Raw genomic sequence first — 166,813 nt, 5'->3', positions numbered from 1 at the left:
CGCGAACCTCAGGCGAAAACTTGTTGCTCGTTCTGTTCGTCATGACACCATCCTCTCAAGAGTTGATGCCTCCGGCAAACATGGAGCGGTTCAGTGATCCTACAAGGCCCTGGCTTGCTCAAGCCTCGTCATTTCCCGGTCATCGCGGCGCAGATTGACGATCTTGTAGCTGATATTCATCTCTTTGGAGATCTGCTGACACCGGATGAAATAAAACTCGTCGCGGGTTTGGAAGACACCGCCAAAGGGATTCGGTCCGGTCAAATTATTCCTCCGCTGACTGTGCCAAAAGGCATTCACCCTCTGAGGTTGGCATTGATGCACGCCAACAGGTTAAAAGATGTGTTTCCACCACATCCCGATCTGCGCCGCTTCAGACGACAATCAGACCATTTGCAACTCCCACTATTCGAAAACTGGCGTCCTTACGTGGCACAAAAACCACCCTTAGCAGCGCCTAACCCTGGGCTGGGACCAGAAGCGCCGGATTTCACGCTTGTTCGTGATCTGGCGAATACAAACGTAACGAAAACATAAGTCTCGCCAGCCCCTATTTGACACAACAGTTTTGCAAACTTCGTTGGCCCGGGCAGTTCTCGGCCCACTCCCCCCCCCCCTCAAACCTCCTCCCGCAAAAACCGCCCGATCCCCGTCACCGCTTCCGACAGTGAGGACCGTATGATCCGCGCCTGTTCCGGAAAGGCCGTGAGCAGCCTTGAGGGGAAGGCGCGGTCGAGCAGGACGAAGACGCCGCGGTCGTCGGCGCGGCGGATCAGGCGGCCGAAGGCCTGGCGCAGGCGCAGGCGCACGATCGCGTCGTCGTAATCCTTCGGCGCGCCGTGGCTCAGATGGGTGCGGCGCGTGCGGTGGAGAATGTCCGGGCGCGGCCAGGGGGTGCGCTCGAACACCACCAGCCGCAGGGAATTGCCGGGGATGTCCACGCCGTCGCGCATCGCATCGGTGCCGAGCAGGCAGGAATGTTCCTCGGCGCGGAAGATATCCACTAACGTCGCGTTATCCATCGCGTCGACATGCTGGGCGTAGAGCGGGATGTTTTTCTCCTCGAGCGGGGCTGCGATTTTCGCGTGCACGGCGCGCAGGCGCGAGATCGCGGTGAACAGCCCGAGCCCGCCGCCGCCGGCCGCCTCGAACAAGGCCTTGTAGGCGCCGGCGAGCTGGCCGAGATCCTGGGTGTTGACGTCCGAGACCAGCACGACGCGGGTGCGTTCGCCATAATCGAAGGGGCTGTCGAAGGCCGCGCGGATGGCAGGTGCGGCGAGATGCGCGGCGCCGGTGCGGGCCTCGGCATTTTCCCAGGCCTCTTCCATATCCGTGCCGTCGCGCAAGGTGGCGGAGGTGATCAGCAGCCCATGCGCCGGGGCGGCGATGGATTGGGTGAAGGCCTCCGTCGGGTCCAGAAGATGCGAGAGCAAAGCGATGTCCTTGTCCGTGCCGGCCTCGCGGTCCAGACGCAGGAATTCGATGCGCGCCGGGCGCTCGCCGGGGGCGGGCTCGGCCTCCATGCCGTCCAGGATGCGGCCCCAGCCGGAGAGCGGGTCGATGGCGCGGCGTTTCAGGCTGCGGGCGGTGCTCTCCAGCCGCTGGCGCATCGCCTCTTCGAGGTCCGGCTCGGTCTCCAGCCGTTCCAGCATGCGCGCGCGCAAGGCCACCAGGGGCGCGCGCAGCAGGGCCATCGCCTGGGAGAGTTTGCGGGCGGCGGGCAGCGCGTCCTCATTCAGCGGGTGCAGATCGGTCTCGAAGCCGAAGGGGGCGTTGAGGTCGGCCTCGGTGGCGCGGGCGCGGGACTGGGCGCGCAAGGCGCGCAGCAGGGCTTCGGCCGGATTGTCATCGGCGGCGAGTTCCGGGTCGAGGCGCACGGAGAACATCGGCGCGGGCAGGCATTTGGCCAGATGCACGGCCTGCAGGATGGCTTTGTGGGTGGGCTCGTCCACCGCCGCCATGTCCTCCAGCCGTTTGGCGAGGCCGCGGGCGCGTGAGCGCGTGCCCTCCGCTCCCAGCAGCCAGCGGCGCAGCTCCGCCATCGCGGTGCCGGAGAGCTCGATGGCAAAGGCGCTGTCGGCGGCATCGAAAATATGGTGGCCTTCGTCGAACACGTAGCGTGTCGGCACGCTGTCATCATCCAGCCCGCCCCAGACGGATTGCGCCATCACCAGCGCATGGTTGGCGATGACCAGATCCGCCTGGCGGGCATTGCGGATGACGCGCTCGATGACGCAGCTGGAGAAATGCGGGCAGGCGGCATGGATGCATTCGCCGCGCCGGTCCGCGATGGAGGCCAGCAGCCCCTGGCCGTAAAGCTCGGCGAACCAGCCGGGCAGGTCGCCGCCGAAGAGATCGCCATCGGCACTCGCGGCGGCCCAGCGGGCGATGAGCCCGAGCGGGATGGCGCGGGTTTCGGCGTTCATCGCGTCTTCGAAATTCAGCAGGCAGAGATAATTCTCCCGGCCCTTGCGCAGCACGACATTGCTGCCGGCGGGCAGGCGTTGGGCTTCCTGCTCGATCTGGCGTTGCAGATGCCGGGTATAGGTGGAGACCCAGACCGCGCCCTTGTTGCGCGTGGCCCAGAGCGAGGCGGGAGCGAGATAGCCCATGGTCTTGCCGGTGCCGGTGCCGGCCTCGGCGAGCACCACTTGCGGGCTGCCCTCGACCTCCCTTGGCGCAAAGGCGGCGGTGGCGGCGGAGCAGAAATCCGCCTGGGCGGGGCGTTGTTCAGCCTCGGGGCCGAGCAGGGAGGCCAGGCGCGCGCGGGCTTCGACCGGGGTGATGGGAAAGCTCGACGGCGGCGGGCGCGGCGCGACTTCCTCCCATTTCGGCAGGCGTTTCCAGAGGCGCATGGCCATGCCGTCCGGCTTGGCGTCGGGCTGGCCGAGGGCGTTCAGGACATAGGGCGCCCAGAGCCAGCCGGCGGCGCCCATGCGGGCGGCAAGGCCAGGGGCGTCGCGGTTGGCCGGGGTGTCCTTGCCCGCGGCCAGACGGGTGAGCAGCAGTTCGGCCATTTCCGGCAGCGCCTGGGCGGCGGAGTCGAGCGAGGTCGGCACAGGGATTTCCAGCGCCCGCGCCAGCCCGGCCGGGGTGGGGGCGAGGCTTTGCGCCGGGTGCACGAAGGCGAACAGCTCCAGCAGGTCCAGCAGCTGAATCGCCGGGTTGCCGAGGCGCCGGAGGGTGGCCGGCACATGGATGGCGAGCGGGATGGAGGCGCCGACCTGGCGCGCCACCGTGCCAGGCTTGATGGTCGAAATCACCCCGTCCGCATCCAGCAGGACGGCGCGGCCATGGCCGGCGGCCAAAGCGGGCAGGGCGGGGAGGGGCGGCATCATCCCGGTTATAGGTGGCTGTTCACGGTTTGTCTTGGGGTTTGTCGAGCAAAGCGGCGAGGCGGGCGAGATCTTTCGCCTCCAGCGGGTTGTAGATGACCAGGGTCAGATCCGGCCGGCCATCGACCGCGAAGGCGGAATATTCGAAGGCGAGCGGGCCCAGCAGCGGGTGCTTGATATGCTTCACCGCCTCGCCAGGGGCGCCGTGGAGGTCGTGCTCCTGCCACATGCGGGCGAAATCCGGGCTTTTGCGGGCAAGCTCCTCGACCAGCGGGGCGATTTCGGCGGCGGCGCCGCTGCGGGCGGTATCCACCCGGAAGGCGCCGAGCACGAAGCGGGCGACGGTTTCCCAATCATGCTGGGCGGCGCGGGCGCGGGGCTCCAGGAACATATGGCGCAAGATGTTGCGGTTCTCCGGCGGCAGCGAATCGTAATCGGCCAGCAGCACGCAGGCGGCGCGGTTCCAGGCGGCGACATCCCAGATCGCGGTGCGGATGACGGCCGGGGTGGGGGAGAGTGCGTCCAGCACACGTTGCAGGCGCGGGGTGACGGGGCCGGTGCGATATTTCACCTCCGGCGGGCGGCCGAGGCCAAGCAGGAAGAGATGCTCGCGCTCGATATCGGTGAGCATCAAGGCGCGGGCGATGCGCTCCAGCACATCCGCCGAGGGGGCGCCGCCGCGGCCTTGTTCCAGCCAGGTGTACCAGGCCGGGCTGATATTGGCGCGCTGGGCCACCTCCTCGCGGCGCAGGCCGGGGGTGCGCCGGCGCGCGGCGGGCACGCCCAAAGCCGCCGGGTCCAGCCGGGCGCGGCGGTCTTTCAGATAGGTGCCGAGGACGTTGGCGGGGGCGAGGCTAGGAGACATTATAATAGGATAAACTCACGTCTTTTCTACCATAGCGCGCTGGCCAAATCTTCCGCCAGAGGCAAAATGGAAGGATTTGAGCATGCGTGTTTTTGTAACGGGTGCCACGGGGTTTATCGGCTCCGCTTTGGTGAAAGAGTTGATTCTGGCCGGGCATGAGGTGACCGGGCTGTATCGTGACGAGGCCAAGCGCGCCGCGCTGGAAGCGACCGGCGCCACCGCCCTGCACGGCGATATGAAGGATTACAAATTGCTGACCAGGGCGGCGGCTGAGTCTGATGGCGTGGCGCATCTGGCCTTCAACCATGATTTCTCCACCTTCATGGCGAATTGCGAGGATGACCGGCATGTCGTCGCAGCCCTTGGGGCGGGGCTGGCGGGGAGCAAAAAGCCGCTGATCGTCACCTCCGGCACCGGCATTGCCCGCAATGAGGCGGGGGCGGTGGCGACGGAAGACGCGCGGCCGGATGCCAGCGTGCCGCGCGCGGCTTCCGAAGAGGCGGCGCGGGCGCTGGCGGACCAGGGCGGGGCGGGGGCGATCATGCGGCTGCCGCAGGTACATGATCCGCGCCGGCAGGGGCTGGTGAGCTATTATATTCAGCTGGCGTTGCAGCATGGCTATCTGGCGCTCATCGGCGAGGGGACGAATCGCTGGCCGGCGGCGGCGCGGGCGGATGTGGCGCGGCTCTACCGGCTGGCGCTGGAGGCGGCGCGGCCGGGGGCGGTGTATCATGCCGTGGCCGAGGAAGGGGTGGCGATGCGCGACATCGCGCGGGTGCTGAGCGCGCAGCTGAAGCTGCCGGTGAAGTCGATCACCCCGGACGAGGCGCAGGGCTATTTCGGCTGGCTGGCGATGTTTGCCGGGCATGACATGCCGGCTTCCAGCGCCTGGACCCGGGAGACGCTGGGCTGGAGTCCGACCGGACCGACCATGCTGGAGGATCTGGCCAGGCTGGAGCTGGAAACGGTGTAAAAGTTTTTGAGGGTGTGGGAACTTTTTTCAAAAAGGTCCCATGAACGGTTGGGGCTGTGGCAACGCCAGTGCCAACACCCCGAACGTTTTCGCCGCTTTTTTGTAAAAAAGCGGCACCAAAAAACTTTTGCTCTATAGATCCTTGCGCAGATAGACGCGGTTCAGCCCGTCCGGCGGCGGGGCGGTGTCCGCCATCAGCTTGTTGATGTCGATCGCCGGCATCCCGGCCAGCAAGGCGGCCTGCAGCCCCTGGGCGCTATCCTCGAACACCAAGCAGGAATCGGGCGCCAGCCCCAGGCGCCGTGCGGCTTCCAGGAACAGATCCGGCGCCGGCTTGGCGTTGGCGACATCCTCGATGGTGACGATTTCGTTGAATAATGGCCGCAGCCCGGTGGCCTCCAGCGTGGTCTGCACGATCTCGGCGGGGCCGGAGGAGGCGACGGCCAGCTGCAGCCGCCCGGCCTGGGCGCGGGCGATGTTGGCGACGGCCTGGATCTCCCGCAGGCTGTGGAGGTTGTCCATCACATGTGCGCGGGTCAGCCTTGCGACGTCTTCGCGCGGCAGGGTGGTGCCGAAATGCCGCTCCACATCGTCCAGCAGCAGGTCCTCGGAGAGGCCGGCGCGGGGGCGGAACCATTCCAGCTCCAGCCGGGCCCCGAATTCCGCCAAGGCCGCCATCCAGGCCGCGGCGTAAAGGGGCGGGGTGTCCACCAGCGTGCCGTCGCAATCGAAAATCAGGCCCTGGATGTGCGCAGGAATATCCATGCGGCGATACTGGATTGGGGCAGGGTTGTTGCCAAGTGGCCATAATAGAAACGTTGCTTGCCTTGGCCCCGGAATTTGTCTAAGCGGAGGGCATGGCTTCTGCCCCCACCCTCGCTGGGCTGCTCCTTCGACTTATCCGCCCCTGAGCGATAAGTGATTTTTCGCGCGTGTCCGATGACCGCGCCCGCCGCTCAGGGGAATGCCAGAAACACCGCCCACGGCAGATAAATTCGGAGCAGAGTTATGAGCTTTACGCACCCCAATTTCGGCAAGATCGACGAAAACCGACTCATTATTTTCGACACCACGCTGCGCGACGGCGAGCAATCCCCTGGCTTCTCGATGAATCTGGACGAGAAGATCCGCATGGCGGAGGCGTTGGCTTCGTTGGGCGTGGATGTGATCGAGGCCGGCTTTCCCATCGCCTCGCCGGGCGATTTCGAGAGCGTGCAGAAAATCGCCGAGACGGTGAAGGGCCCGGTGATCACCGGCCTGTCCCGCTCCGCCCCCAACGACATCACCCGCGCCGGCGAGGCCATTCGCGCCGCCGAGCGCAAGCGCATCCACACCTTCATCTCCACCTCGCCCTTGCACATGAAATACAAGCTGAAGATGGAACCGGAGGTGGTGCTGGAGCATGTGACCAAATCCGTGACCCTGGCGCGCCAGTTCACCGACGACGTGGAATGGTCCGCCGAGGACGGCACCCGCACCGACATGGAATTCCTGCTGCGCTGCGTGGAGGCGGCGATCAAGGCCGGCGCCACCACCATCAATATCCCCGATACCGTCGGCTATGCGGTGCCGGAGGATATGGTGCGGATCTTCTCCACCGTGCGCGAGAAGGTGCCGGGGGCGGACCAGGTGATTTTGTCCACCCATAATCATAATGATCTGGGCCTGGCCGTGGCGAACACGCTGGCGGCGGTGAAGGGCGGGGCCCGGCAGATCGAATGCACGATCAACGGCATCGGCGAGCGCGCCGGCAATGCCGCGCTGGAAGAGGTGGTGATGGCCATCCGCACCCGGCCGGATGCCGCGCCCTACCAGCACCAGATCGAGACCCCGCGCATCCTGCGCACCTCCAAGCTGCTGGCGACGATCACCGGCTTCGATGTGCAGCCGAACAAGGCGATCGTCGGGCGCAACGCCTTCGCGCATGAGAGCGGCATCCATCAGGACGGGATGCTGAAGAATGCCGCCACCTACGAGATCATGACCCCGGAATCGGTGGGCTGGCAGAAGACCTCGCTGGTGATGGGCAAGCATTCCGGCCGTGCCGCCTTCCGCGACAAGCTGAACGCGCTGGGCTATGGCGACATCGGCGATAACGCGCTGAACGACGCCTTCTCCCGCTTCAAGATTTTGGCCGACCGCAAGAAGGTTGTGTATGACGAGGACATCGTCGCGCTGGTGGATGACGAGGTCGTCCGCAGCCATGAGACGATCAAGTTCATCGGTCTGGAGGTCTGGGCCGGCTCGCGCGAGCCGGCGCGGGCCAAGCTGGAGCTGGAGATCGACGGCGCGGTGAAAGCCGCCGATGAGCGCGGCGACGGGCCGGTGGATGCCGCCTTCAACGCCATGCGCCGTATTTTCCCGCACACCGCCGAGCTGGCTTTGTTCTCTGTCGGCGCCGTCACCGAGGGCACCGACGCCCAGGCCCGATGCACGGTGCGCTTGACCGAGGAGGGCAAGAGCGTGGACGGGCAGGGGGCGGATACCGACACCATCGTCGCCGCGGTGCGGGCTTATATCCATGCGCTGAACAAGCTGGTGACCAAGCGCGCCCGCACCGCCCCGGAGGCGATGAGCGCGTAACGCCCAAAACCGGGAGAATCGGGCAGTATAACACCGTTTTCCCCGGCAAAAGTTAATTTTTCGGCGCGTTTTTCACGCCCGGGACATGAGCGCAAAGCTCTTGTGCCCGGGCGTTTCAATGAATAGATAGAACTCATCTCAAAGGGGTGACTCCGGTGCTTCGGGCCGGCGCCACCCGCTGCAAAGGAGCATATATATGAGCAAAGTCATCGGTATTGACCTTGGTACCACCAATTCTTGCGTGGCGGTGCTGGAGGGCAAGGATGTCCGCGTCATCGAGAACGCCGAGGGCGCGCGCACCACGCCGTCCATGGTCGCCTTCTCTGATTCGGGCGAGCGTCTCGTCGGCCAGAGCGCCAAGCGCCAGGCCGTCACCAACCCGACCAACACGCTGTTCGCGGTCAAGCGCCTGATTGGCCGCCGTTATGACGACCCGACCGTGGCCAAGGATAAGGGGCTGGTGCCCTATACCATCGCCAAGGGCGATAATGGCGATGCCTGGGTTGAGGCGCGCGGTGAGAAATATTCGCCGAGCCAGATTTCCTCCTACATCCTGACGAAGATGAAGGAGACCGCCGAGTCCTATCTCGGCGAGACCGTCACCCAGGCGGTGATCACCGTGCCGGCCTACTTCAACGACGCCCAGCGTCAGGCCACCAAGGATGCCGGCAAGATCGCCGGGCTTGAGGTGCTGCGCATCATCAACGAGCCGACGGCGGCCGCTCTGGCCTACGGCATGGACAAGAAGAATGCCGGCACCATCGCGGTCTATGACCTTGGTGGCGGTACCTTCGACGTCTCCGTGCTGGAGCTGGGCGATGGCGTGTTCGAGGTGAAGTCCACCAACGGCGACACCTTCCTCGGCGGTGAGGATTTCGACGCCCGCATCATCGATTATCTGGCCGCGGAGTTCCAGAAGGACCAGGGCATCGACCTGCGGAAGGACAAGCTCGCCCTGCAGCGCCTGAAGGAAGCCGCGGAGAAGGCGAAGATCGAGCTGTCCTCCTCCAAGGAGACCGAGATCAACCTGCCCTTCATCACCGCCGACGCCACCGGGCCGAAGCATCTGGTGCTGAAACTGACCCGCGCCAAGCTGGAGAGCCTGGTCGAGGATCTGATCGAGCGCACCTTGGCCCCGTGCCGCGCGGCGCTGAAGGATGCCGGTGTCACCGCCGGTGAGATCTCCGAGGTGATCCTGGTCGGCGGTATGACCCGCATGCCGAAGGTCATCGAGACGGTGAAGAGCTTCTTCGGCAAGGAGCCGGCCCGCAATGTGAACCCCGACGAGGTCGTGGCGATTGGTGCGGCCATCCAGGGCGGCGTGCTGAAGGGCGACGTCAAGGACGTGCTGCTGCTGGACGTGACCCCGCTGTCGCTGGGCATCGAGACGCTGGGTGGCGTGTTCACCCGTCTGATCGACCGCAACACCACGATTCCGACCAAGAAGAGCCAGACCTTCTCCACCGCCGAGGACGGCCAGACCGCCGTGACCATCAAGGTCTTCCAGGGCGAGCGCGAGATGGCGGCGGACAACAAGCTCTTGGGCAATTTCGACCTGCAGGGCATTCCCGCCGCGCCGCGCGGCGTGCCGCAGATCGAGGTGACCTTCGATATCGACGCCAACGGCATCGTCTCCGTCTCCGCCAAGGACAAGGCGACCGGCAAGGAGCAGCAGATCCGTATCCAGGCCTCTGGCGGTCTGTCGGATGCCGATATCGAGCGCATGGTGAAGGATGCCGAGGAGAACGCGGCGGCTGACAAGGCGCGGCGCGAGGCGGTGGAAGCGCGCAACCAGACCGAAGGGCTGATCAACCAGGTTGAGAAGACCCTGAAGGATGGCGGCGACAAGATCGCCCCGGCCGACAAGACCGAGGCGGAGGCCGCGATTGCCGAAGCCAAGAGCGCGCTGGAGAGCGGCAGCGCCGAGACGGTGAAGGCCGCCTCCGAGAAGCTGACCCAGGTGGCGATGAAGATCGGCGAGGCGATGTACAAGGCCGAGGCCGCCGCCGGCGCGGCGCAGCCGGGGGCCGAGAGCACTGGGCCGAATGGCGAGAAGGTCGTGGACGCCGATTTCGAGGACGTCAACGACAAGAACAAATCCGCCTGAAACCGGGTTTGAGCTGACCAAGAAATCCCGGGGCGAGGGCCCCGGGATTTTCCGTTTCTAGAGCAATATATGTTTAGGTTGACGCGTCAGCGTCAAGATAAACACATGAAATTGCTAGCTAAAACAAAACTTAGAGCGTCAAGCTAAAAGCTTGATGCTCTAGCCGCTAGGGAATAAAGCGCCGCCATGGCCAAACAGGATTACTACGCCACGCTGGGGGTCGCGCGTGGCGCCAGCGCCGATGAGCTGAAAAAGGCCTACCGCAAGCTCGCCATGCAATATCACCCGGACCGCAACCCGGGCGACACGGCGGCGGAGGCGAAATTCAAGGAGTTGAACGAAGCCTATGACGTTCTGAAGGACGATCAGAAGCGCGCCGCCTATGACCGGTTCGGCCATTCCGCCTTCGAGAATGGCGGCATGGGCGGCGGTGGCGGCTTTGGCGGCGGCTTCGGTGGGTTTGAGGGCGGGCTCGGCGATATTTTCGAACAGATGTTCGGCGGTGGCGGCCGGCGCGGCGCTGAGCGCGCGCAGACCGGCGCCGACATCAAGGCCGCCGTGACCATCGACCTCACGGAAGCCTTCGCCGGCACCAAGGCGAATGTGCGCGTGGCGACCCGGATGGCCTGCGATGCCTGTAACGGCTCCGGCTCCGCCGACAAGAATGCCAGCGCCGATAGCTGCGCCACCTGCGGCGGAGCTGGCCGGGTGCGCGCCCAGCAGGGCTTCTTCGTGGTCGAGCGCACCTGTCCGACCTGCGGCGGCAGCGGCCATACCGTGCGCAACCCATGCCGGGTATGTTCCGGTGCGGGTACGGTGCCGCGTGAGCGCACGCTCGCGGTGCAGATCCCCGCCGGGGTGGAGGATGGCACCCGCATCCGCCTGGCCGGCGAGGGCGAGGCCGGACCGCGCGGCGCGCAGCCGGGCGATCTCTATGTGCATGTCGCGATCCGCCCGCATGCGATCTTCCAGCGCGACGGGGCGAATATTTTCTGCCGGGTGCCGCTGCGCATGGCCCAGGCGGCTCTGGGCGGGGAGATCGAGGTACCGGCGATCGATGGCAGCGCCGCGCGGGTGAAGATCCCGGCCGGCACCCAGTCGGGCGACCAGTTCCGCTTGCGCGCCAAGGGGTTTTCGGTGCTGCGTTCGACCCAGCGTGGCGATATGTATATCCAGGTGGCGGTGGAGACCCCGCAGAGCCTGACCAAGCGCCAGCGCGAGCTGCTGGAGCAGTTCGACCAGGAATCCGCCAGCCATCAGGCTGGCAGCCCGGAGCATGAGGGCTTCTTCGCGAAGGTGAAGGATTTCTTAAAAGGTGTCGCGGAGGGCAATTAGTCCTATTTCTGCCCTATAAATCCGGCAATTTCGCCACGCTACGAATTGTAATCCATTTGGCCGGCGCGTTGGCGAAGGCCCGGCCAGGGATTAGATAAGTGGGTGGTTTGAAAGCCTTGTTAGGGAGTTTCGGATGTTGAACAAAATCACGGTGGCGGCCTTGGTGCCGCTGCTGGCTCTGGGGGCCTGCACGGCGGCCACGCCGACCGGCCCTACCATTACGGCACTGCCCGGCCCCGGCAAAAGCTGGGAGCAGTTCCAGGCGGATCAGGCGAGCTGCCAGGCCTATGCGCAGTCGCAGATGCCCTATGCCGGGGCAACCGCGCAGAATTCGCAGAATAATTCCGTCGCCACCGCGGCGCTTGGCACCGCCATCGGCGCCGGCGCTGGCGCGGTGCTGGGCTCGCTCTCCGGCAATGTCGGCGCGGGGGCGGCCATCGGCGCCGGGGCGGGGCTGCTTGGCGGCGCCGCCGTGGCGGGTAATAATACCCAGGCGACGGCGGATTCGCTGCAGCACCGGTATAATGTAGCCTACGCGCAGTGCATGGTGGGACATGGCGAGACGATCCAGCAAGCTGCCGCACCGGCCTATTACGCAGCGCCGCCCGCCTATTATGCCGCGCCCCCTCCGCCCCCTCCGGGATATTATTATTACCGTCCCTGAGCCTGCCGGGGTCGGGACTGACGATGTAATGGTGGCGAGACCGCATCTCGCCACGCCGGTTCGCAAATGGCGCCGCAACCCATGGGCCTGGGGGGCGGCGCTGCTTTTGCATGCGCTGGTGATTGCCGCCGCCCTGCTGGTGCGGGTGCGCCCCCCGCCGGAGCCGCAAAGCCCGCCTGGCCTGTCCGTGGTGTTCGACAGCGAGGGCACCGGCCCGCAGACCACCGCGCCGCAGAGCCCGCTGCACGGCCCGCCGCAGCCGGCGCAGGCGCCCAAACCGCCCCCGCCGCCGCCCGCCGCCCCGGCCCAGCCCGCGCCCAATCCGGGCGCGACGGAAGTGCAGGTGCCGGATGTGCCGCTGACGGCGCTGCCCAACCCGCCGCCCCTGCCAACTCCGCCGCGGCGTCCGGCCCATGCAGCGCGCCCGCACCGCGCCGCGCCAGCGCAGAAATATGTGCTGCTGGACGGGATGAACTACGGCAATCCGTCACCGGCCGCCCCCGCCGCGCCACCCGCGCCGCGCGGTCTGAAACTGAACATGCCGACCTCCGACGCGCAGGCGGCCACCGCCTCGGATTTCTCGGTGAAGGGCAATGCCGGGGCGGACTGGGATGCGGCGCTGACCAAATGGGTGCAGGAGCACGCTTATTATCCGCAAGCCGCGATCGAGCAGAATCAGGAAGGCACCGCCACGGTGGAATTCACCGTCGACCGCCAGGGCCATGTGACCGGGCTGAAGCTGCTGGATTCCGCCGGCTCGCCCTTCCTGGACCAGGCCTGGGAGCAGCTGTTCAGGGACAATACCCTGCCGCCTTTCCCGCCGGACGCGAAGGATGACCATGTGACGGTGCGCTACACCGTGCATTACCAGCTGATCCGCTGAACGCTTGCATCGACTCGCGCATTCTGGCTGAACCGGCGGATGGACGCGCATGTTTTCGGCATCACCCAGAGTCTGAGCGGCAAGAGCTGGATCTGGCGGCCAGGCCAGGCGGAGCGCCAGGGCGAGGGACTGGCGCAGCAGCTGGGCATCCCTGAGCTGATGGGGCGGTTGCTGGCCTCGCGCGGTGTCACCGTGGACCACGCCCCCACCTTCCTGGACCCGACGCTGCGGGCGATGCTGCCGGACCCGTCCAGCCTGATCGACATGGATGTCGCCGCCGGGCGGCTGGCCGATGCGGTGCTCAAGGGCGAGATGGTCGGCGTATTTGGCGATTACGATGTCGATGGCGCCTGCTCGGCGGCCTTGATGGTGACGCTGCTGCGCCAGCTCGGCTGCGCGGTGACCTATCACGTGCCGGACCGGCTGACCGAAGGCTATGGCCCGAACAGCGATGCGCTGCGGGCGATGGTGGAGCGCGGGGCGAGCCTGATCGTGTGTGTGGATTGCGGCACCGCGGCGCATGCCGCCTTCGCGCCGCTGCATAATGCCGCCGACATCATCGTGCTGGACCATCATAAATCAGAGGGCCCGCCGCCGCCGGTCTGCGCCACGGTGAACCCGAACCGGCTGGATTGCCCCTCGGAGCTGCGCCATATCTGTGCCGCCGCCGTGGCCTTTCTCACCGCCGTGGCGTTGTTGCGCACGCTGCGCCGGCGCGGCTTCTTCGCCGATAAGGCGGAGCCGGATCTGCGGGAGATGCTCGACCTGGTGGCGCTGGCCACGATTTGCGACGTGATGCCGCTGAGCGGGCTCAACCGCGCCTTTGTGGTGCAGGGGCTGAAGGTGATGGCCAGGCGCGCCCGCCCCGGCCTGGCGGCGCTGCTGGAGGTGGCCAAGCTGAACGAGGCGCCGACGGCGATGCATTGCGGCTTCGCGCTGGGGCCGCGCATCAACGCCTCCGGGCGCATCGCCGAGGCGGATATGGGGCTGCGGCTGCTGCTGGCCGAGGATACCGAGCTGGCCACCGCACTGGCCCAGGCGCTGGACGCGGTGAACAAGCAGCGCCAGACCGTCGAAGCCGGCGTGACGACCGACGCCATGACCCGCGCCGAGGCGCAGGTGGCGGGCGGGCACGGCATTATCCTGTTGGCGCAGGAAGGCTGGCATCCGGGGGTGGTCGGCATCGTCGCGGGGCGGGTGAAGGAGCGGTTTAATCGCCCGGCTTTGGTGGCGGGGATTGCTGATGGCATCGCCAAGGGCTCCGGGCGGTCAGTGCCGGGGATCGATCTGGGGGCGGCGGTGATCGCGGCGCGGCAGAGCGGGATTTTGGCCACCGGTGGCGGCCATGCCATGGCGGCGGGCTTCTCCGCCCCGGAGACGGCGCTCTCCACCTTCCACGGCTTCCTGAACGACCGTCTGGCCACCGCCGCGCTGCTGCCGCCGAGTGCCGAGCTGATGCTGGACGGCGTGCTGGGGCTGGCCGGCGCCGATGCCGCGCTGGCGCAGATGGTGGCGAGGCTCGGGCCGTTTGGCACCGGCAATGAGGAGCCGCTCTTCGTGCTGCCGCGCGCGCGGGTGGTGAAGACCGACCGCATCGGCAAGGACGGCAACACCATCCGGGTGATGCTGGAAGGCGAGGGCGGTGGGCGGATGAAGGCGCTGCTGTTCCGCGCCAAGGACGGCCCGCTGGCCGAGGCGCTGAGCCGCGTCGGCGGCGCGCCGCTGCATCTGGCGGGACATTTGCGGGCGGAATCCTGGCAGGGCAGGGTCTCGGCAGGTTTTTTCATCACCGACGCGGCGCCGGCTTGACGCGGGACGAAGAGGGCCTTATCAGGCGCTCCACCTTTAGTCCCCATCGTCTAGAGGCCTAGGACACCGCCCTCTCACGGCGGTAACAGGGGTTCGAATCCCCTTGGGGACGCCATATCATCTAATATATTGATATCATTAGATATTTAAGGGTGTCTTCCCCTACTTGTGACACATGCTTGTGACACACGGGACGACATTCATGGCGATGTGTTCGTACGTCGAGAGACGGCGTCAAAGATATTATTTCCGAGCCCGGTTGCCGCTTGAGGCAGCCGCTGTTTTGGGTCGTACTCATGTCGTTGGGTCGTTGATGACCAGCGATTCGAGACTGGCGAAAATTCGGGCTGCAAAAATCTACTTAGATTATGCGGCCTGCCTCCACATAATCGCTCTCAAGATGAGAGATGCACTGAACAGCTTGAACTGCAGGAGCGCGAGGGAAGAAGCCCTCGTGTCGGCCGCGTTCGAGTTGGGACGTGAATTTGAGCAAGAAAAGCAGGCTTTGGAGGCCAAGTTGCAGAGCTTGAAAAAGGAGTTTGATGAGAAACTCAAAAACCTGTTCCTCAATATTACGTTGATCGGCTTGCCAGGAGAATGCCCGCATCTACCTTGCCTGCGGGACGACGGACATGCGTAAGGATTTCGATACGATAAAGCAGTGTGTGTTTAGGTTGACGCGCCAGCGTCAAGATAAACACATGAAATTGCTTGCTAAAACAAAACTTAGAGCCTCAAGCTAAAAGCTTGAGGCTCTAGCGGCGCAGGTGCAGACCATGCTGAGCCTCGATCCGCATAACGGCACGCTCTATGTGTTCCGCGGCAAACGCGGCGATCTGGTGAAGATCCTGTGGTGGGATGGCCTTGGGGGGCTGTTTTGTAAACGGCAGCGATCTTGTTATAAACCGATCGATCTATTATTATCTGATCGATGGCACGCCCCCGTACACTCGATGATGACGCCCTGCTCGACCGCGCCCGTGACGTGTTCTGGCGTCAAGGCTACGCCGCCACCTCCCTGCGGGATCTGACGAACGCCACCAAATTATCCACGGCGGCACTTTATAACCGCTTCGGTGATAAGTCTGGATTGTTTCGTGAAGTCTTGCGCCGCTATGCCGATACCGGGCTGAGCGGTCAGCTCTTGCCGGGCTTGGCCGCCTCGCCCGACCCTCGTGACGCCATCGCCGGGTTGTTCGCGGCGCTAATCGCCCTCTCTTGCTCGACCGAAACGCCGTCAGGCTGTCTGCTCATCAACACCGCGCTGGACGGTGCGGCGGACACCGCCACACGCGGCTTGGTTCGCGAACGGCTCGGCGAGGTGGAAGCCTTCCTGCGCGCCCAGATTGAGCGTGCCGTTCTGGCCGGGCTGCTCCCGCCGGGCACCGAGCCAAGCCGCGCGGCCGAAGGGCTGTTTGGCGCCGTGCTGGCGTTGCGTGTTCTCGCCCGGTTGGACCCGGACCCGGTGCGCCTGCGCCGGCTGGTTGAGGCCAACCTGGCCCCGCTCGGACTAACCCTTAAACCAGGAGCTTGATGCAAGTGATCGATCTTTATTACTGGACCACGCCAAATGGCCATAAGGTCACAATCTTTCTCGAGGAGACCGGCCTGCCTTACAAGATCGTGCCGGTGAATATCAGCAAGGGTGAACAATTCGCGCCTGAATTTCTGGCGATTTCGCCTAATAACCGCATGCCCGCCATGGTTGACCACACGCCCGAGGACGGCGCCGGGCCGCTCAGCATTTTCGAATCCGGCGCGATTTTGGAATATCTGGCCGATAAATCCGGACAATTTCTACCCCGCGCGCCCCGCCCGCGCTTCGAAGTGCTGCAATGGCTCTATTGGCAGATGGGCGGGCTTGGGCCGATGGCCGGCCAGAACCACCATTTCGTGCAATACGCGCCGGTGCAAATTCAATATGCCATCGACCGCTATGTGAACGAGACCAACCGTCTCTATGGCGTGCTCAACAAGCGCCTGGCCGGGCGCGATTACATTGCCGGGGATTACTCCATCGCCGACATGGCCTGCCATCCCTGGATCAAGCTCCACAAAAATCAGAAGCAGACGCTAGAGGATTTCCCGCATCTGGCGCGCTGGTTCGCGCTGGTGGGCGAGCGTCCGGCGGTGCAGCGCGCCTACGCGCTGGCGGAGAAGATCAACACCGCGCCGGTGGTGAGCGAGGAGGCGCGCGCCATCCTGTTCGGCCAGACCGCGACCAACCTCACGGAGAGCAAATAATGACCACCACGATCAAGCTTTACGACCTCGCCGCCAAGGATGAGAGCATCCGCTTCAGTCCGAATTGCTGGCGCGTGCGCTTGGCCCTGGCGCATAAAAACCTGCCTGTCGAAACCATCGCCTGGCGCTTCACCGAGAAGCAGGAGATTGCTTTTTCCGGCCAGGGCAAGGTGCCGGTGCTCGTCGATGCGGGGCGCTGCGTGGTGGATAGCTGGGCGATCGCCGAATATCTGGAGGCGACCTATCCGGATCGTCCCTCGCTTTTCAACGGCGTGGCCGGCAAGGCCCTGACCCGCTTCGTCAATGACTGGACCGAGACCGTGCTGCATCCGGCGATCGCCCGGCTGATCCTGCCGGAGATCCACGCCATGCTGCATCCCAGGGACCAGGATTATTTCAAGACCACGCGCGAGGCTTTCTTCGGGTGCAGCCTGGCGGATCTGGCGGCGGAACGTGAGGCGCATCTGAGCGCGCTGCGCCAGGCACTGCGGCCGCTGGCGGCCACGCTCGGTCAGCAACCTTATCTCGCCGGTGAGGGCCCGGCCTATGCTGACCATGTCGTCTTCGCCGCGCTGCAATGGCAGCGCGTGTGCGGCGGACATGACGTGACCAGCGCCGAATCCGCTCTGTCGGGCTGGTTCACGCGCATGCTCAATGCCTATGAAGGGCTGGCTCTCGCCATGCCCGCCGCGGCTTGAAGGAGGGGCTGACATGGCGATTAAAGCTTGTGTCTTCGACGCCTACGGAACCTTGTTCGACCTAGCCTCCGCCACGGCGCGCTGCGACCAGGTTCCGCCCGAGCAGCGCGCCCCCTTGAGCGCGCTCTGGCGCGACAAGCAGCTGCAATATACCTGGCTGCGCGCCCTGCAGGGGCGCTACGCGGATTTCCGCCAGGTTACCGCCGAGGCGTTGGAATTCGCTTTGGAGAGCCTGGGTCTCGCCAGCCCGCAGCGTCACGCGGCGCTGATGGGGCTGTTCGAGACGCTGCACGCCTTCCCCGAGGTGCCAGACATGCTGCGCGCTCTGCGCCGGGCCGGGGTGAAAACCGCCATTCTCTCCAACGGCACCCCGGCAATGCTGGCATCCTCCCTGGTCAGTTCGGGGCTGGACGGGCTGTTCGACGAGGTGCTCTCCGTCCATCCGCTGCAAACCTACAAAACCGAACGGCGGGTCTATCAATATGCGTTGGACAGGCTGGGGCTGATGGCGGCGGAGATCAGCTTCCAATCCTCCAATGGCTGGGATGCGCATGCGGCGGCGGATTTCGGCCTGCACGTGGTCTGGTGCAACCGCTACGGCCAGCGCCGCGAGCGCCTGCCCGGCGCCCCGGCGCATGAGGTCACCAGCCTGGCCGCGCTGCCGGCGCTGCTCGGGCTTGCCCCCTCATGACCGGCCCGCATCTGGTTTATTTCGCTGACCCGATGTGCTCCTGGTGCTGGGGGTTTTCGCCGGTGATCGAGGCCATCACGCGTCGGTTCGGCGATGCCCTGCCGGTGCGCCTGGTTCTGGGCGGGTTGCGTCCTGGCAATATAAACGCCATGACGGAGTCAGACCGCGCCGAGATCCGCGCGCATTGGGAGCATGTGGGCGAGGCTTCCGGTCAGCCATTTGATTTCAGCTTTTTCGAGCGCGAGGGCTTCGTGTACGACACCGAGCCCGCCAGCCGCGCCGTGGTGGTTTTTCGCCAGCAGGGCATGACCAGCGGGCTCGCCGCGCTGGCGCGGATTCAACGCGCCTTTTACGCCGAAAACCGCGACGTGACGGCGGCCGAGGTGCTGACCGACCTGGCGATGGAACTGGGCATGGACGAGTTCGGCTTTAAAACGCCGTTCAATGACGCTGCCGTGGCGGCGGAAACCATGCAGGATTTCGCCCTGGCGCAGCAAGCGGGCATACGAGGTTTTCCCACACTTATCGCCGGGACGGGAGATCAGAGTGGCTATGCACTCGTAACGAACGGCTTTCAGCGGGCGGACAGGCTGATTCCAGCACTTACGGCCTGGCTGGAGACATTGTAGGTACCGCCGATTTTTCTCCCTGTTGTGAGCAAGGCGACGCCGTTGCGAGGTGTTCCCGTGTTTTGCCTTCGATGTGGCGATCATAAATCATCCACACGACAAATGCGCTGGAACGCCTGAAAGCCTCCATAGACTCACTGAAAACCTCGCATGTCATTCTTCGTGATCGCTTTTACGTCACCCGGCCCGGCGCCCCTTCGCCCGGCAGCGCCAGGCCCAGGCGCCGGCGCAGCGAGGCCATGTTGCCGGCGATGACATCCTCCAGCGTGTAGCGCTCCAGCACCGCCAGCATCGCCGCCAGCGCCTCGTCCAGCACGCGCTCCAGCCCACAGGCGCCGCGGATCGCGCAGCTGCCATCGCCCTGGCATTCCACCAGGGCGAAATCCGGCTCCAGCTTGCGCACCACATCGCCAATACGGATCTGTGCCGGCGGATGCGCCAGCCGCATCCCGCCCTGGCGGCCGCGTATCGTCTCGATCAGCCCGGCCTGGCCCAGCCGGTGCACCACTTTCGTCATATGGTTTTCCGAAACCCGGTAGGCGGCGGCAATGTCGCTGATCTGCGCCAGCCGGTCGGGCCGCATGGCCAGGTAGATCAGCGTCCGCAAGCCGTAATCGGTGAACCGGGTGAGATGCATCCTTGCACTATACCCCTCGCCGCCGGGCCGGTTAAAGCCGCTCGGCGAAAATTTGCGCGGGCGGCAGACCGGCCGCGCGCGCCACCGCCAGCACCGCGTCCAGCATCTTTGGCGGGCCGCAGACATAAAGATCCGGCGGCGTTGCCGCCGTCTTCAGCGCCACCGCCAGAGCCTCGGCGCTGCTGCCCTGGAAGGCCGTGCAGCCCGGCTCCGGCTGCCAGACGGCGAGGATTGTTTCCAGCTGCGGAAGGTCCGCGCGCAATTCCGCCAGCAGCGCCTCCGGCACTGCCTCCGCCGCGCGGTTCACCCCGTAGATCAGCTTCACCGGCGTGGGATCCTGGAAGGATGCCATCTGCCGCAGCATCGAGAGCAAAGGCGCGAAACCGCAGCCGCCGCCGACCATCCAGCGCGGGCGCGGGCTGGCCTCGTCCAGGGTGAAATGGCCGAGCGGCCCGCGCAGCTCCAGACGGTCACCCGGCTTTGCCGTAGTGGCCAGCCAGCCGGAAAAGGCGCCGCCCGGCACCAGCCGGATCAGGAATTCCAGCTCCCCGTCCCAGTTCGGCAGATTGGCCAGCGAATAGGCCCGGCTGACCGTGCCGCCGGGCAGGCGCAGCTCCATATATTGCCCGGGCAGAAAATCCGCCGCCTGGCCGCTTGCCGCATCGGGCACCAGCCGCAGCACCAGGCTCACCGCCGCCGCCCCGCACGGGTGCAGCGCCTCAACCACCGCCGCGCGCACCGGCACGCTCTGGCGGGGCAGCTGGGCATCGTCATAGGGCAGCGCCACGACGAGGTCGGCCGTTGGCAGGCAGCGGCAGAGCAGCACGCCACCCGGCCCGGCCGGCAGCGCGGCGGCGCTGTGCGGGCCCATCTCATAGCTGCCCGCGCGCACATGCGCGGCGCATTGGCCGCATTGCCCGTCCCGGCACATGGCGGGCGGGTAGAGGCCGGCGGCTTCCGCCGCCGCCAGCACGCTCTGCCCGGGAGCGGCATCGATTTGGAGGCTTACCGCGTCGCGGGTCTGCAAAGTGAGCTTCATCGTCTTGTCCCTGGAAACAGGCTGGCCGGGGAAATACCCGGCCAGCCTAGCGGTTCAGGCCGCGCGGGCCAGCGCCGCCGCGATATCCGCCTCGGCCGTGGTGATCGGCTGCACGCCGAATTTTTCCACCAGCACGTTCAGCAGCGCCGGCGTCAGGAAGGCGGGCAGGCTCGGCCCCAGCCGCAGATTGCGCAGCCCCAGCGCCAGCAGCGTCAGCAGCACCGCCGCCGCCTTCTGCTCGAACCAGGAGACCACCAATGTCAGCGGCAGATCATTCACCTCGCAGGCAAACGCCTCCGCCAGGGCGCTGGCGATCTGGATGGCGGAGTAGGTGTCGTTGCACTGGCCGACATCCAGCAGCCGCGGCAGCGGGCCGATATTACCGAACTCATGGCTGTTGAAGCGGTATTTGCCGCAGCCCAGCGTCAGCAGCACGGTATCGTCCGGGGCGTGGTCGGCGAAGTCGGTATAGTAATTGCGCCCGGGGGCGGCGCCATCGCAGCCGCCGATCAGGAAGAAATGCTTGATCGCGCCGGCTTTCACCGCGTCGATCACGGTCTGCGCCGCCCCCAGCACCGCCTCACGCGCGAAACCGACCAGGATGCTGGTCTTCGGCGCGGTGTCGGCGAAGCCCGGCATCGCCTGCGCGGCCTGGATCACCTGGGCGTAATCATCATGCTGGATATGGCGCAGCCCCGGCCAGCCCACCGGCCCGGCGGTGAAGATGCGGTTGCGATAGGCGGGGCGCGGCTCGATCAGGCAGTTCGAGGTCATCACGATCGGGCCGGGGAAGTCGGAAAATTCCTGCTGCTGGTTCTGCCAGGCGCCGCCGTAATTCCCGGCCAGATGCGGGTAGGCGTGCAGCTTCGGATAGCCATGGGCGGGCAGCATCTCGCCATGGGTGTAAATATTGATGCCGGTGCCCTGGGTGGCCTCCAGAATGTTGTGCAGATCGCGCAGATCATGGCCGGAGACCAGGATTGCCTTGCCGGCCACCGGGCTGGTGCGCACCCTTGTCGGCGTCGGCTGGCCGAAGCTGCCGGTATTGGCGGCGTCCAGCGCCTCCATCACGGTCAGGTTCAGCTGGCCCAGCGCCAGCGCCTCGTCCAGCAGCAGACCGATATCGGCCGGGTCATGCGCCAGCACATCCAGCGCATGGGCGATGCCGGCATAGATTTCGGCGCGCTGTTCGCCCAGCACCTCGGCATGGTGGGCGTAAGCGGCCACACCTTTCAGCCCGTAGAGCAGCAGCGCGCGCAGCCCGATCACATCTTCGCCGACCAGCTCCAACCCGGCTCGCACCGAGGCGATGTTGGCCTGCGCCAGCAACCCGGCCAGATCCGCCGCCGGGGCGAAATGAGCCGCCGCACTGAGGCCGGTGAGCGGCTCTCCGGCCGCCTCCAGGGCGCCGCGCAGCCCATCGCGCCGGCGCGCCGCCTCGGCGATCAGCTTGACGAAGACCGTGCGGTCGAAATTCACGTTGGTGAGGGTGGTGAACAAAGCATAGAGGATGAAGCTGTCCGCATCCTGGTCCGGCGTGCCGCGCCGGTGCAGCCGGCTGCTCAGCTCGCCCAGCCCTTTCAGCTGGTAGATCAGCAAATCCTGCAGATCCGCCGTGGTCTCATCCTTGCCGCACACGCCCTTGGCGCTGGCACAACCCGCCTGCCCGTCCTGGCGCGCCGTCTGCTCGCATTGAAAACAAAACATCGCCTGCTCCTCGAAAAATCATTCCACCCTTAAAGGTGCGTTCTAAATACATCTTTTTGCGGGGCGACCATTGATACAGATCAAGGGGCACGCTTTGCCTCCAGCCAGCCGGCGTGCATGCGGGACGCGCGGCCGCTCTTGTTTCGACAGATACATATCAGGCCGCCCCACCGCGCCTCGAACGCTTCGCTCGAGCTACAGCCTCTAAGACTGGCCAGAAGCTGCGCTCAGACTCGCTGGGCTCTGCCCGTATCGGCCGGGTTGCGTGGCTTGAGCGGGAAGGAGACGCTAGAGCAACATCCGATCAAACGGACTCGTTTGATCGGATAAAGTTGCTCGCTCGAACAAAACGCTAGAGCGTATCCCGTGCATCAACGTGAACGGAATACGCTCTACAGACCGGTTCGATGTGCTGCAGGTGAAGCTGAATTTGCCGGGGTGATATTGGTCTGCCTCTCGATTTGGTTTATTCCCTTGCAAGCGCGCCATCTTTGCCAAAGTTTTAGGGCGAAGATGAGGTGCCACGGTTTAATCATGGCCGTGACGCTGGCGCGTCCGCCCGGTTCGCGGCATAACGAGGCCGGTTTGAATACAACATAAATATATGGAGGTTCGCTTGTTCAGAACATCGTTATTGGCGCTCTCGGCCTTGTTCCTGACATCTGGCGCGGCGCTGGCGCAGCAAGGCAGCGCCGCCGCCGGCAAGGCGCTTTACATGCGCAATTGCAGCGGCTGTCACCTCGCCAGCGGCGCGGGCGGCGTGCATTTCGGTGACGCCGTCTCCGCCGATCTGCGCGCGCCGGGGCTGGAGACCACCTATCACCACAGCACGAAATTAATGTTACGTGCGATTTTGCAAGCACGTGACGAGGATGGCAAGCGGCTGGACCAACCGATGCCGGCCTGGGCCGGCAAGATCACCCAGGCACAAGCCCTTGATATCATTGCTTATCTCAAGACTTTGCACAGCTGAGCGGGAACGCCCGGCCCGCCCCCGGCGCGCCCACGCCGGGGGTTTTTTTGCCCTGTCGACATCCAACATTAAATTTTTACAAACTCACCGCCATGAAAGGGGAATGCTCCCGGCCCCCTATTCGGCATACGCGAAGTCCAAGACCGCGTGAAAAAATATAATGGGAGGATCATCTATGAAGCTTGGTGTGAGGCGCGGATTAATGAGTTCCGCCGCTATTTTGGCTGTCTGGTTTCCGATGGCCGCGCATGCGCAGTCGGTCACCGACATGCAAGCGCAGATCAACCAGCTATCGGCACAATTGAAGGCGCTCTCAAGCAAATTGCAGACGGTTCAAACGCATGAGGCGCAGGAGCGCGCGGAGCAGGCCCGCCAGCGCGCGGCCGCGGCGCAACTGGCCTCGCGCCAGGAGCGTGATGAGGCGTTGGTCATTCAGCATAACAAGGCGGCCCAGGTCGCCTTGCAGGCGGTATCGCCCACCAGGGCGGAGCAGCGTGGCGTGGTCAATGATCAATATGTCACCAAGGGCGTCCTGCCCGGTTCGTTCCTGATCCCCGGCGCGGACACCTCGATTCATGTTGGCGGTTTCGTAAATCTGCAGGCAGAATATAATGCCACGCAGAATTTGGGACCAAAATTCTCGATCGGTAATCTGCTGCCGAACAGCCCGGCGCGGCGGGCGACGCAGGGGGATTTCCAGTATAACAGCAAGGTCTCGCGGCTGGTCGTGCAGAGCAGCACACCCAGCCGGTTCGGCCCGGTCACCACGAATTTCGCTCTGGATTTTTATGGTTATGTCGCCGGTGGCGATTATAATCAGGCGCTGCAGAACAATTCTTACTCCGCACGTATCGTTTACGCCTTTGGTACGATCGGTCCGGTGACGCTGGGTATGCTCAACTCCAACTTCATCGATAATAACGACACGCCAGAGACCATGGATTTCGCCGGGCCCGCGGGTTTGCCGGCCGAGCGCACTGAGCAGATCCGCTACACCTGGCCTGTCAATAAGCAGAATATACTCAGCTTTGCGGCAGAGAATCCGCAGTCGGGCTATCAGGATACGCGGGACAATATCGAGGTCGCCTCGCCGACCGAACCGATGCCCGATTTCAGCATACGATATCAATATACCAACGATCTCGTGCATGTGCAGCTCTCTGGCATCTTGCGGGACATAGCCTACTCAGACGGATTTGGCGACCGGACCAGTCACATGACCGGTGCTGCCATCATCGGTTCGACGGTCAATCTCGGTGCTTTGAACAAGGTCTTCGGCAAAGATAATATCGGTGGCCAATATTGGACGGGCTCCATCGGCCGCTATATTCCTGACGATTTCGGCGCCAATGTCGCCTCCGTGCTGGCGGTGAATAACGGTACAACGGGCACGCCGAAGACGCTTGGCACAAAGCTTCAGGATGATCAGGGTTTCACCCTGTATTACCAGCATTTCTGGATGCCGACATTGCGCTCGACCGTGGCGATTGGCTACAACCATCAAAATCTGGCGGCGTTCTTGCCGGCCGACACGGCAAACGCCGTGGCCACAAAGACGGTCTCGGCAAATATTCTTTGGCGGGCTGTGCCAAGTGCCGATATTGGTATTGAGTTCCTTCTGGGGCAGAAGCAGTTCCAGAAATCCACTGGCGTTCCGCCGAAAAATGCCGAGAAAATCCTGTTTGGTGGTACATGGCATTTCTGAAGAAACCGGAACGCCCGCAACATGAAGGCGGGGATTTTTCCATGGTAAGTAATTCGACGAGTGGCGGAGACATCGTCCTGGAAGGCGTCACGAAACGTTTCGTGACGCCGACGGGACAGGCGATGACCGCCATCCGGGATGTCAACATCAAGATTGGCGCGGGAAAATTCTGCGCCATCGTGGGGCCCACGGGCTGTGGAAAATCAACCACGCTGACGCTGACCTCCGGGCTGGATACGTTGAGCGCGGGCACCATTCACGTGGCCGGCCGGCCAGTTATGGGCATCACGCCTGGTGTTGGCTTCGTGTTTCAGAACGATGCGTTGCTGCCATGGAAATCCGTGATCGCAAATGTCGCCTTCGGCCCGTTGATGAACGGCATACCGAAGGCACAGGCAATGGAGAAGGCGAGGGAATGGTTGGCCACGGTCGGCCTCACCGGTTTTGAAAATCATTATCCGCATCAGCTCTCCGGCGGCATGCGCAAGCGCGTGCAGCTCGCGGCGACGCTGATTAACGATCCCTCGCTGCTGATGATGGACGAACCATTTTCAGCGCTGGATGTGCAGACGCGCGCGATCATGACCAACGAGCTGATGAATCTCTGGGAGCAGAGCAAGCCCTCGGTGATGTTCGTCACGCATGATCTGGAAGAGGCGATTGCCATTGCCGATCAGGTCGTGGTGATGACGGTCGGCCCGGCGACGGTGAAGGACGTGTTCGAGATCGACTTGCCGCGCCCGCGCGGCGCCATCCAGGATATCCGCTTTCAGCCGAGGTTTTTGGAATTGTACAAGTTGATCTGGAATTCGCTGCGCGAGGAAGTCGAGCGCTCATATGCGATGGCCGCGGCCAAGAGGGAGACAGCATGATGAACGGCGGACGCGACATTGATCTGGCGCAGCTCGCGAAACAGCGCGCGCAACGCTATCGCAACCTGGTGCTGTTGGGGCGGATCGGCACCCTGGTGATCTTCCTGGGCTTATGGCAGATCCTGACCGATCTCAAAATCGTCGATCCGTTCTTTTTCGGCTCGCCGATCGGGATCGTCAAGCGGCTGGGCGACTGGTTCGTCAACGGCACGGCCTATGGATCGTTCTGGTACCAGATCTGGGTGACAATGGAGGAATCGATCCTCGGCTTTGTCTTCGGCGTGCTGGCGGGCGTGTTTTTCGGTGTGTTGCTGGGTGAAATTCCGCTGCTGTCGGATATCATGACGCCCTACATCAAGATGGTGAATGCGCTGCCGCGTATCGTGCTCGGCTCGATCTTTGTGATCTGGCTCGGTCTGGGGCTGCCATCGAAAGTGATGCTCGCGGCGGTTCTGGTGTTCTTTGTGGTGTTCTTCAACGCATATCAGGGGGTGAAAAGTGTAGACCGTAATCTCGTCGCGCATGCCCGCATCCTGGGGGCCTCAAGGCTTGACCTGGTCCGTCATGTTGTGGTGCCCTCCGCGACATCCTGGATTATCGCCAGCCTTCACGTCGCGCTTGGATTTTCCATCATCGGTGCGATTGTCGGCGAATTCCTCGGCGCGCAGCATGGTCTGGGGCTGGTGATCTCCACCGCCCAGAATAATTTCGATACGAACGGTGTGTTCGGCGCGATGCTCGTGATCGGCGTCATCGCAATCAGCGCCGAAGGCTTGATGGGGCTGGCCGAAAAACGACTCCTGGCCTGGCGTCCCGCCAGCGCCAATGACGGCGCAAGAAACTCGATCTAAATATAACCAAAGGAAACGACAAATGTTCAATAAGACGATGCGCAATGTGATCTTAGCTGCGACAGCGCTGGCGGCCGTGGCGGTCCACGCGCCGGCCGCGAAGGCCCAGGACGCGAAACTGCCGACCGTGACCATGATGATCGGCGGGATCGACAAGCAGATCTACCTTCCCTACCAGCTCGCGCAGGATCTTGGATATTTCAAGAAATATGGCGTGAACATGGTGCTCTCCACCGAGCAGGAGGGTGGCATCGGCGCCGAGGACGCGATGGTTTCCGGTCAGGTCGATTTTGCCGGTGCCTGGTATGTTCATACCATCGATTTCCAGCTGCACGGCAAGGATGTCGTGGACGTGGCGCAGCTGAGCGGCGCGCCTGGCGAGCGTATTCTCTGCGCCAAGGGCACGGACATCTCCTCGCCGGCGGATTGGAAAGGCAAGGCGATCGGTGTCACCGATCTTGGGTCGGGCACGGATGATCTGACGCTCTATCTTGCGGCGCGCTATCATCTCACCACGAAGGATTTTTCGCGCGTGGGTGTTGGCGCCGGCGAAACATTGATCAGCGCACTGAAGCATAACCGTGTCGCCTGCGCGATGACGACGCAGCCGACCGTCAACGCCATTGAAACGATGGATGTCGGCTATCCGTCCATCGATCTGGCGACCACGGCGGGTGCGGAAAAATGGCTGGGTGGCGCGTGGCCGGCGGCCTCCGTGCTGGCGCGCGCCGAGTGGGTCAAGGCGCATCCGAAGGAAACGCAGGCGGTGGTCAATGCGCTCGTCGCAACCATGCATTGGATCGACACGCATAGCGCCGAACAGATCGCCGATAAAATGCCGACGGATTTCGTCTCCAGCCCGCTTTCGACCAAAGCGCAATATATCACGGCGCTGACCCAGGATAAGGGGCAGTTCCTCCCCGATGGCATGATGCCGCAAGGTGGTCCGGAGAAGGTGCTCGACGTCGAGAAGCTCGCGGGGAAGATCACCGGGCCTGTCGATCTCTCGGCGACCTGGGATCCGACTTTCGTTGTCGCCGCCAACAAGATGTTGGGTGACGCGAAGTAAAACACTCAAAGGAAGAGGCGCATTAAAACCGCGCCTCTTTCGCTGTTTTCTATTGCTCAAATTTCCAATACGTCGGATTATGGAAAAAACATAATATGTGACGGAGGAAATTAACGATGTCTACCGCGGCTGCGGCACGAATCGCCGCGCGGCTCGACAGGCTTCCCGCGACGGGAGCCATGTGGCGCCTGGTGGCATTGATTTCGATCGGCGGCATTTTCGAGTTTTATATGGTCTTTCAGACAGGCTATCTCATGCCAGCAATGCGCGCGAGTGGCCTGTTTTCCGCGTCCAGCCTGGGGCCTCTCTCCGCGCTTCGCAGTATTTCCATAGCTGGCGGTGCCAGCTATGTGTTTTCGCTTTTTATCGGGCTTTGGGTTGGTTCGCTTTGCCTCTCACCTCTGGCCGATTGGCTGGGGCGGCGGTCGGTCTTTACCGGTGCCATTCTATGGTATTTGCTGTGCTCGGCGATCATGGCCCTACAGCATACGGGATTATGGCTGAATATCTGGCGTTTTGCCGCGGGGTTGGGGTTTGGCCTGCAGCTCGTCGTCATGGACGCTTATTTGGCGGAGCTGGTGCCGGCCAAATTCCGGGGTAGGGCGTTCGCCCTCAATCAGACCATTACATTTTCAATCGTTCCCGTCGTCGCCTTCCTGTCCTTGATATTGGTGCATCGTCATTTTGGCGGTTTGGAAGGATGGCGCGTTGTCGTGTTAATCGGTGCCCTCGGCGCGCCCGTGGCGCTTTGGCTTGGGCGCGTGCTGCCGGAAAGCCCGCGCTGGCTGGCGCTGAAGGGGCGTGAGAGCCAGGCGGAGGCGGTGATCACGCAGCTCGAAAGTGCCGCTGTCAAGATTGTCGGGACGTTGGCGGCACCAGTCCCGGTTGTCCCCGAAAAAGCCGCGACCGGCCGGTTTGTTGAGCTGTTCTCGCCACGCTATGCTGAGCGCTCGCTGATGATGGCGATTTTTAATATTGGTCAAGTCGTCGGATTTTATGGGTTTGCGGCCTGGGTGCCGACTTTATTGATGGCAAGAGGGATCAGCATCACCAATAGCCTGGAATATTCGATGCTGATCGCCCTGGCCAATCCCTTTGGTCCCATCTTGGTAATGTTGGTCGCCGACCGCATCCAACGCTCGACCCAGATTGTCATCGCGCTGTGTTTGATGGGCGCCTTCATGGTAGGCTTCGCATTGTCTGGCCGCCCGTTTGAAATTATCGGCTTTGGGATCGCCTTCACGCTGGCCTCCAACGCGATGTCGAGCGCCTTCCACACATATCAAGCCGAACTTTTTCCCACGCGTATGCGCGGCCAGGCGGTGGGGTTCGTGTATTCCTGGAGCCGCCTGTCCGCGGCATTCGCGGGTCTCGCTGTCGGTTATTTTCTCAGCGATGGGGGCGTGCCCGCCATCGCGGTGTTCATCGGCGTGACGATGGCGATTTCAATTATCATAGTTTTTGCCTTCGGTCCGCGTACATTGGCCCAACCTTTGGAGGCGATCAGTCACTGATGCAGATTCTCTTGATCGAAGATGATGCGACCATGAGCGGTTTTCTGAAGGAAGCCTTGGTCGATGAAGGTCATGACGTCGCGGTCTCCGGCGATGGCCGCGACGGCCTGATGCTGGCCACGACAAGTCCCTTCGATGTGCTGATTATCGACCGAATGCTGCCTTATCTTGACGGGTTGAGTGTGGTTCAAGCGCTTCGGTCCATGCAGATCAGTACCCCGGTGATCCTCCTGACCGCCTTGGGACGTGTGGATGAGCGGGTGCGCGGCTTGCGGGCGGGCGCGGATGATTATGTCGTGAAGCCGTTCGAAATGGCGGAACTACAAGCAAGGATCGAGGCGGTCAGACGGCGGCGTGAGATCAAGACGGATCCCAGCCAACTTCGCGTTGGCGATCTTGTCCTGGACCGGCTCACACATTCCGCGCGCCGTGGCGCTTGCGAGATTTCTTTGAAGCCGCGCGAATTCCGGCTGCTCGAATATTTGATGCTGCATGCGGACCAGGTTGTCACCCGGACGATGCTTCTCGAAGACGTCTGGGATTATCATTTTTTACCGCAAACCACATTGGTCGAATCGCATATCTGCCGGATCCGGCTGAAAATTGACCGTGGATTTTCGCGGGAATTGATCCAAACCGTTCGTGGTGCCGGATACCGAATCAGTGCGGGCACCGATACGTGACAGAGCCGAGGGTCAGGACCAACCTCTTTCGGATGGCGGGCTTTCGGCTCGCCGTTCTGGGAACGTTGTTCTCAACGATCGCCGCGATTATTGTTTTTGCTTTGATTTACAACGCCACCCGGATCGCCTCCAAGGAGGAGCTCGCGCCGATTATTGCGGGCGACCGGGCGGATGTTCTTTCCGATGCCATTTCAGATCGGCTGCCGCTGGAGCAGGAACTCAGGCAGACGGTGGCGCACGCGCCGAGCCACACCTTCTATGCCCTGCTCGATGCGCGCGGAAAGGTGTTGTTCGCCAATATCACCATGCCACCCGAGCCTACGGAATGGAGCACGATCACCCGGCTGACCGATCCACAAATGCCGCAGGGGGTGCAGCGGATCGACGGGATTGGCCGCGATCTGCCAAATGGTGGATTTTTGTTCATTGGCGAGGATGCCAGCGTCTTCGCGGCATTGAATAAGCGGGTCGCCGTCATTTTCGCGGTCGTGTTCAGCGCCCTGATCGGAATTGGCCTGTTGGCGAGCCTGCTGATCGTCGGGCATAGTCTGAAGCGCGTCCAGGCGATCAGCGATGCCAGCGTGGATATCATGACCGGCGATTTATCCCGGCGCATCGAAGCCTACGGCATTGATGATGAGTTGGATGTGCTCACCGAAGAGCTGAACCGCATGCTTGAGACGATCGAGCATCTGGTTGAAAATGCCCGCCAGGTGACAAATGACATCGCGCATGATCTGCGCTCGCCCCTGGTCCGGTTGCATGAATGGATCAAGCATCTATTGAAGCTCGATGCGGTTCGGAAAGACCCGGTTTTATCCTCGGGCCTTGAGGCGGCGCTGTCCCAGACAACGCTTATCATCTCGGTGTTCGTTTCGCTATTGCGCCTCGCGGAGGTGGAGGCTGGCTCCTTGCAGGGCGGCTTCACAGCATTGGATTTGAGCGCGCTGGTGACGAATATCTGCGACGAATTCAGTGCTGTCGCCATCGATGCCGGCCAGAGTCTGCGCTGCGCGGCGGAGGAAAATTTATGCATCAGCGGCGATTCCGCCTTGCTGACGCAACTGATCGTCAATCTGGTCGAAAATGCCATCCGCTATAGTCCCGCGGGCGGGATCATCAATGTCACCCTGTCGTCGGATAAAAAAAGCTTGTTTCGCCTGGAGATCGCGGATCAGGGGCCAGGCATTCCGGAAGAGGATAGAGACCGCGTATTTCGCCGGTTTGTGCGGCTCGACCAAAGCCGGAACACGCCCGGCCACGGGCTGGGTTTGCCCCTGGTCCGGGCGATCGCAAAATTGCACGGTGCTCAGATTACCCTGCTGGATAACCACCCCGGACTTATCGTACGGGTCGAGTTCCGGGGGTAGAGCGAGACGGGTTTACACTCCCTCGCTCTATTCATGCTTTGGCGAGCAATTTCAGGCGTTTAAGGTGACGCAGGCGCGTTAACCTAAACGCCGATTGCTCTAACGGAATGCCCTTTACGATACACGGCCGCATCATGCGAAAGCGGCGCTGCCTATCCGGCGAGTGACAAGGCGGCGGTGCGCAGATCCGCCTCGATGACGGTGGCGGTGCGCATATAATGTGCCTGTAGCAACGAAACCGCCTGCTCCTGGTTATGGTCCAGCACGGCCTGCAAGATCGCGTCATGCTCGGCGCTGACCTTGCGCACCCGGAACACCTTGCGGATGGAGATCGTCCGGTAGCGATAGAGCCGGTCGGCCAGCTGCATGCAAAAGCCGATCAGCGGCCGCGAGGCGCAGTTTTCGATCAGCCGGTCGTGAAACGCCCGGTGCAGCACCTCCCAGGCCGGATTATCCTCGAATTGCTCGGGGTTGAGCGAGCGCGGTGTGCGGGCGAGGCGGTGATGCGCCACCAGCAACGCTTCCTCCCAGGCAGGGGTGGCGTTCTGCATCGACTCGCGCAGCGCCAGCCCTTCCACCCAGCAGCGCGTGCGGGTCAGCTCGTTCAACTCCTCCAGGCTGATCGGCGTCACCGAAAAGCCGCGTTGCTCGCGGCCGATCACCAACTCCTCGATGACCAGCCGGTTCAGCGCCTCGCGCAGAGGGGTCTGCCCGGTACCGTATTGGTCCATCAGGAAGCGCAAGGAGAGTTTTTGCCCCGGCTCAAGCCGCGCGGCCAGAATATCATTCTTCAGCCGCTCATAGATGCTGGTGGCCAGCGTCGTGGCGTTATCGGGGGGCTCTTTGGCTGGGTCAATCATGCTGTTGTTTATACACAAAGCTCTCAAACAAAAAAATTTATAAATTATTTGCGCGGAAGATTGTTTTGTGTATTTTGTTGGGCGAATGAATGAGGGGGAAATGGCAAAAGCCTGGTCAATCAAAGCCTGTGGCTGCGCGGGGGTGGATGTGCATTGCCATGTCGTGCCCGCCAGCTTTCCGGCCGCGCCGGAGGGGGCGCAGGCCGGCTGGCCCAGCCTGCGCCAGGATGGCTGCGGCCACGGCACGGTGATCATCGACGCCAAGCCCTATCGCACCGTCTCCGCCGCGTGCTGGGAGGCGCGCCGCCGGCTTGAGGATATGGACCGCATGGGCATCGCCGTGCAGGCGCTCTCGCCGATGCCGGAGCTGTTCAGCTATTGGCTCCCGGCCCAGGCCGGGGCGGCGCTGATCCGCCATGTCAATGATATGATCGCGGCGCTGCTTGGCGAAGGGCAGGGGCGCTTTGTCGGGCTGGCGGCGGTGCCCTTGCAGGATCTCGATCTGGCGGTGGAGGAGCTGCGCCGGGTCATGGCCATTCCTGGCTTTCGCGGTGTCGAGATCGGCAGCAATATCAACGAAACGCCAATCGGCGATCCGGGGCTGCGGCCCTTCTTCACCGAGGCCGCGCGGCTGGGGGCGGCGGTGTTCGTGCATGCGGTGCGCCCGGCGGGCATGGCGCGGCTGGTCGGCCCCGCGCCCTTGCAGCAGGTGCTCGGCTATCCCACGGATGTCGGGCTGGCCCTGGCGTCCGCGATCACCGGCGGCCTGGTCCGGGACTGCCCGGATCTGCGGCTGGGTTTCAGCCATGGCGGCGGCAGCTTCGCCGCGCTGCTGCCGCGGCTGCGGCGCGGGTATGAGGTGTTTCCGGCCCTGCGCGAGGCGCTGGAGGAATGCCCGTCCATCACCGCGCGCCGGCTTTACGTGGATTCCCTGGTGTTCGAGCCGGACTGGCTGTCTCGGCTGGTCACGTTGTTCGGGGCCGAGCGGGTCATGCTCGGTACCGATTATCCGTTCAATTTCAGCGAGGCGGCGCCGTGCGATCAGGTCAACGCCGCATGTCCCGACGCGGATTTGCGCCAGCGCCTGATTCAGCGCAACGCGCTCGCTTTCCTGGCCATCGATGAGGTGCAAGATGCCGCCTGATTACCCCGTCGCCGCGCTCCGCAGCGTCGCACTTTCCACACCGGATCTGGAGGCGGCCCGCGCCTTCTATACCGAAACCTGGCAGCTGGAGCTGGTGGCGCAGGCGCCCGGCCGCGCCTATCTGGCCGCCAGCGCCGACGATGCCTATGTGCTGGAATTGCGCGCCGGCGCGCGTGCCGCCTTGGATGTCGTCAGCTTCCGGGTGCGCGCCGCGGCGGATCTGCCCCGGCTTTACGAAGCTTGCGTGCAAGCCGGCTGCACCATCCTGCAACCGCCCGGACCGGACCATGGCCCAGCCGGCGGCACCCATTTCATCGTCCGCGAACCGCAAGGCTGCACGCTGGAATTTCTGCATGGCGATGCGCGCCGCGAAGGCGCCATCCGCCCCAACCGGCCGCTGCGGCTGGCGCATGTGAACATCAACAGCGCCGCGATCGAGGATTTGTCGCGCTTCTGGCAGGAGGTTCTGGGCTTCCGCCTGACCGACCGCTCCCAGGCCATGGCCTTCCTCAGCTGCAATAGCGACCACCACGCCATCGTGCTCGCCCAGGCGCCGGTGAACGGGCTCAACCATGTCGCCTTCCTGCTGCCGGATCTGGAATCGGTGATGCGCGGTGCCGGGCATGTGGTCGATCATGGCTGTGGCATCGGCTGGGGGCCGGGGCGGCACGGGCCGGGGGATAATGTGTTCGCCTATTTCGTCGGGCCGGACGATGTCGTGGTCGAATACACCGCCGAGGTGCTGCAGGTGGATGAGAGCTACCGCTTCCGGGGCCCGCAGGACTGGGTCTGGCCGCCCGGCCGTACTGATCATTGGGGCGTCGCCCCGCCCAAGACCGCCGCCTGCAAGGCCGCGCAACTCGCCATCGGCTTCGCCGATGCGCCTGGAATTAACGAGACAAAGGTGAAGTCGTGACCCACGCAGATGAGCTCTTCGATGTCGTGATTGCCGGCTTCGGCCCCTCCGGGGCGACGGCGGCCGGGCTGCTGGGGGCGCATGGCTTTCGCGTGCTGGTGGTCGAACGGCAGACGGAGGTTTATGACAAGCCTCGGGCGATTGCGCTCGATCACGAAATTTTCAGGCATTTCGACAATATGGGGGTGGCGGAGGCGGTGCGGCCTTATGTCGCGCCCTTCACCGCCTCGCAGCATTTCGGCGCGCAAGGCCAGTTGATCCGCACCATCGACATGGTGCAGCCGCCTTATCCTCTGGGCTACACGCCCAGCATGGTCTTCACCCAGCCGCCGGTGGAGGCGGCGCTGCGCGCGCATGCGGCAGGTTTCGCCAATGTCAGCATCGTCACCGGCGCGGAGCTGATCGGCTTCGAGGAACGCGGCGAAGAGATCCTTGCCACGCTGCGCGCGGAAGACGGCACGCAGCGCCAGATCCGCGGCAAATTCCTGCTCGGCTGCGATGGCGCCTCCAGTACCGTGCGCCAGCTGGCCGATATGGCGCTGCGCGACCTGATTTTCGATGAGCCCTGGCTGGTGGTGGATATACGCTGCGGCGACGCGGCGCTGGCCAAGCTGCCGCAATGCTCGGCGCAGTTCTGCGACCCGGCGCGGCCGACCACCTACATCATCGGGCCGGGCAATCACCGGCGCTGGGAGATCATGCTGCTGCCGGGCGAAAACCCGCGCGAGATGGCGGCGCCGGAGCAGGTCTGGCGGCTGCTGGCCGGCTTCATGGCGCCCAGCGAGGGCGAGCTGTGGCGCGCCGCCGCTTACCGCTTCCATGCGCTGGTGGCGCAAAGCTGGCGGCGCGGGCGCGTGCTCATCGCCGGGGATGCCGCGCACCAGCAACCGCCTTTCATCGGCCAGGGCATGTGCCAGGGGCTGCGCGATGTCACCAATCTGGTTTGGAAGCTGGCGCGCGTGCTGCGCGGGCAATCGCCGCTGGCGCTGCTCGACAGCTATGAGGCGGAGCGGCGCCTTCATGTCGAGACATTGACCGGCAAGATCAAGGCGATCGGCCAGATGATCTGCGAGCGCGACCCGGCGCGGGCGGCGGCGCGCGATGAAGATTTGCTGGCGCAGGGCGGCGGCGTCCCGCCGCATGTCACGCGCCAGGATATTGTGCCGCCGCTGGAGACCGGGCTGCTCGCGCCGCCAGGCAACCCAGGGCGCGGGCTGTTGTTCGTGCAGCCGCTGATCCGCCAGGCGGGCGGCGCCGCGCTGCTCGACAGGCTGACCGGCACCGGCTGGCGGCTGATCCTGGATGGCCGCGTGCTGCGGGTGCGGGATCTTGCCGCCCTGCTGACGCCGGCGGACGGGATCGGCCTGTACGCCATCGCCCCGGTGGGGGCGGCGCTGCCGGACGCGCTTGAGGAACAGGACGGCGTCATGGCCGCCTGGTTCGACCGCCATCAGGCCCAGGCCGTGCTGGTGCGTCCCGATCATTACGTCTTTGGCACGGCGGCGAACGCCCAGGCGCTGCCGGCGCTGCTCGCCACCTGCCGGGCGCAGCTCGCCTGCGCCGAACCCATCCACCAGGAAGTGAAACATGAAGCTTGCCACAGTTGAAATCGCCAATGCCCCGCATTGGGGCGTGATCGAGGGAGAGATGTTCCTCGATGTCGGCAGCGTCCTGCGGGCGCGTTATGCCGACCTCAAATCCGCCATCGCCGGCGGGCTGGACGGGGTGGCGCAAGCCCGCGCCCAGGCGCAGGCCACGAAGCTGGAGGCGCTGCGCTTCCTGCCGGTGATCCCCAACCCGGACAAGATTCTTTGCGTCGGCCTGAACTATGAGATGCACCGCCAGGAGACCGGGCGGCCGGAGGTTGCGCATCCCACCATCTTCGCCCGCTTCGCCAACAGCCAGATCGGCCATATGGCGCCGATCCTGCGGCCGAAACTCTCCAATGATCTCGATTACGAGGGCGAGCTCGCCGTCATCATCGGCACGCCCGGCCGCTATATTCCCCGTGCCGCGGCGATGGCGCATATCGCCGGCTATGCCTGCTATAATGATGGCAGCGTGCGCGATTTCCAGCGCCATACGATGCAGTTCACCCCGGGCAAGAATTTTCCCGATACCGGCGCCTTCGGCCCGTGGATGATGACCCCCGATGAGCTGGGGCCGCTGGCGGCGCTGCGCCTGCAGACGCGCCTCAACGGCGAGGTGGTGCAGGAGGCGCGGATTGAGCAGATGATCTTCGATATCGCCACGCAGATCGAATATTGCTCGCAATTCACCCGGCTTGAGGCGGGCGACGTCATCGTCAGCGGCACGCCGGGCGGTGTCGGCGCCAAGCGCAACCCGCCACTCTGGATGAAGCCCGGGGATGTCGTCGAGGTCGAGATCGACCGGCTCGGCATACTGCGCAATCCGGTCGCGCAGGAGGTTTGATGATCTAGCCGCCGCGCCAGCAAACCGCCAGCGCGGCGGCACGTCCAAAAATAATGGGGAGACTAAAAATGAATGGTCCAAGCGAGGCCGGGCAAATGCCGGCAATCCCGACGCGCGCCTATCTGATCGTGGCGCTGCTGTTCGTGTTTCAGACGCTGAACTTCTTCGACAAGCTGGCCTTCGGCGTCTCGGGCGTGCCGATGATGCATGAATTCAGCCTCACCCCCAAGCAGTTCGGCTTGATCGGCGCGGCGTTCTTTCTGTTTTTCGCGGTTGGCGGCACGGTGATCGGCACGGTCTTCGTCGGGCGCTACCGGTCGAAATATATATTGCTGGCCCTCGCGGGGATCTGGACGGCGAGCCAGCTGCCGGTCGCCTTCACCCACTCCCTGCCAATCATCATCGCCTGCCGGTTGCTGCTGGGCATTGGCGAGGGCGCGGCGTTGGCCACGGCGATGACCGCCGCCTATGAATGGTTCCCGGACCATCGCCGCAACCTTCCCTCCGCCTTCATTCTGCAAGGCATCAGCGCCGGCTTTCTCATCGGCGGGCCGCTGCTCAGCTGGTTTGTCGTGCATGCTGGCTGGCGCTCCTGCTTCCTGGTGTGCGGGGTGCTGAGCCTGGTCTGGATGGTGCTGTTCGCGCTGATCGGGCGCGAGGGCCCGCTGGCCGGCCAGCACGCCGCGCCGGTGGCGCATGAAACCCCGTTGCCGTTTCGCCTGCTCTGGCTGGACCGCACGGTCATCGGCGTCATGCTCATCGCCTTTTTCGGCTATTGGGTCATCGGCATGGCCGCGGTCTGGCTGCCGCCTTTCCTGCGGCTGGGGCTGGGCTATGCGCCGCTGAAGGCCGGCTGGATCATCTCCGCCATCTACGTGATCCAGTCTCCGGTGCTCATCCTCGGCTCCTGGCTGACGCAGACGATGCGCCAGCGCGGCTGGAGTGCCCGCATCTGCCTGGGCTGGAGTTCGGGCCTCGCCATGCTGGTGAGTGGCGCCGCCTTGCTCGTGGCGGTGCAAAGCCCCGCCGGTGTGATGCAGACCTGCTTCCTGGCCATCGCCTTTTCCGTGCCGAGCCTGACGACGATTTTCGGGCCGGTGATCCTCGCCGCGATCGCGCCGTCCCGTCAGCGCGCCCGGCTGGTGGTGGTAATCATTTCCGCCACCTCCATCTCCGCGTTCTTTTCCACCTTCATCAATGGCTGGATCATCGGCGCCTATCCGGGAAATGCGCCGCTGGGCTTTGCCATCGCCTTCGGGCTGGGCGGGGTGATTCTGCTCGCCGGCGGGCTGGCCAGTTTCCTGCTGCTGTTTCCCGAAGCCAGTGCGGCGCGCTTCGCCGCCTATCGGCAGGCCCGCGATACCGGCGCCGTGTTTGAGCCTTCCTCATTCGCCCGCGCCAAGCCCTGATCCAACGAATATCTCAAATCCAACATAACAAGGGAGGTTTCCAATGAAGACAGGATTTCGTTTCATGCTGGCCGGTATTGGCCTGGCCGCGATGTCGCTGCCCGCCGAGGCGGCGATGGTCGGCAGCAATCCGGAATATCCGGTGGGCAATACGCTCGGCCAGCCGACGGGCCTGCTGCCGCCGCCTGGTGTGTATCTCACCTTCAAGCCGAGCTACACCCAGTCCCGCCCGGTGGACGGGAACGGCCATTTCACCGGTGCCCATGCCAATATCTGGGGCGCCACCGGCTCGATCGCCTACATTCCCGACATCCGGATCTTCGGCGCCCGCTACGGCATGTTCATCCGCTCGATCGGCTGGCTGAATGTCAGCCTCACCACGCCGCGGGCCGCCGGCGGCAAGACCTTCAACCGCACCGGCCTGGTTGATACCGAGTTCACGCCGCTGTCCTTGAGCTGGGATCTCGGCCATCATGTCTTCTTCGATGCCGATTTCGGCTTCTACCCGCCCAACGGCCAGTACAGCGACACGGCCAAGGTGAATACCGGGCAGAATCACTGGACGATCGAGCCGGACATGTCCGTCAGCTGGCTGCCAGCCCCCTACCAGTTCACGGTGCACGCGACGCTGGACAAGAATTTCGAGAACAGCGCCACGCATTACACCAATGGCACGACGATGGATTGGGACTTCACCGCGATGCGCGGCTTCGGTCACTGGTCGATCGGGCCGGTCTCGTATTTTTACAAGCAGATCACAGCGGATTCCGGCCCCGCAGCGCTCAATGGCGGGTCCCCGGAATCCTTCGCGCTGGGGGCGGATGTCGCCTATCAGGGCAAGGGCTACAAGATGAACATGTTCTTCACCCATGACGTCTATGCCCGCAATGTCGGCGAGGCCGGCAAGGTCGTGCTGACATTGAGCGTGCCGCTGATGTAGCCCCTTGGCGCATCGGGCCCAACGCCCGATGCGCCAAACCCAAGCCGCGCGGCAGCGCGCCCTAACTTTGTTGGTTTTGGCAGGCAACTTTCTGATCCTGACTGAGTCCAGTCAGGATCATCTTGCTCTCGGGCCGGCGGATTTGCGAAACCGCGCGGTTCAGCCAGGCGAAATCGGCGCCCTCCTTAGAGCATCAAGTTTTTAGCTTGATGCTCTAAATTTTGTTTTAGCGAGCCATGCCATGTGTCTAGGCTTTGCCACCGCGCCGCCGCCAGGCCTTCCTCGAATTAACAAATCATCCAGTTTGAGGCAGGATCTTTCCGCGACGTGCGGCTGCCCCTGGTGCCAGGCGGTCAGCCGCACCATGTGAGCATCACCTCTCTGACGCGGCGCGCCGGCGGCAGAGCAGTCCCTGTGTTTGCCCATCAAAAGAGATCCATGCCCGAGACTTTGTCCCTGCTCCGGTTTCTGCTGGAGGCACAACCTGGCAGCGTTGCCTTGCTCAGCGTCACCGCCATTTTCGGCGGCGGCGCGCGGGCGGTTGGCGCGCAGATGGCGGTGCGGGCGGATGGCGCGGCCTTCGGCACGCTCTCCGGCGGTTGTGTCGAGGCGGCGATCATCGGCGAGGCGCGGCGGGTGATCGCAAGCGGCCGGCCGGAGAGCATTCGCATCGGCCAGGGCTCGCGGATGATGGATCTGCGCCTGCCCTGCGGTGGCGGGATGGATGTTCTGATCACGCCGTTGAATGATTTCGCTCCGCTGCGTCAGGCCCACGCGGCCTTGCAGGCCCGCCAGGAGGTCACGCTCCGCATTTCCCCCGAAGGCGGCCTCGCCCTCATCGAAGGCGATGCCGGTACCGGCTGGGCCGGGCCAGAATTCCAGGTGGCGCTGCGCCCGGCCTTGCGGCTGGTCATTGCCGGGCAGGGGGCGGAGGCGCTGGCGCTGGCACGGCTGGGGGCGGCTTTCGGGGCCGGGCTCTGCCTGCTCAGCCCGCGCCAGGAGATGCTCGACGCCGCCGCGGCGCTGGGGGCGGAGGTCCTGCTCTGGACGGATCGCCGCCATCCGCCGGCGCTGCGGGCGGACCGGCACAGCGCCATCGTGCTGCTGTTTCACGACCATGAATGGGAGGCGGGGCTGTTGCAGGCGGCCCTGGCCAGCGACGCGTTTTACATTGGCGCCATGGGCAGCCGCGCCACCCAGGCGCGCCGGCTGCAAGGGCTGGCGGCGCAGGGCGTGGCGGCCGCCGCGCTGGCGCGGCTCACCGGGCCGATCGGGCTGATCCCGGCGGTGCGCGAGCCTGAGCTGCTCGCCCTCTCCGCTTTGGGCGAGATCGCCACGCGCCACCAGGCGGCCTGCGCGGTGTCTGCCCCGTCCTTGCTGGCGGCGGCGTCATGATCGGCGGTGACGAATTCGACATTTCAAGACGCGCGGTGCTGCTCGGCGGCGGCGCGCTGGCGGGGGCCGGGCCGGTCCGGGCCGCAACCAGAAAGGAGACGGACATGCAGGATAGCCCGACGATGATGGAGGTGAGCTTTTCCGTGAACGGCGAAGCGCGCCGTTTGCGGCTGGATACACGCACCAGCCTGCTGGATGCGCTGCGGGAGCATCTGCAGCTCACCGGCAGCAAGAAAGGCTGCGATCACGGCCAATGCGGCGCCTGCACGGTGCTGGTGCAAGGCCGGCGGATCAATTCATGCCTCAGCCTGGCGGTGATGCATGAAGGCGACGAGATCACCACCATCGAAGGTCTGGGCCAGCCGGGTGAGCTGCACCCGATGCAGGCGGCCTTCCTGCATCATGACGGGTTTCAGTGCGGCTATTGCACGCCAGGGCAGATCTGCTCGGCCGTCGCGGTGCTGGCGGAGCTGCAGGCGGGCATTCCCAGCCATGTCAGCCCCAGCCTGACAGAGGCGCCGACCCTGTCCGAAGCTGAGCTGCGCGAGCGGATGAGCGGCAATATCTGCCGCTGCGGCGCCTATTCCAACATCATGGAGGCGATGCGCGAGATCGCCGGAGAGCCGGCATGAAGGCCTTCACCTATAGCCGCGCCAGCAGCCCGGCGGAAGCGGCGGCCGAGGCGGCGGCCACGCCGAATGCGAAATTCATCGCCGGCGGCACCAATCTTCTGGATCTGATGAAATTGCAGATCGAAACCCCGGCGCATCTGATTGACGTCAACGGGCTCGGGCTGGACAGCATCGAGCCGACGCCAGAGGGCGGCTTGCGCATCGGCGCGCTGGTGCGCAACACGGATCTGGCGGCGGATGCGCGGGTGCGGCGCGATTATGCGCTGCTCTCCCGCGCCTTGCTCGCCGGCGCTTCCGGGCAGTTGCGCAACAAGGCGACGACGGCGGGCAACCTGCTGCAGCGCACACGCTGCGTGTATTTTTACGATCCGCGCCAGCCCTGCAACAAGCGCGCGCCCGGCAGCGGCTGCGCGGCCATGGGCGGGGTGGCGCGCCAGCTCGGGCTGGTCGGGGTCAGCGAGTCCTGCATCGCCACCCATCCGAGCGACATGGCGGTGGCGATGATGGCGCTGGATGCGGTGGTCGAGACGATCGGCGCGGATGGCATCAGCCGGCGCATCGCCTTGCAGGATTTCTACCGGCTGCCGGGTGAGACGCCGCAGATCGAGCATGATCTGCGCCCCGGCGAGCTGATCCAGGCGGTGATCCTGCCGCCGCCTCTGGGCGGGGCGCAGATCTATCGCAAGGTGCGGGACCGCGCCTCTTACGCCTTTGCCTTGGTCACGGTGGCGGCGGTGATCCAGCCGGATGGCAGCGGGCGCCTGGCCGCCGGCGGCATCGCCCCGCGCCCCTGGCGGGTGGAGGCGGCGGATGCGGCGCTGCCGCAAGGCGGCGCAGAAGTCTCTGCCGCCTTGCTGGACGGGGCGCGGCCCCGTCCGGACAATGCCTTCAAACAGCCCCTTCTGGCCCGGACCATCACCGCCGCGCTGGCGCAGGCGCGGGAGATGCAGGGGAAGGAGATGATGTCATGAAATTCGACGCCCCCGCCACAACCAACCCGATCGACCGGCAGCGTTTCATCGGCCAGCCGCTGGACCGCATCGAGGGCCAGCTGAAAGTCACCGGCAGCGCGCCTTACGCCTATGAGCGTCATGAGGTCGTGCCCGATCAGGCCTATGGCTATATCATCGGCGCCGGCATCGCCAAGGGCCGCATCAAGGCGATGGATCTGGACGCCGCGCGCGCCGCCCCCGGCGTGCTGGGCATCGTCACCGCCGCCAATGCCGGCAAGCTCGGCAAGGGCAAGCGCAATACCGCGCGGCTGCTCGGCGGCCCGGAGATCGAGCATTACGACCAGGCCATCGCCATCGTGGTGGCGGAGAGTTTCGAGATGGCGCGCGCGGCGGCGCTGCTGATCCGTCCGGATTATGAGGCGCAGCCGGGCCAGTTCGATCTGGCGGCGGCGCAGGAGCGCGCCGTGAAACCCGAATCCGGTGATCCCGACAGCGGATTCGGCGATTTCGCGCGTGACTATGCGCAGGCCCCGGTGACGCTGGATGAGACCTACACCACCCCCGACCAGTCGCACGCGATGATGGAGCCGCATGCCAGCATCGCCGCCTGGAAGGATGGCGCGGTGACGATCTGGACCTCGAACCAGATGATCGCCTGGGGCAAGGCGGATGTGGCGGAAACGCTGGGGCTGCCGCCGGAGAAGGTGCGGCTGGATTCGCCTTATGTCGGCGGCGGCTTCGGCGGCAAATTATTCCTGCGCGCGGATTGCATCCTGGCGGCGCTGGCGGCGCGGGAGGTCGGCCGGCCGGTGAAGGTGGCGCTGACCCGCCCGATGATCTTCAACAACACCACCCACCGCCCGGCGACGCGCCAGCGCATCCGCCTGGGCGCCGCGCCGGATGGCAGGCTGCTGGCGATCGCGCATGAAAGCTGGTCCGGCAATCTGCCGGGCGGCGCCACCGAGACCGCCGTGCATCAGACCCGGCTGCTCTACGCCGCCCCGGGGCGGCTCACCCGCACCCGGCTGGCGCGGCTGGATCTGCCCGAGGGCAATGCCATGCGTGCCCCCGGCGAGGCCTCCGGGCTGATGGCGCTGGAAGTGGCGATGGATGAGATGGCGGAGCGGCTGGGCATGGACCCGGTGCAGTTCCGGATCCTCAACGACACCCGGGTGGATCCGGAAAACCCTGGGCGGCCGTTTTCGCAACGCCATCTGGTGGAATGTCTGAAACGCGGCGCGCAGCGTTTCGGCTGGGCGCAACGCCAGGCCAAGCCCGGCCAGCGCCGGGAGGGCGGCGCTTTCATTGGGCTCGGTGTCGCCGCCGGCATCCGCAATAATCTGCTGACCAAATCCGCCGCCCGGGTGCGGCTGACCCGCGATTGCCGGCTGATCGTCGAGACCGACATGACCGATATTGGCACCGGCAGCTACACCATCATCGCCCAGACCGCCGCCGAGATGCTGGGGTTGCCGATGGCGCAGGTGGAGGTGCGGCTGGGGGATTCCGACTCCCCCGTCTCCGCCGGCTCGGGCGGGCAATGGGGGGCGAACAATGCCACCGCCGGCGTCTATGCCGCCTGTGTCGGGCTGCGCCAGCTGATCGTCGCGCGGCTGGGGCTCAATGAGGCCGATGCGGTATTCGCCGATGGCCGGGTGCAGTCCGGCGGCAACCGCACCGCCTTGGCGCAGGCCGCCCGCCAGGGCGAGCTGGTGGCCGAGGATGGCATCGAATATGGCGATCTGGCGGAACGCTATCAGCAATCCACCTTCGCCGCGCATTTCGCCGAGGTGTCGGTGGATGCGGCGACGGCGGAAATCCGGGTGCGGCGGATGCTGGCGGTCTGCGATGCCGGGCGCATCCTCAACCCCAAATCCGCCCGCAGCCAGGTGATCGGCGCGATGACGATGGGGGTTGGCGCGGCGCTAATGGAGGAGTTGGCGGTCGACCATCAGCGCGGCTATTTCGCCAATCACGATCTCGCCGGGTACGAGGTGCCGGTGCATGCGGATATTCCGCATCAGGAGGTGGTATTCCTGGACGAGCCGGACCCGCTCTCCTCGCCGATGAAGGCCAAGGGGGTGGGCGAGCTGGGGCTGTGCGGCGCGGCGGCGGCGGTGGCCAATGCTGTGTATAATGCCACCGGGGTTCGGGTGCGCGACTATCCGGTGACGCTGGACAAGCTGCTGGCGGCCATGCCGGCCTGAAACTTAGAGCAATATGTGTTTAGGTTGACGCGCCAGCGTCAGGATAAGCACATGAAATTGCGCGCTAAAACAAAACTTAAAGCATCAAGCTAAAAGCTTGATGCTCTAGGCGGGAATGATCCGGGCGAAGCGCGCCGTGCCGGCGGGCGGCGCGCTGGGCTGGGTTTGCGCCGGCGCCGAGGCTTGCCCGGCCTGCAGGCGCAGCGCGCTCTGCGCGTCCCCGCCCAGCATCGCCTGCATGCAGGTCACGCAGAGTTCGGTTTTCGCATCCGCCAGCGCATAGAAAATCTGCGTGCCCTGGCGCCGGGTGCGCACCAGCTCCTTGCGGCGCAGCTCCGCCAGCTGCTGGCTCAAGGCCGGCTGGCCGATGGCGGTGGCGGCGTCGATCTCGCTGACCGTGCGCTCGCCCTCCAGCAGCAGCGACAGGATCATCAGACGCTGCGGCTGCGCATAAACCTTCAGCAGATCAGCCGCCGCCTCAGCCCGGGCGCGGTCCTGATGCAACGGGCTCATCCTCTCACCTTATGGCAGAACCAGTCCGGCCCGGCCTCGATGCCGGCGAGCGAGGCGGCGGGCGGGGCCAGCAGCGCCTCGCCGGGGCGCCAGCCTTCCGGCGCCATCGCCTTGTCGTCATGCGTCGCCTGCAGCGCGGCGAGCAGGCGCAGCGTCTCCTCCACCGAACGGCCGACATTATGCGGATACCAGGTCATCGCCCGGATGATGCCGTTCGGGTCGATGAAATAGCTGGCGCGCACGCTGGCGCTGTCCGGCGTGGTCTCGTCCAGCATGCCATAGGCGCGGCCGACCGCCATGCTCGGATCCTCGACCAGCGGGAAGGGCACGGTGACGCCAAACGCCTCCTGGATCGCCCGCAACCAGGCCAGGTGGGAGAACAAACTATCCACCGAAAGCCCGAGCAGGGCGCAGTTCATCGCCGCGAAGCGGTCGGCGGCCTTGGCCAACCCCACGAATTCGGTGGTGCAGACCGGGGTGAAATCCGCCGGATGCGAGAAGAACAGCAGCCAGCGTTTGCGAAAGCCGGAAAGCCTGACCTCGCCCTGGGTGGTGCGGGCGACGAAATCCGGGGCGGGATCGCCGAGCCGCAACGGGCGGGGGGCGGCTTGCAGGGGGGTATCATTCATCGATCATCAGCCTCATCCTGCCAGATTGCCGCAAGTTTCACTTGACACAAGGTCAGTTTCATATTTACGTATTTAACGTAAATTATAATTAAAGGCAACCTAGATGTCAGACCCTGCCTTCGATCGCGCCTGCGCCTTGATCGCCGCCCACCCGGCCGGATCGGTGCCGGTGAAGGCGTTTTTCGACGAGCCGACCTTCACGGTGAGCTATGTGGTGCATGACCCGGCGACCCGGCGTGCCGCGATCATCGACAGCGTGCTGGATTACGACCCCGCCGCTGGGCGCACCTCCTTTGCCTCGGCGGACGCCATCATCGCCTATGTCCAGGCGGAAGGGCTCAGCGTCGAATGGCTGCTGGAAACCCATGCCCATGCGGATCATCTCTCCGCCGCGCCCTATCTGCAGGGCAAGCTCGGCGGCAAGCTCGCCATCGGCGCCGAGATCGTCGCGGTGCAGACTATTTTCGGCAAGTTATTCAATGCCGGCACGGAATTTCAGCGCGACGGCTCGGATTTCGACCAGCTGTTCAAGGATGGCGACAGCTTCAGGATCGGCGGGCTGGAGGCGATGGTGCTGCATGTGCCCGGCCACACCCCGGCGGATCTGGCCTATGTGATCGGCGATGCGATCTTCTGCGGCGATACCTTGTTCATGCCCGATTACGGCACCGCTCGCGCCGATTTCCCCGGTGGCGATGCGCGCCAGCTTTTCCGCTCCATCCGCCGGCTGCTGGCGCTGCCCGAGCGGACCCGTGTGTTCCTCTGCCATGACTACAAGGCGCCGGGGCGCGAGACCTATGCCTGGGAGACCAGCGTGGGTGCCGAGCGGGTCGGTAACATCCATGTGCGCGACGGGATTTCCGAGGATGAGTTCGTGAAAATGCGCGAGGCGCGGGACGCGACGCTGGCGATGCCGCGGCTGATCCTGCCCTCGGTGCAGGTGAATATGCGTGGCGGGCATCTGCCGCCGCCGGAAGAGAACGGCGTACGCTATCTCAAAATCCCGCTGGATTCCGTCTGATGCCGCAGGTCTGGCTGTTTGGCCTGCTGGGCGGGCTGATGATTGGCGGCGCGGCTGCGTTGATGCTGCTGGGGCTGGGGCGGATCGCCGGGGTGAGCGGGCTGAGCGCCCGCGCGGTGGGGCTGGCCGAGGCCGGCGCGCCCGCCGGGGTGGCCTGGGCCTTCATCCTCGGCCTGCCGCTGGGGGCGTTGGCGCTGAGCGCGGTGTTCGGGGCGCCGGTCTTGCGCTTTCCCTCCGCCGGGGCGCTGCTGGTGGCCGGGCTGGTGGTCGGGTTCGGCACCAGGCTGGGCTCGGGCTGCACCAGCGGGCATGGGGTGTGCGGCATGTCGCGCCTCTCCCCGCGCTCCATCGCCGCGACATTTTGTTTCATGGGCAGCGGTATTGTCACCGTGGCGGTCATGCGTCTGGTGGGGTTGTCATGAGGCAGATCTCTCTCGCGCTGTTCGCCGGGCTGCTGTTCGGCGCCGGGCTGGCGCTCTCTGGCATGTGCGATCCGGCCAAGGTGCGCGGCTTTCTGGATATTTTCGGCGCCTGGAACCCGACGCTGGCCTTCGTGATGGGCGGCGCCTTGCTGCCGATGGCGCTGGCCTGGCGGGTGCAGCGCAGACTGCGCGCGCCGCTGGCGGCGGCCTCGTTCAGCCTGCCCGGCACTTCCGGGCTGGATGCGAAGCTGCTGGGCGGTGCGGCCTTGTTCGGCATTGGCTGGGGCATTGCCGGGCTCTGCCCCGGGCCTGGCCTGGCGGACCTCGCTTTCGCCCCGGCGCGGGCTGGCCTGTTCGTGCTGGCGATGGTCGCCGGCATGGGAATTTTTAAACTGACCATAAGCCGGCAGGCCAACATGCCGGGCAGCAAGGGGCGTTGAGACGATGGAGATCAGGCCGGTTACAGCGGATTTTTCCGTAACCCCGCAGCTGCAGCCGCAAGAGCTGCAAGCGGTGGCGGATCAGGGCTTCAAAACCGTCATCTGCACCCGCCCGGATGGCGAGGATGCCAACCAGCCCAGCGCCGCCGAGATCGAGGCGGCCTGCGCCAAGGCCGGGCTCGGCTTTGCGTTTGTGCCGGTGGCCTCGCGCGCGGTCGGTGCCGAGGATGTCGGCAAGATGGCGCGGGCCCTGGCCAGCCTGCCCGGGCCGGTGCTGGGCTATTGCCGCTCCGGCGCACGGGCGGAGACGCTGTATCTCGCCGTGTCCCGGCAGCAGGCCACCCCCAGCCCGTGCAGCGCCAAGATTTATGATGTCGTCATCGTCGGCGGCGGCTCCGGCGGCATCGCCACCGCCGCCAGCCTGCTGAAACGCAAAAGCGGCCTCTCCATCGCCGTCATCGAGCCGATGGATGTGCATTATTACCAGCCGGGCTGGACGCTGGTGGGGGCAGGGGTGTTCCAGCCCCAGGCCACCTGCCGGCCGATGGCGCAGGTGATGCCCAAAGGCGTGCAATGGCTGCGCGCCAGCGTCTCCGGCTTCGCGCCGGAGGAGAACCGGGTGATCCTCGGCGATGGCGGCGATGTCGCCTATCGCGCGCTGGTGGTCGCCCCGGGGCTGCGCCTGGCCTGGGAGCAGATCCCCGGCTTGCAGGAGGCGCTGGGCTGCAACGGTGTCACCTCGAATTACCGGTTCGACCTCGCGCCTTACACCAACCGGCTCTCCGCCGAGCTGACATCCGGCCGGGCTTTGTTCACCCAGCCGCCAATGCCGATCAAATGCGCCGGGGCGCCGCAGAAGGCGATGTATCTGAGCTGCGACCGCTGGCTGAAGGCCGGGCATCTCTCCGGCATCCAGGTGGAATTCCACAATGCCGGGGGGGTGCTGTTCGGCGTGCCCGCCTATGTGCCGGCGCTGATGAGCTATGTGCAGCGCTACGGCATCGAATTGAATTTCGAAAGCAGGCTGGTGGCGGTGGATGGGCGCGCGCGCCTCGCCCGGTTCGAGCGCAAGACGCCGGACGGGGTGGAGACCATCGAGCGTGAGTTCGACATGCTGCACGCCGTCCCCCCGCAAGTGGCGCCGGATTGCGTGCGCAGCAGCAAGCTGGCGGGGCCGAGCGGCTTCGTCGCGGTGAATGAGACAACGTTGCAGCATCCGGACTTTCCCAACGTGTTCGCGCTGGGTGATGGCTGCGCCGCGCCGAATGCCAAAACCGCCGCGGCGGTGCGCCAGCAGGCGCCGGTGGTGGCGGTGAACGTGCTGGCGCAACTCGCCGGCAAGGAGATGGCGGGCGCCTATCTCGGCTATGGCAGCTGCCCGCTGACGGTGGAGCGCGGGCGCATCGTGCTGGCGGAGTTCAGCTATGGCGGCAAGGTAACGCCGACCTTCCCGCGCTGGGTGGTGGACGGCACCAGGCCCACCCGCGCCGCCTGGTTCCTGAAGGACCGCATTTTGCCGACGCTGTACTGGCACGACATGCTGAAGGGAAGGGAATGGCTGGCGGCCCCCAAGCCGCTCAGCGCCGTGCAGAACTGAGGGGGCGGGGCGATGTCACTCGATATGCTGCAATATGCGTTGGGGGCGGGCAGTGGCGGCGTGGTCGGCTTCACGCTCGGGCTGGTCGGCGGCGGCGGCTCGATTCTGGCGGTGCCGCTGATGGTCTATCTGGTCGGGGTGCCGAACGCGCATGTGGCGATCGGCACCAGCGCCCTGGCGGTGGCGGCGAATGCGCTCACCGGCCTGGCCAACCATGCCCGCGCCCAGACGGTGAAATGGCGTTGCGGCGGTATGTATGCGGTGGCGGGGATCGCCGGGGCGTTTGCTGGCTCCTCGCTGGGCAAGGCGATCGATGGGCAGAAGCTGCTCTTCCTGTTCGCGCTGCTGATGGTTCTGATCGGCATCGTGATGCTGCGCGGCCGCCACGACCAGGGCATTCCCGGCGCGCAATGCAACCGCGAGAACGCGCCGAAGGTTCTGGGCTTTGGCCTGGGCACAGGCGTGTTTTCAGGGTTTTTCGGTATTGGCGGCGGGTTTCTCATCGTCCCCGGGCTGGTTGCCTCCACCCATATGCCGATGCTCAATGCCGTCGGCACCTCGCTGGTGGCGGTGGCGGCGTTCGGGCTGACCACGGCGGTGAATTACGCCGCCTCCGGCATGGTGGATTGGGGGCTGGCGGTGATCTTCATCCTCGGCGGCATCATCGGCGGCTTTGCCGGGGCGAAGGCGGCCCGGCGGCTTGCCGGCAATCGCGGCCAGCTCACCAGCGTCTTCGCCGGGCTGATCTTCGTCGTCGCCGCCTATATGCTCTGGCGCAGCGGCGCCACGCTGCTGAAGATGGTCTGAGGCTGGCCGCTTCCCCTGGCCGGGGCTCCACGGGTAAACAGCCTTATGCAAGACGCTTATGAGACGATGATCCGTTCCATCGCCGCGGAGCTGGCGCGCGGGCTGGCGCCGTTCAGCGCGGATGAGGATTTCACCGAGCACGTCACCCGCGCGGTGGAGGCGCATTTGCGGACCCATCCCCCCGACGCGGCGATGATCGCCTTCGCCCAGGCCCATGACCAGCACGGCCGCGCCGGCGCGGCGGCCATCGCCGCGGCGATCGAGATCGGGATTTTAACGACGATCTGAGGGCGGCCGCGCCTGACGCGCGGCGCCTTGCGATGCAAAAGGCCATGGGGAATAGTTAAGCCATGTCCTCTTTTGCGCCGTTGGACGCGTTCATCGCCCGGCATCCGCGTCTGTTCATCATCACCGGGGCGGGCTGCAGCACGAATTCCGGCATCCCGGATTACCGGGACCGCGATGGGCGGTGGAAGCGCCCGCCGCCGGTCACCTACCAGGCCTTCATGGGCAGCGCGCTGGTGCGCCAGCGTTACTGGGCCCGCAGCCTGATCGGCTGGCGCAGCTTCGGCCAGGCCTTGCCCAACGAGGCGCATCGCGCCTTGGCCCGGCTGGAGGCGCAGGGCAGGGTGGCGCAGCTCGTCACCCAGAATGTCGACCGGCTGCACCAGGCCGCCGGCAGCCGCAATGTGATCGATCTGCACGGGCGGCTGGACCGGGTGCGCTGCATGGGCTGCGCGCGGCTCTGGAAACGCGCCGCGCTGCAAAGCGAGCTGGAGCGGCTGAACCCGGCCTGGGCGCGGCTGGACGCCGCCCAGGCCCCGGATGGTGATGCCGCGCTGGAAGGCGCGCCCTTTGCCAGCTTCCTTGTGCCGCCCTGCCCGGACTGCGGCGGCATCCTGAAGCCGGATGTGGTGTTTTACGGCGAAACCGTGCCGGCGAACCGGGTGCAGGCGGCACTCACCCATCTCGCCCAGGCGGATGCGATGCTGATTATCGGCTCCACCCTCATGGTCTATTCCGGCTTTCGCTTCGCCCTGGCGGCATCGCGGGCGGGCAAGCCGATCGCCGCGGTGAATCTCGGCCACACAAGGGCGGATGCGCTGCTCGCCTTCAAGCTGGACGCGCCGTGCGAGCAGGCACTGGCCGCATTGCAGCCGCCGCCGCGCCTGTCCGTAGCCTGAGCGTAAAGATTATTGACAGGGACGCTGACGCCCGACTAATTAAACCAAAGTGATTTAATTAGTCGAGGACCCAAGCCCCACCCCTGCTTTTTTGCCGGCCTTGTCATCCAAACAAATAACATCGCTCTCTTGGAGGAGACTTTCATGCGTTTGAAGATCACCGCTGCCCTCTCGGCGGCGCTGCTGGCCGCTTCCGGCACCAGCGCGCTGGCGACCACCATCACCGTCGCCACCGTCAATAATAACGACATGGTGGTGATGCAGAAACTCAGCAAAGTCTGGGAGAAAGAGACCGGCAACCATGTGAAATGGGTGGTGCTGGAAGAGAATGTGCTGCGCCAGCGCGTGACCACGGACATCGCCACCCATGGCGGCCAGTTCGATGTCGTCACCATCGGCGCCTATGAGACCCCGATCTGGGCCAAGCGCGGCTGGCTGGACAAGCTGAATGATTTCCCGGCCTCGTATGATTATAACGACCTGCTGGCCCCGGTGCGCAGCGCGCTCACCGTGAATGGCAACATGTATGCGGTGCCGTTCTATTCCGAGGCCTCCTTCACCATGTACCGCAAGGATCTGTTCGAGAAGGCCGGGCTAACCATGCCGGACCAGCCGACCTACGCGCAGATCGAGCAGTTCGCGGACAAGCTCACCGATAAATCCAAGCAGCAATACGGCATCTGCCTGCGCGGCAAGCCGGGCTGGGGTGAGAACATGGCCTTCCTCGGCACGCTGGTGAACAGCAATGGCGGCCGCTGGTTCGATATGGACTGGAAACCCCAGCTCACCACCAAGCCCTGGGAAGACGCGATCAATTATTACGTGAAGTTGATGCAGAAGGATGGCCCTCCGGGTGCCGCCTCCGATGGCTTCAACGAGGTGGAGGCGCTGTTCGCCACCGGCCATTGCGCCATCTGGGTGGATAGCACGGTTGCCGCCGGTATGCTGGAGGATCCGAAGCAGTCGCAGGTCGCCGGCAAGGTCGGTTTCGCCAAGGCGCCGATCGCGGTGACGGATAAGGGCGCCTCCTGGCAGTGGATCTGGTCGCTCGCCGTGCCCAGCTCCTCGAAGAAGGAGAAGGTGGCGAAGGAATTCATCGCCTGGGCGACCTCCAAGCAATATATCGATCTGGTCGGCAAGACCGATGGCTGGGTGCTGGCCCCGCCGGGCACGCGCATGTCCACCTACCAGAACCCGGATTACCTGGCCGCGGCGCCCTTCGCCAAGCAGGTTCTGGCGGCGGTGCAGAGTGTTGACCCGCAGCACCCGACGCTGCTGCCGGTGCCCTATACCGGCATCCAGTTCGTCACCATCCCGCCCTTCCAGCAGATCGGCACCACGGTCGGCCAGGATATCGCCGGGGCGCTGAGTGGCGGCACCAGCGTGCAGGCGGCGCTGCAATCCGCGCAGGATAGCACCACCAGCGCCATGCAGCAGGCCGGCTATCTGAAGTAAAAGCCAATGCGGGCGGCCGCGCGCCGCCCGCCTCGCAAGGGAAACCCCAGACATGGCCAACGCAAAACCCAAAATGCAGCATCGCGCCAAGCTGATGCGCACCTGGCCGCTGCTCACCCCCGCGGTGGGCGTGCTGCTGCTCTGGGCGCTGGTGCCGCTGGCGATGACGCTGTGGTTCTCCTTCCAGCGCTATAATCTCGTCGACCCGACGATCAGCGGCTTCGCCGGCTGGAGCAATTACAAATTCCTGGTCGAAAGCCCGGCCTTTCTCGCCTCCATCCTGAATGAGCTGGTGATGGTCGCCGCCGTGCTGGTGATCACGCTGGTGCTGGGGGTCGCTTTCGCGGTGCTTTATGACCAGGAATTTCCCGGCCGCGCCATCGCCCGGCTGCTGGTCATCGGGCCGTTTTTCGTGATGCCGACTGTCGCCGCGCTGATCTGGAAAAATCTGCTGATGGACCCGGTGAACGGCGTCTTCGCCTATATCGCCCGCAGCCTGGGCTTCACCCCGCTGGACTGGTTCACCCATGCGCCGATGGCCGGCGAGGTGATGATCGTCTCCTGGGAATGGGTGCCGTTCGCGACGCTGATCCTGCTCACCGCCATGCAGTCGCTGGATCGCCAGCAGATCGAGGCGGCGAAGATGGATGGGGCGCGCGGCCCGCAGATTCTGCGCTACGTGATCCTGCCGCATCTCTCCCGGCCGATCACCATCGTGATGATGATGGAGACGATCTATCTGCTGGCGGTGTTCGCGGAAATCTTCGTCACCACCTCCGGCGGGCCGGGCCATGCCACCACCACGCTCACCTACCTGATCTATCAGAAAGCGCTGGTGGCGTTCGATGTCGGTGGCGCCTCGGCGGGCGGTGTCATCGCCGTCATCCTCGCCAATATCGTCGCGCTGTTCCTCATCCGCAGCGTCGCCCGCAATGTCGATCTGTAAGGAAAGCCAGAGATGAAAGCTTCACCTTTGCAAAAACTGATCGTCTTCGTGCTGGGCTGGGGGGCGGCGTTGCTGATGTTCTTCCCCGTCGCCTGGATGGTGCTGACCGGGTTCAAGAGCGAGATCGACGCGGTGCATTCCCCGCCGCTGCTGATCTTCCACCCGATCCTCTCCAATTTCACCCATGTCATTCACGAGGGCGATTATCTCGGCGCGCTCGGCAATTCCGTCGGCATCGCGCTGGGGGCGACCGTGCTGGGGCTGTTGATCGCGATGCCCGGCGCCTACGCGATGGCGTTCTTTCCCAATCGCTGGACCAAGGATCTGCTGCTCTGGATGCTCTCCACCAAGATGATGCCGGCGGTGGGGGTGCTGATGCCGATCTATCTGATCTGCCAGAAAAGCGGGCTGCTCGACACACTCACCGGGCTGGTGCTGGTGATGATGCTCTCCAACCTGCCGATCATCGTTTGGATGCTCTATACATTCTTCAAGGAAATTCCAGGCGATATCATCGAGGCTTCGCGCATGGACGGGGCCGGGCCGCTGGCGCAATTGCGCATCGTGCTGCTGCCGCTGGCCGGGCCCGGCATCGCCTCCACCGCCTTGCTCTCGATCATCCTGACCTGGAACGAGGCCTTCTGGAGCCTCAACCTCACCTCCTCCAACGCCGCCCCGCTCACCGCCTTCATCGCCACCTTCTCCGCCCCCGAGGGGCTGTTCTGGGCGAAGCTCTCGGCGGCCTCGACGCTGGCGGTGGCGCCGATTCTGATCTTCGGCTGGCTCACCCAGCGCCAGCTCGTCCGCGGCCTGACCTTCGGCGCGGTGAAATAGGATGTTCTGCTGATGTGCACGCTCGAACTTAAAAATCTTCGCAAAGCCTACGGCAATGTCGAGGTCATCAAAGGTGTTGACCTCACCATCAATGACCGCGAATTCGTCGTCTTTGTCGGCCCCTCGGGCTGCGGCAAATCCACGCTCTTGCGGATGATCGCGGGGCTGGAGGAGATCAGCGGCGGCGAGCTGCTGATCGACGGGGTGCGGGTGAACCAGGTGCCGCCGGACAAGCGCGGCCTCGCCATGGTATTCCAGAGCTACGCGCTCTATCCGCATATGAATGTCGCGGACAATATGGCCTTCGCGCTGCGCCTGGCCGGGGTGCCGAAAGCCGAGCGCGATGCGCGCGTCGCGGTGGCGGCGAAAACCTTGCAGCTGGATGCGCTGCTGGATCGCAAGCCCGCCAATCTCTCCGGCGGCCAGCGCCAGCGTGTCGCCATCGGCCGCGCCATCGTGCGCCAGCCGAAAGCCTTTCTGTTCGATGAGCCGCTCTCTAACCTGGATGCGGCGCTGCGGGTGCAGACCCGCATCGAGATCGCCAAGCTGCATAACGATCTCAAGAGCACGATGATCTATGTCACCCACGACCAGATCGAGGCGATGACGCTGGCGGATCGCATCGTGGTGTTCAATGCCGGACGGATCGAGCAGGTCGGCACGCCGCTGGAGCTGTATCACAACCCGGCCAATCTTTTCGTCGCCGGCTTCATCGGCTCGCCGAAGATGAACTTGATCGGCGCTGAGGTGGTGCAGACGGATGGCTCTGCCAGCATGTTGAAGCTGGAAGGCGGTTCGGGCTTCGCGGTGCCGGCGCGCCTGGCGCCGGGGGCGAAGGTGACGCTGGGGCTGCGGCCGGAGCATATCGAGCTGGCGCCGGAAGGCGGGCTGGCGGGCAAGGTGGAGGTGGTGGAGCATCTCGGCAATGAGACCATCGCTTATGCCGATATCGGCGCCGCGCAGCCTTTGACGGTAAAACTCTCCTCAGATGCGCCGGTGCGGCTTGGCGAGACGCTGCATTTCGCGCTACGCGGCCACGCCGCATCGCTGTTCGATGAACAAGGTCAAGCCATCGCCCTTCCGGGCACCTGAAAGACACCCCCATGTCCCATCCTTCTGTCATTCTGCATCTCGGTCTGGGCTCGTTCCACCGGGCGCATCAGGCCGTCTATCTCCAGGCGCTGCACGATCTCGGCGATGAAAGCTGGGTGCTGGCCGGGGCCAATATCCGCGCCGACATGCAGGCGGTGGAAGCCGCGCTGATCGCGCAGAACGGCGTCTATCATGTCGAGACCGTGACCCCGGCGGGCGTGCGCGCCTACCAGGAAATCCGATCCATCCGCCATGTCATCCCGTGGGAGGAGGGGCTGGCCGGCCTCATCGCCTATGGCGCCCGGCCGGAGGTGAAGATCATCTCCTTCACCGTCACCGAGGCCGGCTATTATCTCACCCCGCAGCACAAGCTGGATCTGAATTTCGCCGATCTGGTCAGCGATCTTGAGCAGGGGACGATGCTGACCATCTATGGCGCGCTGGCCGCCATCCTGCATGCGCGCATGCGCGCCGATGCGGGCAAGGTGACGCTGCTCTCCTGCGATAATCTGCGCAGCAATGGCGAGCGCTTTCATGAAGGCTTCGCGGAATTCCTCTACCGGCGCGGCGATGAGCAGCTGCTCTCCTGGCTGAAGACCCACACCACCACCCCGGCCTGCATGGTGGACCGCATCACCCCGCGCCCGCTGCCGGATGTCGCCGAGCGCGTGCGCGCCGCCTGTGGCGGGAATGACCAATGCCCGGTGATGGGTGAGGATTTCATCCAATGGGTGATCGAGGATGATTTCGCCGCCGGCCGCCCGGCCTGGGAAAAGGTCGGCGCGGAGCTGGTGGCTTCGGTGCAGCCTTATGAGGAGGCAAAAATCCGCCTGCTCAATGCCCAGCATTCCACCATCGCCTGGGCCGGCACGCTGGCGGGCTATCTGTTCATCCATGAAGGCACGCTGGATCAGGATGTGCGCGGCTTCGCCTATGATTACGTCACCAACGACGTGTTGCCGGTGCTGGAGCCGAGCCCGATCAACCTCGCCGCCTATCGCGACAAGGTGCTGGAGCGCTTCTCCAACGCCTATATCCGCGACACCAACCAGCGCGTCGCCGCCGATGGCTATTCGAAAATCCCCGGCTGGGTGACGCCGACCATCCGCCAGCGCTTCGCCGCCGCGGCGGGGATCGAGAGTGTGGCGATGATCCCGGCTTTGTTCTTCCTGTTCCTGCAGGATTGGGCGGCGGGCAAGCTGCCCTTTGAATATCAGGACCAGGCGATGGATGAGGCCAGCGTGCGCGCCATGCTGGAAGGGCCGTTGCCGCTGCTGGCCTTCTGCCGCGACATTGTGCTGTTCGGCGATCTGGCCGGGGATGCGCGGCTGGAAGCCGCTATTGGCCGCGCGTATGAGCGCGCCGTTGCCTGGCGCGCCAGCCGGTAATGTATCTCGGGCTGGATCTCGGCACCTCGGCGCTGAAGGCGCTGCTGCTGGCGCCGGATCATCGCGTGCTGACGCAGGCGGAGCGGGGCTTGAGAATCTCCACCCCGCGCCCGCTCTGGTCCGAGCAGGACCCGGCGGACTGGGAGGCGGCGTTGCTCTCGGCGCTGGACGAGCTGGCCGAACGCGAACCGGCGGCGATGCGCGCGGTACGCGGCATCGGCCTCTCCGGCCAGATGCATGGCGCGGTGGCGCTGGATGCCGCACACCGCCCGCTGCGCCCGGCGATCCTGTGGAATGATGGCCGCAGCTTCGCTGAATGCGCGGCGCTGGACGAAGCCTGCCCGCAGGCCTCCGCACTCACCGGCAACCGCGCCATGCCCGGCTTCACTGCGCCGAAACTGCTCTGGATGGCGCGGCACGAGCCGGATCTGTTCGCGCGCATCGCGCTGGTGCTGCTGCCTAAGGATTATCTGCGGCTCTGCCTGACCGGGGCGGCGATTTCGGACATGTCCGACGCGTCCGGCACGTTCTGGCTGGATGTGGGCCGGCGGGACTGGTCGGACGAGCTGCTGGCCGCTTCGGGGATGCGCCGCAAGCAGATGCCAGGCCTGGCTGAGGGCAGCGATGTCGCCGGCCGGCTGCGGCCTGATCTCGCGGCGCGCTGGGGCATGGGGGCGGATGTGCTGGTGGCCGGCGGGGCGGGCGATAATGCCGCGAGTGCTGTTGGCATGGGCATTGTGCGGCCGGGGCAGGGGTTTCTCTCGCTCGGCACTTCGGGGGTGATTTTCCGCGCCACCGACGGGTTCGCGCCGAATGCGGCGTCCTGCATCCATGCTTTCTGCCATGCGCTGCCGGGGCGCTGGCACCAGATGTCGGTGATGCTCTCTGCCGCCGCCAGCTTGCGCTGGGTGACGCGCCTGACCGGACAGCCGAACGAGGCCGCGCTGCTGGCCGAAATCGCAGCGCTGCGACCGCAGGATCGCGAGGCTGTACCTTTATTTCTGCCGTATCTGACCGGCGAGCGGACCCCGCATAATAGCGCTACGGCGCGCGGCGCTTTCCTCGGGCTGGGGCAGGATCACGGCGCCGCCGCGCTGGGTTACGCGGTGCTGGAGGGGGTGGCGTTCGGGCTGCGGGACGGGTTGCTGGCGCTGGGCGAGGGCGCCGGGGCGCAGGGGCTGCTGCTGGTCGGCGGTGGCAGCCGCAGCGGGCTCTGGAACCAGATGCTGGCCGATATTTTGGGCGTGCCCTTGCAGCTGGCCGAGGGCGGCGCGGCGGCGGGGGCGCTGGGGGCGGCGCGTCTGGCCTGGCTGGCCGATGGCGGCGAGGAGGCGGAAGTCTGCCGCGCGCCGGCCGTGCGCGAGGTTTTCAGCCCCCAGGCCGGGTTGAATAAGGCCCGCTATCAGCGCTTTCGCGCTGCCTTCGCGGCATCGGGGCTGTGATGGCCGCCGCCTCCCGCCAAGGCAGCAATGCCATGCAGATCCGGCATTACAACGAGCGGGTGGTGCTGGAGGCGATCCGCCGGCTCGGCCAGGCCTCGAAGGCCGAGATCGCGCGTGGCGCCAACCTCACCCCGCAGGCGGTGGCGGGGATTGTCGATGCGCTGCACAAGGCTGGCTATCTGGTGCAGGCGGGCAAGCGCACCGGGCAGATCGGCCAGCCCTCGGTGCTGTATGAGGCCAATCCCGAGCGGGCCTTTTCCATCGGGCTGCATGTCGGGCGGCGGGCGATCCAGGCGGTGCTGGTGGATCTCTCCGGCAAGGTGCTGCGCCAGGTCGAGCATGAATATCCTTACCCCGCGCCGGAGACCGTCCCCAACCTGGCGCTGGAGGCCATCGCCACGCTGGAAGCCTCCCTCGCCCCGCGCCAGCGCGCCCGGCTGCTGGGGGTGGGCGTCACCATGCCCTATTTCCTGGATAACTGGCAGGAGGAGCTGGGCTTCCCCGCCGCGCTGGCGCAAGGCTGGCGGGATTTCAACTTCCCCCGTTTCCTGATGGCGCAGACAAGGCGCGAGGTGTTTTTCGAGAATGACGCCTCCGCCGCCGCCACCGCCCAGCTGGTGCGCGGCCAGGGGATGGCGGAGCGCAATTTCATCTATCTCTATCTCGGCACCATCATCGGCGGCGGGCTGGTGCTGGGCGGCAATCTGGAAACCGGGCCGAATGGCAATGCCGCCGCCTTCAACACCTTCCCCGTCTCCGCCTCCACCCTGCCGGGGGCAGTTCCACCCGCCGGGCCGTTCGAACTGCTGCAGCATCGCGCCTCGATCTATGTGCTGCTGCGGCATTTGCGGGCAAACGGGGTGGCGATCGACCGGATCGGCGATCTCGCCGGTCTGGGCGAGGCGGCGCAGCCCTGGCTGGGGCAGTGGGAGGATGATTGCGCGGCGGCGCTGGCGCAGGCGATCATCGGCGCGCTCTCGGTGGTGGATGTCGAGGCGATTGTGATTGATGGGATTTTGCCGCCGGCGCCGCTGGCGAGGATCGTGGCGCTGGTGGGCGCGGCGCTGGCGCGGCTGGTGCCGAGCGGGTTGATGATGCCGGTGTTGCGCCAGGGCGGGCTGGGGCCGGATGGGCCGGCCATCGGCGCCGCGCTGCTGCCGTTTTATGCCCATTTCGCGCCGAATAATGAGGTTCTGGCGCGCAAATTCAGCGCCGAGGCGAAGCCGCTGCTGGGCTCCGGCCCGGCGGCCGCGTGATGGTAAGGAGAGACGATGTTTCTGGTCTGTGGTGAAGCTTTGTACGATATTTTCCCGCGTGGCGAGGCCGGGGCGGCCTTGCAGATGCAGGCTTATCGCGGCGGCTCACCCTATAATGTGGCGCTCGGGCTGGCGCGGCTGGGGGCGAAGGTGGGGTTTTTCGGCGGCTTCTCCAGCGGGCCGATGGGCCAGAGCCTGCGCGCCGCGCTGGCGGGCGAGGGGGTGGAGATGCGCTTCTCCCCGGACAAGGAGGCGCTGACCACGTTGAGCCTGGTGGAGCTCGATGCGCAGGGCTCGCCGCATTACGCCTTTTATGGCGCCGGCATGGCGGACCGGCTGTTGGAGCCGGCGGATCTGCCGGACCTGCCGGCGCAGGTGCGCGCGCTGCATTTCGGCTCCTTCTCGCTGGTGGTGCAGCCTTGCGGGGCGACGCTGCTGGGCTTTGCCCGCGCCCAGGCGGGGCAGAGGGTGATTTCCTATGATCCGAATGTGCGGCCGACGGTGGAGCCGGATATGGGCGTCTGGCGCGCCAGCCTGGGTGAGTGGCTGCAAGTGGCGGATATGGTGAAGGTGTCGCAGGAGGATCTGGGGCTGCTTTATCCCGGCGAGGATCCGTTGGCGCTGGCGCGCGGCTGGCTGGCGCGGCGCCCGGCTTTGGTGGTGGTGACGCGCAGCGAGCAAGGGGCCGTGGCCTTTACCAAGGCCGGCGAGATGGCGCTGCCGGCGCCGGCGATTAGCATGGTGGATGCGGTGGGGGCGGGGGATGCGTTCCAGGCTGGGCTGCTGGAGGGGCTGGCGGCGGCCGGGCAACTGAGCCGGGACGGGCTGGAAATTTTGCCGGAGGCGGCGCTGCGCCAGGCGATCGTGACCGGGGCGCTGACCTGCCAGCGCGCCGGGGCGGATTTGCCGGGGCGGGCTGAGGTGCTGGCCGCCCTGCAAAAAATTTGAATAAGTTATAAAAGTTTTTGGGGGTGTGGGGGCTTTTTTCAAAAAGTCCCCACAAACGCTGGGGGTTGGCAACATTGTCGTCACCACCCCGAACGTTTTCGCCGCTTTTTTGAAAAAAAGCGGCACCAAAAAACTTTTGAAACTCAGGCCCGCAGCAGCCCCGCCATCGGCGGCGCCTCCAGGCTGCCGGGGAAGATGCGCTCCAGCGCCGCACCTTGCAGCCCGAACTGCGCCGCCAGCGCGCCCTTGGCCAAGGCGCGTATATCCGCCGTCGGCGCCAGATCGCGGTTCTCGAACAGCTGCCCTTGGCCCAGCCCCGGCCAGGTGGCGCGCACCTTGCCGCCCTCCACCCGCCCGCCGATGAGAAACGCCACCGTCGCGGTGCCATGGTCCGTGCCCTTGGTGCCGTTCATCGCGGCGGTGCGGCCGAATTCGGTGGCGACCAGGATCACCGTGCTGCCCCAGGCGGGCCCGAGCGATTGTTTCAGCATGGCGAGCCCGGTATCCAGATTGACCAGCGCCCCCTTCAGCGCATTCACCTGATTGCCATGCGTGTCCCAGCCCTCCAGCTCGAAGGCGGCGATGCGCGGCCCGTCCGGCGCGGCCAGCATCTGCCCGGCCTTCTGCGCCAGCAGCGGAAAGCCATAGACGCGCTTCGCACTCTTCGCCATCGGCGGCTGATCGTCGGACATTTCCATGGCTTCGGCCTGCTGGATGCGGGCATCGAACCGCATCTCCCGCACGCCCTGGGCCAAAGCGGGGCCGAGCACATGGTCCGGGGCGTTCAGCGCCAGGGCCTTCTGCACCAGATCCGGCGGGGCGGCGGCGAGGCCGAGCGGCGCGTAGGCCCCCACGGGGGCGCGGCCTTCCAGCAGCAGCGGCATCGCCAGCCCCACCGCCAGCCCTTTGGCGACCGGGCCTGGCGGGGCCGGCAGCTCCAGCAGCAGCCGGTTCAGCCAGCCGGAGCTGATGGAATTGGTCTCAGTCCCCAGCTGCAGCAGGTCCTGGGCCTCGAAATGGCTGCGGGTGCGGTAGGGCCCGGCGATGGCATGCACCGGCAGCGCCTCCCCGGCCTGGTAGAGCCCGTGCAGATTGGCCAGGGCCGGGTGCAGCCCGTAAAAGCCGCCGAGATCCAGCATGCCGTTCGGCTGGCCGATGGCGGGCGGGACCAGCCCGGCGCGCAAGCCCGCCAGATTGGCATCGCCATAAGGCGGCAGGGCGGCCATGCCGTCCAAGGCGCCGCGCAGCAGCACGACGATGAAGCGCTGCTCCGTCGGCGCGCTGGCCAGGGCCAGGCGGGTCTGCCCGGCAAAGGCGGTGGCGGTGAGGCCGAGCAGGGCGGCGCGGCGGGAGAGGGGGAGATGCGGGATCATCGCCGCAGAAACTCCGGGCTGGTGAAGAGCATGGCCAGAGCCTCGCGCGGGGAGCCGGCCTTGGCCATGGCCTGACCGGTGGCGGGCTTCTGCAAGCCTCCCAGCGCGGTTGCGGCGATGGCCTGCGGGTTGGCCCCGGCGAGCAGCCCGGCATAGGTATAGGCGGCATCCACCCGGCCCAGCATCAGATCCGGGTCTGCCCAGGCGCCGGCATTATCTGGCCAGCCATTCGGCAAGGGGGCGGCCCAGAGCGGCTGGCCGAGCTGGGCCAGCATATAGAGCACCGCGCCCGGCCTTGGCGGCTGCGGCGGCGGGGCGGCGCGCAGCAAGGAGATGGTATAGTCGAACGGGGTTTTTACCTTAGCCAGCTTCGGCGCCTGCAGCCCCAGCCCGATCAGCGTGGCATAGGCGCTGGGCAGATGCCCGCCCGAGCGCGCCAGGGACTGGGTGAGGGCCGCTACAGCCTGGGGCGGGGGATTGTCAGAGATGAAATGGGTGGCGAGGCCGGTGGCGATGCGGTGATAGGCGGTATGATAGGTGGCCAGGAATCGCAGCGCTGCGATGCCGCCTTCCTCGCCTTCCGGGAAGTGCTGCCCCATCACAATTTGCGGCCCGGGCTCATGCGCGTTGGGGCGGAATTTATAGCCGGTCAGCTCATCCCCGCCGCCTTCCGCGGTGGTGGCGACCGACCAGCCGGTGAGCAGCTTGGCCATGCTGGTGACATCCGCCTGGCTGTAGCCCGCCTCCAGCCCGACCGTGTGCAGCTCCATGCATTCGCGGCCGAGATTTTCGTTCAACCCCTTGCCGCTGCGTTGTCCGGCGGGGCTGTTGGGGCCGATGGATTGCTGGTTGTCGAGATAGAGCAGCATCGCCGGATGGCGTTCCACCGCCAGCACCATCTCGGCGAAATGGCCGCTGACATGCGGGCGGATCGCCTCGCGGATGAAGGGGCCGACCAGCGGCGCGGTGTTGCCCTGCAGGATCGAGACGCTGAAATGATTGGCCCAGAACCAGACCAGACGCTCACGGAAGGGCGCATCCGTGGTGGCGGCGAAATCGATCTGCGCCAGCGCGTCATCCAGGTAAAGCTGGTGGCTGCGCGGTTTGAAGGCGGGCTTGGCGGCGGGGGCGGTGCCGGCGGCCTGCGCTGCCAGTTCCTGACGGCGCAGCACCGCATCCTCGCGCAAAACGTCCAAAGCCGCCTGGCCGGTGGGCAGGCTGGCGAAGGCGCCGGCGGCCAGAGCCGGGTCCGGCCCGGTGATCTGCGCGTGCAGCCAGGCCGGCGCATCCGCCGGGGGCGGGGTTTGCGGGCCGCCGCCATAGCCGAAGCGCACCAAGGCGTGCATCGCGAGCTGTTCCATGGGGGGGCGTTATAGCATGGGTGCTGTTTGACATTCTGTTACGAAGGGCAACCGAGATGCCGCACTGCGGCAAATACGAATCGCCAAACCCCATTTTTGACCACGTGTTACGGCTTTTTCATTTACGTAAACGTTACAAAAGATGCGCCGCTGTGAAAGGAAGAATGGAAATTCGCAGCGTCTGATTTTGGCAAAACGAAGCTGCGACGGCCGTTCTGGGTGGACCTCACGGGTGATGATCATCTAAAATCCTTGAGATTTCGTGTTTTGCTTCTTTGAAGCGGAATGTCTCCTGACGCCTAGCAGAGGAGGGCCGCATTTGTTGCTCGATAGATTTGATGAAAATATCACAATACGATCAAAATTGCCGGAGCCGCGACGGCTTCGCCTTGATCGCCTGGACGCGGTGAATCATCGTGCGCGTCTGCCTGATTTCGATCCGATGGCGCTTGAATGCGGCATTTTGCATTTGGGCTGTGGCGCGTTTCATCGCGCGCACCAGGCGCTGGCGACGCAGCGCGCCATTGAGGCGCAAGGGGATGCAGGGCTGGGCTGGGGCATTGCCGCCGCGAGCATGACCCGCGCCACCGTGCCCGAGCAGTTGCGCCCGCAGGATGGGCTCTATACCGCGCTGGAACGCAGCGAGGCCGGCACCAAGGCGGAAATCGTCGGCGTGCTGCGCGATATCGTGCACGCCCCGACCGATCCGTTCGGCCTACCCGCGCGCATCGCGGATCCACGGACGAAAATCGTCACGCTGACGATCACGCCGACCGGCTATCTGCTGGAGCCGAGCAGCGGCCGGCTGATGGACAGCCATAAGGATATTCAGCACGATCTGCTGAAGCCGTTGCGTCCGCGCAGTGCCGTCGGCGCCATCGCCCTTGGTCTGGAGCGGATCTATGCCGAGGGCGGGCGTCCGCCGGTGATCATCAGCTGCGATAATATTTCCGAGAATGGCCGCACCCTGCGCGACGCGGTGGTGAATTTCGCCAGCCTGCGCAGTGGCCGGCTGGCCAACTGGATCGCGCGCAATGTCCGCTTCCCGAACACGATGGTGGACCGGATCGTTCCGACCGCGAGTGCGGCGGACCGTGAGGATGCGCTGAAACTCACCGGCTTTGCGGATGCGGCGCCGGTTTCGATGGAACCGTTCCTGCAATGGGTGATCGAGGATTTCGCCGGGCCGCGTCCGCTCTGGGAAGCGGCGGGGGCGCAGTTTGTCAGCGATGTCGCGCCCTATGAGCTGGCGAAGCTGCGCATGCTCAACGGCGTGCATATGATGCTGGCCTATCTCGGCGGGCTCGCCGGCTACAAGACCATTGCCGATGCGATGGCCGATGCGGCGTTCGCGGCGGCGGCGGCGCAATTCATGCAGGCCGAGCAAGGCGCGACGCTGGCGATGCCGGCAGCGAAGTTGCAAGACTATGCCTCGGTTTTAATGACACGGCTGCGCAACCCCGCGATCCGGCACGATGTTTCACGCATCGGCCGCAATGGCTCGACCAAGATGGCGACCAGGCTGTTCCGCCCGCTGCTGGAAAACCGCGTGGCGGGGCGCCCCGCGCCGCTGACCGTGCTGGCCATCGCCGGCTGGATCAGCTGGTTCACCCAGCGCCAGGGCATGGCACGGGGGCTGGTGATCACCGATCCGCGCAAGGAGGCGCTGCTGGCGCTGGCGGCGCAGGAGAGCGCGCAGCCACAGGCGCAGGCGCGGCTGTTCCTCGGCCAGGAAGATATTTTCGGCGCCGGCGCGGCGGGCGATGAGGCGTTGGTCGATGAGCTGGCCACCGCCTTGCGGGATCTGCGGGTGCTCTCGGTGCGCGAGGCGCTGCGGCTGCGACTGCGTCACGAAAACATCACACATTGATCCACGCATAAAAAACCCGGTCAGATGGCCGGGTTTTTTATGTTAGAGCAATATGTGTTAATCTTGACGCGGCAGCCTCAAGATTAACACATGAAATTGCTCGCCAATATCAAAAACCTAGAGCCTCAAGCTAAAAGCTTGAGGCTCTAGGTTGCGCGGCCTTACGCGGCCTGGCGCAGCTCCTGCAGATGGGTAACGGCATCGTGCAGCGAGGTGACGATGCGATGCGCGACATTGCGCATCTCATCGGTGGCGGGCAGCAGATCCGGGATCATGATCACGCGCATCTTCGCGGCCACCGCGGCGCGCACGCCATTATAGGAATCTTCCAGCGCCAGACAGCGATCCGGCGTCACGCCGAGCAGTGAGGCGGCCTTCAGATACGGGTCCGGATGGGGCTTGCCGCGGGTGACATCGTCGCGCGTGACGATTTGTTGAAAGCGATGCGCGATGCCGGCCAGCTGCAGATGATGGTCGGTGCGCAGCCGTGAGGAGGAGGTGGCGATGGCGCGCTTGATGCCCTGCCGGTCCAGCTCGTCGAGAATTTCAATCACGCCGCTTTTCAGCTGCATTTTTCCGGCATCGACCAGTTCGCGCAGATGCTGTTCCTGGGTCGCGAAATAGCGCTCCAGCGGGAAATCCGCGCCATATTTTTCCGTGACCAAAGCGCGGCATTTATCCGCCGGCGCGCCGATCATCAGATAGCAGAATTCGTCTTTCATGTCGTAGCCCAGCGCCTGACCGGCAGAGACCAGGGCGGCCATGGCGAGGGATTCGGTATCGAGCAGAAGCCCGTCCATATCGAAGATCACGGCCTCGACGGGCGTGGCGAATGTCATTCTTTGTCCTTTCCAAACGATGCACATCTTCAGATGCGATTTGTGCAGAAGCCGTCTGCGGAAATGCCAAATGGCAGCGGCGGGGCGGGGAGAGGAGGGTCCCCGCGCGCCTGTGGCTGTGACGCTGTCCTAGCGTTAGGGATGGCAAAAAGCAAGATTTGGGCCGATTGTCCTGGCCGGTTGGGGGCGGCGCGGCTGGGGCCTTATCCCGGCCTGAAACAGAGGGGCTGGACAAGACGTAAAATTTTAAACATTCCTGACGCGCAAGATGCCGAAATGAGTATGGGAGACTCCCGACCTGGACGTGGTTTTAACAATTCGGCCGTCATGTTAGTCTTTTGGTCGGCATGATCGATTTGCATGAATTCTGGCAAGCTCGCGTTTCCGGCGTGGAGCTGGAGCAGCGCCAGCTCGCGGCTTTGGCGCGCTATGCGGTGAGGGATGCGCCGGCGCCGGCGCCGTTCGAGCGCTTCGCCCGGCTCGCGGCGGAAGGGCTTGGCGTGCAGGCCGGGATGCTGCGCTTCCAGGATGGTCAGCGCGTCTGGAGCGGCGGCGGCCCGGAGGCGCCAGGTTGGACGGCTGAGGAGCTGGCCCTGTGCCAGGACGCCATCCGCCAGGAAGACGGCTTTGTGATCCAGGATGCCGGCCCGTCTCTGCCCTTCCGCTTTTATGCCGGCATTCCGGTCATCACGCCGCAGGGGCATCGCATCGGCATGCTGTGCGTGCGCGATGCCACGCCGGGGCGCCCGTTCGCCGCGGCGGAGCGTGGCTTCCTGCGCGACCTCGCGGGCGCGGTGATCACCGAGCTGGAGGTGCGCCGGCTGCAGCGCGAGCAGATTGCCGCCTCGGCGGACACGGCCTTCTGGAACTGCCTGGCCTCGGGCATCGCCGGGGCGCCGGATTTCGACGCGGCCCTGGACCAGGCGCTGGCTTATTGCGCCGAGCGGATGGGGGCGGCGATCTGCATGCTGATGGCGCTGCATCCGGCGGCGGCGCAGATCGAATATGTGAAATCCTATTTTCAGCCGGAAAGTGGCCTGGCGGCGTCGGAGATGTCCGGCTGGTTCGGGCGCATGCCATTCAGCCTGTTCAGCTTTGGCAGCCAGCTGGCGCAGGGCCAGGTGGCGGATACCGGGCCGCTGAGCCTGGCGGATGATCTGCACCATTATCCCCGGCTGGAGGAGCTGGTGGCCGCTGGCCTGCGGCGGCAGATCATGCATCCGTTCGACCTCGCGGCGTGGCGCTTTGGCCTGGTGCTGGGCTTCGAGCGGCCGGATGTGCCGGCCGGGATGCATGGGCTGATCCTGGAATTCATCACCCGGCTGACGCCCTTGCTGCTGGGGCGCCAGCGCGAGGATGCGCTGGCGCGCGCCAACCGGGCGCTGCGCACCATTCACGCCTCCACCGAGACCTTCGAGCAGGCCAAGCGTCCGCGTGCCTTGTTCGCCGCCGCCTGCCGGCTGGGGGTGGAGGTTGGCGGGTATCAGGGCGCCTGGATCGGGCTGGCGCGGCAGGATCAGGCACGACGCATCCAGGTCGCCGCGCATCATGGCGCGGGCGAGGCTTATACCGCCCGGCTCAATCTTTCCTGGGCGGACGTGCCTGCCGGGCAAGGCCCAGCCGGGCGTGCCCTGCGTGACGCCCGGATGGCCGTGGTGCACGATGTCGCCCGTGAACCGAGCTTCGCGCCCTGGCGCGAGCAGGCGCTGGCGAACGGGTTTCGCGCCGTCATCGCGCTGCCCTTCGGGCCGCCGGAGGCGCCCCCCGATGGCGTGTTCGTGCTCTATTCCGCGACGCCGATGGCCTTCGGCGACGAGGAGCAGATTCTGCTCAGCGAGCTGACCGCCAATCTCGGCAAGGCGCTGGAGGCGATCAAGACCCGGCAGGAGCGCGATGTCGCCCTCATCGCCCGCTCGGAGAGCGAGACCCGGCTGGAGCGGCTGCTGCAAGCCAGCGGCGTGGTGCTCTACGAGCTGGCGGTGACCGGCGAGGAGGTGACGCCGCTGGGGGTGAGCCCGAATATCCAGGACATGCTGGGCTTTGCGCCGGCCGATGTCTGCAGCCAGGATTGGTGGCGCAGCCGGATTCATCCGGAGGATCGCGCCCAGCTGGTGGATGCCATGCGGTGTGTGCTGGAAAAAGGCCAGTGCACCCTTCGCTACCAGATCCGCCATCGCGATGGCAGCTATCGCTGGATCCGCGATGAGATGACGCTGCGCCGGATGGAAGGGGCGGCGCATTTTCGCATCGTCGGCGCCTGGATCGACATCACCGAGCGGCGCACCGCGGAAGAGAAGATCTATCAGCTCGCCCATCTCGACCCGCTGACCGAGCTGCCGAACCGCCGGCTGCTGAATGAGCGGCTGGGCGAGGCGCTGGCCGAGATGCGGCGCAATGGCAGCCAGGGCGCGCTGCTGTTCATCGATCTCGACCGGTTCAAGGTGATTAACGACATGCTCGGCCATGCCGCCGGGGATGAGGTGATCCGCGAGGTGGCGGTGCGGCTGAAGCTGGTGCTGCGCGCCCGCGACACGGTGGCGCGCGTCGGCGGCGATGAATTCGTGGTGCTGCTGACCGAGGCCGGCGCCACCGGCGAGGCGGCGGCCCAGCATGCCGGAATCGTCGCGCGCAAGATCAAGGATGCGCTGGCCAGCCAGCCTTTCATGCTGGGCGAGCGGGAATATCATCTGGGGGCGAGCATCGGCTTCACCATCTTCCCCAAGCCCGACGACACGCTGGATGCGCTGATCCGCGAGGCGGACACGGCGATGTATCAGGCCAAGACCAGCGATACCGAGGTGGTGATGTTCCAGCCTGCGATGTATCAGTCGCTGATGGCGCGGCACGCGGTGGAGGATGATATCCGCGGCGCGCTGAAGGCCGGGCGTTTCGAGATCTGGCTGCAGGACCAGGTGGACGAGGACGGGCTGGCGGTGAGCACCGAGGCGCTGATCCGCCTGCGCGGGCAGGATGGGCGGATCATCTCGCCGGCGCAGTTCATCAGCGTCGCCGAAAGCTCCGGCCTGATCGTGCCGCTGGGGCGCTGGGTGCTGCGTGAATCCTGCAGCCTGCTGGCACGGGTGAAGGCGTATCGTCCGCTGACCCGGCTTTCGGTGAATGTCAGCCCCCGGCAATTCCGCGACCCGGCTTTTGTCAGCCATGTGCTGGATGCGATCGAGAGTTCCGGCATCGCGCCCGACCGGCTGACGCTGGAGATCACCGAAAATCTGCTGGTGAAGGATGTGCTGGAGATCGGCGCGATCATGCGCAGCCTGGCAGCGCATGGGGTGCGGTTTTCAGTGGATGATTTCGGCACCGGCTATTCCAGCCTGCATTATCTGCAGCAATTGCCGATCCATGAGATCAAGATCGATAAGGGGTTTGTCGGCCGGGTGCCCGAGGATGCGTCCTCTGTCGCCATTGTCGAGGTGATTTTGGCGATGGGCGGCAGGCTGGGGCTGGATGTGGTGGCGGAAGGGGTGGAGACGCCCGAGCAGGTGAGCTTCCTGCGCCGCCATGGCTGCGCGCGCATGCAGGGCTATCTGTTCACCCGACCGATCCCAGCGAGGGAGTGGCTGGAACGGATCTATGGCGCCCCGGTAGGCTAAGGGTTTTTTTAAAAATCCTTTAAAAAATCTTGGAGAAATTGAAAAATTTTTGGGTGTCGCTGCTTTGAAAAAGGCGGGGTACCAATGTGGAAGCTTTTGTACAAAGCACCCCCATCCCAAAAATTTTAGAATTTTTAAGAGGGGGATTGTTTTTCAAACAACCTTTAGAGCCATATGGGTTTAAACCCACTCGCTCTATTTATGTTTGGGCAAGCAATTTCACGTGTTTATCTTGACGCTGGCGCGTCAACCTAAACACAGATTGCTTTAAGAGACCAAGGCGGCAAAGTCGCCGGATGCCGCCTGTTCAGCGCGGCCTCTCGCCGGCGTCAGGCCGCCGACGGGTCGTGCCCTCGCCGCCGCATCGCTGATCCGGAACTGGCCTATGAGCTTGGCCAGCGTCTCGGCTTCCTGCGTTAGGCTATGGCTGGCTGCGCTTGTCTCTTCCACCATCGCGGCGTTTTTCTGGGTCACCTGATCCAGATCGTTGATGGCGCTGTTGACCTGGCCGAGCCCGGAGGACTGTTCTTGCGCCGAGGCGGCGATGTTGACGATCAAGCCGTTCAGCCTCGAGACCTGTTTGGCGATACTCTCCAACGCGTTGCCGGTCTCGTTCACCAGCCGCACCCCGGTTTCCACTTGCTGGCCGGAGGTGGAAATCAATGCCTTGATTTCCTTCGCCGCATCAGCGGAGCGCTGGGCCAGGGCGCGCACCTCGGTGGCGACCACGGCGAAGCCCCGCCCGGCATCGCCGGCGCGCGCCGCCTCGACCCCCGCATTCAGGGCCAGCAGATTGGTCTGGAACGCAATCTCGTCGATGACGCCGATGATATTGCTGATCTGTTTGGAGGAGGTTTCGATTCCCGCCATGGCGCTTACGGTCTCGGTCACCACCGTCCGGGAGCGCGCCGCGTCGGCCTGAGCCTTCTCCACAATGTCGCGCGCCGCCTTGGCACTTCCCGCGGCCTCGCTGACGGTCGTGGTGATCTGATCCAGCGCCGCGGCGGTCTCTTCGAGGCTGGCGGCCTGTTGCTCGGTGCGCCGGGCGAGGTCATCCGAGGCGGCGGAGATTTCGGACGAGCCGTTGCGGACCGCCTGCGTGTTCGTGGAAATCGCGCGCATCGTCGCGTCCAGCTTGTCCAGCGACGCATTGAAATCGAGGCGAACCGGTTCGAACTCGCGGATGAACAGATCATTGATCCGGTAGGTGAGATTATTGGCGGACAATTCCTTTAGGCCGGCCGCGATGCCTTGGACGGCACGTTCGCGCCCGGTGATATCGGTGGCGAATTTGATCACCTTGACCACCTTGCCGTTGAGATCGAAGATCGGGTTGTAAGAAGCCTGGAGCCAAACCTCCTTGCCGCCCTTGCCGATGCGCTTGAATTCCGCGGCGATATATTCGCCCGCCGCCAGTTTTTTCCAGAACGCCCGATAATCCGCGGATTGCGCATAATCAGGCTCGACCAGCATGCTGTGCTTGCGGCCTTTAATCTCCTGCAGCTGGTAGCCGATGGCCTTCAGGAAATGATCGTTGGCGGTGATGATCTGCCCATCGACGGTGAACTCGATCATCGCCTGGGCCCGGGAAATCGCCTCAAATATATTTTTTGTTTCGGCGTTTTTCAGTTTCTCGGCGGTGATGTCGGTCGCCTGCTTGACGATTTTGACGACGGCGCCGCGCCGGTTTTTAACCGGATTATAAGAGGCTTGCAGCCATACTTCGCGGCCATGCTTGCCGATGCGCTTATATTCGCTGGCTTCATAGGTGCCGCGCCGGAGCTTCGCCCAGAATTCATTGTAGTCCTGGCTCTGCGCATAGGCGGGATCGATAAATATGCTGTGATGCCGCCCTTTGATCTCGGCCAATTCGTAACCGATGGCTTTGCAGAAATTTTCGTTGGCGTTGAGGATTTTCCCGCTGGTATCGAACTCGATGATCCCCAGAGAGGCGGACAAAGCGGCCAGCGTGGCTGCTGCTCCCGCGCCGCCGAGAAAATTAAAAAGAGACATTATGCGTACCCCATCCCCAATCATCAACGAGCCAGAGCTTTGATGATTAAGCTTTCGGAATGATTAATTTTTCTCCGTCATTTAAGCGGGGGGCGCAGCCGATCGAAACTATGCCGCGCTCATTCAGTGCTCCGGCGTATCTTCTGGAATCTGTCCCAGCGCCGCGATCGCCCGTAAGGCACCGCCGGCTGTCTCTTCCGCCGCGTCCAGCACCGCCCGGTAATGCGCCAGCAGCTTTTCGCCGGTTGCGGTGAGGCGCGCGCCGCCGCCGGTTTTGCCGCCTTGCATGGTCTCGATCACCGGGGCTTCGAGCAGGCGGTTCATCTCCTCCAGCAGATCCCAGGCGCGTTTATAGGAGATGCGCTGGGCGCGGGCGGCGGCGCTGATCGAGCCTTGCGTCGCCACCGCCTGCAGCAGGGCGATCTTGCCCGGGCCGAGCCGCAGCCCGTTGGGGAGATAGATCCGCAGGCTCAGCCGATAAGGTGCCGCCGCCATTCTGTCCGCCTTGTTGCCATCCAGGGGCAGAATAGGGCAGGGGCGGTCAGGCTGGCAACGCGTTCAGCCATTCAGCTCCGGCAGCGCCATGCCCTCATAGGCGAGATAGGCGCGCTGCTTGGCGATATGGTCGGTGATGAATTTCGCATCGTGCCAGACGCCCCAGATGAAGGAGGAGCCGCGGCGGGACTGCCAGGGCAGGCCGAGGAAATACAGCCCCGGCTCCGCCGCCACGCCGCGCGCATGGTTGGGGGTGCCGTTGGCGTTGAAGCTATCCAGTTGCAGCCACCTATAATCCGCCTTGAAGCCGGTGGCCCAGATGATGCTGGTGATGCTGGCCTCGGCCAGATCAAGTTCGCGGATCGGATGGGTGACGCAATCCGGATCGGGCGGGATGATTTTGGCGTCTTCTTCCTGCGGCAGATCGAGATGGTTGCGGGCGATATAGGCGTCGGCCTCGTCGAGCAGGGCCAGATAATTGGCGTCGCCCTTGTCGAGAGTCTGTTTGAGATTGTCGGCGAAGCGCAGCTTGCCGTCCGCATGGGCTTCGGTCAGGCCGAGCAGGGTGATGCCGCGCTGGGCCAGGCGGCGGAAATCGACGGTCTCGCCGCCCCGCGCGCCGCTGACCGCGATGGTCACATGCGCGGTGCTGGACGGGGCTTCGGCGTCCCATTTATTCAGTACCCCCAGCCACCAGCAGAAATCCCGGCCGCGATAGCGCCGGGGCGGGCGGTCATGCGCGCCGACGGAGAGATAGACCTGGCGCCCGGCGCGCTGCAGCTCATCGGCGATCTGCGTGCCCGAGGAGCCGCAGCCGACCACCAGCACCGCGCCCGGCGCCAGCTGGGCGGGGTTGCGATAGGCGCTGGAATGGAGCTGGGTGAGGCCAGGCTGCTCAGGGATCAGCGCCGGATGGACCGGGGTCTGGAACGCCCCGGTGGCGACGATGACCGCGCGCGCGGCGATGCGCCCCTGGCTGGTCTGCGCGATGAAGCCGGGGCCTTCAGGGTTGCGGCGCACCGCCAGCACCTCGACGCCGCAGCGCAGATTGGCGTCGATCTGTTTGGCATAGGCCTCGAAATAATCGGCGACTTCCTCTTTCGGCACAAAGGCGTCCGGGCCGCGATGGGGGAATGCCATGTTCGGAAACCGGTCATGCCAGGCGGGGCCGTTGGCCACCAGCGAATCCCAGCGCGCACTGCGCCAGCGCTCGGCGATGCGCGCGCGCTCCAGCACCAGATAGGGGATGCCAGCCGCGCCCAGATGCTCCGCCGCCGCGATGCCGGCCTGGCCGGCGCCGATCACCAGCACCTCGATCGTTTCGTCAGCCATCACCTCAACTCGCCTTCTGCTGCAAAGCCCGGATGCTACACAGGGCCAGGGGAGAGGGGCAGAACGATTTTCCTATCCATGGCTTCGGTGGAAATAAACCAGAGTCTATCCTGGTTTGAAAATGGTGAAGCATTGGGCGGGCTGGCGAAAAATTGGGCCGGGTTTGCCGGCCGCAAAGCTGGACGGGGGCGGCCATGCTTTGTAGGGCAGGGGGGATTTTGACCCTGCCAGACTGGAATGCCTCGATGATCCCTGCTCAATTGCCGCGCCTTGTCACCCATAGCGGCAAGTTCCATTGCGACGAGGTGTTCGGCTATGCCGTGCTGCGCCTGGCTTTGGGGCTGTCGCGCCCCGGCGAGGACCATGTTCTGCTGCGCACCCGCAAGCCCGAGCTGATCGAGAGCGGGGACATCGTGTTCGATGTCGGCAGCGTGTACGACCCGCAGGCGCAGCGCTTCGACCATCACCAGATCGGCGCGCCGCAGCGCGAGGATGGCACGCCCTATTCCGCCGCCGGGCTGCTCTGGCAGGTTTACGGCGCGCGCGCGGTGGCGGCTTTGCTGCCGGACGCGGCGCAGGGCTTCGCCGCTGCGATTGCGGAAGAGCTGAATGAGGGGCTGGTGAAGCGGATCGACGAGATCGATAATGGCGTCTCGATGAGCGGGCCGGTGCTGCGTGACAGTCTGGGGCTGGCGGCGCTGATCGGCGATTACAACCCGAGCTGGGACAGTGACGAGGCGAATGGCGCCACCGCCGGGGATGCGGCGTTTCTGCGCGCGGCGGATTTCGCCGCCGGGGTGCTGGCGCTGAAGGTGGAGGGCAAGCGCAGCCGCATGGAGGCCGATGCCCGCGTGCTGGCCGCCTATCAGGCCGGGCCGGAGCCGCGTTTGCTGGTGCTGGAGACCGGCATGCCCTGGAAGAGTGCCGCCTTCGCGCATGAGCTGCCGATTCTGTTCTGCATCTCGCCGGCTTCCAACGGCAATTGGATGATCGACACGATGCCGCCGGAGCCCGGGTCCTTCGCGCAGCGCCTGCCCTTCCCCGAGGCATGGGCCGGGCTGCAGGGCGAGGCGCTGGCGGCGGTTTGCGGGGTGGAGGATGCGGTGTTTGTGCATGTGCGCCGCTTCGTCGGCGCGGCGAAGAGCCGTGAGGGCGCGCTGGCGATGGCGATGAAGATGCTGGCGCAAGCCCCGGTGGAGAGCCCCGCCGAGGCTTGAAGCCGGCGCGGGCGGCCCCAAGCTGAGGCGGATCACGCAAGCCAAGGAGGAGCCGCGATGCGCAGCATGAAACAGGCCGGCGGGCTGGAATTGCCGGCGATGGGGCTGGGCACCTGGCGCATGGGCGAGAGCCCGGCGCGCCGGAGCGAGGAGTTGGCGGCGCTGAAGGCGGCCATCGCCCAGGGCATCACGCTGTTCGACACCGCCGAGATTTATGGCGATGGCGCCGCCGAGACGCTGCTGGGCGAGGCGGTGCGGGGCGAGCGTGAGCGGCTGCTGCTGGTCAGCAAGGTCGCCCCGTCCCATGCCAGCAAGGCGGGCACCATCCGCGCCTGCGAGGCCAGCCTGAAGCGGTTGGGGACGGAGTATCTCGATCTCTATCTGCTGCACTGGATCGGCAGCGTGCCGGTGGAGGAGACGATCGAGGCGTTCGCTGCGCTGCGCGCGCAGGGCAAGATTCGCGCCTGGGGTGTTTCGAATTTCGACCTTGAGGATATGCGGGGCCTGCCCGCGGGCTGTGCGGCGAATCAGGTGCTGTATAATCCGCAATCGCGGGGGATCGAGTTCGATCTGCTGCCCTGGTGCCAGGGGCGGGGCATTCCGGTGATGGCCTACACGCCGCTGGGGCAGCACAACAAGGTGCTGGAGAGTGCGGCGGTGAAGGCGGTGGCGGCGGCGCATGGGGCAACGCCCGGGCAGGTGGCGCTGGCCTGGGGGCTGCGCCAGGAGGGGGTGGTGAGCATTCCCAAAACCGGCCATGCGGCACGGATCGAGGAAAATCTGGGCGCGCTGAGGCTGCAGCTGACCGCAGAGGATCTGGCCGCCATTGACAAGGCCTTCGCGCCGCCGAAGCGGTCCGTGCCGTTGGACATGCTATAGCTTTTTTGGGCGCGCAATTTTATTTGTTTATCTTCACGCTGCTGCGTCAACCTAAACATATATTGTTTTGGGATTTAAGACTTTCAGGCTTGTCCGGGGGCAATATTGATGTTGATCCCGCACGCGATCAGGGTGTCAAGGTCCCTGTTCAATGACAAATGATCTGATTGTCTTTGTCACCATAAGCACAGCTCTTCATCGTCTTCGGGACTTTGACGACGATTGTCTGTCTGGTGTTTTGGTACTCACACTGAATGTAAAAGGGTTTTTCCTCGGGCGAGTCCATCGTTGTGTCCCAGGCGCCGTTCACGGGAACCAAGCTCGCCATTTCCTCGGGCGGACCACTAAACATATCGACCTCGGAAATCTTGTGGCCGCTCATTGTTTCCGGACAGGACAGTACGGTTTTAGCGATGGCGGGCGACCCTAAGGAGCATAATATTGCTGCGGAGAGGCATAGGTTACTGAACGACATAATAATCATCTCCGATATTCACCGGCTTGGCGTTTTTGCCCTCAAACTGCTTCCATCGGATTGTTCGTGGCTGCGCGACGTGGGGGCGTCTTTTGCCATTATGTACATCCACCCATTGGTCTATGACCTGAATGCCGTCGGCATTCTGCCCTAGATAGATTGCGGCATGGGACGTTCCGTCCGTATGATTTCCATAGCGGCCTTTTGCATCAAAGGTGGCGATGATTGTACCCGGAGCCACGATCGCTCCTTTGACCAAAATTCCGCGGCTCCATGCCTTGTCATGCGGCGTATTTGCGGCTTTTTCTACAAGCGCAACACATTGTCCGTCACCAACAGATTGCCCAAGAAAGGCGTTTGGGTTCTGAGCTATGTAGGGCATAAAGAAGTCATTCCATAACCTTCTCTGCAACGCTAAAGCGGCAACCCGCAGTTAGCAACATCATTTCATAGGGCATTTCGATAGCTTTCGGTTCCGCGTTTCCGTGGTCAAACTGCCTCCATCTTCCCTCACCCCGCCGGCTGCGCGCGCAGCGCCGCCCGGCGAAATGCCTCAGCCATGCCGGTAGGTGATGCTGGCCGGGGCGGGCAGGGATTGCAGGCTGCGCTGGCGTTTGGCGATGTAGAGCTCGGCATCGGCGGCGGCGAGCAGGGTTTCGATCGGCGCGGCCTCTCCTGTGATCACCCCGAAGGTGACGCCGGTGACATAGCCGCGCGCCTGGCAGGCGCTGGTGAAGGCCTCGCGGATGCGGGCGGCGATGCGGCGGGCCGCGTCCTCATCGTCGCGGATCAGCATCGCGAACTCGTCACCGCCGACCCGGCCGATCAGATCGCCCTTGCGCAGATGCGCGCGGCAGACCTCGCCCAGCACGCGCAGCACCTCGTCGCCGCCGGCATGGCCATGGGTGTCGTTGACGGTTTTGAAATAATCGACATCGAACACCAGCACCGCGCAGGGCCGGTCCTGCAGCACGCGCTGGGCCAGCTCGAAAAACCGCCGCCGGTTCAACAGCCCGGTGAGATGGTCGGTATGGGCCTGGGTGCGCAGCATGTCCTGACGTGTGGCCAGCACCGCGAACAGGATCAGGAAGGCGTCGGAGAACTCATACAGGATCGCCTCGGTCGGGGTGATGTAGAGCCAGAGCTGGGTGGTATCCGGGCTCGGGAACAGCAGGGCGCAGATGCTGCGCGCGGCATAGAAGGCGGCATGCAGCAGGGCCAGCCCGGCCAGCAGCCAGCGCACCTCCACCCGGGCCGGAATGCGCAGGCTTTCATGCGCGATCGCCACCATGCAGAGGAAGCCGGCCGGGCTGAACACGGCGAAGCGCAGCAGCTCATTATGAGCGAAGATCCGCCAGTCGCTGACCACGCACCAGCAGGCGGCGACCAGCACTGGCCAGAGCACGAGCGGGCGCCCGGGGCGCAGCTGGCGCAGCCCCATCCACATCAGCCAATAGCCGGTCAGCACCAGGGCCGGCCCCAGCCCATAGGCCGCCCAGGGCCAGTATTTCACCCCGACCACCACGCCGGCGATGCCGATGGCGCCGGCCAGATAGGCGCCGCCCCAGTAGCGCAGCGTCGCCGAGCGCATGATGGTGCTGACTCCCAGCAGCAGCAGGGCGCCGACCCAGGTCATGATGTCCAGGATGAGGAACAGGTTGGCGGGCGGCATTGTCAGCTTGGGGGTTGTCCAGAGAATGAGACATATTACGGCAGGTTAATTTAAGCAATCCCAATGACATGACCGTTTTGCGCTCTGTGCGCTTTTGATGGAGAACAATTTTTATTCTGGGCTCTAGAATGGCGCCGGCAGGCGCAGCCGCAGGATCAGGCCGGGTTCATGGTCCAGCAGCGCCGCCTCGCCCTCATGCAGCCGCGCCACCGCCCGCACCAGGCTGAGTCCCAGCCCGGTGCCCGGCGTCTGCGGGGCTAGCCGCACGAAGGGGCCGAAGGCGGCCTCGCGCAAGGCGGCCGGGATGCCGGGGCCGCGATCGCTGATGGTGATTTCGATCCAGCCGCCTTGCGGCTGGGCGCGGAAGCGGATGGCGGTGCCGGGCGGGCAATGGCGCAGCGCGTTTTCGATGCCGTTGACCAGCATCTGGGCGAGCAGCTTGGCATCGCCGCGCAGCGCCAGGCCAGGGGCGATCTCGGCGCGGAAATCCTGGCCGAGATCCTCGGCCACATTCTCATAGGTTTCGGCCAGGCCCAGGCAGAGGGCGGTGAGATCGACCAGCGTGAAGCGCCCGCGCACCGCGCCGGCTTCCACCTCGGCAATCTGCAGCATGGCGGCGAAGAGTTTCAGTATCTCCTCGGTCCGTGCCGTGGCCTCGGCCAGGGCGGCGGCGTCCGGCGGCGCGGTTTTCAGGAAGTTGCGCAGCCGGGCCAGCGGCGAGCGTAGATCATGCGCGATGGCGTTGGTGACGTGGCGGGCATTCAGCACCAGCCCTTCCACCGTGGCGAGCATGGTGTTCACCTCCGCGGTCAGCACGTCCAGCTCGTCGTCATGGCCGTAGAGCTTGACCCGGCGGGAGAGGTCGCCGGCGATGATCTCGCGGCTGGTGCGGCTGATCGCCTGCACGCGTTGCAGGCTGAACAAGGCGATGACCAGGCTGATCAGCAGCCCGAGCCCGAGCGCGATGCCGAAGACGCTGGCGAAGATATAGGCGATGCGCCGGTTGAGGGCGGCGAGGGCGGAGGCGTCGGCGCCGATGAAGAGGCTTCCGCCTTGTGCCAGCGCCGTCTCCAGGCCGATGATTTCCTGCATGCCGTCCGGCAGCTGGTCCCCGGCCCAGCGGTTGAGCACCCGCCAGCCGGGCGCCGCCGCGCGCAGGGGCAGATTGCCGGCCAGCTCGCGGCCATCCGGCGCGAACAGGGCGTAGAATAACGTGCCCGGCGCCTGGGCCGCCCGGGTTACGGGGCCTTGCAGCGCGTCCGCGCTGCCATCGTTTTCCGTCAGCGCGTCCGCGCTGCCATCGTTTTCCGTCAGCGCGTCCGCGCTGCCATCGTTTTCCGTCAGCGCGTCCGCGCTGCCATTTTGTTCCGTCCGCGCGTCCGCGCTGGCGGCCTGGGCCAGCAGCGCGGCGCGGGCCTGGGTGAGGGCCGGCGCCAGATTGTGGCGGGCGGCGCTGGCGGTGGCGTTATAGATCAGCGCGAAGGCCAGCATGGCCGCCAAAGTGGAGAGCAGCGTGCCGAGCACGGCGAGGCGGAAGCTCGCCATGCGCACCAGCCGGGCGCGTTTAATCCTGCGACTCATCCGCGAGCCGGTAGCCGAGGCCGCGTACGGTCTGGATCATCTCGGTGGGAAAGCCCTGGTCGATCTTGGCGCGCACGCGGCTGATATGGGATTCCACCACCAGGGTCTGGGGTTCGAAATGGAAGTCCCACACCGCTTCCAGCAGCATCGCGCGGGTGACCACCTTGCCGGCATTCAGCATCAGATATTCCAGCAGCCGGAATTCGCGGGGTTTCAGCAGGATGGTCTTGCCGTCCCGGCTGGCCTTCTGGGTGAGCCGGTTGAGTTCGAGCGTGCCGACCCGCAGCAGCGACTGCTTGGCCTGGGCCGCGCGGCGGCGCAGCAGCACCTCCAGCCGGGCGGTGAGTTCGGCGATGGCGAAGGGTTTGACCAGATAATCATCGCCGCCGGCGCGCAGCCCCTCGACGCGCTCATCCACCCGGCTCAGCGCGGTGAGGAACAAAGCCGGGGTGGCGATGCCCATGGCGCGCAGCCCGGTGATGATGGCGATGCCGTCCAGATGCGGCAGCATGCGGTCGAGCACCAGCGCGTCGAAGCCGCCAGTGGCGGCGCGCTCCAGCCCCTGCCTGCCATCGGCCGCACTCTCCACCGCATAGCCCTCGGTACGCAGGGCGGTTTCCAGATCGGCGCGCATCTCCTCGTCATCCTCGACGATCAGCAGCCGGGCGGGGCGCGGGCTCAATGGTTGATCTCCTCCAGCGGCAAGCCCGCGCTGTCCGGCCCGAAGACGGTGATCATCACCATGCCGACCAGCATGGCGACGCCGATGAACAGAGCCACCGCCGGCACCCCGCCAGCATAGAGGAAATACCCCACCGCCAGCCCGGCGAAGGCGGCGGCCATCCGGCTCCAGCCATAGGTGAAGCCGATGGCGCGGCCGCGTATGCGCGTGGGGTAAAGCTCCGCCTGATAGCCATGATAGGCATAGGACATCAGATTGGCCGCCAGGGTGAACAGCACCCCGATCAGGATCAGCAGGAACGGCGCCCGGGCGATGGAAAAGGCGGCCATGAACAGCGCCATCAGCCCGAGCCCGAGCACGATCTGGGTGCGCCGCTCCAGCCGGTCCGCCAGCATTAGCCCCAAAGCCGGGCCGAACGGGTTGGCCAGCGCGATGATGAAGGAATATTCGAAACTATCGACGATGGTGATGCCGCGCGCGATCAGCAATGCCGGCACCCAGGCGGCGAAGCCGTAGAAGCCGACCACCTGGGCGATGTTGAACAGGCTCAGCATCAGCGTGCGCTCGATATAGCGCGGGGTGAACATCTCCCAGAGCGTGCCGCGACCCTCGGCCTCGGGCTGGGGAATGGCGGGGGCGGGCAGCGGGGCGGCGCGCTGGGCGGCGGTTTCCAGCTCCTGCATCACCGCCTCGGCCTGCGCCGTGCGGCCTTTCAGCGCCAGCCAGCGCGGGCTCTCCGGCAGCAGCCGCCAGAGCGGCCAGGCGACCAGCGCCCCCGCCGCGCCCACCAGCATCACCAGCCGCCAGCCCGGCAGAGCGGGCAGGATCTGCGTTGGCGTCAGCCAGGCGAGCAGCGCGGCGAAGGGGACGATGGTGAAGGTGATGGTCTGGTTGAGCGCGAAGGCGCGGCCGCGGGCGAAGCCGGGGATCAGCTCGGCGATATAGGTATCCATCGCCACCAGCTCGGCCCCGAAGCCGATGCCGGCGATGAAGCGCCAGAGATTGAGCGCCGCACCGCTCTGCTGACAGGCCATGATCGCGGTGCAGGCGCTGTACCAGAGCAGCGACCAGAAAAACACGCGCTTGCGGCCGCAATAATCGACCAGCGGCGCGCCCAGCACCGCCCCGGCCCAGAGCCCGGCGAAGGTGCAGAAGACGAAGGTGCCAGCGCCCGAGACCGCGATGTCGCGCAGCGCCGCGAAGGGGCCGAGGCTGGCCGGGGTGAACAGCCCGGCATCGACCATGCGCGGCGCGATATAGGCGGTGAGGAAGACGCTGTAGAACTCGAACACGCCGCCCAGCGAGATATAGAGCACCGGATGCCAGATCGCCTCGCAGAGCGGCAGCCGGTCCAGCCGGGCGGCGATGCGCGCGGCCTCCTGCGCGCTCATGCGGGCGGGGACCGGTCTGGCGTGCGGGACTGGGTCTGCATCGGCAAGACGGAAGCGCTCCTCGGCATTTTCAAACGTCTATAGCTGGGGTGGCGGGGCCTGTCAGCTTGCCGGCAGATGCCGGGCATATTCGCCGGCCACCCAGTCAATGAACACCCGCACCCGCAGCGAGAGCTGGCGGTTGCGCGGATAGAGCACGTAGAGCGGGAGCGGCGTGGGCGGGGTATTCGCCAGAACCTCCACCAGCCGGCCGTCGCGCAGCTCCGCCTCCACCCCGTAATGCGGCACCTGGATCAGCCCCAGCCCTTGCAAAGCGGCTTCCTTGTAGCTCTCCGCGCCGTTGACCGAGAGCACGCAGGGAAGGGAGACGGTTTTCACCGCCTTGCCGACGCGAAATTCCAGCGGCAGCACCCCGCCGGTGGCCGAGGAGCGGAAGCCGACCATTTTATGCCCGGCGAGCTGGTCCCAGCTTGGCGGCGTGCCGTGGCGGGCGAGATAGGCCGGGGAGGCGAAGGTGCCTTCCGGCATCAGCGCCAGGCGGCGGGCGATCAGATCGCTCTCGGTCGGCTGGCCGGCGCGCAGGGCGCAATCCACCCCTTCGCGGATTAAGTCCACAAAACGGTCGCCCTCGCTGACATAGAGTTCCAGATCCGGGTAGCGGTCCAGGAAGGCGGGCAGGGCAGGCAGGATGATCCGGCGCACCTGGGTGCCCTGCGCCTCGACATGCAGAAAGCCGCGCGGCTTGGCGCTGCTGAAGGCGCTTTCGGCGTCCTCGATATCGGCGAGGATGGAAAGGCAGCGCCGATAATAGGCCTCGCCATCCGGGGTGGCGCGGACCTGGCGGGTGGTGCGCTGGAGCAGCCGGGTGCCCAGGCGGGCTTCCAGCTGCTTCAGCGCGTCGGTGACGGTGGAGGCGGGCAGGGAGAGATCCTCGGCGGCGCGCACGAAGCTGCCGCGCTCCATGATCCGCACGAAGATACGCATATGGTCGAATCTGTCCATTCTTCGCGATCCCCGGATGATGTTGCCGGATTTTGCCCGATTATTTGCGGGGCGGAAAGGCGCATCTCAGTCTTGCTGAAAACCACAGGAGTGTTTGAGATGAGCACACGGAAAATCGCCTTGATCACAGGGGCCAGCCGCGGGCTGGGGCGCAGCATGGCGCTGGCGCTGGCAGAGCGTGGGGAAGATGTGATCGGCACCTATCACAGCAACAAGGCGCAGGCCGATGAGGTGAAGGACGCGATCGAGGCCAAGGGCGGCAAGGCGGTGTTTTTGCCGCTCGATGCCGGGGATGTGAAAAGTTTCGCGGGGTTTGCGGTGGCGGTGCGGCAGGCGCTGCGGGAGGTGTGGGGGCGGGAGCGCTTCGACCATCTGGTGAATAATGCCGGCTTTGGCCATCATGCGCCGTTCGCGCAAACCAGTGAGGAGGCCTTTGATAAACTCTTCAATGTGCATCTGAAGGGGGTGTTCTTTTTGACGCAGACGCTGCTGCCGTTGCTGGAAGATGGTGGCCGTATCGTCAATATTTCCTCCGGGCTGGCGCGGTTCAGCTTCCCGGGCGCTTCCGCCTACGCGGCGATGAAGGGCGGGGTGGAGGTGCTGACGCGCTATCTGGCGGTGGAGCTGGGGGCGCGGGGCATTACCGCGAACACGGTGGCGCCGGGGGCGATTGCCACGGATTTCAATGGCGGTGTGGTGCGGGATAATCCGGAGATGAACCAGCGCGTGGCGTCTTATGCCGCTTTGGGGCGGGTGGGTGAGCCGGAGGATATCGGCCCGGCGGTGGCGGCGCTGCTGGGGGAGGAGACTCGCTGGGTGAATGGGCAGCGGATTGAGATTTCCGGCGGGATGGTGCTGTAAAAAATTTGCAAAAGTTTTTGGGGTGTGGCCCTTTTTTCAAAAAGGGCCACTAAACGTCTGGGGTGTTGGCAACGCCGTCGTCACCACCCCAGACGTTTTCGCCGCTTTTTTGAAAAAAAGCGGCACCAAAAAACTTTTAAAATCTCCGCGCCATCGCCGTGAGATGCGCCGGCGGTTCGATCCCCGCGGTCAGCCGCTCATCGTCGATCGGCGTGCCGATCTGGGTCGTCACCGGAATCACCCCCGCCCAGATCGGCAGCGCATAATCCTCCTCATCATCCTTCGGCCCGCCAGTGCGGATTTTCGCACTGCCTTCCTCGATCTTCAGCGCCAGGATCGAGGTTGCCTTGAGCTCCTGCGCGCTGTTCGGGCGCAGCGTCGCGGCCCGGCCGGGCCATAGCCCATCGATAAACGCGCTGAGTTTGGCTTGCTTTTCCTCATCGGGTACCAGATGCGCGGTGCCGAATAGCATCACCGAGCGCGAATTCACCGAGTGATGAAAGCCCGAGCGCGCCATCACATAGCCATCCAGAATCGCCACGGTCAGGCACACCTCATGCCCGGTGGCGGCGCGCAGGGCGCGGCTGGCGGAGGAGGCGTGCCAATAGACGTGATCGCCCTCGCGCCATTGCAGGGTGGGGGTCACGTAGGGCTTGCCGTCGATCACATAGCCGACGCTGCACATTGGTTGCGCGTCCAGGATCGCGTTCACCACAGCGCGGTCGAAAGAGCCGCGCTGATGCGAACGGCGCAGGCGGGTACGGTCGGTTTGCAGAAGGTCTTCGGTCATGATGCTCTCTGATGGGACTTGATGAGGGGCAGAGTGGCGCGATATTGGTCTGTTTGAAATGACCAATTCAACCATTCAAGGCCAGGCCAATTTTGATGCCGCCTTGCTCGGCCTGACCCTGGCGCGCGGCGGGGAGGCGTTGCATGTGCAGCTGGCCGAGGCGCTGCGGCGGCTGATTCTGGCCGGGGCGCCGCCGGGGGCGCGGCTGCCGCCCAGCCGCAAGCTGGCGCAGGAGCTGTCCATCTCCCGTGCCACCGTGCTCACCGCCTTGGACCAGCTCACCGCCGAGGGCTATCTGCAAGGCCGCCAGGGGGCCGGGCTGTTCGTGGCGCGGGATTTGCCGCATCTGGCCCCGCCGCTGGCGCAGGCGGGGGATGGCCCGGCCGCGTTCGGCGCGCGCCCGGTGCTGCCCTTTCATCCCGGCCAGCCGGATATGCGCCAGTTTCCGCACGCCGCCTGGGCGCGGCATCTGGAGGCCGCCTGGCGCCAGCCGGAAGCGGGCCTGCTGGGCGTGCCGGACCGGTTCGGCTGGCCGCCTTTGCGCGAGGCCATCGCCGCGCATCTCGGCGCCTGGCGCGGCATTTTCTGTTCGGCCGGGCAGATCATCGTCACCTCCGGCGCCACCGAGGCGCTGGGGCTGGCCGGGCGGCTGCTGGCGCCGGGTAGCATCGTGCATGTGGAGGAACCCGGCCACGCCCCGGTGCGCGCCCGGCTGGCGGCGGCGGGGCTGCGTTGCGTGGCCGTGCCGGTGGATGCGCAAGGGCTGAACCCGGCTTTGCTGCGTCCGGATGCGGCCGGTGTGGTGGTGACGCCCTCGCGGCAATATCCGCTGGGGATGACGCTGCCCGCGGCACGGCGGCTGGCGCTGCTGGACTGGGCGCAGCGCGCCGGGGCGCTGGTGATCGAGGATGATTATGACAGCGAATTCCGCTTCACCGGCCAGCCGCTGCCGGCGCTGGCCAGCCTCGATCGCGGCGCGCGCACGCTCTATATCGGCAGTTTTTCCAAACTGCTCTCGCCGGGCATCCGGCTCGGCTACATGCTGGTGCCCGCGCCGTTTCTGGCGCGGCTGCATGAGGTCATCGGCCGGGCCGGCACCCAGGCCTCGCTGGTGCCGCAGCCAGCCTTGGCGCGCTTCATGCAAAGCGGCGAATTCGCCACCCATCTGCGCCGCATGCGCCGGCTCTACGCCCAGCGCCAGAGCGCGTTGCGCGAGGCGCTGGCGCCTTTGGTGCCGGATTGGCTGGTGCCGGCGATCGAGCCTTCGGGCATGCATTTCATCGTCCGCTTCGGGCCGCGTCTGGCTGGGCTGTCGGACCGGGCGGTGGAGGCGGCGGCGCGCGAGGCCGGGCTGGCGGTGGTCTCGCTCTCGCAATATTTCCACGAGGCGCCCCCGGAGCAGGGGCTGCTGCTGGGCTTTGCCGGGTTTGAGCCGGAGGATTTGCGCGCGGCGGCGTTACGGCTGGGGGCGTGCCTTGCCGGGCTGGGGTGAGGCAGGTTCCGGTGGGAAAGGCTTTGCGTTAGATCAGAAGAAATCTTTAGCGGAGCGCGCGTGATGCATGACCATGACGATCACGACCATAAGCATGAGCACGGCCACGACCATGCCGGCCACGATCATGCGGGCCATGGCCATGCCGGGCACAGCCACGCCCCGGCTGATTTCGGCCGCGCCTTCGCCATCGGCCTCGCCCTGAACCTGGCTTATGTGATCGGCGAGGCGGTCTATGGTGTCGCCGGCCATTCGATGGCGCTGCTCGCCGATGCCGGGCATAATCTCTCGGACGTGCTGGGGCTGGCCGGCGCCTGGGCGGCGACCTGGCTGGCGAAGCGCCAGCCCTCGGCGCGCTATACGTACGGGCTGCGCCGCTCTTCCATCCTCACCGCGCTGGGCAATGCCGTGCTGCTGCTCGTGGTCACCGGCGCCATCGCCTGGGAGGCGGTGCTGCGGCTGTTCGCCCCGCAGCAGCCGGCCGGGATGGTGATCATCATCGTCGCGGCGTCGGGGATTCTCATCAATGGCGGCACCGCCTTGCTGTTCATGGCCGGGCGCAAGGGGGATCTCAATGTCCGCGGCGCCTTCCTGCATATGCTGGGCGACGCGCTGGTGGCGGCGGGCACGGTGGCGGCGGGTGTGGTGATTCTGTTCACCGGCTGGGCCTGGGTGGACCCGGTGGTCAGCCTCGCGGTCAGTGCTGTCATCGTCATCGCCACCTGGTCGCTGCTGCGCGATTCGGTGAATCTCTCGCTCGATGCCGTGCCCGCCTCCGTCGATCACCATGCGGTGGAGGCTTATCTGCGCGGCCTACCCGATATCGCGGCGCTGCACGATTTGCATATCTGGGGGCTGAGCACGACGGATGTTGCGCTGACCGCGCATCTGGTCCGCGAGGAGGGTGGCAATGAGGAGGCGCTGCTGGCGCGCATCGCCCAGGAGGCGAAGGCGCGCTTTGGCATCGGCCATGTCACCATCCAGATCGAGAGCCTGGCGGTCGCCGAGGGCTGCGCGCTGCGGCTGGGGGAGAGCGTCTGATCAATCCCCGTGGCGTTTGCGGATGATGTAGGTGGGGCGCTGCTTGGCCTCCATATAGATGCGGCCGATATATTCGCCGAGCAGCCCGATCGAGATCAGCTGCACCGAGCCAAAGAAGGTGATTGCCACGAACAAGGAGGCGTAGCCCGGCACCGGATTGCCCAGCAGCAGGGTGCGCAGCAGGATCAGCACCCCATAGAGCAGCGCCAGCAGCGCCCCGGCGATGCCGAGATAGGTCCAGATTTTCAACGGCGCGGTGGAGAAGCTGGTGAAGCCCTCCAGCGCGAAATTCCATAATTTGAAGCCGGAGAATTTGCTCTGCCCGGCGCTGCGGGGGCGGCGGACATAGTCGATGGTGACGGTGCGAAACCCGACCCAGGCGAACAGCCCTTTCATGAAACGCTGGCGCTCGGGCAGGGTTTTCAGCGCCTCGACGACGACGCGGTCCATCAGCCGGAAATCCCCGACATTCTCGGGGATTTTGGTGTGGGAGAGGGCGTTGTGGAGCTTGTAGAAGGCCAAGGCGGTCTGGCGCTTCATCGCGCTGTCGGTCGAGCGGTCGACGCGCCTGGCCAGCACCACCTCGGCGCCGGCCCGCCAGGCGGCGAGCATTTCGGGGATCAGCTCCGGCGGGTCCTGCATGTCGGCATCGAAGGGGATCACGGCATCGCCGCGTGCCGCATCCAGCCCCGCGGTCATCGCCGCTTCCTTGCCGAAATTGCGGGAGAGTTCGATGACGCGGACGCGAGGGTCGCGCTGGGACAGGGCGATGAGCTGGGCCAGCGTGTCGTCCTTGCTGCCGTCATCGACGCAGATGATCTCCCATTGCGTCTCCGGGATGGCCTCCAGCAAAGGGATGATCGTGGCCGCGAACGGGGCGATGGCCTCGCTTTCGTTGTAGCAGGGTACGACGAGGGAGATGAGGGCGGGCATGTGCTGGAGTTGTGCGCGGTTGGTAAGGGCTTGTCCAGCGATTGGCCTGGCCAGAGCATTCCGCCGCAAAGCGTGGAACCAGGCCGCTATCACGGCGTCGTAATATTTGCTTGGCAACGGTAGATGGACAGTTCTATTTTCGATTTGCCGATATGGAGAAAAAGATGCCGCCACAATACGGGTCGCGCGATTTCATGGCCAATCCATCTCAATTCATGCGCGATAATATCATCGTCCCCCACCATGCAGCGATTGGGACGGATCAGGCATCGGGCCGGATACACCAGATGTGCCTCGTGCTGGGCGGTGCCCAGGGCAAACAGACAGGGCGCGATTTGCCTGTCTATATTCTGACCAAGTTCAGTACCACGCATCCGCAGGATCAAGGCTTTTTTGCCTATTGGTGTCCCTACAACCAGAATGAGACGTTGAGTTGCAACCTCGGCAACGGCGCACGCTATATGTTCACCGCGACCATGGATGGATGCTCCTTTGGAATCGGGACGCAGACAGGGGGCGGTTGCAGGGTCGCGCATGCGAATGAAGGGCGGCACGGCGGGAAGCTGAACGAAGCAGGGTTGAGTCTGGATCAGGCGCGTGAGCAACAGCGCCTGACCCAAAGAAATTCCTTATGGTCGAAATTGGGCAGTTCCCAGATCAACATCATCCAGCCGCGCGATTATATGCTTGATATTGATGGCGAGTTTGCTCTGAAATCGACAACGTTTGGCCTGCACGATCTTGGGCGGCCATGGTCGTTCTATACACAGCGCTATTGGCGCAATGGGAATAAGCTGTTTTTACGGGATGTTACGCAGCAGCTGTGACGTCGTGTCATCGACACTTAAAACTGGCCGGATGCCTTGTTTGAGGCTTGGTATTTTTGGGGAATCGATTGGTGAGTCGCCGCAAGGCGGCTGATTTTTTTTGAGAAAAACAACGCATTACAGGGAGGAGTGGCGGACAGACAGGGATGAATATATCGACTAAATATCTACGAAATTTTGAACAAATTTCAAAAAACCATATAAAAAACCATACGCCGCCAAATCCTATTTGACGGCATGTTGCGTGAACGAGGCGGTGATCGCCATGGCGGCGGTTGCGAAAAAAATACCCGCCAGCACCCAGCGCACCCATTTCCCGCCGGAAGATTTGGGCGCAACCCGGCCGGCATCTTGTTCGGCCACCGCGTGGCTGGTGGTGGAGTATGAAATGCCAGTTCCCGGCAGACCTACGGTAGTGCGCGTTCCATGCTTGCCGAAATTTACCGTCGCGCCGCGCCCTCCAACAGAAAGGCTTGTGCCACTTTTTGAGACGTTCAGGTATAAACCCTTTGCCACGCGAATGCGGCGCCGAAACCGAAACCCCATCATGCCCTCCTGTGGTTGAACAACCGTATCACGAAAAAACGGACGAGTAACAAAAAACGGCCCGAAAGCCGTTCTTTTTACTCTTGCGGCGCGCCGGGCTTGGTTTCAAACCAATCCGACATCTCGGCATAGCGGTATAGCGCCTCGCGCACCAAGGCCAGCACCCGCCGCTGATCCATCCCCCAGGCGCGCGCGGCTTGATGAAGGCCAAGATTTGAAACGACCAGATCAAAGATAAGGTCGGCTACAACGCCGGTCGTCCGGATTTGCCGCGTGGCGGATGCATCGCCACGCCACGCCGAATACCGCCGATACGCTCCGATGACCCTGACCATGGCATCCGTGGAAGTCTCGTTTCCCCTGGCACGCTGTTGCCACGACATAAGCCGCACACCGCTGGCCGAGGTTATCACCTGGAACACGGTGGCGATCTCATGGGCAGCGCGGCGCTGCTCGCCGGTGATCCGTCCGTCGATGAAGAGCGTGTCGACTACATTAGCGCTTTTGTGCCGCAAGGTCTCCGGCGTTGCATTGGCGCGCAGCTCGAGCTGAACCCGATCACGCTCTATCCGTTGCCGTTCCGCCTGGATGCGCTTGGCTTCGTCCAGGTCAGCCAGCGTTGCCATACCAGCTCCTCAATCCCTCCAGGCTGGCAGCCTCAAAATGCTTCACCGCGATTTGCAGCGGCAACATCCGAGCCGCCTTTACCAGTGAAGCGGCCTCGGATTTGTCGATCTCCACGGCCTTGTCCAGAATAAAGCCAGCAATCACGGCGGGCTCGATTCCCAACGCGACGGCCATCATTTCGATGTTCAAGATGGCCAGGTCAACGATTCCAGAATTGAAACCTGACCGACTCGCATGCTCCCCGTTCACCGGCTGCATCATGTGTCGGCATCCGGTACGAGGCGCAGCTTGGGAACAGAGTTTGCCGCCTCGCAGGCGGTCCGGAATTCGGCGAGGTTATGGCCTTTCATCGCGTCGGCGATCGCGTTGAGAATATCCCGTCGGGCAGCAATGAAATGTGGATCAGCCGGGGATTTGTCATAGGCGGCGGCGGAGTTTCTGAGTATTTTTTCCCATTGCGCGAATTCAACGCTTGTCGCGGCCGCAAGACTGGTGATGACCAGCGCGATAGCGTCACAGATCCCCGTGTTTCGGCCAGTTTGAAAATGCTGCGCCGCTCGAATTTGTGCTTCGTCCATCAACCCCTCCTGAAAGCCCGCGCCAGCGCGGGATATTTGCCGCTTGAATGAAGGCCAGACCGCACGCCGGCATTCATGGCCGCGAACACGTCTTCCACGGACACTCCGCCGTTACCCCCGGCTGAATGCACCGTGTTATGAAAGTTGAGCTGGTAGCTATCGCCGCCGCCCTGGTCGTCCATCCCGTTATTCACCATGCCCAGCAAGGGCTGGGCGATATGGGCGGGCAGCACCACTTCCTTTTCGTGCAGCTGCATGAGTGGGTTAACGCCGGCCGGGATAACTGTACCGCCTTCGGCGGACATTACCTCATAGGCCATAACGCCAGTATAGGCGGCAGCGGCGGCCGCTGGCGCCAGGATCGGGCCAATGATCGGCACCCCCGCGACCGCAGAGAACGCGCCGCCAGCGGCAGTTGCGGCATATTTGTTCATTTGCGCGATCGCAGTCGATAGAGAAACAGCGCGCCCCTGGGCATCGCCGGCAACCTTGGCAGAGAGTCGCTCAGCCTCACCGGCCTGGGTCGCCGCCGTCAGCCCCAGCTCTGTCGCCACGCCATGCGCGAGGATCTGCGTGTCAGCCTCGAGAGCGGTTACGACCTTCTTCGCGGCGGCATCAATGAAGGCGAGCGTAATGCTCTGCGCCGCCTTAGCTTCGGCACTTTGAAGCGTCTGCGTACCCTGCAGGATGCCGTTGATCGAGGTATCGAACGCCTGAGTTATGGGCTGAAACGCCAGCTGCCAAGCCTGCTTGGTTTTGTCCGCAGCTTGTTTTTGTGCATCGGCGATCTTCTTTGCATCCTCCTGCTGTTGCTGCACGAGCTCGGCCTCCAAGCGGGCCATTTCAGCAACATGCTCGGCCTCATAGACCTTCACATCATCCAGAGCCTTTTCCTTCTGCGCGGCGGACAGGTGCGCGAGATTCGCTTCCTTTTCCTTCTCCGCCAGATTGGTCTGGTAGATCTGTTGCTGAGCGGCGATCTCGTCCTGGATCTCTTGGGCCTTTGTCATCTTGCCCTGAGATACTTCCGCGTTCCATTCCGAGACCTGCGCGCTATAGAGGCTCTGCTGGATCTGGCGCTGCGCGTTCGCGGCGTCCTGCGCGATCTGAACTTCCTGGTCAGCTACTTTCTTCGCCGTTTTAACCTTGCCGGCGTCGAGCGCCGCTTTATCAATAACGGGAGCTTGTTCCTTTCCTACTCCCTGGTGCGAACCAAGTCCGGCCATAGTGCCACCATCGGAGTCTGGTTTGTTATCACCGCCGTGGTTCCAAAGCGCATTATGAGTATCGTCGAACGTTTTCTCAGCATCACTCATCTTTTTGAATGCCGTCTGCCAGTCTGTAACCATGCTGGTAGACGCAATTTTCATCATCCGTTCGGCCGTGCCGAAATTTCCGGACAAAGCCTCCATTACCGCAACCGAAATAGTGGCAACGTCGCCCAACTCTCTGCCGAGCAGCACTGCCATATCTGTAATTTCACCAATTCCCGTCACAACTGCCGTGAATACCTCTATGCCACCCTTGAACGTATCGGCGAGAGTGACCTCCGCCGCGTTCAGCGTGCTGCTGCCCTGCGACGTCGTCGTGAACGCATGTTCAAGCACGGTCAGGCCCGGAATGACCGCCTGAACCACGGTATCGCGCAGCCCCTCGAGCACCAGGCCGGAGGTTTTGATTGACGAGTTGAACTGCTCATCCGCCGCAGCGCTGGTTTGATCCATTGCTACGCCAAGCTGCTTGGCTTTCTCAGTCGCTCCGTCAAACCCCTGTTCACCGAGCTCATTGAGCATTGGGATTAAAGTGCTGCCGGAGCGGCCAAACACGTCCATCACCAAGGCGGTTTTGGCCGTGCCATCCTGATAATCCGCCAGCTTCTTCGACACCTGCTCCAGCACGTCCTGCATCGGCCGGAGATTGCCCGACGCATCGGTGACGGACACGCCCATTTCGCGGAACGCCGCCGCCGCGACTGAGGTTGGCGTCGAGACCGCCTGCTGCATGCTGCGGGCCAAGCGATCGGTGCCGGCAGTAAAGGTGGTAAGATCGGTTCCCGTCTGGATTGCCACCACGCGCAGGCCGGAAAGCGCCGAAACCGAGATGCCGGTCTTCATCGAGAGCTGATTCAGCTGCTCGCCCAGCTCGGCGACCTCTTTGAACGCATCGGCCACTTTTTCCACCGCTAGGCCAGCCATCACGAATTCGGAGACAGCGGTGGTGAGCTTCGAGAACGTCTGGAATTTTTCGGTCAAGCCTTCGACGCGCTGCGTCGTGCCCTCCATGCCTTCCATAAGGCGCCCAAAAAAGGTAACTTCTCCCTCTGGCGGCTTCCGCATTTCCGCGTTCAGCGCGGCGAGCTCCATTCGGGTGGCAGCCGCCAGCTTCGCCGCCGCGTCCAGCTGCGGCGCCAGGCTTGCCTTCATCTCGTCACTGGCGCCGACGAATTGCCCCGCAAGGCTTTTCACGGCGGCGTTGATTTCCGTCAGCTCGGCCTTGGCGATCGCGGACTTCGCCTGCAGAGATGTGACATCGGCAGTGATTTTTACTTCAAGTGAATTGTCAGCCATGTGCTATCCCTTCAGCGGCCGTGAACTGTTTGCCATATCAAGGCGATGGATGCGCAAAACCCCGAAATCGCCGAAACCGCTATTCCCAGCTTCACAAACACTTTCCAGACTTCGCGACCAGTGCGATAGTTTTCCGCAATTTCGCGAAGGGTGCACAGCTCTTCGTCGGTCAGAGTTTCACGCATGTATGGTTGTATCGTTTGGCCGAATGAATCGCACTACTTTTGGCGTTCATCGTGCCGAGGCCAAAAGTAAATTAGCAGATTATACGCGTTTGATGTCGGTAAGAAGAGATTGAACTGCGTCGAGCAACTCAATCTGGGCTTCGGCTAATGCTTCAACGGCAGGAGGAAATTCCGGCGAGTCTGTGGTGCTAGCTTGCGACATGAACATAAGTGCCTGCGCGAAACTGCCAATTTTGGTCAAAAGCATATCCGCTTCCTCGAATTTATCGTTCGACCCATCAAGCATTTTTGCTCCCCCCAGATGCTGAACCCACCATCGCCGCCGCTCGATCAATGCCGATGAGATCAATATATTTCGAAAAGCTATTGATTGCCTCTGAATTCACATCGGCAAGAACGTCCCCGGCAGGCTTTATATTCGCGAAGCGCCGTAGAATTTCGGCCTTCCTGGTGCATCCGCAAGCCAGGTAATCGATCAACTGTTCATGATTATGGGTTGGCATATTTTTGCCTTTCACTAGGTTGCGTTTTTGGTGTAATCTTGGCTCTCGTACCAAGTTAACACCTTTAATGCAAGGTTGCTTTTTTGACGCTATCTCCCGCCCAGCTCCGAGCTGCCCGCGCCTTGCTGGCAATGAGCCAGGACGAGCTCGCGCAGCTCGCCAAGGTGGCAAAACGGACAATCGCCGCTTTTGAGGCCGGCCAACGCGATCCCTACGACCGAACGCAGCAGGCCCTTCGCTGCTGCCTCGAAAACGCCGGCTGCCTGTTCATTGAGCCTGACAGGCATGGCGAGGGCGTAAGGCTTCGAGACCCTTAGCCGGTGCCGCGAACGCCGTTCGCACCATCGCCATAGCGGGCACGGTAATCCGCCACCCTCGGCGGTTCACCCCGTCCGGTTAACTCGAACAAGCGATAATCCTCGTCGTATTTTTTCTCCCATAGCGGCTTTTGGGGTTTGTTTTTCTCTTTAAGGGCGCGTTTCATGGCGGTATCGAAAAACTTTAGCGAATATACGCTCGATGACGTCTTCTCGCAGATCACCGATTTTATCATCGCCTGGTCGGCACCAGCAACCAACCACTCACGGACAACGGGCGACCCTACTGGACTTGCAAGTCCAGCCCACTTGGCCGCGAGCGGCACAATGTGGCGCCACGCTTTATCTATATCGTCATCGCCTTTCATTTCCGCCTCATCGCACCTACCACCTTCGATCACCTCGAGCTGAGGGCGGACATTCCGGCGCGGCCGGCCGCCCTTGGCCCCATTTTCGCGCGCCGTCCTGGCCCTAGCGGCCTTTTTATCTAGAGCCGGGACGGCCAAACTTTGAGTATCGACCACAATCAGACCCGCCTCGTCCAGCTCTGCAATCGCGGCGTGAAGCTGGCTGAGCCGTAGGCCGCACCTAGCCGCAACGCCTTCGGCATCGTCGAAAAACTTCGCTGCGCCTTCTTTTTCAAGGCGTAAAACGAGGCGGTGAAGAACGCGATAGGCCAAATCCGAGAGCGCGATAACGCGGGAGTCATCAAAACATGTCATGCTCTTGGCCATCAGTCACCACGCCTGAGTTTGGCGCGGGCAGGGGTTAGGCAGCTCCCTGCCCGCGCGAGGGACGGCGATGGCCGGTGGCGCCGCCCCGTCTTCGGGCCGCTGACGGACCAGCCCGAGCTTTGGAGTTACTGGTTTCATGGTTGAACCCAGGCCCCTATGGATTTTTTGCCCGCAATTTCTCAAAAGCGGCCGGACGCGATTCTCGAGAAAGTGTATCAGACGTGCCATTCCCGGCCCGAAGTTCTGCAAATTTTGCCTTGCGGGTTGCGAAGTCGTGACCCCTCAACCTCTCAACCGTAGCCATCCGCTCAGCCTGCGACGACGCGCCAGCTGTTTGCTCGCCACCCGCCAGCAAGCCGTCGATGATCGAAGACCCGGCGGCGTGATGTTCGTTGGCCTGCCGCAGCGCGGCCGCCGTCTCAGCCGAAATCCGTGCCCCCAGCTTCGACACTCCGGCCGCGCGCGCCACGACTGCCGCATCCGTGTTGGCCGGTATCGAAACAACGGAAACCTCCATGAGCGCTGATTGAGTGTAGCGCTGGCCCGCGCTCGGCTTCTTTTTGTCGATTGGCTCTGCGACAAGCGGGGCGAAGCCAATAGAAATTCCCCGCAAGATTCCTGACTTAACGAGGCCGCACACCTCGTCGGCTTTCGCGGACACTCCGGCGTCGGCAAAGTTGATCGTCATAGCCAGGCCGGCGGCGGTAAGCTGAACGTCGCTCGCGCGGCCTACCGGAGTATTGGGATCGTGCTGGTAAAGGATGATCGGGTTTGCGAGGAAGTCGCCCAGATCTATGCCGGCTTGCACCACTATATCTCCGGCACGATCCACACTTTGCGTGCTGGCGATGACGCGCACCTGCCGGGGGCCGAGCTGTTGCGTCTCGGCGTTCGAAAGGAATTTTGTAATCATGCCACCACCCCCGCCGAGCGAAGCGCGCCGGCAATGTAAGACCACAGCGTCAAGACTGCGCCGGCCGGATAAGGACCATTGGGTTGCGGGTGAGGGCCGGTCGACTCCGCGAGGGGCTGCAGCGCGTTGCCGGGCAGGGTGAGATTGATGGACTCCAATAGCGTGACCTGCTCAATTGCGTCGCCAACTGGGAGCAAAAAGCCGAGTTCAATCGTGACAGCCGTACCGTCGGCTTTCCGGGCAATTGTCGTTACCGAAACGACGCCCCCGCGTGTGTCTGACATGCGCTTTTCCCTTCAGAGCGGCGCTGGCAGAGCCGGGAAGCCGGCAAAGAAGCCGACGGCGACGGTTTCGGCCGTATCGGTCGAAGCAGCGCTGAGCGTCGGCGTGTATTTGACCTGCAGATAACGCGCCGAGCCGGTCAGATCGAGCGGCACATTCAACTGCCCGCTCACGGCACCGCCGCCAGTCGGCCCGGTAGCAACCACCGCCGAGTTGGCCGAAGCCAGCGGCGTCCAGGTCGAGCCATCCGGGCTGGTCTGGATCTCGTAGGCGATGCCGAGCGTGTCGCCCGCGGAAAGCGTCGATGCAAATACGATCCCGGTGACCAAACTATCCGGCAGCCCGGAGACGCCGAACACCAGGCGGTCAAAAACGATGCCCGAGACCTCCGCGCCGTTGCCAGCCCCGCCAGCGACGGCGGACGAAATCGCCGAGAGCGTACGCAGGGTGCCGTAGCCCCCGATATCGTGCTGCGTAATGACGTCTGCCATGTCAGATTTCCTTTATCTGCGTTGAAATTTCCTGCGCCGGCTTTTCGGTGCGAAACATTGGCGGCAATTCCCGAAGTGTTTCGGAAGGTGCGAACGTCATTCGCGTCTCAGCATCTACCGCGACCGCCCCACTGGTCAGAACGGCGCGAAAGCCCGCGAGCGTTTTGAAGTAGTTTTCCACGGAACGCGCGATAATGTCTTCCGCCACCACAACAGCGCCGCCGGCGTAAGCCGGGATACGCTGCCACCCGTGAGCCTCGCGGAAACCGGCTGCGATAAGGCGGTCGTGCGCCGCTATGGCGGCGCGCGCATGCGGCAAGAGTTTCAAAGCCTCGGCGTGATATTTCTCCACCGCTCGCTCAAGATCGCGCGCCAGCTCGAGGCCCTGGGCGCGCTTCTCAGCATCGCGTGCCGCCGCCGCCTGGTCGATAAGACGTTGCTCGATGAGGTCGAGTTGCTCAAGCTCGATGGAAATCGCCCGGTCTTCGGCCTCCAACTTAGCGACAGCTGACACTGCGTTGGCAGAGAGCAGTGCCATCTCGCGCCGCTCGGCGGCCGTCGCGGCGCGCGCTTTGACGGCCGCGCGGCGATCAGCCAGATCGCGCAGCGCCGCCTCGATTTCAGCGGCGCGACCCTTCACCGGGCCGCGATCTGGTTTCAGGAATTCGAAAAAATCCACAATCTTCATGTGACCCTCACCAGAAAAATCTAAATCGCCCGGATTGCCAAAACAATGGCCACTTTGAGCAATGGAAATGGCCACTTTGAGCAATGGAGTTGATTGTTCTCATTGTGTTTCTTCCACCGCGCGCCGAATTGTGGCCAAGGAAGGCACGGCCGCGCCGTCGCCGGCTGCGCGGCAAATTCGATGGCAGAGGCGGTCGATCTCTGGGCCTACCACAACCGGCGTGGCGCTGAGTTTTCGCCACCTTGAGCGCTCGAAGCGACGCAACGCCCGCTCGACCTCAACCGCGGCGCGATATGGCGCAGCGCTTGGCGCAATCAGCTTCGCCAGCTTCCGCAAAGCGGCGCGGCGCGTGGCCTGGCGGCCGGCGGATGACATGCACGCGAAGAGAATCTCGAGTTCCACGCGCTGATCTTCCGGTGAAAGCGCGGCCAGAGCGGCAGCAAATTTAGCAGCAGACATAGGGTTGCACCAAAGCGGCAATTTTCTATGAAAAGCCGATCAAAGAGAAAAATGATGCCAAAAAAATGTTTTCAGCAATTTCGCGGCGGTGTGCGTGAGGGGAAAACGTGGTTGGCGGGATGAAATCTGCCGCCCTTTTAAACCCCCACCCCATACCGGAGAAAATCCTTCTTTTTACTTTTTGCGGTTCCACGACTGGTCTCGCGACGTTCTTGCCGAGTGGTGACGGTGGCACATGGGTCTGAGGTTGCTCCGAACCAGCCTCAAATCTGGTCGATCCCGAACGCTCTGGATGTGGTCAACAACCGTCGCAGGCTCGCGACATCCATCAACGCAGCACCTCGGAAAATCCGCCAGGAATTCAGCGCGAAGCTTTCGCCATGCAGAATCATAACCGCGCTCGGTGGATGTTCCGCGTAGCGCATCGTGGTATTTCAGCTGCTGCTCGCGAGAGCGCCAACCGTGCGGCCGGTGCATCGGAGGTTTACTTGGCATGATCCACCCCATGCGCCTGCTTCATGGCCTCATTCCACCACGCCAACCGCTTCACCGGCTTTGCCGGCCTGCGGTCTCGGATGACCTGGAGAATTTTGTCTGGCTGGTATCCAAGGCCCAGCCACCTGCCGATCGTGTTTTCGGCAAATGCTGATGCCCGATCCAGTCCAGTTTCTTTCAAGACTTCGACTGTTAGGTTTTCAACTACGTCAGCTTTAGCTGTAATAATATTTATATTATTACTTAAGCTTAGCTTAGCTATAGAACCGACTTTTGCAGGTTCGCTTGCATTTTGGTTTAATTCCTTTCCAGCCTTCGGCCTACCACCCTTTTTACCATTGATTTTGTTGATTTCAGAGCGTCGAGCGAGCGCGACAAGGCCAGGAAACGAAATAGCGCCGTCGCTTTCCTTCGAAATTAACCCACGTTGCAAAAGCAAAGGTAAATTTGCTTTCAATTCGGTTTCCGTAACCGCTGATAGCTTCGCTATGTCAATTTCGGAAAGCACTTCATTACCTATGCGGAAAACCGAAACGCAATTTTCAGCCGCGCAAATTGCCAGCTTCAGAAGCAAGCCAGCTTCAGGCAATCCGCAAAGCTTCACGGCGGCGATGTTCAAAAAACATTGCGATATATCCAAGGTTTTTTGTGTTTTCATCATTTTGCTATTCACCGATTAGCTTCTTTATGGAAGCCATTTTGATGCGTTTGCAGTTACCGATCTTGATCGCATCGAGACGGCCATCAGCACACCAATTTGAGATGGTTCTCTTTGATACGCGTAGCAGATGCTCTGCCTCGTCCACCGTGACCAGTAGCGCGGTTTTTGGTGATGTTTTCGAAACGTGTCGACTTCCCATGTTCACGTCCTTGCCGTGTTGTTCATGGGCAAATCATTATGGTCAGCCTTTAGCGGTGTCGTGGGATTTTATTCTGATTTATTTATTCAGTTCTACTCGCCAGTAAGTGCCACTAAAAAACCCAGAAAACCCAGCGGCAAAGCTAAATTGGTTTTGGTCTGGTGATCTAGACGAAAATGCTCGCTGAAATCTTTAAATTTTTTGCTTGTTCAAGCGGGTTTGTGCATCTTTGAGCAAATTTCTAGCAGTGCAGTTGCACAACATCCGTTGAAGATATTGAGGCTCAGAGCAACAAGCATGAAGGCGATCAGGTGCTATTTTGATGATCGATTCTGCCCATTTTTGAGCAGGTGAGTTAGTGAAGGCTCCAGTTGCGGCACCGTTGCGCAAGCCCAGCTTGTCAACGCCAAATGCCTGCCGAAACACCTGCACCAACGCGTTGCCGATCATCTCGGCCGGGCTTACCTCCGAAACAGGCGGCTCCTTGGCGCCTGCAGCTCGCTCAGCAGCCTCGGCGAGCGCTCCGGCTATCGCGACAGATCGAGGAAACTCGGCCACTGAGAGCGGCCAAAATGGCGCCATGTGGGCCAGTTCGGAATAGATTGTCTCGCGATCTGCACCGGCATGATATCCAAGCCCTGCCAAGCCTGCCAAAATCTGAGACGAAGCCTTTCTCAACCGCTCGGTGCGCAAGCGATCTGGCCCGCGCGCCGTCCAGCTGACTGCCAATTCGGCGGCCTGGGCGAAATGTTGAGATAGAGCCCATGCGACTGCTTCGTCCGTACAGCCCTCGGCATAAGGCAGCGCCGCAGCATCGCGGGCCAAATTAACCTCGGCTGCCGTGAACAATGGCGCTGACCAGGATAGACCCCATGCGCCGTTTGTTCGCTGAGCCTCCATACAAGCGCGCGCCTCGCGCGCATAATCCTCAGCGGTTTCTAGCGCGGTATCCGCCTTCTGAGCGCCCCTTGGCGGCCGGCCGCGCTTGGGCTTATCCACGCGACGGCGCCACGTAATTGGCCCATGCGGCCATCAGTTCGGCGCGCTTGGCGAAAAGATCGCCGCGTCGGTAGGCGGCCTCGACCTGATTGCCCACGGCATGCGCCAGCGCCATTTCGGCAACCTCGCGCGCGAAATCCGTCTCTTCGGCCGCCCAATCGCGGAAAGCGGACCGGAAGCCATGGGCGGTCACGTCACTGCGGCCCATCCTGGCCAGCAATTTGAGCATGGCCATGTTTGAGAGCGGTCGGCCGGGTTGCTGGCCAGGAAATACCGGAGAATCATCTTCCCGACCCAGCGGCGCCACGGTTTCGAGGATCTGCATCGCCTGGTCTGATAGTGGCACGCGATGCGCGCGGCGCGCTTTCATACGTTCGGCAGGTATCGACCAGACCCGCGCCTCGAGGTCTATTTCGCCCCACCTGGCGCCCAAAATTTCGCTGGTGCGCGCGGCCGTCAGGATCAGGAAGCGAAGCGCGAAGGCGCTGATAGCTTCGATCTCGGCCGCACGCTCCATGAAGGCCATCACCTCCGCGTATGGCAACGCGGCGTGGTGCTCAACCTTGGCGACTTTCGCGCGCGACGGTAGCAGATGGTCGAGATGGCCGCGCCACCGGGCCGGGTTTTCACCGTCGCGCCAGCCACGCGACTTTGCATAGTCAAGGATGGCTTCAACCCGGCCGCGAACACGGCCGGCGGTTTCGGGCTTCGTGGTCCATATGGGCTGCAAAATCTCGAGCACCGCGGCAGTATCGATATCGGCGGCCGGCAGGCGCCCGATGACCGGAAACGCATAAGCCTCGAGCGTGGCGCGCCACTGCGCTGCGTGCTTTGCATTGCTCCATCCCGGCGCATGCGCGTCGATATACAGTTCGGCCGCCTTGTTGAACGTGACGGCGCGCGCCGCTTCCGCTGCCGCCTGGCGGCGCGCGTGTGATTTCCGGGCTATCGGGTCGATCCCGGCAAGGCGCGCTTGGCGCGCTTCCAGCGCCAGGCGCCGGGCAGTTTGAAGCGGGACAGTATGCGTCGGGCCAAGCCCCATGTCGCGCAGCCGGCCATTATCGTGAAAGCGAAAAATCCAGGATCGCGCGCCGGATGGTTTTACCGAAAGGTAAAGCCCTCCGCCATCGGCGTGAAAGCCGGTTGGAAGGCGATCAATTTCGATGGCTTTCAGACGGTTTAAAAGCCGTCCGGCTGGCGCTGGTTTTGCGTCGATGGCGTCGATCTGTACCATATATCAGACCATACGCCAGAGCGTCACGCCCTGGCAAGTATGGTCAATTATGCGCCTGTAGAGATTTTAAAAACCCTTGTTTTCCTTGGTTTTTTTCGTTTATGTGCCGTGGAATTCAAGGGTAGGTGGCGGACAGACAGGGATTCGAACCCTGGGTACGCTATTAACGTACACACGCTTTCCAAGCGTGCGCCTTAAGCCGCTCGGCCATCTGTCCAGCGCGCGGTGGGGCACTCTCTACCCAAACTCACCCCGCCTGCCAAGGGGGGCGGGGGGGATGGGCGAAAAAAACGCCACCCCGCCGGAGCCGGGTGGCGTTTTTTAGCAAAAACATTTTGAAAACAGTGGTTTAGGCGTCCATCTTGAGGGCCGCCAGGAAGGCGCTCTGCGGGATTTCCACCTTGCCGAACTGGCGCATGCGCTTCTTGCCCTCTTTCTGCTTCTCCAACAGCTTGCGCTTGCGGCTGATATCGCCGCCATAGCATTTCGCCGTCACGTCCTTGGAGAGGGCGGAGATGGTCTCGCGCGCGATCACCCGCCCGCCAATCGCGGCCTGGATGGCGATCTTGAACAGCTGCTTGGGGATCAGCTCCTTCAGCTTGCCGCAGATGGAGCGGCCCCGGCTTTCCGCCTGGGAGCGATGGGCGATGAAGGAGAGCGCGTCCACCGGCTCGGCATTCACCAGGATGGAGATCTTCACCAGATCCGATTCGGCGTAATCCTCCAGCGAATAATCGAAGCTGGCATAGCCGCGGCTGACCGATTTCAGCCGGTCATAGAAATCGAACACCACCTCGTTCAGCGGCAGTTTATAGACCGCCATGGCGCGGTTGCCGACATAGGTGAGGTCGAGCTGCTGGCCGCGCCGCTCCGAGCAGAGGGTGAGGATGGAGCCGAGATAATCATCCGGCACCATGATCGTCGCCTTGATCCAGGGCTCTTCGATATGGTCGATGATCGAGCCATCCGGCATGTCGGCCGGGTTGTGCAGCGGCTCCATCTCACCGTTGGTCTTGAACACGTGATAGACCACCGACGGGGCGGTGGCGATCAGATTGAGGTCGAACTCGCGGGAGAGGCGCTCCTGGATGATTTCCAGATGCAGCAGGCCGAGGAAGCCGCAGCGAAAGCCAAAGCCCAGCGCCGCGCTGGTCTCGGCCTCGTAATGGAAGCTGGCATCGTTGAGGCGCAGCTTCGCCAGGCTCTCGCGCAATTTCTCGAAATCATCGGCATCGACCGGGAACAGCCCGCACCACACCACCGGGATGGAGGGTTTGAAGCCGGGCAGGGCCTCGCTGGCCGGGCGGCGATCATCGGTGATGGTGTCGCCGACATTGCAATCCGCGACGGTCTTGATGGCGGCGGTGATGTAGCCCATCTCGCCCGGCCCGAGCGCCTCGACCGCGCGCATCTTCGGCGTGAACACGCCGAGCTGCTCGACCGGATGCACGGCGCCGGTGGACATCATGCGGATCTTCTGGCCCCGGCGCAGCACGCCGTTCTTGATGCGCACCAGGATGACGACGCCGAGATATTGGTCGTACCATGAATCGACCAGCAGCGCCTGCAGCGGCGCATCTTCCTGGCCCTGCGGCGGCGGCAGCTTGGCGACCAGTGCCTCCAGCACGCCTTCGATATTGAGGCCGGTCTTGGCGGAGATTTCCACCGCCTCGGAGGCGTCGATGCCGATCACATCCTCGATCTGCTGCTTCACCTTCGGCACGTCGGCGGCCGGCAGATCGACCTTGTTGAGCACCGGGACGATCTCGTGATTGGCATCCAGCGCCTGGTAGACATTGGCGAGCGTCTGCGCCTCCACGCCCTGGGAGGCATCGACCACCAGCAGCGAGCCCTCGCAGGCGGCCAGCGAGCGGCTGACCTCATAGGCGAAATCGACATGGCCGGGCGTGTCCATCAGGTTGAGCACATAGGTCTTGCCGTCCGAGGCCGGGTATTCGAGGCGCACGGTCTGCGCCTTGATGGTGATGCCGCGCTCTTTCTCGATCTCCATATTATCGAGCACCTGCTCGGTCATCTCGCGCGCGGTGAGGCCGCCGCAATGCTGGATCAGCCGGTCGGCCAGGGTGGATTTGCCATGGTCGATATGGGCGATGATGGAGAAATTACGGATCAGGTCGAGAGGTGTGCCGGTCATGGCGGGTCTTTAGGGCATTTTGGGGGGGCGCGTCGATAAGGGCTTTGGAAAAGCCGCCGCCCCTTGCGCGAATAGCGGGTTTCGGTGAAGCATTGCCAAACCGTTAATAATTCGAGGTTGTTATGGGGTTTGTTGGCGCCATCAAGGCCGGTTACGCGAATTATTTCAATTTTTCCGGCAGGGCGACGCGCCCGGCCTATTGGTGGTTTCAGCTCTGGATCCTTCTGTTGCTGATGGGGCTGGGTATTTTCGGCGTCATGGCGATTGGAGTGCATGACGGCTCGGGCTTGAAGCTGGTGGCGGAGCTGTTCGCGGCGCTTTTTGGGCTGATGTTTCTGGGCACGATCCTTCCCGCCATCAGCCTGCAGGTACGCCGGCTGCACGATGCCGGCCATTCGGGCTGGTGGGTGTTGATTTCCTTCCTGGCCCATGTCGCGCGCTCGATCTGGATGGTCGCCATGCGGCATGATCCCGGCATCGCGGCAGATCTGGTGGCGCTGCTGCTGGATCTGGTGTCGTTGGGGCTGAGCCTCACCATTCTGATTTTCTCGTTTCAGCGCTCCAAGCAGGGCTGAAGCTTCAACCGGGCACGCGGATCGCGCTCAACCCCGCCGCCAGGGCGGTCTGCATGTCGCGCCGGTTCAGCGCCACGCAGCCCGCCGTCGGGGCGTAGTCCGGGGTGGCGATGTGGAAGAAGATGGCGGAGCCGCGGCCCGGCACGATGGGGGCGAGGTTCCAGTCCAGCACGCCGATGATGTCGTAGACCCCATCCTCGCGCCACAGCGCCTCATGGCTGGGGCCGAAGGGCAGGCGGACGGGCTGGTTATAGGCTTTGTCCGCCGGGTCGTCGCACCAGCCATCGGACGGGGAGAGCGGCTCCAGCGGCACCGCGCAGCGCGGCGGGGGCAGGCGGTCGGCGCGGTAGAGCACGCGCACCAGTTTCAGCAGCCCGGCGGGGGTGGCGCCATCGCCTTCGCGTTTCTGGGCGGTGATGCCGCCGCGCCCATGGGCGGCGCGCAAGGTCAGCCCGGCGCCGCGCAGCGTCTCGCCTTGCAGGATGAACTCAACCAAGCAGATGGCCGAAGCGTTTGGCTTTCGTCTCCAGATAGGAATCATTGACGCCATTGGCCTCGAACTGGTGCGGCACACGCTCGACGATATTGATGCCGCAGGCGGCGAGGCTTTCGACCTTTTCCGGGTTGTTGGTCAGCAGGCGGATCTTCTCGATCCCCAGCGCCTCCAGCATGGCGGCGGCGATGTGGAAATTGCGCTCATCCGCCTGCCAGCCCAGGGCCCGGTTGGCATCCAGCGTGTCCAGCCCCTGATCCTGCAGCGTGTAGGCGCGCAGCTTGTTGATCAGCCCGATGCCGCGCCCCTCCTGGGCCAGATACAGCACCGCGCCGTTGCCCTCCTGGCCCATGCGGGCAATCGCCCCTTGCAGCTGCGGGCCGCAATCGCAGCGCAATGATCCCAAGAGATCGCCGGTGAAACATTCCGAATGCAGCCGCACCAGCGGGGCGTCCTGCGTCTCCGGCGTGCCGACCAGGATGGCCATGTGCTCGATGCCCTGGTCCAGCGCCCGGAAGGCGACCAGCCTGGCGTCGCGCGCCGCGTCCAGCGGCACCGAGACCTCGGCCACCTTCATCAAGGTGGAGGCCAGCTCCAGCGGATAGGCCAGCAGATCGGCGGCGGGGACGGTGAGCAAATCCGCGCCTTCGCGGCGTGTGGCCCAGCCGGGGCGCACCGGGGCCACCACCATCGCCGGCAGCAGGCGGGCGAGCTTGCCCAGCGCCAGGGCGGCGGTGGCTTCGTCCGGGGCTTCGATGGTGGAGAAGCGGGGCAGGATCTGTTCCATCGTCGGGTCGGCGGCGCGTTTCAGGGTCTGCGCGTCGATCAGCGGCCGGGCCAGCTCCAGCGCGATGGCGGGAGCGGTTTCCGGCACATCATGTTGCAGCACCGCGGCGGCGCGGGAGGGGGCGAGCAGCAGGGAAGCCGGGCCGGTGGAGAGAAGATCGATCAGCCGCAGCCCTTCCGCGCCCACCGTCTCCGCCGGGGCGATGATCAGCGGCTTGCGCGCGGCCAGCACCACCGGCACGCCGCGCCTGGCATCGGCGATGGCGCGGTGCACCGCCCGGGTGCGGGGGGTGCCGAGAGGGGCTTGAACGGAACGCAACGGCGAATTCATTTGTTTAAAATAGTGAGCCGCCGCGGATCTGGCCAGAGAGGCTGACAGGTAGGCGAAAACGGGCTAGAATTTGTTCAGATATCAAGGGAGTCGAACATGGCGGACCCGCGACCGATCCTGCTGGTTGACGACGACGTGGCGCTGCGCACGGCGCTCGCCGAGCAATTGCAGGTCAACGGCGAATTCGCGCCCGAAGAGGCGGGAAGCCTCGCCGAAGCGGAGACCCGGCTCGCCAATGGCAAACGCTATGATGCGCTGCTGCTCGATGTCGGGCTGCCGGACGGGGACGGGCGGGAATTCTGCAAGCGCCTGCGCGCCCGTGGCCTCAAGGCGCCGATTCTCATGCTCACCGCCTCGGTCGAGGAAGAGGATGTGGTGCAGGGGATGGAGTCCGGCGCCAATGATTATCTCGCCAAGCCCTTCCGACTGAATGAGCTGCTGGCGCGGCTGCGCGCGCATATGCGCAGTTTCGAGAATTCCGAGGATGCCGAGATCAAGCTTGGCCCCTACAGCTTCCGCCCCGCCGCGCGCCAGCTGCTGGATGCCAAGGGGGGCAAAATCCGCCTCACCGACAAGGAGGCGGCGATTCTCAAGCATCTCTACCGCGCCGGCAAGCCGGTGCCGCGGCAGACGCTGCTGGAAGTGGTCTGGGGCTATAATGAGGGCGTCTCGACCCATACGCTGGAGACGCATGTCTACCGGCTGCGTCAGAAGATCGAGGCGGACCCGCAGAATGCCAAGCTGCTGGTCACCGATGGCGGCGGGTATAGTTTGAACGCTTAGCGCAATGGGGGCGCTAATTTTTATTTAGACGCGCCGGAACCAGTCCGCGACGCGGGCCAGGCAGATTTCGAAAATTTCCAGCGAATCGAAGGGGCGGCCGAGCCCGTCCGCGGGCAAAGTGAGCGGCAGGCTCAGGCTGCCCTCGATCATCAGATTATCGGCGCAGCCGAAATCCTCGATGATCAGCCCGGGCAGGGCGTCGCCCACCGCCTCGATCTGCGCCCCGGCGCGGGTGGCGAAGTTTTGCGCCGAGTTGGAATAGCCGAAGACCGGCTTGCCCTGGCCGAGAAACCAGCCCAGCTCGACCAGCGTGCCGGCGTCCGCCGAGGCGCCGCGAAACGGGGTGAGGTTGGCGAGGATCGCATCGCTTTCGCGCATCATCCGCAGATCATCAGCGTAGATCGCCCGCCAGAGCTCGGCGGCGGGGCGGTTGAGGTCGAGATTTGGGTTGAAGGGGGCGATGCCCTCCAGCCCATGGGCGGCGCAGAGATCGCGCTTGGCCTGCGCCATCGCGGCGGCATGGGGCAGGAACACGTCCGGCCCGGCGAGATAGAGTTTCGGAACAGCCATGACGCAGGATTTGCGGGGCGGGCGGTGCCGGTCAAGGGGAGACGCCGGTTGGCCAGCATCACAGGGCCGCTCCGCGCCGATTCTCTCGCTCAGCCGCCGGGCAGGCGCGGCGCCGGGGCGGGGGCGGCGAACAGGGTGGCGCGCAACGGCAGCGGCAGGCTGCCATAGATCTCCGCCTCCCAATCCGGCTCGATGCAGCGCGCCCCGTTCCAGACCAGAGTCACCCGGGCGAATTCCTCGCGCTGCCCGGCGCCGGGCAGCAGATGGCGGTAGAACACCAGCCGCGCCGCGATGCGGTTGGCGGCGCGCAGCGTCTCGCGGTTGGCGGCGAGGCGGTAGCCCTCATCCCGGAACAGGATCGCCGCCGCCGGCAGGCGCAGCAGGATCGTCTCCTGCGCCAGCTGGCTGGCGGCGTGCAGATAGCGGGCATTGGAGTTGGGGCCGATGCCGCCCCAACGATGCGCGATGCAGAGATGGATGGCCTCGCCCAGCTCGCAGGCGCTGACCAGGGCCTCCGGCCCGTTGCTGCCGAATTGCCGCCAGCTGGAGAGCAACCCGGCCGGGTCGGCGAAGGCCGTGAGGCTGGCGGGCTGGCCGTCGCGCAGCAGAATGGCGCTGACATCCGCCCCCTCCTGGCGCTGGCGCAGCAGCCTGATGCAGGCCTGATCCACCGCCGCCAGGCTCTCGAAACTGGCCGGGTCCGGCAGCACGGAAAACCCGTCCTTGGCGTCGGGCAGGTTCGAGAAGCGCCAGGCGGCATAGTCGGCGATGAGGGGGAAGGCGGCGCGCTGGGCGCGCTGGGCGTCCTGGCGGGCCGCGTCCAGCGCGGCGAGGGCGAGATGATGGGCGGGGCTGCCCAGCGGCGCCTGCGCCTCGGCGGCGCGTGCCGTGGCCAGCGCCTGTTGCGCGGCCCGCGCCAGTGCCGGCCAGTCTGGATCGTAAAACGGGTTGGGCGGGCTCTGCATGGTCAAAGCCGCGTGCGCGATAGGCGGTCTAGACGGCCTCGGCCGCCCAGGCATGCTGGCGCAGCATCCCCATCAGACCGTCAAAGGCTTCATCCAGCGTCTTGCCCGAAGTGTTAAAGGCGAGGTCGGACTTGGCGTAGAAGCCGACACGGCTTTCCAGCGTCAGCCGGATATCCTCGACGCCGTTGCGGTTGCCGGGCAGCTGGCGCAGATCGCCCTGGGCCAGCACGCGGGTGAAATGATCCTCAGGCGTGGCCTGCAGCCAGACGGTGAGGCAGTTATTCAGCAGCAGATCGAAGGTGGCATTGTCGCTCACCAGCCCGCCGGCGGTGGCGATGACGCAGGACGGGTAGGTCTGCAGCGTATCCTCCAGCGCCTGGCGCTCATAGCGGCGATAGGCGTTGGAGCCGTAGAGGGCCTGGATTTCCGCAGGCGCACAGCCGGCCAGCCGGGTGATTTCCAGCCGCAGCTCGACGAACGGATAGCCGAGCTTGGCCGCCACCATCTGCCCGAGCGTGGATTTGCCCGCCCCGCGCAAGCCCACCAGCGCGATGCGGTGATGCCGTGTGGCGCCGCCATGCGGGCGGCTATTGCCGAACATGTCGCTCAAACCCTGCAAAGCGCGGGCGATCTCGCTCGGCTCGCGCCCATGCAGCAGCCGGCGGATGGAGAGCCATTCCGGGGAGGAGGTGGTTTCATCGCCCAGCAGCTCGGCCAGGGAGCAATCCAGCGCCTGGGCGACTTGCGCCAGCACCAGAATCGAGACATTGCCGGTGCCCGATTCCAGATTGGCCAGATGCCGCTCGGATACATCCGCCTCGCCGGCCAGTACCCGGCGCGTCATGCCCCTGCGGGCGCGCAGCAATTTCACGCGCTTGCCAAGGCCAGGGAGAATTTCGGACTCGTCGATCGGCGTCATGGGGTCTGGTTCAATTCGGAAGCCATCGCCGCGCGTTAGCACTTTTTTGCCGAAGGACAAAGGGGAAGTCACGAATATTTTGTAATATAGTGCACAAAGCTTTTGCGGACAGGCAGGTTTTGGGCAGTCTGCCGCGCGTTTTGCGCAAAAACCGCGCCCCTTGCCGGGCGCCGGGGCGGGTGCCATCTCTTGGGTCATGACAGAGCATAACGATCCGGTGGGCTGGCATGGCACCACCATTTTGTCCGTTCGCCGCAATGGCCAGGTTGTCGTGGCCGGGGACGGGCAGGTATCGCTCGGCAACACCGTTGTAAAGGGAAACGCGCGCAAGGTGCGGCGGATTGGCAATGGCAGCGTGATCGCCGGCTTCGCCGGGGCCACGGCTGACGCCTTCACCCTTCTGGAACGGCTCGAAGCGAAGTTGGAACGGTTTCCCAACCAGTTGGAGCGCGCCTGCGTGGAGCTGGCGAAGGATTGGCGGACGGACCGCTATCTGCGCCGGCTGGAGGCGATGCTGATCGTCGCCGACAAGGAGAGGGGCTTTACCCTCACCGGCAATGGCGATGTGCTGGAGCCCTCCGATGGCATCATCGCCATCGGCTCCGGCGGCAATTACGCCCTCTCGGCCGCGCGCGCGCTGATGACGGTGGATGATCTCTCCGCCGAGGAGATCGCCCGCCGGGCGATGAAGATCGCCGCCGACATCTGCATCTACACCAACGAAAACCTGGTTGTTGAAACGATTTAAATGGACATTCCCGTTTATTCCCCCCGCGAGATCGTCTCCGAGCTTGACCGCTTCATCATCGGCCAGAACGACGCCAAGCGCGCCGTGGCCATCGCTTTGCGCAATCGCTGGCGCCGCCAGCAGCTGCCGGAGGAGATGCGCGATGAGGTGGTGCCGAAAAACATCCTGATGATCGGCCCGACCGGCTGCGGCAAGACCGAGATCGCCAGGCGCCTCGCCAAGCTGGCCCAGGCGCCGTTTCTGAAAGTGGAAGCCACCAAATTCACCGAGGTCGGCTATGTCGGCCGGGATGTGGAGAGCATCGTGCGCGATCTGGTGGAAGCTTCCATCACCATGCTGCGCGAGCAGAACCGCAAGGGCGTGGAAGCCAAGGCGGAACTCAACGCCGAGGAGCGGCTGATTACCGCTCTGGTGGGCGAAGGCGCCTCCGCCGATACGCGGGTGAAATTCCGCCGCATGCTGCGCGCCGGCGAGCTGGAGGACAAGGAGATCGAGGTGTCGATTTCAGAGGCGCCGGGCACGCCGATCGGCATGATGGATATGCCCGGCATGCCGCCGGGCGGGGCGATCAATCTTGGCGACATGATGAAGGGCATGTTTGGCAAGCAGGCCCAGAAGAAGAAAATGCTGGTGCCGGATGCGCGCCGTGCCTTGCAGCGCGAGGAGGCGGACAAGCTCCTGGATACCGAGCAGCTGACCAAGGACGCGCTGATGCATGCCGAGCAGAACGGCATCGTGTTCCTCGATGAGATCGACAAGATCTGCGCGCGCTCCGATGCCGGCTTCAAGGGCGGGGATGTTTCGCGCGAGGGGGTGCAGCGCGATCTGCTGCCGTTGATCGAGGGCACCACGGTCTCGACCAAATACGGGCCGGTGAAGACGGATTATATCCTGTTCATCGCCTCGGGCGCCTTCCATGTCGCCAAGCCCTCGGACCTGTTGCCGGAATTGCAGGGGCGGCTGCCGATCCGCGTCGAGCTGAGCTCGCTCTCGCGCGATGATTTCAAGCGCATCCTCACCGATACCGAGCATTCGCTGCTGAAGCAGTCGGTGGCGTTGCTGGGCACTGAGAAGGTGGATCTCACCTTCGCGGATGACGCGGTGGATGAGATCGCCTCGCTCGCTTTCGACATCAATGAGCGGGTCGAGAATATCGGCGCGCGGCGGCTGGCGACGGTGATCGAGCGGATGCTGGAGGAGATTTCCTTCACCGCCACCGACCGTTCCGGCGAGGCGATCACCATCGACGCCGCCTATGTGAATGAGAAAGTGGCGCCGCTGGCCAGCAAGGGCGATCTGTCGCGTTTCATTTTGTAGAGCAACATGACCCTGATTGGACTCATTCAGGGTCATAAAGTTGCTCGCCAAAACAAAGGGCTAGAGCGCGCTGACCGTTTACGGTCAGGGCGCTCTAGCCGGCAAAAGCCGGGGGCGTGGTGAAGCTTGGCGGCAGGCGCGAAAGGGAGCAAAAGGCGGGCATGAATGTTCGTCTGGCTGGATTGATCGCCGTCGCCCTCGCCGCCGCCGCTCTCGGTGTCGCGTATTTCGCCCAATATGGGCTGCATCTGGTGCCGTGCGAGCTGTGCCTGATGGAGCGCTGGCCCTACCGCATCGTCATCCTGCTGGGGCTGCTAGCGCTGCTGTTCGGCGGGCGGTTCGGTCGGGTGCTGCTGGGGCTGGCCGGGCTGGCGATGCTGGCGGATATTTTCATTGCCGGGCTGCATGTCGGCGTGGAGTTCGGCTGGTGGCCATCGCCCTTGCCGGAGTGCAATGGCATGCTCACCCCGGGGGCGGCGCTGCCGATGACGCCGGCGGTGCCGTGTGACCGGCCGGTGCATCTGCTGGCCGGGGTCCCGATCTCGATGGCGCAGATGGATTTCTGTGCCGCCATTATCTTGACCGTGCTGTTTTTCAGCATGGCGGGGGGGCGGCCGAAGCGGAGGCGGTGATGGACGAGACGATCAAGCGGTTTGTACGTGTGGACCATGCCGGCGAATATGGCGCCGAGCGCATCTATGCCGGGCAGCTGGCGGTGCTGGGGCGCGGGCCGAAGGGTGATCTGCTGCGCCACATGCTGGAGCAGGAGACGGTGCATAAGCAGACCTTCGAAGGGCTGATCGCCGCGCGGCGCTCCCGCCCGACGGCGATGCTGCCGATCTGGCATGTGGCCGGTTTCGCGCTCGGTGCGCTGACCGCGGCGCTGGGCGAGAAGGCGGCGATGGCTTGCACCGTGGCGGTGGAGGAGACCATCGACGAGCATTACGCCGCCCAGCGCGACGCGCTGCCCGAAGGCGAGCAGGAGCTGGCGGAGACGATCGAGCGCTTCCGGCTGGAAGAGCTGGAGCATCGCGATATCGGGCTGGAGCACGGCGCCGAGCAGGCGCCGGCCTATAAATTGCTGACCGGGCTGATCAAGGCCGGCTGCAAGGCGGCGATCAAGATCAGCGAGGCGGTTTAACCAATAAACGGGAGGCGGGGATGGACCAGTACAGAACCTTGCAGGATCTGCGTGAGTATCTTGCCCGCTTGGAAAAATGGTTCGCCCGGCCGATTACGGCTGGGGAGCATCCGACACTGTATACGGAAAGCTCCTCCAGCCGGCAGTTGATCTGCGGCATTCAGCGCGATGATTATATGTTTTCTGGCGATGGGAAATGGATTTTACCCTCGCGCTGCCATGGGCTCTCCTTCTCCGCGCATTGGCAGCATCTTAAAGGTATCCACAGGCTGAAATCCAAGCGCAATCCGGGCAAGCAGATTTCGGTGTACTGGGTGCTGTCCGAGATGGATCTGCCGGACGGGCTGGAATTCGTGGCAGATGAGAAGGACCCGCAGCATTATCTGCTGTGCGTGACCGCGACCATGCGGGTGGAGGAACTGCGCGATAAGCTGATCAGGCTCGGCGATCGGATGGCGGTGATCCGGGATGCGCAGGTGGCACTTTGATCCCGTTTCGCTTTGAGGCTGACCGGCAATTGGCGCTGGACTATGCCCGCACGCTGGGCGATGCGGCGGCGGCGGCGATTTTGACCGCCGGGCGGGTGGAGAGTGCCGAGCAGGCGCGGGTTCTGGCGCGCTTCTATTGGGCGATGGTGGATGCCAGCCTGGAGGAAGATATCGAGCCGGAGCTGGAAAATCTGCATAACGCGTTTTCGGCCGGCTGCTACCAGGCCGGGTTCATCGAGATTTGGCACGCGGAGATACCTGAGGATTAGGCGCCAGGCCTAGCGCCCGCATGGCAGCCTCCCGAAGAAAAACCCTGTTTTTCAGGCGGCTTGCCCAGTAAGCGGGAAATATGTCCGCAACACTGGCCCAGCAAGCCGCGCCGCCTTTGCCTGACGGCCTTCCCAAGCACGCGCGTATGCGGGCGATGATCGCTGTTGCCATGGCGGTTTTGCTGTCCGCGGTGGATTATACGGTGGTGAATATCGCGATGCCCACCATCGCGCATGACGTCCATACCAGCAATTCCGCGGCGATCTGGATTGTGAATGCCTACCAGCTGGCGAATTTGATCGCGCTGCTGCCGGTGGCGAGCCTGGGGGAGCGCTTTGGCCATGCGCGCATGTGCGTGCTGGGATTGTTGGTGTTTTCGGCCGCGTCATTATTATGCGCGATGTCGCAGACCCTGCCGGAATTGGCGCTGGCGCGCGCGGTGCAGGGCGTGGGGGCGGCCTGTATTCTGGGCGTGAATGCCGCATTGATCCGCTATATCTACCCCGCCAATCTGCTCGGGCGGGGCATTGCCTTGAACGGCCTGACCATCGCGCTCGGGGTGGCGCTGGGGCCGTCTCTGGCCGCCCTCGTGCTGTCCTTCGCGAGCTGGAAATGGCTGTTCCTGATCAATCTGCCGCTGGGGGCGCTGGCGTTCTATTTCGCGATCACCTCGCTGCCGCGCACCCCGCAAACGCCGGCGCGGCTGGATCTGCTGAGCGTGGTGCTGCTGGCGCTCGGGCTTTCGGGCATCGTCATGGGCGGCGATAATTTCGCCCAGGGCGGGGGCGCCGCGCAGGGGCTGGGGCTGATCCTGGTCGGGGCGGTGGCGATGGCGCTGCTGGTGCGGCTGCAGCTGACCCGCGCCAACCCGCTGCTGCCGGTGGATCTGCTGGCGCGCAGCGGCTTTTCGATTGCCTTCGTCACCGGGTTTCTGTCGTTCGTGGCCTCGAATTTCTTCATGATCTCGATGCCCTTCAACCTGACCGATGTGCTGCATCGCGGCCCGGCGGAGACGGGGCTGGTGATCACCTCCTGGCCGGTGGCGATCGTGCTTTCGGCGCCGATCATCGGGCGGCTGACGGATCGGTATCCGGCGGCGATGCTCTCGACGCTGGGGATGGTGATTTGCGGTACCGGGTTTCTGCTGCTGCGGTTGCTGCCGCATGACCCGAGCGACCTCAACATCATGTGGCGGATTTATCTGGCCGGCACCGGGTTTTCGATGCTGCAGCCGCCGAACAACAAGGCGATGCTGATGACGGCGCCGAAACAGCGGATCAGCGGGGCCTCGGGGATGATCTCGGTGGCGCGGCTGTTCGGGCAGACGATTGGGGGCATGCTGGTGGCGCTGACGCTGGGGTTGGCGCATCCGATGCCGACGCAGACTTGTTTGGCGCTGGCGGCGTTCACCGCCTATGTGGCGGCGGGGTGCAGCCTGTCGCGGGTGTTGGCGAAGCAGGAAAATTAGCGGAAGTTTTTGAGGGTGTGGGAACTTTTTTCAAAAAGTTCCCACGAACGTCCGGGGTGGTGACGACGACGGTGCCAACACCCCGAACGCTTTTGCCGCTTTTTTGTAAAAAAGCGGCACCAAAAAACTTTTGAAACTTCAGGCCAGTGCTTCGGCGCAGGCATCCAGGATGGCGTCGGCGTCCATCTCATATTCCCGGTACAGCTCCGCCACCGTGCCGGACTGGCCGAAATGGTCCGGCCCCAGCGCCATCACGCGCTGGCCACGCACCGCGCCAAGCCAGCTATGCGCCGCCGGGTGGCCATCCAGCACCGTCACCAGCGCCGATCCGGGGGCCAGAGGGGCGAGAATATCCTCGATATGCGATGTCGCCTTTTCCCCCGCGCGGCGCTGGCGCTGGGCGGCGCGCCAGCCGGCATAGAGCCGGTTCGGGCTGGTGATGGCGAGCAGCCCGGCCTCGGGCACATCCTCCCGCAGCAGGGCGAAGGCCTTTTCCGCCTCCGCCGCCATCGGGCCCTGATAGGCGATGGCGATGGACGCACCCGGGGCGGGCCGGGTGATCCAATGCGCGCCGGCGATCACATGCGCCTCGTTCAGCGTGCGCACCGGCTGCGGCAGGGCGAAATTGGAGAGGCGCAGCCAGACCGCCGAGCCGTCCGGTTTCTGCATATATTCGAAGGCATGGCGCATCATGATGCGCAGCTCGTCGCAATAGGCCGGCTCGAAGGTGGCCAGCTTGTCCTGCACGATGCCCAGCAGCGGGGTATTGGTGGCCTGGTGCTGCCCGCCTTCCGCCGCCAGCGTGATTCCGGACGGGGTGGAGACCAGCAGGAAGCGCGCATCCTGGTAACAGGCATAATAGAGCGCGTCATGGCCGCGATTGACGAAGGGGTCGTACACCGTGCCCACCGGCAGCAGCCTTGTGCCGTATAGATCCTGCGCCAGCCCGGCGGCGCCCAGCAGCAGGAACAGGCTCTGCTCGGCGATGCCCAGCTCGATATGCTGGCCGCCGGGATGCATGTCCTTGCGCACCATCGAGGCGACCTTGCTCTTGCGGAACACATCCTCCTGCGCCTTGCGGGCGAACATCGAGCGGCGATTGATCCAGGAGGTGAGGTTGGTGGAGGTGGCCACATCCGGGCTGGAGGTGACGATGGCCTGCGAGAGCGCCTTGCTCTCGCCCTGGGCGCGGCCGATTTCGGAGAGGATTTCGCCGAACCCGGCCTGGGTGCTCATTTTGCGCCCGGCGGTGCGCGGGCCGGGCAGGGTGGCGGGCACCGGCACGGCTGGGGCGGTGAGCCGACGCCCGGCCGGGGAGAGCGGCTGCGCGTAGGGGGCTTCGTTGATGAAGCGCTCGATCCGGTGCGGGTCCTCCAGCCCTTCCAGCCGGTCCCATTCATGGCCGGGGCGGATCTTCATGGCGGCGCGGAATTCGTCCATCTGCTCGGGCGTCATCAGCCCGGCATGGTTGTCCTTATGCCCGGCCAGCGGCAGGCCGTTGCCCTTGATGGTGTGGGCGAGAAAGAGGGTCGGCTGGTCGGAACTGGCGGCCTGGGAGAAGGCACCGGTGAGGGTGCCGAGATCATGCCCGGCGAGGTTGGTCATCAGCGCCGCCAGCGCCGCATCGTCCAGCGGGTCGATCAAGGCGCGCAGCGGGCGGCTGCGGCCGATATCGCGCAGCAGCGCCTCGCGCCAGGCCGGGCCGCCCTGGAAGGTGAGTGCCGAGTAGACGGAGTTGGGGCAGTCATCCAGCCAGGCGCGCAGGGCGCTGCCGCCGGGGCGGGTGAAAACCTCCTGCAAGGCGCGGCCATAGCGCAGCGTCACCACGCGCCAGCCCATGTCGCGGAACAGGCCCTCGAAGCGGCCGAAGAGGCGGTCCGGCATCACCGAGTCCAGGCTCTGGCGGTTGCAATCCACCACCCACCAGACATCGCGGACGTCATGCTTCCAGCCCTCCAGCAAGGCCTCGTAGATATTGCCCTCATCCAGCTCGGCATCGCCGGCGACGGCGACATTGCGGGCGCGTTTGGCGCCTGCGGGCAGCATCTCATGCGCCTGCACGTAATCCTGGATCAGCGCCGAGAAGCTGGTGATGGCGACGCCGAGCCCGACCGAGCCGGTGGAGAAATCGATCTCGGCGCCATCCATGGCCCGCGACGGATAGGCCTGGGCGCCGCCGAACTGGCGGAACAGCTCCAGCTTCTCCCGGCTTTGCCGGCCGAGCAGGTAATTCACCGCATGCAGCACCGGCGAGGCGTGGGGTTTGACGGCGACGCGATCCTGCGGGCGCAGCGCATCGAAATACAAAGCCGTCATGATCGAGGTGACGGAGGCGCAGCTGGCCTGATGCCCGCCGACCTTCTCGGCGGTGAGGTTGGGGCGGATATGGTTGGCGTTATGGATGATCCAGGAGGACAGCCAGAGCAGCTTGCGCTCGATGGCCGCCAATGTTTCCAAGGTTCCCGTGCTGTGCCCGAGCGGCCGCATCTCATTCATACCGGCATTATAATGCCTTTTGCGTCAACATGGAATGCATAACCCCGCCCTTGCGGGCGGGGTTATGGCAGGGGCGACGGCTTTAATAAGCCGAGCCGGCGATGATGCTGGCGATGATGCCGCTGCTGATCGCGATCATCAGGAACTGGCCGTTATAATTCACCCACTCATAGCCCGGCGGCGGGCGATGCAGATGGTAGCGGTCCCACTCGTCATGCGGCACTACCCGGCGCGCGCCGTTGAAATGGTCGCCCCGCGCCCAGTGACCATCCGGGCCGCTGGGGCCGTCGCGGTATTGCGGGCCGCCATGATATTCGGCGCCTTGCGGGCGGTGGTCGGCGGGCGGGCGGTGGTCGCCGCCTTGCGGGGCGCCGTGGTTGTCCCCCTGCAGGCCGAAGAAGCCGGACCCGTTATGCTGGCCGCCCTGCGGCCCGCCATGGTCTCCACCCTGCGGCGCGCTGTGATTGCCACCCTGCGGACCGCCGTGATTCTCGCCTTGCGGGGCGCCATGCGGCTGGCCGCCATCCGGGCCGCCATGGTCGGGCTGGGCCAGGGCCGGGCCGGCCAGCAGGGCCAGCGCGGCGACACCGGAGAGGAAAGTTTTACTAAAGCGCATGACTGCGTCTCCTTTCGATGACAGGAGTATTGGGGTGGAAAAGGGCAATTCCAGGCCAGGGCAAATGGATTTTGTGATAAAATTTTTCTCCATTGCGGCGAGATTATGTCGTAGACTTTGACCTATTTTCGGTCAACCGGCCTGCCGGCTCAGCCTTTGCCAATGGGCGCGTCGGCGGTGGCCGGGCGCGGGGTGAAGTCATCCTTGCGCCAGCGGGCCGAGCTGCGCCGGCAGATCCTCCGCCAGCAGGCCCGGCCCGATCTTGGTGGCGGCCGCGCCATGCAGCCAGACCCCGGCGCAGGCGGCGGCGAAGGGGGCCATGCCGCGCGCCAGCAGGGCGGCGATCAGCCCGGCCAGCACGTCGCCCGTGCCGCCGGTGGCGAGCCAAGGCGGGGCGTTGGCGTTGATGACGGCCTCGCCATCCGGGGCGGCGATGATCGTATCCGGCCCTTTCAGCACCAGAACCGCGCCGATGCGCGCGGCGGCGGCGCGGGCGGCGCCCAGCCTGTCCGGGCCGATGGCGCCGAACAGGCGGGTGAACTCGCCCTCATGCGGGGTGATGACGGTGACACCGCGCAGACGCTCCGGCGCCCCGGCGCAGGCGGTCAGCGCGTCCGCATCCGCGACGATGCGCCTGTCCCCCGCCGCCAGCAGCGCCGCCAGGGCGGGGCCGGCGGCATCGATGCCAAGCCCCGGCCCGACCACCCAGTTTTGCCGGCGCTGATCCTGTAACAGCTCTGCCAAAGGCTCCCGCCGCAGCATGATGCCGGCTTCGGGCAGGGCGGCGGCATCGGGCGCGGCGATGCTGACCATGCCTGCCCCGGCCCGGCGCGCCGCCATCGCCGCCAGCCGCGCTGCCCCGGGCAGGCTGCCGGAGAGGAGGGTGACCTCGCCGCTGCCATATTTATGGCCGGTGGGCGCGCGCAGGGGCAGGGTGAACAGGGCCGGGCTGTTCTCCCAGCAGCGCGGCGCGAGCCCGGCAATGATGGAGTCGGGCAGGCCGATATCGCGCAGCAGCACCTCCCCGCACAGGCCGCGCCCCGGATAGAGCAGATGGCCGGGCTTCTTGCGCACGAAGGTGACGGTGAATTCCGCCTGCGGCGCAAAGCCGCGAATCTGGCCGGTGGCGCCGTCCAGCCCGGACGGCACATCGATGGCGACCAGCCGTTTCGCGGCGCGCAGCAGGGCGGTGCAATGCGCATCCAGGTCCCGCGACAGCCCGGCGCCGAACAAGGCATCGATGACCAGCCCGGCGCGGGCGACATCATCCGGAGTCGCCTCGCCGGGGGACTTGACCCGCACATGCCAGCCGGCCCGCGCCAGATAGGATGCGGCGACATGGCCATCGCCGCCATTCTTGCCCGGCCCGGCCAGCACCAGCGTGCGCGTGGGGCGGATGCGTTGCAGGATGGCGCGCGCCACCGCCCGCCCGGCCGCCTGCATCAGCGCCGCGCCGTCTCCAGCCCGGGCGTCGGCCGCGCCCATCTCCGCCGGGGTCAGCAACGCACCCGCAAAATTCTCTGGCCGTTCAAACGAATATGCCATTTACTCCACCTGAGGCAGGAGGCTTTAGATGGGACAGATTATCGCGGTTGCACAGCAAAAAGGCGGTGCCGGCAAGACCATGATCGCGGCACAGTTCGGCGCCGCCCTGGCCGAGCAAGGGCGGGTGGCGCTGCTGGATATCGATCCGCAAGGCAGCCTGACCGCCTGGGGCCGGCTGCGGGAGGGCGCGGCGAAGGCCAATCCCGGCCTGGAGGTGATCGCCGTGTCCGGCTGGCGGCTGGCGAATGAGCTGGAGAAGCTCAAATCCAGCCATGATTACGTGCTGGTGGATACGCCGCCAGTGATCGACAGCGATGCCAGGCGGGCGATTCGCGGCGCGGATCTGGTGCTGGTGCCGATGAACCCGGCCCCGCCCGATCTCTGGGCGGCGGAGGGGACGCTGAAGCTGGCGGCGGAGGAGCGACGCCCGGCTGCACTTTTGTTCAACCGCGCCCCCGCCGCCTCGAAATTGCGCAAGCGGCTGGAGGCGGAGATCGCGGCGCGGCGGCTGACCCTGTTGCCGGTGGCGCTGGCAAACCGCGCCGGCTACGCCAACGCTTTTGCCGACGGGCTGGGCGTGACCGAAGCCGGTGCCACCACCCAGGCGGCCGAGGAGGTGCGCGCGGCGGTGCAGGCTCTGCGTGCGCTTCTTGGCTGATTTGTCACCGGAGAGCGGCATGAAAGAAAATTCTTGTTAACGCTGTTATCCTGCAAAAAACAGCATCTCGGGGGTTGTCAGCCTGCCTTTTTTCCGCCATGAACGCACCCGTGGCACATAACCGTCATCAAAATGCTCCGAAATGGAGCAGATTGGAGAACGGGGCAGTTAATGCCAGCCGCCAAGTTTAGGGAGCCAAGAAACGTAGGCATCGAATCAGATGCTAAAGGCCGGTCTCTTATGGAGACCGGCCTTTTTTAATGAAATATAATGCAGACCCGCCTCAGGGCATTGGCAGGTCCCGGCCCGGGGAGCGGCGGCGATAAAAGCGGGTCACGCTCACCTCGCCCCACACATTTTCACGGGTGAACGGATCATCCTGCACGAATTTGTCGATCGCCTCGCGGTTCTCCGCCTCCAGCAGCAGCAGTGAGCCGATCATCTGCTCGCCATCGTCGGTCTGCAGCGGGCCGGACATGATGACGCTGACCTTGCCGATTTCGTCCTGCTCCTCCAGGAAAGCCCGATGGGCGGCGTAATGCTCCAGCCGGAGATCCAAGGCATCCGGGCGGTCCTTGGCGTGAAGAATGAACATCGGCATGGTATTGGCGACCCCTCCAGATCTGTTCGCGCATGGTTAGTATGAAACCAGTGTCTTGACACGCCGCATGTTCGCCACCCAGCTTTGTGTTGAACGCTGACGGCTGAAAGAAAGGATAAACGAATGAAATTGCTGCGCTATGGGGATGAAGGCCAGGAGAAATGGGGTATTCTCGACGGGCAGGGGCAGATCCGCACGTTGGAGGACGCGCTGATCCATGTCACCGGCGAGGAGATGACGCTGGACTGGCTGGCACAATTGCAGAAGCTGGAGCCGGAGACGCTGCCGATTCTGAAGGCGGAACATCGCATCGGCGCCTGCATTCCGCGGCCGCGGAATTTTGTCTGTATCGGGCTGAATTATGCCGACCATGCCGCCGAGACCGGCGCCAAGGCGCCGAAGGAGCCGATCGTGTTCCTGAAATCCCTCTCCGCTTTCTGCGGGCCGTATGATGATGTGATCATCCCGCCCGGCTCCGAGAAGACTGACTGGGAAATTGAGCTGGGGGTGGTGATCGGCGCCAAGGCGTCGCGCGTCTCCGAGGATGCGGCGCTGGATTATGTCGCCGGCTATGCGGTGGTGAATGATGTCAGCGAGCGGCACTGGCAGACCGAGCGCGGCGGCAGCTGGGACAAGGGCAAGGGGGCGGATCATTTCGGCCCGGTCGGCCCCTGGCTGGTGACCAAGGATGAGGTCGCCGACCCGCAGAATCTGAAGCTGTTCTGCGAGGTGGATGGGCAGATGATGCAGGACGGGACCACCGCGAACATGATCTTCGGGGTGAAGACGCTGGTGTCCTATGTCTCGCAGTTCATCACGCTGTATCCAGGCGATATCATCGCCACCGGCACCCCGGCGGGCGTGGGGATGGGGCAGAAGCCCAACCCGATCTTCCTGCGGCCGGGCCAAAGCCTGCGCCTGGGCGTGGAAGGGCTGGGCGAGCAGCGCTCGAAAACGGTGGGGGGCTGAGAGATGGTCACTGAATTCGCGGATATTCTGGTCAAGCCCGGGATGGAGCAGGATTTCATCGCGGGGGCGCAGAAGAGCAAGCCGCTCTTCCTGGCTTCAAAGGGCTGCCATGGCATGAGCGTGCAGCGCCTGGTGGAGGAGCCGACGCGTTTCGTGCTGCTGGTGCAGTGGGAGAGTGTGGCGGCGCATGAGGCGTTCCGGGCCACGGAGGCGTTCACCCAGTGGCGGGCCAATGTCAGCGCCTGCTTCGAGAAGCCGCCGCAGGTCTGGCATGGGGAAGTGGTGATCTAAAAGTTTTTGGGGTGCAGCCCTTTTTTCAAAAAGGGCTGCAAAACGTTCGGGGCGGTGGCAACGAAGCTGCCAAAACCCCGAACGGTTTCGCCGCTTTTTTGAAAAAAAGCGGCACCAAAAAACTTTTACACCAAAGCGATCCCAAACGAGATCGCCGCCGCCGCGCATAGCCACAGAGCGGCGGGCAACATCGCGCGGTTGCGGGAAAACCCCAGCGCGTAGGCCGCCTTCAGCAGATTATTGCTGGCGCTGGCGATCAGGATGGCCGCCGTCACCGCCTGCGGGCTGACCGCGAATTTGCCGTCCAGCAGTGAGAGGATGAACGGGTCGATATCCGAAAACCCGACCGCGAAGCTCAGCACATGCAGCCCTGAGGCGCCAAAGCGCGTGGTGACCAGCTGGGTGATGAAGGCGAACAGCACGAACAGCCCGGCGAAGAGAAACGCCACCGGCAGATCCAGCGGGTTGGCGCTCACCGCCGGATGGGCTTGCGTGCTGGCGCCGCGCGCCCGCCAGGCCAGCACCCCGGCCAGCGCCAGCGAGGCGGCGAACAGCCCGCCAAAGGGCAGCGCCAGCGCCAGGGCCGCCTGCACATGGCCGAGCAGCGCGATCAAGGCCAGCAGCCGCGCATACATCATCGCGGTGGCGAGAATAACGGCCGCGGGGGCAAAGCCGGCATCCTCCGGCGCGGCGCGCAGCCCGCGCGCCAGCACCAGCGTCGCGGCGGTGGATGAGTAGAGCCCGCCCAGCAGCCCGGTGAGCAGCGTGCCGGCGCGCGGCACCAGATAGCGATGCGCCAGATAGCCGAGATAGGAGATGCCGGAGATCACCAGCACCGCCATCCAGATCTTGGTCCAGCCGATGCCGGGCAGATAAGGCAGGTCGGTCGCCGGCAGCAGCGGGTAGATCAGCCCGGCCAGCACCAGGAATTTCGCCAGCGTGACGCCTTCTTCCGGCGGGAAGGCATCCGAGAAGCGGCGGATGCGCGCCTGTTCGCCCAGTGCCAGCAGCACCAGCACGGCAAGGGCGGCCAGCAGCGCCAACGGGGCGGTGAGCGCCAGCGGCCCCAGGCTGTAGGCGATGAGCCCGACCACGCTGGGCACCAGCGAGCCATCGCCGCCCTGCACGCGTTTGCGGTAATCCAGCAGCAGCGCCAGCCCCAGCACCGCCAGCCCGACGCAGAACGGCGCCACCGGGGCGATGACCCAGAGCACGAAGCCCAGCACCGCGATGAGGGTGATGGTGCGGGTGGTGCCAAAGCCTTCGGCTTCCGGCGCCAAGGCCCCGGCGCCGCGCCGCCGATAGGCGTGCAGCTCCAGCCCGATGATAAAGGCCAGCCCCGCCGTGCCGAGAAACCCTGACAGCAGAGGCGGCAGCGGGCTCATGTGCGTCTGAGCGCCGCCAGGCCTTGTTCGAGATCGGCGATCAGATCCTCGACGCTCTCCAGCCCGATCTGGAAGCGCGCCGCCTCGCCCTCGAACTTGCCGGTGCCGGCGGAGCGGCGGATGGTGCCGGTGGTGGGCAGCACCAGGCTCTCGAACCCGCCCCAGCTGGCGCCGATGCCGAACATGGTCAGCGCGTCGATCATCCGCACCACATCCTCGGCGGAATAGGCGGGCTGGAAGACGACGCCGAACAGGCCGCAGGCGCCGGTGAAGTCGCGCTTGAAAATCTCATGGCCGGGGCAGGAGGGCAGGGCCGGATGCAGCACGCGGGCCACCTCCGGGCGGGCCGCGAACCAGTTGGCGATCTCCAGCCCGGCTGTTTCCGCCGCCTTCAGGCGCAGATGCAGCGTGCGCAGGCCGCGCAGCGCCAGCCAGCAATCATCCGGGCTGGCGTAATTGCCCAGCTCCAGCGAGCCCAGACGCAGCCAGCGCCAATCCTCTTCCGAATTGACCACGACGCCGCCGAGAATAATGTCCGAATGGCCGCCGACATATTTGGTCAGCGCGTGGATGGAGACATCCACCCCGTGCTCGAACGGGGCGAAATGCAGCAGCCCCCAGGTGTTGTCGAGAAACACCTTGGCGCCGTGCGCGTGGGCGACCTTGGCCAAAGCCGGGATGTCCTGCACCTCGAACGTATGGCTGCCGGGGCTTTCGGTGAACAGCACCCGGGTATTGGGCTGGAACAGGGCCTCCAGCGCCGCCGGGGTGATCATCGGGTCGTAATAGGTGGTTTCCACCCCGAAGCGCTTCAGCAGCGAATCGCAGAAGCTGCGGGTGGGGCCGTAGACGGAATCCGGCACCAGAATATGTTCGCCGGTTTTCAGATAGGCCAGCAGCGGCACGGTGATGGCGGAGAGGCCGCTGGCGGTGACCTGGGCGCGGGTGCCGCCCTCGATCTCGGCCAGGGCGGCTTCCAGGGCGAAATGGGTGTCGCTGCCCATCACCCCGTAATTTTCCACCGGCTCGAAGGCGGCGCGCTGGCCGACCTCCTTTTTTGCCGCGATGCTCTCATGCAGCACGGTGGAGCCGCGCTTCAGCGGCGGGTTGACGAAGCCATAGTGGCGCACCGGGGCGCGGCCGGCCTGGACCAGGGCGGTTTCGATCTTGCGTGCCATTCAGACCTCGATCGGCGTGTCGGACCGCCCGCCCCATTCGGACCAGGAGCCATCATAAATCGCGGCTTCCGGCAGCCCGGCTTGCACCAGCCCGAGGGCCAGCACGCAGGCGGTCACACCCGAGCCGCAGGAGGCGATGAGCGGTTTGGTGCCATCCACCCCGGCCTTGGCGAAAATCGCGCGCAACGCCTCCGGGGACCGGTATTGGCCGTTTTCCAGCAGATCGCCAAAGGGCAAGGAGCGCGCGCCGGGGATATGGCCGCCGCGCATGCCGGCACGTGGCTCCGGCACCTCGGCGCGAAAGCGTGCCCCGGCCCGGGCATCCAGCATCAAGGCCGCATTGGTTTCGAGATTGGCGCGCATATCGGTGAGGCTGCGCACCATCTGCGGCCGGAACGCCGGGATGAACTGGCCGGCCAGGGCGGGGCCGGGCGCGCCGGTTTCGGTGATGCCGCCGGCGTCGATCCAGCCTGGCAGCCCGCCATTCAGCACCTGCACATTGTCGTGGCCGAAGACGCGCAGCATCCACCACAGGCGCGGCGCCGAGAAAATGCCGCGCTGGTCATAGACGATGATGCGGGTGGTGTTGCTGATGCCGAGATCCCGCATCGCCGTGGCGAATGCCTCCGGCGTGGGGAGCATATGCGGCAGGCCGGAAGCGTGATCGGCCACCGCGTCGATATCGAAAAACCTGGCACCGGGGAGATGCGCCTGGCGGAAATTCGCGGCGCCGTCCTGGCCTTCATTCGGCAGGAAATAGGTCGCATCCAGAATGGCCAGATCCGGCTGGCCGAGCGCGGCCAGCAGCTCTGCGGGCCGCAGCAGCGGGCTCATCAGCCGCGCACCGCGGCGATCAGCTCACGCACCCGTGCGGCCGCGGTCGCGCCCTTCACCGCCTCGCGCCAGGTCAGCTCGGAGACGCGCTGATGCGCGGCCACGGCGTCCTCGGCACTGGTGATCATCGCCACCCCCGATTGCAGGTTGGGCGGTGCGTCCGCCGGGAACGGGTTGATGGCGAGCGAGGCACGCTCACGCGAGCGCAGCAGCACGAACGGGCCATTCGGCTCGCCCTGCGCCATCAGCCCGAGCTGCAGGCCGATCGGCTCGCTTTCCATCAGATTGGCCATCAGCTCCATCTCCCGGATCGCCGCTTCGCGCGCCAGCACACGCAGCCGGTCGGAGACGCGCGCCGCCGGGGCGATGCCCTCGGCCAGGAATTTCTGGATCGCCGCATTGGTGAAAATGCCGATGATCGAGGGCTTGCGGGCCTGGTACATTTGCTTGCGGGCGATCAGCACGCCCATCAGCTGCTCGGCGGCGGCGCGGGCGGCGTGCTTGTCGGCCCCCATCGATTCGGCGTGCTCGTCGAGCATCTGGGAGAGAATCGCGTCGAAATGATCGGAGGTGATCAGGTAGCAGACCGCGCCGAAGACCTGCAGGATCTGGTCGGCGGTTTCCTCGATCTGGCGCAGCCGCTCAGTATAGCCAACCGGCTTGGAATAATATTCGACGCCGATGCCAAGCAGCGTCAGCGGCGAGATTTTCAGCAATTCCGCCAGACGGTTGACGGTATCGAGCTTGATGACCTCGCCTTTTTCATAACGGTAGAGGGCGGCACGGGAGACGCCGAGCCGGGCGGAAATCTCTTCCGCCTTCAGGCCGGATTCCATTCGATAGGCCCGCAATTGCTGGCCGATTTCATTGAAACGCATCATGACGTGCCATCCCCAACAGGCGCTGTACCTTCCCAACTTCCTGGAAAAAATCTCATAAATCAAGACCGAGTAGCGGATATTTTCCTAACCGGTACAAATTCCGAAATGTGAAGACGCTTTTTTGGCTGTGAGATTCGTCCCAGTTCCCGCAGGCTTGCGCGTTTTCCGGAAGCCCGGCACACAGATCCCATGAGACATGACCGGCTGATCCTGCTTGCCCTGGCGATTGCGCTGGGGCTTGGCTGTGCCTTGATCTTGCTGCCTTTTCTGCCGGCGATGCTGTGGGCGGGGATCCTGGTCTTCTGCCTTTGGCCGATCTACACGAAAGGCTGCGTGTATGTCAGGCCGGTTCTCGCCGCAGGGTTGATTACGCTGGTGGTGGCGGTGCTGCTGCTGGTGCCGCTGGTGCATCTGGCCATGGTGGCGGCGAAAGAGGCGCGTGTCAGCCAGGGCTGGGTGGCGGATGCCCTGCAGAACGGTCTGCCGCCGGCGCCGCCCTTCATGCAGAAAATTCCGGTCATTGGCGGTTTCCTGGCGGATTTCTGGAATAATTCCGCGGACGATCTCGGCGGGGTGGTCAGCTCCGCGCGGCCGGTGATCGGCACGGTGGCGCATACCGGGATCCAGCTGCTGTTTCATGTCACCCATGGGCTCGTGGAAACCGTGGTGGCGCTGCTGTTCACCTTTCTGTTCTTTGTCTCGGGCGCGCAGATGATCGAGCGGATCCGGCTGGTGCTGGTGCGGGTAATTGAGCCGGTGATGTTGACCGAGCTGATTACGCTGGTGGCGGCGACCGTGCGGGGCGTGGTGTTCGGGATTCTGGGCACGGCGGCGTTTCAGGGAATATTATACGCGATCGGGTTCGAGGTGGCGCGCGCGCCGCAGGCGCTGGTGCTGGCGGTGTTCGCGGGGCTGATCTCGATTGTCCCGGCCGGGGCGGTGCTCGTTTATGTGCCGCTTTGCTTGTATATGATCGCGGCCGGGCATCCGGTCGCGGGGATTTTGCTGGCGATTTATTGTTTCGTCGTCGTCGGCGGGGCGGATTCCGTGCTGCGGCCCTGGCTGATCGCCCGTGGCGCGGCGCTGCCTTATGCGGTGACATTGATCGGCGTGCTCGGCGGCGCGCTGGCCTTCGGCGCGCTGGGTATTTTTCTGGGGCCGGTGCTGCTGGCGCTGGGCATCGCCATGGCGGAACAGTTCGCCCGGCAGCCGCGCGGGACGTGGCGGCAGCCCTGAGAGGGCGGAAATTAGGAAAAAATTAATTAATTTGTGGTGTACTGCAGATATGAGACTGCAGACGGACCAGATTTGCCCGCTTGTTCCTGTTTTTCCTGCCCATGCGCGCGGGCGTGCGGGACGGCGCGCGGCCGAGACGCAGGGGCGGCGGGCGGAGGATGAGGTCGCGGCGATGTTGCGCCGGCGGGGCTATGAGATTTTGGCGATGCGGTTGAAGACCGCCGGTGGTGAGATCGATATCGTCGCCGCGGATGCGGCCTGTCTGATCTTTGTCGAGGTGAAGGCGCGGCCCAGCCTGTCCGAGGCGGCTTACGCGCTCTCGGCCCGGCAGCAGGCGCGGCTGATCCAGGCGGCCTCGATTGCTTTGGCAAACAACCCTGGCTGGGCGCGGGAGGCGATGCGCTTCGATGCGGCCTTGGTTGTGCCGGGCGGCATTGAGATCATCGAGGATGCGATCCGGCTGAACTGAAGCGGCTCGCGCGCCGGGGCAGAGCAATATCCGATCAAACGGACTCGTTTGGTCGGATAAAGTTGCTGGCTCGAACAAAAAGCGAGAGCAATATGTGTTTAGGTTGACGCGCCAGCGTCAAGATAAACACATGAAATTGCTCGCTAAAATAAAACATAGAGCATCAAGCTAAAAGCTTGATGCTTTATAGCGTGTTCCGTGCACCAACGTGAACGGAATACGCTCTGGAGCCGCTTCAGGGCCAAGGCGCGATGCGTTCAGCCGGCGAAGGCGGCGAGCAGCCTGGCATGGGCGCGGGTGCCGCGATGGAAGCAGGCCAGCTCGAATTTCTCGTTCGGTGAATGGATGCAATCATCATCCAGCCCGAAGCCGGCGAGCAGCGTGTCGAGACCAAGGATGGTTTTGAAGGCTTCCACCACCGGGATCGAAGCGCCGGAGCCGATCAGGGCGGGTTGGATGCCATATTCGGCCTGCAGCGCCGCCTGGGCGGCTTTCAGGAAGGGGGCGTTCGGGGCCAGGCTGTAGCCGGGGGCGGCGCCGCCCCGGGTGAACTCTGCCCGTGCATCTTTGGGCAGGCGGTCCGTGACGAAGCGTTCGAAAGCATCGAGCACCTTCACCGGGTCCTGGCCGGCGACCAGGCGGAAGGTGAGCTTGGCGGTGGCGTGGGCGGGGATCACCGTTTTGCTGCCATCGCCCTGATAGCCGCCATAAATGCCGTTCAGCTCCGCTGTCGGCCGGGCCCAGAGCTGGGCCAGGGGGATTTGGTCGGCCTCGCCCGCCGGCTGGTGCAGCCCGACATCGCCGAGGAAGGCAGTCACATCGAAGCCAAGTCCGGCCCAGGCGGCTTCCTGTGCGGCGGAGACGGGGGCGATATTGTCGTAGAAGCCCGGCAGCTGGATGCGGCCCTGATCATCCTTCAACTGGCCCAGAATATGGGTGAGGGCGAAGATCGGGTTCAGGGCGATGCCGCCGAACAGGCCGGAATGCAGATCCCGTGAGGGGCCATGCAGCCGCACATCGATCGCCGCCAGGCCGCGCAGGCTGGCGGTGATGGCGGGGGTTTCGAAATTCCACATATTGGTGTCGGCGACCAGCACGAAATCGGCGCGCAGATTGTCGCGCTCATTGGTCAGCAGCTCGGCCAGAGAGGGGCTGCCATTTTCCTCCTCGCCCTCCAGCAGCACGGTCAGGCGCACCGGCAGCTTGCCGTTGACCGCCAGATGCGCGCGCACCGCCTCCAGGAAGCTGACCACCTGGCCCTTATCGTCCACAGCACCCCGCGCCACGATGCGCGGGCCGCGCGGGCCTTCGACCAGCTGCGGGTCGAACGGCTCGGAATTCCACAGCTCCAGCGGGTCGGCGGGCTGCACATCGTAATGGCCATAGAACAGCACGTGCGGGGCATCCGGCCCGGCGGAAAAGTTGTGCGCGATGACGCCAGGATGGCCCTTGGTCTCCGACAGCCGGGCCTCGAAGCCCATGCCGGCCAGGGTTTCGAGCGCCCATTCGGCGGCTTTGCGGCAATCTCCGGCATGGGCCGGCTGGGCGCTGATGGAGGGGATGCGCAGGAAGGCGAACAGCCGCTCCAGCGAGGCGGGCAGGGCGGTATCGACCGCGTGCAGGATCTTTTCCATGGCCGCCATCAGAGACCCCAGGGGAGAAAAAATCAATGCGGCTTGATTTGGCGGCAAAACCCGCCAAAAGAGCCGCATCATGTCGCATCTCAGCCTCTATAATACCCGCACGCGCGCCAAAGAGCCCTTCATGCCGATCGACCCGGCCAATGTGCGGGCCTATCTGTGCGGCCCGACGGTCTATGACCGCGCCCATATCGGCAATGCCCGCAATGTGGTGATTTTCGACGTGCTGATCCGGCTGCTGCGCCGGATCTATCCCAAGGTAACCTATGTCCGGAACATCACGGACGTGGACGACAAGATCAATCTCCGCGCCAAGGAGCGCGGTGTGTCGATCGCCGAGGTCACGGAAGGGCCGATCCGCTGGTATCATGAGGATATGGCGGCGCTGAATGCGCTGCCCCCCGATATCGAGCCGCGCGCGACGGAACACATGGCCGAGATCATCATGATCATCGAGAAGCTGATCCAGAATGGTCACGCCTATGAGGCGGAGGGGCATGTGCTGTTCTCCGTCGCCTCGGACTTGAATTACGGCAAATTCTCCGGCCGCACGCCTGATGAGCTGATCGCGGGTGCGCGGGTGGATGTGGCCACCTACAAGCGCGATGCCGGGGATTTTGTGCTGTGGAAGCCCTCCACCCCGGACCTGCCGGGCTGGGAGAGCCCCTGGGGTTTCGGACGGCCGGGCTGGCATATTGAGTGCTCGGCAATGTCCTGGAAGCATCTGGGCGAGACTTTCGACATTCATGGCGGCGGCGACGATCTGATCTTCCCGCATCACGAGAACGAGATCGCCCAGAGCTGCTGCGCCTTCCCCGGTTCGACCTTCGCCAATATGTGGGTGCATAACCGCATGCTGCTGGTGAATGGCGAGAAGATGAGCAAGTCGCTCGGCAATTTCCTGGTGCTGCATGAGGTGTTGGAGAAGGCGCCGGGCGAGGCGGTGCGGTTTCTGTTGATGCGCAGCCATTACCGCTCGACGCTGGATTTCTCCGATGCTGCCCTGGTTGAAGCGCGCAAGGAGCTGGACCGGTTCTACCGCGCCATCCAGCTCCACCCGAACGCCCGTGAGCGCAAAGTGCCGCTGCATCTGGTCTGGGACGCGCTGCTGGATGATCTGAACACGCCGGGCGCCATCGCTGCCCTACATAAATATGCGGATCTGGCCTTTGCCGGGAATGAGGTCGGGGCGGTGGCGTTGAAGGCGGCGGGCGAGCTGCTCGGGCTGTTCGCGCTGAGCCCGGATGAATGGTTCCGGGGCGGCATCGATGAAGCCGCCATCGAGGGGCTGGTGGCGCAGCGCGTGCTGGCGCGCATCGCCAAGGATTTCGCTGAGTCCGACCGCATCCGCGATCTGTTGCTCAGCGAACACGGTGTGATCATCGAGGACGGGCCGAAGAATACTTACACACTCAGGAAGGCCTGATGACCGGGCGTAGCGGCGGGGCGGAGCTGAGCCCCATCGAGCCTTCGCCGGTGGTGATTCTGGTGCGTCCGCAGATGGCCGAGAATATCGGCGCGGTGGCGCGGGCGATGGGCAATGGCGGGCTGTTCCATCTGCGCATCGTCGCCCCGCGCGATGGCTGGCCGCTGCCGCGCGCCTGGATCACCGGCTCGGGCGCGCATCGCATCCTGGATAACGCGCAGGTGTTCGAGAGTGTAAGCGAGGCGGTGGCGGATCTGCACCGCGTCTTCGCCACCTGCCCGCGCCCGCGCCATATCATCAAGCCGGTGCTCACCGCGCGCGGCGGGGCGAATGAGATCGTTGCCATCGGGGCGCGGGGGCTGAAGGCCGGCATCTTGTTCGGGCCGGAGCGCACCGGGCTGGATAATGACGATATCGCCAATGCCGACAGCCTGATCCGCTACGATCTCAACCCGGATTTCATGTCCCTCAACCTCGCCCAGGCGGTGATGGTGATGGGCTATGAATGGTGGCTGGCGCGCAGCCCCGAGCAGCCGCCGCGCGAGTTGCAGGTGAATGAGACGGCGCCGGCGACCAAGGGGGAGCTGGATAATTTCATGGCGCATCTGGTGCGCGCCTGTGATGAGTCCGGGTTCCTGCGCAATGAGCAGAAGCGCCCCGGCATGGTGCGCAATCTGCGGCATTTCTTCACCCGTGGCGAGGTGACGCGCCAGGAGTTGAATACGCTGCACGGGATTATCTCGGAATTGCGGCGCGGGCCGCGCTGAGCCATATCCGCGCGGAAATCCTGATCCGGCCGCATAAAGTCGATTTCGAAACAGAAACGCCTGGGGCTGCGCCAGCGCGTCTCGTCTCTGTGGTCGGAGGCTGACAAACACAAGGCTGGCCGGTTGCGCACGCGCACCTGCCTCCCCATATGCGCGCCGTTCAGGAGATTAACCGGATGAAATACAAGCAGCTGGGCCGCACCGGCCTTTACGTGTCTGAAATCTGCCTTGGCACCATGACCTTTGGCGGCAATGAGAATGCCGGGTTCTGGAAAGCCATCGGCGCGCTGCGCCAGGAGGAGGTGGATGGCATTGTCGGCACCGCGCTGTCGGCCGGGGTCAATTTCATCGACACGGCGGATGTCTATTCCTTTGGCGAGTCGGAGCGTCTGCTCGGGCAGGCCTTGAAGAATCTCGGCACCAAGCGGTCGGACGTGGTGATTGCCAGCAAGGTCTATGGCGAGATGGGGCCGGGGGTGAATGAGCGCGGGGCCTCGCGCGGGCATATCATGGATGGGGTGAAGCAGAGCCTGGAGCGGCTGCAGCTGGATTATCTCGATCTCTACCAGATCCACGCCAATGACCCGATCACCCCGATCGAGGAGACGCTGCGCGCGCTGGATGATCTGGTGAGCCAGGGGCTGGTGCGTTATGTCGGCGTGTCCAACTGGTCGGCCTGGAAGATCGCCAAGGCGCTGGGCGTGTCCGAGCGGCGTGGCTTTGCGCGGTTCGAGACGCTGCAGGCTTATTATTCCATCGCCGGGCGGGATCTGGAGCGCGAGATCGTGCCGCTGCTGAATGAGGAAGGGCTGGGGCTGATGGTCTGGTCGCCGCTGGCGGGGGGCTATCTTTCGGGCAAATACGGGCCGGGCGGCGAGAAGGAGAATGATTCCCGCCGGCTCTCCTTCGATTTCCCGCCGGTGGACAAGGACCGGGCGGATCGCTGCATCGAGGTGATGCGCGAGATTGGTGACGCGAATGCGGTGTCGGTGGCGCGGGTGGCGCTGGCCTGGCTGCTGGCGCAGAAACACGTGACCAGCGTGATTATCGGCGCGAAAAACACGCAGCAGCTGGAGGATAATCTGGCGGCGGCCGATTTGATGTTGACCGAACATGAGCTGGATAAGCTGGCCGAGGTGAGCGCGCTGCCGCCGGAATATCCTGGCTGGATGATCGAGCGCCAGGCCCGCAACCGCGTGCCGCTGCCGTTCGAGCCGAAGGATAAGGAATAAAAGTTTTTGGAGGGCGTAGGCGCCCAAGGTTCCGGCGCTGCGATAGCAGCGCTGGAAAGGCGCCGGAGGGGTGGGGACTTTTTTCAAAAAGTCCCCACAAAAATTTGGGGTGATGGCAACGTTGTTGCCACCACCCCAAATTTTTTCGCCGCTTTTTTGTAAAAAAGCGGCACCAAAAAACTTTTATAACCTACGCAGCACGAACAGCTCCGCCAGCGACTCCTCGATCGCCTCGCCATGCGCCGCGTCGCGCGCCTCGATCATCACTTCCAGCTGCGCATCCTGCACCGAAGGGCTGGAGAACAGGCGGTGATGCGCGACTTCCAGAATATTCCCGCCGAGATCGCCGATGCGGCGCGAGACCTCAGCCAGCATGCCGGGCCGGTCCGGCATCTCCAGCACCAGGCGCAGCAGCCGGCCATCGCGCAGCAGGCAGCGCATCAACGTATTGGCGAGGATGCGCGGATCGATATTCGCGCCGCAGATTGAGATGCCGACCTTCTTGCCGCGGAAATGCTCGGGGAAGCTCATCACCGCCGCGAGGCCGACAGCGCCCGCACCCTCGGTGACCTGCTTGGCGTTTTCCGCGAAACTATCGATGGCGCTTTCCACCGCATGTTCGGAGACGACCAGAACCGGCACCTGCAGCGCCTTCAGCACCGCTAGTGGGCGCTGGCCGATATCGCGCACGGCGATGCCCTCGGCGATGGTCGGGCCGCCGACCTTGATCTCCTGGCCCGCCAGCGCCTGGGCGAAGGCGGCGTAATGCTCGACCTCGACGCCATACACCTGACAGTCCGGGCGCAGATGCCGGGCCACGGTGACAGAGCCGGCGACCAGACCGCCGCCGCCGGTGGCAACGACGATGGCGTCCAGATCCGGCACGTCCTGCAGCATTTCCAGCGCCATGGTGCCCTGGCCGGCCATCACCGCAGGATCGTCATAAGGGTGGATGAAAAACAGCCCTTCCTCGGCCTCCAGCCGGCGCGCCTCGGCCGCGGCCTCGGCCAGGGTTTCGCCGTGCAGCACCACATGCGCGCCCCAGCTGGCGGTGCGGGTGACCTTGGTGGCCGGGGTGTGGCGAGGCATCACGATGGTGGCCTTGATGCCGGCGAGGGCGGCATGGCGCGCCACCGCCTGGGCATGGTTGCCAGCCGACATGGCGACGACGCCGCGCTGGCGCTCATCTGCGGTGAGCAGCGCGATGCGGTTGGCCGCGCCGCGCTCCTTGAAGGCGCCGGTGGCCTGCAGATGGTCGAGCTTCACATACAACTCAGCCCCGGTCAGGCGGGAGAGCCCGTCCATCCGCAAAAACGGCGAGCGCAACACCGACCCCTGAATCCGCGCGGCGGCGGCCAGGACATCATCGTAAGTGATCATCTCAGACGTAGCTGATTTTCAGGATTTCGTAGGAGCGATCGCCGCCCGGGGCGGGCACCGCCACGGTGTCGCCGACGCGCTTGGAAATCAACGCCTTGGCCAGCGGCGAGGTGACGGAGAGGCGGGCCTGCTTGATGTCGGCCTCATGCACGCCGACGATCTGGTAGGAGACCTCGGCATCGGTATCCTCATCCACCAGCAGGATGGTGGCGCCGAACTTCACAGTGTCGCCGGAGAGTGAGGTCGGGTCGATCACTTCGGCGGCGGAGGTGATCTCCTCCAGCTCCGCGATGCGGCCTTCGATGAAGGACTGGCGTTCGCGCGCGGCGTGATATTCGGCGTTCTCGGAGAGGTCGCCATGGGCGCGCGCCTCGGCGATGGCGCGAATGATCGCCGGACGCTCAACGGCCTTCAGGTTCCGCAATTCGTCTTCGAGGGCCACCAGGCCGCTCGCGGTCATGGGAAATTTCTGCACTGCATCTCCTCAAGGGCGCGGACGCGCCCTCGGGTGGTTAGAGGTCAAAAAGACGGACGCCGGCGGTCGCCCGCCGGCGCTCCATCAGAAGGATTGGGGAAAGTACGACTGAAGCGGCGCAACTTCAAGAGTGCCGCCGATCAGGGCGGCGATGGCATGCGCCGCCGCCCGCGCGCCGGCGATGGTGGTGAAGTTGGGCACGCCATGGGTGAGGGCGGAGCGGCGGATATCGAAACTGTCCGCCACCGATTGCGCGCCGGAAGCGGTGTTGATGATCAGCTGCACATCGCCGGAGAGGATGGCATCCACGCAATGCGGGCGGCCTTCCAGCACCTTATTCACCTTTTTCACCGGAATCCCCGCCTCGGTCAGCACCTTGGCGGTGCCCCCGGTGGCGAGCAGGGTGAAGCCCAGCTCCGTCAGGCGGCGCGCCACCGGCAGGAAGGCGGCTTTATCCACATCCTTGACCGAAACGAAGGCGGTGCCGGACAGCGGCAGCTTCACCCCCGCCCCCAGCTGCGCCTTGGCGAAGGCGCGGGCGAAATTGGTGTCCAGCCCCATCACCTCGCCGGTGGATTTCATCTCCGGCCCGAGCAGCGTGTCGATATTCGGGAAGCGGGCAAAGGGGAACACCGCCTCCTTCACCGCCACATGGCGCGGCTGCACGCTGTCATCCAGCTTGAAGCCAGCGAGTTTCTCGCCTGCCATCACCAGCGCGCCGATCTTCGCCACCGGCACGCCGGTCGCCTTGGCGACGAAGGGCACGGTGCGCGAGGCGCGCGGGTTCACTTCCAGCACATAGATGGTGTCGTTCTGGATGGCGTATTGCACGTTCATCAGCCCGACCACGTTCAGCGCCTTGGCCAGCGCCACCGTCTCCGCCCGCAGCTCGGCGACGATGGCCGGCGAGAGCGAGTAGGGCGGCAGCGAGCAGGCGGAATCGCCGGAATGGATGCCGGCTTCCTCGATATGCTCCATCACCCCGGCGACATAAACGTCGGTGCCGTCGCAGATGCAGTCCACATCCACTTCCAGCGCCTCGTTCAGATAGCGGTCGATCAGCACCGGGTTTTCCGCCGAGGGGCGGATCATCTCGCGCATATAGCGGGCCAGGCCGTGGCGGTCGTAAACGATCTCCATCGCCCGGCCGCCCAGCACGTAAGAGGGGCGGATGATGATGGGAAAGCCGATGCGCTCGGCAATCGCCTCGGCCTGTTCGGCGGAGCGGGCGATGCCGTTATCGGGCTGGCGCAGCCCGAGCTTCTGCAGCAGGGCGGCGAAACGCTCGCGGTCCTCGGCGAGATCGATCGCATCGGCGGAGGTACCGAGGATGGGAATCCCGGCAACTTCCAGCGCCTGCGAGAGCTTCAGCGGGGTCTGGCCGCCATATTGCACGATGCAGCCCAAGAGCGTGCCCTTTTCCTGCTCCTTGCGCAGCAATGAGATCACGTCCTCTGCGAAGAGCGGCTCGAAATAGAGCCGGTCCGAGGTGTCGTAATCGGTGGAGACGGTCTCCGGGTTGCAATTGACCATGATCGTCTCATAGCCGGCCTCGCGCAGGGCGTAGGCGGCATGGACGCAGCAATAATCGAACTCGATGCCCTGGCCGATGCGGTTCGGTCCGCCGCCCAGGATCACCACCTTGCGCTTGTCGGAGACATCCGCCTCGTCCAGCGGGGTGCCGTAGCTGCCCTCATAGGTGGAGTACATATAGGAGGTGGCGGAGGCGAATTCGCCGGCACAGGTATCGATGCGCTTATAGGCCGGGGTGACGTTCAGCTTCAGCCGGGCGGCGGTGACGGCGGCCTCTTTCTGGCCGGAAAGCTGGGCCAGGCGCTTATCGGCAAACCCCATCGCCTTCAGGCGGCGGAAGCCGAACGCGTCCTTGGGCAGGCCATTGGCCTTCACCTCGTTTTCGGCGGCGATGATGCCCTGCATCTGCTCCAGGAACCACGGGTCGAACTTGGTGGCGGCGTTGACGTCCTCCAGGCTCATCCCGGCGCGCAGCGCTTGGGCTGCGACCAGCAGCCGGTCCGGGCGCGGGGTGGAGAGGGCGGCGCGGAACGCATCCATGCCGCCATCGCCGGGTGCTGTCATCTCATCCAGGCCCGACAGCCCGGTTTCCAGCGAGCGCAGACCCTTTTGCAGCGCCTCCTGGAAATTGCGGCCGATCGCCATCGCCTCGCCGACGGATTTCATCGAGGTGGAGAGCAGCGCCGGGGTGCCGGGGAATTTCTCGAAGGTGAAGCGGGGAATCTTGATAACGACGTAGTCGATCACCGGCTCGAAGCTGGCCGGGGTCGCCTTGGTGATGTCGTTCTGCAGCTCATCGAGCGTATAGCCGACCGCGAGCTTGGCCGCGATTTTGGCGATGGGAAAGCCGGTGGCCTTGGAGGCCAGGGCCGAGGAGCGAGAGACGCGCGGGTTCATCTCGATGACCACCATGCGGCCATCTTCCGGGTTGATGCCGAACTGCACGTTGGAGCCGCCGGTCTCGACGCCGATGCGGCGCAGACAGGCGATGCTCGCATCGCGCATGATCTGATATTCCTTGTCGGTGAGCGTCAGCGCCGGGGCGACGGTGACGCTATCGCCGGTATGCACGCCCATCGGGTCGATATTCTCGATGGCGCAGATGATGATGCAGTTATCCGCCTTGTCGCGGACGACCTCCATCTCATACTCTTTCCAGCCCAGCACGGATTCCTCGACCAGCACTTCATTGGTCGGCGAGGCCTCGATGCCGCCCATGCAGATTTCGAAGAATTCCTCGCGGTTATAGGCGATGCCGCCGCCCGTGCCGCCCAGCGTGAAAGAGGGGCGGATAACCGCCGGCAGCCCGACCTGCTCAAGGGCTGCGGCAGCCTCCTCGCGGGTATGGGCGATGGCGGATTTCGGGCCCATGACGCCGATTTCGGCCATGGCGTCGCGGAATTTCAGCCGGTCCTCGGCGCGGTCGATCACCTCGGCATTGGCGCCGATCAGCTCCACCCCCAGACGCTCCAGCGCGCCGGACTTGGCCAGCGCCATCGCGGTGTTCAAAGCGGTCTGCCCGCCCATGGTCGGCAGCAGCGCGTCCGGCTTCTCCTTGGCGATGATCTTTTCCACCATCTCCGGGGTGATCGGCTCGATATAGGTCGCATCCGCCAGCGACGGATCGGTCATGATCGTCGCCGGGTTGGAGTTGACCAGGATCACCCGGTAGCCCTCCTCGCGCAGCGCCTTGCAGGCCTGGGCGCCGGAATAATCGAACTCGCAGGCCTGGCCGATGACAATCGGCCCGGCGCCGATGATCATGATGGACTTGATGTCTGTGCGTTTGGGCATGGGCGGAGTCCTTACTCGAAACCGGGGAAAGGGAGTTTATGCGCGTCGATCAGCGCACGGAATTCAGGCGAGATGGCGTGCAAATCGACGAGGTCGACATTGAAGGGCAGGGGTGCGTTTTCAAAAGCGTCGGCAAGATGCGCCTTGGCGGCGAAGGGCAGGGCCGCGCCGATATCGATGGCGAGATCGAGATCCGAGCCGCGTTTGGTCGTGCCCTTGGCGCGGGAGCCAAACACCCAGACACGCGCCGCGTGGTCCGGCAGACCGGTGCGAAGAATGGTTTGCACTAGGCTCAGTTCATGCGGGGCGATGTCGATCACGATTGCAGCGCCTCAAGCCGCTGCGCCATGTGCTTGGCGGCGGCGGCGAATGCTGGCAGCTGGGCGAGAACCTCTTCGGCCTTGCGTTCGTCATAGGCGTGGCTGGTGGCGTTGAGGGCTTCGCGGAACAGCTTCCACTCATCCCAGCTTTGCGCCAGTACGCCGCGTGCATAGCCAAGCCGGATCATCTGCGGAAAGGCCAGCTCCGCAACGCCGCCCGGCTCGCTGGCTTCCAGATAGCGGCGCAGCATTTTATGGCTCAGCTCGTAGCTGTACTCAAAGCGCTGGATGCAGGCGTCGCGGATGAATTTGTCCTCCGGTGCGCGCGCATGCGCGATCAGCGCTTCATCGAGCGTGGCCAGAGCGCGCTTGAGGGAGGACAGATCGAGCATCCGAAAGCTTAGCCCATCAGCTCAACAAAACGCTTGAACAGGTAAGAGCTGTCGCTCGGCCCTGGGCTTGCTTCCGGATGGTACTGCACGGAAAACACCTTCTTCGCCGGGGCGGCGATGCCTTCGTTGGAGCCGTCGAACAGCGAGACGTGGGTCACTTCAACGCCCGCCGGCAGGCTCTTTTCATCCACCGCGAAGCCGTGATTTTGCGAGGTGATCTCCACCTTGCCGGAGCGCAAATCCTTCACCGGCTGGTTGGCGCCGCGATGGCCGCGCTCCAGCTTGTAGGTTTTGGCGCCCAAGGCGGTGGCCAGCAGCTGGTGGCCGAGGCAGATGCCGAAAATCGGCACGCCGGCCTGCATCACGCCCTGGATGGCGGGCACGGCGTAGGCGGCGGTCGCCGCCGGGTCGCCGGGGCCGTTGGAGAGGAACACGCCGTCCGGCTGGTGGCGCAGAATATCCTCGGCGGTGGCGGTGGCGGGCACCACGGTCACCTGGCAGCCGGCGGAGGCCAGGGAGCGCAAGATGTTGCGCTTGGCGCCGTAATCAACCGCGACGACCTTCTTGCCGCCATTGGTCTCGGCGAAACCATTCGCCCAGTCCCAGGTGCCGCCGGTCCATTCATAGGACTGGGTGCATGAGACCTCCTTGGCCAGATCCAGCCCTTCCAGCCCGGCCCAGCCCGCCGCCTGCGCCGCCAGGGCCTTCAGGTCGAACTTGCCGTCCTCGGGGAAGGAGATCACCGCATTCGGCGCGCCGAGATCGCGGATGCGCAGCGTCAGCGCGCGTGTATCCACGCCGGAAATGCCGGCGATGCCCTGGGTTTTCAGCCAAGAGCCGAGCGGCGCGGTGGAGCGGTAATTGGAGGGGGAGGTGACATCCTCCTTCGTCACCATGCCGCGCGCGAAGATCTGGGTCGCTTCCATATCCTCGGCATTGGTGCCGACATTGCCGATATGCGGGAAGGTGAAGGTGACAATCTGCCCGGCAAAGGAGGGGTCGGTCATCGTCTCCTGATAGCCGGTGAGGCCGGTGGAGAAGCACAGCTCGGATGGGGCGCTGGTGGTGCGCGCGCCAAAGCCGCGGCCCCAGAACACGGTGCCGTCCGCCAGCACCAGGGCGGCGGTGGCGCCGGGCGGCACCTCGGTGCTCTCCGGTGCGGCGGAAAGCTCTTCCCAGGTGAGCCCGGTTGCCGCCATAATGGCGGGCCAATGGCGCGGCGGGATGGCGTTGCTGCTCCGCCATTTGCGCACGGCTTCGGGGGAGACGCCGGTCAGCGTGGCCGCGGCGTCGCTGCCGCCGAGGCGGCGCAGGATTTCATCGAGGGAGATTGCCATGGCAGCCTCTTTAGCGGAATTTTGCTCCGATCTCAATTATGGAATAGGACGGTCCGGAAATTTTTTCCGGACCAGCAAGTGAGGGTATGAAATGGCTATTCGCGAAGATCTGACCGCCGCCGTGAAGGCGTCCATGCTGGCGCGCAATGCGGAGCGCACCTCGGCGCTGCGCATGATCCAGGCCAAGCTGAAGGATACCGACATCGCCGCCCGGCCGAAAGGCGTTGAGCAGATCCCGGATGATGAAATTCTGGCGATGCTGCGCTCGATGATCAAATCCCGCCGGGATTCGGTCGCACTTTATCGCCAGGGCGGGCGTGAGGAGCTGGCGGCGAAGGAAGAGGCCGAGATCGCGGTGATTTCCGAATTTCTGCCGCAGACGCTGGAGGGCGACGCCCTGAACGCCGCCATCGCCGAGGCGATCGCCGCCACCGGCGCCAGCTCGGCCAAGGATATGGGCAAGGTTGTCGGCGCGCTGAAGGCCAAGCATGGCGCGGCTTTGGATATGGGGGTCGCCTCGCAGGCGGTGAAGGCGGCTCTGGCCGGCTAAATGGCGCTCCCGGCGAATTTCCTCGACGAGCTGCGCGCCCGGCTGCCGATCGCCACCGTGATCGGCAAGAGCGTGAAGCTCAGCCGCTCCGGGCGCGAGCGCAAGGGCTGCTGCCCGTTCCATGGGGAAAAGACGCCATCCTTTTATGTGTATGACGACCATTTTCATTGCTTTGGCTGCGGCGAGCATGGGGATGTCATCAGCTTCGTGATGAAAAGCTCCGGCGCCTCCTTCATGGAGGCGGTGGAGGATCTGGCCGGGCAGGCCGGGCTGGAGGTGCCCAAGCAAAGCCCCCAGGCGGCCCAGGCCGAAGCCCGGCGCTCCAGCCTCTCCGAGGTGCTGGAGGCCGCCTGCAAGGAATATCAGCTCTGGCTCTGGGGCCAGGAGGGGCGGGCGGCTTTGGCCTATCTGCGCGGGCGGGGCTTGTCAGACGACACCATCCGGCGGTTTCAGCTGGGATTCTCCGGCGAGGGCAGGGGGCAGCTCGCCACCGCCTTGCGCGGGCAGAACATCAAGCCGGACCAGCTGATCGAGGCCGGGCTGATGAAGCAAGGCGAGCGCGGCCCCACGGATATGTATTTCGGCCGGGTGATGTTCCCGATCCGCGACCGGCGCGGGGCGCTGATCTCGTTTGGCGGGCGGATCATGGGCGATGGCCAGCCGAAATATGTGAACGGCCCGGAAACTGCCTTGTTCTCCAAGCGCCGCTCGCTCTACGGGCTCAATCTGGCGCGCGAGGCGGTGCGCAAGGGCGCGGTTTTGATCGTGGTCGAGGGCTATATGGATGTCATCGCCTTGGCCCAGGCCGGGTTTGGCGGGGCGGTGGCGCCACTGGGTACGGCGCTGACCGAGGAGCATCTGGAGGAAATCTGGCGCCTCTCCCCGGCGCCGGTGCTGTGTTTCGATGGCGATGCCGCCGGCCAGCGCGCCGCGCTGAAAACCGCCGAGCTGGCGCTGACCCAGCTCACACCCGACAAAACCCTGAAATTGCTGCGCCTGCCGGCCAAGGACGACCCTGACAGCCTGATCAAGCGCGCAGGCCGGGCTGGCTTCGAGGCGGAGTTGGGCAAGGCGCAGCCGCTCTCGGCCGTGCTGTTCGACATGCTGAAGGCCGGGCAGGATCTGGCGACCCCGGAGGGGCGCACCCGCTTTCGCCAGCGCCTGCTGGGGGCGGCCAACACGATTCCGGATAAATTCCTGGCCGAGGAATATCGCAACGCGTTGAAAGAGGCGTTTTTCGCCGCCACCCGCCGCGCCCCGGCGCCGCGCTTCCAGCCTGGCGGCTTTGGCAAAGGCGGGCGCTTCGCCCCGCCGCCGCCACCGGTGAAGATCCCGCCGCGCAGCGCGCCGGACGCGGAGGCCGCCAATGCCAGGCGGGCGCGGCTGATGCTGGCCATTCTGCTGGCCCACCCGGCCTTGCTGCCGGAATTCGAGGAGCCGTTCTCGAATATCGCCTTGCCGGCGGAGGATGAGCCCTTCCGGGAGGCGCTGCACGCCTATGTGCTCTCCGGCAAAACCCTTGACACCGAATCGCTTCTCACCCATCTCCGGAAGCTCGGCCTTGCTGCGCGTGCCGCCGAACTGGCGGCGCTGGCCAAGACCGAATTGAGCCTCATCAAGGGTGCAAGCCCGGCGGAAGCCGGACGAAGTTGGTGGAGTTTGTACGAATTGATGGATTTCAGCATCGACTCGTTGCGTCGGCAGCGTGACGAAGCCCAGGCCTTCTGGCTGGCCCATCCTGAGGACCAGAGCGCGAGCGACCGCTTCATACGCTATGTGCAGCTGCTGGACCGCGCCCGCACGGGGGCGGCCGGGGTTGAAGAAATCTGAACCATTCTGGGCGCGCATGTTGCCTAGTAAATGACTTGTAAAATATACGAGCCGCTTAGACCGGAGACCTGACCTGACCATGGCCACCAAGCCGACCGCCACCACGGAAAATGCCGCCCCCGAGGCAGAGGCGGATGCCAATGTGCTCGACACCCAGTCCGGTGCCGTCAAACGCCTGATCGCCAAGGGCAAGGAGCGCGGCTACATCACCTTTGATGAGCTGAACGCGGTCCTGCCGGCGGAGCAGAACAGCTCCGAGCAGATCGAAGACATCATGGCGATGCTCAATGAAATGGGCATCCAGGTGGTCGAGTCCGAGGAGAGCGAGGAGGCGGAGACCGCCGCCGCGCCCAAGGACGAGATGGACAGCGACGACGAGCCGTCGGGGAATATCTCCGAGGCCTCGGTCAGCCGTACCGACGATCCGGTGCGCATGTATCTGCGCGAGATGGGCACGGTGGAGCTGCTCTCGCGCGAAGGCGAAATCGCCATCGCCAAGCGCATCGAGGCCGGGCGGGACATGATGATCCGCGGGCTCTGCGAGAGCCCGCTGACCTTCCGCGCCATCATCGCCTGGCATGAGGCGCTGAATAATGGCCGGGTGCTGCTGCGCGACGTGATCGACCTCGAAGCCATGCAGGCCGGCGCCGAGCCGGTTGAGGCGGCGGCGAGTTTCGACGCCAATGAGGAGCTGGACGAGGACGAGGAGGGCGAGGGCGCAGGCATGTCCCTCTCGGCCCTGGAAGAGAAACTCAAGCCCGAGATTTTCCAGAATTTCGACGAGATCGAGAAGCTCTACGACAAGCTCTCGAAGATGCAGACCAAGCGCATCGAGAACCTGACCGCCGGCGGGGATGTGAATGCCCGCAACGAGAAGGCCTATGAGAAGCTGCGCGATGAGCTGGTCGCCAAGGTTGAGCAGGTGCGGCTGCATAATAATCGCACCGAGGAGCTGGTGGCGCAGCTGAAGGTGCTGAACCAGCGCCTGAACGGGCTGGAGGGCCAGCTTTTGCGCCTGGCCGAGAGCACCAAGGTGCCGCGTGATGAGTTCCTGGCGCATTACCGGGGCCGGGAGATGGATCCGGGCTGGGTCGAGGCGGTGGCGGAGCTGCCGGGCAAGGGCTGGAAGGATTTCGGCAAGAAGCACGGCGCGCAGGCGAATGAGCTGCGCGCGCAGATCGGCCGGGTCGCGGCCGAGGCGGGCCTGCCGATCGAGGAATTCCGCCGGGTCTACACCACGGTTTCGCGCGGCGAGCGCGACAGCACGCGCGCCAAGAAAGAGATGATCGAGGCCAATCTGCGCCTGGTGATCTCGATTGCGAAGAAATACACCAATCGCGGCCTGCAGTTCCTGGATCTGATCCAGGAGGGCAATATCGGGCTGATGAAGGCGGTGGATAAGTTCGAATATCGCCGCGGCTATAAGTTCAGCACCTACGCCACCTGGTGGATCCGCCAGGCGATCACCCGCTCGATCGCCGATCAGGCCCGCACCATCCGGATTCCGGTGCATATGATCGAGACGATCAACAAGCTGGTGCGCACCTCGCGCCAGATGCTGCACGAGATCGGCCGCGAGCCGACCCCGGAGGAGCTGGCCGAGAAGCTCGGCATGCCGCTGGAGAAGGTGCGCAAGGTGCTGAAGATCGCCAAGGAGCCGATCTCGCTGGAAACCCCGATCGGCGACGAGGAAGACAGCCATCTGGGCGATTTCATCGAGGATAAGGCGGCGATCATCCCGCTGGATGCTGCCGTGCAGGCTAATCTGCGCGAGGCGGCGACGCGCGTGCTCTCCTCCTTGACGCCGCGTGAGGAGCGCGTGCTGCGCATGCGTTTTGGCATCGGCATGAATACCGACCACACGCTGGAAGAGGTCGGCCAGCAATTCAACGTCACCCGCGAGCGTATCCGCCAGATCGAGGCGAAGGCGCTGCGCAAGCTCAAGCATCCCAGCCGCTCGCGCAAGCTGCGTAGCTTCCTGGACGACTGATTGTTTCGCGAGCAACTTAATCGGATCAGATGCAGGCATCTGATCCGATATTGCTCTAGTAGAAGTTTTTGGTGCAGCTTTTTTCAAAAAGCTGCAAAAAACGCCTGAGGTGGAGACGACGAAGCCGTCACGCCCCCGGCCCCCAAAACCCGTGAGGCAACGCCATGCCCGAGATCCTGGATTACGCAAAGCCGGCCCCGGGTGAGGCGACCGAGCGCGCTCATGTCACTGTCATCTTCCTGCGGATGATGGCCCGGCCGGCGCGGCCGAAAATTGTGCTGCCGGAGGGTGTCGCCGTCACCCGCGAGCGGCTGGATCTGGCGAGCTACCGCGCCCTTTACGAGGAAATCGGCACGCCCTGGCTCTGGTGGCTGCGCCGGGTGATGCCGGATGCGATGCTGGAGCGGCATCTGGCCGCCAGCACGCTCTCGCTGCATCTGTTGCGGGTAGGGGGCGAGCTGGCGGGGTTCTATGAGCTGGATGCCGCCCACTGGCCTTATATCAATCTGAATTATTTCGGTCTGCGGCAAAGCTTTATCGGCCGCGGGCTGGGCCGGCCGTTTCTGGACCATGCGGTGGATGTGGTGTTCGAGGGCGCGACCGCCCTGCGCGGCATGACGGTGAATACCTGCAATGCCGACCATCCCCGTGCGCTGCCGAATTATCTGGCGGCGGGGTTCCGGGAATATCGGCGGGGCGATGAGGTGTGGGATATCCCGACCCGGCTGGGCTTCACCATTCCAGAGCATCTGCGCCGCTGATGGAGCTGCTGTTTCAGGATAACCGGGCGCTGGTGGTGAACAAGCCGGCGGGGCTGCCGGTCTATCCCGGCCGCGCGGGCGGGGCCTCGGTTGAGGACCATTTCCCGGCCTGGCGCCGGGGCAATACCGGGCCGTGGCTGGCGCACCGGCTGGACCAGGATACGGCGGGCTGCCTGCTGGTGGCGCGCGGCAAGCAGTTTCTGCTGGCGGCCCAGGCGGCCTTGGCGGCGGGCGAGGCGGAGAAGCTTTATTGGGGCATTCTCGGCTCGGTGCCGGCGCAGGAAGCCGGGGAAATCAATGCGCCATTGCTGAAGGAAACCCAGGAGCGGCGCTGGCGCATGGTGGTCTCGCCCGCAGGCGCCAGCGCGCGGACCAGCTGGCGGGTGCTCGGCACGCATGATGGCCGGGCGCTGGTGGAGTTCATCCTGCATACCGGCCGCACCCATCAGATCCGCGCCCATGCCGCGCATCTGGGCCATGCGGTGCTGGGCGATCCGGTTTATGGCGATGGCCAGGGCATGATGTGCCTGCTGGCGCGCAAGCTGGTTCTGCCGGGGCTGGGGGTGGCGGCCACCGCACCGCCGCCGGCGCATATGGCGGATTTCGTGGAGGCCTGCCTTGGAACGCTCTGAGTACGAGCCGGGCCAGTATGTCCGCCATCCGCAGCGCCCGGATTGGGGGCTGGGGCAGGTGCAGAGCGCCATCGGCAACCGGGTGACGGTGAATTTCGAGCATGCCGGCAAGGTGCTGGTGGATACGGATCGGGTGATATTGGACCTCGCCGATCCGGCGTGATTGCAATCGGACCGGAACAGTCCGAAATAGAGCGCCATGATCGATCCGTTCGGCCGTATTGTCTCTTATCTCCGCGTCTCGGTGACCGACCGCTGTGATTTCCGCTGCGCCTATTGCATGGCCGAGGATATGCAGTTCCTGCCCAGGGATGAGCTGCTGACGCTCGAAGAGATGGAGCGGCTTTGCGCCGCCTTCATCCGGCTGGGGGTGAAAAAACTGCGCCTGACCGGCGGCGAGCCGTTGGTGCGCCGGAATGTGATGAGCCTGATCGAGGGGCTGGGCAGCCGGCTGGGGCAGGGGCTGGAGGAGCTGACGCTCACCACCAACGGTTCGCAGCTCGCCAAACATGCGGCCGGGCTGGCGCAGGCCGGGGTGAGGCGGATCAATGTCAGCCTGGACACGCTGGATGAGGCGAAATTCGCCCGCATCACCCGCTGGGGCCGGCTGGGCCAGGTGCTGGCCGGGCTGGAGGCCGCGCAGGCGGCGGGACTGGCGGTGAAGATCAACATGGTGGCGCTGAAGGGCGTGAATGACGATGAGTTCGACGCCATGCTGGAATGGTGCGGCCGCCAGGGTTTCGATCTCTGCCTGATCGAGACCATGCCGATGGGCGAGGTGACGCACCGGGAAGAGACACATCTGCCGCTGGCGGCGGTGCGCCGGGATCTGGCGCGGCGTTGGAGCCTGAGCGCCAGCGATTACCAGACCGGCGGGCCGGCGCGCTATATGCGGGTGGCGGAGACCGGGCAGCGCATCGGCTTCATCACCCCGCTCAGCCATAATTTCTGCGAGGGCTGCAACCGGGTGCGGCTGACCTGCACCGGCACGCTTTATATGTGCCTGGGCCAGGAGGATGCGGTGGATCTGCGCCGGCCGCTGCGGGCCAGCGCGGATGATGCGGGGCTGATCCAGGCGATCGAGCGCGGCATCGCGGCGAAGCCGAAAGGGCATGATTTCGACATCAGCCGGGTGGCGGTGGCGCGGCATATGTCCGTCACGGGCGGCTGAGGCGCAGATTTTTGGGGGTTGGCTACGTGTGTGCGACCGCCCCGAACTTTTTTCGCCGCTTTTTTGTAAAAAAGCGGCACCAAAAAACTTTCATGTTTCCTCGGCTTTGATCGCCTTTGCCCCGGCCAGGAACATCCGCACCGCCGTGCGGATGCGGGTGTTCAGCACTTTCGGCGCCGGCGCCGTGCGCAGCCCGCACAGCACCCCGAACACGAATTCCCCCAGCGCCATGCCGAACAACATGCCCGACATCTCCGCCGCCATTTCCGGGCTCGCCCCTTGGGTGATCGCGATCTCCACCAGGCAGCCTTGCAGATGCGTCTTGCCCTTGCGCATCCGCCCGGCGAGGAAGCTCTGGGTGAAATCCGGATCATGGCTGAATTCGGTGATCAGCAGCCGGGTCATGGCAATCTGCACCGGGTCCAGCAGGAATTGCGCCAGCGCCGCCAGGGTGGCGCAGAGCGTGTCCTCCAGGCTGGCGCCAGGCGGCGGCTCGGGGAATTGCAGCCTGGTCTGGCGCTGATGCGCCATCAGCTCGCCGAATAAATCCGCCTTGGAGGGCACCAGCGTATAGACGGTGCGCTTGGACATGCCGGCCTGGCGCGCAATGTCCGCCATGGTGGTGTTGTGGTAGCCTTTGCTCAGGAAAAGCTGTTCCGCCGCGGCAATCAGCGCCTCCAGCCGTTCTGGCGACGGGGGGTGGGATGTTTCGGCGGGCGGCAATGCGGGACTCATGGATCACCTATAGAGCGGCACAAAGGAAACCATCAAGTTTTCATATTTAAATAATACCGTTAAAAATCAGCTTGACGGTAGGAGGAAAGCCACGTACCCGTGCTGGCATGAAACCCGCTGGTTTCCGTTCCGGAGTAAGTTCAGCCGCCTTGGCTCTGGCGCTGCTGCCGGCGCTCGCCGGCTGCGCGGTGGGCCCCAATTACCATCCGCCCGCCGCCCCGAATGTGGCCTTGACGCCGCAGCCTCTCCCCGCCGCCACCAGCCGCGCCGATGGCGCCGCGCAGGCCTTCCGGCCGGGGGCGGATATCCCTGGTGATTGGTGGCATCTCTTCCGCTCCCCGGCGCTGGATGCGCTGATCGCCCAGGCGCTGGCGAATAATCCCAGTCTGAAAGCAGCGCAGGAGACCTTGGTGCAGGCGCAGGAAACCGTGCGCGCCGCCCAGGGCAGCCTGATCCCCAGCATCTCCTCCAGCCTCGGCGCGCAGCGCGACCAGGGCTCCTCCGCCGGGCTTGCCGCCTTCGGCGGCGGCAGCGGCGCCAAGCTGCGGCCCTACACGCTCTATAACGCCTCGCTCTCGGTTTCTTATTCGGTGGACGTGTTCGGTGGCGAGCGCCGGCAGATCGAGAATTACATCGCCACCGCCGAATATCAGCGCTGGGAGCTGGAAGCCTCCTATCTGACGCTGACCTCCAATATCGTCACCGCCGCGGTCAACGAGGCCTCGCTGAACGGGCAGATCCAGGCGACCCGGCAGGTCATCGGCGACGAGCAGAAGCTGCTGACGATTTTGCAGACCCAGGCGCGCCTGGGTGGGGTGCCGCAGGCGCAGGTGCTGCAGCAGCAATCCACCCTGGCGCAGCAGCAGGCCAGCCTGCCGCCGCTGCAATCCCAGCTCGCCCAGGCGCAGAACCAGCTCGCCGCCTATGCCGGGCAGTTTCCGGGCAATTTCCATCTGCAGAGCTTCACGCTGGATGATCTGACCCTGCCGGCGGATCTGCCGGTGAGCCTGCCCAGCGCCATCGTCGCGCAGCGGCCGGACATCCAGGCCGCCGCCGCGCAGCTGCATGAGGCCTCGGCCAATGTCGGCGTCGCGGATGCGAATATGCTGCCGCAGATCACGCTCTCGGCGCAGATCGGGCACGAATCCCTCACCCCCGGCACCTTGTTCACGCCGCAGACTCTGCTTTGGAACCTCGTCTCCGGGCTGACCCAGCCGATTTTCGAAGGCGGGCAGCTGGCGGCGCAGCGCAAGGGCGCGCTGGCGGCGCTGCGCGGGGCTGGGGCGCAATATCAATCCACCGTCATCTCCGCCTTCCAGAATGTCGCGGATGCGCTGACGGCGCTGCAATATGACGCCGCCACGCTGGCCGCCGCGCAGACCGCGCGCGATTCAGCGGCGCAAAGCCTGCAAGTGACCCAGGCGCAGTATAAATTGGGCGGCCAGCCCTTCACCGCGGTGCTGAATGCCGAGGTGACCTACCAGACCGCCGACATCGCCGCGGTGAAGGCCAAGGCCACGCGCCTGGCCGATACCGCGGCGCTGTACCAGGCGCTGGGCGGCGGCTGGTGGCACCGCCAGGACGTGACCAGCCAGTGCTGCGGGGTGATTCCATGAAGGACAGCATCGTAATGAGCAAGCCGGCCAGACCCGTGAAGCGCACCATCATCATGCTGCTGATCGTGGTGCTTATTCTGGGCATGGTCTTTGGCTGGGGGGCGCTGCGCGCGGTCTTCATCGCCAAATTCCTGAAAGGCTTCGCCAATCAGGTGCAGACGGTGGCGACCATTCAGGCGCAGGAAACACCCTGGCAGCCGGCGATACAGTCCGTCGGCACGGTGACCGCTATCAATGGCGCCTCGCTCTCGGCCGAGGTCGGCGGCATCGTCGATACCATCCATTTCGAATCCGGCCAGGATGTGCAGAAGGGCGATGTGCTGCTCACACTGCGCGCGAATAACGACCCCGCCGTGCTGGCGCAGCTGCAGGCGCAGGCGAAGCTGGATGAGATCAATTACGCCCGCGACCTGAAGCAGTTCGCCGCCAATGCCGTGGCGCAATCCACGGTGGATACGGACCGCGCCAATCTCGCCGCCGCGCAGGCGCAGGTGGCGGCGCAGCAGGCGAGCATGGATGAGAAGATCGTCCGCGCCCCCTTCTCCGGCCGGCTGGGCATCCGCCAGGTCAATCTGGGCCAGTATCTGCAGCCCGGCACCGCCATCGTCACGCTGGAGCAGCTGAGCCCGCTCTTTGTGGATTTCTACCTGCCGCAGCAGGCGCTGGTGGCGCTGAAGGTGGGGCAGGTGGTCAATTTGAAGATCGACGCCTATCCGGGGCAGACTTTCCCCGCGAAGATCGCCGCGATCGGCGCCACGGTGGATTCCGCCACCCGCTCCATCGCCGTGCGCGCCGTGCTGCAGAATGACGATCTGCGCCTGCGCCCGGGCATGTTCGCCAGCGTCTCGGTGGAGACCGGCGCGCCGAAGGAGGCGGTGACGCTGCCGCAGACCGCCATCGCCTACAGCTCTTATGGCGATACCGTCTATGTGGTGAAGCATGGCCAGGGCAACGCGCTGGTGGCTGACCAGGTGTTCGTGACGCTGGGGGCGACGCGCGGTGACCAGGTGCAGATCCTGGATGGGGTGAAGCCTGGCGACGAAGTTGTCACTGCCGGCCAGGTGAAGCTGCATAATGGCTCGCCGGTGGCGGTGAACAACACGATCCAGCCCAGCAACGATCCCAACCCGAACCCGCCGAACGAGTGAAAAAGCGATGAAGCGCTTTACCGATCTCTTCATCGCCCGGCCGGTGCTGGCCATCGCCGTGTCCGTGCTGATCCTGGTCATGGGCTTGCGCGCGGTGGGCACGCTGCCGGTGCAGCAATTCCCCGAGACCGAGAACGCCACCATCACCATCACCACGACCTATCCCGGCGCCTCGCCGGATACGATCGCGGGGTTCGTGACCACGCCGCTGGAAAACGCCGTCGCCCAGGTCAATGGCATCGACTACATGACCTCGTCGAGCAGCATCAGCGTCTCCACCATCACCATCAATCTGGTGCTCAACCATAATCCGGATCAGGCGCTCACCGAGGTTTCGGCGCGGGTGAATTCGGTGCTGAACCAGCTGCCCAGCGGCACCGAACAGCCGGTGATCACGCTGGCGGTGGGGCAGTCGGTCGATGCGATGTATATCGGCTTTCGCAGCTCGGTGCTGAACGCCAACCAGATCACCGACTATATCACCCGCGTCGTGCAGCCGCAGCTGCAGGCGGTGCAGGGCGTGCAGACGGCGGAGATTCTGGGCGGGCAGAATTATGCCATGCGCATCTGGCTGGACCCGCAGAAGCTGGCCGCCTTCGGCCTCACCCCCAGCGATGTCTGGACCGCGCTCTCCACCAATGATTTCATCTCCGCCCTGGGCAACACCAAGGGCACGATGACGCAGGTGACGCTGACCGCGAATACCGGCCTGCACAGCGCCGCCGAATTCGGCCAGCTCATTCTCAAGCAGCAGAACAATGCCATCATCCGGTTGAAGGATGTGGCGAAGGTGGAGTTGGGGGCGGATAGCTACGACCAGCATGTGACCTTTGATAACAAGCTCGGCGTCTATATCGGCATCAAGGTGGCACCGCAGGCCAATCTGCTCAACGTGATTTCCGGCGTGCGCAAGATCATGCCGGAAATCCAGACCAATCTGCCCACCGGCCTGACCGGCGCGATTGTCTATGACAGCACGGTGTTCGTGAATGCCTCCATCCGCGAAGTGGTGGAATCGCTGCTGGAGGCGCTGCTGATCGTGACTTTGGTGGTGTTCGCCTTCCTCGGCTCGCCGCGCTCGGTGCTGATCCCGGTGGTGGCGATTCCGCTCTCGCTGATCGGCGCCTTCGCGATGATGGCGGCGTTCGGGTTCTCCATCAATCTGCTGACCCTGCTGGCGCTGGTTCTGGCGATCGGGCTGGTGGTGGATGATGCGATCATCGTCGTGGAAAACGTCAATCGCCATCTCGATCTCGGTGAAACCCCGCTGGTGGCGGCGCGCGCCGCGGCGGCGGAGCTGGGCGGGCCGATCGTGGCGATGACGGTGGTGTTGATCGCGGTCTATGTGCCGATCGCCTTCCAGTCCGGCCTGACCGGGGCGCTGTTCACCGAATTCGCGCTCACACTGGCGGGCTCGGTGACGATCTCGGCGGTGGTGGCGCTGACCCTGACGCCGATGCTGAGCGGGCGGTTTCTCAAGCATGTGGATCGCGAGCAGCCCAACTGGGAAGGCAAGCTGATCAATTTCATCGATGCCGCCTTCGCCCGCGTGCATCGCGCCTATACCAGGATGCTGCATTCCAGCCTGGAGACGGTGCCGGTGACGCTGATCTTCGCGGCCATCGTGCTCGGCAGCATCTATTTCCTCGCCGCCGGGGCGAAGAGCGAGCTGGCGCCGGTGGAGGATCAGGGCATCGTGCTGTTCAGCTCCACCTCGGCACCGGACAGCACCACCGGCCAGCGCGCCATGTGGGACAGCCATTTCAACGCCTCGCTGCTGAAATATCCAGACGTCGCGCACAGCTTTCAGATCGACGTGCCGGGCACCAACATCATCGGCACGGTGCTGAAGCCCTGGGGCGAGCGCCGCCCGGCCGCGACGCTGCAGACGCTGATGCAGGCGGATGCCAACAAGGTGGATGCCGGCCAGCAGGTCGCCGCCTTCCCGCTGCCGCCGTTGCCCGGCTCCTCGGGCCTGCCGGTGCAGTTCGTGGTGAAGAGCACCAGCGACTTCAACGTGCTCTATCCCGACACCCAGAAGCTGCTGCAGGCGGCGCTGGCCAGCGGCAAATTCATCTTCCTGCAGAGCGATCTGAAGATCGACCAGCCGGAGGCGGAGGTGGTGATCGACCGCGACAAGGCGGCGGCACTGGGTCTGAATATGAGCCAGATCGGCGCGGCGCTGGGCGAGGCGCTGGGCGGCGGCTATGTGAATTATTTCGATCTCGATGGCCGCTCCTACAAGGTGATCCCGCAGACGCAGCGCGCCGCGCGGCTGAATGTCGCCGATCTGAACGATTATTACGTGCTCTCCTCCGGCGGCATCAATGTCCCGCTCTCCTCGATCGCGACCATCAAGACCAGCGTGATCCCGGAGACGATCAATCATTTCCAGCAGCAGAATTCGGCAACCTTGCAAGGGGTGGTGGCGCCGGGCGTGGCCGAGGCGGATGCGCTGCACACGCTGCAAAGCCTGGCCAAGAAAATTCTGCCGCCGGACGACACGCTGGATTATGGCGGGCTGATGCGCCAGTTCGTGCAGACCAGCAGCGCCTTCATCTTCACCTTTGCCTTCGCGCTGATCATCATCTTCCTGGCGCTGGCGGCTCTGTTCAACTCCTTCCGCGACCCGCTGATCATCCTGGTCTCGGTGCCGATGTCCATCGCTGGCGCCTTGATCTTCATCTATATCGGCATTGGCGGGCTGAGCCTGAATATCTATACCGATGTCGGGCTGGTGACGCTGATGGGGCTGGTCTCCAAGCACGGCATTCTGATGACCGAGGTGGCGAACGAGGCGCGGCTGGCCGGCATGGGCAAGCGCGAGGCGATCGAGCATGCGGCCAATATCAGGTTGCGGCCGATTTTGATGACCACGGCGGCGATGGTGGTCGGCGTGCTGCCGCTGGTCTTCGCCAATGGCGCCGGTGCTGCCTCGCGCTATGCCATGGGCATGGTGATCGCCGGGGGCCTGTCCATCGGCACCTTGTTCACGCTGTTCGTGGTGCCGGCGGTGTATCTGGTGCTGGCCGAGGATCACAAACCGGTATCGAACTAAATAAAAGGTTGAAAAACTTTTAAGTTGTGGCAATTTGTGCGTGCATGAAACGAACGCGTGCACCGACGGGATTTGCCGAAATGTCGATGCTGGAGGCGTTGACCCCGGAGCTGCGCCCGGCACCGATGTCGCTTGGCACCGATGGCCATCGCGCCCGGCTGCGGGCGCGCTTTCTCACCGGCGGGCCGGAGGCGCTGGCCGATCACGAGCTGATCGAGATGACCTTGTTCCTGGCGCTGCCGCGGCGCGACACCAAGCCGATCGCGCGGGCTTTGCTGGCGCGCTTTGGCTCCTACGCCAATGCCATCTCCGCCCCGGTGCCGGATCTGCTGGGCATTGCGGGGCTGGGCGAGGCCGGGGTGGCGGCGTTGAAGCTGGTGCAGGCCGCCTCCCAGCGCCTGGCGAAGGCGGAAGTGCTCTACCGTCCGGTGCTCAGCAACTGGGACCGGTTGATGGAATATCTGCAGGCGGTGCTGGCACGCGAGAAGATCGAGCAGTTCCGGCTCTTATTCCTGGATAACCGCAACCGGCTGCTGGCCGACGAGCCGCAGGCGCAGGGCACGGTCAACCACACCCCGGTCTATCCGCGCGAGGTGGTGAAGCGCGCGCTGGAGGTGAACGCCACCGCGATTATCCTGGTGCATAACCATCCCAGCGGCGATCCCTCGCCCTCGGAGGAGGACATCGCGATGACCCGCGAGATCAAGAAGGCCGCCAGCGCGCTGAGCGTGGTGCTGCACGACCATGTCATCGTCGGCAACGGACGCTGGCTGAGCTTTCGCAAGGCGGGGCTGTTATGAGGCCCAGCCGGTAAGCATGGCCAGGCGCAGCGCCACGGCCAGCCGCCCCTCCTGCTGGGGCAGCGCCGCCAGCGCCGCCGCGAACAGGGCGCGCGGCGGGATGGTGCGGCTGCGCCCGGCCAGCGCGTTGGTCTCGCCGGCATCGCGCAGCTCATGCAGCAACGCCAGGGGATTGGCATACAGGAAGGTGATCTCCTCCAGATCCGCCACCGGATGGCTGAAGCCGGCGCGCTGCAGCAGCCCGGCGCAGTCGCGCAGCTCTGGGAAGGGTGAGACGCGCGGGCTGACCTTGCCGGTCAGCGCCTCCTCCGCCTCCAACAGCGCCAGGCGCAGCTCATGCAGCGTACCCAGAGCCGGCAGGCTGGCCAGCAGCAGCCCGCCCGGCTTCAGCGCCCGGCGCAGCTGGATCAGCGCGCCCGGCAGATCATCCAGCCAATGCAGCGAGAGCGGGGCCACGACCAGATCATACGCTCCCGGCGCCAGGCCGAAATCATCGGGGCCGGGCAGGATCAAGGGCCGCCCGCCGGCCAGCGCCGCCAGGCGCGGTGAGGCATCCGCGCTGTCCACCAGCATGCCGCGCGCCGCCAGCGCCGGGGCGACGGCGCCGCGACCGCCAAAATCCAGTGCGCGCTCGAAGCGGATGGTGGTATCGTCCAGCCGGTCGAGCAGCCGCGCGGTCAGATCCTCCAGCACCGGGGCGATATTGCCCAACCGGCCGGCGGCGCGCTCGCGATGCTTTACCATTGTGGTGAAATCGAAAATGCTCTGCACATGAAACCCCTGTTGCGCTGGGTTCTGGATAGCGTCCTGCCGCCTTCCTGTCTCGCCTGCCACCGTCTGGTGGAGGCGCAGGGGCAGCTTTGCCTGGACTGTTTCAAGACCGCGCATTTCATCACCGCGCCGCTCTGTGCCTGTTGCGGCGTGCCGTTGAGCCTTGCCGCGTCGCCGGCGGAAACCCTGCATTGCGCGGCCTGCGCGGCATCGCCGCCGGCCTTCACCCAGGCCCGCGCCGCGCTGCGCTATGACGAGACCGCCAAGCGGATGATCCTGCCGCTGAAATATAGCGACCAGAGCGAGGTGGCCGCCGGCATGGCCAGGCTGATGCGCCGGGCCGGGGAGGAGCTGCTGCAAGCGGCCAATCTGCTGCTGCCGGTGCCGCTGCACAATGCCCGGCTGCGCCAGCGCCGCTATAATCAGGCGGCGCTGCTGGCGATCGCTTTGGCCAGGCTCACCGGCCGGCCGGTGAGCCTGGATGTGCTGCGCCGGGCGCGGGCCACGGCGAAGCTGGAGGGGATGGGCGCGGCGCAACGCCAGGCGGCGCTGCAGGGCGCCATCCATGTCCGCCCTTATGCCGGGCTGGCGGGCAAGCGCATCCTGCTGGTGGATGATGTGATGACGACAGGGGCGACGGCGCATCATTGCGCCCTGGCGCTGCGCGCCGCCGGGGCAATGCGGGTGGATGTGCTGACCCTGGCGCGCGTCGCGGATCCGCGTTTGCAATGAAGGGGCGCTGAGATTCACCTTGCATTCGCCCGCCCGCAAGCTAATTGGGAGGCAAATGCCTGAAATCGAGATCTATACCCAGCCTTACTGCCCCTATTGCATGCGCGCCATGGCGTTGCTGGAGCGCAAAGGGGCGGCCTTCACGGAAATCAGCGCCCCGCACGGCACGCCGGCGCGCGAGGCGGCGATCGGCCGTTCCGGGGGGCGCACCACCGTGCCGCAGATCTTCATCGCCGGCCAGCATATTGGCGGCTGCGACGATCTGCTGGCGCTGGAGCGCGCCGGCAAGCTGGAGCCGCTGCTTACGCCATGATCCATTACCAGCTGCGCTGCGAAGCTGGCCATGAGTTCGATGGCTGGTTCCGGGATTCCGAAGGCTTTGAGAGCCAGGCGGCCGGCGGGCTGGTGGCCTGCCCGTCCTGCGGCAGTGTCGAGGTGAACCGGGCGCTGATGGCCCCCTCGATCCCGCGCAAGGGGCGCGAGCTGGTGGTCTCGCCTGAGCCGCCGCCGGCCGATGCGCTCCCCCCCGGCCCGCAGACCGCCGGCGGCGCGCTGCCGGATGCGGTGCGCGCGGCGCTGCAGAAGCTGCGCGAGGAGGTCGAGAAAAACTGCGACTATGTCGGCGCGGATTTCGCCGAGGAAGCCCGGCGGATCCATTATGGCGAGGCTGCGCCGCGCGGGATTTATGGCGAAAGCTCCGAGGAGGAGGCCGAGGAGCTCGCCGAGGACGGCATCGCCTTCGCCCGCATCCCCTGGGCGCCGCGCAACGATAGCTGAACCATGCGCGAGATCATCTTCTCCGCCGATGATTTCGGCCTGACCGAAAGCGTCAACGAGGCGGTGGAGCGCGCGCATCGCGAGGGCCTGCTGGGCCAGGCGAGCCTGATGGTCGCCGCCCCCGCCGCCGAGGATGCGGTGCGCCGGGCGCGGATGCTGCCGGGGCTGAAAGTCGGACTGCATCTGGTGCTGGTGGATGGCGATTCGCTGCTCGGCCATGCCCGCCTGCCGCACATCACCGGCCCGGATGGGCGGTTTTCCACCAATCAGGCGGCTCTGGGCGTGCGCTATTTCTTCTCGCCCGCGGCAAGACGGGAACTGCGCGCCGAGATCGAGGCACAGTTCGCGGCCTTCGCGGACTCCGGGCTGGACCTGCACCATGCCGATGCGCACAAGCATTTCCTGCTGCACCCGACCATCGCCCGGCTGATGATCGAGATCGGCCGGCGCTACGGGCTGAAGCGGCTGCGGGTGCCGGCCGAGCCGCCGGCGGTGATGGCGGCGCTGGGCGAGCGCGTCACCTTCGGGGACCGTGCTTTATATGGCTGGACCCGGCTGCTGCGCGCCCAGGCCCGCGGGCTGGAGGTGCCGGACCAGGTGTTCGGGCTGAAATGGTCCGGGCATATGACCGCCGAACGCATCGCCCGGCTGCTGCCGCTGGTCCCGGAGGGGCGCACGGAAATCTACACCCACCCGGCTACGCGCCGGGATGAAGCGCTGGTCCGGCTGATGCCGGATTATCAGCATGTGGCGGAGTTTGAGGCGCTGCTGGCCCGCTATCGCCGCTAGAGCCTCAAGCTTTTAGCCTGAGGCATCTAATGATGCCAGGCGGCACCGGTATAGAAATATTGCCCCAGCCCGATGGTGAAAACCAGACAGCCATAGAGCGCATGCTCGACGCCGCTGAATGTGAGCGAGCGTGTGGCGGCGTAAGAGCGCGCGAATAGCCAGCCGCCGGCGAGGGTGAGCAGCACCGCCCAGGCGTTGAGGAAGATGATATGGGCATAGCCGAAAGCCAGGGCTGAAACCGCCACGGTGGCGCGCCCGAAGATGGGCTCGTAACGGGCGAACAGGAAGCGCCGGAAGATGATCTCCTGAGGCCAGACTGAGAGCAGCGGGTAGAGCAGCATGATCAGCGCCCAGAAGCGCGGGCGGTGCAGCGGCAGCGAGAGAAACAGGCCGGGGGCCAGAAGCCAGGTGGCGAGGGTGAGGGCGGCCCCGCACAGCGCGAAGCGGCGCAGCATTTCGCGCCATCCCTGCGCGGAGCCACGCGGGACAGCGCGGCTGGCCAGCCAGCAGGCCAGGCCGCCGCCCCAGAGCACCAGAAACAAAATCCCCGGCCGGCGCAGCATGAGGATGAGCAGCGGCACGCCAGCGAACAGGAACAGAAATTCAGCCCATAAAAAAACCCGGCTTTCGCCGGGTTTTTCGGAGCGCATCAGCGCTTGGAGAACTGGAAATTTTGTAAGACATTGTTTTTGCTTGATTATTTTTGACGAAAATAATCTGTGAACGATCTGTGAAAAAAATTGGATCGCTTGCTTGGCCATTAGGTGCACCTTCCGTATCGCCCCCCTTTTCTTCCGGAGAAGCCGATCCCGCTTTTGAGGACTGGAAGCTTTGCAAGGCATTGTTGTTTCCGTGATTGTTTTTGAACGAAATGAACCTGTGAATGATCTGTGAAAGCCGTCTGGTAGATTTCTTGCTCATCAGGCCACCTTTCGCAAGGGAAAGTCCACATGCACCGCCTCATATGGAAAGATTACGCGCCGGCAATCACTAGCGCCTGCATGTGACGATGCGAGGCCTTCGCGTCTCGGTCAACGCGCCAGGCAATCTCCTGAATGGGTCCGAAATCCGCGTTCAGAGTCGCTAGGTCGGTGAAGCGGTACGGCGCCTTGCGTTCCCCGGCATGATTGTAGCCCCCTTGCCGCCCTCGTTGACGTACCGCAGGGAGCACACGTATTCCGGCACCAATGTTGAGCGATAGTTTTTTTAAGTCCGGTGCGTCATAAAATAACTTATTGATATAATTCGTAAAAAATAGCCTTATTTGTTTTTGTGTGTAAGATAATGTGTAAGTTTTGATGGCTTCTGTACGCTTTCAGTATCATTTGACTGATTCGGCAAGGGATTGTTTTTGCTGTGAATTTTCAGCTTTGGGCGTCGCCAAAGAGGGAATCGCCCTCGTTTTCGTGGATTTGATCACGTCAAGCCCTTTCGAGACGAGTCGCGCGGGTGACTAAGGCGCGCAGGCGTAAAAAAGCGTCTGGGTCGGCGACTTCAAACAGGCGATCTTCGGCTTTCGCGGCACGGATCCGGCACTGATGGAGACGGTGCTGGCGCAAGCTACCTGCCGCAACTGCTGCAATACCGAATGGTATTGCAGGCCCCGGGCTTTATCGTAACAAATCTCGCCGTGCATTTTCTGCTGCTGGGCCAGGCGGCAGAATTGCAAGCGTAACATACGTCCTGTTCTGACGCACCTATCCCGCATACAGACCATTATCGTGCGCCAAAAACAGGAGCCCCCCATGTTTCGCATCGTCGGTAGGCTCGTCGTCACAGGCTTCGCCCTCTACGGCCTTGGCCGTTTCATGGACGAGCATGTGGTCAGCGAAAAAGAATAACGCGGCCATGGTTTTTCCACCGCGCGGCGGCGAATGGTTTTTATGCTCGAGCTGCAAGTATTTATTTGCCGTATCAAAGCTGACAGCCCTGTTGTGCCGCCGGCCAAAAAGCCCCACTTGCGGCGAGCACCACGTCGTAAAACCATATTTTTAGCCGCGCTATTACAGAAGCGCGACTGCGTGTTTTCCCGCCCGGTGCAAGTCTTGCGTCCATCGCAAAGGCGCATCACAACCGTACCAACCTAACGTTAATTTTCAGGGGTGCTCATGTTCCTGGTGCCGACCACCGTCCTCGACGAAATGCTGACCGCGTCCCTGCAACTGCGCGGCGGCCTTACCGCAAAAAACGATGCCGCTCTGCGTGCCAGGCTAGAAGTTCTGCTGCAGCGTATCTTCGTCGCACGCCTCGTATCGCAAGATGTGGTGGTAGCCATCGGCGGTACCCAGGGCGCCGGCAAAACCACTTTGGTACGCCAGCTCTATGATATAAGCAGCGATTCAAAATGGCTTCCAGCCAATGAAGGGCAGGGGGAGCGCATCCCCGTGCTCATCCAGGAATCTCCGGACGTCACCGAACCTGAAGGCTGGGTCCATCAGCTCATTGCGCCCGCCGATGTCCATGACGCCTACACCGTCGAGCTGCTTCAAGTGGACGCAGCCCAATTCCATGAGGCCACGCGAGGTGATAATCCCTCCTATCTGCTGCCCGTCCTCAAAGTTCCAGCGCGGCATTTTTGCACCAGCCGCACAGCGCTGCTGTTGCTGCCCGGTTATGAGCACCGCCACCGCCAGAATGAAATCTGGCAGGAGCTGATGCGCCAGGCTTTGGCCCTAGCCGGCGGCTGCGTTATCGTTACGGACCAGACGCGCCTCGCCAACGTGGCCAACCAGGAAATCCTGCGCGACCGCGAATTATCCGGGATCGAGCCGGTGGTGGTCATCACCAAAACTGAGGAAGCCGGCGAAGAATTGCGCGAAAAATTACGCGTGAGCGCAGCCGAAACCTTCAATGCCGCCGGCGGTAAGGTCGCCACCGTCATCTGCACCGGCCTCGACACCGCCCTCGTCCCCGATTTCACCAAACAATGGAGCGCAGCACTTATAGAGGCGATCGGCAGCGCCGGCAGCAGCGCTAGCAATGTCCAAGGCCTGCGCACCAAGCATCTCCTCCAATTGCTGGACGACGTCAGAAAACTCATCAACGATGTCGAGAAAGAGCTCGCCGCGAACCGCGACAATGCGGACGATGTCTGGGAAAAATTCATCGAGGACCAGATCAACCCCTACGACAAGGCCGCAAAAAAATTGCGTGCCTCCTATCTCAAGCAGCTGAATATTTCGCTGTCTCAACATCGTTACGAAGCTGGAAAACAATTGCTGCAGGCCGTCAAACCCGACGAGGGTTTGAATGGTTGGCTCAACGGACTGTTCAGATCCACGAGCGACCGCCTGGAGCGCCAGCGCGCCTTGATCGAGCAGGCGTGGAACACACCTGGAGACAGCCGAGAATGTCATTTGCAAGCCCTCACGCACGCGACGTTCGAAAAGCTCAACGGCCCCGGCATGGCGCTGTTGCCCCGCCCAGCATTTTCGCACGGCACCCCCCTCATAGAGCGCACCGGCTACCAGAACATAGCGGACCAGAACCAGCCAGTCCTGCCGCCCGATGCGGAGCGGAATCTCAGCATCCTTCTCACCGCGGGAGATGAGCGCGGTCTGAGCCATACGGCCGAAAAGGATATTGCGCTCTTGCCTGCATTGGCGCTGGAATTCAGCCGGCTATCACAACTCGCGGCGGTCGATCAAAAAATCCTGCGTACCGAGAATGAGAGCGTCTCCGCGCTCGAAGCTGCCAGCCAGGCGAAGGACAATTTTAACAAGCTGATGGGCATGCAGAATGAGGTGGTCGTTACCATCGGCACCGTCTTCGGCGTCAAGCCCGACGGTAATTTCTACACGCTGATCGATGATCTTAAAGCCAAGGTGCCGAAAGGGCAGGGGGCCGGTCGCATGGACCGTATCGCCGGCGGCCTGCTGCTGTCAGCGGATATTTTCGTCACCGGTGTCGGCGCCGCTTCGGTGCTAGGTGTCGGCATCATGGCGGTCGGCCTGCTCATCCGCGCTGCCGAAAAGGAGCGGATCGGTCAGGCCGACGCGGTGCTGACTGCGCTGGAGGATGCACACCGCACAGCCTATACTGCCGCTTTCGATGAGACCATCGAGAAGGTCAAAGACCGCATGATCGAGGTGCAGCGCGGTCGCCTGAATCTTGATCAGGGCGCCTATGAGCGGGACCGCCTGGCCCGTGCTGTACGGCGCCTGCAAAAATCCGCTGATAGGCTCGACAACGTCTTGCCGCCGCTGAACTGATGGATGGCCACATGCCGGCCCCCACTTTGCGGCGCCTATGGGCCGAGGGAGAAAAGGGCCGCAAGAGCTGGGCGCTGGACGCTTATGAGCATTTCCGTATGGAATTGAGCGAGTGGACGCGCGGCCAGCTCCCCGAAGCCAGGGACGAAACCACGATCGTTCTCTTCGGCCCCACCCAGGTCGGCAAAACCACCCTCCTGCTTGAGCTTCTGGGGATCTCAGCTTCTGCGTTGAAGCATGTCAGTGAAGCGCTCCGCGGCGGCCGTGCGGCCGGAAACTCCTCCACCTCCGTACCAATGATTTACCATGAAAGTGCCGATGAGCACTGGCGCATCGACAATGGAAAGCCGCTGAATGCTGCCGGCCTGCAAAAAGCTCTCGAAAAACTGCGCGACTGCGTCGAAGCGGATGAGATGGAAGACACGCGCGTCGCCACGTTGCATATTCCAAAGCAATATTTCAATCCAGCCCGGCCCGCTCTACCGCGCGTGCGCATTCTCGACCTGCCAGGCATCAACCCCACGAATCTGAATGAAGGAAAATTCGTCCGCAGCGTGGCGCAAAGATACGTATCTACGGCGGATCTCGTATTGTTGATTACCCGCGCGGATGATCTCGGTTTTCTCAATCCAATAACACTCGCGGCCGGCGGTCTGCGGGCGCTGGATTGGCGGGTCTCCTCCGCCCGCTTCTGTGTCGTCACAAGTTACGCCTTCAAGCTCCAATCAGTGCAGGAGTGGCTCGACGCACCGGGTGAGATCCGCGACGTCGACGCGTTGCGGAAACGTTGCGCCGAGCAGATGGGGACGTTTGGCATCAAGGTCACGGACCTGCATTGCCTTTTTCCTCTGGATTTCGGCGATTCCTGGGAACAAGCTTCAGCAGAGCGGCGTGAGCGGGCCGGCCCGCTCATGGATCAATTGCGCAAAGAGCTGTGCGCACGCATCACCAATGCGGCGGACCCGCTTGGCCGTCTGCGCCATGCGCATGATGCCTTCAGTATCGCCATGAAATTGGAAGAGGAAGCAATTGCACGTCATAAGGAGGCACAGGAAGCTGCGGATAAAGACCTGCGGCAGCGCGAGGCCGATCTGGAAAAATGGCGTCAGCAGCATGCGCGCCGCACCAAACGTCTGGCAGCTTTGGCAGATACCCTGCCAATCTCCGGCGCCCGCGACGAATTATGCCTGGAATTCGAGAAAAAACTGAAAACCATGTCCGCGTGCCTGCCCGCGGCCGACGATACGAGCGCCATGAAAAAAAGCTACCTGCGCAGCACCGCCCGGCGCTTCCAGGCGCTTATGTGGCACGCTGTCGCAGACCTGGGGAGTCTGGCATCCGAGTCTGAGACGGACCATGTGGATGAAATCCTCACGCTCATGGCGGTTGAATTCGAAGAGAAGAAATTCGCCAGACGCGCAGCGTTCTTCTTCAAGGAAATCGACAAGCAGCTCGAAAACCCTATGATCGACGGTTATTGGCAGCTGGTGCCGGGTCACAGTTTTGCGGAAGACCGGGAGCAGCTCACGGACTGTATGGAAAAAGCCACCACCTGGCTGCGCACTCGCTTCGTCGAGGCATGCGACAGCGCCATTCTGGCTCACGAGGCCGTGCTGCAGCATGCGCAGAAGCGGATGCAGCGTGCGCGGCAGCGCGTACAGGCGCGCATCGAGCAGCTGGATCATGAGCTGGCGGAACAACAAGCGGCAACAGTGCAACGGAAAAAAGAGCTCGCCGAGCTTAAGCGCTCACTCGCCGCCGACCAGCAACGAGCTGCGGCATTCGACGAATTACTGCGGGCAGCTCTGCGCAAAGATCTGCGCGCCCGCCGCGATATCATGGCCAGAGAGCCCGTCCCGGCGCGGCGCTTTTTACAACTCGTTGGAGCGGTCGCCATAAGTACCCGTTTTCGCAACCACTTCACCACATCGTGCGCAACCACAGAGGATATATAATGAGCGACACAGACGACCAGCTGGAAGACGAATTGCGTGCCCTACTCGAACGCGTATTAGCCGTGCAACTCAATGGCCTGACAGAGGAAGTCGCGAAATTATCGGGTTACGTCAACACGTTCTCCAGAAATTTACCCCGCCAGCTCAAAGAGCTCGTTGAAGCCAATGGAGAACTCGTCGGGCAAGTCCAAGAGCAAACGGAGACGCTGACCGTAAGCATCGCCCAAGCCGGAAAAATTTCTGACCAGCAAGGCCAGCGGCTGGATCAAATTCTCAGCGCGCAAACGAACATCACTGGCCTGTGCGAGGCATTGCCCGCGCAATTCAAGTCGCAGGCTGAAAGCTTGGCACAGGAACTGATGAACTCTATCGCATCAGCTCAGAATGCAGCGCATCAGCGCGATGAGAAACGCGCCGCTTCGTTGGCCGACGCCATTGCCCAGATCGCCCAATCCATTGAGGAAAAAAATACTGCCCAGCAAAACCGCATAATTGAGCTGGAACGCAAAGCAGGATTCTTGCGGATATTGAGCATCGCAACGCTCGCTATCCTCTCCCTCACCGCCGCCAGCGCCACGACGTTCTATATTGTGGGGCATACCGCTCACCCTTAGAACGAGGAGAAATCGCAAACACTAAGATCGAAGGCGGTCGTGGATTGTGCGGCGGAGATAGTTTTTATCGGCACAGGCTCCCCCATCTAGGCCGAAGTGGGGAGCGGGTCGGTTCCCTCGCTCAAGATGGCGAGATATCGCCGGTAACTGAACACACGCCCCCGTTTGCGCCCGGTGATTTCCTCGACGATGCCAAATCGCTCCAGATCGGCGAGCGCGGCATTGACCGTGGGAGCTGAGAGACCTGTTTTCTGAACGAGCTGGTTTGCCGTCAGGAAAGGGTTTTGCTGAAATAGATCGTGAATACGCAGCGCGGAGCCTGCCCGGTCGCTTTGTGTGGTAATCTGCTCGCGATCTTCCTTGAACAGATCGACGATCCGGGTAGCAGCCTCGAAGGCTTGATTAGCCGTATCCGCAACGCCGGTGAGGAAGAAATCGAGCCAGGCTTCCCACGCGCCTTGTTCGCGCACCTCCTGAAGCAGGCGGTAATACTCGGCACGATGGGTTTTCAGGTAGAGGCTCAAATAAAATAACGGCTTGCGCAGCACACCGTTGACGCAGAGATACAACGTCACCAGCAAGCGGCCGATCCTGCCATTTCCATCAAGGAATGGGTGGATGGTCTCAAACTGAACATGCAGCAGGCCGGCCTTGATGAGGGCCGGTAGGCGCGAGCCGTCTTCGTGCATGAAGCGCTCAAGCGCATCGAGACAGGCTTCCATCTCGGCCGGCGGCGGTGGCACGAACAGCGCGTTACCGGGACGTGAGCCGCCGATCCAGTTCTGAGACCGCCGAAACTCGCCGGGATTTTTTGTGCCGCCCCGCCCGCTTTGTAGTAGTCGTTGGTGCATCTCGCGGATCAGCCGCAGCGACAGCGGCAGGTCTTCCAGACGGTCGAGTCCGTACATCATCGCATCGACATGATTCGAGACTTCGCGGATGTCGTCGATCGGCTGCCCGGCTTGCGCTTCGGTCTCGAAGCGGAGCAGGTCCGAAAGGGTCGATTGCGTGCCCTCGATCTGAGATGAAAGGACCGCTTCCTTCCTCACATACATGTAGAGGAACAGCTCTTGGCGCGGCAGCAGCATGGTAATGCCGTCTAAACGCCCCAAGGCGCGTTCCGCCAGACTTAGCCGCTCCAAAAGAGCCAGCACGTCGATCTGCGGCTCCGGCGGCAGTGGGGGCGGCACGAAGGCCCGCACGATCTCACCCGCTACCGGGGTTTCGACAAAGCGGCCTAGCCTGAGGTTGGAAGCCGATTCGGACATGCCTTACTATGCGGGTGTTGCGTTATTTAATCAATTGGCGATTGGCTTAAATAGTGGTTGAGCTAAGGTAAGCGCTCTTAAATAACGGGCGACACCACCGTGGGCGGCTATCCACCGCAAGTGATGCGGCAAATATGCGAATTTATGAGCGATAGGAGGCTTTTCTATCGCTCATGCCGAGCAATCTCTCGCGCCCTCAGACCCGCTTTGAGCGATGACGGCAACTTGCTGACACACCGGCATTTTCTCAGGGCGAAAGGGCGATTTGCCTGAATTTTGCCGACAAGCTGGGTCTCATGGAAAACCGGTGTGGGTGCTATCAGGGAGCCCCCGGCAAATCAGCAGTCTTACTGGCGGCGGTCATCTCTATGCCCAGGGCTTTGCCAACCCTCAAAGCCATGCCCAACCGGCAGGACGCTTTGCCCGCTTCGAGATCGATGATGAAGCGCAGGCCGGTGCCGGAGATCAAGGCAAGCTCGGCCTGGGTCAGCCCAGCCTTGCGCCGGTTGGCCCGAACCATATCTCCAAACGCTTTAGCCAGATTGTCAGTCATGTGATGCCACAAAATATTCCCGATCGGGAACATGTGCTCGGATTTCCCGGGTTTCGAGGTAAATATGCGCGATCGGGAATGCCGTAACGTAAGGCTCATCTTCCCAATCTCGGTCCTCGTGGCCTGAGCGTGTTGCGCAGTTCTTGCGCTTTTCTCATTTCCTCGGCCTGCCGCGCCCGTTCGGCCTGCGCGGCGATCAGTATTTCCCGGCCCTTCTCCAAGGAAGCGCGCAGTTTTTGATCGGCCGCATCCGCTGCCGGGCCGGAATTCGTGTGATGGGACGGAGTGGCCTCAAACCGTAGCGACGTCCCCCCTATCCTCGCGCTGCCGCATGATCTGGCCGGTCAGGACGGTCAGGTCCGGCGCCAGCTCGCGTGGCACGAAGAGCCGGTAATCCTCCCAGTGCCGTGTGCCGATGACATAGGCCGCGCGGGCATCCCAGGCATAGGAATTGTCATAGACGGCCGCCGTTGTGGGCTGTGTCTTGCTCTGGCCCTTATAGCCCGTGCCGCTATAGCCCAGCCCCATTTGTCGTATTTCACCGGGTCGAACGCGACGGTTGCCCCGTCTCGGAGGCGGTGGGCTTGCTGGTAGAAGCTCTCGACCATGATCCAAACTCCACAATTTCTGTGAAAGTTCTGTGCAAAACGCTGACTGGAAACAGCGTCGGAAACAAGGGTCTGTAAAGCGTCTGTGAATGTGAAAACAGGGGCCTTGTATTCATCAAGCCACTGTTCTGATTGAATAATTTGAAGCCTAAGACTTAGCGCTCCCAGGGGTTGATGATCCTCACGCCGCAGTCCTCAAAATCCGCCACGTTGCGGGTGGCCAGTTCCGCGCCCCTGGACTGGGCGATGGCGGCGATCTGCGCATCGAACTGGGAGATCGGCTTGCCCATCTGGCGCCGCCCAGTGGAAATCGCCGCAAAGGCGCTTGCCGCAGGGCTGTCAAACGGCAGGATGCGCCCGGCGAAATCCACAGCCAGCATGGTTTCAAGGGCGGTGAGCAGTTCTCCTCTCCGCCGCCCCTCGGGCAGCAGCATAACGCCATAGCGCAACTCGGCCTCGGTGACGGTGGAGAGGAACAGGCTTGCCGGCGGCTGTGCGGCCACCCAGGACATCACCCCCTGGGTGGGAGCGGGGCGCATAAGCTCCGAGACGACATTCGTATCCAAAAGGATCATCAGTCGAACGCCGGAGGCTCAGGCATCGGTTCACGCGGCGCTATGGGCAGGTCGGCCCCGCCCAGGGCAGCGAAGCGGGCATGGATGGTTTCCGCCAGGTTGGCGGCGGACGGGGCTTGGCGGCTGAGGGCCGAGCGGAGGATGTCCCGCGCTTCGTCTTCCATGGACCGGCCATGGACCGCCGCCTGCACGCGAAGGCGGGATTTCAGCCCGTCTTCAAGATTGCGAATGGTGATGCTGGCCATGAGCTTGCTCCTGACGTTCTAGCGTTGATGGCATTCGCAGCAATGATTGCATAAATTAGGCCTGCCCGCCAGTGCGATTGCGCGATTACGGTTCTTTGTTCGGACCGGCAAAACCCGGTTCTTCGTCCCGTCCCTGGTGGCAGGAACCCGGAAGGCGCGCAGCCCGTCAAAGGATGGTGGCGCAGCCGCCACCGCCATAGGCGGCGCGCAGACACGCGCAGCCCGTAGGGCGAGCATGGCGAGCGTCCTTGCACGGGCAAGCGCATGGAGGGAGAATCGAGCCTAGAAGGCGGCGTTGGGGGCGGTCGGCAGCGTCGTTATGCGGATTCCGACGAAGCCGGCCATGCATTCCAACTTGAATCCGGCCACTGATTCCGAATTGAAGCCGGCCAGCGTTCCGATTTGATGTCGGCCACCTGAACGTCTTCGTTTGGGTCTGGTTGAATGATTATCGGGTCCTTGTTTGGGGTCAAGTTCAGGCGGTAGCGGTAGCCTGATCGCGCTTTTTGCGCAGGCTCTCGCCGGTGAGTTCGATGCGATAGGCATTGTGGACGAGGCGGTCGAGGATGGCGTCGGCGATGGTTGGATCGCCGATGATTTCGTACCAGCGCTCGACCGGTACCTGGCTGGTGATGATGACGGAGCGCAT

Annotated in this window: 163 protein-coding genes, 2 tRNA genes and 1 pseudogene; 93 read left to right on the top strand and 73 right to left on the bottom strand. The window is 64.3% G+C overall.

The window, feature by feature from the left end; genetic code table 11:
* Positions 1-93 precede the first annotated feature (93 nt).
* Positions 94-537 (top strand): hypothetical protein, encoded by a 444-nt coding sequence (locus T331_RS19530; RefSeq protein WP_244876955.1) that lies wholly within the window; start codon positions 94-96, stop codon positions 535-537.
* An 80-nt stretch (positions 538-617) separates the two neighbouring features.
* Here the strand turns inward: T331_RS19530 and T331_RS0112360 are convergent, their stop codons facing one another.
* Together T331_RS0112360 and T331_RS0112355 are read right to left on the bottom strand one after the other, a co-directional pair.
* Positions 618-3,338, bottom strand: a complete 2,721-nt coding sequence (locus tag T331_RS0112360) for an ATP-dependent DNA helicase (RefSeq protein WP_026440239.1) — start codon at positions 3,336-3,338, stop codon at positions 618-620.
* Positions 3,339-3,357: 19 nt separating this feature from the next.
* Positions 3,358-4,200, bottom strand: coding sequence for a helix-turn-helix transcriptional regulator (locus T331_RS0112355; protein WP_026440238.1), 843 nt, complete (start codon positions 4,198-4,200; stop codon positions 3,358-3,360).
* 82 nt (positions 4,201-4,282) lie between these two features.
* On the opposite strand from T331_RS0112355, the gene T331_RS0112350 reads away from it, so the two are divergent.
* Entirely contained in the window at positions 4,283-5,173 is an 891-nt protein-coding gene (locus T331_RS0112350; RefSeq protein WP_026440237.1) for an SDR family oxidoreductase, read from the top strand.
* Positions 5,174-5,305: 132 nt separating this feature from the next.
* Here T331_RS0112350 and T331_RS0112345 read toward each other — a convergent pair whose 3' ends face one another.
* Positions 5,306-5,938, bottom strand: coding sequence for an HAD family hydrolase (locus T331_RS0112345; RefSeq protein WP_026440236.1), 633 nt, complete (start codon positions 5,936-5,938; stop codon positions 5,306-5,308).
* A 243-nt stretch (positions 5,939-6,181) separates the two neighbouring features.
* Between T331_RS0112345 and T331_RS0112340 the strand changes: the two genes are divergently transcribed.
* From T331_RS0112340 to T331_RS0112280, 14 genes and pseudogenes are all read left to right on the top strand, one after another.
* Positions 6,182-7,756 carry a 2-isopropylmalate synthase gene (locus T331_RS0112340; protein ID WP_026440235.1) on the top strand — a complete coding sequence of 525 codons (1,575 nt, stop codon included), beginning with the start codon at positions 6,182-6,184 and terminating at the stop codon, positions 7,754-7,756.
* A gap of 196 nt (positions 7,757-7,952) precedes the next feature.
* Positions 7,953-9,863 (top strand): molecular chaperone DnaK, encoded by a 1,911-nt coding sequence (dnaK, locus tag T331_RS0112335; RefSeq protein ID WP_026440234.1) that lies wholly within the window; start codon positions 7,953-7,955, stop codon positions 9,861-9,863.
* Between the two features lie 186 nt (positions 9,864-10,049).
* The gene (dnaJ, locus tag T331_RS0112330; protein WP_026440233.1) at positions 10,050-11,198 is read left to right on the top strand and encodes a molecular chaperone DnaJ; all 1,149 of its coding nucleotides are present in this window, start codon (positions 10,050-10,052) and stop codon (positions 11,196-11,198) included.
* 133 nt (positions 11,199-11,331) lie between these two features.
* Positions 11,332-11,862, top strand: a complete 531-nt coding sequence (locus tag T331_RS0112325; protein WP_008493759.1) for a glycine zipper family protein — start codon at positions 11,332-11,334, stop codon at positions 11,860-11,862.
* A 28-nt stretch (positions 11,863-11,890) separates the two neighbouring features.
* Positions 11,891-12,745, top strand: coding sequence for an energy transducer TonB (locus tag T331_RS18285; protein ID WP_035180058.1), 855 nt, complete (start codon positions 11,891-11,893; stop codon positions 12,743-12,745).
* 39 nt (positions 12,746-12,784) lie between these two features.
* Positions 12,785-14,554, top strand: coding sequence for a single-stranded-DNA-specific exonuclease RecJ (recJ, locus tag T331_RS0112315; protein ID WP_035180056.1), 1,770 nt, complete (start codon positions 12,785-12,787; stop codon positions 14,552-14,554).
* A 39-nt stretch (positions 14,555-14,593) separates the two neighbouring features.
* A tRNA-Glu gene (locus T331_RS0112310) sits at positions 14,594-14,669 on the top strand.
* 60 nt (positions 14,670-14,729) lie between these two features.
* The gene (locus T331_RS0112305) at positions 14,730-15,194 is read left to right on the top strand and encodes a DUF6538 domain-containing protein (protein ID WP_322786135.1); all 465 of its coding nucleotides are present in this window, start codon (positions 14,730-14,732) and stop codon (positions 15,192-15,194) included.
* A gap of 121 nt (positions 15,195-15,315) precedes the next feature.
* Positions 15,316-15,585: pseudogene (gene tnpB / locus T331_RS20585) on the top strand (IS66 family insertion sequence element accessory protein TnpB); the annotation flags it as partial.
* Positions 15,486-16,088 (top strand): TetR/AcrR family transcriptional regulator, encoded by a 603-nt coding sequence (locus T331_RS18280; protein WP_035180054.1) that lies wholly within the window; start codon positions 15,486-15,488, stop codon positions 16,086-16,088. The pseudogene tnpB and the gene T331_RS18280, both read left to right, overlap by 100 nt.
* 5 nt (positions 16,089-16,093) lie before the next feature.
* Positions 16,094-16,798, top strand: coding sequence for a glutathione S-transferase N-terminal domain-containing protein (locus tag T331_RS0112295; RefSeq protein ID WP_008493753.1), 705 nt, complete (start codon positions 16,094-16,096; stop codon positions 16,796-16,798).
* On the top strand, positions 16,798-17,496 hold the full coding sequence (locus T331_RS0112290; protein ID WP_026440229.1) for a glutathione S-transferase family protein: 699 nt from the start codon (positions 16,798-16,800) through the stop codon (positions 17,494-17,496). Before T331_RS0112295 ends, T331_RS0112290 begins: the two co-directional genes overlap by 1 nt.
* A gap of 13 nt (positions 17,497-17,509) precedes the next feature.
* Positions 17,510-18,187, top strand: a complete 678-nt coding sequence (locus T331_RS0112285) for a haloacid dehalogenase type II (RefSeq protein WP_026440228.1) — start codon at positions 17,510-17,512, stop codon at positions 18,185-18,187.
* Positions 18,184-18,816 (top strand): DsbA family protein, encoded by a 633-nt coding sequence (locus T331_RS0112280; protein ID WP_026440227.1) that lies wholly within the window; start codon positions 18,184-18,186, stop codon positions 18,814-18,816. Before T331_RS0112285 ends, T331_RS0112280 begins: the two co-directional genes overlap by 4 nt.
* 172 nt (positions 18,817-18,988) lie before the next feature.
* Here the strand turns inward: T331_RS0112280 and T331_RS0112275 are convergent, their stop codons facing one another.
* Genes T331_RS0112275 through hcp form a run of 3 tightly spaced genes read right to left on the bottom strand, consistent with a single transcriptional unit; the run spans position 18,989 to position 22,199 of the window.
* Positions 18,989-19,453: an Rrf2 family transcriptional regulator gene (locus T331_RS0112275; RefSeq protein ID WP_026440226.1), complete on the bottom strand. Its 465-nt coding sequence runs from the start codon at positions 19,451-19,453 to the stop codon at positions 18,989-18,991.
* A 31-nt stretch (positions 19,454-19,484) separates the two neighbouring features.
* Positions 19,485-20,492, bottom strand: coding sequence for an FAD-binding oxidoreductase (locus T331_RS0112270; RefSeq protein ID WP_026440225.1), 1,008 nt, complete (start codon positions 20,490-20,492; stop codon positions 19,485-19,487).
* 54 nt (positions 20,493-20,546) lie between these two features.
* Positions 20,547-22,199 carry a hydroxylamine reductase gene (hcp, locus tag T331_RS0112265; protein WP_026440224.1) on the bottom strand — a complete coding sequence of 551 codons (1,653 nt, stop codon included), beginning with the start codon at positions 22,197-22,199 and terminating at the stop codon, positions 20,547-20,549.
* 616 nt (positions 22,200-22,815) lie between these two features.
* On the opposite strand from hcp, the gene T331_RS0112260 reads away from it, so the two are divergent.
* The 8 genes from T331_RS0112260 (at position 22,816) to T331_RS18275 (ending at position 31,236) form a co-directional block, all read left to right on the top strand.
* On the top strand, positions 22,816-23,172 hold the full coding sequence (locus T331_RS0112260) for a c-type cytochrome (protein ID WP_244876954.1): 357 nt from the start codon (positions 22,816-22,818) through the stop codon (positions 23,170-23,172).
* A 202-nt stretch (positions 23,173-23,374) separates the two neighbouring features.
* Entirely contained in the window at positions 23,375-24,877 is a 1,503-nt protein-coding gene (locus T331_RS0112255; protein WP_026440222.1) for a DcaP family trimeric outer membrane transporter, read from the top strand.
* Positions 24,865-25,749 carry an ABC transporter ATP-binding protein gene (locus T331_RS0112250; RefSeq protein WP_008493742.1) on the top strand — a complete coding sequence of 295 codons (885 nt, stop codon included), beginning with the start codon at positions 24,865-24,867 and terminating at the stop codon, positions 25,747-25,749. The genes T331_RS0112255 and T331_RS0112250 overlap by 13 nt, the downstream gene beginning before the upstream one ends.
* Positions 25,749-26,600 carry an ABC transporter permease gene (locus T331_RS0112245; RefSeq protein ID WP_026440221.1) on the top strand — a complete coding sequence of 284 codons (852 nt, stop codon included), beginning with the start codon at positions 25,749-25,751 and terminating at the stop codon, positions 26,598-26,600. The genes T331_RS0112250 and T331_RS0112245 overlap by 1 nt, the downstream gene beginning before the upstream one ends.
* A 22-nt stretch (positions 26,601-26,622) precedes the next feature.
* Positions 26,623-27,669, top strand: a complete 1,047-nt coding sequence (locus T331_RS0112240) for an ABC transporter substrate-binding protein (RefSeq protein ID WP_026440220.1) — start codon at positions 26,623-26,625, stop codon at positions 27,667-27,669.
* A 116-nt stretch (positions 27,670-27,785) separates the two neighbouring features.
* Positions 27,786-29,183: an MFS transporter gene (locus T331_RS0112235; RefSeq protein WP_026440219.1), complete on the top strand. Its 1,398-nt coding sequence runs from the start codon at positions 27,786-27,788 to the stop codon at positions 29,181-29,183.
* Positions 29,183-29,866, top strand: coding sequence for a response regulator transcription factor (locus T331_RS0112230; protein WP_026440218.1), 684 nt, complete (start codon positions 29,183-29,185; stop codon positions 29,864-29,866). The genes T331_RS0112235 and T331_RS0112230 overlap by 1 nt, the downstream gene beginning before the upstream one ends.
* A 32-nt stretch (positions 29,867-29,898) precedes the next feature.
* On the top strand, positions 29,899-31,236 hold the full coding sequence (locus T331_RS18275) for a sensor histidine kinase (RefSeq protein ID WP_051622350.1): 1,338 nt from the start codon (positions 29,899-29,901) through the stop codon (positions 31,234-31,236).
* A gap of 152 nt (positions 31,237-31,388) precedes the next feature.
* Here T331_RS18275 and T331_RS18270 read toward each other — a convergent pair whose 3' ends face one another.
* A complete protein-coding gene (locus T331_RS18270) occupies positions 31,389-32,096 on the bottom strand; it encodes a GntR family transcriptional regulator (RefSeq protein WP_008493735.1) in 708 nt (235 codons plus the stop codon).
* A gap of 100 nt (positions 32,097-32,196) precedes the next feature.
* Between T331_RS18270 and T331_RS0112215 the strand changes: the two genes are divergently transcribed.
* The 10 genes from T331_RS0112215 (at position 32,197) to paoC (ending at position 44,125) form a co-directional block, all read left to right on the top strand.
* Complete coding sequence (locus T331_RS0112215) at positions 32,197-33,240, top strand: amidohydrolase family protein (protein WP_026440217.1); 1,044 nt, start codon at positions 32,197-32,199, stop codon at positions 33,238-33,240.
* Positions 33,230-34,156 (top strand): VOC family protein, encoded by a 927-nt coding sequence (locus T331_RS0112210; RefSeq protein WP_026440216.1) that lies wholly within the window; start codon positions 33,230-33,232, stop codon positions 34,154-34,156. Before T331_RS0112215 ends, T331_RS0112210 begins: the two co-directional genes overlap by 11 nt.
* Positions 34,153-35,763, top strand: coding sequence for a bifunctional 3-(3-hydroxy-phenyl)propionate/3-hydroxycinnamic acid hydroxylase (locus tag T331_RS0112205; RefSeq protein WP_026440215.1), 1,611 nt, complete (start codon positions 34,153-34,155; stop codon positions 35,761-35,763). The genes T331_RS0112210 and T331_RS0112205 overlap by 4 nt, the downstream gene beginning before the upstream one ends.
* Positions 35,744-36,589: a fumarylacetoacetate hydrolase family protein gene (locus T331_RS0112200; protein WP_008493731.1), complete on the top strand. Its 846-nt coding sequence runs from the start codon at positions 35,744-35,746 to the stop codon at positions 36,587-36,589. Before T331_RS0112205 ends, T331_RS0112200 begins: the two co-directional genes overlap by 20 nt.
* Positions 36,590-36,657: 68 nt before the next feature.
* Positions 36,658-37,998, top strand: a complete 1,341-nt coding sequence (locus T331_RS0112195; protein ID WP_026440214.1) for an MFS transporter — start codon at positions 36,658-36,660, stop codon at positions 37,996-37,998.
* 43 nt (positions 37,999-38,041) lie between these two features.
* Positions 38,042-38,938 (top strand): SphA family protein, encoded by an 897-nt coding sequence (locus T331_RS0112190; protein WP_081822238.1) that lies wholly within the window; start codon positions 38,042-38,044, stop codon positions 38,936-38,938.
* A gap of 438 nt (positions 38,939-39,376) precedes the next feature.
* Complete coding sequence (locus T331_RS18265; protein WP_051622348.1) at positions 39,377-40,333, top strand: XdhC family protein; 957 nt, start codon at positions 39,377-39,379, stop codon at positions 40,331-40,333.
* A complete protein-coding gene (gene paoA / locus T331_RS0112180; RefSeq protein ID WP_026440212.1) occupies positions 40,330-40,965 on the top strand; it encodes an aldehyde dehydrogenase iron-sulfur subunit PaoA in 636 nt (211 codons plus the stop codon). Before T331_RS18265 ends, paoA begins: the two co-directional genes overlap by 4 nt.
* Positions 40,962-41,936 carry an FAD binding domain-containing protein gene (locus T331_RS0112175; RefSeq protein ID WP_026440211.1) on the top strand — a complete coding sequence of 325 codons (975 nt, stop codon included), beginning with the start codon at positions 40,962-40,964 and terminating at the stop codon, positions 41,934-41,936. The genes paoA and T331_RS0112175 overlap by 4 nt, the downstream gene beginning before the upstream one ends.
* The gene (gene paoC / locus T331_RS0112170; RefSeq protein ID WP_026440210.1) at positions 41,933-44,125 is read left to right on the top strand and encodes an aldehyde oxidoreductase molybdenum-binding subunit PaoC; all 2,193 of its coding nucleotides are present in this window, start codon (positions 41,933-41,935) and stop codon (positions 44,123-44,125) included. Before T331_RS0112175 ends, paoC begins: the two co-directional genes overlap by 4 nt.
* 105 nt (positions 44,126-44,230) lie before the next feature.
* Here the strand turns inward: paoC and T331_RS0112165 are convergent, their stop codons facing one another.
* Entirely contained in the window at positions 44,231-44,638 is a 408-nt protein-coding gene (locus T331_RS0112165; RefSeq protein ID WP_026440209.1) for an ArsR/SmtB family transcription factor, read from the bottom strand.
* The gene (locus T331_RS0112160) at positions 44,635-45,267 is read right to left on the bottom strand and encodes a peroxiredoxin (protein ID WP_008493720.1); all 633 of its coding nucleotides are present in this window, start codon (positions 45,265-45,267) and stop codon (positions 44,635-44,637) included. The genes T331_RS0112165 and T331_RS0112160 overlap by 4 nt, the downstream gene beginning before the upstream one ends.
* A 103-nt stretch (positions 45,268-45,370) precedes the next feature.
* On the opposite strand from T331_RS0112160, the gene T331_RS0112155 reads away from it, so the two are divergent.
* The 15 genes from T331_RS0112155 (at position 45,371) to T331_RS0112085 (ending at position 60,099) form a co-directional block, all read left to right on the top strand.
* Positions 45,371-46,288, top strand: a complete 918-nt coding sequence (locus T331_RS0112155; protein WP_026440208.1) for an MBL fold metallo-hydrolase — start codon at positions 45,371-45,373, stop codon at positions 46,286-46,288.
* Positions 46,288-46,710: a YeeE/YedE family protein gene (locus tag T331_RS0112150; protein ID WP_026440207.1), complete on the top strand. Its 423-nt coding sequence runs from the start codon at positions 46,288-46,290 to the stop codon at positions 46,708-46,710. The genes T331_RS0112155 and T331_RS0112150 overlap by 1 nt, the downstream gene beginning before the upstream one ends.
* Positions 46,707-47,150: a DUF6691 family protein gene (locus tag T331_RS0112145; protein WP_026440206.1), complete on the top strand. Its 444-nt coding sequence runs from the start codon at positions 46,707-46,709 to the stop codon at positions 47,148-47,150. Before T331_RS0112150 ends, T331_RS0112145 begins: the two co-directional genes overlap by 4 nt.
* A 4-nt stretch (positions 47,151-47,154) precedes the next feature.
* A complete protein-coding gene (locus T331_RS0112140) occupies positions 47,155-48,747 on the top strand; it encodes a bifunctional protein tyrosine phosphatase family protein/NAD(P)/FAD-dependent oxidoreductase (protein WP_026440205.1) in 1,593 nt (530 codons plus the stop codon).
* A gap of 12 nt (positions 48,748-48,759) precedes the next feature.
* Positions 48,760-49,554, top strand: a complete 795-nt coding sequence (locus T331_RS0112135; protein ID WP_026440204.1) for a sulfite exporter TauE/SafE family protein — start codon at positions 48,760-48,762, stop codon at positions 49,552-49,554.
* 45 nt (positions 49,555-49,599) lie between these two features.
* Positions 49,600-49,842, top strand: a complete 243-nt coding sequence (locus T331_RS0112130) for a hypothetical protein (RefSeq protein WP_026440203.1) — start codon at positions 49,600-49,602, stop codon at positions 49,840-49,842.
* Between the two features lie 62 nt (positions 49,843-49,904).
* Positions 49,905-50,738 carry an NAD-dependent protein deacetylase gene (locus T331_RS18260; protein WP_035180049.1) on the top strand — a complete coding sequence of 278 codons (834 nt, stop codon included), beginning with the start codon at positions 49,905-49,907 and terminating at the stop codon, positions 50,736-50,738.
* Between the two features lie 144 nt (positions 50,739-50,882).
* Positions 50,883-52,193 carry an ABC transporter substrate-binding protein gene (locus T331_RS0112120; RefSeq protein ID WP_026440202.1) on the top strand — a complete coding sequence of 437 codons (1,311 nt, stop codon included), beginning with the start codon at positions 50,883-50,885 and terminating at the stop codon, positions 52,191-52,193.
* 73 nt (positions 52,194-52,266) lie between these two features.
* The gene (locus T331_RS0112115) at positions 52,267-53,139 is read left to right on the top strand and encodes a carbohydrate ABC transporter permease (protein WP_244876953.1); all 873 of its coding nucleotides are present in this window, start codon (positions 52,267-52,269) and stop codon (positions 53,137-53,139) included.
* A gap of 12 nt (positions 53,140-53,151) precedes the next feature.
* Entirely contained in the window at positions 53,152-53,973 is an 822-nt protein-coding gene (locus T331_RS0112110; protein ID WP_008493709.1) for a carbohydrate ABC transporter permease, read from the top strand.
* A 12-nt stretch (positions 53,974-53,985) separates the two neighbouring features.
* On the top strand, positions 53,986-55,065 hold the full coding sequence (locus tag T331_RS0112105) for an ABC transporter ATP-binding protein (protein WP_026440200.1): 1,080 nt from the start codon (positions 53,986-53,988) through the stop codon (positions 55,063-55,065).
* An 11-nt stretch (positions 55,066-55,076) separates the two neighbouring features.
* Entirely contained in the window at positions 55,077-56,453 is a 1,377-nt protein-coding gene (dalD, locus tag T331_RS0112100; protein ID WP_026440199.1) for a D-arabinitol 4-dehydrogenase, read from the top strand.
* The gene (gene xylB / locus T331_RS0112095) at positions 56,453-57,895 is read left to right on the top strand and encodes a xylulokinase (protein WP_026440198.1); all 1,443 of its coding nucleotides are present in this window, start codon (positions 56,453-56,455) and stop codon (positions 57,893-57,895) included. The genes dalD and xylB overlap by 1 nt, the downstream gene beginning before the upstream one ends.
* Positions 57,895-59,151, top strand: coding sequence for an ROK family transcriptional regulator (locus T331_RS0112090; RefSeq protein WP_026440197.1), 1,257 nt, complete (start codon positions 57,895-57,897; stop codon positions 59,149-59,151). Before xylB ends, T331_RS0112090 begins: the two co-directional genes overlap by 1 nt.
* Positions 59,152-59,166: 15 nt before the next feature.
* Positions 59,167-60,099, top strand: a complete 933-nt coding sequence (locus T331_RS0112085; protein ID WP_026440196.1) for a carbohydrate kinase family protein — start codon at positions 59,167-59,169, stop codon at positions 60,097-60,099.
* A 143-nt stretch (positions 60,100-60,242) separates the two neighbouring features.
* Here T331_RS0112085 and T331_RS0112080 read toward each other — a convergent pair whose 3' ends face one another.
* Together T331_RS0112080 and T331_RS0112075 are read right to left on the bottom strand one after the other, a co-directional pair.
* Complete coding sequence (locus T331_RS0112080; RefSeq protein WP_026440195.1) at positions 60,243-61,472, bottom strand: DUF1501 domain-containing protein; 1,230 nt, start codon at positions 61,470-61,472, stop codon at positions 60,243-60,245.
* On the bottom strand, positions 61,469-62,833 hold the full coding sequence (locus tag T331_RS0112075) for a DUF1800 domain-containing protein (RefSeq protein ID WP_026440194.1): 1,365 nt from the start codon (positions 62,831-62,833) through the stop codon (positions 61,469-61,471). The genes T331_RS0112080 and T331_RS0112075 overlap by 4 nt, the downstream gene beginning before the upstream one ends.
* Positions 62,834-63,275: 442 nt before the next feature.
* Between T331_RS0112075 and T331_RS0112070 the strand changes: the two genes are divergently transcribed.
* Positions 63,276-64,703, top strand: coding sequence for a mannitol dehydrogenase family protein (locus T331_RS0112070; protein ID WP_244876952.1), 1,428 nt, complete (start codon positions 63,276-63,278; stop codon positions 64,701-64,703).
* 161 nt (positions 64,704-64,864) lie between these two features.
* Here T331_RS0112070 and T331_RS18255 read toward each other — a convergent pair whose 3' ends face one another.
* Positions 64,865-65,542, bottom strand: a complete 678-nt coding sequence (locus T331_RS18255) for an HAD family hydrolase (RefSeq protein ID WP_035180047.1) — start codon at positions 65,540-65,542, stop codon at positions 64,865-64,867.
* Positions 65,543-65,889: 347 nt separating this feature from the next.
* On the opposite strand from T331_RS18255, the gene T331_RS0112060 reads away from it, so the two are divergent.
* Positions 65,890-69,150: an EAL domain-containing protein gene (locus T331_RS0112060; RefSeq protein ID WP_051622354.1), complete on the top strand. Its 3,261-nt coding sequence runs from the start codon at positions 65,890-65,892 to the stop codon at positions 69,148-69,150.
* A 267-nt stretch (positions 69,151-69,417) separates the two neighbouring features.
* On the opposite strand, the gene T331_RS18250 is transcribed toward T331_RS0112060, so the two are convergent.
* The 3 genes from T331_RS18250 to T331_RS0112045 form a co-directional block, all read right to left on the bottom strand.
* Positions 69,418-71,163, bottom strand: a complete 1,746-nt coding sequence (locus tag T331_RS18250; RefSeq protein WP_081822237.1) for a methyl-accepting chemotaxis protein — start codon at positions 71,161-71,163, stop codon at positions 69,418-69,420.
* 123 nt (positions 71,164-71,286) lie between these two features.
* Positions 71,287-71,658, bottom strand: a complete 372-nt coding sequence (locus T331_RS18245) for a winged helix-turn-helix domain-containing protein (protein ID WP_035180045.1) — start codon at positions 71,656-71,658, stop codon at positions 71,287-71,289.
* Between the two features lie 63 nt (positions 71,659-71,721).
* On the bottom strand, positions 71,722-72,990 hold the full coding sequence (locus T331_RS0112045; RefSeq protein ID WP_026440191.1) for a flavin-containing monooxygenase: 1,269 nt from the start codon (positions 72,988-72,990) through the stop codon (positions 71,722-71,724).
* A gap of 218 nt (positions 72,991-73,208) precedes the next feature.
* On the opposite strand from T331_RS0112045, the gene T331_RS0112040 reads away from it, so the two are divergent.
* On the top strand, positions 73,209-74,207 hold the full coding sequence (locus tag T331_RS0112040) for an MYG1 family protein (RefSeq protein WP_234732033.1): 999 nt from the start codon (positions 73,209-73,211) through the stop codon (positions 74,205-74,207).
* A 57-nt stretch (positions 74,208-74,264) separates the two neighbouring features.
* Entirely contained in the window at positions 74,265-75,086 is an 822-nt protein-coding gene (locus T331_RS0112035; RefSeq protein WP_026440189.1) for an aldo/keto reductase, read from the top strand.
* Between the two features lie 148 nt (positions 75,087-75,234).
* Here the strand turns inward: T331_RS0112035 and T331_RS20625 are convergent, their stop codons facing one another.
* From T331_RS20625 to T331_RS0112000, 7 genes are all read right to left on the bottom strand, one after another.
* Positions 75,235-75,561: an STY0301 family protein gene (locus T331_RS20625; protein WP_407637430.1), complete on the bottom strand. Its 327-nt coding sequence runs from the start codon at positions 75,559-75,561 to the stop codon at positions 75,235-75,237.
* Positions 75,548-75,943: a BPSL0067 family protein gene (locus T331_RS19520; RefSeq protein ID WP_081822236.1), complete on the bottom strand. Its 396-nt coding sequence runs from the start codon at positions 75,941-75,943 to the stop codon at positions 75,548-75,550. Before T331_RS19520 ends, T331_RS20625 begins: the two co-directional genes overlap by 14 nt.
* Before the next feature lie 171 nt (positions 75,944-76,114).
* Positions 76,115-77,233, bottom strand: a complete 1,119-nt coding sequence (locus T331_RS18240; RefSeq protein WP_051622347.1) for a GGDEF domain-containing protein — start codon at positions 77,231-77,233, stop codon at positions 76,115-76,117.
* A 123-nt stretch (positions 77,234-77,356) separates the two neighbouring features.
* Positions 77,357-78,814 (bottom strand): sensor histidine kinase, encoded by a 1,458-nt coding sequence (locus T331_RS18235; RefSeq protein WP_081822235.1) that lies wholly within the window; start codon positions 78,812-78,814, stop codon positions 77,357-77,359.
* On the bottom strand, positions 78,798-79,496 hold the full coding sequence (locus T331_RS0112010; RefSeq protein ID WP_026440186.1) for a response regulator transcription factor: 699 nt from the start codon (positions 79,494-79,496) through the stop codon (positions 78,798-78,800). The genes T331_RS18235 and T331_RS0112010 overlap by 17 nt, the downstream gene beginning before the upstream one ends.
* Positions 79,493-80,887, bottom strand: coding sequence for an MFS transporter (locus tag T331_RS0112005; protein WP_026440185.1), 1,395 nt, complete (start codon positions 80,885-80,887; stop codon positions 79,493-79,495). The genes T331_RS0112010 and T331_RS0112005 overlap by 4 nt, the downstream gene beginning before the upstream one ends.
* Positions 80,888-80,989: 102 nt before the next feature.
* Positions 80,990-81,889 carry a LysR family transcriptional regulator gene (locus T331_RS0112000; protein ID WP_026440184.1) on the bottom strand — a complete coding sequence of 300 codons (900 nt, stop codon included), beginning with the start codon at positions 81,887-81,889 and terminating at the stop codon, positions 80,990-80,992.
* Positions 81,890-81,988: 99 nt separating this feature from the next.
* Here T331_RS0112000 and T331_RS0111995 point away from each other — a divergent pair, with 99 nt between their 5' ends.
* Positions 81,989-82,750: an SDR family NAD(P)-dependent oxidoreductase gene (locus T331_RS0111995; RefSeq protein WP_026440183.1), complete on the top strand. Its 762-nt coding sequence runs from the start codon at positions 81,989-81,991 to the stop codon at positions 82,748-82,750.
* Positions 82,751-82,886: 136 nt separating this feature from the next.
* On the opposite strand, the gene T331_RS0111990 is transcribed toward T331_RS0111995, so the two are convergent.
* Positions 82,887-83,540 carry a pyridoxamine 5'-phosphate oxidase family protein gene (locus T331_RS0111990; RefSeq protein WP_026440182.1) on the bottom strand — a complete coding sequence of 218 codons (654 nt, stop codon included), beginning with the start codon at positions 83,538-83,540 and terminating at the stop codon, positions 82,887-82,889.
* 58 nt (positions 83,541-83,598) lie between these two features.
* On the opposite strand from T331_RS0111990, the gene pdxR reads away from it, so the two are divergent.
* Together pdxR and T331_RS0111980 are read left to right on the top strand one after the other, a co-directional pair.
* Positions 83,599-85,032, top strand: a complete 1,434-nt coding sequence (pdxR, locus tag T331_RS0111985) for a MocR-like pyridoxine biosynthesis transcription factor PdxR (RefSeq protein ID WP_026440181.1) — start codon at positions 83,599-83,601, stop codon at positions 85,030-85,032.
* Between the two features lie 63 nt (positions 85,033-85,095).
* Positions 85,096-86,073, top strand: a complete 978-nt coding sequence (locus tag T331_RS0111980; RefSeq protein ID WP_026440180.1) for a cation diffusion facilitator family transporter — start codon at positions 85,096-85,098, stop codon at positions 86,071-86,073.
* Here T331_RS0111980 and T331_RS0111975 read toward each other — a convergent pair whose 3' ends face one another.
* Positions 86,074-87,006 carry a glycosyltransferase family 2 protein gene (locus T331_RS0111975; protein ID WP_026440179.1) on the bottom strand — a complete coding sequence of 311 codons (933 nt, stop codon included), beginning with the start codon at positions 87,004-87,006 and terminating at the stop codon, positions 86,074-86,076.
* A 110-nt stretch (positions 87,007-87,116) separates the two neighbouring features.
* On the opposite strand from T331_RS0111975, the gene T331_RS0111970 reads away from it, so the two are divergent.
* On the top strand, positions 87,117-87,833 hold the full coding sequence (locus T331_RS0111970; RefSeq protein ID WP_155992708.1) for a hypothetical protein: 717 nt from the start codon (positions 87,117-87,119) through the stop codon (positions 87,831-87,833).
* Between the two features lie 225 nt (positions 87,834-88,058).
* Here the strand turns inward: T331_RS0111970 and T331_RS19515 are convergent, their stop codons facing one another.
* The 7 genes from T331_RS19515 to T331_RS0111940 all read right to left on the bottom strand — a co-directional run bounded on the left by T331_RS19515 (position 88,059) and on the right by T331_RS0111940 (position 92,670).
* A complete protein-coding gene (locus T331_RS19515; protein ID WP_081822242.1) occupies positions 88,059-88,379 on the bottom strand; it encodes a DUF4236 domain-containing protein in 321 nt (106 codons plus the stop codon).
* A gap of 77 nt (positions 88,380-88,456) precedes the next feature.
* Positions 88,457-89,005: a hypothetical protein gene (locus T331_RS0111960; RefSeq protein WP_026440177.1), complete on the bottom strand. Its 549-nt coding sequence runs from the start codon at positions 89,003-89,005 to the stop codon at positions 88,457-88,459.
* Positions 88,989-89,267, bottom strand: a complete 279-nt coding sequence (locus T331_RS0111955; protein WP_026440176.1) for a hypothetical protein — start codon at positions 89,265-89,267, stop codon at positions 88,989-88,991. Before T331_RS0111955 ends, T331_RS0111960 begins: the two co-directional genes overlap by 17 nt.
* The gene (locus tag T331_RS0111950; protein WP_026440175.1) at positions 89,264-89,584 is read right to left on the bottom strand and encodes a hypothetical protein; all 321 of its coding nucleotides are present in this window, start codon (positions 89,582-89,584) and stop codon (positions 89,264-89,266) included. Before T331_RS0111950 ends, T331_RS0111955 begins: the two co-directional genes overlap by 4 nt.
* Positions 89,584-92,151 (bottom strand): phage tail tape measure protein, encoded by a 2,568-nt coding sequence (locus tag T331_RS0111945; RefSeq protein WP_026440174.1) that lies wholly within the window; start codon positions 92,149-92,151, stop codon positions 89,584-89,586. The genes T331_RS0111950 and T331_RS0111945 overlap by 1 nt, the downstream gene beginning before the upstream one ends.
* An 11-nt stretch (positions 92,152-92,162) precedes the next feature.
* Positions 92,163-92,336: a hypothetical protein gene (locus T331_RS19985; protein WP_155992707.1), complete on the bottom strand. Its 174-nt coding sequence runs from the start codon at positions 92,334-92,336 to the stop codon at positions 92,163-92,165.
* A gap of 79 nt (positions 92,337-92,415) precedes the next feature.
* Positions 92,416-92,670 (bottom strand): hypothetical protein, encoded by a 255-nt coding sequence (locus tag T331_RS0111940; RefSeq protein ID WP_026440173.1) that lies wholly within the window; start codon positions 92,668-92,670, stop codon positions 92,416-92,418.
* Between the two features lie 252 nt (positions 92,671-92,922).
* On the opposite strand from T331_RS0111940, the gene T331_RS0111935 reads away from it, so the two are divergent.
* Positions 92,923-93,156 (top strand): helix-turn-helix transcriptional regulator, encoded by a 234-nt coding sequence (locus T331_RS0111935; RefSeq protein WP_026440172.1) that lies wholly within the window; start codon positions 92,923-92,925, stop codon positions 93,154-93,156.
* Here the strand turns inward: T331_RS0111935 and T331_RS0111930 are convergent.
* From T331_RS0111930 to lepA, 12 genes are all read right to left on the bottom strand, one after another.
* Positions 93,153-93,890 carry a hypothetical protein gene (locus T331_RS0111930; RefSeq protein WP_026440171.1) on the bottom strand — a complete coding sequence of 246 codons (738 nt, stop codon included), beginning with the start codon at positions 93,888-93,890 and terminating at the stop codon, positions 93,153-93,155. The two genes, T331_RS0111935 and T331_RS0111930, sit on opposite strands and share 4 nt — an antisense overlap.
* Positions 93,891-94,044: 154 nt before the next feature.
* Positions 94,045-94,803: an HK97 family phage prohead protease gene (locus T331_RS0111925; RefSeq protein WP_026440170.1), complete on the bottom strand. Its 759-nt coding sequence runs from the start codon at positions 94,801-94,803 to the stop codon at positions 94,045-94,047.
* A complete protein-coding gene (locus tag T331_RS0111920) occupies positions 94,800-95,087 on the bottom strand; it encodes a hypothetical protein (protein ID WP_026440169.1) in 288 nt (95 codons plus the stop codon). The genes T331_RS0111925 and T331_RS0111920 overlap by 4 nt, the downstream gene beginning before the upstream one ends.
* A 12-nt stretch (positions 95,088-95,099) precedes the next feature.
* Positions 95,100-95,576: a discoidin/SUN/FTP domain-containing protein gene (locus tag T331_RS0111915; RefSeq protein ID WP_026440168.1), complete on the bottom strand. Its 477-nt coding sequence runs from the start codon at positions 95,574-95,576 to the stop codon at positions 95,100-95,102.
* 1 nt (position 95,577) lies between these two features.
* Positions 95,578-96,348, bottom strand: coding sequence for a hypothetical protein (locus T331_RS0111910; RefSeq protein ID WP_155992704.1), 771 nt, complete (start codon positions 96,346-96,348; stop codon positions 95,578-95,580).
* Positions 96,349-96,363: 15 nt separating this feature from the next.
* On the bottom strand, positions 96,364-96,723 hold the full coding sequence (locus T331_RS0111905) for a hypothetical protein (RefSeq protein ID WP_026440166.1): 360 nt from the start codon (positions 96,721-96,723) through the stop codon (positions 96,364-96,366).
* A 484-nt stretch (positions 96,724-97,207) separates the two neighbouring features.
* A complete protein-coding gene (locus T331_RS19970) occupies positions 97,208-97,876 on the bottom strand; it encodes a hypothetical protein (protein WP_211248724.1) in 669 nt (222 codons plus the stop codon).
* Positions 97,877-97,883: 7 nt separating this feature from the next.
* Complete coding sequence (locus T331_RS20620; protein ID WP_081822234.1) at positions 97,884-98,078, bottom strand: helix-turn-helix domain-containing protein; 195 nt, start codon at positions 98,076-98,078, stop codon at positions 97,884-97,886.
* 192 nt (positions 98,079-98,270) lie between these two features.
* Positions 98,271-99,077: a hypothetical protein gene (locus tag T331_RS19965; RefSeq protein ID WP_162173901.1), complete on the bottom strand. Its 807-nt coding sequence runs from the start codon at positions 99,075-99,077 to the stop codon at positions 98,271-98,273.
* Positions 99,070-100,311, bottom strand: a complete 1,242-nt coding sequence (locus T331_RS0111890) for a tyrosine-type recombinase/integrase (protein WP_081822233.1) — start codon at positions 100,309-100,311, stop codon at positions 99,070-99,072. The genes T331_RS19965 and T331_RS0111890 overlap by 8 nt, the downstream gene beginning before the upstream one ends.
* Before the next feature lie 126 nt (positions 100,312-100,437).
* Positions 100,438-100,528 (bottom strand) — tRNA-Ser (locus T331_RS0111885).
* A 132-nt stretch (positions 100,529-100,660) separates the two neighbouring features.
* On the bottom strand, positions 100,661-102,466 hold the full coding sequence (gene lepA, locus T331_RS0111880) for a translation elongation factor 4 (RefSeq protein ID WP_008493679.1): 1,806 nt from the start codon (positions 102,464-102,466) through the stop codon (positions 100,661-100,663).
* Positions 102,467-102,588: 122 nt separating this feature from the next.
* On the opposite strand from lepA, the gene T331_RS18225 reads away from it, so the two are divergent.
* The gene (locus tag T331_RS18225; RefSeq protein ID WP_051622345.1) at positions 102,589-103,041 is read left to right on the top strand and encodes a DUF805 domain-containing protein; all 453 of its coding nucleotides are present in this window, start codon (positions 102,589-102,591) and stop codon (positions 103,039-103,041) included.
* Positions 103,042-103,045: 4 nt separating this feature from the next.
* On the opposite strand, the gene T331_RS0111870 is transcribed toward T331_RS18225, so the two are convergent.
* The gene (locus T331_RS0111870) at positions 103,046-103,537 is read right to left on the bottom strand and encodes a L,D-transpeptidase family protein (RefSeq protein ID WP_026440164.1); all 492 of its coding nucleotides are present in this window, start codon (positions 103,535-103,537) and stop codon (positions 103,046-103,048) included.
* Positions 103,530-104,651 (bottom strand): GTP cyclohydrolase II, encoded by a 1,122-nt coding sequence (ribA, locus tag T331_RS0111865; protein ID WP_035180040.1) that lies wholly within the window; start codon positions 104,649-104,651, stop codon positions 103,530-103,532. Before ribA ends, T331_RS0111870 begins: the two co-directional genes overlap by 8 nt.
* Before the next feature lie 96 nt (positions 104,652-104,747).
* On the opposite strand from ribA, the gene T331_RS0111860 reads away from it, so the two are divergent.
* Positions 104,748-105,434 (top strand): response regulator transcription factor, encoded by a 687-nt coding sequence (locus T331_RS0111860; RefSeq protein ID WP_008493675.1) that lies wholly within the window; start codon positions 104,748-104,750, stop codon positions 105,432-105,434.
* Positions 105,435-105,458: 24 nt separating this feature from the next.
* On the opposite strand, the gene T331_RS0111855 is transcribed toward T331_RS0111860, so the two are convergent.
* From T331_RS0111855 to T331_RS0111845, 3 genes are all read right to left on the bottom strand, one after another.
* Positions 105,459-106,004, bottom strand: coding sequence for a nucleoside 2-deoxyribosyltransferase (locus T331_RS0111855; RefSeq protein ID WP_026440162.1), 546 nt, complete (start codon positions 106,002-106,004; stop codon positions 105,459-105,461).
* A gap of 89 nt (positions 106,005-106,093) precedes the next feature.
* A complete protein-coding gene (locus T331_RS0111850) occupies positions 106,094-106,969 on the bottom strand; it encodes a hypothetical protein (RefSeq protein WP_026440161.1) in 876 nt (291 codons plus the stop codon).
* A gap of 28 nt (positions 106,970-106,997) precedes the next feature.
* Positions 106,998-107,888 carry a helix-turn-helix transcriptional regulator gene (locus T331_RS0111845; protein WP_008493672.1) on the bottom strand — a complete coding sequence of 297 codons (891 nt, stop codon included), beginning with the start codon at positions 107,886-107,888 and terminating at the stop codon, positions 106,998-107,000.
* 196 nt (positions 107,889-108,084) lie between these two features.
* On the opposite strand from T331_RS0111845, the gene hslV reads away from it, so the two are divergent.
* The 7 genes from hslV (at position 108,085) to T331_RS0111810 (ending at position 113,320) form a co-directional block, all read left to right on the top strand.
* Positions 108,085-108,636, top strand: a complete 552-nt coding sequence (hslV, locus tag T331_RS19960) for an ATP-dependent protease subunit HslV (RefSeq protein ID WP_026440159.1) — start codon at positions 108,085-108,087, stop codon at positions 108,634-108,636.
* On the top strand, positions 108,637-109,953 hold the full coding sequence (hslU, locus tag T331_RS0111835) for an ATP-dependent protease ATPase subunit HslU (RefSeq protein ID WP_026440158.1): 1,317 nt from the start codon (positions 108,637-108,639) through the stop codon (positions 109,951-109,953).
* Between the two features lie 161 nt (positions 109,954-110,114).
* A complete protein-coding gene (locus tag T331_RS18220; protein WP_051622343.1) occupies positions 110,115-110,585 on the top strand; it encodes a disulfide bond formation protein B in 471 nt (156 codons plus the stop codon).
* A complete protein-coding gene (locus T331_RS0111825) occupies positions 110,585-111,094 on the top strand; it encodes a demethoxyubiquinone hydroxylase family protein (protein WP_026440157.1) in 510 nt (169 codons plus the stop codon). Before T331_RS18220 ends, T331_RS0111825 begins: the two co-directional genes overlap by 1 nt.
* 20 nt (positions 111,095-111,114) lie before the next feature.
* Positions 111,115-111,582, top strand: a complete 468-nt coding sequence (locus tag T331_RS0111820; protein WP_035180037.1) for a hypothetical protein — start codon at positions 111,115-111,117, stop codon at positions 111,580-111,582.
* Positions 111,579-111,851, top strand: coding sequence for a hypothetical protein (locus T331_RS0111815; protein ID WP_008493665.1), 273 nt, complete (start codon positions 111,579-111,581; stop codon positions 111,849-111,851). Before T331_RS0111820 ends, T331_RS0111815 begins: the two co-directional genes overlap by 4 nt.
* Before the next feature lie 80 nt (positions 111,852-111,931).
* A complete protein-coding gene (locus tag T331_RS0111810; RefSeq protein WP_026440155.1) occupies positions 111,932-113,320 on the top strand; it encodes an MFS transporter in 1,389 nt (462 codons plus the stop codon).
* A 138-nt stretch (positions 113,321-113,458) separates the two neighbouring features.
* On the opposite strand, the gene T331_RS0111805 is transcribed toward T331_RS0111810, so the two are convergent.
* The 3 genes from T331_RS0111805 to T331_RS18210 form a co-directional block, all read right to left on the bottom strand.
* Positions 113,459-115,816 carry a transketolase gene (locus T331_RS0111805; RefSeq protein WP_026440154.1) on the bottom strand — a complete coding sequence of 786 codons (2,358 nt, stop codon included), beginning with the start codon at positions 115,814-115,816 and terminating at the stop codon, positions 113,459-113,461.
* An 82-nt stretch (positions 115,817-115,898) separates the two neighbouring features.
* Positions 115,899-116,432, bottom strand: a complete 534-nt coding sequence (locus tag T331_RS19225) for an RcnB family protein (RefSeq protein WP_051622342.1) — start codon at positions 116,430-116,432, stop codon at positions 115,899-115,901.
* A 198-nt stretch (positions 116,433-116,630) separates the two neighbouring features.
* The gene (locus tag T331_RS18210; protein ID WP_081822231.1) at positions 116,631-117,977 is read right to left on the bottom strand and encodes an NAD(P)H-hydrate dehydratase; all 1,347 of its coding nucleotides are present in this window, start codon (positions 117,975-117,977) and stop codon (positions 116,631-116,633) included.
* Positions 117,978-118,005: 28 nt separating this feature from the next.
* On the opposite strand from T331_RS18210, the gene parA reads away from it, so the two are divergent.
* Positions 118,006-118,635, top strand: coding sequence for a ParA family partition ATPase (parA, locus tag T331_RS0111790; protein ID WP_008493659.1), 630 nt, complete (start codon positions 118,006-118,008; stop codon positions 118,633-118,635).
* Between the two features lie 283 nt (positions 118,636-118,918).
* Here parA and T331_RS0111785 read toward each other — a convergent pair whose 3' ends face one another.
* Complete coding sequence (locus T331_RS0111785) at positions 118,919-119,236, bottom strand: YciI family protein (RefSeq protein WP_008493658.1); 318 nt, start codon at positions 119,234-119,236, stop codon at positions 118,919-118,921.
* Positions 119,237-119,359: 123 nt separating this feature from the next.
* On the opposite strand from T331_RS0111785, the gene T331_RS0111780 reads away from it, so the two are divergent.
* On the top strand, positions 119,360-120,205 hold the full coding sequence (locus tag T331_RS0111780; RefSeq protein WP_026440153.1) for a fumarylacetoacetate hydrolase family protein: 846 nt from the start codon (positions 119,360-119,362) through the stop codon (positions 120,203-120,205).
* 3 nt (positions 120,206-120,208) lie between these two features.
* Entirely contained in the window at positions 120,209-120,496 is a 288-nt protein-coding gene (locus T331_RS0111775) for an antibiotic biosynthesis monooxygenase family protein (RefSeq protein ID WP_008493656.1), read from the top strand.
* A 125-nt stretch (positions 120,497-120,621) separates the two neighbouring features.
* Here the strand turns inward: T331_RS0111775 and T331_RS0111770 are convergent, their stop codons facing one another.
* From T331_RS0111770 to T331_RS0111755, 4 genes are read right to left on the bottom strand one after another with little or no spacing between them, the layout of a single operon-like run.
* Entirely contained in the window at positions 120,622-121,881 is a 1,260-nt protein-coding gene (locus T331_RS0111770) for an MgtC/SapB family protein (protein WP_026440152.1), read from the bottom strand.
* Positions 121,878-123,059, bottom strand: coding sequence for a cystathionine beta-lyase (metC, locus tag T331_RS0111765; protein WP_026440151.1), 1,182 nt, complete (start codon positions 123,057-123,059; stop codon positions 121,878-121,880). Before metC ends, T331_RS0111770 begins: the two co-directional genes overlap by 4 nt.
* A complete protein-coding gene (gene sseA, locus T331_RS0111760; protein WP_081822230.1) occupies positions 123,060-123,893 on the bottom strand; it encodes a 3-mercaptopyruvate sulfurtransferase in 834 nt (277 codons plus the stop codon).
* Positions 123,893-124,774, bottom strand: a complete 882-nt coding sequence (locus tag T331_RS0111755) for a helix-turn-helix domain-containing protein (protein ID WP_008493649.1) — start codon at positions 124,772-124,774, stop codon at positions 123,893-123,895. The genes sseA and T331_RS0111755 overlap by 1 nt, the downstream gene beginning before the upstream one ends.
* 189 nt (positions 124,775-124,963) lie before the next feature.
* Between T331_RS0111755 and T331_RS0111750 the strand changes: the two genes are divergently transcribed.
* Both T331_RS0111750 and T331_RS0111745 read left to right on the top strand, forming a co-directional pair.
* Positions 124,964-126,010 carry an AI-2E family transporter gene (locus tag T331_RS0111750; RefSeq protein ID WP_026440148.1) on the top strand — a complete coding sequence of 349 codons (1,047 nt, stop codon included), beginning with the start codon at positions 124,964-124,966 and terminating at the stop codon, positions 126,008-126,010.
* Between the two features lie 49 nt (positions 126,011-126,059).
* Positions 126,060-126,479 (top strand): YraN family protein, encoded by a 420-nt coding sequence (locus T331_RS0111745; RefSeq protein ID WP_081822229.1) that lies wholly within the window; start codon positions 126,060-126,062, stop codon positions 126,477-126,479.
* 257 nt (positions 126,480-126,736) lie between these two features.
* On the opposite strand, the gene T331_RS0111740 is transcribed toward T331_RS0111745, so the two are convergent.
* Complete coding sequence (locus T331_RS0111740; protein WP_081822240.1) at positions 126,737-128,113, bottom strand: dipeptidase; 1,377 nt, start codon at positions 128,111-128,113, stop codon at positions 126,737-126,739.
* A gap of 79 nt (positions 128,114-128,192) precedes the next feature.
* On the opposite strand from T331_RS0111740, the gene cysS reads away from it, so the two are divergent.
* The 3 genes from cysS to T331_RS0111725 all read left to right on the top strand — a co-directional run bounded on the left by cysS (position 128,193) and on the right by T331_RS0111725 (position 131,544).
* Entirely contained in the window at positions 128,193-129,545 is a 1,353-nt protein-coding gene (gene cysS / locus T331_RS0111735; protein WP_026440145.1) for a cysteine--tRNA ligase, read from the top strand.
* Positions 129,545-130,312 (top strand): RNA methyltransferase, encoded by a 768-nt coding sequence (locus tag T331_RS0111730; protein WP_026440144.1) that lies wholly within the window; start codon positions 129,545-129,547, stop codon positions 130,310-130,312. The genes cysS and T331_RS0111730 overlap by 1 nt, the downstream gene beginning before the upstream one ends.
* 176 nt (positions 130,313-130,488) lie before the next feature.
* A complete protein-coding gene (locus tag T331_RS0111725) occupies positions 130,489-131,544 on the top strand; it encodes an aldo/keto reductase (protein ID WP_026440143.1) in 1,056 nt (351 codons plus the stop codon).
* A 183-nt stretch (positions 131,545-131,727) separates the two neighbouring features.
* Here the strand turns inward: T331_RS0111725 and T331_RS0111720 are convergent, their stop codons facing one another.
* From T331_RS0111720 to carA, 6 genes are all read right to left on the bottom strand, one after another.
* On the bottom strand, positions 131,728-132,924 hold the full coding sequence (locus tag T331_RS0111720; protein WP_026440142.1) for a threonine ammonia-lyase: 1,197 nt from the start codon (positions 132,922-132,924) through the stop codon (positions 131,728-131,730).
* Between the two features lies 1 nt (position 132,925).
* Positions 132,926-133,399: a transcription elongation factor GreA gene (gene greA, locus T331_RS0111715; protein ID WP_008493639.1), complete on the bottom strand. Its 474-nt coding sequence runs from the start codon at positions 133,397-133,399 to the stop codon at positions 132,926-132,928.
* Positions 133,400-133,483: 84 nt separating this feature from the next.
* Entirely contained in the window at positions 133,484-136,726 is a 3,243-nt protein-coding gene (carB, locus tag T331_RS0111710) for a carbamoyl-phosphate synthase large subunit (protein WP_026440141.1), read from the bottom strand.
* Between the two features lie 11 nt (positions 136,727-136,737).
* On the bottom strand, positions 136,738-137,046 hold the full coding sequence (locus T331_RS0111705) for a nucleotidyltransferase family protein (protein ID WP_026440140.1): 309 nt from the start codon (positions 137,044-137,046) through the stop codon (positions 136,738-136,740).
* Positions 137,043-137,438: an HI0074 family nucleotidyltransferase substrate-binding subunit gene (locus T331_RS0111700; RefSeq protein WP_026440139.1), complete on the bottom strand. Its 396-nt coding sequence runs from the start codon at positions 137,436-137,438 to the stop codon at positions 137,043-137,045. Before T331_RS0111700 ends, T331_RS0111705 begins: the two co-directional genes overlap by 4 nt.
* A gap of 8 nt (positions 137,439-137,446) precedes the next feature.
* On the bottom strand, positions 137,447-138,775 hold the full coding sequence (gene carA, locus T331_RS0111695) for a glutamine-hydrolyzing carbamoyl-phosphate synthase small subunit (protein ID WP_026440138.1): 1,329 nt from the start codon (positions 138,773-138,775) through the stop codon (positions 137,447-137,449).
* Positions 138,776-138,866: 91 nt separating this feature from the next.
* Between carA and T331_RS0111690 the strand changes: the two genes are divergently transcribed.
* The 7 genes from T331_RS0111690 (at position 138,867) to moaA (ending at position 145,709) form a co-directional block, all read left to right on the top strand.
* The gene (locus T331_RS0111690) at positions 138,867-139,325 is read left to right on the top strand and encodes a GatB/YqeY domain-containing protein (RefSeq protein ID WP_008493634.1); all 459 of its coding nucleotides are present in this window, start codon (positions 138,867-138,869) and stop codon (positions 139,323-139,325) included.
* Positions 139,326-141,155, top strand: a complete 1,830-nt coding sequence (dnaG, locus tag T331_RS0111685) for a DNA primase (protein ID WP_026440137.1) — start codon at positions 139,326-139,328, stop codon at positions 141,153-141,155.
* Between the two features lie 79 nt (positions 141,156-141,234).
* Positions 141,235-143,145: an RNA polymerase sigma factor RpoD gene (gene rpoD, locus T331_RS0111680; protein WP_026440136.1), complete on the top strand. Its 1,911-nt coding sequence runs from the start codon at positions 141,235-141,237 to the stop codon at positions 143,143-143,145.
* A 164-nt stretch (positions 143,146-143,309) separates the two neighbouring features.
* Positions 143,310-143,906, top strand: coding sequence for a GNAT family N-acetyltransferase (locus tag T331_RS0111675; RefSeq protein ID WP_211248722.1), 597 nt, complete (start codon positions 143,310-143,312; stop codon positions 143,904-143,906).
* A complete protein-coding gene (locus tag T331_RS0111670; RefSeq protein ID WP_035180033.1) occupies positions 143,906-144,538 on the top strand; it encodes an RluA family pseudouridine synthase in 633 nt (210 codons plus the stop codon). Before T331_RS0111675 ends, T331_RS0111670 begins: the two co-directional genes overlap by 1 nt.
* Positions 144,525-144,701 (top strand): DUF3553 domain-containing protein, encoded by a 177-nt coding sequence (locus tag T331_RS19500; protein ID WP_081822228.1) that lies wholly within the window; start codon positions 144,525-144,527, stop codon positions 144,699-144,701. Before T331_RS0111670 ends, T331_RS19500 begins: the two co-directional genes overlap by 14 nt.
* A gap of 36 nt (positions 144,702-144,737) precedes the next feature.
* Entirely contained in the window at positions 144,738-145,709 is a 972-nt protein-coding gene (gene moaA, locus T331_RS0111660) for a GTP 3',8-cyclase MoaA (protein WP_026440133.1), read from the top strand.
* 90 nt (positions 145,710-145,799) lie between these two features.
* Here the strand turns inward: moaA and T331_RS19220 are convergent, their stop codons facing one another.
* Positions 145,800-146,444 (bottom strand): TetR/AcrR family transcriptional regulator, encoded by a 645-nt coding sequence (locus T331_RS19220; RefSeq protein WP_081822227.1) that lies wholly within the window; start codon positions 146,442-146,444, stop codon positions 145,800-145,802.
* A gap of 107 nt (positions 146,445-146,551) precedes the next feature.
* On the opposite strand from T331_RS19220, the gene T331_RS0111650 reads away from it, so the two are divergent.
* The 4 genes from T331_RS0111650 to radC all read left to right on the top strand — a co-directional run bounded on the left by T331_RS0111650 (position 146,552) and on the right by radC (position 153,066).
* A complete protein-coding gene (locus T331_RS0111650) occupies positions 146,552-148,060 on the top strand; it encodes an efflux transporter outer membrane subunit (RefSeq protein ID WP_234730095.1) in 1,509 nt (502 codons plus the stop codon).
* On the top strand, positions 148,057-149,208 hold the full coding sequence (locus tag T331_RS0111645; RefSeq protein ID WP_234730094.1) for an efflux RND transporter periplasmic adaptor subunit: 1,152 nt from the start codon (positions 148,057-148,059) through the stop codon (positions 149,206-149,208). The genes T331_RS0111650 and T331_RS0111645 overlap by 4 nt, the downstream gene beginning before the upstream one ends.
* A gap of 7 nt (positions 149,209-149,215) precedes the next feature.
* Complete coding sequence (locus T331_RS0111640; RefSeq protein ID WP_026440130.1) at positions 149,216-152,266, top strand: efflux RND transporter permease subunit; 3,051 nt, start codon at positions 149,216-149,218, stop codon at positions 152,264-152,266.
* Positions 152,267-152,346: 80 nt separating this feature from the next.
* Positions 152,347-153,066: a RadC family protein gene (radC, locus tag T331_RS0111635; protein WP_008493622.1), complete on the top strand. Its 720-nt coding sequence runs from the start codon at positions 152,347-152,349 to the stop codon at positions 153,064-153,066.
* Here radC and T331_RS0111630 read toward each other — a convergent pair.
* Positions 153,061-153,810 (bottom strand): methyltransferase domain-containing protein, encoded by a 750-nt coding sequence (locus tag T331_RS0111630; RefSeq protein ID WP_051622352.1) that lies wholly within the window; start codon positions 153,808-153,810, stop codon positions 153,061-153,063. The genes radC and T331_RS0111630 overlap by 6 nt on opposite strands.
* Positions 153,811-153,837: 27 nt before the next feature.
* Here T331_RS0111630 and T331_RS0111625 point away from each other — a divergent pair, with 27 nt between their 5' ends.
* Genes T331_RS0111625 through hpnK form a run of 4 tightly spaced genes read left to right on the top strand, consistent with a single transcriptional unit; the run spans position 153,838 to position 156,135 of the window.
* On the top strand, positions 153,838-154,569 hold the full coding sequence (locus T331_RS0111625; RefSeq protein WP_026440128.1) for a ComF family protein: 732 nt from the start codon (positions 153,838-153,840) through the stop codon (positions 154,567-154,569).
* A gap of 55 nt (positions 154,570-154,624) precedes the next feature.
* Positions 154,625-154,882 carry a glutaredoxin 3 gene (grxC, locus tag T331_RS0111620; RefSeq protein ID WP_026440127.1) on the top strand — a complete coding sequence of 86 codons (258 nt, stop codon included), beginning with the start codon at positions 154,625-154,627 and terminating at the stop codon, positions 154,880-154,882.
* Positions 154,879-155,346, top strand: a complete 468-nt coding sequence (locus T331_RS0111615) for a DUF1178 family protein (protein WP_008493618.1) — start codon at positions 154,879-154,881, stop codon at positions 155,344-155,346. Before grxC ends, T331_RS0111615 begins: the two co-directional genes overlap by 4 nt.
* A 3-nt stretch (positions 155,347-155,349) precedes the next feature.
* Positions 155,350-156,135 (top strand): hopanoid biosynthesis-associated protein HpnK, encoded by a 786-nt coding sequence (gene hpnK, locus T331_RS0111610; RefSeq protein ID WP_026440126.1) that lies wholly within the window; start codon positions 155,350-155,352, stop codon positions 156,133-156,135.
* 26 nt (positions 156,136-156,161) lie between these two features.
* On the opposite strand, the gene T331_RS0111605 is transcribed toward hpnK, so the two are convergent.
* Both T331_RS0111605 and T331_RS19955 read right to left on the bottom strand, forming a co-directional pair.
* Positions 156,162-156,785, bottom strand: a complete 624-nt coding sequence (locus T331_RS0111605) for a CPBP family intramembrane glutamic endopeptidase (RefSeq protein ID WP_026440125.1) — start codon at positions 156,783-156,785, stop codon at positions 156,162-156,164.
* On the bottom strand, positions 156,739-157,056 hold the full coding sequence (locus T331_RS19955) for a hypothetical protein (protein ID WP_155992700.1): 318 nt from the start codon (positions 157,054-157,056) through the stop codon (positions 156,739-156,741). Before T331_RS19955 ends, T331_RS0111605 begins: the two co-directional genes overlap by 47 nt.
* A gap of 1,187 nt (positions 157,057-158,243) precedes the next feature.
* Between T331_RS19955 and T331_RS0111585 the strand changes: the two genes are divergently transcribed.
* Genes T331_RS0111585 through T331_RS0111575 form a run of 3 tightly spaced genes read left to right on the top strand, consistent with a single transcriptional unit; the run spans position 158,244 to position 162,915 of the window.
* On the top strand, positions 158,244-160,346 hold the full coding sequence (locus tag T331_RS0111585; protein WP_026440123.1) for a hypothetical protein: 2,103 nt from the start codon (positions 158,244-158,246) through the stop codon (positions 160,344-160,346).
* 11 nt (positions 160,347-160,357) lie between these two features.
* Positions 160,358-162,301 carry a hypothetical protein gene (locus T331_RS18200; protein WP_211248721.1) on the top strand — a complete coding sequence of 648 codons (1,944 nt, stop codon included), beginning with the start codon at positions 160,358-160,360 and terminating at the stop codon, positions 162,299-162,301.
* Positions 162,301-162,915 carry a hypothetical protein gene (locus T331_RS0111575; protein WP_026440122.1) on the top strand — a complete coding sequence of 205 codons (615 nt, stop codon included), beginning with the start codon at positions 162,301-162,303 and terminating at the stop codon, positions 162,913-162,915. Before T331_RS18200 ends, T331_RS0111575 begins: the two co-directional genes overlap by 1 nt.
* 86 nt (positions 162,916-163,001) lie before the next feature.
* Here the strand turns inward: T331_RS0111575 and T331_RS0111570 are convergent, their stop codons facing one another.
* From T331_RS0111570 to T331_RS19495, 6 genes are all read right to left on the bottom strand, one after another.
* On the bottom strand, positions 163,002-164,183 hold the full coding sequence (locus T331_RS0111570) for a Fic family protein (protein WP_026440121.1): 1,182 nt from the start codon (positions 164,181-164,183) through the stop codon (positions 163,002-163,004).
* Between the two features lie 319 nt (positions 164,184-164,502).
* On the bottom strand, positions 164,503-164,769 hold the full coding sequence (locus T331_RS18195) for a helix-turn-helix domain-containing protein (protein WP_244876950.1): 267 nt from the start codon (positions 164,767-164,769) through the stop codon (positions 164,503-164,505).
* Between the two features lie 258 nt (positions 164,770-165,027).
* The gene (locus T331_RS0111560) at positions 165,028-165,264 is read right to left on the bottom strand and encodes a hypothetical protein (RefSeq protein WP_026440120.1); all 237 of its coding nucleotides are present in this window, start codon (positions 165,262-165,264) and stop codon (positions 165,028-165,030) included.
* A 235-nt stretch (positions 165,265-165,499) separates the two neighbouring features.
* The gene (locus T331_RS0111555; RefSeq protein ID WP_026440119.1) at positions 165,500-165,919 is read right to left on the bottom strand and encodes a type II toxin-antitoxin system VapC family toxin; all 420 of its coding nucleotides are present in this window, start codon (positions 165,917-165,919) and stop codon (positions 165,500-165,502) included.
* Positions 165,919-166,164 carry a FitA-like ribbon-helix-helix domain-containing protein gene (locus T331_RS0111550; protein ID WP_026440118.1) on the bottom strand — a complete coding sequence of 82 codons (246 nt, stop codon included), beginning with the start codon at positions 166,162-166,164 and terminating at the stop codon, positions 165,919-165,921. Before T331_RS0111550 ends, T331_RS0111555 begins: the two co-directional genes overlap by 1 nt.
* Positions 166,165-166,639: 475 nt before the next feature.
* Positions 166,640-166,813 (bottom strand): ATP-binding protein (locus tag T331_RS19495; RefSeq protein ID WP_162173900.1); only part of this gene is annotated, 174 nt, incomplete at its 5' end.

Origin of the sequence: Acidocella facilis ATCC 35904 (assembly GCF_000687875.1) — a bacterium.
GTDB lineage: Bacteria > Pseudomonadota > Alphaproteobacteria > Acetobacterales > Acetobacteraceae > Acidocella > Acidocella facilis.
This window is presented reverse-complemented; position numbering and strand designations above follow the sequence as displayed.

Coding starts and splice junctions, on each gene's coding strand:
- xylB (WP_026440198.1), top strand. CDS start 56,453: ATGTATCTCGGGCTGGATCTCGGCACCTCGGCGCTGAAGGCGCTGCTG.
- T331_RS0111720 (WP_026440142.1), bottom strand. CDS start 132,924: ATGATCACTTACGATGATGTCCTGGCCGCCGCCGCGCGGATTCAGGGG.
- dnaG (WP_026440137.1), top strand. CDS start 139,326: ATGGCGCTCCCGGCGAATTTCCTCGACGAGCTGCGCGCCCGGCTGCCG.
- T331_RS0111855 (WP_026440162.1), bottom strand. CDS start 106,004: ATGGCTGTTCCGAAACTCTATCTCGCCGGGCCGGACGTGTTCCTGCCC.
- T331_RS0111825 (WP_026440157.1), top strand. CDS start 110,585: ATGGACGAGACGATCAAGCGGTTTGTACGTGTGGACCATGCCGGCGAA.
- T331_RS0112070 (WP_244876952.1), top strand. CDS start 63,276: ATGGCGCTTGAATGCGGCATTTTGCATTTGGGCTGTGGCGCGTTTCAT.
- T331_RS0112175 (WP_026440211.1), top strand. CDS start 40,962: ATGAAGGCCTTCACCTATAGCCGCGCCAGCAGCCCGGCGGAAGCGGCG.
- T331_RS18200 (WP_211248721.1), top strand. CDS start 160,358: ATGCCGGCCCCCACTTTGCGGCGCCTATGGGCCGAGGGAGAAAAGGGC.
- T331_RS18250 (WP_081822237.1), bottom strand. CDS start 71,163: ATGTCTCTTTTTAATTTTCTCGGCGGCGCGGGAGCAGCAGCCACGCTG.
- T331_RS0112340 (WP_026440235.1), top strand. CDS start 6,182: ATGAGCTTTACGCACCCCAATTTCGGCAAGATCGACGAAAACCGACTC.
- rpoD (WP_026440136.1), top strand. CDS start 141,235: ATGGCCACCAAGCCGACCGCCACCACGGAAAATGCCGCCCCCGAGGCA.
- T331_RS0112160 (WP_008493720.1), bottom strand. CDS start 45,267: ATGAATGATACCCCCCTGCAAGCCGCCCCCCGCCCGTTGCGGCTCGGC.
- hslV (WP_026440159.1), top strand. CDS start 108,085: ATGACAGAGCATAACGATCCGGTGGGCTGGCATGGCACCACCATTTTG.
- T331_RS0111625 (WP_026440128.1), top strand. CDS start 153,838: ATGAAACCCCTGTTGCGCTGGGTTCTGGATAGCGTCCTGCCGCCTTCC.
- hcp (WP_026440224.1), bottom strand. CDS start 22,199: ATGTTTTGTTTTCAATGCGAGCAGACGGCGCGCCAGGACGGGCAGGCG.
- T331_RS0111770 (WP_026440152.1), bottom strand. CDS start 121,881: ATGAGCCCGCTGCCGCCTCTGCTGTCAGGGTTTCTCGGCACGGCGGGG.
- carB (WP_026440141.1), bottom strand. CDS start 136,726: ATGCCCAAACGCACAGACATCAAGTCCATCATGATCATCGGCGCCGGG.
- T331_RS0112290 (WP_026440229.1), top strand. CDS start 16,798: ATGACCACCACGATCAAGCTTTACGACCTCGCCGCCAAGGATGAGAGC.
- T331_RS0111585 (WP_026440123.1), top strand. CDS start 158,244: ATGTTCCTGGTGCCGACCACCGTCCTCGACGAAATGCTGACCGCGTCC.
- T331_RS0111960 (WP_026440177.1), bottom strand. CDS start 89,005: ATGGCAACGCTGGCTGACCTGGACGAAGCCAAGCGCATCCAGGCGGAA.
- T331_RS0112210 (WP_026440216.1), top strand. CDS start 33,230: ATGCCGCCTGATTACCCCGTCGCCGCGCTCCGCAGCGTCGCACTTTCC.
- T331_RS0112090 (WP_026440197.1), top strand. CDS start 57,895: ATGGCCGCCGCCTCCCGCCAAGGCAGCAATGCCATGCAGATCCGGCAT.
- T331_RS0112080 (WP_026440195.1), bottom strand. CDS start 61,472: ATGATCCCGCATCTCCCCCTCTCCCGCCGCGCCGCCCTGCTCGGCCTC.
- T331_RS0111805 (WP_026440154.1), bottom strand. CDS start 115,816: ATGAATGAGATGCGGCCGCTCGGGCACAGCACGGGAACCTTGGAAACA.
- T331_RS0112005 (WP_026440185.1), bottom strand. CDS start 80,887: ATGAGCGCGCAGGAGGCCGCGCGCATCGCCGCCCGGCTGGACCGGCTG.
- T331_RS18255 (WP_035180047.1), bottom strand. CDS start 65,542: ATGACATTCGCCACGCCCGTCGAGGCCGTGATCTTCGATATGGACGGG.
- hslU (WP_026440158.1), top strand. CDS start 108,637: ATGGACATTCCCGTTTATTCCCCCCGCGAGATCGTCTCCGAGCTTGAC.
- T331_RS0111780 (WP_026440153.1), top strand. CDS start 119,360: ATGAAATTGCTGCGCTATGGGGATGAAGGCCAGGAGAAATGGGGTATT.
- T331_RS0112270 (WP_026440225.1), bottom strand. CDS start 20,492: ATGAAGCTCACTTTGCAGACCCGCGACGCGGTAAGCCTCCAAATCGAT.
- T331_RS0112305 (WP_322786135.1), top strand. CDS start 14,730: ATGCTTGTGACACACGGGACGACATTCATGGCGATGTGTTCGTACGTC.
- T331_RS0111645 (WP_234730094.1), top strand. CDS start 148,057: ATGAAGGACAGCATCGTAATGAGCAAGCCGGCCAGACCCGTGAAGCGC.
- T331_RS19520 (WP_081822236.1), bottom strand. CDS start 75,943: ATGCCCTACATAGCTCAGAACCCAAACGCCTTTCTTGGGCAATCTGTT.
- T331_RS19225 (WP_051622342.1), bottom strand. CDS start 116,432: ATGCGCTTTAGTAAAACTTTCCTCTCCGGTGTCGCCGCGCTGGCCCTG.
- hpnK (WP_026440126.1), top strand. CDS start 155,350: ATGCGCGAGATCATCTTCTCCGCCGATGATTTCGGCCTGACCGAAAGC.
- T331_RS18195 (WP_244876950.1), bottom strand. CDS start 164,769: ATGTTCCCGATCGGGAATATTTTGTGGCATCACATGACTGACAATCTG.
- grxC (WP_026440127.1), top strand. CDS start 154,625: ATGCCTGAAATCGAGATCTATACCCAGCCTTACTGCCCCTATTGCATG.
- T331_RS0111755 (WP_008493649.1), bottom strand. CDS start 124,774: ATGATGCGTTTCAATGAAATCGGCCAGCAATTGCGGGCCTATCGAATG.
- T331_RS0111555 (WP_026440119.1), bottom strand. CDS start 165,919: ATGATCCTTTTGGATACGAATGTCGTCTCGGAGCTTATGCGCCCCGCT.
- T331_RS0111675 (WP_211248722.1), top strand. CDS start 143,310: ATGCCCGAGATCCTGGATTACGCAAAGCCGGCCCCGGGTGAGGCGACC.
- T331_RS0111745 (WP_081822229.1), top strand. CDS start 126,060: ATGAGACTGCAGACGGACCAGATTTGCCCGCTTGTTCCTGTTTTTCCT.
- T331_RS0112255 (WP_026440222.1), top strand. CDS start 23,375: ATGAGTTCCGCCGCTATTTTGGCTGTCTGGTTTCCGATGGCCGCGCAT.
- T331_RS0111730 (WP_026440144.1), top strand. CDS start 129,545: ATGACCGGGCGTAGCGGCGGGGCGGAGCTGAGCCCCATCGAGCCTTCG.
- T331_RS18220 (WP_051622343.1), top strand. CDS start 110,115: ATGAATGTTCGTCTGGCTGGATTGATCGCCGTCGCCCTCGCCGCCGCC.
- T331_RS0112145 (WP_026440206.1), top strand. CDS start 46,707: ATGAGGCAGATCTCTCTCGCGCTGTTCGCCGGGCTGCTGTTCGGCGCC.
- ribA (WP_035180040.1), bottom strand. CDS start 104,651: ATGAATTCGCCGTTGCGTTCCGTTCAAGCCCCTCTCGGCACCCCCCGC.
- T331_RS0111990 (WP_026440182.1), bottom strand. CDS start 83,540: ATGACCGAAGACCTTCTGCAAACCGACCGTACCCGCCTGCGCCGTTCG.
- T331_RS0112075 (WP_026440194.1), bottom strand. CDS start 62,833: ATGGAACAGCTCGCGATGCACGCCTTGGTGCGCTTCGGCTATGGCGGC.
- T331_RS0111615 (WP_008493618.1), top strand. CDS start 154,879: ATGATCCATTACCAGCTGCGCTGCGAAGCTGGCCATGAGTTCGATGGC.
- T331_RS0111560 (WP_026440120.1), bottom strand. CDS start 165,264: ATGGGGCTGGGCTATAGCGGCACGGGCTATAAGGGCCAGAGCAAGACA.
- T331_RS0112285 (WP_026440228.1), top strand. CDS start 17,510: ATGGCGATTAAAGCTTGTGTCTTCGACGCCTACGGAACCTTGTTCGAC.
- sseA (WP_081822230.1), bottom strand. CDS start 123,893: ATGAGCCCGCTGCTGCGGCCCGCAGAGCTGCTGGCCGCGCTCGGCCAG.
- T331_RS0111930 (WP_026440171.1), bottom strand. CDS start 93,890: ATGGCCAAGAGCATGACATGTTTTGATGACTCCCGCGTTATCGCGCTC.
- T331_RS0111820 (WP_035180037.1), top strand. CDS start 111,115: ATGGACCAGTACAGAACCTTGCAGGATCTGCGTGAGTATCTTGCCCGC.
- T331_RS0112150 (WP_026440207.1), top strand. CDS start 46,288: ATGCCGCAGGTCTGGCTGTTTGGCCTGCTGGGCGGGCTGATGATTGGC.
- T331_RS0112235 (WP_026440219.1), top strand. CDS start 27,786: ATGTCTACCGCGGCTGCGGCACGAATCGCCGCGCGGCTCGACAGGCTT.
- T331_RS20625 (WP_407637430.1), bottom strand. CDS start 75,561: ATGTCGTTCAGTAACCTATGCCTCTCCGCAGCAATATTATGCTCCTTA.
- T331_RS0112325 (WP_008493759.1), top strand. CDS start 11,332: ATGTTGAACAAAATCACGGTGGCGGCCTTGGTGCCGCTGCTGGCTCTG.
- T331_RS0112190 (WP_081822238.1), top strand. CDS start 38,042: ATGAAGACAGGATTTCGTTTCATGCTGGCCGGTATTGGCCTGGCCGCG.
- lepA (WP_008493679.1), bottom strand. CDS start 102,466: ATGACCGGCACACCTCTCGACCTGATCCGTAATTTCTCCATCATCGCC.
- metC (WP_026440151.1), bottom strand. CDS start 123,059: ATGGCACGCAAGATCGAAACCGCCCTGGTCCAGGCCGGCCGCGCCCCG.
- T331_RS0112230 (WP_026440218.1), top strand. CDS start 29,183: ATGCAGATTCTCTTGATCGAAGATGATGCGACCATGAGCGGTTTTCTG.
- T331_RS18260 (WP_035180049.1), top strand. CDS start 49,905: ATGTCCTCTTTTGCGCCGTTGGACGCGTTCATCGCCCGGCATCCGCGT.
- T331_RS0112110 (WP_008493709.1), top strand. CDS start 53,152: ATGAAAGCTTCACCTTTGCAAAAACTGATCGTCTTCGTGCTGGGCTGG.
- T331_RS0111605 (WP_026440125.1), bottom strand. CDS start 156,785: ATGCGCTCCGAAAAACCCGGCGAAAGCCGGGTTTTTTTATGGGCTGAA.
- dnaK (WP_026440234.1), top strand. CDS start 7,953: ATGAGCAAAGTCATCGGTATTGACCTTGGTACCACCAATTCTTGCGTG.
- T331_RS0111775 (WP_008493656.1), top strand. CDS start 120,209: ATGGTCACTGAATTCGCGGATATTCTGGTCAAGCCCGGGATGGAGCAG.
- T331_RS0111640 (WP_026440130.1), top strand. CDS start 149,216: ATGAAGCGCTTTACCGATCTCTTCATCGCCCGGCCGGTGCTGGCCATC.
- T331_RS20620 (WP_081822234.1), bottom strand. CDS start 98,078: ATGGGAAGTCGACACGTTTCGAAAACATCACCAAAAACCGCGCTACTG.
- T331_RS0111980 (WP_026440180.1), top strand. CDS start 85,096: ATGCATGACCATGACGATCACGACCATAAGCATGAGCACGGCCACGAC.
- T331_RS0111810 (WP_026440155.1), top strand. CDS start 111,932: ATGTCCGCAACACTGGCCCAGCAAGCCGCGCCGCCTTTGCCTGACGGC.
- T331_RS0111700 (WP_026440139.1), bottom strand. CDS start 137,438: ATGCTCGATCTGTCCTCCCTCAAGCGCGCTCTGGCCACGCTCGATGAA.
- T331_RS0111550 (WP_026440118.1), bottom strand. CDS start 166,164: ATGGCCAGCATCACCATTCGCAATCTTGAAGACGGGCTGAAATCCCGC.
- T331_RS0111650 (WP_234730095.1), top strand. CDS start 146,552: ATGAAACCCGCTGGTTTCCGTTCCGGAGTAAGTTCAGCCGCCTTGGCT.
- paoA (WP_026440212.1), top strand. CDS start 40,330: ATGATCGGCGGTGACGAATTCGACATTTCAAGACGCGCGGTGCTGCTC.
- T331_RS0111975 (WP_026440179.1), bottom strand. CDS start 87,006: ATGCCCGCCCTCATCTCCCTCGTCGTACCCTGCTACAACGAAAGCGAG.
- T331_RS19220 (WP_081822227.1), bottom strand. CDS start 146,444: ATGAGTCCCGCATTGCCGCCCGCCGAAACATCCCACCCCCCGTCGCCA.
- T331_RS0111955 (WP_026440176.1), bottom strand. CDS start 89,267: ATGATGCAGCCGGTGAACGGGGAGCATGCGAGTCGGTCAGGTTTCAAT.
- paoC (WP_026440210.1), top strand. CDS start 41,933: ATGAAATTCGACGCCCCCGCCACAACCAACCCGATCGACCGGCAGCGT.
- T331_RS0112045 (WP_026440191.1), bottom strand. CDS start 72,990: ATGGCTGACGAAACGATCGAGGTGCTGGTGATCGGCGCCGGCCAGGCC.
- T331_RS0111670 (WP_035180033.1), top strand. CDS start 143,906: ATGGAGCTGCTGTTTCAGGATAACCGGGCGCTGGTGGTGAACAAGCCG.
- T331_RS18235 (WP_081822235.1), bottom strand. CDS start 78,814: ATGAGTCGCAGGATTAAACGCGCCCGGCTGGTGCGCATGGCGAGCTTC.
- pdxR (WP_026440181.1), top strand. CDS start 83,599: ATGACCAATTCAACCATTCAAGGCCAGGCCAATTTTGATGCCGCCTTG.
- cysS (WP_026440145.1), top strand. CDS start 128,193: ATGTCGCATCTCAGCCTCTATAATACCCGCACGCGCGCCAAAGAGCCC.
- T331_RS0111630 (WP_051622352.1), bottom strand. CDS start 153,810: ATGGTAAAGCATCGCGAGCGCGCCGCCGGCCGGTTGGGCAATATCGCC.
- T331_RS18265 (WP_051622348.1), top strand. CDS start 39,377: ATGCCCGAGACTTTGTCCCTGCTCCGGTTTCTGCTGGAGGCACAACCT.
- T331_RS0112240 (WP_026440220.1), top strand. CDS start 26,623: ATGTTCAATAAGACGATGCGCAATGTGATCTTAGCTGCGACAGCGCTG.
- T331_RS0112120 (WP_026440202.1), top strand. CDS start 50,883: ATGCGTTTGAAGATCACCGCTGCCCTCTCGGCGGCGCTGCTGGCCGCT.
- T331_RS0112115 (WP_244876953.1), top strand. CDS start 52,267: ATGCAGCATCGCGCCAAGCTGATGCGCACCTGGCCGCTGCTCACCCCC.
- T331_RS0112000 (WP_026440184.1), bottom strand. CDS start 81,889: ATGGACAGATTCGACCATATGCGTATCTTCGTGCGGATCATGGAGCGC.
- T331_RS18280 (WP_035180054.1), top strand. CDS start 15,486: ATGGCACGCCCCCGTACACTCGATGATGACGCCCTGCTCGACCGCGCC.
- recJ (WP_035180056.1), top strand. CDS start 12,785: ATGGACGCGCATGTTTTCGGCATCACCCAGAGTCTGAGCGGCAAGAGC.
- T331_RS18275 (WP_051622350.1), top strand. CDS start 29,899: ATGGCGGGCTTTCGGCTCGCCGTTCTGGGAACGTTGTTCTCAACGATC.
- T331_RS0112200 (WP_008493731.1), top strand. CDS start 35,744: ATGAAGCTTGCCACAGTTGAAATCGCCAATGCCCCGCATTGGGGCGTG.
- T331_RS0112245 (WP_026440221.1), top strand. CDS start 25,749: ATGAACGGCGGACGCGACATTGATCTGGCGCAGCTCGCGAAACAGCGC.
- T331_RS19985 (WP_155992707.1), bottom strand. CDS start 92,336: ATGCGTGAAACTCTGACCGACGAAGAGCTGTGCACCCTTCGCGAAATT.
- T331_RS0112085 (WP_026440196.1), top strand. CDS start 59,167: ATGTTTCTGGTCTGTGGTGAAGCTTTGTACGATATTTTCCCGCGTGGC.
- T331_RS0112355 (WP_026440238.1), bottom strand. CDS start 4,200: ATGTCTCCTAGCCTCGCCCCCGCCAACGTCCTCGGCACCTATCTGAAA.
- dnaJ (WP_026440233.1), top strand. CDS start 10,050: ATGGCCAAACAGGATTACTACGCCACGCTGGGGGTCGCGCGTGGCGCC.
- T331_RS0112350 (WP_026440237.1), top strand. CDS start 4,283: ATGCGTGTTTTTGTAACGGGTGCCACGGGGTTTATCGGCTCCGCTTTG.
- T331_RS0111690 (WP_008493634.1), top strand. CDS start 138,867: ATGGCTATTCGCGAAGATCTGACCGCCGCCGTGAAGGCGTCCATGCTG.
- T331_RS0111915 (WP_026440168.1), bottom strand. CDS start 95,576: ATGGCAGACGTCATTACGCAGCACGATATCGGGGGCTACGGCACCCTG.
- T331_RS0112165 (WP_026440209.1), bottom strand. CDS start 44,638: ATGAGCCCGTTGCATCAGGACCGCGCCCGGGCTGAGGCGGCGGCTGAT.
- T331_RS0112130 (WP_026440203.1), top strand. CDS start 49,600: ATGCAAGACGCTTATGAGACGATGATCCGTTCCATCGCCGCGGAGCTG.
- carA (WP_026440138.1), bottom strand. CDS start 138,775: ATGGCAATCTCCCTCGATGAAATCCTGCGCCGCCTCGGCGGCAGCGAC.
- T331_RS18285 (WP_035180058.1), top strand. CDS start 11,891: ATGGTGGCGAGACCGCATCTCGCCACGCCGGTTCGCAAATGGCGCCGC.
- T331_RS0111850 (WP_026440161.1), bottom strand. CDS start 106,969: ATGCAGAGCCCGCCCAACCCGTTTTACGATCCAGACTGGCCGGCACTG.
- T331_RS18270 (WP_008493735.1), bottom strand. CDS start 32,096: ATGATTGACCCAGCCAAAGAGCCCCCCGATAACGCCACGACGCTGGCC.
- T331_RS18210 (WP_081822231.1), bottom strand. CDS start 117,977: ATGGCATATTCGTTTGAACGGCCAGAGAATTTTGCGGGTGCGTTGCTG.
- T331_RS18225 (WP_051622345.1), top strand. CDS start 102,589: ATGGGGTTTGTTGGCGCCATCAAGGCCGGTTACGCGAATTATTTCAAT.
- T331_RS0111750 (WP_026440148.1), top strand. CDS start 124,964: ATGAGACATGACCGGCTGATCCTGCTTGCCCTGGCGATTGCGCTGGGG.
- T331_RS0111890 (WP_081822233.1), bottom strand. CDS start 100,311: ATGGTACAGATCGACGCCATCGACGCAAAACCAGCGCCAGCCGGACGG.
- T331_RS0112275 (WP_026440226.1), bottom strand. CDS start 19,453: ATGCATCTCACCCGGTTCACCGATTACGGCTTGCGGACGCTGATCTAC.
- T331_RS0112215 (WP_026440217.1), top strand. CDS start 32,197: ATGGCAAAAGCCTGGTCAATCAAAGCCTGTGGCTGCGCGGGGGTGGAT.
- T331_RS0112360 (WP_026440239.1), bottom strand. CDS start 3,338: ATGATGCCGCCCCTCCCCGCCCTGCCCGCTTTGGCCGCCGGCCATGGC.
- T331_RS0112250 (WP_008493742.1), top strand. CDS start 24,865: ATGGCATTTCTGAAGAAACCGGAACGCCCGCAACATGAAGGCGGGGAT.
- T331_RS0111905 (WP_026440166.1), bottom strand. CDS start 96,723: ATGTCTGCTGCTAAATTTGCTGCCGCTCTGGCCGCGCTTTCACCGGAA.
- T331_RS19955 (WP_155992700.1), bottom strand. CDS start 157,056: ATGAGCAAGAAATCTACCAGACGGCTTTCACAGATCATTCACAGGTTC.
- T331_RS0111995 (WP_026440183.1), top strand. CDS start 81,989: ATGAGCACACGGAAAATCGCCTTGATCACAGGGGCCAGCCGCGGGCTG.
- dalD (WP_026440199.1), top strand. CDS start 55,077: ATGTCCCATCCTTCTGTCATTCTGCATCTCGGTCTGGGCTCGTTCCAC.
- T331_RS0112060 (WP_051622354.1), top strand. CDS start 65,890: ATGATCGATTTGCATGAATTCTGGCAAGCTCGCGTTTCCGGCGTGGAG.
- T331_RS0111925 (WP_026440170.1), bottom strand. CDS start 94,803: ATGATTACAAAATTCCTTTCGAACGCCGAGACGCAACAGCTCGGCCCC.
- T331_RS18240 (WP_051622347.1), bottom strand. CDS start 77,233: ATGCCGCCCGCCAACCTGTTCCTCATCCTGGACATCATGACCTGGGTC.
- T331_RS0111845 (WP_008493672.1), bottom strand. CDS start 107,888: ATGACGCCGATCGACGAGTCCGAAATTCTCCCTGGCCTTGGCAAGCGC.
- T331_RS0112195 (WP_026440214.1), top strand. CDS start 36,658: ATGAATGGTCCAAGCGAGGCCGGGCAAATGCCGGCAATCCCGACGCGC.
- T331_RS0111945 (WP_026440174.1), bottom strand. CDS start 92,151: ATGGCTGACAATTCACTTGAAGTAAAAATCACTGCCGATGTCACATCT.
- T331_RS0111785 (WP_008493658.1), bottom strand. CDS start 119,236: ATGCCGATGTTCATTCTTCACGCCAAGGACCGCCCGGATGCCTTGGAT.
- T331_RS0112035 (WP_026440189.1), top strand. CDS start 74,265: ATGCGCAGCATGAAACAGGCCGGCGGGCTGGAATTGCCGGCGATGGGG.
- T331_RS0112140 (WP_026440205.1), top strand. CDS start 47,155: ATGGAGATCAGGCCGGTTACAGCGGATTTTTCCGTAACCCCGCAGCTG.
- T331_RS0111860 (WP_008493675.1), top strand. CDS start 104,748: ATGGCGGACCCGCGACCGATCCTGCTGGTTGACGACGACGTGGCGCTG.
- parA (WP_008493659.1), top strand. CDS start 118,006: ATGGGACAGATTATCGCGGTTGCACAGCAAAAAGGCGGTGCCGGCAAG.
- T331_RS0111725 (WP_026440143.1), top strand. CDS start 130,489: ATGAAATACAAGCAGCTGGGCCGCACCGGCCTTTACGTGTCTGAAATC.
- T331_RS0112345 (WP_026440236.1), bottom strand. CDS start 5,938: ATGGATATTCCTGCGCACATCCAGGGCCTGATTTTCGATTGCGACGGC.
- T331_RS0111740 (WP_081822240.1), bottom strand. CDS start 128,113: ATGGAAAAGATCCTGCACGCGGTCGATACCGCCCTGCCCGCCTCGCTG.
- T331_RS0111570 (WP_026440121.1), bottom strand. CDS start 164,183: ATGTCCGAATCGGCTTCCAACCTCAGGCTAGGCCGCTTTGTCGAAACC.
- T331_RS18245 (WP_035180045.1), bottom strand. CDS start 71,658: ATGGCGGCGGCACCTTATCGGCTGAGCCTGCGGATCTATCTCCCCAAC.
- T331_RS0112105 (WP_026440200.1), top strand. CDS start 53,986: ATGTGCACGCTCGAACTTAAAAATCTTCGCAAAGCCTACGGCAATGTC.
- T331_RS0112155 (WP_026440208.1), top strand. CDS start 45,371: ATGTCAGACCCTGCCTTCGATCGCGCCTGCGCCTTGATCGCCGCCCAC.
- T331_RS0111920 (WP_026440169.1), bottom strand. CDS start 95,087: ATGTCAGACACACGCGGGGGCGTCGTTTCGGTAACGACAATTGCCCGG.
- T331_RS19970 (WP_211248724.1), bottom strand. CDS start 97,876: ATGAAAACACAAAAAACCTTGGATATATCGCAATGTTTTTTGAACATC.
- T331_RS0111575 (WP_026440122.1), top strand. CDS start 162,301: ATGAGCGACACAGACGACCAGCTGGAAGACGAATTGCGTGCCCTACTC.
- radC (WP_008493622.1), top strand. CDS start 152,347: ATGTCGATGCTGGAGGCGTTGACCCCGGAGCTGCGCCCGGCACCGATG.
- T331_RS0112280 (WP_026440227.1), top strand. CDS start 18,184: ATGACCGGCCCGCATCTGGTTTATTTCGCTGACCCGATGTGCTCCTGG.
- T331_RS0111950 (WP_026440175.1), bottom strand. CDS start 89,584: ATGGACGAAGCACAAATTCGAGCGGCGCAGCATTTTCAAACTGGCCGA.
- T331_RS19515 (WP_081822242.1), bottom strand. CDS start 88,379: ATGGGGTTTCGGTTTCGGCGCCGCATTCGCGTGGCAAAGGGTTTATAC.
- T331_RS0112135 (WP_026440204.1), top strand. CDS start 48,760: ATGTCACTCGATATGCTGCAATATGCGTTGGGGGCGGGCAGTGGCGGC.
- moaA (WP_026440133.1), top strand. CDS start 144,738: ATGATCGATCCGTTCGGCCGTATTGTCTCTTATCTCCGCGTCTCGGTG.